This is a genomic window from Acidocella aluminiidurans, from assembly GCF_055383125.1.
On record NZ_AP031589.1, the window covers coordinates 1,446,649 to 1,669,279 of the forward strand.

Here is a 222,631-nt window from a genome sequence, read left to right on the forward strand (position 1 = left end):
GCCGGTCTCTTTCTCCCAGACTTTGCTGAGCTTCTGCATCACCACCATGTCGTTATTATTGACGGTGGCGACGGTGATGGTGGTCGCCAGCGCGCTGGTGCCGGAAGCAGCCAGCAGCGCCGCCGAGAGGGCAGCGGTGATCTTCAAACGCATGAAAGTCTCCTCCAAGAGAACGATGTTATTTGTTTGGGTGACAAGGCCGGCGAAAATCCGGGGTGGGCGTGGGTCCTCGATTAATTAAATCACTTTGGTTTAATTAGTCGGGCGTCAGCACCCCTGTCAATAATCTTTACGCTCAGGCTACGGACAGGTGCGGCGGCGCCGGCAATGCGGCCAGCGCCTGCTCGCAGGGGGCCTCCAGCTTGAAGGCGAGCAGCGCATCCGCCCGGGTCTGGCCGAGATTCACCGCGACGATCGGCTTGCCCGCCCGCGATGCCGCCAGGGCGAAGCGAAAGCCGGAATAGACCATGAGGGTGGAGCCGACGATCAGCATCGCATCCGCTTCAGCGAGATGGGTGAGTGCGGCCTGCACCCGGTTCGCCGGCACGGTTTCGCCGTAAAACACCACGTCCGGCTTTAAAATGCCGCCGCATTCCGGGCAGGGCGGCACGGCAAAGCTGGCAAAGGGCGCCCCCTCCAGCTCGGCATCGCCATCCGGGGCCTGGGCGGCGTCCAGCCGCGCCCAGGCCGGGTTCAGCCGCTCCAGCTCCCCCTGCAGGGCGGCACGTTTCCAGAGCCGCGCACAGCCCATGCAGCGCACCCGGTCCAGCCGCCCGTGCAGATCGATCACGTTGCGGCTGCCGGCTTGCTGGTGCAGCCGGTCGACATTCTGGGTGACCAGCTGCGCCACCCGCCCCTGCGCCTCCAGCCGGGCCAAAGCGCGATGCGCCGCGTTGGGCAGGGCCTGGCCGAAGCGGCGCCAGCCGATCAGGCTGCGCGCCCAGTAGCGCTGGCGCACCAGCGCGCTGCCCATGAAGGCCTGGTAGGTCACCGGCGGCGGGCGCTTCCACCGCCCATCCCGGTCCCGGTAATCCGGAATGCCGGAATTCGTGCTGCAGCCGGCGCCGGTGATGATGAACAGACGCGGATGCCGGGCGATGAACGCGTCCAACTGCGCAAAAGAGGACATGGCTTAACTATTCCCCATGCCCTTTTCCATCGCAAGGCAAGGGGGCGCGGCCGCCCTCAGATCGTCGTTAAAATCCCGATCTCGATCGCCGCGGCGATGGCCTCGTCGCCCGCGCGGCCGTGGCGGTCTTGGGCCTGGGCGAAGGCGATCATCGCCGCGGCGGGGGGATGCGCCCGCAAATGCGCCTCCACCGCGCGGGTGACACGCTCGGTGAAATCCTCATCCGCGCTGAACGGCGCCAGCTCGCGCGCCAGCGCCCCGGCGATGGAACGGATCATCATCTCGTACTCGTCTTGCATAAGGCTGTTTACCCGTGGAGGCCCGGCCAGGGAAACCGCCTCTCAGACCATTTTCAGCAGCGTGGCGCCGCTGCGCCAGAGCATATAGGCCGCGACCACGAAGATCAGCCCGGCGAAGACGGTGGTGAGCTGGCCGCGACTGCCGGCGAGCCGCCTTGCCGCCTTCGCCCCGGCGAAGCCGCCCAGAATGCCGCCCAGGACGAAGATGATCGCCAGCCCCCAATCCACCATGCCGGAGGCGGCGTAATTCACCGCCGTGGTCAGCCCGAAGGCCGCCACCGCCACCAACGAGGTGCCGACGGCATTGAGCATCGGCATATGGGTGGAGGCGATCAGCCCGGGGACGATGAGAAAGCCGCCGCCAATGCCGAAGAAGCCGGAAAACATGCCGGTGCCCAGGCCAAAGCCCAGAACCTTCGGCGCGTTCTCGCGGTTGCACTGGGCGCCGGGAATGCCCTGGTCGTTGCGGCCGCGCAGCATGACGATGCCGATCAGCACCATCAGCAGCGCGAACAGGAACAACAATTTCTGCCCGTTGATCGCCTTGCCCAGCGAGGAGCCGGCAAACGCCCCGGCGATCCCCGCCAGCGCATACATGCCGCCGCAGCGCCATTTCACATTATGGGCGCGGGCATGGTTGGCCAGCCCGGTGAGCGCGTTCGCCGCCACCGCCAGGGCGCTGGTGCCGATCGCCACATGCGCGTTCGGCACGCCCACCAGATAGACCATCAACGGCACCGCCAGAATGGAGCCGCCGCCGCCGACCAGCCCGAGCGTGAAGCCGACCACGCCGCCGCTCCCCGCCCCCAGCGCATATTGCAGCATATCGAGTGACATCGCCCCGCCCCTTCAGCCTTGCACCGCGCTGAGCGGCTTGGGGGCGGCCAGCCATTCCCGGCCCTTCAGCATATCGTGCCAATAGAGCGTCGGCAGAATGCGGTCTTTCAGGAACCAGGCGGCGCGGGTGGGCTTGGTGCCATCCACCACCCAGCGCGGGAAGGTCGGCGTCACCTTGCCGCCATAGCTGAACTCCGCCAGCACGATGCGCCCGCGCTCCACCGTCAGCGGGCAGCTGCCATAGCCGAGATAGGCCCCCGCCATCGTCTTGCCGGCGAGCTGGGCCAGCAGATTCACCGCCACCACCGGCGCCTGCTGTCGCACCGCCGCGGCGGTTTTGGCATTCGGCGCGGCGCAGCCATCGCCCAGCGCGAACACGTTGGGGAAATCCGGATGCTGCAGCGTCGCCTCATTTACCGCGACGAAGCCGCCGGGCCCGGCGAGCTTGCTGCTGCGCACGCAATCCGGCGCCACTTGCGGGGGCACGGCATGCAGCATGTCGAACTCACGCTCGATGGTCTCAACCCCGTCCGGCGTCTTGCGCTCGAAGCGGGCCAGGCGCGCCCGCCCATCCACCGCCACCAGCCTGCTTTCAAAATTTAGCGCGATGCCGTAGCGCTGCACATAGCTCATCAGCGCCGGCACATAGGCGGGCACGCCGAACAACACCGCCCCGGCATTGTGGAATTCCACCTGGATGCCGGAGAGATGCCCGGCCTTCAGCCAGCGATCGCAGCTCAGATACATCGCCTTCTGCGGCGCCCCGGCGCATTTGATCGGCATTGGCGGCTGGGTGAACAGCGCCCGGCCGGATTTCAGCTCGGCGGAGAGACGGTTGGTGTAAGGTGCGAGGTCGAACCGGTAATTCGAGGTGACACCATTGCAGCCCAGCGCCTCCTGAAGGCCGGGGATCTGCTCCCAGGCCAGGCGCAGCCCGGGGCAGACGACCAGCGCGCGATAGGCGACATCGCTGCCATCGCCGAGGATCACCCGGTTCTCCTCCGGCGCGAAGCCGGAGACGCTGGCGCGCAGCCATTGCACGCCTTTGGGCATCACCTGCGCCATCGGCCGGCAGGTGGCCTGGGGCTGGAACACGCCGGCCCCCACCAGCGTCCAGCCCGGCTGGTAATAATGTACATCCATCGGCTCGATGACGGCGATGGAGAGGCCGCTTTTGCGCTTGAGCAGGCTGGCGGCGGTGGCGATGCCGCCGGAGCCGCCGCCGACGATGACGACATCATAAATCTTGGCGCTGCACGGGCTGGGGGCGGCCTGCTGCCGGGAGACGGCGAGATAGAGCGTCTCCGCCCGCGCGCCGGAGCGGCAATAGCCCAGCACCGGCCCGGGCAGGCTGGCCAGGGCCTGCGCCATCTTGCCGATATCCGCCGCGCCGACCGCGCGCGAGGCCACCGGCACATGAGCGAAGCCGAGCCCGGCCTTGGCGCAGGCCGCCTCGATCTCGGCGGCGCTGGGCTGGTTGGCATCCTCGCCATCCGGGCGGGTGCAGATGACGGTTTTGAAGCCCTGATCCGCCACCGCCAGCAGCTCCGCCGGCTGCAGCTGCGGGGTTACCGAAAAATCCGCTGTGACCTGCCTGATCTCCATGGTCTCAACTCCCTCTGCTGCCCGGCATGTTGGCCCGCCGGCTCATTGTCAGTTTGAAAATCCCCATGCCGGCGAACATCGCCAGCACGAACAGGCCCGCCTGCGCCGGGGCGAAAGCGAGATCCGCCAGACCCGGCCCGGGGCAAAGCCCGGCAATGCCCCAGCCAATGCCGAACAAGGCCGCCCCGCCCAGCAGCTTCGCATCCAGCCCGGCCGTGCCGGGCAGGCTGAAGGCAGGCGCCGCGAGCGGCGCGCGCAGCCTGCGCTGCACCCGCCAGGCCAGCGCCATCGGCAGCAAGGCCCCGCCCATCACGAAGGCCAGAGTCGGGTTCCAGGCGCCGAAAATATCCAGAAAGCCGCGCACCTTGGCGGGATCGCACATGCCAGAGAGCGCCAGCCCGGCGCCGAACAGCAGCCCGGCGAGCAGCGCGAGCGCGATCTGTCTCATGACAATCCCGCCAGACGCATGACCGCCACGGTGACGATGCCGCTGCCCATGAAGCAGAAGGTCGCGGCGATGGAGCGCGGGGAGAGGCGCGACATGCCGCACACCCCATGCCCGCTGGTGCAGCCCGACCCCAGCCTGGTGCCAAACCCCACCACCAGCCCGGCCACAATCAGCGCCCCGGCGGAGGGAAAGCGCAAAACCGGCGCGCCCATGACCGCACCCATCGCCAACGCCCCCAGCGGCAGGCCGAGGATGAAGGCCCAGGCCACCCCGGCGGGCGCGCCGCTATCGGCCAGGCCCAGCGCGCGCGCGCTCAACCCGCTCACCCCGGCGATCCGCCCCAGCCCCAGCAGCATCAAGGAAGCCGCGCCGCCGATCATCAGCCCGCCCAGCAGGCCATACAGCCAAGCCTGCGGCATCACACGGAATCCAGCGGGATTTTGAGATAGCGTATGCCGTTCTCCTCCGGCGGCGGCAGATGCCCGCCGCGCATATTCACCTGCACCGAGGGCAAGATCAGCCGCGGCATCCCCAGCGTCGCGTCCCGCGCCTCGCGCATTTTCACGAACTCATCTTCGGAAATGCCGTCGCGCACATGGATATTGCCGGCCCGCTCGGCGCCGACGCTGGTCTCCCAGGCATAAGTCTCGCGCCCCGGCGCCTTGTAGTCATGGCAGAGGAAAACACGGGTCCGCGCGGGCAGCGCCAGCAGCCGGCGGATGGAGCGGAAGAGCTGGCGCGCATCGCCACCGGGGAAATCGGCGCGGGCGGTGCCGTAATCGGGCATGAACAAGGTATCGCCGCAGAAGATCGCATCGCCGATGACATAGGCCAGATCCGCCGGGGTGTGGCCGGGCACATGCAGCACCATCGCCTCCAGCCCGCCGATTTTGAAGCTGTCGCCATCCTTGAACAGCTGGTCGAAATCCGAGCCGTCGCGCTGAAATTCGGTGCCGGCATTGAATAATTTACCGAAGATGGTCTGCACCGCGACGATCTCGGCGCCGATGGCGAGCTTGCCGCCGAGCTTGCCCTGCAGATAGGGCGCGGCGGAGAGATGATCCGCATGGGCGTGGGTTTCCAGCAGCCATTCGACGCTGAGCCCTTCCGCCTGGACATAGGCGATGATCGAATCCGCCGAGGCAAAGGAAGTACGCCCGGCGGCGGGATCGTAATCCAGCACGCTGTCGATGATCGCGGCGCGCTTGGTCGCCGGGTCATGCACCACATAGCTCACCGTGAAGGTGGGCTCGTCGAAAAATGCCTTCACCGGCACCGATCCTGCCGGGTGGGCGGAAATCAGGGCACAGGCGCGATCGAAGGCCGGGTCTGACATTTGATTTGCCTTTAATTATAAATTACGTTAAATACGTAATTATGAAACTGAGCTTGTGTCAAGTGAAACTTGCGGCAATCTGGCAGGATGAGGCTGACGATCGATGAATGATACCCCCCTCCCCGGCCCCCGCCCGTTGCGGCTCGGCGAAGAAGCCCCGGATTTCGTCGCCCGCACCACCCAGGGCGAGGTCAAGCTCTCCGGCTTTCGCAAGCGCTGGCTGCTGTTCTTCTCGCACCCGGCGGATTTCACCCCGGTCTGCACCACCGAATTCGTCGCCCTGGCGAAGGCGGCGGACCGCTTCGCGGCGCTGAACTGCGCGCTGCTCGGGCTCTCGGTGGATAGCCTGTTCTCGCATCTGGCCTGGCTGCGGGCGATTCAGGAGGCGTTTGATGTCACCGTGCCCTTCCCGCTGGTCGAGGATCCGAGCATGGCGGTCGGCCGCGCCTATGGCATGCTGGACGAGACGACGCCGGACAGCGCCACCGTGCGCGCCAGCTATTTCATCGACCCGAACGGCATCATTCGGGCGATGACCTGGTATCCGCATAATGTCGGGCGTTCGGTGGAGGAAACGCTGCGCCTGCTCGCCGCCTTGCAGGCGACCCATGACGACAAGGCGCTGGCCCCGGCGGACTGGCGCCCCGGCGAGGCGCTGCTGGCTCCGCCCGCCGCCTCGCTCGCCGGGATCGAAGCCGGGCCGGACTGGTTCTGCCGCAAGGCGGGGCCCAAGGCCGGCTCATGAGCGCGCTGCACCGGGACCGCGCCGCCGCCGAGGCCGCCGCCGATCTGCTGAAAGTCTATGCCCAGCCGCAGCGCCTGATGATCCTGTCGCTGTTGCTTGAGGGCGAGCGCACGGTCAGCGAGATCGACGCCGCCACCGCCATCGGCCAGCCGGCTTTGAGCCAGCAGCTGGCGGAGCTGCGCCGCAAGGAGCTGGTGCGCACCAGGCGCCAGGGCACGCAGATTTTCTACGCGCTGGCGGATGCGAAAACCGAACTCTGCGTGACCTGCATGCAGGCGATGCTGGGCGGGGACGCGCAAAGCGCGCTGCGGCTGCAGGCCGCGCAACAGCCGGTGCCGGTGGACCCCCAGGCCAGCGCGCCGTCCCCCGCCGGCACGGCGCGCTTCGCCCGGATCATACCCACATAAACTTCAGGCCGGCATGGCGGCCAGCAGCTTGTCCAGCGTCACCGGATAATCGCGCACCCGCACCCCGGTGGCGTTATACACGGCATTGGCCACCGCCGCCGCCGCGCCGCACAGCCCCAGCTCACCCACCCCCTTGGCCTTCATCGGCGAGGAGATCGGGTCCGGCTCGTCCAGGAACACCACCTCCTGATGCGGAATATCCGCATGCACCGGCACCTCGTACCCGGCGAGATCGTGATTGGCGAAATAGCCGCGCTGATGGTCCACCGCCAGCTCCTCCATCAGCGCCGCCCCCACCCCCATCGTCATCGCGCCGATCACCTGGCTGCGGGCGGATTTGGGATTGAGGATGCGCCCGGCATCGCATACCGCCAGCATCCGCCGCACCCGAATTTCGGCCGTCGCCGCATCCACCGCGACTTCGGCGAAATGCGCGGCGAAGGTGGATTGCTGATAGCGCTTCGCCAGATCGCCATATTCAATGCCATCCTCGGCCACCAGCTCGCCCTGGCGGGCGGCCTCGGCCAAGGCGGTGCTGTGGCCGCCGGACTGCACCTGGCCATCGGCGAACAGCGCATCGGCCTCATTCAGCCCCAGCCGCGCCACGATCTGCTGGCGCAGCCCGACACAGGCGGCATAGACGCCGGCGGTGGCGTTGTTCGCCCCCCACTGCCCGCCGGAGCCGGCGGAGACGGGCGAGTCGGAATCCCCCAGCCGCACCTCCACCTGCGCCATCGGCAGCCCCAGCATCTCGGCGGCGGTCTGGGCGATGATGGTGTAGCTGCCGGTGCCGATATCGGTCATGTCGGTCTCCACGATCAGCCGGCAATCGCGGGTCAGCCGCACCCGGGCGGCGGATTTGGTCAGCAGATTATTGCGGATGCCGGCGGCGACACCGAGCCCGATGAAAGCCCCCCCTTCCCGGCGCTGGCCGGGCTTGGCCTGGCGTTGCGCCCAGCCGAAACGTTGCGCGCCAAGCTGCAAACATTCCACCAGATGGCGCTGCGAAAATGGCCGCGCGGGATTTTCGGGATCGAGCTGGGTGTCGTTGAGGATGCGCAAGCGCACCGGGTCCATGCCCAGCCTTTCCGCCATCTCATCCATCGCCACCTCCAGCGCCATCAGCCCGGAGGCCTCGCCGGGGGCGCGCATGGCATTGCCTTCGGGCAGATCCAGCCGCGCCAGCCGGGTGCGGGTCAGCCGCCCCGGGGCGGCGTAGAGCAGCCGGGTCTGATGCACGGCGGTTTCGGTGGCGCCGTCCGGCAGATTGCCGGACCAGCTTTCATGCGCGATCGCCAGCAGCCTGCCATCCGGCGCGGCGCCGAGGCGGATGCGCTGGCGCGTCGCCGGGCGATGGGTGGTGTTGTTGAAGATCATCGGGCGGGTCAGCGCCACCTTCACCGGCCGGCCGATCTCCCGCGCCGCCAGCGCCGCCAGAATGCAGTCCGCGCGCAGGAATAATTTGCCGCCGAAGCCGCCGCCGACATAGGGCGAATCCAGCCGCACCTTCTCCGGCGGCAGCCCCAGCGTCTCCGCCACATCCGCCTTGCCCCAGGCGATCATCTGGTTGGAGGTCCAGATCGTCACCGCGCCCTCCTTCCAGGCGGCGATGCTGGCATGCGGCTCCATCATCGCGTGCGACTGGTCGGGGGTGGTGTAGGTCTCATCCAGCGTCACCGCGGCTTGCGCATATTCATGCGCGAAATCGCCGAATGCGCTGTCGGGATCACCGGATTCGGGTTTCACGCCGCTCTCTTGCGCCGAAACCAGATCGAACCGGCCCGGCTCCGCCTCATATTCCGGGCGGATCAGCAGCGCCGCGGCGCGCGCCATTTCGAAACTCTCCGCCACCACGATGGCGATGGCCTGATCGTAATGCTCGATCTCCGGGCCGCCGAGCAGCCGCGCGGTATTGCGCGTGCCTTTGCCGAGCTTGCCGGCATTGCCAGCGGTGACGATGCCCAGCACCCCGGGGGCGGCGCGCGCGGCGATAAGATCCATCGCCTTGATGCGGCCCTTGGCGATGCCGGCGCCGATGATATAGCCATAGGCCTGATCCGGCACGGCCTCGTGACGCTCATAAGCGTAAGGCGCGTTGCCGGTGACTTTCAGCTTGCCTTCGATGCGGTCCAGCGGCTGGCCGATGAAACGCTGCCGGTCGATCGGGTTGGTGGTGGCGGGGGCGTCGAATTTCATGACGTCATCTCCTTCGCCTGCGCCAGCGCGGCGGTGATGGTCCGGGCCAGAAGGGTCTGTTTGAAGGCGTTGTCCGGCCGGGGCCGCGCCCCGTCCAGCAAGGCGGCGGCCGTCTCGGCACCGCCGCGCGGCAGCGCGGCATCCGCCGCCTCCACCCGCCAGGGGCGCGGGGCGATGCCGCCGGCGGCGACCCGCCCGCTGCCATCCGGCTGGATCACCGCCGCCACCGAGACCAACGCGAAGGCGTAAGAAGCGCGGTCCCGCACCTTGCGATAGATCTGCGCCCCGCCCAGAGGCGGCGGCAAAATCACCGCCTGGATCAGCTCGCCAGGCCGCAGATCATGCTCGATCTGCGGCGTCTCGCCGGGCAGGCGGTAGAAATCCCGCAGCGCGATGCGCCGGCTTGTGCCATCCGCGCCGATGGTCTCGATCTGCGCGTCCAGCGCCATCATCGCCACCGCCATGTCGCTCGGATGGGTGGCGATGCAGGAGTCGCTGATACCGACCAGCCCGAGCTGGCGCGCCACCCCGCCGATGGCGGCACAGCCGCTGCCCGGCACCCGCTTGTTGCAGGGCTGGCGCGGATCGTAAAAATACACACAGCGTGTCCGCTGCAGCAGATTTCCCGCCGTCGTCGCCTTGTTGCGCAGCTGCCCGGAGGCGCCGGCCAGCAAGGCGCGCGAGAGCATCGCATAATCGCGCCGCACCCGCACATCCGCCGCCAGATCCGTGTTGCGCACCAGCGCGCCGATGCGCAGCCCGCCTTCCGGCGTCGGCTCGATATGATCCAGCCCCAGCCCGTTGACGTCGATGAGATGCGCCGGCGTCTCGATCTGCAATTTCATCAGATCCAGAAGATTGGTGCCACCGGCGATGAATTTCGCATGCGGCGTGGCCGCTGCCTCGGCCGCAGCGGCAGCCGGGCTGGCGGCGCGGCTATAGGTGAAGGCCTTCATGCCGGCTCCCCGGCGATCTCGCGCATCGCCTCCATGATGTTGGAATAGGCGCCGCAGCGGCAGATATTGCCGCTCATCCGCTCGCGCAACTCAGCCTCGGAGAGGGTCGGCGCCGCCGTCAGGCTGGGGCTGACATGGCTGGGAATGCCGGCCTGCAGCTCCGCCAGCACCGCCACCGCCGAGCAAATCTGCCCCGGCGTACAATAGCCGCACTGAAACCCGTCATGATGCAGAAAGGCCGCCTGCATCGGGTGCAACTCGCCCGGCTGGCCCAGCCCTTCGATGGTGGTGATCTCATCGCTTTCATGCATCACCGCCAAGCTGAGGCAGGCATTGATCCGCCGGCCCTGCACCAGCACCGTGCAGGCGCCGCATTGGCCGTGATCGCAGCCTTTCTTGCTGCCGGTGAGTTGCAGATGCTCGCGCAACGCATCCAGCAGGCTGGTGCGTGTATCGAGCCGCAAATGGCGCGCTTCGCCGTTCACGGAAAAGCTCACCTCCATCATCGTTGGGCTATCCTGCATAAGCGTCTCCTTCCTGGTTGCGGCCCGAACCGGCCCGGCCCCCGCCAGCGCGCCGCCGCCGAGCAGCACGGCGCGCCGTGATATGTCGAATTTGTCCTCGCCGCTCATGACGCCGCCGCCAGCAGGGACGCGGCCGCCCCGGCGCAGGCCGCCTGATGGCGCGCCGCGATCTCGCCCAGGGCGGACAGAGCCAGCAGCTCAGGCTCGCGCACCGCCGGGATCAGCCCGATCGGCCCGGTGAGCCGCGCCAGCGAGGAAGCCGCCATGCCCTGCGCCGCCAGGGCCTGCAGCCGGCGCGCATGGGTGGCGCGGCTGCCCATGGCGCCAATGTAAAACGCGTCGCTGGCCAGGGCCGCCTGCAACAGGCTCGCCTCCCACTCATGATCGTGAAACAGCAGCACGATGGCGCTGTGCCGGTCCGCCCGCAGTGCTGGCGGGTGGCGGCGATCCGTCCAGAGCAGACCCTCCGCCCCCAGCGCCATTGCCGCGTCCAGCAGCTCCTGGCGCGGGCTGAGCAGGCTGAGCCCGGCGCCGAAGGCCGCCCCCAGCCGCGCCAGCGCCAGCGCCTCCGCCCCCTGCCCGGCAATGACCAGCCGCAAGGCCGGGCGCAGCGCCACCCGGAACTCTGCCCCCGCCCAACCGGTGCCGGCATCGCCTTCGATGAGCGCAAGCCCGCCTTCAGGGGCGAGACGGAGCGTGACCTCCTGGCGGGCCTGCAAGGCCGCTTGGGCCTGCCGCAGCGGGGCGAAATCCGCCAGCGGCGTGATCTGAACATCCATCCCGCCGCCGCAGGGCAGGCGCAGATCCATCATCCGGGAGCCCTGGCCGATGCGCAGGCTCTCCGGCCGGCCGCTCTCAATCACCCGCCGCGCCTCGCCGATGATCGCCGCCTCGACACAACCGCCGGAGAGCGTGCCGAAGGCCGCGCCATCCGCCCGCACCGCCATCTGCGCGCCAACCGCCCGCGCGCCGCCGCCAAAAATGGCGGTGACGCTGAGCAAGGCAACGCTGCCGGGTTGTGCCTCCAGCAGAAACCGGAGCAGGGACAAAGTCTCGGGCATGGATCTCTTTTTGATGGGCAAACACAAGGACTGCTCCGCCGCCGGCACGCCGGGTCAGAGAGGTGATGCTCACATGGTGCGGCTGACCGCCTGGCACCAGGGGCAGCCGCACATTGCGGAAAGATCCTGTCTCAATCTGGATGATTTGTTAATTCGAGGAAGGCCCCGGCGGCGGCGCAGTGGCGAAAATGGGGGACAGCGCCGGGATGCGCGGGACAAAGCGCCGTCTGGCGCGCGCCGCGCGGATGCCGCGCAGCTCTGGCGTGGCGCATCGGGCGTTGGGCCCAATGCGCCAAGGGGATTACATCAGCGGTACGCTCAATGTCAGCACGACCTTGCCGGCCTCGCCGACATTGCGGGCATAGACGTCATGGGTGAAAAACATGTTCATCTTGTAGCCCTTGCCCTGATAGGCGACATCCGCCCCCAGCGCGAAGGCTTCCGGGGACCCGCCATTGAGCGCCGCCGGCCCGGAATCCGCTGTGATCTGCTTGTAGAAATACGAGACCGGTCCGATGGACCAGTGACCGAAGCCGCGCATCGCGGTGAAGTCCCAATCCATCGTCGAGCCATTGGTGTAATGCGTGGCGCTGTTCTCGAAATTCTTGTCCAGCGTCGCGTGCACCGTGAACTGGTAGGGGCCGGGCAGCCAGCTGACGGACATGTCCGGCTCGATCGTCCAATGATTCTGCCCGGTATTCACCTTGGCCGTGTCGCTGTACTGGCCGTTGGGCGGATAGAAGCCGAAATCGGCATCGAAGAAGACATGATGGCCGAGATCCCAGCTCAAGGATAGCGGTGTGAACTCAGTATCGACCAGACCGATGCGGTTGAAGGTCTTGCCGCCGGCCGCTCTGGGGGTGGTGAGGCTGACATTCAGCCAGCCGAGCGAGCGGATGAACATGCCGTAGCGCGCGCCGAAAATCCGGATGTCGGGAATGTAGGCGAGCGAGCCGGTGGCGCCCCAGATATTGGCATGGGCGCCGGTGAAATGGCCGTCCCCGTTTACCGGGCGGGACTGGGTGTAGCTCGGCTTGAAAGTGAGATAGACGCCAGGCGGCGGCAGCAGGCCGGTCGGCTGGCCGAGCGTATTGCCAAGCGGATATTCCGGATTGCTGCCGACCATCGCCGCCTCGGCGGGCACCGACATCACGGCCAGACCAATGCCGGCCAGCATGAAACGAAAACCTGTCTTCATTGGAAACCTCCCTTGTTATGTTGGATTTGCGATCGGCGTCGGATCAGGACTCGGCGCGGGCGAATGCGGCAGGCTCAAACCCGGCACCGGCCTCGCGGGCCTGGCGGTAGGCGGCAAAGCGCGCCGCGCTGGCTTCAGGAAACAGCAGCAAAAAACTGGCCAGCCCGCCGGCGAGCAGAACCACCCCGCCCAGCCCGAAGGCGATGGCGAAGCCCAGCGGCGCATCGCCCGGATAGGCGCCGATGATCCAGCCATTGATGAAGGTGGAAAAGAACGCGGAGATGGAGGTGGCGGAGATGATCACCACCACCAGCCGGGCGCGCTGGCGGGACGGCGCGATCGCGGCGAGGATCACCGGGCCGAAGATCGTCGTCAGGCTCGGCACGGAAAAGGCGATGGCCAGGAGGCAGGTCTGCACCACGCCGGCGGGGCTTTGCACCGCCGCGAGCAAGGCGGCGCCGCTGAGCAGCATGGCGAGGCCCGAACTCCAGCCCAGGCAGATGCGGGCACTCCAGCCGCGCTGGCGCATCCTCTGCGTCAGCCAGGAGCCGAGGATGAGCACCGGAGACTGGATCACGTAGATGGCGGAAATGATCCAGCCGGCCTTCAGCGGCGCATAGCCCAGCCCCAGCCGCAGGAAAGGCGGCAGCCAGACCGCGGCCATGCCGATCACCCAATAGCCGAAAAAGGCGATGAGCATGACGCCGATGACCGTGCGGTCCAGCCAGAGCAGCCGGAACGGCAATGGGGTTTCATGCGCCACGGGCGCGGCGTGCTGGCCGGCCAGCGGGCCCTCGCGCCCGATCAGCGCGAACAGCACCATCCAGACCAGGCTCAGCACGCCACACACCAGAAAGCAGGAACGCCAGCCCGCATGCACGACAAACCAGCTGAGCATCGGCCCGCCGATCAGAAAGCCGGCGCTGATGCCTTGCAGAATGAAGGCGGAGGGAAGGTTGCGGCGATGGTCGGGAAACCATTCATAGGCGGCGGTCATCGCGGTGGCCAGCGCCGCGCCCTCGCCGATGCCCAGCAGCAAGCGGCAGGCGATGATGACCGGCAAAGAATGGGTGAAGGCGACCGGCAGCTGGCTCGCCGTCCAGATACCGGCCAGGGCCAGCAATATATATTTCGACCGGTAGCGCCCGACGAAGACCGAGCCGATGACCGTGCCGCCGACCGCGAAAAACAGAAAGAACGCCGCGCCGATCAAGCCGAACTGCTTGGGGGTGAGGCTGAATTCATGCATCATCGGCACGCCCGAGACGCCGAAGGCCAGCTTGTCGAAGAAGTTCAGCGTCTGAAACACGAACAGCAGCGCCACGATCAGATAGGCGCGCGTCGGGATTGCCGGCATTTGCCGGGCCTCGCTTGGACCATTCATTTTTAGTCTCCCCTTTATTTTTGGACGTGCCGCCGCGCCGGCGGTTTGGCGTCGCGCGGCGGCTAGATCATCAAGCCTCCTGCGCGACCGGGTTGCGCAGGATGCCCAGCCGGTCGATCTCGACCTCGACGACATCGCCGGGCTTCATCCAGAGCGGCGGGTTGCGCTTGGCGCCCACACCGCCCGGCGTGCCGCTGACGATGACATCCCCTGCCTCAAGCCGGGTGAATTGCGAGCAATATTCGATCTGCGTGGCGATATCGAAGATCATCTGCTCAATCCGCGCCTCTTGCACCACCTCGCCGTTGAGGCGCGTCTGCAAACGCAGCGCCGCCAGCGGCCCCAGCTCGTCAGGTGTCATCATCCACGGGCCGAAGGCGCCGGTATCGGGAAAATTCTTGCCCGGGGTGAACTGCATCGTGTGGCGCTGGAAATCGCGCACGCTGCCATCATTATAGCAGGCATAGCCGGCGATATGCGCCATCGCCTCGGCGCGCGGAATATAGCGGCCGGGCTTGCCGATGATCACCGCGAGCTCGCCCTCGTAATCGAGATCGTTGGAGAGTTTCGGCCGCAGGATCGGCGCCATGTGGCCGATCTGGCTGTTGGCGAAGCGGGCGAAGATGGTCGGGTGAGCAACCTCCGGCCGCCCGGTCTCCTGGCGGTGCATCTCATAGTTCAGACCGACGCAAAGAATTTTATCCGGGTTGGGGATCACCGGCAGAAAGCTCAGCGCCTCCAGCGCCGTCGCCTGCGCCTGCGCGCGGGCCTGCGCGACGCCCTCCAGCCCGCCGGCGATGGCGGATTTGAGGTCGGCATAACGCGCCCGCAGGACGCTGCCGACATCATAGAACATCTCTCCCTCGATCACGCCCCAATGCGGGGCATCGGCGATTTTAACTGTGGCAAGCTTCATGTTTGACTTCCTGATGGATGGGTTCGGCGCAGGCGAGCTGCGCCCGGCAGGCAGCGAGGAGTGCGGGCAGCGCCTGGGCGTTCGCCGCCGTGCCAAAGACGTAATGATCGGGACGCACCAGCACGGCCTGGGCCTGATGGCGGTCGAACCAGGCGGCCATGATGCCGTCCTGTTCCGCAAGCGCGCCCTGCAGCGCCGCTCCCGCCGGGGCGATGGCGTACAGGCCGATATCGTCCGCCGGCGTCAGCATGGCGGCAAAATCCGGCGCCCGCAGCACGCGGCCATCCAGGATCAGGCGCCAGCCGGTGCCGGTCAGCGTGTCGAGCAGCGCGGCGCCGCCCTCCCGGATGATCACCGGCTGCACAAACAGCTTCCCGCGCCCTGGATTGTCCGGCGCCGCGAGCAGCCCGGTCTCCAAAGGCGGCACGATATCCTGGCGCGTCACATGCGGCGGGGCACCGCCCCCCTGCGCCAGCAAATCGGCATCGCGCGCCGCCGCCCGCGCCGGATCGCGCTCGCAGATCATCTGGCCGATCGCCTTGATCTTGCCGGTCAATGTCTCGACATGAAGGCGCCGCTCCGCCTCGTAGCTGTCCAGCAGCGCCAGAGGCGATTGCCCGCGCAGCACCCGCGCCAGCTTCCAGACCAGGTTGGTGACATCGCGCAGCCCCTGGCACATGCCCTGGCCGATGAAAGGCGGCTGCTGGTGCGCGGCGTCCCCGGCGATGAGCACGCGCCCGCGCCGCCAGCTTTGCGCCACCAGCGCATGGAACCGGTAGGCGGCGGCGCGCCACAGCTCCCCCTCGCTGGGCGCCATGAAGCCGGCCAGCAGGCGCCAGACTTGCGCCGGTTCCGCCATCTCCCGCGGGTTTTCGCCCGGCAGCAGCATGATCTCCCAGCGCCGGTGATCGCCGGGCCCGATGATGTAGGTGGTCGGCCGCGCCGGGTCGCAGAATTGCGCCGAGCATTGCGGCAGCTTGGCCAGCGCCGCGTCGCCGCAGCGTATATCCACCACCAGCCAGGGCTCATCGAAAATCAGGTCGCGCAGCGCCATGTCGGCCAGCTGGCGCACGGTGCTGGAGGCACCGTCGCAGCCGAGCAGGAATTTGCCGCGGATCTGGCGCTGTGCGCCGGCTTCCGCGCGCAGCGTGGCGCGGATTTCTTCGCCATGTTCCTCGAAGCCGATCAGTTCCGCGCCGGTGACGATGCTGACATTGGCAAAGCCCGCCGCATGCGCGCGCAGTGCTGCCTCCACCGGCGGCTGGGTGAACACCATGCTGGGGGTGTAGCCCAGCGGATAAGGCGGCTGCACCATGTCGATGGTGCGGATCAGCTGGCCTTGCGCGCCGAAATGCTGCGAGGCGGTGAAGGGCGCGACATAGGGCCGCACCGCCTCCGCCACCCCCATATTGTCGAAATGCCGGAAAATTTCGTGATCGAGCGCGATCGCCCGGGGCTTGTCATAAACCTCCGTCTGCCGTTCGACCACCAGCACGCGAAAGCCATGCGCGCCCAGCAGCCCGGCCGCCGTTGCCCCGGCGGGGCCGAAGCCGGCAATCACGACATCGAAGAGCTCATCTGCATGCGTCACGACTTCACCTTTGTCTCGTTAAATCCAGGCGCATCGGCAAAGCCGATGGCGAGCTGCGCGGCCTTGCAGGCGGCGCTCTTGGGCGAAGCGACGCCCCAATGATCGGTGCGCCCTGGCGGCCAGACCCAGTCCTGCGGGCCCCGGAAGCGGTAACTCTCATCCACCTGCAGCACCTCGGCGGTGTATTCGACCACGACATCGTCCGGCCCGACGAAATAGGCGAACACATTATCGCCCGGCCCGTGCCGCCCCGGCCCCCAGCCGATAGGGCAGCCATGATCGACCACATGCCCGGCGCCGCGCATCACCGATTCCAGATCCGGCAACAGGAAGGCGACATGGTTGAGCCCGTTCACCGGCGCCTGCGCGAGCACGATGGCGTGGTGGTCGCTGTTGCAGCTGAGGAAGGCCATGGCCTGGGAGCGGTCGGTCAGGCGGAAGCCCAGAACCTCCTGCCAGAAGCGGGACAAATCCTCGATCGCGGCGCTGTTGATGTTCACATGCGCCAGGCGCAGCGGCCGGTTGGGCCGTATGCTGCCTTCCCGGCGCGCATCGCCATGCAGAAATTCCAGCGTGCAGCCTTGCGGTTCGCGGACGATGAAATGGCTGCCGCCGGCTGGGCCGTGATCCGGTCCGAGCGGCTGCAGGATGGCGCAGCCCGCTTGCCGGCAGGCCTCGTACAGCCGGGGCAGATCCTCCGCCGCGCGCACCCGGAAGCTGATGGCACCCAGGGCGGCGCGCGGGCCGGCGCGCAGCTCCAGCACATAGGCATCGTCGCCGCTGGCGGCCAGATAGGCACGGCCGGGGGCTTGGGCCACCAGCTCCAGCTGCCAGGTTTCGGTATAGAAGGCGCAGGCCGCCTCCAGATCCGGCGTGGAGAGCGCCACGCTGCGCAGCGCGGCGACGGGGTAATCAGGCGGCATCTTGCACCTCATCGATGGCCAGGAAAGCGAGCGCGTTGCGCTGGATCAGGCGTTGGCGCAGATCCGCGTCCGGACATGCGGCGTTGACCTGATCGCAGGGCGCCGCCTCGCTGAAATTGAACGGGTAGTCGGTGCCGAGCATCACCCGCTCGGCCCCGAACAGGGCGACCAGCCGGGCAAGCCAGTCCGGCTCGAACACCAGGGAATCCACGTAAAGCCGGCGCGCGGTGACGGACGGGCACTCCTCCAGCGCCTCGCGCAGGGCCGGAAACACCTCATAGCCGCGCCGCAGCCGCGGCAGCAACGCGGCGAAGCTGCCGCCGCCATGGCTGAAGCCCAGCCGCAGCCCGGGGCAATCCCGGACCAGGCCGCCGGTGATCGCCGAGGCGAGGGCCAGCCCGACATCCGTGGGATAGCCGAGCACCTGCTGCAAGGGCGCCGGGCCAACCAGCCGCGCCATGCCCGCCGGGCGCACCGCATGCACGAACACCGCCGCCCCCAGCCGCGCGGCCTCCGCGAAGAAAGGCCGCAGCCGCGGATCGCCGATCGGCGTTTCATTGATATTGCTGCCGATCTCGACACCGCGAAAGCCGGGAATCGCCATGATCCGGCGCAGCTCCTCGACCGCCAGATCGAGATCCTGCAAGGGCACCGCCGCCAGCCCGACAAAGCGCCCCTGCCCTTCGGTGAGCAGCGCCGCGATCATGTCATTGACATGGCGGATCAGCCCCGCCGCCGCCGGAGCCGGCAGCCAATAGCTGAACAATTCCGGCATCGGCGAGAGCGCCTGCACGGCGATGCCCATGCGGTCCATATCCTCAAGCCGACGACGCGCCTCCCAGCACGCGGCGGAGACGGTGCGATAAGGCTTGGCGTCGATGATCACCGTGCCGTGGCCGCAGCCATCCTGGCGGATGCTGGGCCAGCCGGCCTGCATCCCCGCCGGTGCGTCCGGAAAGCTGGCGGGCACGACATGGCAATGCACATCCACCCCCGCGCAGCCACAGGCTTTGATTGACCAGGCTTTTGCCATTTCCCCCTCATTCGCTTACCCAGCAAAATACACAAAACAATCATCGACGCAAATAATTTATAAATTTTTTTGTTTGAGAGCTTTGTGTATAAAGAACAGCATGATTGACCCAGCCAAAGAGCCCCCGACAGCGCCACGACGCTGGCCACCAGCATCTATGAACGGTTGAAGAACGATATTCTGGCCGCGCGGCTTGAGCCGGGGCAAAAACTCTCCTTGCGCTTCCTGATGGATCAGTACGGCACCGGGCAAACCCCGCTGCGCGAGGCGCTGAACCGGCTGGTTATCGAGGAGTTGGTCATCGGCCGGGAGCAGCGCGGCTTTTCGGTGACGCCGATCAGCCTGGAGGAGTTGAACGAGCTGACCCGCACGCGCTGCTGGGTGGAAGGGCTGGCGCTGCGCGAATCGATGCAGAACGCCACCCCGGCCTGGGAGGAGGCGCTGCTGGTGGCGCATCACCGCCTCGCCCGCACGCCGCGCTCGCTGAATCCCGAGCAATTCGAGGACAACCCGGCCTGGGAGGTGCTGCACCGGGCGTTTCACGACCGGCTGATCGAAAACTGCGCCTCGCGGCCGCTGATCGGCTTTTGCATGCAGCTGGCCGACCGGCTCTATCGCTACCGGACGATTTCCATCCGCAAAGTGTTCCGGGTACGCAAGGTCAGCGCCGAGCATGACGCGATTTTGCAGGCCGTGCTGGACCATGACCAGGAACAGGCGGTGGCGTTGCTACAGGCACATTATATGCGCACCGCCACCGTCATCGAGGCGGATCTGCGCACCGCCGCGCTGTCACTCGCCGGATAGGCCGCGCCGCCTTCGCATAAAGCGACCATATATGCTACTAAACCCTGAACTCGACCCGTACGATGAGTCCGGGGTGGTTATCCAGCAGGGTGATCTGAGCCCCGTGCAATTTCGCAATCGCCCGGACCAGGGGCAAGCCCAGCCCGTGGCCGGGCGTGTTGCGGCTTTGGTCGAGCCGCACAAACCGGCGAAATACGCGGTCTCTATCCTCTTCCGGAATGCCCGGCCCCTGATCCGCGATCTCCAGGCGAATCATGCTTTTTTTATCCGAGGACAAGCTGACCTTTATGACCCCGCCCGCGGGACCATAGCGGATGGCGTTTTCGACCAGATTGACGATCATCTGCGTCAGCAAGCCGGTATCGCCGCTGATGCATAAATTTGCCTCCACCGCGCAGCGCAGATCCTGTCCGGCATCGATGGCGACGGCACTGAATTCGTCGCAGATATTCGTCACCAGCGCGCTCAAATCCAATGATGTGAAGCCGCCCTGCAAGGAGCCGGCCTCAACCTCCGCAAGGCGCAACAGCGAAACGAAGACCGAGATGATAAGCGTCGTCTGGGACAGCGCCGCCTCCAGGCCTGAGGATAAAACCGGATCTTTGCGAACCGCATCGAGCTTCAAGAGATGCTTGATCCATTCATGCAACCGGACCAAGGGCGAGCGCAGATCATGCGCGATATCATTTGTCACCTGGCGGGCATTTTCGACCAGATGCTCGATCGTCTCGAGCATGCGGTTGAGCTCCTCCGTGAGCACATCCAACTCATCGTCAATGCCGTAGGCTTCGATGCGCCGGGATAAATCGCCGGTCATGATATCCACGCTGGCATCGCTGATCGCCTGGACGCGCTTCAGACTATGCCCGGCGATCAGCAGACTCGCCAGCAGGCCAATTCCGATCAGAGCGCTGAACACGACCGCGAAAATGACGGCGACCCGCTTGTTCAACGCCGCGAAGACGCTGGCATCCTCGCCAATAAACAAAAATCCGCCATTTGGCAGATCCCGGCCGATCCCATCGATCCGCTGCACACCCTGAGGCATTTGCGGATCGGTCAGCCGGGTGATCGTGCTCCATTCCGTAGGCTCGGGTGGCATGGTGATGTTGGCGAACAACAGCTTGCCGCGCGCATCGAGCAGGGCATAGAAGGTGTGGCTAGGCGCGTGTGCCACGGTCTGCCTGAGCTCCTGCTCCAGTGGCAGCCGATCTGAAATGGCATCGGAAAGAACATCCGCCCGGTCGCCGGCAATAATCGGCGCGAGCTCCTCCTTGGATGCGATCCGGGTGGCGTTATAGATCAAGGCAAAAACGATAATCGCGGCAATCGTTGAAAACAACGTTCCCAGAACGGCGAGCCGAAAGCCCGCCATCCGAAAGAGGTTGGTCCTGACTCTCGGTTCTGTCACGTATCGGTGCCCGCACTGATCCGGTATCCGGCACCGCGAACGGTCTGGATCAATTCCCTGGAAAATCCACGGTCAATCTTCAGCCGGATCCGGCAAATATGCGATTCGACCAATGTGGTTTGCGGTAAAAAATGATAATCCCAGACTTCTTCGAGAAGCATTGTCCGGGTGACCACCTGGTCCGCATGCAGCATCAAATATTCGAGCAGCCGGAATTCGCGTGGCTTCAGCGAAATCTCGCGAGCGCCACGACGCGCCGAATGTGTAAGCCGGTCCAGGACAAGATCGCCAACACGCAGCTGGCTGGGATCCGTCTTGATCTCACGCCGCCGTTTGACCGCCTCGATCCTGGCTTGCAGTTCCGCCATTTCGAACGGCTTCACGACATAGTCATCCGCGCCCGCCCGCAAGCCACGCACCCGCTCATCCACACGTCCCAAGGCGGTCAGGAGGATCACCGGCGTACTGATCTGCATGGAGCGAAGCGCCTGAACCACACTCAACCCGTCAAGATAGGGCAGCATTCGGTCGATAATCAGCACATCGAAGGGACTTGTCGTGGCCTGCATCAGGCCGTCGCGGCCATCGCCGGAGACCGCGACTTCATGACCTTCATCGACCAACGCGTCCTTCAGAAAACCGCTCATGGTCGCGTCATCTTCGATCAAGAGAATCTGCATCAGTGACTGATCGCCTCCAAAGGTTGGGCCAATGTACGCGGACCGAAGGCGAAAACGATGATAATTGAAATCGCCATCGTCACGCCGATGAACACCGCGATCGCCGGCACGCCGCCGTCGCTGAGAAAATAACCGACAGCGAGACCCGCGAATGCCGCGGACAGGCGGCTCCAGGAATACACGAACCCGACCGCCTGGGCGCGCATACGCGTGGGAAAGAGCTCGGCTTGGTATGTATGAAAGGCGCTCGACATCGCGTTGGAGGCCAGCGTGAAGGCTATCCCAAAGCCGATAATTTCAAACGGGCGGCCAGACAATGCGAAGCCGACCATGAAGGCGCCCATCAGACACAGCGCGATGACTATCTGGGTCGAGCGTTGAATGCGGTCGCCGACCAGCATTACCAAAAGGGGACCGAAGGGATTGGCCAGGGCGATCAGCATCGAATATTCCAGACTATTGGTGATGCTGATGCCTCTTGCCATCAATAAAGTCGGTACCCAGGCCGCAAACCCATAAAACCCGACGACCTGACCGATATTAAAAATCGCCATCATCAGCGAACGCTCAGCATAACGTGGCGAGAACAGCTCAACAAACCGGCCGGTCGCGGCTTTTTCGGGCAGGACCGGGATCGGCGCCGCCAACGTCCCGACGATCTTGACGGCGGCACTTTCGAGCTGCGTGATCACCATCTCTGCCTGGCTCTCACGCCCCTTCAATGCCAGCCAGCGCGGGCTTTCCGGCAGCACGCGTCCAAGCCAAAGCGCCACGGGCGCGCCAACCGCACCGAGCAACACGACAAGCCGCCATCCTTCCAAGCCGCCAAAATGACGCCGCACCAAGATCAAAGAGAGGAAAGCGACGACAGGAACGATGGAAAATGTAATCGCCTGATTGAGGGCGAACGCCCTGCCCCTGAATTTGGCCGGCACCAGCTCCGCCAGATAAGCGTCCATGACGACGAGTTGCAGGCCAAACCCCAGCCCCGCGGCAAAGCGCCAGATATTCAGCCATAATCCCGTATGCTGTAGGGCCATGATCGCCGAGCACAGCAAATACCACAGAATGGCGCCGGTAAAGATGGATCGCCGCCCCAGCCAATCGGCCAGAGGTGAGAGGCAAAGCGAACCGACCCACAGCCCGATAAAAAGCGAAAACACATAGCTGGCGCCTCCAGCGATGGAAATGCTCCGAAGTGCCGAGAGAGGCCCCAGGCTGGATGCGGAGAACAGGCCACTCGCGCGCATTGCTGGCATGAGATAGCCTGTCTGAAAAACCATATAAAACTCGAAAATGCCGCCGATCGAAATCAATGCCACCAGGCGCCACATGGCTCCCGTCGCGGGAAGCCTGTCGAGCCGCGCGGCGATTCGTGCCGCAGCCGCGGTAGACATCGTTAATTTCCTCCGTCACAGATTATGTTTTTTCCATAATCCGCCGTATTGGAAATTTCGGCAATAGAAAACAATGGAAGAGGCGCGGTTTTAATGCGCCTCTTCCATCAGGCGTTTTACTTCGATTCACCCAGCATCTTATTGGCGGCAATAACGAAGGTCGGATCCCAGGTCGTCGCGAGATTGACAGGCCCGGTGATTTTGCCAGCGAGTTTCTCAACATCCAGCACCTTCTCCGGACCACCCTGCGGCATCATGCCATCGGGGAGGAACTGCCCCTTATCCTGGGTAAGCGCCGTGATATATTGCGCTTTGGTCGAAAGCGGACTGGAGACGAAATCCGCCGGCATTTTATCGGCGATCTGTTCGGCGCTATGCGTGTCGATCCAATGCATGGTCGCGACAAGCGCATTGACCACCGCCTGCGTCTCCTTCGGATGCGCCTTCACCCACTCCGCGCGCGCGAGAACGGAGGCCGCCGGCCATGCGCCACCCAGCCATTTTTCCGCACCCGCCGTGGTTGCCAGATCAATCGCCGGATAGCCGATATTCATCGTTTCGATGGCGTTCACGGTCGGCTGCGTCGTCATCGCGCAGGCGACGCGGTTATGCTTCAGCGCACTGATCAATGTCTCACCGGCGCCAACACCCACACGCGTGAAATCCTTGGTGGTGAGATGATAGCGCGCGGCGAGATAGAGCGTCAGATCATCCGTGCCTGATCCAAGATCGGTGACACCGATGGCCTTGCCCTTCCAATCCGCCGGCGAGGAAATATCCGTGCCCTTGGCGCAGAGAATACGCTCGCCCGGCGCGCCGCTCAGCTGCGCCACGTCCACGACATCCTTGCCGTGCAACTGGAAATCGATGGTATGAACATACCAGGCGCCGGCAAAATCGACCTGACCGGAAACCATCGCATCCTCGGCGCCGATGCCCCCTTCCTGCTCGGTGGAGAGCACCATGTTCACGCCATATTTCTTGAAATATCCAAGATCCTGCGCGAGCTGATAGGGAAGATAAATCTGCTTGTCGATCCCGCCGATCATCATGGTCACGGTCGGCAGTTTCGCATCCTGCGCCTTCGCGGCCGGCGCGTGGACCGCCACGGCCGCCAGCGCTGTCGCGGCCAACATCACATTGCGCATCGTCTTATTGAACATTTGTCGTTTCCTTTGGTTATATTTAGATCGAGTTTCTTGCGCCGTCATTGGCGCTGGCGGGACGCCAGGCCAGGAGACGTTTTTCGGCCAGCCCCATCAAGCCTTCGGCGCTGATCGCGATGACGCCGATGACGAGCATCGCGCCGAACACGCCGTTCGTATCGAAATTATTCTGGGCGGTGGAGATCACCAGCCCCAGACCATGCTGCGCGCCGAGGAATTCGCCGACAATCGCGCCGATGATGGAAAATCCGAGTGCGACGTGAAGGCTGGCGATAATCCAGGACGTTGCCGAGGGCACCACAACATGACGCACCACGTCGAGCCTGGAGGCGCCGAGGATGCGGGCATGCGCGACGAGATTACGGTCTACACTTTTCACCCCCTGATATGCGTTGAAGAACACCACGAAGAACACCAGAACCGCCGCGAGCATCACTTTCGACGGCAGCCCCAGCCCGAGCCAGATCACAAAGATGGAGCCGAGCACGATGCGCGGCAGCGCATTCACCATCTTGATGTAGGGGGTCATGATATCCGACAGAAGCGGAATTTCACCCAGCAGCACACCAAAAAACACGCCCGCCAGCACGCCGAAGACAAAGCCGAGGATCGATTCCTCCATCGTCACCCAGATCTGGTACCAGAAAGACCCATAGGCCGTTCCGTTAACAAACCAGTCCCCCAGCCGCTTGACGATCCCAATCGGCGAGCCAAAAAAGAACGGATCGACGAGTTTGAGATCGGTCAGGATCTGCCATAGGCCGAGGAAGATCACCAGTGTGCCGATCCGCCCCAACATCACCAGGCGGCGATAGCGTTGCGCGCGCTGTTTCGCGAGCAGCGCCAGATCAATGTCGCGTCCACCGTTCATCATGCTGTCTCCTTCTTGGCCGCCGCCATCGCGTATGAACGCTCGACTTCCTCGCGCAGCGAATTCCAGATCAACTTGTACAATTCCAGAAATCTCGGTTGAAAGCGAATATCCTGGATGGCGCCGCGCGGACGCGGCAAGTCGATCTCGAACACGTCCTTGACCGTCGCCGGGCCGACCGTCATCACCACGACCTGATCGGCGATGGCGATCGCCTCTTCCAGATCATGCGTGACGAACATCACCGAGGGCTTGCTCTGCTCCCAGAGATTCATCAGCTCGTTGGTCATGATCGCGCGCGTCTGCACGTCCAGCGCTGAAAATGGTTCGTCCATCATCAGCAGCGAGGGATCATTGATCAGCGTCGCGGCCAGCTGCACGCGCTTGCGCATGCCGCCGGAGAGCTGGTGCGGATAATGATTTTCAAAGCCGGTAAGGCCGACCGTGGCCAACCACTCCCTCGCCTTCTCCATCGCCTGCGCCTTCGGTATGCCATTCATCAGCGGACCAAAGGCAACATTGGCGATCACGGATTTCCATGGCAGCAGCGCATCGTTCTGAAACACGAAGCCAACACCGGGCGTAATGCCCATGACGGGCCGGCCGGCAACGTGAATGCTGCCCGCGCTTAACGTGTCCAGACCGGAGGTCAGCGTCAGCGTGGTTGATTTGCCACAACCCGTCGGCCCCACGATGGCGCAGAACTTTCCCGCGCCAATCTTGATGTTGACATCCCGGATGGCGGTCATCGCCTGTCCCGTCGGCGTCACGAAACGTTTCGTGACGCCTTCCAGGACGATGTCTCCGCCACTCGTTGAATTACTTACCATGGAAAAATCCCCGCCTTCATGTTGCGGGCGTTCCGTTTTCTTCAGAAATGCCATATGCCACCAAAAATGACCTTTTCCGCATTCTTCGGGGGAACACCCGTGGATTTTTGAAACTGTTTCTGGCCGAGCCAGAACTCGATGCCGATATCAGCGCTTGGTACCGCCTGCCAGATCAGATTGGCAGCGGCGGTCTTGGTCGCCACGGCATTCGCCGTATCAGCCGGCAAGAAGCTCGACAGATTGTCGTGGTTATAGCCAATGGTGACTGTCGAACGCAGCGTCTTTGTCCAGAAATGCTGGTAATAGAGGGCAAAGCCCTGATCGTCCTGGAGCTTGCTGCCAAGAATTTTTGGGGTTCCGGTCGTGCCGTTATTCACAGCCAGCACGGAAGCCACGTTCGCGCCGAAATCGTCGGGAATATAGCGGCCGATCGAACCGGTCCAGTATTGGCCCCCGAAATTATCCTTGCCGAAGGCCTTGTTGATCGCGCCCATGTTGAGCGTCGTACCGAAGATTGCGGCACCGGTGACATGGCTGGTGCTGGTACCGTAGCCGTCAGTGTAGGCGATATCGCGCAGCACGCCGGACAGCTGCGCGTGCAGCAGGGCGTTGGTGTATTGATAGCGAACGCTGAAATCGGGCATGCGCTCGGTCGGCGAGGCGACCTCGATATTGTCGCGCGTATCCTGATAGCCGGATTGCGGATTTTCCGCGGCAAAACTCAGGATGTTTTTCTTGTTGATCGGCCAGGTATAGCGGATCTGCTCGGTACGCTCGGCCGGCAGACCGGCGGGGCCGGCGAAGTCCAGTGTCTCGGGCGTGTCGTTATTATCGATGAAGTTGGAATTCAGCATGCCCAAGGTGAGCGGACCGATGGTGCCGTAGGCATAGACGATGCGGGCGGAATAAGAATTGTTCTGGAGCGCCTGATTATAATCGCCGCCGGCGACATAGCCCCAGAGGTCGATCGCGAAATTCGTGGTCACCGGGCCGAACCGGCTGGGCGTGCTGCTCTGCACGACCAGGCGTGAGACCTTGCTGTTATACTGGAAATCGCCCGCCGTCGCGCGCCGGGCGGCACTGTTGGGCAGCAGATTGCCGATCGAGAATTTCGGCCCGAGATTCTGGGTCGGGTTATATTCCGCCTGCAGATTCACGAATCCGCCGATATGGATGGACGTATCCGTGCCAGGGATCAGGAACGAACCAGGCAGCACGCCCTTGGTGACATATTGGTTGTTCACCACACCCCGCTTTTCCGCCCGCGTTGGCGGAACGGCCAGCAAGGCGGCCTGGGCCTCCTTATTATGCTGCATGACCAGAGCTTCCTCGTGCTGCTCCCGCGCGGCCAGCGCCGCCGAGGCCGCGCGCTGGCGAGCCTGCTCGGCGCGCTCCTGCGCCTCATGCCCCTCGACGGTTTGCAACTTCGTTGAAAGCGCCTTCAACTGTGCCGAGAGCTGGTTGATCTGCGCCTGCATGTCGGTGACCGACTGGGCATGCGCGGCAACCGGAAACCAGACAGCCAGAATGGCGGCGGAACTCATTAATCCGCGCCTCACACCAAGCTTCATAGATGATCCTCCCATTATGTTTTTTCACGCGGTCTTGGACTTCGCGTGTGCCGAATAAGGGGCCGGGAGCATTCCCCCTTCATGTCGGTTAGTTTGTAAAAATTTAATGTTGGATGCCAACAAGGCAAAAAAAACCCCGACGCGGTTGCGCCGGGGGGCAGCTGGCGCGTTCCCGCTCAGCTTCGCAATGTCTTGAGATAAGCAATGATATCAAGAGCTTGCGCCTGGGTGATCTTGCCGGCCCAGGCCGGCATCGGCTGGTCCAGCCGCTTGCCGTCCTCGTCACGCGCCTGCAAAATCGCGCGCAACATTAATTTCGTGCTATGGTGATAGGTGGTCTCCAGCCCCGGCGCGCGCAGATCGGCGGAGACGGCGTCACCGAAATGCACGCCGCCGGCGCCGCTGGCGAGGTGGCAGCCGCTGCAATTGCGCATATACAGCGCCTTTCCGGCAGCCGCGCTGCCTTGCTGCGCCAGCGCCGCGCCGGACGTCAGGACCAAGGCCGAGAGAGCCAATAACGATGTTCTGAACAAGCGAACCTCCATATATTTATGTTATATTCAAACCGGCCGCGTTATGCCGCGAACCAGGCGGACATGCCAGCGGCGCGGCATCATCAAACCGCGGCACTTCGTCTTCACTCCAAAGCTTCGGCAAAGATGCCGCGCTTGCAAGGGAATAAAACAAATAGAGGGGCAGACCAATATCACCCCGGCACATTCAGCTTCATCTCTGGCACATCGAAGCGTTATCTCGCCTCCCCTTCCCGCTCAAGCCCCTCAACCCGGCCGATGCAGGCGGAACCGAGCGATTCTGAGCGCAGCTTCTGGGCAGTCTTGGAGGCTGTACGTCAAGCCAGGCGCTCGATGCACGGTGGGGGGGGGGGGCCTGATATGCGTCTGTCGAGACCAGAGCGGCCGCGCGCCACGCATGAACGCCGCCTGGCTGGAGACAAAGCCTGCCCGTTGATCTGAATCAATGGTCGCCGCGCAGAAAGATGTATTTAGAATGCCCTTTAAGGGTGGAATGATTTTTCGAGGAGCAGGCAATGTTTTGTTTTCAATGCGAGCAGACGGCGCGCCAGGACGGGCTGGCGGGCTGTGCCAGCGCCAAAGGCGTGTGCGGCAAGGATGAGACGACGGCGGATCTGCAGGATCTGCTGATCTACCAGCTGAAAGGGCTGGGCGAGTTGAGCAGCCGGCTGCACCGGCGCGGCACGCCGGACCAGGGCGCGGACAGCTTCATCCTCTATGCTTTGTTCACCACCCTCACCAACGTAAATTTCGACCGCACGGTCTTCGTCAAGCTGATCGCCGAGGCGGCGAAGCTGCGCGACAGGCTGCGCGGCGCCCTGGAGGCGGCCGGAGAGCCGCTTAACGGCCTCAGCGCGGCGGCGCATTTCGCCCCGGCGGCGGATCTGGCCGGGTTGCTGGCGCAGGCCAACATCGCCTCGGTGCGGGCCGGGCTGGAGCTGGTGGGTGAGGATGTGATCGGGCTGCGCGCATTGCTGCTCTACGGGCTGAAAGGCGTGGCCGCCTATGCCCATCATGCCGAGGTGCTGGGCGAACAGCGCGCCGAAATCTATGCCGGCATCGCCCATGCGCTGGATGTGCTGGCGCATGACCCGGCCGATGTCCCCCCGCTACTGGAAGAGGCACTGGCGCTGGGCCAGTTGAACCTGACCGTGATGGAGGCGCTGGACGCCGCCAATACCGGCAGCTTCGGCCAGCCGACGCCGACAAAGGTGCGCACCAGCCCGGTGGCCGGCAAGGCGATCCTGGTCTCCGGCCATGATCTGCGCGATCTGCACAAGCTCCTGGAGGCCACGCAGGGCACCGGCATCAATATTTACACCCATGGCGAGATGCTGCCCGCCCATGGCTATCCGAAGCTGCACGCCTACCCGCATCTGGCCGGGAATTATGGCGGCGCCTGGCAGAACCAGCAGCAGGAATTTGCCGACTTTCCCGGCCCGATCGTGATGACCTCGAACTGCCTGATCGAGCCGCGCCCCGCCTACCGCAACCGCATCTTCACCGCCGGGCCGGTGGGCTGGCCGGGGCTGCGCCATATCCAGCATGACGATTACGCCCAGGTGATCCAGGCCGCCCAGGCGATGCCGGGCTTCGCCGCCAGCGCGCCGGAGACCACCATCCTGGTCGGTTTCGCCCGCGCCGCGGTGCTGGGCGCGGCGCAGACCGTGATCGACGCGGTGAAAGCCGGCGCGATCAAGCATTTCTTCCTGATCGGCGGCTGCGACGGTGCGGCCCCTGGGCGCAATTACTATAGCGACTTCGCCGACCACGCCCCGGCCGATACCGTGCTGCTGACCCTGGGCTGCGGCAAATACCGCTTCAACAGCCATGAGTTCGGCAATATCGGCCCGCTGCCGCGGCTGCTGGATGTCGGCCAGTGCAACGACACCTATTCCGCCATCCAGATCGCCAGCGCCCTGGCGGGGGCGTTTGGCTGCGGGGTGAATGATCTGCCGCTGACATTGGTGGTCTCCTGGTTCGAGCAAAAGGCGGCGGCGGTGTTGCTGACGCTGCTGGCGCTGGGGCTGCGCAATGTGCGGCTGGGGCCGAGCCTGCCCGCCTTCCTGACGCCGGCGCTGCTGAATGTGCTGGTGGAACAATTCGGCGTGCAGCCGATCACCACGGCCGAAGCGGATATCGCGGCGGCGCTGGCCCGCGCGGCCTGAACCGCAAGCCTGGCCGGGGCACGCCCCGGCCAGGCTTTTGCCAGGGACAACACGATGAACCTCACTTTACTGACCCGCGACGCGGTCCGCCTGGAACTCGATGCCGCCCCCGGCCAGAGCGTGCTGGAGGCGGCGGAAGCGGCGGGATTCTACCCGCCCGCCATGTGCCGGGACGGACAATGCGGCCAATGCGCCGCTTATGTGACCCCGGGCGCCTATGAGATGCGCCCGCACAGCCCTGCGGCGCTGCCGGACGGCCCAGGCGGCGTGCTGCTCTGCAGCTGCCTGCCAACGGCCAGCCTCGTCGTGGCGCTGCCCTATGACGACGCCCGGCTGCCCCGCCAGAGCGTGCCGGTGCGCGCGGCAAAGGTTGAGGCGCTGCACCCGTGCGGAGCGGCGGCGATGAGCCTGGTGCTGCGGCTGGTGCCGGATGCGGCAAGCGGCCAGGCGGCGGATTTTTTGCCCGGCCAGTATATGGAGCTGCGCCTGCCCGGCGGCATGGTCAGCCGGGCCTATTCGCTGGCGAATCTGCCGAACTGGGACGGGGAATTGGAATTCCTGATCCGCCTCGTTCCGGGCGGCGCTTTTTCCGGCTGGCTGGCCAATACGGCAAAGCCGGGAGACAGCCTGGAGCTGCGCGGACCGCTCGGCCATTTCACTCTGGACGAGGCCAGCCCGCGCCCGCGCTGGATGGTCGGCGGCGGCTGCGGCTTCGCGCCTTTGCTCTCGATGCTGCGGCAGATGGCGTCCTTCCAGGATTCCACCCCGGTGAAGCTGATCTACGGCGTGAACCGGGCGGCGGAGGCGGTGCCGGAGGCGCTGCTGGCGGAATTGCGCGCGGGCCTGCCGCAGCTGGAAACAACCCTCGCCGTCTGGCAGCCGGAGCCGGGCTGCACAGCCTTCCAGGGCAGCAGCGCCGAGGCTCTGGCGGTGGCGCTGAAGGCGGCGGCAACGACGCCGGATCTTTATGTCTGCGGCCCGCCAAAGATGCTGGACGCGGTGCTGGCGGTGGCGTCCGAGGCCGGTCTGCCGCCCGCGCAAATTTTCGCCGAGCGGCTTTAACCGGCCCGGCGGCGGGGGGTATAGTGCAACGATGCATCTCACCCGGTTCACCGATTACGGCTTGCGGACGCTGATCTACCTGGCCATGCGGCCCGACCGGCTGGCGCAGATCAGCGATATCGCCGCCGCCTACCGGGTTTCCGAAAACCATATGACGAAAGTGGTGCACCGGCTGGGCCAGGCCGGGCTGATCGAGACGCTGCGCGGCCGCCAGGGCGGCCTGCGGCTGGCGCATCCGCCGGCGCAGATCCGCATTGGCGATGTGGTGCGCAAGCTGGAGCCGGATTTCGCCCTGGTGGAATGCCAGGGCGATGGCAGCTGCGCGATCCGCGGTGCCTGCCGGCTGGAGAGCGTGCTGGACGAGGCGCTGGCGGCGATGCTGGCGGTGCTGGATCGCTACACGCTTGCGGATGTCATCGCGGGCAATATGGCATCCCTGCGCCGGCGCCTGGGCCTCGCGCTGCCGGACGGTGGGATGCCGGGCCGAATGACGTAAAAGCGGTCATTGAGAATGACGCGTGAGGTTTTCAGTAAATCCATAGAGGCGTTCAGCCGTTCCACCGCATTTGTCGTGCAGATGATTTTATGATCGCCGCATTGCAGGCAAAAAACGGGATCACCTCTCCGGCCTACATCGTCGTTAAAGCGGGCGATGAATTCAAAGCTAAAACTACGGCGCCAAATCAGCTCTGGCAGACAGACTTCACATATTTGAAAGTCATCCGCTGGGGCTGGATGTATCTCTCAACCGTCCTGGATGATTATTCCCGTTACGTCATCGCCTGGAAGCTGTGTACCATGATGCATGTCGAGGATGTTACCTACACGCTGACCCTGGCCCTCGAAGCTTCAGGCTGCGCCTCCGCTAGTGTCCTGATTCTGAAGTTTCCCTGATTTATTTGGTGGCGAGGCAAAAACGCCTGATAGACGCGAGTATGTCATCGGCGGATTTGGTCCATTTGAACGGCTTTGCATCGTTGTTTCGGGCATCGATGAAGGTGTGGATGGCGGTTTCGAGTTCCGTGGTTGAACGATGGACACCGCGCTGGATCTGCTTTTCGGTCAGCATTGCGAAGAACCGCTCGACCTGGTTGATCCACGAGGCGCTGGTCGGGGTGAAATGCACATGCCAGCGCGAGCGTTTGGCAAACCAATCACGGATAACCTGGGTCTTGTGCGTGGCATAATTGTCCATGACGATGTGGATGTCGAGATCGCTCGGTACGGCATCTTCGACACGGTCAAGGAACTTTCTGAATTCTGTAGAGCGGTGCCTGGGATAGCATTTGCCGATGATCTTGCCGGTTGCGATATTGAGTGCTGCGAACAACGATGTCGTGCCATGGCGCGTATAGTCATGGCTGCGCCGTTCGATCTGGCCGGGGCGCATCGGCAGCAGCGGTTGAGTGCGATCAAGTGCCTGTATCTGCGACTTTTCATCAACGCATAGAACCATGGCACGTTCGGGCGGCGCCATGTACAGCCCGACGATATCGCGCACCTTGTCAACAAACAGCGGATCGGTGGAGAGCTTGAAGGTCTCGGTACGATGAGGTTTCAGCGAAAACGCCTGCCAGATGCGGTGGATCGTCGAGGGGGCATAGTTGGTTCTGCGTGCCATCGATCTCAGCGACCAATGCGTGGCGCCTTCGGGCAGCGTTTCCAGCGTCAAACGGATCGTGTCTGCGATTGCTTCGTCACCAATCTTGCGCGGCGCGCCGGGACGGGGTTCATCATACAATCCATCAAGCCGATCGGTGGCAAAGCGTTTGCGCCAGACCGAGACCGTCATCTGGGTGCAGCCAAGCCGCGCTGCTATCTCCTTATTTTGCAAACCATCGGCAGCCAGAAGAACAATACTCGCGCGGCGAGACAACCCAGCCCAGACCTTGCGCCCTCGCTTCAGCCGCTCAAGTTCCGTGCGCTCCCCCTCATCAAGTTCAATTGCTACCGCGACCTTGCCCATTGATCATGCCCCTTCAATCCAGCATAATCATAGATATTTATCGATCATGACACTGGATGAAAATTTGGGGTCAAATTCTTGGGAAAATCAACACCCTCGCCCCCCTGGGCTGGAACAGCCTTTTACTGAAGCGTCTTCAGAAAACTTTTTTGATAGGAGAAGAACGCGACCAAGCACATCAGAACGACAACCGCTAAAGCCAGAATGAAAAGTTGAAATTCGGCGGCTTGAACCATGTACGCCGTAATAACGAGGAGCACACCGATAGGTATATCCAGTACCATCAGTGTCTTGAGAATCAGAACTGGGACCTTCCCATAGTTCCGCGCGCGGAGGCCCAGAACGTCAGCGGTATGGCCACGATCCAGAACAAAGGCTGAGCCTGGGGAAATGGGTTTGGTGGCGTCAATCCCAACAACATCAGGCAGAGCGCCAATGATGCCAAATAAACCGCCGCCGAACAGATGAAGGTCGGTACGTCGCGCCTTAGCCGTTCCCATTCCGGGCTGCCGTTGCGACCTTTTTTCACGCGTGCCTGCGGCATGTCACTTGTCCGGTGGAGACGAAATCCAGATAATCAAATCATGGGTAGAGCCCGTCAGCGCCGAGCCCGCCATGCCAATGCCGGCCGAAATGGCCGACAGGAGCCGCCGCTTGATCACGCTGCTGATCTTTGTGGCGCTTACCCGCTTCGCGCCCTACAACGCAAGTTGTTGCGTAACGCGCAATCTTTGCGGCCGGGACATTTGCTCCCCAAATACATTTTGCCACGTGACACCAGTTTCCTTCATGGTTGCGTCCGCTTCCATGATGTCGGTGATGGCCCCCTTTGCCCCAAGCAACGCGACAACGTCCAGGCCGCGCATCGTCCACACATATGTACCGCTTTTATCGAGGCTAGTATTGACGTTTTCATGCCCGTTGAGCATCGCCCCGACCCTAAACGCTGAAACGGAACAGGAAGCCGTCGACGCCACCGCGCCGCCCCAGAGAAATGCGGTACCCCAAAGCGATTGGCCGCCGGTGACAGGCGCGGTCGCGGAGGTCCCCACAACGCCAACCCAGGCGAGTGCGGCGCCACCGCAATTGAAGCCGAAGGACAGCCATTCCTGAGCCGGAGACGTGGTGGCGGTCCGCCGCTTTGCCGCAACGGTCGTAACAACGGGGCTTGGGCGGAATTCGAAAATGACCGTATCACCGCCGGCGGGGGTGGCACGCAAGGTGCGGGTCGTGGAGTTCGCAATCAAAACGATGCCCATGCCGCGTATTTCGGGCACGGAATCGACGGCTTTGACAAGCACGCTGCCCAAAGGGGGCATCACCAGTCCGAAGCTCAGTTGCGAGGGGGGCAGACTTGATAAGGAAGCGCTCATGATGATCATTCCCCTTGGTATTGGCCTGGAGGCAGTTTGTGTCACCATGAGATCCGTTGCAAGCACAGAGGGCTCCAGAATGGCTTTTTAACGCCTCAAGCACGGCTTGGTTCAGGTTCATCCCCGCGTGCGCGGGGAACGCCAAATCATGCCTCCGTCCGTGGTATAGGAAGCCGATAATCTGCCTGCCTTAACCACCGCCACGTTTTCGGGGTGTGAAACCTCAATGAAGACGCGTCTGAAAGGCTAGCCCCGCACCCGCATTTCGTGAGATGGCGCGCCGGCTATCTTCGGGAGCCCTCATGCCGCAACGCCGCGATCTACTCAAATCCTCCTTGGCTGCGACCGGCTTCTCCGCCGCATCGATTCGCCGTGCCTTGGCAATCCCGGCGGCGCGCACGCATCACAGCATTCAAGATGTGCAGCATATCGTCGTGCTGATGCAGGAAAACCGCGCCTTCGATCATTATTTCGGCACGCTGCGCGGCGTGCGCGGCCAGAATGACCGCTTCATTGTGCGCCGTGCAGATGGCAAGCCCGTCTGGTTTCAACCGCGCGAGGATGGCAACGGCGATCTGCTGCCCTTTCATCTGGACACCACGCGCAGCGGCGCGCAGGCGGTACAATGGCTGGATCATAGCTGGGGCAAAACCCAGGCGGCGATCAATGCCGGGCGGATGGATGCCTGGCCCGCGAACAAAACCGATATGACGATGGGCCATTACACGCGCCAGGATATTCCTTTTCATTTCGAACTGGCCGACGCCTTTACCGTTTGCGACCATTATTTCTGTGCGGTGCCAGGGCCGACCCACCCGAACCGCATGTTCCTGATGACCGGCACCAACGACCCTACCGGCCGGGGCGGCGGCCCGTTGCTGGACAATACCGACATCGTCGATGACGCAAAGCTGCTGCCTTTTACCTGGACCACCTACCCGGAGCGGCTGCAGCAGGCGGGAATTTCCTGGCAGGTTTATCAGCAGGGGCTGGATTGGAAGGATCCTTATAACGGTAATTACGGCCTCAACGTGCTGCAGAATTTCAAGCAGTTCATCGACGCACCTGAGGGTTCCCCCTTGCGCGAGCGCGGCTATTCGGTGCGCACGCTCAACCAGTTCGCTGAGGATGCGCGCACGAGCAAGCTGCCGCAGGTCTCCTGGCTAATGCCGCCCGCCGCCTTCTCTGAGCACCCTAAATACATGCCGGCCTACGGCGCCACCTACATTTCCGAAGTGCTGGACGCGCTGACCGCCGACCCGGCGGTGTGGGCGAAAACCGTGCTGCTGGTGATGTACGATGAAAATGACGGCTATTTCGACCATATGGTGCCGCCGCAACCGCCTACCCCGGTGCTGCCGGGCGAGAGCACGGTGAGCACCAAAGGCGAAATTCATCAGGTGGTGAACCGCACCCACAAGCCGCTTTATGAGCGCGACGATCTGCCCTACGGGCTCGGGCCGCGCGTGCCGATGTTCGTGATTTCGCCCTGGAGCAAAGGCGGCTATGTTGACAGCCAAGTGTTCGACCACACCTCCGTCATCCGCTTCATCGAGGCGCGCTTTGGCGTGGCGGAGCCAAACATCTCACCGTGGCGGCGCGCCGTCTGCGGCGATCTTACCAGCGCCTTCAATTTCACCAAGCCCGACCATGCGCCGGCCAGCCTGATCAACACGGCGGGCTTCCGCGCCAAAGCTGATGAGGAGGTAAAAACCCTCCCGGCGCCGGCAGCCCCTGCCACGCTCGGCACCCTCGTCGGACAAGAGCCCGGCACCCGCCCGGCCCGCGCTTTGCCCTACGAGCTGGCCTGCGATATTCAAGAAGAAGCCGGCGGCTTCACCTTGATCATGGAAAATACCGGCCGCGCCGGCGCGTGCTTCTATGCCTACCCGGCACAGCCAGGCCAGAAGCCGCGGCGCTATACCATCGGCGCGCGGCACGCCATGACGACCGCCCTGCCCGCCGCCTTCGGCGGCATCACCCTGCACGGCCCGAACGGTTTCTACCGCGCCTACACGCCCGGCGCGCCAGGCGTGCATCTGCAGGCCCGCACCAAGGCCGGGCAGTTACATCTGCGCCTCGAAAATCACAGCGCGGATACCACGCTGACCCTTACCGACATGGCCTACGGCGCGCCGGCAACCTCTCTGCCTTTGGCCGCCGGTACGGTGCATGAGACCGTTTTGGATCTCAGCGCCAGCCAGCATTGGTATGATCTACGGATCACCGCCGGTACTGCGGCCTGGCGTTTGGCGGGCCACGCGGAAACCGGCGCCGAGAGCGTCACCGACCCCGCCGCCACCGCGCCAATTCTTGCCTGATTCAACACATCACCCCAGAGACCAAAGTGAGCCTCGGCTATATTATCCATCTCGCCAATTATTCTGACGGTATCCTCTACATCCTCGCCGTGCTGCTGCTTCTGGCGATCGCGGTGATGCTGGACCGCCGCCTGTGGCTGCTGGATACACGCTAACCAGACAAATGAGCATCGTCGGCACGTATAGCCCTCCCCTTCAAATCAAACGGCGCTTTCACAGATGTCACCATCAAAACCGCCTCCTGCTCCGACAGCGCGCGGCCATAGCCAGCCCCGACCGATCCCCCTTCATGGCCAAAAACCTTGTTCGCGAGCTCATCGCCAACATTTGCGGCTCTCAGCATCTGCCTGAAACTATGCCGGAGCGAGTAAAGCACCAGATCCGGGCTCTCCAGCACGTGTTCCCCAATATAGCGATTCAAATATTTCGACCACGCCGCACCCGAGCGCGGGTTGTCAGCAAGCTCCAAAAGCCCTCGCCCCGCTTCAGCCTGCCGCTTCGCCCATCCCAATATCCCCATCTGGATCAATTCCGGGATCAACGGTACCAATCGCGCTGCAGCCCGCGTTTTCTTGCCGGATTGGCGCAAATCCAAACACCAAACCTCTCCAACTTGGACAAGCTTCGCCGGTGCCGTTGCAATTTCTTTGGTCCGCGCACCAGTGAAAGCCGCTAGCGCCAGGAACCAGGCTGCCGCCTCATCGCTCTGGCTTAAAGTCCGCTCCATAAACAGCGGGCTGCTGAACAACCGGCGCAACTCGTCAACCGTGAACGCCCGCCGATTATCAACACCCATCCGTTCCTCATGCGTCTTATCGCGCCCTTTCACCCCGCCAAAACGGTCATCCTCGACATGCCCCGCCTCAACCGCCCAGCTCATGAAAATCTTCACGTGATTCAGCATCCGCACGATACTGGCATGGCTCAGCTTACCGCCGCGCCCGCTATCCATATCTCGTAAATGATCGGCAAAAAGCTTCAGGTCGCCGCGCCGGATTTCGGCAATGGGCTTGTCGCCTATCAGCCTACGCCAGTGGTCAAACGCATGATTATAACTCCAGACCGTCTTGTCGGTGAGCCCAGGCTTGTCAGCCAGAAATTCATCCGTGAGGCTATGCCAGGGTGGCGAAACCTCCACCTCAGGCGCTGGAGGCACATGATCAGCCACGGTTTCGGCCCGCACTGACGTCATGAAGCTCCCCGGGTTTGCCACAAATCGCGGTACCTCCATCTCATTATAAGGAGTCATTGGCTCAGCCTCCTGAAAGGCCACCCCGGTCCGCCAACCTTTCTGCACCCCGCCGGTCAGCGCGCGCAGCTCGGCCTGATATTGCGCCTGCAGCGCCGCCATCTCCTTTTCATGTTGGAGGCGCAGCTGATCCAGACGCGCATGATAGTCACACCCCAGGCGAAACGCCGCATCCGCGAGAGCATCGGCTCCCGTGGGCGGCATCCCCAGACTGTGCAGTGTGTCTCTCATCCTGAGACACAGCATGTGGAGAAACGGTGAAACCACCAAATATATTTTTGCAGCGCGCAGCTTCGCCTGCGCGGCATCGCGGGTCAGCAGCGAGGCGACCACATGCTCCCGGCCCAAAACAGCCCCCGCCAGAGGCGGCACGCGCAGCCGGAAATAATACCTTTCTCGACGTCTTTCGACGTAGGAACACAACGCCATTTCTGTCGTCCCCAGGTGGCACAAGCGTGTGTCACAAACGGGGGACGACACCCAAAATATCTAGCAATATCAATGTCTTGGAAATTGTGGCGTGCCATTCGCCATGAATGTGATAACTGGAAGGCTTTGAATTCATTATGAAAATTTTTCTAGGAATACGCTAAACCTGATCGCTCCACAATGCGTTCGGACCTAAAACCCGAATAAACCAAGGACATATGTGCGGATTATAGAGCTTAACTGGATCTATCACTGCAGTTCATCCCGCGTGGGCGGGGAACGCGAGGTACTGCCGAGCGCGGTCAAGGCTACTCGGACAATGCCTTCCCTAGTAGATGAAAAATGCGGAGCGCTTCAGCTCCGCCCATAATTATCTTCCAGACGGACGATATCGTCCTCACCGAGATACGACCCGGACTGCACCTCGATCAACGTGAGCGGAATGCGGCCGGGATTATCCAGCCGGTGCACGCAGCCGAGCGGCAGATAGATGCTCTCATTCTCGCGGATCAGCAGTTGCTCGTCATCGCGCGTGACCAGAGCGGAGCCGGCGACCACCACCCAATGCTCGGCGCGGTGGAAATGTTTCTGCAGCGAAAGCCGGCGGCCCGGCCAGACGACGATGCGCTTCACTTGGAAGCGCTCGCCCTGGATCAGGCTTTCATAGAAGCCCCAGGGCCGGTAGCTGCGATATTGCGCCTCCGCCTCCGGCCGCTTCTGGGCCTTGAGCTTGTCGACGATTTTCTTGACGCTCTGCGCCTCGGATTTATGCGCCACCAGCACCGCATCCTGGGTGGTGACGACGACCAGGTCTTTCACCCCCAAGAGCGCGGTCAGCATGCCCTCGGAGCGGGCATAACAATTCTCGGCCGCTTCCAGCACCACATCGCCCTCGGCGAAATTGCCTGAGCCGTCCTTGGGCGCGATCTCAGCCAGGGCCGACCAGGAGCCGACATCCGACCAGCCGAGCGAGGCCGGGACCACGGCGGCTTTGTGGGTTTTCTCAGCGATGGCGTAGTCGATGGAGATGTCCGGCGCCTTGGCGAAGGCTTCTTCGTCCAGACGAATGAAATCCAGATCCGTATGCCGCCCGGTAATGGCGGCGCGGGCGGCGGCCAGCACCTCGGGGGCGAGGGCTTGCAGCTCCTCGATCATGATGTCCGCGCGGAAGACGAACATGCCGGAATTCCAGAGATAGCCGCCTTGGGCGAGCATGGTCTCGGCGGTGGCGAGGTCCGGCTTTTCCACGAAGCGGGCGAGCTGGTGCACACCGGGCAGGCCGGGCAGCGCCTCGCCCTGGGCGATGTAGCCATAGCCGGTTTCGGGTGCTGTCGGCTGCATGCCGAAGGTGACGATATGGCCGGCGCGCGCGGCGGCGGCGGCTTTCGCCAGGGCTTCATGCAGGGCCGGGACATCTTGGATCGCCGCATCGGCGGCCATGATCCAGAGCACGGCATGCGGGTCGGACTCGGCGGCGAGCAAGGCGGCGGCAGCGATGGCCGGCGCAGAATTGCGGCCCACCGGCTCCAGCACGATGCGCGGGGCTTTTACCCCGGCATCGCGTAGCTGCTCGGCGACGATAAAGCGGTGTTCCTGGTTGGCGACCACGATTGGCGTGGTGAAGCCGGAACCTGCTGCACGGAGAGCAGTTTCGGCAAGCATCGGTGTTTCGGAGATCAGCGGCCAGAATTGCTTGGGAAAGCTCTTGCGTGAGACCGGCCAAAGCCGTGTGCCCGACCCGCCACACAAAATTACAGGCGTCATTGTAGACACCTTTTTGCAAAACGCCGGTACAGCTGCACAATTAGTAACACTCATCGGAGCACATTCCAAAACAAATCTCAAAAAAATGATAAAGAGCAAAGATGAATGGAGTACGCAATTCGATCAAACCAGAAAATCAGGACATTAGGTCACAGTTTTGCCCTGCGCAACCGCTTCACGAGATTAATAAATCTATCTTACCCCGTAAAAACGAACTTCACATACAACACACCGGCCCTTAAAAGGCTATGGCTATCATTAAAAGCCAAATCGGCATGGAACTCAATGGTTGATCAATACTCGTTCACTCGTAGGCGGCGTCTGCTCCTTATTCACCATACTGAGGGACACTTCGAGGTAGCACTGAGCTTTGTGGCACAGCTGAAAGATAACTTTGATGTCCACCTGTGGTCAAACTCGTTGCACATTCGAGAGAGAAAAGATCTCGTCGATATCTTAGGGATATCCCTTTATCAAAGCAATCTTGAATATGACGCCGCGGTTTTTTTAACGCCAGACCACCCCTGGGATAATCTACCATCGTTTATCTGGCAGATTATTTGGTCAAGGCCGGTGGTCGCTGTTACGCACGACAAAACCGCCAACATTCCTTTCGATCATTTTTATCTGCACCCTCACGGCTACCCTTCAGGTGTAACGGCAGACATAGGACTTGATCTGTCTCACCTTCGTCCTCAGAAAGTCGCTGGCGAGGTGGTTCTGGTCGTTCAAGGAAATGTTTGGCCCGTTAGATCATATGGCCTACTCGAAAAAATTGCACGTCTAAACGACGGAATCGTCATTAAAATTGTTGGCTCTTACTCTGGAGATGCATCTGAACTGATCTCAGGCGACCTCATCGAGTCTGGAAAAGTATCTTTTTGCTTCAACCTACCAGAAGTCGCGTTTTATCGAGAATTAGCCACAGGGCACTTCATCCTGCCACTTATCGATCCGCAACGGTTTCCACGCTACTTCGAGTCGGCGTTAACGAGTTCTATTACCGCAGGGATAAGCCAATCAATTCCATTTATTGCGCACAAAGAATTGTTCGATCTTTATCCGTTACAAGGTATAGCATACGACAACGACTCGACGCTTTTAAAAGCTGTTGAAGAGGCTAGAATGATGGATACTACTACCTACAAACAGCATGTTACTCGACAACGGCAAGAACGAAGAGCGCTTTCAAATGATTTCGTTTTTAACTTTTCGCTGTCCGTAGCTAAATTAGGCGTTCTAAACAAGCGCTTTCCTCTCGGTCGGTTTTTCGACTTAGTTCAGCAAAACAATCTGTACTGGGACAAAACAACAGAAACTCTCCATTTGCCGGAATACTTCTTATCGCGGCTTTTAAAACCGCTTTTTGGCTGGTTCTCAGATACGCATGAAAAAAAAGGGGTAATTGAAATTGGTCGTCCAAAATTGGCTGCGTACTTGTTGCCGCTTTTGGCACGCATTCATGTGGATGAAGAATGGTATAGAGCCAATTACCTGCTCCCCGGTGAAGAAAGTATTGATCCAAGAGCGCATTTTATCGCGTGTGGATATTTCCGGAATAATTCTCCCACAGAACTTTTTTTCGACAAAAAATTCATCGAACAAAACTTCAGTTCAAGCGATGAAATCCCGACTGACCTTACTCACTATTTTACATCCTCACCTGAAGCTCTTGGGCTTCGTCCTCATGAGGGGTGGCTCAAAACTGATTTCTTTAAGCCTTCAAGCAAACCTTTAAGCGATCAAACGAAGAACAGTTTAAAAGTACTAACTAATGGCGAAATTTCTTTTTGAAAAGTAACTGGTGGCTCCGGAACGCCATCGCCCGCGCTTGGTGCTCAGTGCCCTTCACCGCCACGTAGTGTATGTTCGGGCGCAACGCGGCCTCGGCGATCGACGCCGCGTCGGCGGCGTCATTTTTCTGGCGTTTGACAAACGGCTTCACATAGATCGGCCGCAGCAGCGGTACCTAATGGCCACAGGTTGTGTAACTCGCCCCCAATAATGGCTGGTAGCGCAGGCTTCCATCGCCACAAAGCACGGGGGCTGCCCTGTCAGCATCTGCTCCAGCTTTGTGCGCGATACCGCTCGGTTGAATAGAACCGTCCCGCCCCGATCCACAGCACAGATCTGGAAACTTCTTTTGGCAAGGTCAATCGCCAAGACATGAACATCCGGCATATTCCCTCCTTCCAAGGTGTCACCATGGCACCAGATAGGCAGCACCATACAACTCAGGTAGGGGACATCCACCCCATCAGTTCATTTCTACAGATTCCCTCTAAGCCCTTAAGAGCTGGATGAGAACCGGACCAAGATCAGTTCTACACCCAGTTACAAAAGCGCAGTTCCTCCTTATGCGGAAATTCGCGAAACACCGCGTCCCAGCTTTGCAGATGCCCATCACCCTGATCATCATATTTCGCTAATCGACGCATATAGCGGTTATATACACCATCTATGCCCCAATCAGGCTCCATGCGGCTTTCATCCTGAATCACCACCAGCGCAAAGTTCAACTCGCCATGAGCCTCCGCAAGAAAATCCCGCACGCGTGTAACCGCATCACGAATATCGCCATCGTCCTCATTCCGATAAAAATAGGCGATCTTTTTACCACTCGCCGCATCTTTATAAAACTTTTCGATCAAATAAGCAGCTTTTTCCCGATGTCTTGCGACATCATCGGGGAAGGCAGGATGAGTTGCGGACTTCCGCCCCTCTCCTTGCAGATGGAAATAAAAGTCACCGCGGGTTTCGTGCACAAGCCACTCGTTCGGCTCAAGATTTTCGAGCTGAAACAAACCTTCAAACCGTGTCCCCAAAAGATGATTGAGCGATTTTAATGAGGTTACATTCCAACTGAAGAAGCTCGATGAATCACGGCCTAGTATTCTACGAAACTGGAAAGCTACTTCGCAGCGGTTCCCAAGCGATACATATTCATCAAACACAGAAATGTTCCTTTTTAAAACAAACTAAAACCCCGTAACTCTTAAATCTATAATGGCGTAAGCAAAAAAATCACCACTCGTTTCAAAATTATTGTTCCTTATTATTCACAACTTCCTTAATCAGCTCGAGAGTTGGCTTGACTAAGTGCTCCCAATTCAAATGAAAATTATTTCGGGTTACATGGTGCCGCTCGGAAGGCTCATCCACTACGAAACGTTCATCGAGATGGATAGTCGGAGTGATATCAGCACGAAAATTCTTATTATGCCAAACTTTCAAGGGCCAGCTATGAGTGCTTTCTTTTCCTAAAACCGAGAGATTTGAAAAAGCCAACCCAGGCATATTTGAGAGCCATTTATATAAAGCCATCCCGGAGCCCGAGGGGGCGACAAAAAGTTGCGCCGCGTCGTTGAGGACAATGCTTTCGAAAAAAGTCCGCCCGACCGAAAATTCTACTCTAACATTTTCAGGAACCGCAGCCTTAATAGAATTGGCCATTCGAAGCTCGGCATCCAAAGACATCCAGCCCGTCGTCCACCCCTTAGCAGTGTCGCTGCTAAGACCGTCAATTATAAATGCGGCATTAGGATAGGCGGCATGAATAGCACAGAATAATTTGGGAAGCCCATCCTCCTGCTCAAGCCACTCGCGGTTGTCAAGTCGTATCGTTGTAACAATTAATGGCTCTGCTTCGCTTTTTAGATCATCTACTAACCGCAAAAACTCATCATCGCAATTTTTCTTGGAATAAGCTAAAATTCGATTGGCGAACTCTCTAGTAAAAACTTCGTCTTTTACAGTGAAGAGCAACAAATTATAATCAAGCATTTCAAGAAACATCTGCTCTTCATTATGGATTTCGATCACGTCGCTTTTGTTTTTCACAAACTCTGGGTAGAGGTCATATAGAGAACCAAAAAAATTTTGTCCTGAAAAAACCAAAAACTTTTTAATTTTATCTGCATCACAGCGTTGAAATAAATTGGACCACGCCGTCTGTATGTTCCAAAGATTATGGGACATGTGCGGGCACCAAAAGTCTGTGACAGCAATCTGCCTACAGCCGTTAGTTTCTGATGGGTACAAATAACTATCGAGTTTAACTAAATGCCTAGCCCAAATGACAAACCATTTAGCGATTACACGCTTGATTGCATCTTCTTCTAAACCACTCCACACATAAAGAACCGTTTTTGATTCAGGAAAAACCCAGACTGTCTCTACAAAAAGCGAAACCATAGTAGCTGACATTTGGGATGCAAGACAAAACCTATTTCCGTATTTATGGAAATACCACTCTTGACCAAGCGAATTATCTGCATCTGTTAAATCACCTGAAAATGGGCTTAAAAGTCGATGCTTACCTGCCTCGATCGCTTTAGAAATTGATAAGGTACGACAGGAGGTTTCACCGACCGGCAAAGCATCAAGACCTAGCGACGCAAGCGCTATTGCTGCTTCGCCCTCGCTTGCTATTTGAAGAAATTTTTCATTTAGTCCCAAATAGCCGAGATCTAATGACTTATCCGAATCAACCCTAATAAACTGATAATTTTCTTCGAGCTGGGCCAGCCAAAACAGCTCTTCGGACCAATCCTGTCTAAACTCAACGACGCTACGGCGCAGGAAAAAGTCAGTCCAAATATCAGAGGCAACGCACAAATCAGTCACTCCAACCTCGTTCTAAAAACAGCAAGCTGCTTATACATTCTTAACTCTACCTGACGGTGATTGCGACGGCTAGTCCGGCGAGCTATATCAAGCCGCTTGTTTTTCGATAATTCTTTCTACCTTCTCCAGTAACCCCGCGGCGGTATTTTCCCAAGTCAAATTACTTGCCCGAGCGAGCGCGTTTATCCCTATTTTAGCGCGCAGAACCGGGCTATCTGCAAGCCGGGTCAACCTTGATAGACTTGTCGCAACCACCTCGTTCAACCCAGAGTTGGGAATGATATAGCCATCTTTTCCGTCATCGATCATCTCGCACACCCCCCGGTGTCGGTGGCAATCGGGATGGCGCCGAGGCTCTGCGCCTCGAGAATGATAAGCGGCGAGCCCTCCCAGCGTGACAGCAGGATGACAACATCCGCCCAAACCAACCGCTCCATGATGGCCGCGCGGTCGAATACAGGCGGCTCAAAGATCAGTCCCTCCTCACGCCCCTGCCCGTCATCCACGACCTGACCGCCAACGAAGCGCCATTCGATGGGCAAATCTGACGCCCGCGCGCAATCCACCAACGCCGTCAGCCGCTCCCCGCCTTTCTGCCGATCCCGCCGGCCAAGATAAAGCACTCTGAGCTTGCGTGGCGGCGCCGTGGGTAGGCTCATCGCGTCAAGCTGTTCCGCGCGTAAGGCACGAAAATTGTCAGAAACCGTGAAGCTCGGGGCGTTGGCCAGGTAAACCAGCTTTTCCTGCGGCATCCCCGCAGCGGAGCAAAAATCCAACAATGTACGCGCCGGCGCACAGACGATATCGAACGCGTGTTCGTAGGCCAGTGTAACGTAGGGGTGCCCGATGGGCGTGTTGAACGAGTCACGGTCCAGTAGATGCAGCGAGTTGATGATAACCGCTCCCTGGCGGCGCAGCCAGCCCATCACCTCATAGCCATGATTGGCCTGCAGGATCATGACCGCATCACAGCCGGTCAGCAGCCCACTCAGGCGCCCATGGTTTCCCCAGATCGGCCAAGTGTACAGATCCTGTCCGAAATATTTCAGATGCGTCGGCACCCACCCCGCGTAAGACGCATCGTTGAGGAATGTAATCGTATCGAAAACATCAAGCAGCCGTGCCGGAGCTCTTACCTCATTGCGTTCGGTCACCACCAAACGTGTGCGCCAGCCCGCGGCCTTGAAACGGGCCGCCACAGCGATACCCACCTGCTCCACACCACCAAAACTCACAATCGGCAGCAGAAAAGCGATCTCTTTCTGCTGGCTATGCGAAACCCTGGCAATGGGGGCAAAACCGCCGAGATAGTTGCGCACCCTTTGGTACAGATCGGTACTTACGATGACGCCGTCATTCACGCGCCATTCCCAACTTGGTTGTTGGTCGCGATGATGTGGAGAATTGCGGAGTTGATGAAAAAACTGGAAGAAGAACTCTACCTGCAATGCAACGCCATGGCGTTTCAGAATTGAGGATTGGAACGGCGCTGCCAGGCGAAGCGCAGCGGCGTTGGGCTCCGGCGCGTTGCTGCGAATGGTCTCGATCCAGGACGTATAGGGGTCTAGCACGCAAGCAGTGAGCAAGTTTTTCTGGATCGCCAGAATATGCACACCAGAGCCGATAACGTCTTCATACTGCTCCGGCGAAGCCGGCGAGAGGGATATCCCATCGGCAAGGCTTTCCAATGTTGCAATCAGAATCCCGTGCTGCTCCAACGCGTCCTCAATCTGCCAGAAGATCGCGTCGGCCAGCTTCAGACGCAGCAATTCCTGTAGAATTCGCTGGTCGATGAACACAACAAAGTTCGGAAAATGATAATGCGCGGGATAGTGATGATTGCCCCAAAAATGCGTATCCAGGTCCACCACGTCGCCGGCATTGCTTGCCTGCCCAGCAATGCTGGTAAACGCAAAACGGCGCTTGGCACTATCCACAACGCAGTAGCGCGGTGCCAACCTATGCTCCTCTCCCAGCAAGGCGCGGGGCGAAAATAATTTCTTATGCTTTTTCCGCATTTGCGCAATGATCGCTTCGCCATCGCGATCAGAATTACGCACCATGCTTTCACGCCGGGCCCGATATTGCAGCCCGAAATCCGCACAAGGCGCCCCACGGAAACCCGCTTCCAACCCTTGCAGCCAGAACTCCCAATCCTCATAACCTTGGCGCATGGTCTCGTCGAAAAACACCCCAGCGTCGAACACACGGCGATGCACTAAGCTGCCTGCCTCGCATATATTCTGAAACAGATGTTGCAAGGGATTGTAGGGGGCGGAGAAATCGACATTATGTTCGAGACCAAATTTATCGATATTCGGGTAAACCCAGTCGGCACCCGTTTCATCCATCTTGGCCAAAGCCCTGCGCATGGCTCCCGCCCCCAGGCGGTTATCAGCGTCCAGCAGGTAAATCGCCTCGATCGACGGGTAGCGCGCGAAGGCGAAACGGATTCCCCGGTTGCGCGCAGCCGACAATCCTCCGTTTGGTGTCTTGATGTAATCAACAATATCCGGCCGGCTCATTGAAAATGTCAGGCAGGTTTCGTCGGTCTCTGGGTAGGGGCAGCCATCATTCACGAGAATAATGACACCGTTACTGCGCTCTGCCTCACGAATCGCCGCGTTGATCGCCTCGCTCACCAGCACGGAGTGCTTGAAAATCGGAATCACCAAGGCCAAACGCGGGCGCCGGGCCGCCTCACCCCGTACGGCCAAGGGCTGCGAAAACTCTATGGTAACGGCCGACATCAATAAAACTGCCCCTTAAATGTCAGCTTAAGGAATTGAGCCCAACCAAAGGAAGAATTGCCTTCTTCCGGCAAGCGTGTCAGCAGCAGGAGGTCCATCTTTTCGTAGGTTTCGTTGGGCAGATCAAGCCTTACAAAGCCGCGGGTTAAGGGCGGTAGACGCGTCCAGTCCGAAATTAAAGCACTTGGCGGCAAGCTACCATCTGTTCCGATAGCAAGGAAATCCGCAGGTGGCAGAACGGCAACAGCGTATTCTATAATACTAGCTTGGTCGTTAGCGGTCTCCACTTCAGCAAGGATGGTATCCGTGCCTACCGGCACACCGGCCTGTACAACCGCTACCGCAATGAGATTTTCAAGTGGATGCACCTGCAGCCGCCCCTGGTCGGGCAACAAAGTCACAAGCTCAAAGCCACAGCTTTCCTGCTGACCCGGAACCTTTTTCACGTCCCACTCCCCGTTCACGGAGAGTTCGATTTGAGTTACACATTTCTGATCGACGCGAATGGTCGGCCACATCTGGCTGGTCACGGACAGGGGCGCACCAGGGATCGACTTCCATGTCTTGAAGGCCAGCGATCGCATTGCCTGCTTGTCGTTGATCGTAGCAGACTTGTCTGTACGTAGTTGCAAAGGGGCGAGGCTGAATAATGGCGGCGGTTCGACAGCAGTTTCAAAACGCAATTGTAGCTGTGGCGTGGTAGGCCAGAACCGTTCAGACTGCTCAAAAGCGAAGGTTACCCAACCTTGGGTCAATTTTTGATAATCTACGTGCCAAGTAAGGACGACATCTTCATCTTCGGCCGCGAGCAATTCAACATGAAGCGTGCCCTTGGAGAACAACGGAACCGGCGCAGACAGGAATAGAGCGAAGCCACACATTGACCGGAAATCCACAGGAAACGGCTGCATTACGCTCTGCACGTCCGACGGCAAAGTGACACCCCCGTCCGCATCGGGCAGATTCACGAAGCCCAGCGCCGGCGGCATCAGGCCGTTATCGCACACGAAATTCCGCAGGGAATTGTAGTTATTCTGGACTTCTTCGTGCACCGCGCGCAATTCTGCCAAACGCCGCATGAGATCGGCGTTCAACCGCGCCGCGCCGCGCAATTTTTTACTTAAATCCGCAAGAAGCTCAGGGGTCTTCGGACCGTGCCCAACAACAGGTATCGTAACTTTCTCGACGTTCAGCCAGTTCTGTAACGCCGCATCGGCTGTATCATCAGTAACAATCGCGACCGCGTCGTTCGAGGGATAATCAACCACATGACGGGTCTGGCAATCCGTAAGCTGGGCCAAATCCCCATTAAATGAAACCGCATCGATTTTGAAATATTTTGCGTAGTCAGAAAGAGCTAGAACTGCGTCACCGTGAAGAATGACACGCCCAAGGGAGGGCTCATCGAACTGCATCATCTAAAATACCCAAAAAGCTGTTAATCTATTTTAATACTTTTTGAAACAAAATGTCTACAACCTAGAGAGCCACCGGGGCCCATTGAAACAAAAAGTCTACAACTTAAAGACCCACCAAGTCATGTATCTTTTTTTGTATCATGGGAGCGTTAATAAACCACCCCGTTGTTCTTCGGAGCTGTCACAACTCCATGGCTTGGCGGCATCGGGATTGTAATTAACGTATCCACTTGCTTCGAAAGCCCGCTCAGGTCTGTGGATTTTGCGGCCTGGAGCGCATTAGTGTGACCTGCCTGAGCACTATGGCAACTGGGAGAGCGTACCCAAACGCTTCAGCGGCTGTGCCACGGAAAGTCTGGGAGACGGCATTTGAGACGCCGACGGCTGACCGTGACAACCAGCACCTGATGATCGACAGCGCCATTGTTCGCGCGCATCAGCAGACGGCGATTGGAAAATAGCGAACAAAATCAGGTACTAGGCCTTCCCGATGCGGCCCGGCAACCAAAATTTACAGCCAGCGATGCGCTGGGCTGCACAATATGGCGTAGCGTCGTCTGCGCCAAACTTCATCAACTTCGTCAAGCTCACGTGTATATATAGGACGTGGACCTGTCGCTGCGCCATCTTCCGCACCGCCCCCCTTCGCACCGCGAATCGCCCCCCATGATGCCTCGTTCACTTTCACGAGGTACCCATGACCAAGACCTTCCGTTCTTTTCTCCCGGCCCAAGCCAGCGCTGGGGCTGACCGGCCGCTGGAGAAGCTGATCAAGCTCTCAGCCGCAGCTGGCATCCTCGGCGTCTCGGCCGTCACAATCCGTCGCCGCGTTGCTGACGGCTCCCTCACACCGGTCCGCATCAATGAGCGGCTATATTTCGAACCCGCCGAACTGCGGTCGTACATCGCCCAGCACCGTAAGATTTGAACGCCATGCTCTGCCCGAGGGGATGTGCGCGTTTGATCACGTCTGAGCGCGTTCGACCAGACGCCCACAATAACACCCGCACTCTTCAACAAAGGAAAACCTCACAACCATTCTTGTGAGTGAGAAGGAATGATAATGTTTGATCACGTAAGTGATATTGCGCCGGCCCAAAATATTGGCCGGCAGGTTCCAAATTCGGCGCCCGCGGCTCACTTCACAGGCGTCCTCGCCGCAATCGAGTGCGCCCCGGACCTTTCGCCCAAAATCCGAGAGAACCTGCGCGGCGCCGTCAAGAAGGCAGCAAATCTGATCTCGGCCCAAGGGCTGAATGGCAAGGTCGATATCCCGAAGCTGCAACGGAAATTCGAACAGCTCACCCCGGCCATACTCGGCATGAGGACCGACAATGCCCTAGCTGCGTTCAAATCGAATCTCCGCCGGGCGCTGCGTCTAGCCGGCCATGATATCATGCCCGGCCGACATGTAACGCCGCTCAGTGCTGGCTGGACCAAGCTGATGGCCATGCTGAACGGCGGCCCAATGGCCATCAAGCTCAGCCGCTTCGCCCATGTCGCCTCCCAACAGGGGTGGGAGCCAGAAGACATTACCCAGGCTCACCTGGAACGGTTCGCGGCCATTTTACGCCAAACCAATCTTGGCTCAAAAGCCGAAAAAATCGTGCGTGGGACTGTCGCCGCCTGGGCTCACGGGCGCCGCAACTGCCCGCACTGGCCAGGCAACGACCTCGGCCTCCCACCCGCAGAGACACGGTTTTATGCGCTCCCCTGGGAAGCCTTCCCAGCCAGCTTCGCTGAAGACGTGGAAAACTGGCTTGCTCGCCCATCCTCCGACCTCCAGCATCTGCTTGCCTCCATCGCCGAGACTGGCGCGGTTCCTGCGCCACCCTCTCTGAAGGGACGCAACAATGGCACGCTTCGTGCTTGCACCGAACGCAACTATCGTGACGCCCTACGCCGTGCGGCTTCCATCCTGGTTACGACTGGCTATCGTCATGTAGGGGACATTAGCGGCCTTTCCGCCGTCGTCGGCGTGGCTGAGCTCCAATGTGTCCTGAAATTTCTCGCCGCCCGGACCAACCGCCAAGATGGCGGCCACCTGGGCTATATCGCCTTCCATTTCTATTTCATTGGGCGCGATTATCTCCACTTACCCGCGCATACACTGAAACAACTGGAATTTCTGTGGCGCAGGACGAGAGGCAAATACGGGGAAATGTCGCCGCGCAGCTTCGCGCGTCTCTGCCAATTCGATGATCATGCGAAAACCGTCAACATGGCGCGCCTGCCCCACGCCTTGGCCAAAGCCGCCCGCCAACGGAACCAAATCGATGCGCGCGCCATTAAACTCATGCGCACGGCGCTGTTTACGGCGATCGCATTGGATACCGGGCTGAGGGCTGGGAATATCGTCAATCTGCAACTCGACAAGCACATCACCTTCACCACCCGCAACAAACAGAGCATCGCGATCATTACCAACCCAGGCGAGGAGGTTAAAAACGGCGAGACGCTGATCTCCGAACTCAGTGCAGAGAGCACAAAGCTAATGGAACTTTGGCGTGATACGTATCGGCCAAGCGTTTGCGCGGCTGACAAACGACAAGCCCCCTATTTGTTTCCCAGTCAGTCGGGCATGCACCTGACCACGGCGCTGGCGCTGCAAAGCCTCAAAGACCTTGGCGCATATCACGCCGGCCTGGACGTGACGCCCCATGTCATCCGGGCGTTTCTCGGCAAGCTGATGCTTGATGATACCCCTGACGGCCACGCGGCGGTGCAGGCGGTTCTGGGCCACAACAGCATTGAGACGACCTTGCGCTATTACGCGCCGGTCCGGCCGATTCAGGCCAAGCGCAGGGCGCAACGCCTCCTGCTCGCCAAGCAAAAGCATCCGCTCGACCGGGTCGTCACCGCAAAGGGGGCAAATCATGGCTCCTGAGCCTCAACACCGCCGCGCCCTGCCGATGCAGGAATGGCCCGCCCAGGATCGCGCTCTATGGGATGCTGCGCAGGCAGAATGCCCGTTTACAGTCGAACGCCTACCGCTTTCAAAATGGTGCCTTCGACAGCGCCACGAGGCCGCGCATAATTACGGCATCTGGCTGCAATATCTTGCGCAAACTATGCCAGCGCTGTTGGCCGAGCCGCCAGATGCCAGGATAACGCCGACCCGCCTCGGGCAATTCCTGATGGAGCGACAAACGCAAATACAGATCAGCACCTTGGCCAAATCGGTGGCCGATTTATACGGAATCATGATCAGCCTCGCGCCCAGCGGTGACTGGAACTGGCTCAGACAAATGCGCCACCTGGTCTCCGCGCAAGCCAGGCGACAGCCCGCGAAAGCAAAGGCTTTGACCTACGCCACCGACCTGCTCAGCGTCGGCAAAAATCTCATCGAGGCTGCCTGTGCCGGTACCAGCAGCGCCCAAGACCCCGTCGCGTTCCGCGATGGGCTGATCCTGCTCATGTTGATCCTGGTCCCCGTGCGCATCACCCAATTCTCGATGATCCGGCTGGACGAGCATTTGCTTCAGAGCGCGGACGGGGAATGGCAACTCCGCTGGCAGGCGTCTGAGACCAAGACCCGGCGCGAGATAACCTACCCGCTGCCCCCCGAATTGGCCGAAATTCTTCACCTATATATAGAGCAGGTCCGGCCTCGGTTGCTCGCACGGGCAAGAGTGCCTGCTATAACCGCGCGTCTCTGGATCGGTGTCAGCGGTGCCGCGATCAGCGCCCAGGTGCTTCGCAAAATCATCGGCTCCCGGACCAAGGAGGCCCTGGGATATCCGGTAAATCCCCACGCCTTCCGCAGCTCTGCCGCCAGCAGCTATGCCATCGCGGCGCCTGAGTACGCCCGCGAAGCCGCCGCACTGCTCGATCACAACAGCTTCCAGACGACCGAGCGCTATTACCTGCTGGGTCAACGGCAGAAGAATTTGATAGCCGCGCAGAACGCCGTGAACCGGGCAAGACGGATCAAATTTTGACGCGCAGAGCGGTGCGCCAGGCGCACCGCTCGCAACACGCCAGGCGCCCTTGGCCAAGCCCGTTTTCCAAAATTAAGTCATTGTTTTCAATGATTTTATTTTTCTTTTTCGGGCTTATTTTTCTTGCCCTGGCATGGCAGGGGGCTAAGTTTCCGTTTCACCTTATTAAGGAGTTTTCGTTTTGAGCCTCGTTCTTTCCCTGCAAAGCGGCGATCAGATCACCGTGGCCGATCTGCTGCTGACGCTCCACGCCTCTCCGCCCCGCCTTGTCGCTGGGGACAAGATCTTTCCGCTCTCGGACGCGGACACAGCACTCCCATACGGCGTAACGATATCGCTCGCCCCGCCTATGACAAGCGCCAAGCCGTCCGCATTGAGCCTACGCTTCACAGCGCCTCGTCATGTCACGATCACCCGCATTCGGGGAAGCCACGCAGAATGACCCTCCTCACCGGCCGCACCTACGAATTTGAAGTCAGCGTCGAACTCAACGATGCTCTCTCTCTGGTGCCGGGGGAACTCGGCACCTACCTGACTGACGCGCTGTTTGACCTCGACCGCCTCGCCCTTCTCTTTCCCAGCCTGAAGGTTCCAGAACCGGGCGAGCGCATCCTCAGCGTCAGCTTCAAACAAATAGGCTATACCCGTCGCTCTGAGAGCGGCGCCGGCATTCCGCAGCCTGCCCAGACGCCCATTGTCGATTCCGAGCAGCGCGAACGTCTCTCGTCTATAGAAGACGTCACACTGCGGATCAGCGACATCATCCACGACCTTCGTCTCGTGAAGGCCAAGGCGATTGCGATGCACGAGCAAATGAGCGCCAACACGCAATGGACCCGGCCGCAAGCCCATAACGCGCAGCGCCTGCTCGACGCCCTGCACGCCATGCTCGAATCGCACGCCACGCATATCGAACCTTTGCTGTAACCGCGCGGCTGACCGCTCCTGCTGCCTTTTCAGGGGGCGGTCAGCCTACTCAACCTGCCCATTGCAGATCATTGCAATTGAGCCGGCTTCGACACAAATAATTCGTCAGCTAACGAATGACCCAACACAAATCCAGCCAATCCTCCGGCCTACACGCCGACAACGCTCGGCGAAGCCGGGAAAGGGTCGAACCAACAGGCCGTATTTTTTCGCTTGTTGCAATTGAGCCGGATACGTAATGGCTCAGCTGAGGTCCACTTGCCGCCCTTGCGCATGAATCGCGTTGACGATGCCCGATGCTCCCCGCCATGCGCAAGCGTGGGAACACTGAAACGGACCTACAAAGCCGCCGGGACCAAAAGCTCCCAGCGGTTGAATGTGCTCCCGCACCCGCATTGCCGATCACTGACCAGGAAAGAGCCTTGTTTGCCGCGCTCTTCGGCGCCTTAATCGATCAGATCCTGGCGGAACCAAATAAATGAAGCATCCTATTCCCGCTGCCGTCTCACCCTCGATGCTGCCTAAGCGCGTCGCCGTGTATGCCCGTGTTTCCACTGTGAAGCAGGCCGAGGCTGACCTTTCCATTCCCGACCAGATCGCCCAGGCTAAATCCTGGTGTGAGCGCCAGGGCTACGATCTGGTACAGCACTATGTCGAGCCAGGCGCCTCAGGCACAGATGAAAGCCGGCCGGTTTTCCAGCAGATGCTGACAGATGCCCGCTCACAGCCCCGGCCCTTCGACCTCATTGTCGTTCACAGCTTCAGCCGCTTCGCCCGCGATAATTTTGCCTACGCCGTGGCCAAGCGGACCTTGAACAAGGCCGACATCGCCGTGCAATCCATCACCCAGCCTCTCGCTGATGACCCTACCGGGCAGATGGTGGAAAGCATTCTGGTGGCGTTCGATGCCTACACCTCCAAGGAAATCGGCAAACATACGGCCCGGGCCATGAAGGAAAATGCCCGCCAGGGCTTCTGGAACGGCAGCCGCCCGCCGCTTGGCTATGATGTGATCGGTGCTGAACAACGCGGCCAGAAGGTCAAAAAACGGCTGGAGATTAACGCCACCGAAGCGGCCCTCGTCCGCCGCATTTTTGGCCTGTATCTCGGTACCGAGGGCGTACAGCTGGGCGTGAAAGCCATTGTCACGAAGCTGAACGCAGCTGGCGAGAGCTTTCGTGGCAAGCCGTTCATGATCTCCAGCATCCACCGTATCCTGACCAATGAAACCTACACCGGCCAGCATTGGTTCAATGTGCAGGATAGCCGCTCCGGCGCCATCCGGCCTCGGCAGGAGTGGATCGGCATCGAAGTACCCGTCATCATTCCCCGGCAGACCTGGGAAAACGTCCAGGAACAGCTGCGTGAGAGAGCACCACAGAAAATCCCGGCGCGCGTGGTGAATTGTCCGACGCTGCTGACCGGCATTGCCGTCTGTGCCCATTGCGGGGCCGGCATGACGCTGCGGACAGGCAAAGGCTATCGCTATTACACCTGTGCCGGACGCGCGCAGAAGGGCCCCACACGCTGCGGTGGCTGCGCGGTGTCCATGCCGAAGGTCGATCAAACTGTAATCGAGACACTCTCTGAGCGCATCTTCACGCCCGGCCGACTGATCGATCTTGTCTCCGGCTATTTGGACAAGGCCAAGGCGGACGCGCAGCAGCAGCGCAGCCAGCTGGGCCAGATCAAAGCCGACCTCACGGAAACGGAGGGCGCGCTCAAACGTCTGCTCGGCATGGTTGAGGCCGGGTTGATGGAGCTCGACGACCCTGCGCTGCGCGAACGCCTCTCCGCCCTAAAAACCAAACGAAAGACCCTGACCGCACAGCTTAAACAAGCCTCGGACCTGCAACCCGCCAACCGTCCACATCTGACCGAGGCCAAGCTCCACAGGCTCAGCGAAACCGTCCGCACCGCGCTACACACGGCACCGCCCGAAATGCGCAAGGCCTACATCAAATTATTCGTGGATAAGGTTGTCGTTAGTAAGCAGGAAGTGGAACTCAGCGGGCCGAAATCCCTGCTTGCCAGAGCCGCTCTCACCGACCTTCCGAACACGCCAGCCGAAGTTATTACTTTTGTTCGAGAATGGCGTCCCCAAGGGGAGAAGACGACAAAACCGAAACAAGATATTGATCAGGAATGTGTTTTTCCTGCTAAATATGGATGCGACCGCGTTGGTGGCACAGTCGTGTGTCACATGACTTCCGGCACAAGTCAATCTTCCTGCTAATGGCTTAGCCAATTTCAATTTGAGAGCGTGCACTGATTTGGTTGGCGCTGCCTCCTCTGAGAGCTTCTCAGGATGCTAAAGCCGTCATTTGTTCGAGCAAAAAGTTTTTTAGCCACCACAATCGCTTCTAGGGCGCCTAAAATACGGGTTTTTGAGCCGATTTAGGGCTTTTTGGCTTCGAATCTCTGACCCGGAGCCGCGCGCAAAACCCAAAGCATTGAAAACAAACAATTTTCTTGAAGCGTCCTTTTTCCAAATAAAACAGCCAATTTTCCTACGCTTACGTCGGCGATAGCGCATTCAGATCCGCCGATAGGATAGGTGACCGACCGGTTTGGGGGAGCAGTCGAGTTTATCGAATGCCGGCCAGAAATCGTTTTATCTAAAGACAGAAAACTACCTTTACATTTCACCTTCTAAGATTAGAGAAGAACGGTTCAGGTAAAAGTCTAAATCTTATCGATAAGCACCAGCTTCCGCCAAGAATCAACTCTCAAAAAATATCAAATTTTCGGTCGGCACTTATAATATATGATAGAATTAAAACCCTTAAATATGTAAAAGCAAAGGCATGTTCTGGTAAAAGTTGAAGTAGGTTTTAGTAAAAGCAAAGTATTATTGCCGATTAATGATGACGTCGGACATTTTTTTACTGAAAGTCGAATGAAAATATTTCGTGGTTTCAATCAGCGTCGATAAAATATCCTCATGACAACGAACCCTACGCGACATCAGACCGGGAGTATGCCTTTACACAAGAGAATAGACATACTTTTTTCAGTTATTGATGAGACGATCAAATCCGTAAACTTGTCACCTTCTGAAAAGACTATTACACAATATAAAGACGCGTCGGAGAGGATGGCGCGCCGGAACCTTGCTCCAGAACATATCGGAAAAAATTCCAGAAATTCATTCAATCTGTATAGGGCAGCGCTCATCTTTGAGTGCGCATCTTATTTGTCAGATATCAAACATAACTGGAATAAAATTACTAAACACGTACCGGACACGGCAAAACATAATCAGCTTGATCTCCTCGAACAGCATTTGGATTTGCTCTTCCGATACAGGACGAGAAACAAATCGGAGCCAAGCAAATGGTGCAAACCTCCTTCTGACGAAGTCGAAAAGAGCAAGCGAAGAAATCTACATCGCCTTCCTGTGCAGTGGCGTCAGGAAATTATTCATGCTTCCAACTTTACCGAGTATTATACGGCAGTGATCATTTTGGCTTTAACGGGCCTAAGGCCATCAGAGCTTCTAAATGGCGTCGCCATTCAAAAGACGAGGCATCATTTGCTTATTACAATCCAAGGTTCGAAAGTTACTTCATATTCTGGTCAAGCAACGAGGACCATAACAATTGAGAGACACGGAGAATTCACGGAAACGCTTGCTGATCACCTACCCCGCGAAAACGACGAATATATAATAGACATTTCAGATCCACGGCGGTTTAGCGATTTTATCCGAAATATATCTCGTCGACTTTTCAAAAACATCGACTATATCGCTGCGCCATATAGCTTCCGCCACGCACTCTCTTCGGATCTAAAACGCCGCAGGTTGGCTAAAGAAGATCTCGCAAAATTTCTAGGCCATTTATCTGAACGCTCGCAAACTGCTTACGGACGAAAATCGATGGGTGGAATTCCATTGGCACCGATCGCGTCTGTCGAAGCATCTGGGCATACGATATCCCGGCAGCCGATCTGGGCGATTACCCGAGTCAATGCAGCATCTTCAAATCACGATTCGGAAATGCAAAGCTTTGGGCCAGCCTCCTCACCTTAACTTATTTTCTTATTTGAACAGGCAGGCCAACAATAAGTTGGTTACTATTCGCCCTCAGTTCGTCGGATCGACATGAGGACAACAAAACTGGAGTTGCCCCGGTTTGGTGGACACTTTTAAGCTTTGTTTAGAGGTGTCTCATGCAACGATATCGAGCGGCGTATCCGCCTGAGTTTCGGCGGCAAATGGTTGAGCTGGTGCGGTCTGGCCGCACGCCGGAAGAGTTATCCCGTGAATTTGAGCCGACGGCGCAGTCGATCTGGTCCTGGGTGAAGCAGGCGGAGCGCGATGCGGGCAAGCGGGCAGATGGCCCGAGCAGTGCCGAGAAGGACGAGCTGGCCCGGTTGCGCCGGGAGAATCACCGTCTTCGTCAGGAGCGTGATATTTTGGCAAAGGCGGCGGCCTGGTTCGCGAAGGAGAGCAAGGCCGGCCCGAACGGGTCTTCCGGTTCATGAGCGCGCACCAGGCCCACTATCCCATCCGTACCATGGCGCGGGTTTTGAAGGTTTCCACGTCCGGCTATTACGCCTGGGCCAAACGCCCTGCACCGGCCCGCGCGGTTGCCGATATCGCCCTGACAGCGCGGATCCGCACGATCCATACAGCTTCCTGGAAAACCTATGGTGCGCCGCGGATCCATGCGGAACTCAAGGAAGGCGGCGCGGCCATTTCGCGCAAGCGCATCGCCAGGCTGATGCGCCGCGCTGGTTTGGCGGGTGTCAGCCGCCGCCGTCGCCCGGTTACGACGAAGCGTGAGCCAACACACCATCCCGCTTCCGATTTGGTCAGACGGAATTTTGCCGCGGCAGCGCCAAACCAGCTCTGGATTGCCGACATCACCTTCATCCCGACTTGTGCCGGGTTTCTGTATCTGGCGGTGGTGATCGACGCCTGGTCACGCCGCGTTGTCGGCTGGTCCTTCGCAACGGATCTCAAAACCCGGCTCGTTCTCAATGCTTTGGATATGGCTTTGGAACAACGCAAGCCAGATGACGTCATTCACCATTCGGACAAAGGCTCGCAATATACATCCCTGGCCTTCGGCGCCCGCTGCACCGAGGCGGGCGTGCGCCCCTCTACCGGCTCCGTCGGCGACGCTTATGACAACGCCATGTGCGAAAGCTTCTTCGCCACGCTGGAATGTGAACTGATCGATCGACGCCGGTTTCAGTCACAGACGGAAGCCAGAATGGCCGTTTTTCACTTCATCGAGGGTTTCTACAACCCAACAAGGCGGCATTCAGCACTCGGCTATCTCTCGCCAATCAACTATGAAAGGGCGCATGCAAAAGGACTATAAAAAACTGACCCCGTAACCGTCCACTAAAACGGGGCAACTCCAGTTTTGTCTCGCCTGCAGCGTTGGGGCATACCAGCCCAACCGGCTATGGCCGGCGTGGCTTATGATCTGATCGCCGACGTTGCGGGCATCGACATGCTTCGGATTCAAGTCAAAACCAAGAGTAAGCTCAAAGGCCAACGCTGCGCATTCGCGTTGACCCGCGGTTTTTATTACTCCCGTTCGGGAACCTTCCGTTATCACAAAGATGACTTCGATATCGCCGCTTTCGTATGCCTGGACGTCGGTTGCATTTTCTTTCGCGCCGCACCGGTCGACTGGATTAGTGTGCGAACGGCTTGGCTCCGCTCGCCTGGGATTGACCGCCAGACGTTCGAGATCGCTCTTCAGACCTATCAACGCCAGAAGAAAATCAACCAGCTCGCTTGGTTGGCCGCGATGTCGCCGGAGCCGCCACGTGCGGAAGCCATCCCGCCCAATGCACAAACCTCCTTCTCTTATTGAACGGGGACAATCAGCATGAAAATCGCGCGTGATACAGAAACGCCCCTCGACAATGCGCCCCTGCCTGACGCTCCCCCGGAGAACGATTGGCAGGCCCAGCTCAAAGACATTGATGATGATCTACACGAACAGGTCAAGGCGCCTGACGCTCCGCCGGACTGCGCGATCCTGTTTGGCCGGCAAATGGTCTATGCTGGCCTCAGCGCGGCGGATCGGCGTTTTCCTCTGGGAATTTACATCGTCCAGGCACCGTCTCAGGCATGGTGTGAAATCGTTGGAAAGGTCTTGCCTGAGATCTACCTGTGCCAGTTGATTAGGCCCCTCACCCGACGTCCGCCTGCATCCAACTTTCGGTACAAGCGGCCGCGCACCCACTTACTGGCAGGGCGCCCTGACATTGGCGTCTGCATGGCCCCAGCGTCGCAGGACCTCAACCAGCAACAGGCCATGATCGCTACGGCGACAGCGTGGCAGGCAGAGGGACGTTCGGTATTTATCGTGACGAGTGACCCCGCAACCATCCCTCAGCCGCTTCGCGCCCTATGTTCTCGTAATTTCATGTTGCCTGAACCCAACGCGGCGCTCCTGGCCTGCGCGGTCGAATCTTTGACGGGTGAACGGCATAAAGCCGCATTTTACTCTGGGATCCATTGTCAAACACTCTCCCCTGAGGTGCTGCGGCTGGCCTACCACCAAGGCATTTCTGCTCTTGAGTATGCGAAGCGCCTTGGGCTTTTGACGCAGTCCACTTTCGTCGCCTCCCCGAAAACAATGAAACCTGTCACCCCGCTGTCTCGGTTGCACGGAATTGGCGAGGTCACCGCCTGGGCGACAGACCTCCGGGCCGACCTGGCGCTTTGGCGGCAGGGAGCACTGCAATGGGCCGAAGTGTCGAGCGCAGCGCTGCTTGTCGGCCCACCGGGTACCGGCAAGACCACGATTGCGCAGGCAATTGCCGCCGATTGCGGCATAGACTTCATCTCCACCTCGTTTGCCGCCTGGCAAGCGACTGGCGAGGGCCATCTCGGCACCGTCACCAAAGCGATGCGCGCCGCTTTCACTGATGCACGCGCCAAAGCGCCGGTTGTTCTTTTCATCGACGAACTGGACAGCCTCGGGCAGCGAGGAGCATCTACCCGCGACAACTCATATTGGACGGCCGTCATTAATGCCTTCCTGGAACAGACCGACGGCACGACCAGCAATGAAGGGGTCGTCCTTATCGCTGCCACGAATCATATCGCGTCCCTCGACCCAGCAATCCTCAGATCAGGACGTCTGGAGCGCCATCTTGTCCTGATGCTGCCGCCCCCGAAGGCTCTCGCACTTATATATAAAGACGAACTCCACGCGACGCTGACAGAGACAACAGATGATCAGTATACTCGCTTGGGCCAGATGAGTGCAGGACGGAGCGGAGCCGATGTCATGACAATCTGTGCTACGGCGAAGCGCATGGCTCGGCGCGAGAAGCGGCAATTTGTTTTCGACGACGTCATCACTGCCATCATCGGCGCCCAGCTGGTGAACGATCCTGAGACCCGCAAACGCATCGCCCTTCACGAGGCAGGCCATGCCGTTGCTGTGCTGGTCTCGCCTCACCTGCAACTCGAACATGTTTCAATGATCGGCTCCGCCTCTTCCGGAGGGCGGGCTTTCTTCAAACCGTGTCAGACGCTGCTCACGCGTGAAGGCGTCGATGCTTGCCTCATCGCCATTCTCTCTGGCAGGGCCGCTGAAGATGTTTTGTTGGGATCCATCAGTTCAGGCTCAGGAGGGCCAAAAGACAGCGATCTTGCGTGCGCGACAGAGTTGGCCGCCCAGGCCGAGTTCGGCTTTGGCCTCGGCGACGGACGCCTCATCTGGCGGGACGTCTCCACCAACGAATTGGCCCAGAAGGTTTTCTCCGCCCGTCCGGATTTCGAACAACTCGTGCAAGAACGCCTTGCCGCAGCTTATGCAAGCGCGCGACAGTTGATGATGAAATATGCCGCGCAGGTACAAACATTAGCCAAAGAGCTGGCCTCTCAGTCCGTCCTCACAGGCGATCAAGCCCGAACATTGGTCAAACCCGCGATTAAAACGGTCACTCACTCCCGATCATTTGCTCTACATTAACCCACCGCCCGGCAGCGCCTTAACCCGCAATAGAATTCTCACGCCACCAAATCTATTACGGCGTGGGAATTCTCTGCTGTCCGGCAGCTTCCGACCCAATTATGCCTTTGAAGGTGAGGTCGGCGCTTCCAGAAAGCAGACGTAATTTAGTGGCTACACTTGAGCACACAATAAAAACCCATTTTTGCTCCTGCTCTAGGTTTTTTTACATATTGTGCGGAATGCAACCGTGTTTAGCCGGCGATTAGAATCCCTCGAGAACAATTTTACCCTTCGCTGTACCGCCTTCGATCTGGGAATGCGCCCGCTTTAAATTCGCTGCATTGATCGGCGAGAGCGTTTCGGTAAGTGTCGTTCGAATTTTTCCTGTATCGATAAGGTGCGCCACCCGGGCGAGCAACTCTCCCTGCTTATACATATCCGCCGTTTGATAGATTGGGCGCGTTGAGCTACTGCCGATTTGGTGGACAGCAAGTTAAGCTAGCACGGCCTTGGCCTCGAACTCCATGGGACTGAGATAGCCCAATTTCGAATGCCTCCGCCGTGGATTATAGAAACGCTCGATATAGTCGAATACATTGGCTCTGGCCTGGTCACGGGTGCGGTAGGTTTTGGCAGCCGTGCGCTCGGTTTTGAGCGATGAGAAGAAGCTCTCCATTGCCGAATTGTCCCAGACATTGCCGGCCCGGCTCATGGAGCAGGTGATGCCGTTGTCGGCCAGCAAGCGTTGGAATTTCTCGCTGGTATATTGCGAGCCCTGATCTGAATGATGAAGTAGCGCGTCGGCCTTGCCGCGGCGCCAGACGGCCATCATCAACGCATCCATGACCAGCGCCGCATCGCGTTCCGCCTTCATCGACCAACCGACGATGCGCCGGGAGAAGAGGTCAAGAACCACGGCCACATACAGCCAGCCTTCGGCGGTCCAGATATAGGTGAAGTCAGCCAGCCATTTCTGGTTTGGCCGGGCGGCGGCGAACTCCCGATCAAGGATATTATCGGCGATCACAGCACGTTCGCCCTCGTCCTTCGGCTTGGCCCGGCGCTTCGGGCGGGCCCGGAAGCCGTTCTCGCGCATCAGCCGCTCAACCCGGTGCAGACCGCAGGCCAGGCCCTCTTCGAGCACATCACGCCACACGCGGCGCGCGCCATAGGTTCTGTCACTGGCCTTGAAGCTCGTGTCGATCGCCAACGCCAGCTTCCCATCGTACACAGCCCGGTCACAGGCAGGCCGTTTGAGCCAGGCATGGAAGCCGGAACGCGATACCTCAAGAGCATTGCACATCCAGTTCACCGGCCAGATATGCCGGTGCTTCGCGATGAAAGCGAACTTCAAGTCGACTCTCTCGCGAAGAATGCCGCGGCCTTTTTTAGGATGTCACGCTCCGCCTTGAGCTTGGCGACCTCCTTCTTGAGGGCCGCAATCTCAGCCAGATCGGCCCGCTGCTGGCCATGGCCTGGGAAGGCCGTCGCAGGCGCCGCCGCCAATTCACGCATCCAGCGGCGCAACACGCTCTCCGCCAAATCCAGGTCACGGGCCGCCTGCGCCACTGATACGCCCCGCTCCGTAACCAGCTTTACAGCCTCGGTTTTGAACTCAGCTCCAAACTTTCGTCTCGTCATGAATACTCTCCGGTTCATGGGTCACGATCTTATCCTCGTGTCCACCAAACCGGCAGCAGCTCATATTTTGAAGGTATCTTTTTGATGTAAATCATGGTCGAAATATTTCAAAATAATTACCTCAAGTTAATGTTATGTAAATCTGACGATCCGTCCGTGCCATAACAGAAATCCTGAAGGATATGAGGGTGACGTTTAAATAGGAACAGGACTATGCAACAGAAAAAAACAAAAATTTCTTCCCCCAACAAAACAGCTGTTGCTCTTGAGAAACAATCGGCAAGACAAGATTTGGAAATGTGCATGACCGTAATCATTACTGAAATGGCTCAGCAGCTTAGATCAGATTATGTCTCCGCCTCATTTTTTCGGGGCTCTTCCTTCTTTATGGATAGCGTTGAAGTTGGTGATATTAAGATTTTTGAAGACAGTAAAATATATTCTGCAATCGTGGGTAGCGAAGGTGCTTTGCTTTCCTCTGCCGCCAATAAAGATAAGAGAATTCACGGAGAAAATTTTGTCGTAGACCGAGAGTACATCAAATCGTATATCGGAACTGTAATCAGAAACAGGGAGAACAATGCAATCGGAGTAATTTGTGCTTTTTTCTGTTCCGATTATCGTACTTCAACCGAAACTGGAAATATATTGAAATACTACGCCACCCGTGCGGCGGCAACTCTCGAAATAGTGAATACATCTCAGACGCTGAAGTGCGTAAAAACAATACAAGACGTAATTTCGGTTATCGATGGGTTAATAAAGCTCGGCTATAAGGAGTTGGCTGAGTACCTGTTGAATCAGATGCATGGTATTCAGAGCCTGAACAAAAAAGATAGTTGAGCGGTTTCATTTGGTTGTGATTCTGTTGGTTTGCCACAACCGACGGAAACAGGATCACGTGGGCTGAAACCGCCCGTGCGCGATTCTGCCTGTAACCGTCAGCCAATGACCGCGCTTAGGTGATTTTCTGCCGTGGCGGCCCATTTCCATGGCATGAGTTCTGCGATCCTGTTGGCGGGATGTCCCTTTGCCATACGGTCGATGACATTGGCGAGATAGGCTTCCGGGTCGAGGCCATTGAGCTTGGCGGTCTCCAGTACGGTGTAGATGATGGCGGCGCGTTCACCGCCGGCCTCGGAGCCGAGGAACAGGTAGTTTTTACGGGTGATGGCAATCGTGCGCAGGGCACGCTCGGCGGGGTTATTGTCGATGCCGATGCGGCCATCGGTGGTGTAGAGGCGCAGACTGTCCCAGCGGCCGAGCGCATAGCGCAGAACCTTGGCGAGGTTGTTCTTGGCCGAGAGCCTGGCATTCTGCTCCTTGAGATAGCGCCGGAGCTCATCCAAGAGCGGCCGCGCCTGCTCCTGCCGGGCCAGAGCACGCTGCTCGGCACTTTGGCCGTTGATCTCTGCCTCTAGCGCGTAGAGCTCACCGATCCGGCGCAGTGCCTCTTCGGCGATGGGTGACTTGGTGCGCTCGAACTCATCGAACAATTTTCGCCGGGCGTGCCCCTCCGCGGCCATTCCACGTGCTTCGCACGCGGAACCTTGGGCCACTCCGCCCAGCAGGCGGCGTGCTCGATGCGCGGCGCGTTGCGGCCCGGTGCCGCACTCTCACGGATCAGCCCCTCATAGCCGCCATAGGCGTCGGCCTGGATGGTGCCCTCGTATCCCGCCAGATGCTCGCGCGGGCGTTCACCTTTGCGGTCGGGGCTGAAGCGGTACCAGGCGGCCGGCGCACGTGGCCCCTGCCAACTTCGCTCGTCCACCAGATACACCCATAATCGTCCGGTACGAGTTTTGCCCAGGCCGGGAGCCAGCAGTGGCACCGGCGTGTCGTCCGTGTGCAGCACCGGCGCCATCCGCACATGTGCGCCAATCAGCACTGCCAGCGGCGCCAGCCACCAGGCGGTATGGCCGATCCAATCGGCCAGGGTGGCGCGCTCGATCTCCACACCCTCGCGCGCCAGGATGGCGGATTGCCGGTAGAGAGGCAGGCCGTCGAGATATTTGCTGACCGCCACATGCGCGAGCAGGCCGGGACCGGGGCCGCCCTTCTCGATCGGCAGATCGGGCGATGGCGCCTGGATAATCGTCTCGCAGGCCCGGCAGGAGAATTTGGGCCGGATGTGGCGGATCACCTTCAGCCGGGCAGGGATCTTCTCCAGCACCTCGGTGACGTCCTCGCCCAGCGCGGAGAGATGTGTGCAATCGCAAGCGGGACAGATATCGCCAGCCGGATGCACCACCTCCTCGCGCGGCAGGTGCGCCGGCAGGGGCTTGCGCACCGCGGGGGCTCGAACCGGCCGTGGCCGAGGCGATGCCGCAACCCGCGCGGCTTCGGTCTCCTCGAGGTCTTCGAGCTGTAATTCCAGCTGCTCGATCTGCGCGTCCAATACCTCGGAGGAGCGCCCGAACTGCATGCGCCGCAGCTTGTGCAATTGCGCCTTGTACTGCTCGATGAGCAGGTTCGCCGCCGTCAACTCTGCCTCGCGCTCGGCGAGTTGGGCACGCAGATGAATGATCTCGGCGGTGGCATCCATTGCCGCCGAGTCCAGTAAGATTCTCAGTGAAGATCGCGGGTTTTTGTGAATCAGCAGACCCGTTCGGGAACAAAACTGCGCATCGGCGCGCGCCAGTCTATGCCTTCCAGCAGCATGGAAAGTTGCGCCGCACTCAGCAGCACCGAGCCATCCCGCGCCTGCGGCCAGAGAAACTTGCCGCGCTCCAGTCGCTTGCAGAACAGGCACAAGCCTTGCCCATCCCACCACAGCACCTTGAGCAAATCGCCGCGCTTGCCGCGGAACACGTACAGCGCGCCGTCATGCGGATCGAGGCACAGCATGGTCTGCACCTGCGCCGCCAGCGTGTCGAAGCCCTTGCGCATGTCCGTCACCCCACAGGCCAGGTAGATATGGACATGGCTTGGCAGACCGATCATCGCAGCGCCGACAGAATGCGCCGCAACGCCACTGCCTCGACCTCACCGCTGATCCGCAGCCGAATGCCGCCCGGTAGCTCAACCTCGACAAGGCCAGGAACAGGCGCTGATGGCGGGGGCAAGGCGTCCTGTGCAGGAGCAGGTGTTGGCAGCGATGGTGGCTCCGCCGCCACCGACACCGGCACAAATCCCGTCAGCTCGCCGCTACGGAACTGCTTACGCCACGTGTAAAACTGCCCACTGCTGACCCCATGTCCCCGGCAAGCCAACTTGACCGATGATCCCGGCGCCGCAGCCTGTGCCAATATCCGGAGCTTCTCCTCCGCGCTCCAGCTCCGACGCTTCGAAACACCAGGGAGAACTTCGTAACCAAACTCCGGAGCACTCCCGAGCATAGTCTCAACTTCAACACCGTCCGCCAACGCTAACCCTCCGCCAATAATCAGAAGATCAGAGGCAGAACGTGCAAAACCCTACAAGGCGGGGGGCAGCTGACGGTTACTACTGCCTGAATGAGCTGCGCTATTCAAGCGACCTTACCGATGCCGAGTGGGCGTTGATTGCCGCATTCATGCCTGCGCCGGCGCCACGGGCCCGGCCATCTCTCCGTTGGCCCCTCCGCCCGCGAATGCTTATGACAGTACAATGCTGGAAGACCTTCTGCATGGTGATGAGACACGCGTCTGGGACGATCAGGCTTATCACGGCCAACGCGAGGCCATCCGCCACTGCGCGTCCCAGGCTAGGAATTTCACAAACCGTCGTTGCAAGGTCAAGGACGTGACCGACGAGGCTGAAAAAGCCAAAAAACGCCGCAAGTCGAAGGCCCGTGCCAGGGTCGAACGCTGTTTTGGCCTAGTGAAGCGCGTATTCTGATTCACCAAGGTCCGTTACCGGGTGATCAACAAGAACGCTGACCGTCTGTTCTGCAGGTACGCCCTGGTCAATTTGTTTATGGCTAGAAGACGCTCGTTACCCAGATAAACAGACCCAAAACACCCTTCGCCCCTCCCGCAGAGAGGCGAAAGGCCAGAAATCAGTCAGGCAAAAAAGCCAAAACCAGCGACACTACATAATCAGACAATGTGTCATTGATACCGAAAGCTTGCTTAGAGGCTCCTTAACAAGTGGATAAGAAGGTCATTTTTATAATGAACCAACCGTTAAGCATTTTTCGTTAACATTCATTCATCGAGAACACATCAGGTCGCAATACGCTGCCTCCACTTCTTTGGAGACCGGCGTTGACAACGATCTTCACATCCGAAGCAACGATTACTACAACAATCAATTTGGTCACGATTAGCTTTGGAGGCACACTCGATGTTATCGGATCGGGTACTGTCTCGTCCGCACTTATGGTCGACGACAGCAGCCAACTAAATGATCCGATATTAAATTTATCCGCCGGCGGTATCGCTGCCTACGTAACGGTGTCAGCAGGGTCGGGTGTTTTTGTGAACGCTCAAGGCGAAGTACGATATTCTATAATAGAGTACAACGGAATTCAGCAAGTTGATGCAGGGGGAACATCGGTAGGATCGACAATTCTGGCCGGGGGAGCTGAGCTAGTCTCTGACGGAGGGCTGTCTGTGTCCGCTCTCGTATCAGGTGGCGCGGGAGTTGGAACAAGCTCAAACGTAACGGCTTTCGCGCAAGGAAAGCAAATCGTTTCGTCTGGTGGAGAGGCTTACAATTCTACAATTTCCTCGGGGGGGATTTTAGAAATTTACGAACAAGGCATTTCAAAAAGCGCTGAAATCGACTCTTCAGGAAGAGCTGTGGTGTATAATGGCGGCTACGCACAAGGAATTACGGTAGATAATGGCGGCCAGCTATTTGTGGAAGCTGGAGGAACGATAAATGGAGCAACGATAGAATCTGGAGGAACAATTGTAGTGCTGCCTGGAGGTTGTGCGCTAAACGTCTCCGGCTCAGGAAAACTTATCGATAGTGGCGTTTTCGGCTTTTCGTCTTCAAATATCGAAAATGCCTCGACCGAATACTTCGGTAACGTTCTATCTGGCACGAGCATTGCTTTTGGAGCCTCTATCTACGCAACTGCTCAATCTACTGTGAGTAACGTAAATATTGCTGACTATTCGACTATCGTATGTGAAGCTGGTGCAACTCTTATATCAGACACGGTATCACAGTACGGTACCGTTTTGTTGTCGGGCGGTATATCGACAGATCTTCAAGTCGATTCGGGCACCATCATTATTCAACCTGCCGGATTTTCCGATAGTACGAATATTTCAAATGGAGGGATAGAGAATGTGACGAGCGGCGGATATGCCGAGCATACGAATATTTCGTCCTCCGGTATCGAAAACATCATGTCAGGAGGGTCAGCATTCTATTCTACAATACAGCAGGGGGGGCTTCAGATCATTTCCAATGGCGGCACGTCATCTAATCCATTGGTCAAAGAAGGAGGAATTGTTCTCGTATCGTCTGGAGGATCAATTATTAATCCAACTATTCAGACAGGCGGTGTGATTGTCGATCTTGCCCGAGGAGAAGTGATTGGTTCTAGTGTAACGCCTCTCGGACAAGGCATTATCGATATTAATGAATCTACCGGTGCCATTAATCAGGGATCGAATATCACAGAAATTTCCAATGGAAATTTGGGATTAATATCCGGGAGCATAGATAATATCGCGGTGGAAAGTGGAGCAACACTTTATGTTCTACCGGGATCGACGATTCACTCGATCGAATTAAACGGTGGAGAATTAAATATATCTCAGGGATCAAATGTAAATTCAGTGACAATTCAGATAGGAGAAGCTGGCAGCTATACAAACTCTCCGCTATCGGACATCTCTCGGCTATTGAACACGGAGTTACGATCAATTCCAGAAGGTACAACTATCACCATTTTATTCAACCCAGGCTGTTATGGCGCCAGTAGCACTGTATATCTTGGTAGCAACACTTCGGTCATCGGAAACAATGCGACTTTAGGTGCGATTGGGAGTTTTTCGGGAAACTCTCTCTTTGAAAATGTTGATCAACAAGTTACTGGCGAAAATTGGACTATTAATAACACTGACGGTAGCACAACTACCGTACAAGCTATGGATGGGGGCCAACTTAATCTTCTTACGATTACGAATAATGCGTACCTAAATCCAACTACGACGGTCGTCCCACAGTTACCACTTCTTGCGACTCAATATGCAGTTGGTGATACATCGACGCCGATAGTCGACAAGAACATCACTATATCAGGGATGAATTTTGTTGAGAACGGAACGTATGCAGAAGTTGGTGCCTCGTCACCATATGGATACGTATCTAGATCAATATGGTTTTCGGACGTTTCGAATATTTCTGTTGACAGAAATATAATGATAGGCGGCTATTCCGGACTTTCACTTATTGATACAAGCAATGCTGTTATTGCGCAAAATGTGATAATTGGCTCACCAGTCGCAATTGATAGTTGGAGCGGGCCGTCAAACTTAATCGAGGAAAACAACACTATTTGGGAGTATTCTAACGGAAATCCTTTAGGCTCAACGGGCGCTATCCAGTTAAATGCGAGTGCTAACGGATATGCGTCTGATCCAGGCGTTAATTCAAACGGCACTACAACAAATGACGGTCTGATTGGAAATGTCATCACTGGAAGTGGTCCAGCTACCTCTGCGATAGCAGCCGATCCACTTTATCCATATGGACACACATCAGAGCAAAACGTTACTCAGCAGGGAAATATAGATAACAGTCTGGGCAATCAAACCGGTGGATTTTACACTGCAAATGTTCAGAGCGCTACCTTAACTGACAATATCTATGCCGGCGGTAGTGCTTCTCTTTTTGATTCTGCTTCAGCGGACAATTCTTACGTAACGTCGATCACTACTGCGAACGGGAATGTATCCGGAAATTTGGTTTTGGTAGACGGAAGCGTAACCTCGTCTAATGAAATTTTTGATTGGAATATTGATCCGACTACGGTGGATAATGCGGTGCTGGGAAACGGAACGGCATCAGAAAATGCAATTTCGTCTTGGGGATTTACAGGCACCGCTACTGCCGGCGGAAATCTGGTTTCCGGGAATGATTCCGTAATAGGTTCTCCCATTGCTCCGCCTTTAGAAGTCGTATCAAGTCCATATATATCAATTTCTTCGACTGTAGAACTTTTAACCGGCACATCAGCGCCACAGATACTTGATTCCAATACTGCAGACGAAGCAAATTTTAGCGTCACTTTGACGTCAGTATTTGGAACGATTACCTCTTCCGACTCCGTTTGTGTCCAGTACTCAACCGTTTCTGGGGGGCAGTCGGCATACGTTTTAGACGGGAGCTTGTCAGAGGTAAATGATGTTCTTTCGCATCTGACCTATAGCACGAATGGCATTGGGGTTGACGATGCAATCGAGATTAATGCGAATGATGGAGTTGGCAACAATTTAAGCTGGTATATTCCAATTCTTTGGAATGCGAATAATCAGACGAGTTCTAGTTTAGTTCAGACAATTACCGCCGGCTTTATTGAAGCTCCGTCAGGCGGACTTTCTCTGTCAGGCGAAATGATAGTGTGCTCTGGTGGGCAAAATATAATTGCTATGGGATCTACAGTGAGTGCTGCTTTCGTCAACGGAGGAAGCAACACAGTACTTGGAGGTTCGACTAGCGAATACATTTCGGCAAACGCAGGTTTCTCAAATATCGTCCTTTCGCCCAATGGTGATATTACTGTCGCCGGTGGTACCGGATCATTTACGGTTAATGCACAGCTGACCAAATCTTCTAGCCAAACTCTCATTGAAGCTGGTGAGGCAACGTCGTCGATAACTGGCGGTGCGGGCGCGATGACGGTGGTAGGAGGACAAGGAAATTTATATTTTACTGGGGGGTCTGGTTCTAATTACATAACAACAGCAGCCGACAATGGAGGAATTTTTGATGCAAATTTAGGAGCAGGAAATTCGACTGTATTTTGCCTTTCAGGGGAATGCTTTGTTGAAACCAGTCTTCAAACACATAACGTCATAGTGCTTGGCTTCGGTAGTAGTACGGTATTCTCGTCCGGCGACGATCTGATCAAAGGTGGAGCGGGATCGCTTGATGTGCAGGTCTCTGGCGCAAGTACCTCAATTACAGGAGGGGCCGGGGCTTCAACCATAAATGCCGGTCAAGGATCTTTGACCTACCAAGGCGGAAGCGGAACGACTGTGCTGAATTGCGCAGCGAATAATGGCGGCAATCTTACCGCACTCCTTGGCTCGGGTAACTCGACGGTCGTTGCAGCATCTGGTAATGCACTCATCCAAAGCCAATCAGGAACAAATAACATCATTACCGCCGGGAAGGGCAGCGATACGGTGTTGTCGTTTGGCAATGATTCGATTGAAGGTGGAGCGGGATCGCTTGATGTGCAGGTCTCTGGCGCAAGTACCTCAATTACAGGAGGGGCTGGGGCTTCAACCATAAATGCCGGTCAAGGATCTTTGACCTACCAAGGCGGAAGCGGAACGACTGTGCTGAATTGCGCAGCGAATAATGGCGGTGATCTTACCGCACTGCTTGGCTCGGGTAACTCGACGGTCGTTGCAGCATCTGGTAATGCGCTCATCCAAAGCCAATCAGGAACAAATAATATCATTACCGCCGGGACGGGCAGCGATACGGTGTTGTCGTTTGGCAATGATTCGATTGAAGGTGGAGCGGGATCGCTTGATGTGCAGGTCTCTGGCGCAAGTACCTCAATTACAGGAGGGGCCGGGGCTTCAACCATAAATGCCGGTCAAGGATCTTTGACCTACCAAGGCGGAAGCGGAACGACTGTGCTGAATTGCGCAGCGAATAATGGCGGTGATCTTACCGCACTGCTTGGCTCGGGTAACTCGACGGTCGTTGCAGCATCTGGTAATGCGCTCATCCAAAGCCAACCAGGAACAAATAACATCATTACCGCCGGGACGGGCAGCGATACGGTGTTGTCGTTTGGAAATGATTCGATTGAAGGTGGAGCGGGATCGCTTAATGTGCAGGTCTCTGGCGCAAGCACCTCAATTACAGGAGGGGCTGGGGCTTCAACCATAAATGCCGGTCAAGGATCTTTGACCTACCAAGGCGGAAGCGGAACGACTGTGCTGAATTGCGCAGCGAATAATGGCGGCAATCTTACCGCACTCCTTGGCTCGGGTAACTCGACGGTCGTTGCAGCATCTGGTAATGCACTCATCCAAAGCCAATCAGGAACAAATAACATCATTACCGGCGGGACGGGCAGCGATACGGTGTTGTCATTTGGAAACGATTTAATTTTCGGTGGACAGGGGGAAGTGTTTGTTACGGCAGCGGCCAATGCGCAGGACACAGTAATAGCAGGTACCGGAGAAATAGTTGGAGAGAATTTGGGTGCCGCATCTAGTCTAAGCATTCGAGCCGATAGCGTTGGCGGCTTGATTAACGTGGGAAAAAATTCCTGTATAACTGTAACAAGCAGTAACAACACAGTACAAGCAGCGAGCGCAAGTCTTGTAAACAATGTCGCTTTTTCGGGAAACGCTTCTTCTAATGTAATTAATTTAGGGGGCAGTGATTATTTCGTAGAAAATGATCATTCTACCGGTTTCGGCAATGAATTAAACGTTGCCGGCGATACTAGCTCCGGTTTTATTTCGAGTAACTCCATAAATACAGTCTCCGTAAAAGGAGCTGGAAATATGTTCGTAATAAATACTAGAGCCTCGATATTACAGAGTAAAATCTCGGTTTACGGTGCGGATACAATATTAGCCGTTTCAAATAAAAATTTGATCAGTGCTGGAAGTGGTGCGGTATTGTATGTGACCTCCAGTGACAATACGATAAGTGGCGGCAATCTCAGCCTGACGCTACAGGGCCAAAATAATCTCGTCAATCTGAGCGGTAACGCTACCGTGTCGGACGCCAATCCCTGGAGCTACGCGACTGCCAATAGCGCTGGCATGGTCCAGAACCAGTTTACCGTTCAAAGTGGCCAGTTCAATCTAGGCGGTCAGGATCAGCTGATGCAGCTCGCGGGCAGTGCCGCACTGACATTGGCAGGCGGTAGCAATGCTACGCTGGGCGGTAGCCAGGACAGTATCACAGCCACCGACCAGGTCTATGGCGGTAACGCCATCCTGCTGAACGGCGCCAATGACAGCGTCAGCCTGATCAATGTCGAGGGGAGTGCCGCTACGATCTCCGCCGCCTTCAGCGCCTTCGTTCGCGCTACCGACGATACCGGTGCCAAGATCGGAGCCACTAACGACAACAGCAATGAGTCACTTACCTTCATCGCCGGTAGCAGCAGCTCGAACACGATCATGGCAGCAGGCAGCAACACCGCCGTCACGTTGTTCGGCGGCTTGAGCAACTACGACATCGTCTCCGGCGGCAACGCTGGAAATAATAGTTTGAATGGCGGCAGCGGCATAGGTGATCTCCTCAAGGCTGGTGGCAATAACGACGTTCTGATTGGAGGTGGTGGCGGATATAATACTCTTGTCTCCGCAGTCGGTAATGAAACCCTGACTGGTGCCGGACTTGGCAATGATCTGTACTCCGTCACCGGCGGCGGCGGCACCGACCTCATCGGGAATTTCAGCGGCCAGCTAGTGCTGGCTGCCGGCCTATCGGTCAGCAGCGAGGTTGTCTCAGGTGGTTCGATGAACCTGATCCTTAATGATGGCACGCGCCTGATCCTAGCCGGGATTGGCGCGATCCATCAGACTGGCAGCGGCACCATCATAACCTAGCCTTATTATGTCATAAAGTTCGATATTGACCAAGTTCTTGAGAAAGGTCGATCATAAGGTCTCCGCCTCAGACGGGCCGATGTGCAGGCCGACGATCTCACGCCGAACGTCGGTGTTGGAGTTTCGCTATCGCTCAAGATCCGGAGCTTCTCCTCCGTGCTCCAGCTCCGACGCTTCGAAACCCCAGAAAGAACCTCGTAACCCAGCTCCGGAGCGCTCCGGAGTATAGTCGCAACTTCAACACCGTCCGCCAACGCAATCTCTCCCATTGATCAAAAGGATCAGAGGCAGAGCTAAACAAACCCTACAAGGCGGGACTCAGCTGACGCATACCATGACCAAGACCTTCCGTTCTTTTCTCCCGGCCCAAGCCAGCGCTGGGGCTGACCGGCCGCTGGAGAAGCTGATCAAGCTCTCAGCCGCAGCTGGCATCCTCGGCGTCTCGGCCGTCACAATCCGTCGCGGCGTTGCTGACGGCTCCCTCACACCGGTCCGCATCAATGAGCGGCTATATTTCGAACCCGCCGAACTGCGGGCCTACATCGCCCAGCACCGTAAGATTTGAACGCCATGACAAGGCTTATGACGTGGCTGACTTCAGGGTGAATTGCGCGCGCGCAAGGTGACGCTGCATATCGCCCTCAATGGCACCATCTCCAAAACCGGCAAACGCCGCAAGACCGCCATCGACAACCGCAAGCTGCGCCATCCCGGCTATGAGATCAGCCAGAGCTGCCGAAAACGCATCGAGGAGGTCTTCGGATGGGCCAAGACCAGCGCCGGGCTGACCAAATTCAAAGTCAAGGTGTTACTATGTTTTATCGGATGCTCTTCGTCGTAGCGCAGTATGAAATACCTAACAATATTATAAAACTTGATTGCAACCTGAGGTTGATATATGTATCGATGTAGATATAATATGACCTCGCCCTTATGAGGTGACGCAGCCTGCCGCATCGTGGCCACAGCCGCAGCGTCCTGGGGAAGAAGGGGATGAATGTCGGTCATGAACCGTCTCCTTGTCTGATCTTTGGCCTGGCACTCAGCCCTGCGCCCACTGGGTCGCGGCATCTTTGGCAAAGTCTGCATAAGAGCGTGGGGCGCGACCAAGCAGCCTGGCAAGATGAGCAATGTCGGCAGCTGACGCGGTCGCACCATCCGCCTGATAGCGCGCGAACATCAGACGCAGGTCGAGCGCGTGCCACACGGGCAGCATGGCCTTCATCCGCCGCTCCATCACGGTGAGATCGTCGCCGCCATAGCGAATGGCGCGGCCAAGCGCGGTGCTCCAGATCGCCGCAACACCGTCTCCGGTCAAACTGTCCGGGCCAACCAGCTCATAGATCTCGCGGCCGATCGGTGCGGGCGCCTGCTCGCGGCGGAGCAGTTCGATGGCGGCGGCTTCGCCGATATCGCGGATATCGACCATTGAGACGCCCTTCGACCCGATCGGCGCGGCATAGGCGCCGAATTTGAGCAGCGGGTCTTTCTGGCGGAGATCGTTCTGGATGAAATAGGCCGGACGCAGGATTGTCGCCGGCAGATCCAGCGCCTCGATCATCCGTTCGACCGTGTGCTTGCCGGCAAAATGCGGCACGTCGGCATAGGTCTCGCCCTTGAACACCGACAGATAGACGATGCCCTTGACGCCGGCTTCGCGCGCGACCGTCAGTGTCAGCATGGCCTGGGTCAGTTCGTCGGCGACGTTGGGGACAAGCAAAAAGAGCGTGCTGACGCCATCGAGTGCCGCGCGCACCGAGTCGATATCGGCCAGGTCGCCGCGTACCGGTGTCACGCCGGAGGGGAGCGACGCCTTGCCGGGCGAGCGGGTGAGCGCCCGGACATCCACTCCCCGTCCCTGGAGATGGGTGAGGACCTGGGCGCCGATGGTGCCGGTGCTGCCTGTAACGAGAATGGCCATGATGGGTACTCCTCTTGTGGGGTGCGGAAAACCATCCGCGATAAGGAGCAAAATAGCCGTTCCATTTTTGGCCAGAAACCGCCATGACTGAAACAGATCGTCCCAAATTCGGAATACCCCATGGACCTGCAAACCCTGTCCGATTTCAATCTGGTGGCCACCCATGGCGGCATCGGCCGCGCCAGCCGGGTTTCCGGCCGGTCGAAGGCGACGCTGTCGCGCAAGGTCGCGGAACTGGAGCAGAGTCTCGGCGTGCGGCTGATCGAGCGCGGCTCGCAGAAACTGCGCCTGACCGAAGAGGGGCGCGCCCTGCATGAACGCACCTGTGGGCCGCTTGACGAGATCGCGGAAGCTGGCGAGGCGGTGGTGCTGGGCGCTTCCGCCCCGCGCGGTCGGCTCAGGGTCAGCATCCCGGTCGTCATCGCGCACATGGCATTCGGCCGGATCGGCGCGCGTTTCGCCCTGGCCTATCCGGCGGTTCAGCTCGAGATCGTCGCCGAGGATCGCAAGGTCGATCCGGTGGAGGACGGCTACGACCTGGTCATCAGGGTTGATCCGGCGCCGGACGACCGGCTGGTCGGCCGACGTTTTCTCTACGATGAGCGCTTGATCGTGGCGCCGCCGGATCTGCCGCGCGCCTCGTGCCATTCGGCGACGATGGGTGAGCCCACCGTGCGGGCGGTGGTGTTGACCACGACGCCGCCGGATATCACCTGGCGGCTCCGCGTCGCACAGGGACCCGACATCGCCGTCAGGCCGAAGCCGGTGCTGCGCCTGTCATCGCTGTTGATGGTGCGCGATGCGGTGCTGGCCGGCGCCGGCGCGGCGGTGCTGCCCAAAATGCTGGTCGCCGACGATATCGCGGCGGGGCGCCTCGCCCTTTGGGGACCAGTGTCCGAACCTCCAGTCGAGCTCTGGGCGCTGCAAAGTTCCCGCCGGCTTGTCGGGGCGAAGGTGCGCGCTTTCCTCGACGTCGTTGAGAAATCGTTTCCGGATGGGGCGTTTATGCCGCCCGCCTGACGCGGATGCCTCCGAAGGGTCAGCGCGCCAGAAGGCGTTCGACGTTGCTGCGGACGATAAGGCGATGGAACGGGGCGATCGCCATGAGGTACAAACGACCCGCCAGATTGTGGCAGCGCACGGCCGTGGTCATGATAAGGTCGCGCGTCTCGCCGTCCGCCGCGACCCTTACCAGGACTGAGGCCCTGAAATCGAGGTGCCGATCGTCTTCCCCCAGCACAAGCTCCCGCTCCGAACGCGACAGAACAGGAAAGAACGCCACGGTCGCGAGACCTTCGGACGCGGCATCCTTCCGTATCCGCCGGGAGGATTTTACGCCACCCACCGACACGACAGCGTCGCGAATGCCAAGCAACGCCCGAAACCAGGCCGGCGGATGTTCCAGTGCCTCGCGCGCCAGGGCGTCGATATCACGGGGCGCCCCATCGGGCAGCGTGATGGCATAGGCGTCGACCAGATCCGCATCGACAAACCAGTCCGCAATGGCACTCTCGGCGGGCGGCCTGACGAGATTTGCTCTCTTGCCAGGCGTTCGACGCGAACCGGGCGCGGAACACGGGCGCATGGAAGGCGGCACGGGAGTCTCCCGAGGAATGCTGAGGGAAACGGTCATATCAGCCGCGTCCCTGCTCGACCAGTTCGAGCGCGGGCACACCGACGAGCGGTGCCAGTCTTTGCTGGATGGCGACGATGCCGGCCAGCGGACGCCATTGCACTGTCATGCTGATGATGCGCCCATCCTCGCCGACAATCATATCATCGACCCCCGTGACCTGAGCCTCGCCGGCACGGATGCGAAGCATGACGGCCGTCCGGTTTTCCCCGGCGACGATCGCGGTGGTCTCGAATTCGTCGACCCCGGCGAGCAAAGCCGTCAAGACGCGGACAACCGCGTCCCTGCCGACGAACGGATCGGTGACGAACGGGCTGCTGAGCGTGACGTCTGGGTCGAGATGGTCTTCCAGCGCCGCCGGCGCCCTGGCATGCATCGCGTCGAGAAAGGGTTGCGCGTGGATCATGTTCATGACGGAAAACTCCTTGGAATGAACCGCAATATCGTCGGATTGCAGGGCGGCTTGAAGCGCCATCCGTGTCGAGATAGTGTTGACATCGTGTCCACACCGGCAGCCCTGACGATGATCCAGCTGACCTGTTTCCTGGCCGTCGCCGAGACAGGGTCCTTCGCGGCGGCGGGGCGCCGCCTAGGCATGACGACCTCTGGCGTGTCCAAGACGATCGGCAGGCTTGAGCAGGCGAGGACGATCCGTCTGCTCAACCGTTCCACCCACGCCGTCTCGCTCACCGATGATGGCGAACGCCTGCTGCCGCTGGCGCGGGAGGCCCTGCGGAGTATGGAGACGGCCGACGCGGCAATCAGTGCTGCGTCGGGGAATGGCGTCTCGGGTCGGGTGCGCATCACCGCTCCGACGGCTGTCCTCACAACCTGCCTGGTGCCGCTTCTGCCGCAGTTCCACGCGGCGTTGCCCCAGATCAAACTCGACTTGCGCGGAAGCGACCGGTTGGTCGATCTCGCGGACGAGGCTGTCGATCTGGCAATCCGCAGCGGGCCACTGGACGGTATTCCGGGGCATCGCGCGCAGATCTTGTGCGAGTTTCCCTGGGTCACCTGCGCCGCGCCGGACTATCTTGCCCGACGCGGCACCCCGTCGATACCCGACGATCTGGAGGGCCACGATCTCATCGGCTTTCGCAACCAGCGTACCGGTATCGTAGAGCCCTGGCGGTATGCGCACCCGCAAACAGGCGCGCCGAAAAACATCCGCGTCTCCGCTGGTCCCGCAGTGGTCCTGGACGATGCCTGCGCCGCAGCCGCCGCTGCGGTCTCCGGGATCGGCATCATCTGGGCGCCAAGCTGGCTCGTTTCGGAACCAGTTCGCGTCGGCGCACTGATGCCGCTGCTGCCCGAATGGGCCGGCAAACCCATGCGGATGTCGATCGTGCGGCGGGAAGGGCGCATCCCGGTGCGCACCAGGACGGTCATCGAATTCCTCAGGGCCCATCGCGCGGCCTTCGCATAGCCACGATTTAGCGCGGACGCGATCACAAGCGGGGTCGTATAGGCACGCCCCGCCGGAACGGAACACGGTAACGGCAAGCCCAGATGCAGGGCGGCAGCCTTTCGAGATCGGCATCCCGGCAGAGGTCGTTAGCCGACGCCATTGAGGTGAGCGCCCGTTTCTGGTGGAGAAGAAGGGGGGGTTAGGCCGAGGCTCGGCTGTCAGAAACCCACGAACGCCCGTCCCAAACCGGTCACCGGACAATATGCATTACGCAGCGTCTCCGTCAATGAGGCGGCCGAGGAATTGCTCAAATCGATCGGCCTGGAACTGGAGCGCATCGAAAACGCTGTGGGCCGCCTCCAGCTCAAGCGGAGCAGCATCTCGGGCGCCGTGCGCCTGACCGCCACGCGTCAGGCCTACGAGATGGTCATCCGGCCGATGCTAGCCGCCTTCTCGGCCGCGCACTCGGATGCGACCATCGAAGTCCTGATCGACTATGCCTTTCGTGACGTCATCGCCTGCCAGTTCGATGCCGGCATTCGCCTTGGCGAGAAGATCGAGCAGGACATGATCGCGCTGAAGGTCGGCCCCGACCTTCGGTTGGCGGTGGTGGCTGCGCCATCCTATCTTGCATGTCACGGGACACCCCGGCAGCCCCGGGATCTCGTGAAACACCGCTGTATCAACTACCGCATGGTAGCAAGCGGTGCCATCTACGCCTGGGAGTTTGAAGAGAACGGCCTCGCCTTCGAAGTGCGCGTGCCGGGACCACTGACATTCAACGAGCCGCAATTGATGCTCGACGCCGCGCTCGATGGGCTCGGCATCGCCTATCTGCTCGAGAGTGACGTGGCCCTGCACGTGGGGTCGGGTGGGCTGGTCAACCTGCTGGCTGAGTGGACGGCACCGTTCCCGGGGTTCTACCTCTACTATCCATCACGACTGCAGATGCGGCCGGTGTTCGGGGCTTTCCTGGATGTGCTGCGCGGCCCGTATCGATAAGAGCTAGCCTGCTTGAGGGCATTGGAAGGGGTTGGGCGGTCTTCGCAAACCAATCTTTTTGTAAGACCAAGGACTTGGCTTTCAATTCGCCCCACCACCAAGAAATGGCTTGCTCACGTCATCGGCGCCATGACGACAAGGTCGGCAGATTGATCTGGCATCGCGCCGCATGGCCGCTCTGGCTCGCTGCCTTCGGCAGCACGCCGCCGGGCGCGTCATGATCCGGCGCTAGATAAGGACAGCTCCACCATCCACGATCACGGATTGACCCGTCGCATAGGCGTTGCGCATGAACGACAGGTACGCTTCCGCGACATCCTCCGGTTCGCCGATGCGTTCGACAGGCAGCTTGGCCGCCATCGAACGGAAGATTTGGTCCCGCACATCGGACGGTACCCCCGACCACAGATCGGTGGCGACCATTCCGGGTATCACGACGTTGACCCGCAAGGGCGCGAACTCAAGCGCGAGCGCGCGGGTCAGGGATTCGATCGCCCCGCAAATGCTTGCCGCGAAGGCAAAACCAGCTGGCGGCCGGCGGGCCGAGGTTCCGCTCGTCAGCACGATGGACCCGCCGTCGCGCATCTGTGGCCGCGCTGCCTTCACGGCAGCGACCGCGCCCCAATAGCGCAATTCGAAAAAACCACGCGCCGTCGCCAGATCGATCTCAGCGATGGGCTTACCGAACGGCAGGGGTTCGCCGGCGGTGAAGATGAGATGGTCGAACGCACCGATTGCCGCGAAAAATGCCGAGACCGACTCCACCGATCTCACATCAATGACCGCACCCGTGGCGCTTCCTTCTGGTAAACGCCCGACGGCGCTCGCGACATTCGCTTCCTGGCTGGAGGCGATGACGACATGGGCCCTCTCGCGGACGGCTTCTTGAGCCACCGCAAAGCCGATGCCCCGCGATCCGCCGAGGATCACAACTCGCTTGTTTTGCAACATGATTTATCCCTTCGCAGAGGGGTTGAGCTGTCTGATCTCCCTCTTGAAGGCGCATGCTACTTTGATCTAATCATTCGATCGATAATCACAACGCCATTTATCTTTATCGATCGGCCAAAATGGACCCATTTTTCGATCTCATCCAGTTGCTTCGCCCGCGCGCCACGCTGTGGGGCGGAATCGAGGGCCATGGTCGGTGGGCAGTATCGTTCCGCAGCCGGGGCGACCTTCTGTTCTGCTGGCTGGAACGCGGCGCGTGCCAGTTGATCCGGCCGGGCGGTGCACCGCTCCTGCTAGACCAAGGCGACTTCGCGCTCATCCGGGCCGACCACGATTTTGTCCTCGCGTCAGACTCCCAGGTCGTCCCTCAGGACAGCGAGGCGATGGTCTCTGCGACCGGCAAAACGCTTCTAAGGGTCGGCACGGGCTCGGAAGCGCCGGTGATATTGCGGGGTGGACGCTTCGTCTTCGATACGGCGAATGAGGATCTGCTTGCAGGGCTGATACCTTCCTTCGTTCATATCGCGAATGATGACACCACCTCCTCCTGGCGTGTTCGTTGTCTGCTGAGCTTGAACCTGTCGGAATCGTCGCAACCAAGAGCCGCCAGCGACTTCGTCATCACGCGCCTGATGGAGCTGACATTTGTCGAAATTCTACGCGGCGTCGTCCCGGAAATGGCCGGAAAGCACAAAGGTCTCTTAGCTGGCTTGAACGATCCCATCATCGCCCGCGCGTTGGCAGCGATGCATGAGGACAGCGCAAAGAACTGGACGCTGGCTGACCTGGCGCGTATTTGCGGTGTTTCGCGATCCGGTCTCACGAGTCGGTTCCGGAGCATCGTCGGCATGGCGCCGATCGGGTATCTTCAGAAGTGGCGCATGGCCGTTGCGAAAGATGCCTTACGTCGCGGCCACAAAAGTATCGGCGAGATCGGCCTCGCCATCGGCTTCCAGTCGCCAAGCGCTTTCAGCACGGCCTTCACCCGATTCACCGGGATCTCACCCACGGCTTTCGCCGCGCTGGAGAGCCAAACCCCTTTATGAGCGCGCGGCGCAATTTCTCGCCTCTGTGCAAACCCATACGCAATAGCAATGGGAGTCGGCGCGTGTAGGTCCCCGGCCGGCGGCCGAACCATGAACGCGCGCTGGCGGTCGAGCGTCGTGGGTTTCGGCAATGCGCCGGCAACCCGCTGAGAAAGCGATAGACACCCCGCCAAGAACTCCGCGGCGCAAGGCGAAGCCGCGCGTCATTCAAGTTGATGCGCGGGCGGCGTAATCGGCGCGAGCCGCCTCGATACGGGCGGCGTTCTCAAGCACCCATTCTGCAAGTCCCCGGATCGGACGCAGGAAGTCGCGGCCGAGGTCGGTGAGCGCATATTCGACCTGGGGCGGGTTGACCGGCGTCACCGTCCGGGAGACGAGCCCGTTCTCCTCAAGATCGCGCAGAGTGGAGCGGCGAAGCGCATTGAAGCGGCATGGTCCGCGCCCGAGCACGCGGACGATCAATACCGTCCATTTGTCGGTGACCCGGCCCAGCATGCGACCGATGAACACGCATTGGGCGGTTTCTGCTTGGTAATCTGGTGCTTGCAAAGTGCCTCCTTGTCCGTTGACGCGAACCATTCGATAGCTGGTCTCAGAAAGTTACCACGCGGTCGCGCTGAAGGACAGAACGATGACTTTTGCAAGAATGCCGACCTACTTCCTCTCACATGGCGGCGGGCCGTGGCCCTGGCTGAAGGATCTTCGGCCGGGCATGTACGATCAGCTCGAAGCCTCGCTTCACGACGTTCGACATGAGTTGGGTGAAGCACCGCGCGCCGTGTTGATGATCTCTGGGCATTGGGAGGCGAGCCAGTTCCTTGTCTCATCCTCCGCCCGCCCGCCGATGGTCTATGACTATGGCGGCTTTCCCGAGTATACATATCGCATCCGCTACGACGCACCGGGCGACCCGGCGCTCGCGGAACGGGTTCGCGATCTCCTGGAGCGCGGGGGCTTGGCAGCCGACCTCGATCCGCAACGCGGCTTCGACCATGGCACGTTCAGCCTGATGCACACGATGTATCCGGAAGCGACCATGCCGCTGGTCCAGCTCGCGCTCAGGTCGGATTTCGATCCTGCTACCCACCTCCAGGCCGGGGAGATGCTTGCTCCGCTGCGCGACGAGGGAGTCGTGATCGTCGGCAGCGGCTTTAGCTTCCACGATACGGCGGCGATGCGCAGCGGCACGGGCGGCCCCGCTTCGGCGACGTTCGACTGCTGGCTCGACGAGACGCTGGTCGACGCCGCGCCCGACGAGCGGCGCAAGCGGATCATCGAATGGGCAAACGCCCCCTCAGCCCGAGCGGCGCATCCACGCGAGGATCACCTCCTGCCGTTGATGGTCGCCCTCGGCGCGGCCGGCGAGGACGCGGGAACGCGCATCTACCACCAGACCGACTTCATGGGCGCGATCACCGCATCGAGCTTTCGATTCGGCCTGCCCGTGACGCAGCCGAATAGACAGATTGCGGTCACCTGACTACGGCGCCCTGCGCATTCCCCCTTTTCTCAACTACGAAAGTGAGTCCGACATGCCCCCTAAGCCCCGCATCGCCCTCGTTATCGGCTCGACGCGGCCGACCCGCTTCGCCGACAAACCTGCGCAATGGATGTTCAAGCAGGCGCAAGCCCGCGAAGACATGGAGATCGAGTTGGTCGATCTGCGCGACCACCCGTTGCCTCTTTTCGCCGAGGTTGCCTCCAACCTGCACGCGCCCAGCAAGGATCCCGAGGCAATCCGCTGGCAGGAGCGCATAGCGGGGTTTGACGGCTTCATCTTCGCGGTCAGCGAGTACAACCATTCGATTACTGGCGCTCTAAAGAACGCGCTTGATCAAGCCTACAAGGAATGGAACCGTAAGCCGTTCACCGCTATCGCCTATGGCGGCGCCGGGGGCGCGCGTGCGCTGGAGCATCTGCGCGGAATTGGTGTCGAGCTTCACATGGTGTCGACCCGTTCGGCCGTCCATATCGGCGGCAGCGACTTCATGAAGGTGTTTCCGATGGGTGGCAACGAGCCCATCGAGGAGATCGAGCAAGCCCTGTTGCCCGCCGCCAAGAATGCCCTCGACGAATTGAGTTGGTGGGCGAACACAACGATGGCGGCACGCTCGGCCGCCACGTGATCGGCTGCAGTGCATTCGACATCCGGCGACTAGGCTGGGCCCTTGCGCCATCGTCCCAGATCGCGCGTCCGCGAGCACGATGACCCGCCACGCCCTCTCGCAGTGGACATACAACAACGAACGACCCAATATGGCTTTAGGTGGGATCACACCCGCCCAGAAACTGAAACTCGCCGCGTGAAGTTCTACAAATAAGCCCCGTTAAAAACGGCTATCTGATGCACACATCTCTTAGCGTCTTGAATTAGCGCAGAAGAGCTGATTCACTGGTCACTGATTTGCTCGGAAGGTTTGTATTGGCATCAGCGACATTGAAGTGAGACGGTTTTCGGTTGGCGGGTTCGGTGACTTGCGTCTGGAAAAAAGGGGCCTGGTGTCATGCGGCGCTGGTTGCCCATCCGGGCTCGTGTATTCTGGAATTGTCAGGCGGCCAGCGGCGAGGCGAGATAGGCTTTGGTCGGTTTTTGCGCAATCCGGCAGTAACTGTGGCTGCCTTGAGTGCGGCTGCGGCGGCGAGAACTGCGACGCGTGTCGCGGGCCGCGACATTCTGGCCATCCAAGACACCAGCGAGATTGTGCTGAGCGGGTCGAAGATCCGTCAGGCGGGCTTTGGCCCAGTTGGTCGTGGCGGCTTTCTGGGTGGGGTCCTGCTCCATCCCGTACTGGCGGTTGAAGCCATGAGCGGTGAACTTGTGGGGCTCGCAGATATTGCCGTGTGGAACCGCGACAAGCAAAATGAATTGCACCACGCCAGGCGGCCGCTGGAGCAAAAGGAATCCCGGAAATAGCTGAATGGCACAAGCCGCGCCAGCGATACGCTTGGCAAGGCTCGACGCATCACGGTCGTGTCAGACCGGGAAAGCGATCTCTATGAGGACTTCGCGCTCAAACCCGTGAATGTCCACGTGCTGATCCGGGCCAGTTCCAACCGCAATCTTGTGAACAGATATAAACTCTTTGACCATGCGGATGGCTTGCCAGAAGCGGAGCGCATGACTGTGAATATTCCGGCCAGCCCTGGCAAATCCGCCAGGCCAGCCCGTCTGGCGTTGCGCTTTGGCCCGGTAACAATCAAGCGGCCGGAACGCGGCATGCCTAGTCCTGATCTGAAACGTTTGCCCGAGACAGTTGGGCTTCATCTGGTTGATATCCGCGAAGTTGATACCCCAAAAGGCGTAGACCCCATCCACTGGCGTTTGCTTACAAGCCATGTCATCGAAGACTTTGGCGCGGCCCGTCTGATGCTGGATTTTTACCGCAAGCGCTGGATCATTGAGGACTATTTCCGTACCCTGAAATCGGCGGGCTTCAAGGTTGAGGATGCAAGGATGACCAATCCCGTCGGCTTCATGAACTTCGTTGCCCTGGCCGCCATAGCCGCCGTGACCGCCACCCAGATGCTGCGAGCCCGCAACAATCCTTCCGGCGAGCCATTGGCCGACGCCTTTGATCCCGATGATAAACCGTTACTTATGGCCCTTTATAAGGACTACGAAGGCGAAACTCCAACTGAACGTCAGAAAAATCCACATCCGCCCGATACACTGGCTTTCGCCTCATGGATAATCGCCCGCCTCGGTGCCTGGACCGGGTATTATGGCAAACCCGGCCCCGCCACACTCTCACGCGGTCTGCGGCGCTATCACGAAATCAAATACGGCGCGCGAGTAGCAGCAGGAATTGTGTGAATCGGATAGGTTAAAAAACGGGGGATTACCCAGGGGCCGGATGGGTACGGCGCAGAAGATGGCGCCGATCTCAGCCGCGCGGATTCCAGAGTGATCACCGCCCGTATTGGCGGCGGGGCGGAAGCTGAGATCGAACCCGAAGAGGAAGACGGGCTCAAGCCCTTGCCTGATCGGCTGCTAACCGAGCTGACGGCCTATCGCACGCTGGCGCTGCGCGAGGCGTCGGGTAACGAGCCCGGCATCGCCTATTTGGCGCTGCTGCACGCGCTGTGCTTGCGGCTGTTCTATCGTTATGGTGCCGAATCCTGCCTGGAGGTTGAGGCCAAGAGCGTGATGTTCGGCACCCAGGCGCCGGGCTTGGCCGACACGCCTTTGGCGGCACGGGTTGATGCGCGCGCACCCCGCGCCAGCGGGAACTTTATCGAAGGGTTGCGCTATGTGGGGGGGCGTCCAGACCTCAAGGCCATATTGGTGATGCTGTTCCTGGTGGGGACCTTCGGCCTGAACTTCCCGATCTTCATCTCGACCATGGCGGTCAGCGTCTTCCACGCTGACGCCCGCGGATACGGAATGTTGTCCTCGATCATGGCAATCGGAAACGTTGCCGGAGCATTGCTCAATGCCGGGCGACGTGAGGCACATTTCGGCAGATTGCTGCTGGGTTCGGGGGGCTTCGGAATCGGTTGCACGCTGGCGGCACTCACTCCAAATCATTGGCTATTCGCTGGTACGCTCGTGATCATCGGCGTGGACGCCCTGATATTGACCAATAGGAACAACAGCCTGATGCAGCTTTCGACAGAGCCTGCGATGCGCGGGCGGGTGATGGCACTGCGTGTCGGCATCACTCTTGGAGGCACGCCGATCGTCGGCTGGTTGGCGGATCATTGTGGGCCACGCTGGTCGCTCGGCGTCGGCGCGGCAGCGGGCTGCGCAGCGGCAATCGTGGGGGCTTACGCCTTAGCGCGCCTGGAGCCATGACCTCCAATTTGATATGCTGGCTTTTTCGGGGGTGGTTGCCAAGAGCGGCCCGTCCGCTTCAGCCCTCACGCGTCCTGATCGTAAAGCGGAGGTGCTGCCGGCAGGACATGTCAACCAAGAAACTTGAACCAGTTTGCAGAGTTTGATGCGCGCCAGAGCGCGCAGTATCCATTATGATGCCTGTTTATCGATGCTCTCCAGCTGGGCCAGCACATGGTCCGGTAGGGCCAACGAGGCAGCCGCCAAGTTCTCGCGCAGATGTGCACGCGAAGAGGTGCCAGGAATGAGCAGGATGTTGGACGAACGCGCCAGCAACCAAGCTAGTGCCACCTGCATCGGTTTTGCCTCTAGCTTAGCTGCCACGCGGTTCAATCTGTCCGACTGCAGGGGGGAGAATCCGCCGAGCGGAAAGAACGGCACGTAGGCGATGCCCGCCGCCGTAAGCTCATCCACCAGCGCGTCATCCTCACGATGAACCACGTTATAATTGTTCTGCACACAGACCACCGGCGCAATCGTACGCGCCTCCGCTACCTGGGCCGAAGTCACATTGCTTAACCCCAAATGCCGGATCAGCCCTTGGCGCTGAAGTTCCGCAAGCGCGGTGAACTGCGCTGCGATGGACCCTGAGCTCGGCGCGTGGATATTGCCCATCACTCGCAGATTGACAGCATCCAGCACATCGACGCCGAGATTGCGCAGGTTGTCATGAACCGCCCGCGTCAGCTCCGCCGGGCTCTGCGCCGGGTTCCACGACGCATCCGCGCCGCGTACCGCTCCCACCTTGGTCACGATCACCAGTTCATCCGGATACGGATGCAGCGCCTCGCGGATCAGCCGGTTGGTGACATGCGGCCCGTAAAAGTCACTCGTGTCGATGTGATTGACACCGAGCGCCACGGCCTCGCGCAATATTGCGAGCGCGCTGCCATGGTCCTTGGGTGGTCCGAACACCCCTGGGCCGGCAAGCTGCATGGTGCCATACCCCATGCGCCGGACGGGTTTGTCGCCAAGTCGAAAAATTCCTGTGCTGCCTTCGGTCATCACCATGCTCCAAATTCCAGAATGACCGGCATATAGACATCGCATGACTGTACGATAATGGCTATTAATCTGCACAAGCTGTATAGGATTGTGAACAATGGCGGAAGACTTAGCAGATTTATCAGCTTTTGTGGCTGTGGCGCAGGCCGGCGGCTTCCGCGACGGCGCGCGCTCAGCTGGCTCTTCTGCTTCCGGCTTGAGCCAGGCAGTGCGGCGGCTGGAAGAGCGGCTTGGCGTCAGGCTCTTCAACCGCACGACGCGCAGCATTGCTCTGACCGAGGCCGGCAAACGCCTTTTCGAGCTCCTAGCCCCGGCCCTGGACGAGGTGGCGCACGCGCTCGATGTCGTGAACGCCTTCCGGGACCGGCCAACCGGAACGCTCAGGCTCAACGTGCCCGCGACCGTTGCGCGCCTTGTGCTGCCGGCGATCGTCCCGTCATTCCTGAAGGCATATCCGGACATACGGATGGAAGTGATCGTCGATGACGCTTACGTGGACGTGCTGGCCAGCGGCTGTGACGCCGGAATCCGCTATGATGAGCGGCTGGAGCAGGACATGATCGCGGTGCCGATCGGCCCGCGCGTACAGCGCTTCGCCACAGCCGCGTCGCCCGCCTATTTCGCCACCCATGGCAGGCCGGAACACCCGCGCGACCTGCTGAGCCATGCCTGTTTGCGCGGCAGGTTCACGAGCGGTGCCATGCCGGTATGGGAATTCGAGCGTGATGGCATGATCGTAAAGATTGACCCCGCCGGCCCGCTGACGGTTCGGCTGGGCGCCGCGGTCGATCTCGCCGTGGATTCCGCCATCGCCGGGCTCGGCATCATTCACCTGTTCGAGGACTGGCTTCGCCCGTATCTCGACAGCGGTGCGCTGGAGCCCGTGTTGGAGCCATGGTGGCAAAGTTTCGCCGGACCTTTCCTGTATTATCCCGGCCGCCGCCATCTACCCGCGCCGCTCCGCGCCTTCGTGGATTTCATCAAGACGTAGCGGTGTGAGAACAATCTTGGAGTGGTCGCTTTGATGCGGCCATTCCGGCTTGGCCTCGCCAGTCGCCTTGACGCTGATTGGCGCCCACGGCGATCGATCCGGGGCCCACGAGGATCACCCGAGAGCGATGGGTGGACGCCCCCCTGGCGGCATCGATGTGCCAAAGTGGAGGTGTTGAAACACCACTGAAGAGGAGGCGTCCATGGATAAAGTTAGCACAGTTGGTCTTGATTTGGCGAAGTCCATTTTTCAGCTGCATGGAGCAGATGCCAAGGGAGCGGTTGTTTTCCGAAAGAAGCTTCGGCGAGATCGCTTGCTGGTCTTCTTCTCGGAGTTACCCCACTGCCTGGTTGCGATGGAAGCGTGCGCGAGCGCTCATTATTGGGCGCGGGAGATCGGCAAGTTTGGGCATGAGGTTCGGTTGATCCCTCCCGCCTACGTGAAGCCCTTCGTCAAGCGCCAGAAGAATGACATGGCCGATGCGGAAGCAATCTGTGAAACAGCTCAGCGGCCGACCATGCGTTTTGTGCAACCGAAAACCGCAGAAGCTCAGGGAGCTGCAGTGATCTTTCGAGCCCGTGATTTGCTAGTGCGTCAGAGAACTCAACTGATTAATGCCCTACGAGGGCATCTTGTTGAATTTGGCTTTGTCGTACGGAAGGGCGCAAACAATATTGGTCAGTTGATAAACCTTGTTGAGGATCCTTCATCCGTCATACCGCCCGACGCGCGGATGGTGTTGGCGGTAATTACCGACAATCTTCAAATGCTTCAGGCCAAGATCGCGGTTTTGGATCGTGAGATCGCAGCCCGGGCAAAAGCCAACCCTACGGCCAGGCGACTAATGACCATTCCTGGCGTTGGGCCGATAGCTGCCACCGCGCTGGTTGCTTTAGCACCTGCTGCCAGTAGCTTCCGCCGCGGGCGTGACTTCGCGGCCTGGCTGGGCCTGACACCGCGGCAGCATTCTAGTGGGGGCAAGGAGAAGCTCGGGCGAACAACGAAAATGGGTGAACGTAGTTTGCGTCGGCTACTCATCATTGGCGCCAGCGCGGCGGCTAATGCCGCATCTCGCAATCCCACGCGGGCCAATGACTGGTTGTCTGGAATGCTGGCACGAAAGCCCCGCATGCTGGTCACCGTCGCATTGGCAAACAAGACAGCTAGGATCGTCTGGGCGCTGATGGCGCACGGCGGATCCTACAGAACTCCAGCAGTGGCGGGGTAACCGCCAACTGGGGGCGTCGGGGAAGCAGGAGGGTCGAGAGCAAGGTATGGCGCAACGGTCAGAGACGCGGTCGGGAAAACCAGTGAATGTCCAGGCGCCTCGAGCGCGCGAAAGCGGTAAGGACCCGGCCCGCGATCTCCATACAGGCCAGCGGCAGTGACGGCCGCATCAAAAAGGCCGGACACACGGAAGCACCTGAACCTGCGCACCAAAATCTTTCTCAAAAAACTCTTGCTTTTTAAGGGGCGTCCACACACGGACATTTCCATGGCTAGAAGGTTCTGGAGGAGTTGGAACGGTTCTGCCCCGCAGTGACCGTTCTCAGCTTCTAGTTGTTATCCCTTATAGCGAATACTACTACCATTGAGAGGCTCTAGGTCCACTACCCTCCAACAATGCCGGCAACGCCAAGCAGCAGCATACTGGACGCGCTTAAAACAGACATTCACCACAATCAAAAATTCGATTACGGTTATTCAATATCGGATTACACGGACATTCTACTAAAATGGAAAAGAAAACCAGAAACTATTGGTTTGCCTGGGGATTTTGGGTCAGTTGAACTGAGACAAACTGGTTTGGTTGAGCCTGTCCCCGATCGTTGATCGTATCTTCTTTGTTGCTGTGCTTGTTTGAATAGTGATAAACGACCTCCAATAATTAGCTTCTCGCAAAAATAACACCAGGAATTTCATAGCGGTCAGTAAGGGAAGTTTTGTCATGTCCAAAAAGCTTTCTGTCGGTTATTCAAAGGGACGAAGGCAGTTTCTTGGAAGTGCCTCCGTATTTGGTGCGCTGATGATATCGCCTGCAGGGCTGGCGTGGGCAGAAAGTACAACAACGCTGCCCTTGCCCGGAGGCCCAGACACACGGCCGCTCACAACAGCCTTTCCTGAAAAAGGGGAGATGATCTTGCAGCGTATACGGCCGCCGCTGCTGGAAACCCCTTTCGAGGTGTTTGACCAGGGTGTGTTTACGCCGAACGAGCAATTTTTTGTGCGTTGGCATTTGGCGGCTGTCCCGCAGCAGGTCAATGTCTCGACGTTCCGTCTTACGGTCGGCGGCCATGTGAATCGCCCCCTGTCTCTCTCGCTCTCGGACTTGCTGGAATTGCCGCGTGTCGAACTTACCGCTGTCAACCAATGCTCGGGGAATTCGCGTGGCTTTTTTCAACCTCGCGTGGCAGGAGGCGAGTGGGGGAATGGCGCGATGGGTAACGCAAGATGGACCGGCTTTCGCCTGCGCGACCTGCTCGACCGCGCCGGTATGAAGTCGGGTGCTATCCAGGTACAATTCAACGGACTCGATGGCCCACCGCTTCCCGCTACACCCGATTTCAAGAAGTCACTCTCCATCGACCATGCCCGTGATGGAGAGGTCATGGTGGCCTATCTGATGAACGGCAGGCAGTTGCCGCTATTGAACGGCTTCCCGATCCGTTTGATCGTTCCCGGCTGGTACTCGACCTATTGGATGAAGATGTTGTCGAATATCGAAGTGCTCGATCAACCGGACGGCAATTTCTGGATGAAGACAGCCTATCGTATCCCCGACACGCCGGGTGCAAATGTCTCGCCAACCGAAACCGGCTTCAAGACTGTACCAATCAACCGCATGTTGCCCCGCTCCTTCGTCACCAATTTCAAGACAGGAGACAGTGTGAAGGCCGGGAGCACCGTGCTGGTACGCGGGATAGCGTTCGGTGGAGATTGCGGCGTCACCCGTGTTGGCCTCTCAAAAGATGGTGGCACGACGTGGCTTACGGCCAAGCTTGGGCCCGACGAAGGCAAATACAGTTTCCGCGGCTGGCAGGCCGAGGTTGCCGCGCCTGCCTCCGGGGTGCTCACACTCAGCGTGCGATGCACGAATACCAAAGGCGAAACGCAGCCGTGGACGCCAAACTGGAATCCTGGCGGCTATATGCGGAACTCTATCGAGACGACGACCCTCAACATTGCCTGATGGAGGCACCTTCATCGCTTCAGGAGGTTCCCATATGATCGCCTTGAACAGCCCTCTGTTTTCCCGAGCCGTCATTGGATTATGTCTTGCCCTTGCCGCCGGTATCATGCCCGCCCACGCCGCGGACACAGCGCCGACCACAGTCACCGCCGCCGGCGTCACTCTCACCTCGGAGAGCATTGTTTTGCCAAGTTCCTCTGAGCTTTTTCCCGGCGGTGACGCCGCTCAGGTTGTGAATGCCAATTGCCTCGCCTGTCATTCGGTCGGCATGGTCTTCAACCAACCGCCCTTAAGCAAGGCTGCATGGCAGGCGGAGGTAACGAAGATGATTAAACTCTACAAAGCACCAATCAACGAAGCCAGCATACCAGAGATTATTGATTATCTAACAAAAACCAAATTCTAATGATTGCGGTTGCTTGGGGAGGTGAACTACAAATACTTGGCTTAAAATAACCGCCGCGTACGATGCCCAGGTACCCCGAACTTTGGATTCATCGAGACGCCGTGAAGCGGTTGGGGCCTGTCGCGCGACATACGCGGCGCTGTTTTGTAGATGCAGGTCGTGATGGGAAAGTAAACCGAAACGCGCTCCCCGCGAATAGAGATATTGCTGGGGAGACGCCAAGACCACAGCAGACCAGCAACGAGCAATAGAGCGCCCACAAGAACGATGAAATGACTTATCCCGTTACCTTAGTATGGAAGCAGACCAAGAATAGCTCATGCGTCCTATTACCTACATCAAGTTCTCGCCCTATTTGCTTGGTGCCAGCCATCAAACTCGGCCAGCGTGAATTTCCGCTCCCTATGTCCCCCGTCAGCGCCCATGAGACAAACCTGGCATCGTGGATAAGGGAGGATTTCTGACTCATCGTAGCGACGAAGGAGCGTAGATGAGCCAGAAACCCTTGACTTCAAAACCGCAACGGCGTCCGCAAGGTGCCCCCACCTCTCACCCCGCCGCAAAAATCGTCAAAAAAACCGGGCATTTGACAAGCCCGTGCCAAGTCAGTGACGCAGAATGCGGCTGTTCCACTCTAGGAGGCAGGCATGACCGGTTTTAACAATCTACGCACGGCCCGGGGGCAGGCATGAAACTCTATCTGCTGTCTTTCGGTACCGGTCTGCTGGTCGGCCTTGTTTACGCGCTGCTGCATGTCCGTTCACCCGCGCCGCCCGTCATCGCCCTGGTCGGACTGCTTGGTATTCTGGCGGGCGAACAGATCATCCCTCTCACTCAGCAATTGCTGTCCGGCACCACCAAGCTAAGCCTCGCCTGGCGCCAGGCGGGCTGCGCCACGCATATGTTCGGCCGCCTGCCCTCCTGCCCCAAGCCCAGCGATACGGAAAGCGCCTCGTGAGCTTCGCCACCGCGAGGGGTTGATGACCCGCGCCGCCGGATCGGGCGGGCTTCTGTTGGGGCTCGGCCTTGCCACCTGGATGGAGTTCTACAGCTATGACGGCGTGAACTTGGTTCTACCGGACATGGCGGGCGGCTTCGGTTTGTCGCAGGATGAAGCCAGCTGGATTTTAACGTCCTATCTGGCCGGGCTGTTCTACGGCGTGCCAGTCTCCATCTGGTTGGCCGCGCATATTGGCTATAGGCGCTTTCTCATCCTCACTACGGCGTGCTTTGCCATTACCGCGCTGGGCTGCATGCTGGCGCCGGATTTCCCGACCCTTCTGCTCTGCCGCACCGTGCAGGGCTTTGCCGGAGCGGGGCTGGTGATGTGGTGGCGGGCCAGCGTGTATATGCTGTTCACCGGTCCTGTGCGCAGCGCCTCGCTCATGCGCATCTCCGTCATTCTCTATCTCGGCACCGCCGCCGGGCTGCTGTTCTGCGGCTGGATCACGGATCATTTCAGCTGGCGCCTGCTGTTTCTGCCAGATCTTCTCTGTGCGCCCTTCGCCATTGCGCTACTGCACCGGCATTTTCCCGACGTGGCGCCGCCCGAAGCCGCCCGCGCGACAGATTGGCCCGGCCTCGCCCTGCTCGCCATCGGGCTGGCGGCGTTGCAAGCCCTGCTCAGCCGCGGGGATATTGATGACTGGTTCGCCGCCCCGCATATCCAGCTGCTGGGCTGGGTGGCAGGCCTGGCGCTGGGGGCATTCACCATCTGGCAATTGCACCCGGCCAATGCGGCGCCGCTGCTGTGTCTGCGGCTGGTGGCCAACCGCAATCTGCAAGCCGCCATCTGCCTCGGCCTCTGCGCGGGGTTGATTCTTTCAGGTGCAATCTACGCCTTTCCGGAATTCCTGCGCACCACCTTCCCCACCCCGCTCAGTGCCACGCAAACCGGGCGCATCATGTGCATCTACGCGCTCACCGCCGCAGCCATTCGCCCGCTGGTCACCCCTGCCATCGCCCGGTTCGGCCCGCGCAAGGTCATCAGCTTCGCGTTTCTGGCGCTCATCGCCGCCATGTTCAGTGCCTGGCGCCTGCTCACCTTGCAAACGCCGCCCCTTTATTATGCCCTGCCCCTGGTGCTGTACGCCTTCTGTCTGGCGCCGATGCTCTCCGCCATCGGCAGCGGTGCTGTCTCCAAACTGCCCCCCGCCTCGCAGCTCGATGCCGTGGCCATCTATATGAGCTTCCGACAATTCGGCGCGGCGCTTGGCGTCACCTTCGTCACCACCCTGCTCAACTGGCGCGAGACGCTGCATTCCAGTCGCCTGCTGACCCTCCCGCCGCAGGCCGCAGCACCGTTGCAGGCCTGGCTCGCCACAATGGGCAACACTGCGCAAAGCCGCGTCGGGGCCATGCCGGGCGAGGCTCAGCATATCGCCATGGCGGCGCTCGCCCGCGCCGTTCAAGCCCAGGCGCAGACCCTCTCTTATGCCGATGCGTTCCTCTGCATGGCGGGTATCGGCGTGCTCGCCCTCTTCGCCGTGGGGCTGATGGCCCCGTTCAAGAAAGCTCCGTCATGACAACGCCTCCCCCTCCCGCCTCGCCCCCCACGGCACCGGCAAAACGCCGCCCGCCGCTCTGGCTGCTGGCCGGAGGCGCCTTGCTGATCCTGGCGCTCATTCTCTATGTGCCGGGCCTGTTCTTCGTAGAGACGGACGATGCCGCCATTGCGGCGGACACGGTCACCATCACTCCGAAGGTGGCCGCCTATGTCACAGTCCTGCATGTCACCGACAATTCCGCTTTCAAGAAAGGCGATCTGCTGGTGGAGCTTGACCCGCGTGACTTCATCACCGCACGGGACAATGCCAAGGCAGCGCTGGATGGCGCCTTGGCACTGCGGAATGCGGCAGAAGCCCAAATCGCCGCGCAACGCGAGACCATCGAAGCCAACATGACGAAGCTGGAAGGCGACGCCGCCAACCTCACCTACGCCCAGCAGGAGCTTTCACGCTTCGGCAAGCTGGCGCAAAACGGTGCCGGCACGCGGGAGGAATGGCAAAAAGCCCAAGCCGATGAAACGGTGCGGGAAGCCACCCTTACCGGCGACAAAGCGAATCTAGCCGCCGCCCGCGCACAGGCGGCCGTGCTGACGGCCAGTGCCCAGCAGGCCCTGGCCAGCGTGGCGGCCGCCCAGGCGGCCCTTGCCCAGGCCGAACTCAATCTTAGCTATACCCGCATCAGCGCGCCTGTCACCGGCACCGTCGCCAACCGCACGGTCAACCAGGGCGATTATGTGCAGCCTGGCCAATCTTTATTCAGCGCTGTGCCGGACAGCCTGTATGTCATAGCCAATTTCAAGGAAACGCAGCTGGCTAGGCTGCGCCCCGGCCTGCCCGTCACGATCACTGTGGATGCCATGCCCGGCCTCGTTCTGCATGGCCATCTGGATAGTTTCCAGCGCGGCACAGGCTCCTACTTCGCGCTGCTGCCGCCTGAAAACGCCACCGGTAATTTCGTGAAGATCATCCAGCGCGTGCCGGTGAAAATCCTACTCAACGGCCCTCTGCCCGCCGGGCTCGGGCCCGGCATGTCCGTGGAGGCCCGGGTGCGCATCCGGCAGCTACCCGCCTTCTAACGCGGTATGGCGCTTCAAGCGCGGAATTCATAAATAACCATCAGATTCGACAATCCATCCCGTGGCCATCGGGACAAGCTTGGGCAAGCGTCCTTTCAAGCAAGGCCAATGCATGACCGGTGCGGACTCGCTACAAAACTGGCCGCCTCAAGCCGAGGTTGGCGCCTACGGGCAATATCTCGCCCAAAGCTTCGGGGTAAGCGAGGCGCCCTGCCTGCTGCTGGCAGACCCGCCAAGGCCGCGCTTCGCCATCACTCGTCTTTGCTGCGCCAGCGCGGCCTTGAGCAGCCTTGCCCCCCTGCCCCGCAGCGCGGCCTACATGGTCATGCTCTATCTCAAGCCATGCGACATGTTGGACGTGATCAGGCAGGGCGAAAGGCTGGAGTATCCCCCCCCCAAGCCGGCAGCATAAGCATCGAGGACCTCAGCCAGCCCTTGGCCATTGGCAGCAATGGGGGGATTGATGCCTTGAGCTTCTATGTCGGCAGACCAGTGTTTGAGGCGGCCTGCGCTCCCTTCTGGCCACGCCGCCTTAGCTGCGCCTATGGCACGCCGGATGCGACCATCGCCGCCCTCGGCGCCGCCATGCTGCCGCTTTTCGCTACACGCGATGGGGCCAAGCCTTGGTTCCTCAGCCATATTGCCAGCGCGCTGGCAATCCATCTCGCCCTTACCTATGGTGCGCCGATTGAGTCACGAAACGAATAAAATGATTCAAATTGCCAAAATTTGTCTATAATCGCCAATCCGTCCCCCAATCCGCCGGGTTACACAAAACCAGATCGCGAAACACGACAAAATAGCTCAATTGGGGTTTGCCGTGACGATGCTTATGCATTCTGGAAAGGCTGTAAAACGGCCGTCACTCGGGACTTATCTGTCACGCCACTTCGGCGAGCAGGACGTGCATGTCTTGCGCACCAGCGCCCATTCAAAAATCGGGCTGGATATTTACCGCAAACGTAGTTCATTGCCGATCCTCGACGAAATCGCCGCGCCCGCCGTCGAGGAGGGTTTTTTGGTGGCGATCGCCCTCGCGCCCTATGTACAGGTGGGCGGCCAGGCTTGCCTCACCCGGCGCTTCTCGGCAGACAGTGTGCAGATCTTGGACCTCACCCAAGAATTCCGAGGCTATCTGCGCACCTCCTTCGATATCCTGTTCCTGCACGTCACCCGCGCCGCGCTGAGCGCCGTGGCGCAGGAGATGGGTGCCACGCGAGTGGCGGCGGGCCTCACCTGCCCAGCCGGCAGGATCGATCCCGTGGCCGCCAGCCTCGGCCGCGCTTTGCTCTGCTCACTAAGCAATCCGGATGAGGCGCAATGTCTGTTCGTCGACCAGGTGGGGTTGGCACTCAGCCTGCATCTCGCCCAGCATTATGGCGGGCTGAACGTGCCGGAAAAACGTGCCAAGGGCGGACTGTCCACGCTGCAGGCGCGCCGGGCCAAGGATTATCTGCTGGCCAACATCGGCGGCGACGTCTCCATCGCCGCCGCCGCCGAGGAATGCGGGCTTTCGCGCAGCCATTTCACCAAGGCGTTTAAGGAAACCACGGGACGCACGCCGCATCGCTGGCTGCTGGAACAAAGGCTGCAGGCGGTGAAGGACATGCTGCGCGCGGGCGGTGACTCTATCGCGGAAATCGCCCTTGCCTGCGGCTTTTCAGACCAAAGCCACCTCACCCGGCTATTCAGCCGCGAAGTCGGTATTCCGCCCGGGAACTGGCGGCGCGAACAGGGGGGCTAAGCTTCAGCCACGATTGCGTCCGCACGGCTGGGCATGGCATCACGCAGCGCATGAGCGAAATGCAGACCCAGCCGAGCGGGGCGTCTTCCTGGTATGCTGCCCTTTATCTCGGCTGCGGCTACGCGGTGGCATTCATCGACCGCGGTGTATTGGGCGTGGTGGCAGCGCCCATTCAGCATGCCCTGCATCTAACCGACAGCCAGTTCGGCCTGCTGCATGGTATCTCCTTCATTCTGCTATTCTGCCTCGCGGGCATTCCGCTCGGCTGGCTGGCTGACCGCTGGAGTCGCCGCGCCATCATCGCCATCGGCATGCTGGTCTGGACGGTCATGACCGCCGCCTGCGGGCTGACAAGCCATATTCTGCCCTTCTTCCTGGCTCGCATCGGCGTGGGGCTGGGCGAGGCCTGCTTGCTGCCCGCCGGCGCCTCCCTGCTCGCCTTGCTGCTGCCGCGCCAGCACATGGCCCGCGCCTCGGCGATCTTTCTCATCGGCGCCACCAGTGGCAATGCCATCGCGCTGCTGGGCGGCGGCTATTTGCTCAGTCAACTGAGCAAATCCGCCCCTCTGCACCTGCCGCTCGTGGGAGCCCTCGACCCGTGGCAAATGCTGTTCCTGCTGGCCGCCCTGCCGGGGCTGGTGGCCGCCCCCCTGGCCATGACATTGCCAAAGCTGCCCCGCGATGACACGCCACGCCCCTTTTGGCCGCATCTGCGTACAGCCTTTGCCCATATCGCCCGCCATGGCCGCGCTTATGGCTGCCTGGCGGGAGCCACAGCCTGCAGCAACGTCCTGACGCAAACCCAAGGCGCCTGGGTGCCGCTTTTCTATATGCGCCAGTTTGGCCTGCCGCCAGGCCAGGCGGCCATGCTGGTGGGCGGGATGTATCTGCTCTCGGCCCCTGCCGGGCAATTCGCCGGCGGCTATCTGACGGATCGGCTGCAGGCCCGCAATCTGCCGGGCCCGCAAAATCTCAGCCTCGCCGCCGGTCTGATCCTGTCCGTGGCCCCCGCGGCTTTGTTCTGCAGCGCCACCTCACTGCCGCTTTCCATGGCGGGCTATGTGCTGTTCAATTTCATCGCCTTCGCCACAACGCCGAACGGGCTGGCCGGGGTGCAGATCATCACCCCCGCACCCTTGCGCGGCTTGATAACGGCGCTGCTTGTCTCCTTCGTCAGCCTGGTCGGCATCGGCCTGGGGCCGGCATTGGTGGGGCTGCTGAGCGACCGCCTGTTCCACGGCGCCTCGCATCTTGGCAGCGCCATGCTCCTGGTCCTCTCCTTGGCTGGGCTAGCGGGCCCGGTCTTGGCGCTGACAGGCCGTCTAGCCTTCGCCCGTGCCGCTCGGGCCTGCCTTCCTACCCAAACCGCGCTGTTGTAAGCTCCGCATGCAGCACGGGGACGTTTCACGGATGGACACTCCCAACCGCCGCTACGGCGATGCCATAGCCCATAGCTTCGGCGCGCAGCGGGCACCCGCCTTCACGTCGCGCACCCTGCGCGCGGCACAGATCGGCGTCACTCATCTCATCGTGGGACCAGAGAAAATGGGTCGCACACCCATCGTCCCCGCTGAGGACAGCTTCATCGTTGCCGTCTATCTTAACGCCATGCGCCGTCACGAGCTTTGGAGCCGTGGCAAATGTTTTTTGGCCCAGGGCTATGCCGCGCACTCCATGCGCATCGTGAATCTGGAGGCGGAATTCTCCGCCCATGTCAGCGAGCCGCATCAGTCCGTCTATTTCTACATTCCGCGCGCGGCGCTGAATGGTTTCGCGGAAGATGAAGGGCTGAAGCGCCCCGGCACACTGGCCTGCGAGCCTGGGATGCTCGACCCCGTAATGGCCGGCTTCGTGCAAGCCTTACTATCCAGCTTTCATGCGGCGCATGAACCGAATGCGCTTTTCATCGATCATCTCACCCTCACTGTCTGCGCGCATCTGATGCAGCGCTATGGCGATTATGGACACCCGCCACCCCTTAAAAGCGGCGGCCTTTCCAACACGCAGGAAGGGCGGGCAAAAGCCTATCTCAGCGCGCATTTCGCCGAGAACATCTCCGTCGCCAGCGTGGCCGAGGCATGCGGCCTCTCGCGCGGGCATTTCACCCGCGCCTTCCGGGAGAGCATCGGCACCACCCCCTACAAATGGCTGCTGCACTACCGGCTGGACCAAGCCAAGGCCCGCCTTTCCCTCGGAAACACACCAATCGCGGACATCGCCCTGACTTGTGGCTTCTCAGACCAGGCACAATTCACCCGCGCCTTCACCAGGTCAACCGGCATGCCACCCGGCACCTGGCGGCGCGCTTTCCAAAAATAAAACCTGAATCATCTTAGAGCTATTTTCGAAACGCCCGTTACGCAAGGTCATCGCGCAATCGTTCAAAGCAGCGCGCCAACCGACAAGTCACCAACCCGTCTCGCGATAAAGAATAATGCCATCGTCCACCTCATTCAGGAGATCGACCATGGCCCTCACCGCAACCCCCACCCCGGGCAAGCTGCTTCTCAGCCCCACCGACCACACCCTCATCCTCATCGACTTCCAGTCGCAGATGTCTTTCGCGACCAAGTCGATCGACGCTGTCACGCTACGCAATAACGCGGCCCTGATCTCGCGCGCCGCCGCCGGGTTCAAAGCCTCCACCATCCTTACCACCGTAGCCGAGAAGAGCTTCTCCGGCCCGATGTTCGAAGAAATTACCTCGGCTTTTCCAGGTCAGAAACTTTTCGACCGCACCAGCATGAACACCTGGGAAGACGCTGCGGTTATCGAGGAAGTCAACCGCATTGGCAAGAAGCGCATCGTCCTTGCCGGACTCTGGACCTCCGTCTGCATCGTCGGCCCGGCCCTGTCCGCCATCGACCAGGGCTTTGAGGTTTACGTGATCGCCGACGCCTGCGGCGATGTGTCAGAGGAAGCACATGAGCGCGCGCTAGAGCGCATGATCCAGGCTGGCGCGCGGCCTGTAACCTCCCTGCAATATCTGCTGGAACTGCAGCGCGACTGGGCCCGCACCGAGACCTATGGCATGACCACCGGTATCGCCAAGGATTATGGCGGAGCCTACGGGCTTGGCCTAATCTACGCGAAAACAATGTTCAGCGCCTCCGAAGGGCACTGATAAGAGCGCCGCGTCGCCGCAGAGTATTCGCGCCAAGACAAGGGCAGCCATTCATCTGCCTTGTTTCATCGCAGAACCGCCCTTGGCTTTGTTGCCCCGGCGGCCGTCGCGGCAGCCAGCTTACCCGGCGCCGCCCTCGCAGGAAGCGCCAAGCAACTCACCGGAGATCGTATCATGTCGAGCGTAATCACGAAGGATGGCGTCGATATCTTCTATAAGGACTGGGGACCGAAGGAGGCACAGCCGATCATGTTCCATCATGGCTGGCCGCTCAGCTCCGATGATTGGGATACTCAGCTGCTGTTCTTCGTGCATCAGGGCTACCGCGTTGTGGCGCATGACCGCCGCGGACATGGCCGTTCAACGCAGGTGAGCGATGGGCACGACATGAACCATTACGCAGCGGACGCGAGCGCCGTGGTCGAGCATCTCAACCTGAACAATACAGTCCATATCGGCCATTCCACAGGCGGCGGCGAAGTTGCTCGCTATGTCGCGAAATATGGCCAGCCGCAGGGCCGTGTCGCCAAGGCTGTTCTGATCAGCGCGGTGCCACCGCTTATGGTCAAGACCGAGAACAACACGGCCGGCACGCCGATCGAAGTGTTCGACGGATTCCGCGCGGCCCTGGCCGCCAACCGCACGCAATTCTTCCTCGATGTCGCATCCGGCCCGTTCTACGGCTTCAACCGACCCGACGCAAAAATCTCCCAGGGCATAATCGAAAATTGGTGGCGCCAGGGCATGATGGGTGCGGCCAAGGCGCATTATGATGGCATCAAGGCCTTCTCTGAAACCGATCAGACCGAGGATCTGAAAGCCATCACCGTGCCGACCCTCGTGCTGCAGGGCGACGACGATCAGGTTGTACCCTACAAGGATGCGGCCCTGCTGCAAGCCAAACTGATCAAGACCAGCACGCTAAAGATCTATCCCGGCTTCCCGCACGGCATGTGCACGACCAATGCGGATGTCATCAACGAGGATATTCTGGCCTTCATCAAGGCCTGACCCCGCCTCCGGCCGGCGGGCCTGCCCGCCGGCCTACCTCTGGACATTGAAAATCTCCTGGAGATTGCACCATGAATGCCGCCCCCGCCGACCTCATCCTGTATAACGGCAAGATCACCACGCTCGACCGTTCCGCTCCCATCGTTGAAGCAGCGGCGGTGAAGGATGGCAAATTCATCGCCATCGGCGATACCAAGGATATTCTCCCGCTGGCGGGCGATCATACCAAGCGGATCGACCTGCAGGGGCGTGGCGTTCTGCCAGGGTTGATCGACAATCATCTCCATATCATCCGCGGCGGACTGAACTTCAACATGGAGCTGCGCTGGGATGGCGTGCGCTCCCTCGCGGATGCCATGGACATGCTCAAGCGCCAGGTGGCCATCACCCCGCCGCCGCAATGGGTGCGCGTGGTTGGCGGGTTCACCGAACATCAATTCGCCGAAAAGCGTCTGCCGACGATCGAGGAGCTCAACGCCGTCGCGCCGGAAACGCCTGTGTTCCTGCTGCATCTTTACGACCGCGCCTTCCTGAACGCGGCGGCTCTGCGCGCGGTCGGCTATACGAAAGACACTCCCGAGCCGCCCGGCGGCGAGATCACGCGCGACTCGGCGGGCAACCCCACCGGCCTACTGCTGGCCAAGCCCAATGCGGGCATTCTCTACGCCACATTGGCAAAAGGCCCGAAGCTGCCTTACGAATATCAGCTCAACTCCACCCGGCATTTCATGCGCGAACTGAACCGGCTCGGCGTTACCGGCGCCATCGATGCTGGCGGCGGTTTCCAAAATTACCCCGAGGATTACAAGGTAATCCAAGATCTCTCAGACGCTGGTCAGCTCACCGTGCGTATCGCCTACAACCTCTTCACGCAAAAGCCAAAGGAGGAAAAAGAAGACTTCCTAAACTGGACGAAATCCACGACCTATAAGCAGGGGACGGACTATTTCCGCCATAATGGCGCCGGTGAAATGCTGGTTTTCTCCGCCGCTGATTTCGAGGATTTCCGCCAGCCCCGCCCGGACATGGCGCCGGAGATGGAAGGCGAACTGGAAGAGGTTCTGCGCGTGCTGGCGCAAAACCGCTGGCCCTGGCGCATGCACGCCACCTATGACGAAACCATCTCCCGCGCTCTGGACGTGTTCGAGAAGGTCAATAAAGACACGCCGCTGGCCGGGCTCAACTGGTTCTTCGACCATGCAGAAACCATCTCTGAAAAATCTATCGACCGAATTGCCGCCCTGGGCGGCGGCGTCGCTATTCAGCACCGCATGGCCTATCAGGGGGAATATTTCGTCGAACGCTATGGCTTCCAGGCGGCGGAGGCTACCCCGCCAGTTGCCCGCATGTTAGCCAAGGGCGCTAAAGTCTCCGCCGGAACGGATGCCACGCGCGTCGCCTCCTACAACCCTTGGGTCTGCCTCTCCTGGCTGGTCACGGGCCGCACCGTCGGCGGCTTGCGCGTCACCCCGGCGCATAATTGCCTGGACCGTGAGACCGCCCTGCGCATGTGGACCGAGAATGTCGCCTGGTTCAATAACGAGGAAGGCCAGCGCGGCCGGATCGCGCCAGGCTATCTCGCGGATATGATCGTGCCCAGCGCCGATTATTTCGCCTGCGCGGAAGCGGAGATCGCGGATATCACCGCCGACCTCACCTTGGTCGGCGGCAAGGTGGTCTATGGCGCCGGCAGTTTCACCGCACTGGACGACACACCGCCCCCACCCGCCATGCCAGACTGGTCGCCCGTGCGGCGCTTCGGCGGCTACGCCGCCTGGGGCGAAAGGCCCGCCAGCCAGCTCTCCCGAACCAGCATGAATTTCTGCGGCTGCGCCAACTCCTGCGGCGTGCATGGGCATAACCACGCCCCTGCCTGGGGGGCGCGCCTTCCGGTGGGCGACCTTAAATCCTTTTGGGGCGCGCTGGGCTGCGCCTGCTGGGCCGTGTGAGCCCCATGGCGACGCCGCGTCTCATCCAATCCATCTTAAGTGCCCCGTTGCTCTGGCCGGCCGCCCGGCTTGCGCTGGTCTCGGCCTATCTGCTCGGCGGCGTGACCAAGCTGCTGAACGTCCCGGGTGCCGTGCAGGAGCAGGCGCATTTCGGCCTGCATCCGGCCTGGCTCTGGGCGGCCATGGCCATCATCGTCGAGCTGGGCGGCTCGGCGCTGGTGCTGGCCTACCGGGCGGTCTGGCTGGGAGCGGGCGGGCTTGGCTGCCTGACCTTCGTGGCCATGCTGACAGCCGACCGTTTCTGGGCCCTGCATGGGGCGGCGCAGATGATGGCCCTCAACACATTCTTCGAACATCTCGGGCTCATCGCGGGCCTCGTGCTGGTCGCAATGGCCCCCTACCTCCCCCGCACCAGCTTGCGGGCGTGAAGCTCAGGCCCGGTTAAAAATACAGGAACCTCAGAATGCGTCAGTTTCGTGCCTTTTCCCTCACCGCTAGCTTGGCTCTCGCCCTGCCCGCCAGTACTGCCCTGGCCCAAACCTCAGCAGTGCCCCCCTCTGTCGGCCCACAATACGACACCACCCATGTCTATGTGCCGCCGCAGGATTTCGACCGGTTCGTCGCCAGCGTCGTCGCCACGTTCGGGGGCCACACCTCGCCCCGGGGCGTGTTTCAGGTCACCCCCACGCCGAGCCAGACCATCTCCCAGCTCGTGCTGACGCCGGTCGGCACGATCTCGGTATTCGGCTTCAAAACCCCTACTCCCTATCCGTTCGGCAATGAGCGCACAGGCTATCTGGTGACGGATATGGACGAAGCCGTCGCCGCAGCCCGCCAGAATGGCGCGGCCGTCACCGTATCCACCTTCCCCGATCCGATCGGCCGGGATGCCATCATCCAGTGGCCGGGCGGGGTAAACATGCAGCTATACTGGCACGTTAAAGCGCCGCATTACGGGGCGCTGCAAACCGTCCCGGAAAACCGCGTCTATGTCTCCCCGGGCAAGGCGGATGAATTCGTGCACAGCTTCACCGCCTTCGCCCACGGCAAAATCGTCTCGGACAACCCCGACGCGCCGGGCGAGGAGATTGGCGAGCCGGGCGGGCATTTCCGGCTGGTGCGCATCGAATCCGGCTTCGGCCGCGTCGCCGTCTATGTCACGGACGGGCATCTGCCCTACCCATACGGCCGGGAAATGACCGGCTATGAGGTGAAGGATCTGCACGCCACCCTCGCCAAGGCGCAGGCGGCGGGGGTGAAGCTGCTCACCCCACCCGTCACCGCCGGTGGGCGGGAGAGCGCGATGCTGGACTTCCCGGGCGGCTATATCGCCGAAATTCATCAGCAGCTCGGCCGGTAACGCTCCCTCATGGCCCGTCTAGATTTCCTGCACGGCGGGATGCTCGCTCTGGCGGTGTGCGGAGGATGGCAGGCCAAGGCCCAGACGCAACCCGCCCCTCCCGCCCGGCCGGTGATCATGTTCAACCGCTGGCAGGAGGATTGGTCGGTCCTAGCGGATAAGCGCGTGCCCCCCGCCCCGCTCGACGGGCTGAAATATATCCCGCTCGCGCCGAAGGATCCTGACACCTATCTCTCCTTCGGCGTGAACATCCGCGAGCGATTTGAGAGCAACAACGCCGTGAATTTCGGCGTGAAGAACTATCCGGCGCAAAACTACCTGCTTAGCCGGATGGAGCTGCATGGCGACCTGCATGTCGCCCGGCAGCTGCAAGTGTTCATGCAGCTGCAAAGCGATTTCGCGCCTGGCAAAGCCCGCCTGACACCCGTGGATGAAAACCAGCTCGATGTCGAACAGGCCTTCGCCGCCCTGACCGAGCCGGTGGCGGGCGGCCTCCTGCGCCTGCGCCTGGGCCGCCAGCAATTCGCGTTCGATCTGCAGCGCTTCATCTCCGTGCGCGACGGGCCGAACATCCGCCAATCCTACGACGCCGCCTGGGCGGATTACGAGATTGGGACTTGGCGCATCATCAGCTTCTATAGCCGCCCCGTGCAGGACAGAAATGAGCGTGTATTCGACGATTACAGCTCCACCAAACTCACCCTCTCTGGCTTTCGTGTGGAGCGGCAGCTTAACGCCTCCACCAGCCTCGCCGCCTATTTCACCCATTATACCCAGGCGGGTAGCCACTATCTCACCGTCTCCGGTGATGAGCGGCGGGAGAATTTCGACGTTCATATGTCTGGTAAATCCGGCCCGGTCGATTGGGATGCGGAGACGATGATTCAGCTTGGCCAGGTAGGGCCGGATGGGGTTTTCGCCTGGGCGGTTGGTGCGTTGGCCGGCTATAGTTTTCAGAAGACGCCATGGAAGCCGCGGCTTGGCCTGCAGCTGGATGCCGCTTCGGGCAACTCAAACCCGCACGGCCATACGCTGGGCAGTTTCAACCCTATGTTCCCCAACGGCTCCTACCTCACCCTGGCGGGCTATTCCGGCTATGTGAATTTCGTGCAGGTCAAGCCCTCGATCACCCTGCACCCCACCAGCGCGCTCAAGCTCATGCTGGCGATCGCACCGCAATGGCGGCAGACCACGGCGGATGCGGTTTATACTCAGCCCGATATCGCCGTGGCCGGCACGGCGGGGCAACCCGGCACCTATACGGGCACATACGGCCAGATTCGGTTGGACTGGACCATCTGCCGTTCCGCCGCCTTCGCCATAGAGGCGGTGCATTTCCAGGTCGGCAACGTCATCCGCCGCGCCGGCGGACATAATGGCGATTATGTCGGGGTGCAGATCTCCTATGGCCTCTAAGCCGCGGGGTGGCCCTGGCGGCAGATTTGCATCAATTTAGCGTACTGATTGAATTTAAATTGCCGCTTCCTATCTCCCGTACCGAATAATGCCTCAAATATCTCTTTGAGATACATTAACACGCCGCGGGCCTCCAATCTCAGAGATAAAACTTTACAAGCCAGTCCTACCCCTGGCAGAGAAAGGGCATGGTGTGTTCCGGCTTGTCTTTGCTAACCATGTTTTTCCGCAGCGTCCTCACCCCGGCCTCACATCGTCTGTGGCCGCACAAAGCGGTATGACGTGAATGAAACGGGACCAAGCCGCCCCTCTCCCTTCCCTGGTCCCGGTAAAGCGTGACAGCCTTGGTTGTAATCTAGAAAAGCTGCTCTGCGATCAGAGCCTCGATAGCCAATATATACGCTTTTACCATAAGGTCAGCACCAGCATCCGCCTCGGCCAGATAGAAACGCCGCCCGCGGACAGGGGCTATCTCATCGGCGCCTCGATGACATCTGGCCATGAGCGGAAGATTTTCAAAAAGGGTCAGCCAACTCTTCATCATTTCACCCACAACGCGATCTATGTCCGCGACTTTGAAGATCGTTACAAAGCCGACCTTACTGGAGGATTTGATTTCGTTCTGATGGAACTCCCCAGCGCTGCCTCCCAGAAATTGCGGGCCGATCTTGATTTGAAAATCACTGCCCGCCTGAAAGATGTGCAGGCCAACAGTGACCCGGTGATCGGCAATTTGCTGCGCGCGATATTGCCGATGTTCGAACGCCCCGGAGAATACAGCACTCTCGTGCTAGACCAGCTTTCCCTTACCATCGCCGCGCATCTCTTCGAGCACTATACTCTGGAGCCTCAATCCTCCGGCATGCGCGTCAGCTACCTGTCCAAACGCCAGGAAGCCCTGGCGAAGGAGATGCTCCGCAACCATCTGAACGGCAACCTCTCCATTGCCGAGATCGCCAAGGCTTGCGGCGTCTCCGCCGGTCATTTTAACCGCTCTTTCCGCACCTCCACCGGGCAATCTCCGCATCAATGGCTAACTTGGCGGCGGCTCGAAAAAGCTAGAACGCTCCTACGTGAAACCACACTCTCCCTGGCGGAAATCTCTGTCGATTGCGGCTTCACCGACCAAAGCCATTTCACTCGCGTATTTTCAAAAATGTTCAGAACGCCACCCGGCCGCTGGCGGCGCGATGCACGGGCCTGAATCAACTGAAAGTTCCCAATTGTCCAATTTACTTATGGGATACCTGAGTGGTTGGAATTGCCAGATACCCTTGCAATAACTTCCATATACATGCCAAAAATTTTCCCTTATGATTTTATTAAGATTTGCGCGTATTGAATTTTATCGGTTTGAAAGTCCGACAAATCGTGCAGCATTTCTGTCGGAGATGGATGGGACAGCCCCGTAGCTGCTCCTGTACGATCCGATTGCGCTGTTCTACCCAAAACTCAGCAATCCTCGGACAGGTTTGCTTGAATGGGAGCTATGCATTTTTTCCTCTAGCACTGGTTTGGGTAGTCTGACCCGTCGGCGGAAGAGGCGCTTTATGATTCCATCGCGCTACCCTTGGTTGTTTGCATTGACCCGGGGCACGAGCATTTATAGCCTACTGGATTTTTTGTGTCGGGGCGCTTGAGACAGCTCGATCATGCGGCATAGTCGAGATGGATAATATTGAGCTGAGTGATTTAGGGTGCGGGGCATCTCCAACCGATATGTCAAGCGTCTTTTAAGCAAGCTATGTCCTTTTCTTTCAAGAGTTATCGGTTGATATGTCGATAAGATAATACGACAGTGATGGTCTTGATCGGGTATGTCTGGACACTAGGGATGTACCGGCAAGGCCTGACCCAATCGAGAAACTAGCCTCAAGTGATGAGAGTAGATTACTAGGATCGTGGAATTCGGCTAATCGGACTTGTGACTGGGCAGAGTGAACGCATCATCGGGAGACACAACATGCAGGCAAGCGCGGCTTCTTATATGGCGGCAACCCTGGCGGCGACGGGGGTACGGCGGGTTTATGGCGTGGTGGGGGATTCCCTGAACGGCTTTACCGATGCGCTGCGCGCGCAGGGGCACATCGAATGGAAACATATGCGCCATGAGGAAGGGGCGGCTTTCGCCGCCGGGGCAGAAGCGCAGCTCACCGGCCAACTCGCGGTATGCGCTGGCAGTTGCGGGCCGGGCAATTTGCACCTCATCAACGGGCTGTTTGACGCGCACCGTTCGCAGGCGCCGGTGCTGGCCATTGCCGCGCATATTCCCAGCACCGAGATCGGGATCGATTATTTCCAGGCCACGCACCCGGAGATTCTATTCAAGGAGTGCAGCCATTATTGTGAGCTGGTTTCCACCCCCCGCCAGCTGCCGCAGATTCTGGAACGCGCCATCCGCACCGCCGTGGCGCGCAAGGGGGTGGCGGTGGTGATCATCCCCGGCGACGTGGCGCTCGAGGAGCTGAAGGCGGAGGTGCCGGAATTCCTGCTGCCGGAGCCGCCGGTCGTTCGCCCGTCTGACACGGCTTTGGACGAAACCGCCGCGCTGCTGAACGCTGCCAGCCGCACCACTATTCTGTGCGGCGCGGGGTGCGAGGGTGCCCATGACGAGGTGATCGCCCTGGCCGCGAAGCTGCAGGCGCCGATTGTGCACGCGCTGCGCGGCAAGGAGCATGTGGAGCACGATAATCCCTACGACGTTGGCATGACCGGCTTCATCGGCTTCGCTTCCGGCTATAAGGCGCTGAAAAGCTCCGACACGCTGGTGATGCTGGGCACGGGCTTTCCCTACCGGCAATTCTACCCCGAAGCGGCCACGGTAGTGCAGATCGACATCCGGCCGGAGGCGCTGGGTAATCGCTGCCCCCTTACCAAGGGGCTGGTGGGCGATGTGAAGGAGACGCTGACCGCCCTGCTGCCGCGCCTGGCGCAGCAGCAGGATGAGAGTTTTCTGCGTGTGGCGGTGGCTGACTACCATGCCGCCCGGACGGAGCTGGACGAGCTGGCCAAGATTACCCCCACCAGCAAGCATGTGCACCCCCAGCAGCTCAACCGGCTGGTGAGCGAACTGGCGGCGCCCGATGCCATTTTCACCTGCGATGTCGGCACCCCCACCGTCTGGGCGGCGCGCTATTTGAAGCTGGGCGGGGGGCGGCGGCTGCTGGGTTCCTTCAACCATGGCTCCATGGCCAATGCGCTGCTCCAGGCCATCGGCGCGCAGGCGGCGTTTCCCGGGCGGCAGGTGGTTTCCCTCTCGGGCGATGGCGGGTTTGCGATGATGATGGGGGATTTCCTCACCCTCTCGCAGTTGAAGCTGCCGGTGAAGGTGATCGTGCTGAATAACGGCACGCTTGGCTTCGTGGAGCTGGAGATGAAGGCCAATGGCTTTCTGGACACCGGCACGGACCTGCAGAACCCGGATTTCGCCGCCATGGCCCGCGCCATGGGGGTGAAGGGCGTGCGGGTGGAAAAGCCGCAGGATCTGGAGGCCGGGGTGCGGGAGGTGCTGGCCCATCCCGGCCCGGCGCTGCTGGATGTGGTCTCCGCCCGGCAGGAGTTAGTGATGCCGCCAAAAACCACCGCGAAGGATGTTAAGGGCTTCGGCCTGTTCCTGTTGAAGGCCGTGATGAATGGGCGTGCCAGCCAAGTGGTGGATCTGACCAAAGTGAATCTATTCCGTTAAAACGCCAGAAGATTTGAAGCAATGCGCAAGGTCCAAGTCATCCCTAGCCGGCCAACAGCAAACCGGTCAGCTTCCGCGAAGAAATCCCGGGCCACATGATTATCGCGGTCAGGATGCGCCCAATCCAGCGGCAGGAAACCTTTGGTGCCAGACACAACCACCGGATCAATTTTGAAGTAATCATTGTTTTTATAACGTTCGATCCATTCAGACTCATAAGTCAGAACCAAGATCGGGTTGAAACTTTGAGCGCCCCGAAGATAAGCCGCGTGATATGCGATATTGGCGAGATGATATACTCCGCATATACCGACGGCCACCCTTTGCATTTCCGCAAAACTATTCGCTGTTCCAATCTGCGTCACGATCTCTTCGTAGCGATCATTGCACCGGCTATCATAACAAGCCTCCCGGTCGAGCGGAGACAACGCGAAATTGCATTACCGCGTTACGAATGGTTGCCTAAATTGAAACATCGGTAATGTCACGGGAACAAGAGCAGAATGCACTTTGGCCGTGAAATCGGGTTGCCTAACCCCGGGCATATTACCGCACCCGCATGCGCTAGCATTCCTTGGTCTGTTGTAGCCGCATAACCCACTACCACACCCGGCAGACGAGATTAGAGATGGTATATGAGGTGGTGAACGAGATGATGAACGGGGTATGGAAAGAGATATGAAATGAGATCGTCAATGAGCTGGGCAAAGAGATAGCCAGCTTGTCAAGATTCCGATTCGGAAGTTGAAAAGCTTGCTCCGAATATGAACAATGCGCGTCTGATTTTTCCAAGCAAAGACGCTGCTGATGCCACGTAAACGCAAACCCACAGAAGACGAGATTGAAATCCTGGCCGATCAATTCCGCCAGCTCTGGCGGCCGGGAGATGTGTTGCGCCCCTGGTTCCGTCAGCACCAAAACATGCTACTCGATCTTGTGCATGGCGCATGGTCCTGGGCATCCGTCGGGCAAGCCCTGACCAAGGCGGAGATCACCTATGGCACCGGCAAGCCTTGGACCGCCAAATGGCTACAAAGCGATTTCAGCCGGGCTCGGCAGCCGTTGAAGGGCTATGGACGTAACAAGCCTCCGCCGGATTCGGTGTCGACGCCTACACCCGTTGCGCCGGCGCCGCCCACGGCTTTGATCTCACAGGCCACGCCACCACCCTCGGCATCTGGCGTTCCACGTTTCAAACCAGCAACATTCCGCATCGCTGAGCCGCCACGTGTGCTGAGTGAGACCGAACGCGCAGAGATCGAACGTAACCGCCGCCTGACATTCGGGCCGCCTGAACCCAAGGAGTAGAGCCAATGTCCAAAGACAATTCCAAACCGGCCCCCGCGATGAACGGTGGCAAACCGTCGGGCGCCACCCCCTACCGCCCAAATATGACGAAATTCACTAGCCCACGCGCCGATATCGTCAGCCTGGCGCCGCCTCAGGAAACCGAGCCTGAGATCGGACAAGGGATCAATCTCACGGGCCAAGCCAAGATCATCTTCGCCGCCGGGCGGGGCAAGACGGGTAAAACCACCCTGCTGCGTTGGCTCACCGAAACCTCGATCCGTAATGGCGGCACGCCGATTTTGGCCGATGTCGATCCCAGCAATGCCACCTTCTCCGCCTATTTTGCCGATGTGGCCCGGCCAGAGACCGATAATCCGGCCGGGGTCACCGCTTGGCTGCAGGAGCTGATCGAATATTGCATCAATGAGCGGCAATCCGCCCTTGTCGATCTGGGCGGCGGGGATACCACCTTACGCTCCCTTGCCGCCGAGATGCCGGGCCTGGCGGCGCATATCGAGGCCGCCGGCATGGCGCCAATCATGTTCCACCTCACCGGCGCCCAGCCCGAGGATTTGCTCCCCGCCCTCACCCTGGCCGCACGTGGGTTCACCCCTGCGGCGCAAGCCTTGGTGTTCAACGAATATAGCATTGAGCCCGGCGCAACCCGTGAGCGGGCCTTTGCTCGTCTCACCGCGTCGGATGCGTATGCTCGTCTGGCGGCAGATTGTGTGAAGCTCTGGATGCCCCGGCTGCACGCCGCCGAGGCCGTGGAAAGCCGCCAATGCAGCTTCGCCGCCGCGCGCGATGGCACCGTCACGCCCTCGCTGGGGCTGTTCGATGCTGCCCGGGTCCGCGTTTGGCTTGATGCCATGGATCGCCGCTTCGCGGGGGTCAGATCATGGATCCCATAAGCCCCGCCGCGCGCCGGGAGGCCTTGCATGAGCAGATCAGCGACGCGCAGATGATCCTGCGCCGCGCCGCCGCGGCCGCCGCCCTGAAAAGCGACCCTCTGGCGGAGCAGCTCCAGGCCCTGGCCGTGTGTGTCGGCGCGCTGAGCGATCTCTACCAAGCCAGCGAAGCCACCCAGATCGACATCGCCAACACGCTGAAGACCCAGACCGGGGTGATCGCCGATGAAGCCATTGCCCGGGTACACGCCTCGGGCATGGACATCGTCAACCAGCTAGCGCCGCAACTGGCCGATGCCGCGGACCGCACCATGCGCATGAAAATCACCACGCTGCGTATCCGCAGCATCGTGGGTCTGGGTCTGGCATTGGCGCTGGCCATCCTGGTGCCCAGCCTGTTCACCTATGCCGCAGGGCTCAATGATGGCCGATTCCAGGCTGAAATCGCCGCGCATGTGATCCCCGCCGCCATGACCAGCCCTGCCGAGGCCCTCGCCTGGGGGCATCTGATGCAGGATAATGACGGCGTCACCGCCATGGCCGCCTGCCGCAAATCCATGCAGCAAGATGCCAGCGGACGGCATTATTGTTTCATGCCGGTATGGACCGACCCGATATCCCCCGCCGTGCCTTCAGCCCCCGTTCAATGACCTACAGCGCCGCCGCCTGGGAACATTACCCTTGCCCGTCCCAGCACATAGCCCTAAATATGACTACTGTAGTTCACCCCACCTCTCGGAGGCCGCCATGCGGGAAATTCAACTTCGCGACGCCAAGGCCAGCCTGTCGGCTGTGGTCGATGAGGCCTTACGCGGCGAGCCCGCCATTATCACCCGCCACGGAAAGCCCGAGGCGGTCATTCTCAGCTTCGAAGAATGGCAGCGGCTCTCGCATGTGCCCTCCTTCGGCCAATTGCTGATGGCTGCCCCGCTCGATGCGGACGATCTGCCGCTACGCAACCAATCCCCACTCCGTGATAGCGGCCTCTGATCCTTGTATCTCGTCGACACCAATGTCATCTCGGCGCGCGCGCCCTCGCGCGTCCCTCTGCCCGATTTGGCCGCCTGGATGGATGCCCACTCGGCCGATTTATTTCTCTCCACGGTCACAATCGCCGAGATTGAGGACGGCATCGCCAAGGCCAACCGTGAGGGGGCAACCCGCAAAGCCCGTGACCTAACCGCCTGGTTGGAGACCGTGTTGCACCTCTACGCGGCGCGCATCCTGCCATTCGACGTGGCCAGCGCCCGCCTGGCAGGGTGTCTATCAGACCGCGCCCGTGGCCAGGGTCATGCGCCCGGCCTCGCCGACATCATCATCGCCGCCACCGCCCAGCACCACGGGCTGACCATCCTGACCCGCAACCTGCGGCATTTTGAGCCGCTGGGTGTGGCAGTACATGATCCATTTATGCGCCTGCCCTGAGCATGGTCGTGGGCGGCAGGAATGTTCATACCTCCGACGGCCACTTCCGGCGCGATTGCGCCCTTGCGGGTCATTCCCGGGCTCTAATTGGATGCTCTGAAGCAGACCTTCCAAAGGTGTAAATGTTTTCTGCTGATAGCTTGGCCTGGCGGCTTTTGGGATTGTTTGCGTTCGCGTGGCCGACTTTCCATGCCACCAGGAGACGGTGCTTCGCGTGGCAAACACGACCTCGCCATCCAGCAATGTCGCGTAAATCCTAAGTTATGCGACACCTGTGATCGATCCTTGGCAGTTCTTCACTTCAGACTGCTCACAGGGAGTCTGCTCCGCAGGTCTTCAAGGGCAACGGCTATTGCTTCTCGATTAGGCCGGAAGAAGACCCAATTCTTGATCTGTCTAGCCTCAATCAGACCCGCCTCCATCAGAATCTTCATATGTGCTGTCCCGGTGGGCTGACTCACCGCCAGCTTCCGCACAATAGCTCCGAGGCAAACCCCATCCGCGACGAGATCACCATCCACCTGGGGCGGAAAGTTCGCTGTCGGGTTCAGCAGCCACTCCAGCACGTGAAGCCGCTTCTCGTTCGCCAGGGCGCGCAGAAAATCAGGAGCTGACGTCATCTCCACTTCCATATAGGAAAAATTCTATATAGGTAAGCTTCTATATGGCGCCCGTGAAGACGCCTCTTTCTTACGTTCGTTGGAGCGCATCATGGGTTCGTCACCGCACGCTTCTTACCCAATCGGCATCCTGGATAGCGGAGTTGGCGGGCTTAGCATCCTCCGCGCACTTCAACAGGTGATGCCCCAGGAGAGCTTCGTCTACTTTGGAGACTCGCAGAATGCGCCCTATGGGGCACGCGCCGAGGGGGACATCCTGCGCCTCATCCAGCAGGCCGCTGCCACGCTTCTACAACGACAGATCAAACTATTGGTGCTCGGGTCTTCCACAATCACCACGGTTGCCTTGACCGACCTGCGGGCGCGCTTCGCGCTCCCCATCATCGGCACCAATCCAGCAGTAAGCCTTGCCGTCGATGTCACGCGGTCGAAAGTCGTGGGCGTTCTCTGCACGCAGGCGACGGCGCACAGCCAACTGCTAGGCGATCTTGTTTCCCGCTTCGCTACTCCCAAGGGGGTGCGCGTCCTCCGGACCTGGCACAACGATCTGGTCCCTATGCTGGAGCGCGGGGAAACCGACACGCCTGCACTTCGAACCATCCTGCGCGAAGCCTTGAGCCCCCTTGCCGCAGCCGGTGCCGATCAACTCGTGCTTGCCTCGACCCATTTCACCTTCCTGAAGCCCACGATCCAGGCTGAGTTTGGCAATACCTTTGGATTTGTAGACAGCGCTGCGACCGTCACGGCAGAAGTCGCTTCGATCTTGAGGCGCGAGAGCGTAGATTTACCCGCAGGTGAAGGTGGTTCGACGACCTACCTGTTCACCGGGGATTTAAAACTGGCGCGTGCTGCGGTCGTGAAACTCTTCAACTCCGTTCCCTCAGCAGAGGTGACCATAGCCGAGAATTTGGTGGTCCAATCCCCCTCTACGTCAGTGCTATGATCGCTTTCCCCCTCCAGCACTGATTGTCGCATAAATTTTAAGTTGCGCGACAAATATTCAAATAGGAATGATGGCGCCCAAAGTCAGCTTGCATTGCCCCATATCTCGGTGGCCTTCACGACTGTGGTCTTCGAACGCAAGGCATTAAGGGCAATTCGATGAATCATCTCGGTTGGGGCAGTGCATAGGTCTTCTACAACACGGACGTGAAATGCATCTGCTGCCCGCGACAAGGCTGTGAATACAACACAGTTTTGCGTCATCATTCCGCAGATGAGCAACTCCCGCACACCACATAGATACTCGGTTAGGCGAGTATCCTGAAATGCATCCGCGACGTGCTTGATCACGATCGGCGCATCGCCCACGGTATCGAGAATCCCTGGACGGATATCTACGCCTGAGCTCGTTGCCGCGAAAAGACCCGTTGGGGCGGTCGAGACATGCTTGATCAGGATCACCCTGTCGCCGTTTTCTCGCGCGTGGTGGATGGCTGAGATAATACGAGCTTCGGTCTCTTCGGCCTGCCAAAGGGGGAAGACACCTCCCGGGAAGTAGTCGTTCTGAATGTCGATAACGATCAGGCTGCGAGCCATCTGCACTACCTTTCTGGTGATAATCAATAGTTTTTCCGGAAAACGCATCCGGCCATAAGTGGCCCGATGGACATTATCCGTATAAACTGGGCCAATGCGCCTCGCTGTCATTGCTTATGATCAAATCAGCCCCTTCATGCTGTCGACGCCACTGGCCGTCTTCGGTGAACCGTTCCTGTCCGCTGGCCATCGGGTTGATGTCTGTGCCGTTCAATCCCGTATTCTGGCTGCTGGTGGGCTGACGATCGAAGTTCCTCACCGGCTGGAGGCAACGCGCGATGCGGATGTGGTTTTCCTTCCAGGCTGGAGAGATCATGCCGAGCCCGTGCCGGCTGATATCATTGACGCACTACAGTGCGCGCAAGCGCGAGGGGCCATCGTGGTTGGTCTTTGCTTGGGTGCCTTTGGGCTTGCCCAAGCGCGCCTGCTGGACGGGCGGCGAGCGACGACACATTGGGCTCGGATCGACGCTTTTGCCGAAAGGTTTCCTAATGTATCCGTTGATGCTGGAGCAATCTTTGTCGATGAAGGGGCTATTCTAACGTCGGCTGGAATCGCATCCGGCCTGGATTGCTGTCTGCATGTCTTGGCGCGCATTGCGGGTGCGGGGGAAGCAAATCGCATTGCGCGTCATCTCGTTGTCGCCCCACAGCGATCCGGCAACCAACCGCAGCTTGTTGAACGGCCGGCAATCACCTCCTTAGCGGACATGCGGCTAGCGGTGGTTCTCGACGAAATTCGTCAAAACCCCAGGCGATCACCAACCCTCGATGAGTTGGCCGGTCGTTTGGGGATGAGCCGCCGTAGCCTAACTAGGCACATCCGCGTCCGTACCGGCGGCAGCCTCGGAGAATGGTTGCGGCGGTTGCGTTTGGCACGAGCGCAAGAGTTGCTCCTGGCTGGTATGAGAGGATTGGACAACGTCGCCGAGCACAGCGGCTTTCCAGACAATCATGCACTTCGGGCCGCGTTTCACGCGGAGCTAGGCATGTCGCCTCGCCAGTGGCTTGCACGACACAGGTTGGCCTGACCGCTCTCTCGGAAATGGGGGAATGCGTATGCCGCGTAACTTGTAAATTATGCGACAGGTAGGCGGCCTCCCGGCCAGCCTAGCATTTTCTTGTCGCGTATCTTTGTCGCAGCATTCGTATACTTACGACAAAAATACGCGACAACCGGTGACCGGGATGGGGGGGGGGAGCGGAATGGCGGGTTTTGGACGTTAACCCTAATAAGCGGTCATTGCCGAGGTGCCCACGAATTCGTAGGATGAATAAAGCTCTTCAATCGGGATGAGACATGAAGGCAATGGGTAACGTTACACTCATCCGTCTTTGTTGATTTCATGGAGTAAATACCGTGGAATGGAACGATATTCAGGGCAAAAAATATCCGGGATACGGACGGTGCATCTATTGTGGAAGCGATGGGGGCAAAAATGGTCTCCGGAGCGAACACATCATTCCTTTCTCGTTACAGGGCGAAACCGAGATTAAGAACGCAAACTGCGTGACCTGTCAGAATACTATAAATCCAGTTGATACACATTTAGCCCGTGCAGTTTTCTACGAATATCGGCGGCATGTTGGTTCTCCATCCCGGCGCCCGGAAAATCAGCCGAAGCTACCAGCCGTTAATTTCACCATCAAGGGCTCGGAGGTCGAACGTGATCTAACGGTCGATTGCCGCCCTTATTCCCTTGCTATGCCTGTTTGGGGCCTCCCTGGTTTTTACCGCCGGGCGTCAATCGACGATCCGTTTCCCGAAGTCTATTGCCATATGTACCACCACCTTCCGCCGAACATGCCCGAGATACTTGGTCTCGAGCAGGATGACGATTTTATGGTGAGGAGCAAGGCGGCAATAAATATCTCGCTATTTGCCCGGGCCATCGCCAAAATAGCCTATTGCCATGCCGTTTTACAGTATGGCTTAGACGGCTTTAGACCTCTTATATTACCCGATATTATCCTAGGCCGGTCACGCGCTATACCGTATTTTGTAGGCGCCCCACTAGATGATCCCCCTCCACCCCTTGAAAAAGGGCGTCGTCATTTGGTCGAGTTCACGAATCTTGACGCAAACCCGATGCACCCATCGAACACTCTGGGAGAATTACGAATGATCATCGCAAATATCCGCTTATTCGCTGACAGCGGGACAGCTCAGCATGGCTTGCCGATTTATCAGGTGATTTGCGGGGCACGCAGCCCAGCAAAAACAAGCAATCTTAAGCCAATTCTGCAGACTCCAAAAGTCATTGTCTTGTAGGCGGGCTAAGCAGAGTCTGCTCTTTGGTTGTTCGCTAATTTGAGCACGCGACCGTCATGGGTCGTCTGCTGACTTGCCTGCGAACCAAGTTGCATTCAATATTGTCTTGGCTAACCGGAAACGGAGCGATACGTGAAAGCTTCCTTAAGCGATGTTTTGGCTCGCCTTCCTGGGCCTTCAACCGAGGAATGGCCGACCGGTGAGCCCTTTGCAGCTGCGTTAAAACATGGATCAATGCTGCTAGAGGCGTTTGCTCCCCGTGGAGTAGATAGGCAATCACCGCATGACCAGGATGAGATATATCTAGTAATTTCTGGTACTGCCAATCTCATCGTTGAAGGCACAGTGACCCCTGCAAAGGTAGGCGACGCATTGTTCGTTGCAGCGCTTGCCGAACACAGATTTGAAAATATTTCCGATGATTTTGTGACGTGGGTGGTCTTGTGGGGGCCTATGGGCGGAGAGAGAGTTATCCCATAAGGACCTCTAACTGTGACTGCTTTTCGTGGAGAGTTTCGGGCGCCGCGGGCGTACGAAAGTCTCCACGGAGAACGAACCCGCTGCGCGGGATTGGTGCTTTCGGTGAGGCCGTAGCGTAGGGCCCGCGGCTTGGTTTCTGTTGAGAGCTGGGACGGCCCGGTCTGAGGATGTTGGCTTCTTTCATTGCAAAGGAGCCTTCCATGACCAAGCCAGTTGCCATGCCTGCGCCCAACGATCTGCGCCAGCGGATGATCGAGGACATGAACGTGCGTGGGTTTTGTGCCAAGACCCAGCACGATTACTTGCGCATCGTCTCGCGCTTTGCCGTCTTCCTGGGGCGCTCTCCCGGTACGGCTAGCGTTTCCAAGGGCGGCTAACCATTTTTCTGTTCCAAAGTGGCCAACCTCGCCAGCGCGGCCTCAAGGCGTTTTGCCTCGTTGGCGAAACTCTGCTCACGCTCGCGGTGTTCTTCCAAAACCGATTCCGGCGCGCGGGAGGTAAAATCCGTGTTCGCCAGCTTGGCCTGGACCTTTTTCAACTCTCCTTCGGCTTTGGAAAGAGCCGTGGCAAGGCGCTTCTTTTCTGCTTCAAGGTCAATCAGCCCTTCCAGCGGCAAAACGGCCGTTGCCCCGTCCAGCGATAACTGAGCAGCGTTTTTTGGAACTGGACCTTGCAGAAAAGCAACATTGCTGGCGCGAGCCATGCGGGAAATTGCTTCATCCCACCGCTGTGCAATCGTCATAGCGATGTCTGTCGCATCCAAAAACAGCACCGGCGATTTCTGTGAAGGCGGGACATTCATCTCCGAACGAACGGTACGAATTTCAGAAATAAGAAGCTTTAACCATTCTATTTCAGATTGTGCGCTTACCACATTGGTTACCGTCGCAACCTTGGGCCAAGATGCGGAAATCAGCGAGAACGCCTCGCCATAGCCGAAATGATCCCATAGTTCCTCAGTCACGTAAGGAATCAGCGGGTGCATCAACCGCAGCAGCACACCCAGAACATAGGCTGCCGTGTCGCGGATTTCCGGCGCATCGGCCTCGCTGGTGAAGCCAGGTTTGGCGAGTTCGATGAACCAGTCGCAGAAATCGCCCCAGGCGAAGCGGTAGCAGGCGGCGGCGTAATCACTCGGGCGAAAAGCATCCAACCCGACGGTGGCGGCGGTAATCGCCTCGTTGGCGCGGGCAAGAATCCAGCGGCACAGCGGCAGCTTCGCATTTTCAGGCTTGAACGCTGGGTTTGGCTTCACCCCGTTCATTTCCAGAAACCGCGCGGCATTCCATATCTTGGTGATGAAGGCGCGGTTGGTCTGGACGATCTTCTCGCCCAGCTTAACATCACGCCCTTGGCCCGCGGCGGCGGCTACGGAATAGCGCAAAGCATCCGTCCCGAATTTGTCGATGAGGGTGAGAGGGTCCAGCACATTGCCCTTGGACTTGGACATTTTCTGCCCCTTTTCGTCACGCACCAGCCCGTGAATATAGATGGTGCGGAACGGCACATCACCCATGAAATGCAGGCCCATCATCATCATCCGGGCAACCCAGAAGGGAATGATGTCAAACCCCGTCACCAGCGTATCGGTGGGGTAGTACTTTGCCAGCTCCGGCGTTTGTTCCGGCCAGCCGAGCGTGGAGAAGGGCCAGAGGGCGGAGGAAAACCAGGTATCCAGCACGTCCTCATCTTGCGTGAGCGCGATACCCGCCCCGGCCTTGGCCTGTGCCTCGGCCTCAGTGCGCACCACGTAAACCTTGCCGGCTTCGTCGTACCAGGCGGGAATCCGGTGGCCCCACCAAAGCTGGCGGGAAATGCACCAGGGCTGGATATCGCGCATCCAGGCGAAGAAGGTATTCTCCCACTGCTTGGGCACAAACTGGGTGCGGCCTTCCTCAACCGCCTTGATGGCCGGCTGTGCGAGCACATGCGCGTTGCAATACCATTGGGTGGTCAAATACGGCTCAATCACCGTGCCCGAGCGGTCGCCATAAGGCACCATGTTCTGGTGCGCCTTCACCTCCACCAGTTGTTCGCGCGCCTCCAACTCCGCCACGATAAGTTTACGCGCCGCGAACCGGTCCTGCCCTTCAAGCGAGCGCACAAACTCCGGCATCTCGCCCAGCTCGGCCAGCGTGATCCTGCCCTGCTTGTCGAGCATCGAGGGCATGGCCAGCCCATGCCGCTTGCCAACCTCAAAATCGTTAAAATCATGTGCGGGCGTTATCTTCACCGCCCCGGTGCCCTTCTCAGGGTCGGCATACTCGTCCGCGATGATGGGGATTTTCCGCTCCGTCAGCGGCAGCACCACATGTCTGCCGATGAGATGCTTGAACTTTTCATTCTCCGGGTGCACCGCCACGGCGGTATCCGCCAGCATTGTCTCCGGCCGGGTGGTGGCGACGATAATCTCTTCGCCGCCCTCAACGGGGTAGCGAATATACCACATATTCCCCTTGGTATCCCGACTCTCCACCTCAAGGTCGGAGATCGCGGTCTGCAGCTGGGTATCCCAGTTCACCAACCGCTTGTCCTGATAAATTAGCCCTTCCTCGAACAGCCGCACGAATACCTCGCGCACCGCCACGGAAAGCCCCTCATCCATGGTAAAGCGCTCGCGTGCCCAATCCGGCGAGGCGCCCAGGCGGCGCAGTTGCCGGGTGATATTGCCGCCGGACGCAGCCTTCCACTGCCACACGCGAGAGAGGAACGTTTCGCGCCCCAGATCTTTGCGGGACACGCCTTCCTTATCCAGCAGCCGCTCCACCACCATCTGCGTGGCGATGCCCGCATGGTCGGTGCCTGGCTGCCAGAGCACATCGCGCCCCTGCATGCGGCGGTAACGGACAAGAATATCCTGCAATGTCATGGTCAGCGCGTGGCCCACATGCAGGCTGCCGGTTACGTTTGGCGGCGGGATCATGATGGTGTAGGGCTGCGCGTTACTCTCCGGCTGCGCGGCAAACGCGCCCGAAGCTTCCCAACCGGCATAAAGCCGCGCCTCGGATGAGGCGAAGGTGAAATCGCTATTGAGATGCATTATGAACTCTGCCTGTATTCAACATGGTTGAATTCCACCTTGTTCCTGTAAAGAAGATGATGAAGCAACAAAAAAGGCCCCAAAGGGGCCGATTTTTCCGCGCACAGGTGCTTTCACGAGATGGCTATGCCATCCTACCCGTGCGCGATCTTACTACAAGGCCGAATACAATTATCATGAGTTCAAATATATCGTAAAATCGATAGTCGTCAAATAAAGCGGTTTTCGATCGGTCTGAAATGGGCTTTGCACGAATGCTGGGAATTGCGGTCGAACCGATGTGGTGAATTGCGACCAATGTGGACCCGATGGCATCTGAAAGATGCTCGCATCTCCACATCGGCCATTTCCGCCCAATGGGGGTCGTGCGGCAGAAGTTGAACCCTGATTGCTGGCGGCATATGAGTCCTACGGGTTAGGGCTTCAAGGACTCAGGATAGAGCGATCCTCGCGAGCTTCAATGGCAGCTTTCGGCGGACTCGCCCACGCGATCCTACGACCGGCAAGGGTCGTCACCTGTCGGTACGGCCTGTGCCTGCCGTTGGCGGCTAATCTCATTTTCTTCACCAAAGCGGCGGACGGTGCCCACCCTGGCCGTCTAAAATATGAGACGGTCGGTATGCGCCCATGTCCGCCATAGCCGGCTCCAAGCCCCGATCCTGATAGCGGACCATCCGGGCGGTCGCGCTAAAGTCCAGGTCGGGGACAAAGCGGCCGTTACCGCTGGGCAGCTCGAACGTCCGGTCCTCCCAGAACCCGACTTTCGCCAGCGTCGCCTCTCGCGTTCGTGAAAGAGCAGCCCCATCTTGATCTAGCCTTCCTCTTGCCGTCCAAACAGAACCACGACTAGGATGGCTCGAGGGGGCTTGAAGTGACCTACAAAACAGTCGAGTTGAGCAAGTTAAACGTGAATCGAGGCAACGATCGGCACGGTGAGCTGGAAAACGAAACCGCTGCGATTGCTTGGCTGTTTACGCACCACCAACCCCAAAAGAAAAAGCTCGCTCGCGATATCGCCGACTCAGGCGGCATCTATGAGCCGCCTCTGGTCTACCCCGAAGGCCAGTCATTCATCGTCTTTGACGGTAACCGCAGAATCACATGCATGAAGCTGCTGGCCAATCCGAAGCGCGCGCCATCATCCGAGCTACAAAAGTTTTTTGCTAGCTTGAAAGCTGAATGGAGCGGGTCATTTCCGACTAAAATTACATGCCGCGTTGAAACCGATCGCGACAAGATCGATGAGATATTGTTCCGTCGCCATACCGGGAGTCAGGGTGGAGTTGGACAGGCCAACTGGGATGGCCGGATGAAAACCACCTTCGTCAACCGGACAGGCAAGGGTGGTGGCCTAAACGTCGCGGACGAAATCGAGGAGCGCCTTGCACAGGCCAATCTTCTGCCAGATCGCAAGAAAGTGCCTCGCAGCAACCTCAACCGGCTGCTGTCCGCTGAGCCGTTCCGAAACAGAGTCGGCATTTCTGCGGCTAAGGGAAAATTCCAGTTTATCCGCAAGGAAGAAGTGGTCCTGCCCGCTCTCGCCCGGATCGTCGAGGACCTCGCAAATCGCCGGATCACACTCGACGATGTTTGGGATGTTGATCGCAAATCCGATTATCTCGATGCACTTGAGAAAGAGGGCATCCTTCCGACAGCGGCAGACGCAATCGACGCCGGTGGTAAGAAAGCCGCGAAAGGAAAGGCGGAGCCCACGACAAAGCCGAAAGCTCAAAAACCTCAGCGTCGCACCCGCCTCATTCCGGATGTGGATTACGGTGTAGCGTGGTCCGGGCGTTTGCAACGACACCGCGCTATCTGGGAGGAGCTTCAGTTCAACCTCGAACTTGAGTCACATCCTAACGCCATTGCTGTCCTTTGCCGTGTCCTCATCGAACTCTCGATCGATAATTACATCAGGCAGGCGAGCCTCACGACCGTCGCCGAGCCGGAAGCGCTGGTCAAAAAGCTTGTAGGCTGCGCAGAGGACTTAGGCGCAAAAGGAAAGGTAACGAAACGCTATCTGGAGGTGGTCCGAAAGGCCCGGAACATGGACGTCATCATCTCTATCGATACCCTGAACAAATACGTTCATTCGTCGAGCCTGGCCCCGGCCCCCGATCATCTGACAGCCATCTGGGACACGTTCGCCGAGCTTATCGTTCACTGCCTCAATGAGTGAAAGCCAGACTGAGTATGTCGGTGGTGGCGAGCAGAAACCTAAGAGAGCGCGAACCCGCTTTTTGAAACGCTTTATCATGTCGTCAGACATGCATGGCTTTATCGGCCGTGTATTTGATCTCAGCATCGTCGGCATGAACTTCGACAGCTATGACGAGTTGGCACAGTACCCGGATTGCAAATGTGCGATCGACACCAATTACTGGCTGACGGGTCTGGCGCGGCGCGTTGAGTCGCTCAACATGGTTGGCGACATGCTTTGGCTTGACCCTGTGCCGAAGAATTTTCGTGATCTTGCTCTAACCCGCTATCAGTGGCTCACCGTCACCACGGACGTATTTCTGACGCGCTATATCTCTGTCATCGACTGCGCGCTCCTCTTGGTGAACGAGGTTTACCGCCTCGGTCTAGAGCCTAAAAAATGCACAGTGCAGAACCTTAAAAAGAGAGGGCTTCCAGGCGCTGTCGCGGATCACCTGGAGTTGATGCTTGACGAACAGGAGGTGCTTCGCAACGAGCGGAACAGTCGGGTCATCACGGCGAAGAACGTGAGTTCACCGACGATGATGAGACCTTCAAAGCCGCCTCACTCTTCAACGACAAGTTTCACGGCATGAAGGGTACGGATCGATATGGAAGGCGCATAAATGTTGATCGCTCGTTCAAGGAAGGCTTGGTCAGCATCCAGCGTGATTTCAATCGGTCTACGCGCCTTCTCAAGAAGCAATTAGACAATCTCTACGACCTGCTGCGGGAAGAGTTTGAGGATCATTTTGGCCCTCTGATTGCCGCGGCGACCCACGGGTTGAATGCAGGGGCGCGGAGAGACCATACCTCAGCGACGCGCAGGCCCGCGCAATAGACAAACGCTGAATGTCGGCTCCTGCTAAGATCCAACGGCCGCCTTTCCTAGGACCGCCTCCGCTAGATGAACGAATGGCCGGTTCCCGGGCAGAAGCTGCCGCTCAAAGCCCGATCGGCGAACGGCGTATTTTTGGTCGTCACCTGCCAGTGCGTCCCTGGCTGCCAACGGCAGCTTATCTCATTTTCAGCTCCAAACCGGACTGTCAGCAATCGGCCCGATCCTGCCTATAATCGGAAACATTGATGGGAGCCGCGGAATGGCAGCTTCTGGCACGAGAGCGGCCATTTTTGGAGTCACTGCGAATAGATAAATCATTTACGACCGATACTGGGCATCAATATTCGTAAGCTCTGGCACACCATGGCCAAATTACCCTGATCATTCAAAAAGTTTTTGGTGCAGCTTTTTTCAAAAAGCTGCCTCTTCCTTGCCGAAACTTCTCCGGCAGATGTCGACATGCCCCAAAGGCCCCCGCCGATTTTCATAGCCTGCCCCGCCCGGCATCGCTGGGCGGGGTTCATCGCGGTTGTTACTCGCCGTTTTGCTTGCGGCTGCGGGACCAGATCAGGGTATAGCCCTCGCCGCTTTCATCGTCGAAGAGGTTGGCATAGATCGGCGCGCTAAAGCTCGGATCATCCAGCTTGACCGAGATATAATCGCGCCCTTCGGCGGAACGTTTGGACCAGCCAGCACCCAACTCAGCCTTATGCGGTGCACCGCATAAGGCTGAGTTCGGAGAAGGTTGGATAGGCGGCGATCCAGCTGCCAGTAGCGAGCAGATTGACAAAGGCGAAGCCCAGCATGATCGCCCCGGCGCCCAGCGAGGTCACGGCGGCAAATCCCACCAGCCCCAGGGCGGTGGCAAGGTAGAAGCCACCCACCGTCCAGCTGCGCCCCACACGGTCCAGCAGCCCGGCCGCTGCCAGCCCGCCAAGGGCCGCGCCCACGCTGCCCGCCAGATAGAACAGCGGCAGCGAAGCGGGCGGCAGATGCAGCGCCGGCAGCACGACGATGGGCAGGAACGCAAACAGCCCATAATAGCCCGTGGCCTCCGCGAAATCGAGTGCAGCGCCCAGCATGAGGCGCCCCGGATATTGTCGCACCAGGCGCGAAAACTGCCCGGCCTCGCGTTTTACGCGCGCAATCACCGGCGGTGCTGAGGCCGGAATAAAATTGGTCAGCCCAGCTTCTATGCCCTCGACGATGGCTCGCGCGTCGTCTCCCCGCCCGGCTTCTAATAGCCAGCGCGGGCTTTCGGGCAGATGGCGGCGGAACCAGGCGGCGGACAGCGCCACCAGGCCGCCAATCCCAAACACCACGCGCCAGCCAAACTCTGGCGGCAACGCTGAGAAGACCAGCCAAGCCAGCAGCGCCGCGACAAAACTGCCCAACGGCCAGAAATTCAGCACCAGGGCCGCCGCCCGCCCGCGTGAGCGGCTGGGCACCAACTCGGTGATGGCGGCATTGATGGCCGAATATTCCGCGCCCACGCCAATGCCAGCAATGAGCCGCAAGGCGAGCAGGCTGGCGAGGTTTGGCGCGAAGCCCGTGGCCAATGTCGCCAGCCCATACACCACCAGACTGACCAGAAACACGCGGCGGCGGCCGAACCTATCGGAGAGCACGCCAAAACCGGACGCGCCGAGCATAAGTCCCACAAACCAGGCAGCCAGCAGCATGGACATACCATCGCTCCCCAGATGAAAGCGGTCGCGTAGAGCGCCCATCACATTGCCGATCAGCGTGACCTCAAAGGCGTCCAGCGCCCAGCCGAGGCCAAACAGCAGCACGGCCATGGTGTGAAAGCGGTTCCAGCGCAGAGTGGAAAGTGTGTCGAGTAGGGCGGTGTTGTTGGGCGTTTCCATGCCGGCTCCAAAAGAATGGCTCAAACTGTTCTTCGTTCGCGTGGAGGCAAAGGTTACAGCCTCTCCGAGAAAAATCGTAAGGGCCGAAACGTCCCGGCCTGTTTGAGGCGGCATGCCAACGACACAGCTTGTTAAAAAACGGCGAGCCGCCTCTTTTAATATATCGATCGTTCTATTATTTATAGGCTGCCACCAGGAATCCATTATGTCCCGTCCACGTGTCCTCAATGATGATGAGTTGCTCGACCGCGCCCGTGATATTTTCTGGCGTCAGGGCTATGCCGCCACGTCTCTGCGCGACCTGACAGCAGCGACCGGCCTGAGCGCCGCGGCACTATATAACCGGTTTGGCGACAAGGCCGGCTTGTTCCGCGAAGTTCTGCGCCGCTACGCCGATACCGGGCTCAGCGCCGAACGCTTGCCGCGCTTGGCGGCCCTACCAAACCCCCGTGCCGCCATCACTGGGTTTTTTGAAGATCTGCTCGCTCTGTCCGAAGCGGCGAACACGCCGTCCGGCTGCCTGCTGATCAACACCGTCCTGGATGGCGGCGCCGAGGCGCCGGAAACCCGCGCGCTCGTGCGTGAGCGCCTGGGCGAGGTGGAGGTATTTCTGCGTGCACAGATTGAGCGCGCCAAGGCCAAGGGGCTGTTGCCCGCGAGGATCGACCCGCCGGTTGCCGCAGAGGGGCTGTTCGGCACGGTGCTGGCGCTGCGCGTGATGGCCCGGCTGGACCCCGACCCGGTTCGCCTGCGCCGCCTGATCGCGGCAGGGCTGAGCCCGCTTGGCCTGTCCGTGCCTGCCGCGACTTCACCATAAACGGAGAGATGGTTATGCCCGTCCCCCTGCATGGCATTCAAGCCTGTGTGTTCGACGCCTATGGGACGTTGTTCGATTTCGCATCGGCGGCCGCGCGCTGCCCGGATATTCCCGATGCCGCCCGCGCCCCTTTGAGCGCGCTTTGGCGGGACAAGCAGCTGCAATATACGTGGCTGCGCGCCTTGCAAGGTGCCTACGCCGATTTCCGGCAGGTGACGGCGGAGGCGCTGGATTTCGCGCTGGAGACGCTGGGCCTGGCCTCGCCCGCCAGGCATGCGGCCCTGATGGCGCTCTATGACACGCTGGACGCCTTTCCCGAAGTCCCTGCGCTGCTGAAAACTCTGCGCGCGGCAGGGTTGAAAACCGCCATTCTCTCCAACGGCAAGCCGGACATGCTCACCAGTGCCATCAGCAGCGCCGGGCTGGACGGGTTGTTCGATGAGGTACTCTCGGTGCATCCGCTGCGTACCTACAAGACCGACCGGCGCGTGTACCAGTACGCGTTGGACAAGTTGGACCTGCCCGCCGCCGCCATCAGCTTTCAATCCTCCAATGGCTGGGACGCTCACGCAGCAGCGGATTTCGGCATGCAGGTCGTCTGGTGCAACCGCTATGGCCAAAAGCCCGAGCGCCTGCCTGGCCGCCCCGCCCGTGAGATCACTTCCCTCGCCGCCTTGCCCGCCTGCCTGGGGCTGGACGCTTCTTAAACCGCGACAACATCAGGAGCCTTATAAATGACTGCCGAAGCCAAACTCTCTCTGCCCGCGCTCACGCTTGAAACCGCGCCCGTGCGCGCCCGCGCCGTACTGGACACCGCCAAAGCGCAGGTAGGGTTCATTCCCAACATGTATGCCAACATGGTCAATTCCCCCGGCCTGCTGCAAACCTACCTGGATGGCTATGCCCGCTTCCGCGCTGAGTCTGGCTTTTCCCCGGTCGAGCAGGAGGTCGTATTTCTGGTGATCAGCCGGGCCAACGGGTGCAATTACTGCACCGCCGCGCACAGCATGATCGCCGACAAAATGTCCAAAGTCTCCGCCGATGTTTTGGCGGCACTGCGCAGCGACACTGCTATCAACGATCAGAAACTGGCCGCGCTCGCGACTTTCACGCAGGTCATGTTCGACACGCGCGGGCTGCCAACTGAGAAAGATCTCGAAGCCTTCCACGCCGCCGGATATACCGACCGCCATGCGCTGGAGATCATTCTCGCCATGGCGGTGAAGACGCTCAGCAATTACGCCAACCATCTCTTCCATACCGAAGTGGATGAGATGTTTGCTGGCTACCGCGTGAGCTGATTTTTGTGTTTGGGCGTGCCATGTGCACGCCCAAACACACCCATGGCAGGGAAATGCAAGGAAGTCGTAACGATAACGATCACTCACGTACTCCGTTTGCAGAAACGGGCGATCAACGCATCAAGCGACAGTAGCCCGCCGCCTTGGGAAATCAGCACCAACATCATTGCCGCCCACTGGATATGGGTTGGCCAAGCTTGTGGGTAGACGAAGATTTCGATGACCGCCGTCATCCCCAGCAGCGCCAGCGCGGCGAAGCGCGTACCCAGGCCCAGGAGCAGCAAGGGCGGCATGACCACCTCCTGCGTTACCGCCATATAGGCTGCAGAGGTGGGTGGCAGTAGCGGCACCTGATAGGAATTGGCGAACATGTAGAGCGTGGTATCCCAGTTTGAGAGATGCGTCTGTGCCGAGCTCCAGAATACCTGCGCCAATGCCACGCGGGCGGTGAGCGCCACAAGCCAGTAGGGGATGCGTCTGAATAAACCGATGACCATATCAACCAACCGGAGTGGTTGCGTCATTATCGAGGCGGACATGGTAGCTCCTCTGTTGCTTTTGGGGTGATGCCGCTGAACAAGCCGTATGAGAGCAGCAGCCCCAGGGCTTGGGCAGCTTCTTCTTCGCCGATAACGGCAAGCGCTGGGTCAAGCGGAAAGCCGCTTGCCAGTGTCAGCGCGAGATCGAACATTGCAGGTGAAAGCTCGATGATCTCTAATGATCCGCGCGGACGGAGGATGATAAGCGGGGCAACGCTGTCGTCAGGTAGTATACCGGCCAAGCGGTTATCATCTTCCTCCAGAACTGCGGCCCAAATAGCTTGCGCGTCTCGGCGTAGCGCCAGCAGCGACAGCGACGGATGGCCGATAAAACTGAAACTCTCCGGCGCGTGAACCAAGGTTTGCGGGTCGAGCGGGGGAGTTTCTGCGGCATGCAGGGCGTGATGCACCGCCCAGTCCAACCATGCTACATCGGCAAGATAAGGTAACTGTCCTGCCAATGCGCTGGCGGCCAGATAGGCGGGAAAGGCCTCGCCATAGAGATGCAGATCGGCATTACGCGGCGGTTGAGCCAAGACAAATTGCTCAGCATAGGCATCGAAACAATCCTCGCCGATCAGTTTGAGCGTTGCGGGAAAGGCAAGTTTCAGCGTCAGAATAAGATTGCCGCGCACATTATTGCGATATACCGCCAGACCATTTGGCGTTTCGTTTGTGGATATAGCCAGCAACGCCGCTTGAAATTTCTTCTGCCGGTCACGCAATGAGTACACGGTCCGCGCTCCTTGCTTGGGCGTTGAGACGGGTCTGCGCCAGTGCGGCTTCTTCCAGCAGCACACTCAGCGCGGGCAGACGGGCGTCACGCTCGATCATTACCGGACGCGGGCCGATGATACGTAGCGCCTCATCAAATAGTGCCCACACAGCCGGGGAAATCGCGCAGTCATGCGTGTCTAGCAGCAACCCTGCTGATTCGGCCTCACCGGGCATGTGACCAGCGAGATGATACTCCGCCACCGCCTCACGCGGGAGTGCCCGCAGATAGGTTTGTGCATCCCAGCCGTGGTTATGAGCGGATACGAAAATGTTGTTGATGTCGCAGATCAAGCCACACCCGGTACGGCGTGAAACTTCCGCCAAAAAATCCGGCTCGGGAATTGTTGATTCTGGAAACTGCAGATAAGTCGTAGGGTTTTCAACAAGAATCTGGCGTTTAAGCACCTCCTGCGTATGTGCCACGTTACGGCAGAAAATCTCCAGACTTTCCTCATGCAACGGCAGCGGCAGCAAATCGGCCAGATGCGTTCCGTCCGCACCCGTCCAGGCCAAGTGCTCCGAGACCAGGAAGGGGGCGATACGATCGGCCAATACCCTAAGGCGTTCAAGATGCGTGTCGTCCACGCCTGTAGCACTGCCAAGCGAGAGCCCGACCCCGTGCAATGACACCGGATAATCAGCACGCACGCGCTCCAAAACAGCGAGCGCCGGGCCGCTGAAATAATTCTCGCTGTGCACCTCCACCCAGCCGGTTGAAGGTTGCATGGCAAGAAAATCGGCATGGTGCGGCAGGCGCAATCCGATTCCGGCGGAAGCTGACGCAGGCATCTTCATATCCTTTGAAATTACGGGTGGGCGGTCGCTTGATGGCGTAGTGCGCCGTACACCCAGCCCATCTGCGCGCCAAAGATCATGTGCAACATGAGCGTCGCCACGGGTGCCATCAGCCCAAGATTCAGGCCGAACAATCCGGCACCGGCCATTGGCATGAGCACGACCATCATCATCAGCCAGGCGCCGGTGGCGAATACGATCCCTTTCAGCCAATAAGGACCAGGCAGGGAGCGGGCGAGGAAGGCGAAGAGAACACCCCAAGCAACTGTGCCGATAAGAAAGTGGGCGCACCATGCCAAAACCGCGCCGCCCAGCATATCGCCTAGCATGGCAATGACATCCAGTTGCGGCATCACGCCCATCATCTGCTTCATGAGCATCAGCACGGAAAGCGTGATGGTGGCGGCAAAGCCGGCGATCAAGCCGCTCGATACTTTGTTCATGATAAACTCCTGTGTCCGGGTATTGGAGGCAATGGCGCCGCCTTTGGGGGCAGACGCCGTGCCAAAATTACGAGGCTTTGCCCGGTGTCAGGGAACCGCCGGCGATCTTCTCGCAATCGCCCTGCGGCAGCAGCACGAAGGAAGCAGGGTCGCGCGCCATCGTCGCCTGCCCCGCGCAGGAATGGGTGCCGGCGGCACAGTCATTTCGCCCAATGGCGTTCACGCCATAACATTTCTGCAAATGCTCGGCGGCCATCTTCGCCTTGTTGGCTTGCTGCTGGGGGGACATGGTCTGGGCGGAGGCAACAACCGGCGCTGCGGCGGCAATGCCGATAGCGGCGGTGAGAATTTTGGCGGTCAGGTTCCGGCGATCCATGAATTAACTCCTTGCTGAGGCGCAGCCGCAAACAGGCTGCATCTCATTGTTCGCGGGCAAGGAAGCAAAGGTTACAGGCTGCGCAAAAATATTATTCCGTATCAGCCGAAGATGCGGCGGGGGCATGGAATGGCTGCATCAACAGCGCCGTCAGCCGCGAATCTCCCGGCGCGCGGAATAGCTCTAATCCTATGTCCATGGCCCTATGCCCCAGCTTGGGTTGGGCGCGGTAGGTGCCGAACAGCCGGTCCCACCAGGGCAGATTGAAGCCGTAATTGCTGTTGGTCTCCGCGCGCAGCACGGAATGATGCACGCGGTGCATGTCCGGCGTCACGACCAGTAGGCGCAGCAGCCGGTCCAGCCGCACTGGCAAAGCCAGGTTGCTATGATTGAACAGAGCCGTGGCGTTGAGGATGATCTCAAACAGCAGCACCGCCAGAGGCGGCACCCCCAGCGCGAGCACCACAGCCATTTTAATCAGCATCGAGAGCATGATCTCAAAGGGATGGAACCGCGCTCCTGAGGTCACGTCCAGATCGAGATCGGCATGATGCATACGGTGCAGCCGCCAAAGGAGCGGTATTTTGTGGAACACCACATGCTGCGCATAAATCGCCAGATCCAGCGCCAGCAAAGCCAGGATGATTTTCATCCAGCCGGGTAGCGCCACCAGGTTCAACAGCCCCCAGCCACGTTGTGCAGCCCATAGCGCCACGCCCAGCGCCACCACGGGGAAGGCCAGCCGCACAGCCAGCGCATCCACCAACGCGATGCCGAGATTGCCGGGCCAGCGGCGTAACCTTGGCTGTGTGCGCACCCGGCGCGGCCAAGCTGTCTCTGCGCCCGCCAGCAGTGCCAGCAGACCGAGTGACAGCCCAATCCGAAGATGGGCTGCCTCAGCGAGAACCGAAGACATCGTACGCTTTCATGAGAGCAAATTCGGAGGCGATGAAAAAATATTCAAGTCACCCTGTAACCTTGCCGCGCCTGAACACGAACAGCTTCATAGCGGCATTCGGATGGTCCGGCGCCGCCCCACTGAAAAAGGATATCCGCAATGAAGTTCAAAGCCTCCATGCTCACCTTGGGTGCCGCTGTTTCACTCGGCGGGCTTGTCGCCGCCACCACACCGATGCTCGCCCGCGCGGCTTGCGCTGGACAAAGCACAGCGAGCTGTGCGGGCAAAACCGGCGCGTGTGCGGGTAAAACGGGCGCTTGCGCGGGCAAGACCGGCGCCTGCGCGGGTAAGTGCAAAGCCAATTAATGCCTCCCGGACGCGGGGCGACATCCCGCGTCCTTATCTTTTACCCGGAGAAAAACCATGACCAGCCAGGCTTTGCTTAGCGCCTTTTGTGGCATTGCCCTACTCGTAGCGCCGGCCGCCCGCGCCGCCACCATCAAGCCCTATACCCAGGCTGCTTACAACGCGGCGCTGCAGAACGGCACGCCGTTGGTGGTACATGTTGAGGCGAGCTGGTGTCCAACATGCAAGGCTCAGCAGGAGGTTTTGAAGAGCCTGGAAACCGACCCGCGCTATGCGAAGGTGGAAATCCTGGATGTGGATTTTGACGCGCAGAAGCCCGTGGTTCGGCAACTCCATGTGCAGATGCAGAGCACGCTGATTGCCTACCACGACGGCACGGAAGCCGCGCGCGTGACCGGTATCACCTCCAAGGCGGATATCGAGAGGCTGCTGAATTATGCTGTGAAGGGCTGAGCCATGTTCGCCGCCGCAAGTTTCGCATTGCTGGCAGGGTTGCTGTCCACGCTCTCGCCTTGCGTTGTCCCCGTACTGCCGTTGGTGTTGGGCGCGGCAGCTTCGGCGCACAAAGCTGGCCCCCTGGCATTGGCGGGCGGCGTGGCTCTGGCTTTTACCGCATTAGGGCTGTTTGCCGCGACACTGGGCTTCTCGCTGGGGCTGGATCTCAGCACCTTCCGGCTTCTGGCGGCGGTGCTGCTTCTGGCGCTCGGCCTGTTGCTGCTCATTCCCCGCGCGCAAACATGGCTCGCAACGGCGGCCGGACCGTTCGGCAACTGGATGAATAGCCGGTTTGGCGGCCGGACGGGCACAGGCTGGCGCGGGCAATTCGGCATCGGGCTGTTGCTCGGCAGCATCTGGACGCCCTGTGCCGGGCCAACCCTGGGCGCCGCGACCCTGCTCGCCGCTCAGGGAAGGGATTTCACGCAGGTGCTGGCCGTAATGCTGGCCTTTGGCATTGGCACGGCCCTGCCGCTGCTGGGGCTGGGCATCCTCTCCCGCGCCACGCTGCAGCGCCTGCGTGGCGGCATGATGGAGGCTGGCAAAACCGGAAAAGCTCTGCTCGGTGGCGGGCTGGTGGCGGTGTCATTGCTGATGCTCACAGGGCTTGATCATCCGCTCGAGACGCTGCTCACCAACGCCTCCCCCGTCTGGCTCACCTCCATCACGGCGAGGTTCTGATGGAGACCTTGAAGGAGCACGCGCAAGCCGCTGTCGAACTGGTCTCAGCTCTGGCTGAGATGGAAAATGCGGGGCGCAACATCGTCACTACCCTGCTAGACGGCGCGGACTTCCTCGCACTTGAGCATTACCCGCCCGACGATGTGCGCGACCCGGAAACGAATGCGCATTATTATTTCCACGCCCATCGCGGGAAGGTGGAAAGCGGGCATATTCATTGCTTCCTACGCGATGCTGAGAATAAATTGACCCATGTCGCCGCCATCGGGCTGGACCAGACCGGCCGTCCAGCCCGCATGTTCACCACCAATCTCTGGGTCACGGCGGACGTTTTCACGCCGGCTGAAACTTTGATCGAACAATTGCCTCGCATGAACTGGTCCGCCGCCCCTGGTCCCAAACCCGTGAACCGGGCGCTCGGCGCCTTATTCATGCTGTACCGCCGTGAGATCGCGGCACTTCTGCGCCGCCGCGATGCGCGTCTGGCGCGCTATGCCGCTACCATTGCGCCAGCCAATCCTTTGCAGGATGAGCGGCTCGAGATCCTCAGCACGGCGCGGATCAATCTGCCGGTCACGCTGGCACGGCTGCGCGCCACATTGGCACTGACCGATGAATAAAGCCCTCATCGATTGGCATCTGGCGGCTTACCCGGTAGCGTTGCCCGTGACGAGAGGGCGGATGGCAGAGGAAGACCCCAATTGGCGGATCTGGATGGCGGCGGCGCAAGCCGGGGATCAACGCGCCTATACCGCCCTTTTGACCGGAGCACTGCCCTGGCTGCGCCGCCGGGCACGGGCGCGCTGGCCGGACTCCAGCACCGCCGACATTGAAGACATGGTGCAGGAAACACTTCTAGCTCTGCACCAGAGCCGCCACCTCTATGATCCGGCGCGCCCTGTGCAGCCTTTTCTGTTCGGCATTCTCAAGCTGCGTGGCGCGGAAATTCGCCGCCGCCGCCATCGCCACACCGGCCGCGAGACGGCGCTTGAAGACATGCCCGCAGATACCAGCGCATTGATGACACATGGGACACAAGAGCATGACGCCGAGCAGGCGGGGCTGCAAAAAGCCCTGGCCAGCTTGGGCGAGCGTGATCGGCAGGTACTTGGCTTACTTAAAATCCGCCAGCTTTCACTGAAGGAGGCCACGACCGAAACCGGGATGAGCGTGGCGGCGTTGAAAGTGGCATCGTTTCGAGCCGTGCAGCGGCTGAAACAGGCCCTAAGAGGGGGCGCAGATGAAGAGTGAGGATTTAATCGCGCAGTTGGCGCGGGACGTGGCGCCGGTTCGCAGGTTGCCTTCACCAGGCGCGCTAATGGCGCGTTGGCTGTTGGTCACCCTGCCGGTTTTGGCGGCCGTCACGCTGATGATGGGGCTGCGTCCGGGCATTGTCGATCTGCTGATGCAACCGCGATTCATGCTAACCGAAGGGCTCGCCGCGGCCACGACCGTGATTTCCGCCTACGCCGCCTTCTGCGCCGGTCGCCCGGACCAACCAGCGTGGAAACTCTTCATGCCGGTGGCGGCGTTTGTCGTATGGCTGGCTGAGTTGGGGCGGCAGTGTTTCGTGCTCTCGGTGCAAACAAACGGCGCCGCGCTTGTGTTGCATGCTGACTGGCTGTGCGTGCCCGCCATCGCCATGACCGCGCTGGTCCCCGCCGCGGCTATGGTGTGGCTGCTGCGCCGTAGCGCCAAATTCCGGCCCGCTCATGCCTGCTTGTGCGGCACCATGGCGGCGGCGGCCGCCGCCGAACTCGTTCTCCCGCTGTTCCATGCGGCTGACACGATGATGATGGTGCTGGTCTGGCAGATGGGCAGCGTTGTGCTATTCACCATGCTCGGGGCGGCGGCGGCGAGGCTGGGGCTAAACACATTTGGATAGAGCATGTTCTACCTCTTGCGCCGAGGAGTTGCCGCTGGCCTTAGCGTTTTGAGAAGCTGATGAGTAGTCGGCCACATTCAAGCGGGGCCAAGCCCCTGATTGCGCCCCCGCAAGGGGTGCGCTTTTTGGCGATCCGCCGAGCGGATCGCTATCTGGCCGGGCCGTCGCCCGGCTTTCCGTCAGTTCCGTTCGCTAATCCGCCCCATCCCCATCCAGTTCCGCACTGCCCTCTCCCGCCTTCCTTGCGCCCTTACCCGCACCAGCTTTTGTCTTGGTTTTCCCGGCCCGCTTGCGCATGACATTGATGGCGGTGGCATCGAGCGTGTTCTTCAGATGAATCGCATAATGCTTCTCGATCATCTCGACCGAGGTGCGGCAGTTTTTGGCAACCTGATAAATATCAGCGCCCTCCATCAGCCGCATGCAGATATAGGTATGGCGCAAACTATAGGCGGTCCGGGCCTTGCCATCCCGGTCCAACTTCAATCCGGTGCGCGCCAGCAGATTATTGAACAGCTTGATGTGATTGCCCGGGAAGACGAGGTCGGTCGGCTTCGGATATTCAGGTGCGGGAGGAGCGGGCGCTTCCCCGCCAATCCTACGCCGCAACTGCCGCTCCCGCCGTGATTCGCCCAACGCCGGCTTAGGCCGCGCCAGCAGCCGCTGGTAAACCCGCACTGCTCCCGGCATGCTCTTGCAATGCCCGACACCGCGCTTACCGCGAACCTCAATCTCCAGAAGCTCCTGTTTGCCGTCGCCCTCAGCAATCGTCACATCCCGATGCTGCAGATTAAACGCCTCATCTGGCCGCAACCCGGTATTGGCCATGAACAGCACGAAGTCATAAACCTGCTCAGCATTCCACTTGAGGTGTGAGCGGAACGGTTCCTTCGCATAAGCCCGCGCCGCCTCGTAAAGCTGCTTATACTCCTCCGGGCTGAACCAGGGCCGGTGGGTGATCTTGCCCTGGCTCCGGTAAGGCGGCGTCAGATCCGGCAGATGCTCCAGCCAGCCATGCCGGATGGCGGTTTTCAGGACCATGCGCAGCGTCACCACCTCATCGTGCAGCGTGCTGCGGGCCGGCGGCTTGGCCTTGGGCTTATGCTGACTTTTGGAGTGAGGGTTGGGCGCGGCATAGCTCGTCATCCGGTGCACGCGATATTCCTGCACCTTACCAGGAGTCACCTTGTCCAACGGCAAGGCCCCAAAGAACGGCAGCAGATGCACCCGCAACCGGATGCCATGGCTCTCAGTCCATTTATCGGACCGCTCGCCCTCGGTAATCACGCCATATTCCTTCAGGAACTGCTCCGCCGCCTTCCTGAAGGTCGGACGGTCATTCAATACGCCCGCTTCGGCCTGGCCGTGCAGTTTGAAGTACCAGCTCTCCGCCGCCTTGGCGGCCAGCTCCTGGCCCTCCTGCTTGGTACTGAATTGCCGCTGCTTACCGCCGACAGACGCCCGCGCCTGCCAGAAGCGGCTATTGCCGCGCTGATAAATCTGAACCTTTCCACCCAACAGCTCGACGGTCGGCATGACACCCCCTTGCGCATAACGCGCTCCGGTTGAGGATCATTGGCAGACCACGACCATAGGCCATCAGGTTTGGGATTTCGAGTTAAATTACCCTAAGACTGCCCTAGGGCTTAGATACGCAAACGGCCCCATGAGAGGGGCCATTGAGCATTGATTTGATTGTAGGATTTGGTTGCGGGACCTGGATTTGAACCAGGGACCTTCAGGTTATGAGCCTGACGAGCTACCGGGCTGCTCCACCCCGCGTCACCGAGTAAAAAACCGCCCTTGGTGTCCCTTGGGCGGTTTTTGTTATTTGGTATTGATAGGCTGGAAGACCTGGCGGCGACCTACTCTCCCGTGCCTTAAGACACAGTACCATTGGCGCTGGGGATTTTCACGTCCGAGTTCGGGATGGGATCGGGTGTAGGCTCCCCGCCAAAGCCACCAGGTCGTCCAGCCTATCAATTTAAGCTGTCGTGGTTGAGGTTTTGGTGCTTTTTTGAGCTGGCTGCTTCAGACTTCGCTAACGCTTTGTCATCAGCAGCTTTGTGTGATCTCGTTTGCTTTTGTCCAAATCAGCTTTTCGTCCGGATGGATGATTGCTGCTTATGGGGTTGGTGAGACGATGTTGAACTCTATCGGGTGATTAGTACCGGTTAGCTTCGCACATTACTGCGCTTCCACACCCGGCCTATTAACGTGGTGGTCTACCACGACCCTCAGGGAGGCCTAGTTTTGAGGTAAGTTTCCCGCTTAGATGCTTTCAGCGGTTATCTTTTCCGTACTTAGCTACCCGGCTGTGCCGCTGGCGCGACAACCGGTACACCAGAGGTACGTCCATCCCGGTCCTCTCGTACTAGGGACAGATCCTCTCAAGCCTCCAACACCCACGGCAGATAGGGACCGAACTGTCTCACGACGTTCTAAACCCAGCTCACGTACCACTTTAATCGGCGAACAGCCGAACCCTTGGGACCTGCTCCAGCCCCAGGATGTGATGAGCCGACATCGAGGTGCCAAACCTCCCCGTCGATGTGGACTCTTGGGGGAGATCAGCCTGTTATCCCTAGAGTACCTTTTATCCGTTGAGCGATGGCCCTTCCATGCGGAACCACCGGATCACTATGGCCGACTTTCGTCTCTGCTCGAGCTGTCACTCTCGCAGTCAGGCGGGCTTATGCCATTGCACTCAACAGCCGATGTCCGACCGGCTTGAGCCCACCATCGCGCGCCTCCGTTACTTTTTGGGAGGCGACCGCCCCAGTCAAACTGCCCACCATGCAGGGTCCCGATCCCGGATAACGGGATTCGGTTAGATATCAGAAGAGTTCAGGGCGGTATTTCAAGGTTGGCTCCACCAGAGCTAGCGCCCCGGGTTCAATGCCTCCCGCCTATCCTACACAGCACTCTCCTAATACCACTGCAAAGTTGCAGTAAAGGTTCATAGGGTCTTTCCGTCTGACCGCGGGTACCCCGCATCTTCACGGGGAATTCAATTTCGCTGAGCCTACGCTGGAGACAGTGGGGAAGTCGTTACGCCATTCGTGCAGGTCGGAACTTACCCGACAAGGAATTTCGCTACCTTAGGACCGTTATAGTTACGGCCGCCGTTTACCGGGGCTTCAATTCAGTGCTTGCACACCTCCTCTTAACCTTCCGGCACCGGGCAGGCGTCAGACCGTATACGTCGTCTCTCGACTTCGCACAGCCCTGTGTTTTTACTAAACAGTCGCTACCCCCTCTTTTGTGCCACCCAATCATGGTTGCCCACAATTGGGTCTCGCTTATCCCGAAGTTACGCGAGTAATTTGCCTAGTTCCTTCAGCATAGTTCTCTCAAGCGCCTTGGTATACTCTACCAGTCCACCTGTGTCGGTTTAGGGTACGGTCTATATGCTAGAGCTATTTCCTGGAATGCTTAAAAAGCCAGATCAATCCAATAAGACCTGACAACATCTCGCATTCGTCACTTCTAGCAGGCACAGGAATATTCACCTGTTTCCCATCGACTACGGCTTTCGCCCTCGCCTTAGGAGCCGGCTCACCCTGCGCGGATTAACCTTGCGCAGGAACCCTTGGACTTACGGCGACAGAGTTTCTCACTCTGTTTGTCGCTACTCATGTCAGCATTCGCACTTCTGATACCTCCAGGACCGGTCACCCGTATCCCTTCGCAGGCCTACAGAACGCTCCGCTACCGCTTGGCTAATGCCAAGCCCACAGCTTCGGTATATGGCTTGAGCCCCGTTACATTTTCGGCGCAGGATTTCTATTAGACCAGTGAGCTATTACGCTTTCTTTAAAGGATGGCTGCTTCTAAGCCAACCTCCTGGTTGTTTTGGAATTCCCACATCCTTTCCCACTTAGCCATAATTTGGGGACCTTAGCTGGTGGTCTGGGCTGTTTCCCTCTCGACGATGGACCTTAGCACCCACCGTCTGTCTGCCGTACAAGTCTCCTGGGTATTCGGAGTTTGGTTAGGTTTGGTAAGTCTTTGGGACCCCCTAGCCCATCCAGTGCTCTACCCCCCAGGGCATACATACGACGATCTACCTCAATAGATTTCGCGGAGAACCAGCTATCTCCAAGTTTGATTGGCCTTTCACCCCTAGCCACAGCTCATCCCCGACTTTTTCAACAGGCGTGGGTTCGGCCCTCCAGTGGGTGTTACCCCACCTTCAGCCTGGCCATGGCTAGATCACTTGGTTTCGGGTCTTCTGCCCGCGACTGAATGCCCTATTCAGACTCGCTTTCGCTGCGCCTACGTCTAACGACTTAAGCTTGCCGCGAACAGAAACTCGCTGACCCATTATACAAAAGGTACGCCGTCACACCAAAAGGTGCTCCGACTGCTTGTAGGCATCCGGTTTCAGGTCTCTTTCACTCCCCTTGTCGGGGTGCTTTTCACCTTTCCCTCACGGTACTTGTCCACTATCGGTCACCAGGGAGTATTTAGGCTTGGAGGATGGTCCCCCCATGTTCAGACAGGGTTTCACGTGCCCCGCCTTACTCAAGTCCTCAAATGTTGCCTTCGCATACGGGGCTATCACCCATATTGCCGGACTTTCCAGACCGTTCTGCTAACGTCATTTGAGGCACTGGCCTGCTCCGCGTTCGCTCGCCACTACTAGCGGAATCTCAATTGATGTCTTTTCCTCCAGGTACTGAGATGTTTCAGTTCCCCGGGTTTGCCTCTCTACCCTATGAATTCAGATAGAGATCTCCTTGCGGAGGGGTTTCCCCATTCGGATATCTTTGGATCAAAACCTGCTCGCGGTTCCCCAAAGCTTTACGCAGCGTGCCACGTCCTTCATCGCCTCCTGGTGCCAAGGCATCCACCGAATGCCCTTTTGTCGTTCAATTCGTTCTCACCACACGCTATCGCATTGAACACACAATAACGCGCTACCCACCATAAACAGGAACCATCCATCGGCGTTCCGGCTCACCCTCCATCATCTCAACATCGCCGCTAGGTACAGCAATCGTCAAAACAACTTCACCAGGCAAACCCAACTTCCAACAGCGTTTGACTGTTAGGCAGATGAGATCACACATGCACTGAACACTCGAACCATCTTGTGTCTCGCTTCAAGCTTACGCTCTCCACGGGTCAGACAACCCAACACAAGAAGCCCGGACCGATCCTCAAGGCCGAAACCCCAAAAATCAATGCGCGCATCCAGATGCACCAAAACCTATTCACCATGACAAAGAACAAATTCGTTCCCGACATTGCAGCTGGGAACAAACATCCAAGCCTCTTCGCCTTGACCTTTTCAGGAACAAGGTAAATCAGCTCGAAACTCGTGCTTACCTGTAACAGACATCCGCGCAAGGCCGCCAAGCCCTGCTCACCACAACCAACCAAATCTGGTGGAGATGGACGGAATCGAACCGACGACCCCCTGCTTGCAAAGCAGGTGCTCTACCAATTGAGCTACATCCCCAGCATGGTATCTGGCCTGGCCGATCCAGACTTCGCAGCAAGCCGCTCCGTCATCGGCAGGCATGGCGTTCTTTCAAACACCACCACCAATCATGGTGGGCCAGGGAGGACTTGAACCTCCGACCCCACGCTTATCAAGCGTGTGCTCTAACCAACTGAGCTACTAGCCCGAGATCTAAAGTCCGCATCGGTTGGTATCGACAAAAACCGACACCGCCGCTGTTACAGGAAAGGGATACGTTGATGGCGCTTCATGACAACATCCGGACAGGATGTGTTGCCTAAATCATCCGATCTAGGTCTTTTTTTCAGGAAAATCCCAAATCAGCCAGCAAAAGCCAGCCAATGCTCAGGATCATATCCTTGAAAGGAGGTGATCCAGCCGCAGGTTCCCCTACGGCTACCTTGTTACGACTTCACCCCAGTCTCTGACCCGACCGTGGTAGGCTACCTCCTTGCGGTTAGCGCACCTACTTAAGGTCAAACCAAATCCCATGGTGTGACGGGCGGTGTGTACAAGGCCCGGGAACGTATTCACCGTGGCATGCTGATCCACGATTACTAGCGATTCCACCTTCATGTACTCGAGTTGCAGAGTACAATCTGAACTGAGATGGCTTTTAGAGATCAGCACGGTATCACTACCTAGCTTCCCACTGTCACCACCATTGTAGCACGTGTGTAGCCCAGGACATAAGGGCCATGAGGACTTGACGTCATCCCCACCTTCCTCCGGCTTGTCACCGGCAGTTCCTCTAGAGTGCCCAACTAAATGATGGCAACTAAAGGCGAGGGTTGCGCTCGTTGCGGGACTTAACCCAACATCTCACGACACGAGCTGACGACAGCCATGCAGCACCTGTGCGGAAGGTCCCTTGCGGGAAAAGTACATCTCTGTACCGGTCCTCCCCATGTCAAATCCTGGTAAGGTTCTGCGCGTTGCTTCGAATTAAACCACATGCTCCACCGCTTGTGCGGGCCCCCGTCAATTCCTTTGAGTTTCAACCTTGCGGCCGTACTCCCCAGGCGGTGTGCTTATCGCGTTAGCTACGACACTGAGAAACTAAGTTCCCCAACATCCAGCACACATCGTTTACAGCGTGGACTACCAGGGTATCTAATCCTGTTTGCTCCCCACGCTTTCGCGCCTCAGCGTCAGTTAAGGACCAGGTTGCCGCCTTCGCCACCGGTGTTCTTTCCAATATCTACGAATTTCACCTCTACACTGGAAATTCCACAACCCTCTTCCTCACTCTAGCTCGCACGTATCAAAAGCAGTCCCCAGGTTGAGCCCAGGAATTTCACTTCTGACTGTACATGCCGCCTACGCGCCCTTTACGCCCAGTCATTCCGAGCAACGCTAGCCCCCTTCGTATTACCGCGGCTGCTGGCACGAAGTTAGCCGGGGCTTATTCTGCAGGTACCGTCATCATCGTCCCTGCCAAAAGTGCTTTACAATCCGAAGACCTTCTTCACACACGCGGCATTGCTGGATCAGGGTTTCCCCCATTGTCCAATATTCCCCACTGCTGCCTCCCGTAGGAGTTTGGGCCGTGTCTCAGTCCCAATGTGGCTGATCATCCTCTCAGACCAGCTACTGATCGTCGCCTTGGTAGGCCTTTACCCCACCAACAAGCTAATCAGACGCAGGCTCCTCCCAAGGCGACTTGCGCCTTTGACCCTCAGGTATCATGCGGTATTAGCAGCAGTTTCCCGCTGTTGTCCCCCACCCCAGGATAGATTCCTACGTGTTACTCACCCGTCCGCCGCTGCCATTGCTGACCGCGCGACTTGCATGTGTTAAGCATGCCGCCAGCGTTCGCTCTGAGCCAGGATCAAACTCTCAAGTTCATCCTACCCAGCGCCTAACCGGCACTAAATATAAATGAAGAAAGCCCTGCTCAAACATGTCGTTCCTCAGTCTTTCAACCAAGAATATTCGAAGCGTTTCTGTACGTAATTTCAAAAGAAATACACAAGACAACGCTTCCAAACGACAGAGGTAAAAACAGAACTTAACCCGACCCTCATATCATCACCTGGATAGTCAAACCACCCAGCAGAGATCAGTAAAACCAATCCCCGGAAACGCCACCAGCGTATCCCTTCCCAGCCTATGCAATTGTCAAAGAGCTAAACCGGAAAATCTCAACCCACAAACCAAAAGGTTCGTAGCAAGGCCATCCAATCTACCCGCCCAAGCGCCTCAGATCAAGTCCGAAGCGCCCGTCGGTGGAGCGGCTTCTAACGCCGACCGACAGCAACTGTCAACGCAGCGTCATCGTCCCGTCATTAGCGGCGAAATCCAGGCTCTCCCTGGGATTGCGGCGGTTTAACCTTTCAAAACGCCGAATTTTGCATCGCAACAAAATAGTTATGCGTTTTTTGCATAGCTAAAAGAGGCTTAAAACCGCCCCACCAGCGCGCAAAACCCGGCCAATTCCGCCAGATTTTGCACCGCCCCCAGCACATCCCCGGTGAAGCCACCAATTTGCCGACGCGCCAGAACCGAAACTCCGGCACTCACCAGCGCCATCGTCAGCACCACCGCGCCCAGATGCGGCAACGCGCAAAGCCCCGCCAGCAGCAGGGCCAGCACCAAGCCCGCCAGCGCCGGCCAACGCCGCAACGCCCCGCCGGCCGCCTGGCCCAACCCGCTCTCCCGCGCGCTTGGCAAAGCCAGCATCACCATCGGCAGCGCGGCGCGGCTCAACGCCCCCAAAGCCGCGAGGCTCAGCCAGGCGCCCGCCGGCGGCAGAGCGGCCAGGCAAGCCGCTTTCACCCCGACCGCCAAAATCAACGCCAGCACGCCATAGCTGCCGATCCGGCTGTCGCGCATAATCTCCAGCTTGCGCACTTTCGTCGCCCCGCCGCCAAAGCCATCGGCCAGATCCGCCAGCCCATCCTCATGCATCGCCCCGGTGAGCAGCGCGCCTGCCCCCAACGCCAGCAGCGCCCCGGCCAGCGGCGGCAGCCCCAGCCGCGCCGCGACGGCGAAAACCAGCCCGGCCAGCCCGCCCACCACCGCCCCCACCAGCGGATAAGCCCAGACGCAATCCGAAAGCGCAGGTGCGCGCGCCAGCGTTCCCATCGGGATCCGGCTCAGCAGCATGAAGGCCAGCCGCAGCTCATCCAGGCGGGCGCGCGGCCTCATGCGTCGGAGACGCCGGCCTCGGCGAAGGTGGACATGCCATTATGCGCCTCCAGCGCCGCGCGCACCACGCCGAGCGCCACCGCCGCGCCGCTGCCCTCGCCCAGCCGCATCCCCAGCGCCAGCAGCGGCGCCTTGCCCAAAGCCGCGAGCAATTTCCGGTGCCCTGGTTCGGCGCCGACATGCCCGGCCAGACAATGATCCAGCGCCCCCTTGGCCTCCGCCTCCAGCACCCCGGCCGCCGCGGTGCAGATGAACCCGTCCAGCAGCACCGGAATCCGCAAGGCCCGCGCCTGCAAAATCGCCCCGCAGATCGCCGCCTGCTCGCGCCCGCCAAAGGCCATCAGCGCCGCCAGCCCCTTGGCCCCTTTGTGCCGCGCCAAGCCCGCCTCGATCGCGCCGATCTTGCGGCCCATCCCGGCAGGGTCCGAGCCCGTGCCCGGTCCCGCCCAATCCTGCGCCACGCCGCCGAAGCAAGAGGCCGCCAGCGCCGCCGCGACGGTGGAATTGCCGATCCCCATCTCCCCCAGCAGCAGAATATCCGCCGCCGGATCCACCGCCGCCGCGCCCCGCGCCATCGCCGCCAGCACCTCGGCCTCGCTCATCGCGGCCGCTTGGGTGAAATCCCCGGTCGGGCGCTCCAGCTCCAGCGCCACCACCGACAAATCCGCCCCCGCGGCCCGGCAGAGCTGGTTGATCGCCGCCCCGCCCGCCTGGAAATTCGCCACCATCTGCACGGTGACCTCCTGCGGATACGGATTCACGCCCTGCGCGCAGACACCGTGATTTCCCGCGAACACCACAGCCTGCGCCTTGGAAATCACCGGCCGCGCCGTCCCCCGCCATCCGGCCAGGAACATCGCCACCTCCTCCAGCCGCCCCAGCGCGCCGGGCGGCTTGGTCAGGCTGTTCTGCCGGGCCAGGGCAGCGGCGGCGGCGGCCTCGTCATAACGCGGCAACGCCGCCAGACGCGCGCGCAATTCAGCGAAGGAGGCAGCGGGAAACAGAGCGTGCGACATCATCATCCAATCAACTTCAAAACAGTCCGGAAAATCTCAGAGACTGTTTCAAAAGTCGCTATGGTGAGTCGTCAAGTGGTGATTTGCGAGCACCGGCGCGCAGCAAATCGCCGCTTGGCGGCCGCCAGAGTGGCTTTTGAAACAGTCTCTTACTTCACCCGCAGCGTATAGCCACACACTGCCAGCCGCACCTCGTCAGCCATTTGCGCCACGCGCTGGTTCAGCCGCCCCTGCGCATCGCGAAACCGCCGCGCCAGCGCATTCTCGGGCACGATGCCCTGCCCGACCTCATTGGTCACCAGCACAATCTCACCGCCGCGCGCCGCCAGCGCCGCCCCCAGCGCCTCGGTCTGCGCCTCGATATCCCGCTCGGCGAACATCAGATTGGAGAGCCACAGCGTCAGGCAATCCACCAGCACCGGCCCGGCAGGGGCCGCTTGCAGCGCCTGGGCCAGTTCCAGCGGCGCCTCCACATCCAGCCAGCCTGCCCCGCGCCTGGCCTTATGCACCGCGATCCGCGCCGCCATCTCCTCATCGAAGGCTTGCGCCGTGGCGATGTAAACCGGCCTGCCGGCGCAGCCGCGAATGCGGGTTTCGGCGTACAGGCTCTTGCCGGAGCGCGCCCCGCCAGTGACGAGTAGGATCATGCCGGGAATCCCAAACACCAAATGCCAGACTTGAAAAGCCCACCCGGCTTTGCGACACGCCAGACCATGCCGCGCCTGCTGCTGATCCGCCACGCCCCCAGCGCCACACCCGCCCTGCTCGCCGGGCGCACGGACGCACCCGCCCTGCTGCCCGGCCGCGACTCCATCGCCCGCGCCCAGGCACGTCTGGCCGCCCTGGCCCCCAACGCGGCGCTGATCTCCAGCCCGCTGCAACGCTGCACCCAGACCGCTGGCGCCCTCTTCCCCAACCGCGCCCCGCGGCTGGAACCCCGCCTGCAAGAGCAGAATTTCGGCGCCTGGGACGGCCAGCCCCTGGCCGAGCTGCCGGATCTCGGCCCCCTGCCCCGCGCCGCCCTTGCCGCGCACCGCCCACCCGGCGGCGAATCCTTCCTGGAGCTCGCCGCCCGCGCCCGCCCGGCGCTGCTGGACCTCACCCAGGATTGCGTCATCCTCACCCATGCCGGCATCATCCGCGCCGCGCTCGGCCTGGCGTTGGGCGATATTCCGCAGGGCCTCGCCTTTTCCATCGCCCCTTTCTCCCTCACCGTGCTGGAGGCGCTGCCCGGCGGCGATTTCGCCATCGCCTGCACCAATCTGGACCTGGGATCATGAGCTTGCACCCGCTCGCCATGGCGCTGGCGCTGGGGCTGGATGCCGCCATCGGCTGGCCGGATGCGGTGTTTCGCGCCATCGGCCACCCGGTCACCTGGTGCGGCGGGCTGATCTCGGCGCTGGAAACACAGCTGAATCACGGCCCGGCCCGGTGGCTGAGAGGTGTCGCCACGGCGCTGCTGGTCATCGCCATCGCCATCTTCTTCGGCGCCGCATTGCAGGCGCTCTCCGGCACGCTGCTCACCGCGCTGCTCGCCTGGCCGCTGCTCGCCGCCCGCTCGCTGCACGAGCATGTCGCCCGCGTCGCCAAACCACTCGCCGCAGGGGACCTGCCCGCCGCGCGCCAGGCCGTCTCGATGATCGTCGGGCGCGATCCGGAGCGGCTGAATGAACGCGGCATCGCCCGCGCCGCGCTGGAGAGCCTGGCGGAAAACAGCTCGGACGGCATCATCGCCCCGCTATTCTGGGGCGCCTTGTTCGGCCTGCCCGGCATCGCCGCCTATAAGGCGATCAACACGCTCGACTCCATGCTCGGCCACCGCACCCCCCGCTATGAAGCCTTCGGCTGGGCCTCGGCGCGCATCGATGATCTCGCCAATCTCCTCCCCGCCCGCCTCACCGCTTTGCTCTTCATCATCACCGCCCCCAACCGCGCCGCCGCCTGGATCGTCACCCGCAACGATGCCCGCCATCACCGCTCCCCCAATGGCGGCTGGCCGGAAGCGGCGATGGCAGGGGCGCTGGGCCTGCGCTTGTCCGGCCCGCGCATTTACGGCAACGAGGCGGCGAACGAACCCTGGATCAACGCCAATGGCCGCGATCCGGGCCCGGACGATATTTACGCGGCCCTCGCCCTCTACCGGCGGGCGCTGATCTTGGCGGCTTCCCTGCTGGGGCTCAGCGCCGCCTTATTGCGCTAGAGCAATGTGTGTTTAGGTTGACGCGCCAACGTCAAAATAAACACATGAAATTGCTCGCTAAAACAAAATTTAGAGCATCAAGCTAAAAGCTTGATGCTCTAGGGAGGATGAGATGAAACGTGACCATGGCGGCAATCTGGACTGGGCGGTGGGCCATTATGGCGGCGCCAAAGAAGAGTGGATCGATCTCTCCACCGGCATCAACCGCGTCCCCTACCCTGTCCCGGCGATCAGCCCGGCGGCCTGGAGCGCCCTGCCCACCGCCAGCGCCACCGCGAGGCTGATCACCGCCGCGCGCACGGCCTTCAACACCAACGGCGCGGTGCTGCCCTTGGCCGGGGCGCAGGCGGCGATCCAGCTGATGCCGCTGCTCTCCAAACCCGGCACCGCGAAAATCATGTCCCCCACCTATAATGAGCACGCGGCGGCGCTGCGCGCTCTGGGCTGGCAGGTGGTGGAAGCCGCCACCGCGGAGGACACCGAAGGCGCCGACCTCGCCGTGGTGGTCAATCCCAACAACCCGGATGGCCGCCATTACCAGCCCGCCGCTTTGCTGGCGCTGCTGCCCAAGGTCGGCCGGCTGGTGGTGGATGAAAGCTTCGGCGACCCCTACCCGGCAAATTCCCTCGCCCCGCAGGCCGGGCGCGAGGGTCTGGTGGTACTGCGCTCCTTCGGCAAATTCTACGGCCTGGCCGGCATGCGGCTCGGCTTCGCCTTGGGCGGCGAGGCGGACATCGCCACCCTCTCCCAGCTCGCCGGCCCCTGGCCGGTCTGCGGCCCGGCTTTGGAGCTGGGCGCGACAGCCCTGGCCGACAAAGCCTGGGCCGCGGCCACCACCGCCCGGCTGCTGGCCGAAATTCCCCGCATGGACGCGCTGGCCGCGCAAGCCGGCTGGAGCGTGGTCGGCGGCACCTGCCTGTTCCGGCTCTATGAGACGCCCGACGCCCAGGCCGCCCAGGCGAAGCTGGCGCGCACCCATATCTGGTCGCGCATCTTCCCCTATTCCGCGCGCTGGATCCGCCTCGGCATGCCCGGCAACGACGCCGAATGGGCACGCCTCGCAGCCGGCTTGCGCGGCTGATGGAATTCACCACCCAAGACGCGGCCATTCTGGAGCGCATCATGCTCTGGCGCCGCGATGTCCGGCATTTCCGCCCCGACCCGGTGCCGGAGGATGTGCTGGCCCGGCTGCGCACGGCCATGGACCATGCCCCTTCCGTCGGCAATGCCCGCCCCTGGCGGGTGATCCGGGTGGAAGACGCAGCCTTGCGCGCCGCCGTGCGCGCCGAATTCACCCGCTGCAATAACAACGCCGCCGCCACCTACGAGGGCGAGCAGGCGCAGGCCTACGGCAGGCTGAAACTGGCCGGGCTGGACGCCCCGGTGCAGCTCGCGGTGTTCACCGAGACCGACCCCAAGGCCGGCCACCGCCTCGGCCGCGCCACCATGGAACTCACCCTGCAGCAATCCACCGCGATGGCGATCTTCGCGCTCTGGCTGGCGGCGCGGGCGGAAAATCTCGGCCTCGGCGCGGTCTCCATCCTGGAGCCGGCGGTGATCGAACGGCTCTTCGCCGTCCCCGCCCATTGGGAGTTCGCCGGTTATCTCTGCCTCGGCCACCCCGCCTTCATGGACGACACCCCGCTGCTGCACCGTGCGGAGTGGCAACAAAATACGCCGACCCTCTGGGAGACCCGTTAAAACCACATAATCGCCTGCTTATATGCGTCTCGCGGTGTTCCGCCGCCTATAATCCAGGAGACCAGTCCCATGTTCATGCCCTCTCGCGCCAGCCTCGCCGGCGCCGCCGCCTTGCTGCTCGCCGCCGCCCCGCTCGCCCAGGCGAAAACCGTGTCCATCTCCGGCCAGTTCGCCGCCGAAGGCAGCGCCACCAGCCAGCCGAGCGGCCATGTCACCGGCAGCTTCGACACCGTCACCCGCAAGCTGACCTACAAGATCACCTATCACGGCCTCAGCGGCCCGGTGAAAGCCGCGCATTTCCACGGCCCCGCCGCCCCCGGCCAGAATGCCGGCGTGCTGCTGCCGATCCCCGGCCCCTACCATACCGGCATGCACGGCACCCTGACCGCGAACGACGCCACCACCAAGGCGCTGCTCGCCGGCCAGACCTATGTGAATCTGCACACCGCGAAATACCCGATGGGCGAAGCCCGCGCCCAGATCAGCGTCGGGCAGTAAGGCTACGAACGTCATGGGGGGAGTTTTTGAAAAAACTCCCCCCATGCCCCCAAAAACTTTTGCGCCTTTAGGTCCCAGCCAGGCCCAGCAGCCCGGGCACGTCCAGATGCGCCTCCAGATGCTCAGCCAAGCCATCCAAAGCCGCTTCCACCGCCGCGCCATGGTCGCGCAGCGTCACCTGCGCCCCCAGCCCGCGCAGAAACGCCGCCCTGAACGCATCCGCCTGAAACAGCCCGTGCAGATAGCTGCCCATCACCAGCCCATCTTCTGAAACCGCCCCCTCCGGCCGCCCGGCGATCCTTGCGAAGGGCCGCGCGCAATCCGCCCCCGCGCTGCGGCCGAGATGGATTTCATACCCCGCCACCGCCAGCCCGCTGCCCACATGCTCTGCCCGCACCAGCCCCAGCTGCTTGCGCGCATCCATCACCGTGGAAACCTCCAACAGCCCCAGCCCCGGCATCGTCCCCGCCGCGCCCTCCAGACCGTCCGGATCGGCAATCTCCCTCCCCAGCATCTGATAGCCGCCGCACAGCCCCAGAATCCGCCCGCCCCGCCGCCGATGCGCCGCCAGGTCGATCTCCCAGCCCTGAGCGCGCAAAAACGCCAGATCCCCGCGCGTGGATTTGCTCCCCGGAATGATCACCAGCGCCGCATCGCCAGGGATCGCCTGGCCCGGCTCCACCAGCACCAGCTCCACCCCCGGCTCGGCCCGCAGCGGATCGAGATCGTCGAAATTCGCAATCCGCGACAGCGCCAGACAGGCGATCTTCACCGCCCCCGCCCCCGCCGCCACCGGCCGCGTCCGGCGCAGATCCTGCGCATCCTCGCCCGGCAAAATCGCAGCGTTCGAAAACCAGGGAACCACCCCAAACCCCGGCCAGCCGGTATGATTCCGGATGAATTCATAACCGGAATCGAATAATCGCGGATCGCCCCGGAATTTGTTGACGATAAACCCCTTCACCAACGCCGCATCGTCCGGCGCCAGCACCGCCCGGGTGCCGACCAGCTGCGCGATCACCCCGCCCCGGTCGATATCCCCCACCAGCACCACCGGCACCCCGGCCGCCTGGGCGAAGCCCATATTGGCGATGTCGCCCTCGCGCAGATTGACCTCCGCCGGACTGCCCGCCCCTTCGACGATCACCACATCATAAGCCGCCCGCAGCCGCGCGAAACTCTCCAGCACCGCCGGCAGCAGCGTCGCCTTATAGGCCCCGTAATCGCGCGCCTTCAGCGTCGCCACACGCTGCCCGCACAAAATCACCTGCGACCCGCTCTCCGATTCCGGCTTCAACAACACCGGATTCATGTCGGTATGCGGGGCCAGCCCGCAGGCCAGCGCCTGCAAGGCCTGCGCCCGACCGATCTCGCCGCCATCCGCGCTCACCGCCGCGTTGTTGGACATGTTCTGCGGCTTGAAAGGCGCCACGCTGAGCCCCCGCCGCCGCACCGCCCGGCACAGCCCCGCCACCAGCAAGGATTTGCCGACATTCGAGCCGGTGCCCTGCAGCATCACCGCCGCCATCATGAGTTCCTTTCAAAATTCGCCAGGCCGAGCCGGATGGTGGTGGTTTGCGAGCACCGGAGCGGAGCGTACGTTAAGTACGTGAGCACCGGCGCGCAGCAAAGCGCCGCCAGCCGGCCGGCATCGCGGATTTGGGAAGGAACTCTAAAATTCCACACCTTTCTGCGCCTTGATCCCCTCCTTGAAGGGATGCTTCACCGCCGCGATCTCGCTGACCAGATCCGCCGCCTCGATCAGCCCTGGCGGCGCATTGCGCCCGGTCAGCACCACATGCGTCATCGCCGGCTTCTGCGTCAGCAGAAACGCCACCACCTCATCCGCATCCAGATAGCCGTAGCGCAGCGCGATATTGATCTCATCCAGCAGCACCAGCCGGATGCGCTCATCCACTATCAGCGCCTTCGCCTTTTCCCATCCGGCCCGTGCCGCCGCGATGTCGCGCGCCTTATCCTGCGTCTCCCAGGTGAAGCCCTCGCCCATCGCGTAAAACTGGCAGAGACCGGCGAAATGCGTGGTCAGCAGCCGCCGCTCCCCGGTATCCCAGGCGCCTTTGATGAACTGCACCACCGCGCAGGGCATTTCATGCGCGATGCAGCGCAGCACCATGCCGAATCCGGAGGAGGATTTGCCCTTGCCCGGCCCGGTATGGACGATGATCAGCCCTTTCTCGCCGGTCTTGCCCGCCATCATTTTCGCCCGCGCCGCCTTGATCCGCGCCATCTTCTCGGCATGGCGGGTGGCATCGTCTGGCGGGATGGACATGGCTGCTCTCCTTGACTCTGTCCCTCACATGCGGCCTCTTGCCGGGGATCGTACTGGTGCCTGGCTTATGTCAGGCCAAAAGGGAATGCGATAGGGGTTCGCCCCGAAGCGCAGCCGCCCCCGCGACCGTGACCGGAGAGGGCCACGATGCCACTGGCGCAAGCCGGGAAGGCGGTGGCCCGCAGGGTTTGCCCAAACCCCTATCCGCAAGCCGGGAGACCTGCCAGCACGGAAGTTTCACGAGCGGACGGGGTGTGCCGCGGCAGGTGATTTGCGCTCGCGCGCGTCCCTATGCCATCGCCCCGCCGCAGCTTTGAGGGTTGCATGGGCGTTATTCTGCATGTCTGCACCACCTGCCGGGCCGGGCAGCCTTTGGTCGAGGGCGCGCCCTGCGCCGGGGCGCGCATCGGGGCGGCGATCGGCGCGCTGCCCACGCCCGAAGGGGTGACGGTAAAGCCGGTGGAATGTCTCTCCGCCTGTAAATTCGGCCCCACCATCGCCCTCTCCGGGCCGGATCGCTGGTCCTATCTCTACGGCCCGGTCAGCGAAGCCGATGCCGGGTTGATCCTGGATTACGCCGCCGCCTTCGCCGCCACCCCGGATGGCATCGTGCCCTGGCGCGAGCGGCCCTCTCTGTTCCGCAAAAACGTCATCGCCCGCCTGCCCGCCCCGGAGACCCCCAAATGAGCGATCTCGCGAAAATCCCCGTCACCATCGTCACCGGCTTTCTCGGCGCCGGCAAAACCGCGCTGATCCGCCATCTCCTCGCCAATCCCGGCGGCAAACGCCTGGCGGTGCTGGTGAATGAGTTCGGCGCCCTGGGGGTGGATGGCGAGATTCTGCGCGGCTGCGCGGATGAGAACTGCCCGGAAGAGGCGATCCTGGAACTCGCCAATGGCTGCATCTGCTGCACCGTGGCGGATGAATTCATCCCGACCATGGAGCGTCTGCTGGCGCTGGAGAAAAAGCCCGACCATATCCTCATCGAAACCTCCGGCCTGGCGCTGCCCAAGCCGCTGTTGAAAGCCTTCGACTGGCCGGCGATCCGCTCGCGCGTCACCGTCGATGGGGTGGTGGCGATGGCGGATGCGGAAACCGTCGCCGCCGGGCAATTCGCGCCGGATGAAGGCCGCAATGGCCGCACCCACGACACCCCGCTCTCGGAAGTGTTCGGCGACCAGATGGCCTGCGCCGATCTGATCCTGCTCTCCAAGGCCGATCTGGCCGGGCCGGAAAAAATCGAAGCCGCCCGCGCGATGGTGGCGAAAACCCTGCCCCGGCCGGTGCCGATGCTCCCGATCACCGACGGCGTCATCGATGCGAAAATCCTGCTGGGCCTGGACGCCAAGGCGGAGGATGATGTCGATCAGCGCCCCTCCCATCATGACGGCCAGGCGGCGCATGAGCATGATGATTTCGCCACCATCGTCATCGATCTGCCCGAGCAGGAGGACGCCGCCCCCTTGCTGGCGAAAATCGAAGACCTGGCCCGGGCGCAGAAGATTTTGCGGATGAAGGGGCATGTCGCGATCAAGGGCAAGCCGATGCGGCTGCTGGTGCAGGCGGTCGGCGCACGGGTGCGCAGCCAGTTCGACAAGCCCTGGGGCAGCGCGCCCCGTGCCTCGCGGCTGGTGGTGATCGCCGAGCGCGGCGATCTGCGCGCGGCGGCATTGCGCGCCGCTCTGGGGGCGTAACGCGCCGCCATGCATATCGTCTTCCGCGAAAGCCACGGGCTGGAGGAGGCGGAGACCCCGCAGGATCTCGGGCAGTCGCCCGGCGAGATCGCGGTGCTCTCCTTCTCGGACAGCGATCTCGGCGCCTTCGCGGCGGGCTGGCGCGGGGCGCGGGCCAGAGGGCTGCGCCTGCCCAGCCTGCGCCTGGCCAATCTGGCCCGGCTTCGCCACCCGGTTTCGGTGGATGTGTATCTGGAACAGACCTTGTCCACGGCAAAGGCCGTGCTGGTCCGGCTGATCGGCGGCGAGGGCTATTGGGCTTACGGGCTGGAAGGGCTGCGGGAGCTGGCGGCCCGCACCGGCCTGAAACTGGCGGTACTGCCCGGCGATGGCCGGCCGGATGCGACACTGGCCGGGTTTTCCACGGTATCAGCCGAAGCCCTGGCCGCGCTGGGCCGGCTGTGCGAGGCCGGCGGGCCGGAAGCGGCACTCGGCGCGCTCACCCTGCTGGGGCGCGAGGCCGGGCTGAGCGCGCAGGACGCCCCCCCGCCCGCGCCGCTGCCGGAATGCGGCATCTACCATCCCGCAACCGGCATCGTCGCGGCGTTTGAACCGGGCGGCCCGCCGCGCGTGCCGGTGCTGTTCTACCGCTCTTATCTCGCCGCTTGGGACATGGCGGCGGTGGACGGGCTGATTCTGGCGCTGCATGATGCGGGCCTCGATTCCTACGGGATTTTCGTGCCCTCGCTGAAAGCCCCGGCGGCGGCGGGCTTTGTCGCCGCGCATCTGGCCGCCTGCCGCCCCGACGCCATCGTCAACGCCACCGCCTTTTCGGCGGCTGGCGAGGATGGCGCCACGGCGCTGGACGGGCCGGGCGTGCCGGTGTTCCAGGTGGCGCTCTCCACCGCACGGCAGGAGGATTGGGCGGCCTCGGCGCGCGGCCTCTCCCCGGCGGACCTCGCCATGCATGTCGCGCTGCCGGAGATTGACGGGCGGCTTTTCCTCGGCGTCATCAGTTTCAAAGCCGCCAGCGTCTATGACGAGGAATTGCAATTCGCCCGGATGCTGCATCAGCCGGATGCAGCGCGCCTCAAAGCCGCCGCCGCGCGGGTGGCCAGCTGGGTACAGCTTGGCAGCTCCATCCCCCAGACCGGCCTGTTCGCGCTGATCCTCTCCACCTATCCCGGCCGGCCGGACCAGATGGCGCATGCGGTGGGGCTGGACGCGCTGCAAAGTGCCAATGAAATTCTCGGGATTTTGCAGGAAGCCGGATATTATACCGCGCCGCTGGCGGAGCTGCCCCAGCGTCTCAAAACCAGCAGCATAAGCTGGCCCCTGGCGGCCTACAGAGACGCGTTGCAGACGCTTCCTGCCTCATTGCAAACCGCGCTGGAGGCAGGCTGGGGCGCGCCGGAGGCTGACGCGCTGGCGCAAAACGGCGATTTTCATTTTCCCGTGGTGCAGTCAGGCAGTGTTCTGATCGCCCTGCAACCCGAGCGTGGCCGGGCGCAAGGGCGCGAGGATGAATATCACGATCTCTCCGCCATCCCCTGCCATGCCTATGTCGCCTTCTATCTCTGGCTGCGCGCGCAAAATATCGACGCGCTGATCCATCTCGGCGCGCACGGCACGCTGGAATGGCTGCCGGGCAAGAGTGTGGCGCTTTCGGAGACGTGCTGGCCGGAAGCGCTGACCGGGGCGCTGCCGGTCATCTACCCGTTCATCGTCAATGACCCCGGCGAGGCCGCGCAGGCGAAGCGGCGCCTCGGCGCGGTGACGATCGGCCATCTCCCCCCGCCACTGGCGGACGCCGTGGTGCCGGAACATCTCACCCGGCTGGAGACGCTTTTGGACGAATACGCCACCGCCGAAGGGCTGGACCCGGCCAGGCGGACCCGGCTGATCACCGCCATCCGCGAAGAAGCCCAGGCGCGCGGGGTGGAGCGCGATCTCGGCCTGGCGCGGGACGCCTCCCTGGCCGAGGCGATCACCCGGATCGACCGGTTTGTCTGCGATCTGAAGGAAAGCCGCTTCGGCGACGGGCTGCATGTCTTCGCCACCGGCGCCTGCGGGGCGCAGGAGCGCGCCGGGCTGCTGGCCGCCCTGGCCGGGGCCCGGGTGGCGCCAGGCCCCTCCGGCTCGCCGGCGCGCGGCCGGACGGATGTGCTGCCCACCGGGCGCAACATGTTCGCGCTGGACCCGCGCGCCGTGCCCACCCGCGCGGCCCACGCGCAAGGGGTGAAGCTGGCCGAGGAAATCCTGCGCCGGCATCTGCAGGAGCAAGGCGACTGGCCGAAAAGCCTGCTGGTCGATCTCTGGGGCTCGGCGACGATGCGCACCGCCGGCGAGGAATTCGCCATGGCCCTGCACCTGGCCGGGCTCGCCCCGCTTTGGGAGGAGAGCGGCCGGGTCTCGGGCTTCGAGATCCTGCCCCCAGCACTGCTCGGCCGCCCGCGCATCGATGTGACGCTGCGCCTCTCCGGCCTGTTCCGGGACGTGTTCTCCCATCTCGCCCAGCTTTTCGCCGCCGGGGCGCAGGCGCTGGCCGCGCGCGAGGAAGCGCCGGGCGAAAACCCCTATATCCACGAAACCCCGCGCATCTTCGCCCCGCGCCCCGGCCAGTACGGGCTGCAAATGGGCGAGGCGCCGACGATCTTCACCGAAGAGGCCCGGGCCGCCGCCGGAGAGGCCTGGCTGGCGGGGGCGAGCTGGTCGATCGGCACGGATGGCATCGCCCAGGAAACCCCCGAGGCGCTGCGCGCGCGTCTGGCGGGCATGGATGGTTTCGTGCATGCCCAGGACCTGCCGGAGACGGATCTGCTGCTCGCCGCCGATTACGCGGCGCAGGAGGGCGGCATCGTCGCCGCGCTGGCACAGATGGGGCTGAACGCGCCGCCGCTCTATCATCTGGACAGCACCAGGCCGGAAGCCCCGCGCGCCCGGCTGCTGGGCGAGGAAATCGCCCGGGTGGTGCGCGCCCGTGCCGCCAACCCGGCCTGGGTGGCGGGGATGCTGCGCCACGGCTTTCGCGGCGGGGCGGAGCTGGCGGCGACCCTCGACCATCTCGCCGCCTTCGCCAACCTCACCCGCGACGTGCCCGGGCATCTGTTCGACCTCTATTTCGCCGCCACGCTGGGCCAGCCGGAGGTGGTGGCGTTCATGGAGGCGCAAAACCCCGCCGCCCTGGCGCGGCTGCGCGATGTCTTCACCCGGCTGCGCGACGCCGGGCTGTGGGCGACGCGCAATAACGAAATTCTGGCGGCTTTATGAGCGGGACGGTGAAAGGCTGGTGCCCCGGCGCGCATCGGCCGATGCAGGCGGCGGACGGGCTGATCCTGCGCATCCGCCCGCCTTTGGGGCGGCTGAGCGCGGCGCAGGCGCAAGGGCTGGCGGCGCTGGCGCGGGCCGAGGGGCAAAGCCATCTGGCGCTGACCTCGCGCGCCAATCTGCAATGGCGCGGGGTTAAATCGCAGCGCTACGAAATCGTCATGGCGGGTCTGGAGGCGCTGGGTCTGCTGGATGCGGACGCGGCCCAGGAACAGGCACGCAACATCCTGCTCACCCCCTTCTGGCGGGACGGCGACGGCACGCTGGAATGGGCCGAAGAGCTGACCGCCGCCTTGCCGGATTTCCCCCGCCTGCCGGGCAAGTTCGGCTTCGCCCTCGATACCGGCCCAGCCCCTGTCCTGACCGCCATCTCCGCCGATATCCGGCTGGAGCGCGACGAGGCGGGCGGGCTGCTGGTGCGTGCCGATGGCGCGGCGCTGGGCGAGGCGGTGACGGCGCAAACCGCGATTCCGGCGATGCGCCGCCTAGCGGCGTGGTTTCTCGCCCAAGGCGGCGCGCCGGGCGGGCGCGGGCGGATGCGCGGGCTGCTGCGCAGCGGCGCCCTGCCGCCAGGGCTGAACGCCGCCCCCGCCGCAACAACCAGCCAAATACCGCCCCTGGCCAGCTTTGCCTTTGGCGAGCTGCCGGTGGAAAGCCTCGCCGCGCTGGCCGGGCTCAGCCCGGAGCTGCGGCTCACCCCCTGGCGCGCCCTCTATCTGCCGGGTCTCACGGCCTTGCCCGCCCTGCCGGGGCTGATCGGCGCGGATGACCCGTTGCAGCTTATCTTCGCCTGCACCGGCGCGCCTTGCTGCGCCGAGGGCTTCGCCCCCACCCGCGCTCTGGCCAGCACCCTCGCCGCGCATCTGCCCCCGGGAAAAACCCTGCATGTCTCGGGCTGCGGCAAGCTGTGCGCGCATCCGGGAAAATGTGATTTCACCCTCATCGCCGGCCCTGACGGGTTTCACCTGAATGACGGGCCGGGGCTTGACCCGGCGGCGCTGCTCAGCCACCCCCGGCGGGTCTTTGGAACGCCGTAATGCCGCATCTCTATGAAACCGATGGCGCCGCCATCTACCGCCACTCCTTCGCCACCATCAGGGCGGAGGCGGATCTCGCCCGCTTCTCCGCCGCCGAGGAGAGCGTGGTGGTGCGGATGATCCATGCGCTGGGGCTGGTCGGGCTGGAGGCGCATGTGGGCTTCACCCCCGGTATGGTCGAGGCGGCGCGGGCCGCCTTGCGGCAGGGCGCGCCGATTCTCTGCGATGCGCGGATGGTCAGCGAGGGCATCACCCGCCCGCGTCTGCCCGCCAATAACCGCATCATCTGCACGCTGCAGGATGAGCGCGTGCCGGCGTTAGCCAAACAGATGGGCAATACCCGCAGCGCCGCTTCGCTCGAACTCTGGCGGCCGGAGCTGGCCGGCGCGGTGGTGGCGATCGGCAATGCGCCGACGGCTTTGTTCCATCTGCTCAACATGCTGGAAGACCCTGCCTGCCCGCGCCCGGCGGCGATCATCGGCTGCCCGGTCGGCTTCGTGGGCGCCGCCGAATCCAAGGCCGCCCTGATGGCGGCCCCGCCCTGCCCGGCGCTGAGTGTCGCCGGGCGGCTCGGCGGCTCGGCGGTGACGGTGGCGGCGATCAACGCCATCGCCAGCACGGCGGAATAGGATATGGGCAAGATCATCTGCGCCGGCCTGGGGCCGGGCGATCCGGATTTGATGAGCCTGCGCGCTGCCAAGGCGGTACAGGGCGCGGCCTATATCGCCTATTTCCGCAAGGCCGGGCGGCCAGGCCAGGCGCGGCGCATCGTGCAGGGCATGCTGGCCCCGGGCTGCGTGGAATATGCGATGGAATATCCCGTCACCACCGAGCTGCCCGCCGACAGCCCCGAATATATCGCCGCCCTGCACGGATTTTACGAGGATTGGGCGGCGCGGCTGGAAGCGCTGGCGCGCGACCGCGACATCGTCGTGCTGTGCGAGGGCGATCCGTTTTTCTACGGCTCCTTCATGCATCTGCATGTGCGGCTGCAGGGCAAACTCGAAATCGAGGTGATCCCCGGCATCACCGGCATGTCCGGCTGCTGGACTGCCACCGGCACGCCGATCACCTGGGGCAATGACATCCTCACCATCCTCCCCGGCACGCTCCCACAGGCGGAGCTGGCCCGGCGCATGGGCGAGAGCGATGCCTTCGTGGTGATGAAAACCGGCCGCAATCTGCCGAAAATCCGCGCCGCCCTGGCGGATGCCGGGCGGCTTGAGGAGGCGGTTCTGGTGGCGCACGGCACCAGCGCCCAGCAGCGCATCGCGCGGGTTGCGGAAATGCAGGAGGGGGACTGCCCGTATTTCGCGATCGTGCTCGCCCATGGCGGGCGCAACCGGGCATGAGCGGCTGGCTCGCCATTGCCGGGCTGGGGCCGGGGGATGCAGCGTTGATCACCCCGGAGGTGAGCGCCACGCTGGCGCAGGCGAGCGATGTGCTCGGCTATATCCCTTACGTGGCGCGCATCGCCCCGCGCCCGGGGCTGGCCCTGCACCCGTCCGATAATCGCGAGGAGCTGGCACGGGCCCGCCACGCGCTGCGCCTGGCGCAGGCGGGGGGAAGGGTGGTGATCGTCTCCTCCGGCGATCCCGGCGTGTTCGCGATGGCGGCGGCTGTGTTCGAGGTGCTGGAAGAGGAGCCGGGCTGGGCCGGGCTGGAGATCCGCGTGCTGCCCGGCATCACCGCCATGCTCGCCGCCGCCGCCAAAGCGGGCGCGCCTTTGGGGCATGATTTCTGCGCGATCAATCTCTCCGATAATCTGAAACCCTGGCCCGTGATCGAAAAACGTCTGCGGCTGGCGGCACAGGCGGATTTCGCCATGGGCTTCTATAATCCGCGCTCGAAATCCCGGCCCGAAGGGTTTGGCCGCGCGCTTTCGGTGCTGCGCGAGGAATGCGAGCCGGAAAGGCTGATGATTTTCGCCCGCGCGGTGAGCACGCCGGAAGAGCGGATCAGCGTGGTCACGCTGGCCGAGGCGACGCCGGAAATGGCGGATATGCGCAGCATCGTGCTGCTCGGCAACAGCCAGACGAAACGCGTTGGCCGCTTCGTCTACACCCCGCGTTCGGCGCCATGAGCGAGCCAGGCCAGCACCTCCTCCGGGCTTTGCACCGTCAAGCGCGCGGGCAGCGCCGGGCGCTCGACCATCAGGATTTTGATCCCCAGCGCCCGCGCCGCCTCCAGCTTGGCGGATGCCCCCGCCCCGCCGGCATTCTTGGCGACGAGATGGGTGATGCGATGGGTGCGCAGCAGCGCCAGATCATTCGCCAGGCTGAACGGGCCGCGATCGATCACGCAGGCGCAATCGGCGAAAGGCGGCGGGGTGATCGGCGCATCCACCAGCCGCAGCAGATAAAAATGCGCCTGGCGGGCGGCGAAGAGATCAAGATTTTGCTTGCCGATGGCCAGGAACACGCGCGCGGGGCTCATCGGCAGCGCGGCGGCGGCATCCTCCAGCGTGGCGAGGCTTTGCCACGTATCGCCGGGTGCCGCCTGCCAGGCCGGGCGTTCCAGGGCGATCAGCTTCACCCCGGTTGCCGCACAGGCTGCGATGGCGTTGCGGCTCATCCGCGCGGCGAAAGGGTGGGTGGCGTCGATCAGATGGGTGATGCCCTGGGCGCGCAGATAATCCGCCAGCCCCGCCACCCCGCCAAAGCCGCCAATGCGGGTGGGGATCGGCTGCGGCCGGGGTGCTTCGGTACGCCCGGCATAGGAGAAAATCGCGCGCAGCCCGGCCTCGGCCAAAGCCCGCGCCATCTGGCTGGCTTCACTGGTGCCGCCGAGCAGCAATATGGTCGGGCCTTGCATGGCGGCGCTTCTGCCGCGACCCAAGGTCAGGAGGCAAGGGGATGAGCGCCTGGCTGACGATCATCGGGCTGAACGAGGATGGCCCCTCCGCCGCCGCGCGCGAGGCGTTGGCACGCGCGGAGCTGATTTTCGGCGGGGCGCGGCATCTGGCGCTGGCGCAGGCCGGGGAGAGGGGGCGGCCCTGGCCGGTGCCATTTTGCATCGAGCCGCTGCTGGCATACCGGGGGATGCGCGTGGTGGCGTTGTGCTCGGGCGATCCGTTCTGGTTCGGCGCCGGCAGTTTGCTGGCGCAGGCGCTGCCGGCTGAGGACTGGGTGGCGCTGCCCGCCCCCTCGACCTTCGCGCTGGCCGCCGCGAAGCTGGGCTGGCGGCTGGAGGAAACAACCTGCCTCGGGCTGCATGCCGCCCCATTCGCATTGGCGCGGGCGCATCTGCAGCGTGGCGCCAAGCTGATCTGCCTGCTCCGGGACGGCGCTTCGGTGCCCGGCTTTGCCGCCTATCTGACCGATTTGGGGTTTGGAGAGTCGCGGCTTTGGCGGCTGCAGGCGCTGGGCGGGGCGCGCGAGCACATCACCCAGGCCAGCGCCGCCGAGATGGCGGGTATTGCGCCGGGGGCATCGCCGGTGGCCGTGGCCGTTGAGGTGGCCGGGGCGTTGGGCCTGCCGCGCGGCGCGGGGCTGGCGGATTCGCTCTTCGCCCATGACGGGCAGATCAGCAAGCGCCCGGTGCGCGCCCTGACGCTGTCCGCCCTGGCGCCACGGCCGGGCGAGCATCTCTGGGATATCGGGTTGGGGTCGGGCTCCATCGCCATCGAATGGCTGCTGGCCGCCCCGGCTTCGCGCGCCAGCGGGGTGGAGGCGGATGCCGCCCGCGCCGCCCGGGCAATGGAGAACGCCGCTGGCTTCGGCGTGGCGCAGCGCCTGCACCTGCTGCAACGCCGCGCCCCGGACGGGCTGGAGAGTCTGGCGCGGCCGGATGCCATCTTCATCGGCGGCGGCGCCAGCCAGGCGCTGCTGGAACGGCTCTGGGCGCTGGCCCCCGCCGGCACGCGGGTGGTGGCGAATGCGGTGACGCTGGAGAGCGAGGCGCTGCTCACCGCCTGGTCGGCGGCGAAAGGCGGTTCGCTGCTGCGGCTGGAGCTGGCCGAGGCGGCGCCTTTGGGGGGCAAGCGCGGCTGGGTGCCGGCCCGGCCGATCGTGCAATGGAGTGTCACGTTATGAGAGTGGCGGGGTTTGGCATGCGCGCCGCCGTGCGCACGGACTCGCTGCGCGCCGCGCTGGCGGCGGCGGGGGGCGAGGTGCAGGCCCTGGCCGGGATCCGGCCCGAGGCGCTGGCCGAGCTGGCGGCGGAGCTGGATGTGCCGGTGATCGCCCTCACCCCGGCGGCGCTGACCGGCATCGAGACGCTGAGCCGCTCCGCCCGGGCGCTGGCGCGCTACGGGGTGGGCAGCCTGGCGGAGGCCTGCGCGCTCTATGCCGCGGGGCCTGGGGCACGTCTGCTCGGCCCGCGCGTGGCCTCGCCGGACAGGCTGGCGATGGCGGCGATTGCGGAAAAGGACGAACCATGATCGTGCATTTCATCGGGGCCGGGCCGGGTTCGGCGGATCTGCTGACGCTGCGCGGGCGGGATCTGATCGCCGCCTCGCCGGTCTGCCTCTATGCCGGCTCGCTGGTTCCCGAAGGCGTGCTGGCGCATTGCCCGCCCGGGGCGCGGATCGTGAACACCGCCCGCCTCTCGCTGGACGAGATCATCGCCGAAATCCAGGAGGCCGCCGCCAAGGGGCTGGATGTGGCGCGGCTGCATTCGGGGGATCTCTCGGTCTGGTCCGCCATGAGCGAGCAGCTGCAAAGGCTACGGGCGCTGGGCATCGCCTATGATGTCACCCCGGGCGTGCCCGCCTTCGCCGCCGCCGCCGCCAGCCTGGGGGCGGAGCTGACCCTGCCGGGCATCGCGCAATCTCTGGTGCTGACGCGCCTGGGCGGCCGCGCCTCGCCGATGCCCGAAGGCGAGCGTCTGGCCGCCTTCGCCGCGACGGGGGCGACGCTGGCGCTGCATCTCTCCATCCATCGCCTGGCGGATATCGTGGCCGAGCTGACCCCGTTTTACGGGGCGGATTGCCCGGTGGCGGTGATCTGGCGCGCCTCCTGGCCGGATCAGATCGTGCTGCGCGGCACGTTGGCGGATATCGAGGCGAAGATGCAGCCGGAGATCGACCGCACGGCGCTGATCCTGGTCGGGCGGGTGCTGGGGGCGGAAACGTTCGCGCGCTCGCGGCTTTACGCCCCGGATTATGACCGCCGCTACCGCCCCACCGGCCCGGCGCCACGGTTTCCGGAATGAAAGGGCTGCTGATCGGCGCGAGCGCCTCCGGCGCGGGCAAGACCACGCTGAGCCTTGGCCTCGCCCGCGCCTTCACCAGGCTGGGCGTGGCGGTGCAGCCTTACAAATCCGGCCCGGATTATATCGACCCCGCCTTTCTCGCCGCCGCCACCGGACGCGCCTGCTTCAATCTGGATAGCTGGGCGATGGGGGCGGGGGAGATCGGCGCGCTGGTGGGACGCGCGGCCGGGGCGGAGCTGGCGCTGGCCGAGGGCTCGATGGGGCTGTTCGACGGGGTGGCGCTGAAAGGCGCCAGCGGCCATGGCGCATCGGCCGAGATCGCCGCGCTGACCGGCTGGCCGGTGCTGCTGGTGCTGGATGTGCGCGGCCAGGCGCAGACGGCGGCGGCCATCGCCGCCGGGCTGGCGCGCTTCCGGCCGGATATGCAGGTGGCCGGGGTGGTGCTCAACCGCGTCGCCAGCCCGCGCCATGAAAGGCTGCTGCGCGCCGGCATGGCGCAGGCCGGGTTGCGTGTGTTCGGCGCGCTGCCCAGGCAGGAGGATGTGCGGGTGCCGGAGCGCCATCTCGGGCTGGTGCAGGCGCAGGAGCTGCCGAAGCTGGAGGCTTTGCTGGAGAAAGCCGCCGATCTGGTGAGCCAATATTGCGATCTGGACGGGTTGCTGGACGCCGCCGCCGGGCAGGCTTTGCCGGCCAGCGCCCCCCTGCCCCGCCCGCCCGGCCAGCGCATCGCTCTGGCGCGGGATGCGGCGTTTTCCTTTCTCTACCCGCATCTGCTGGAAGGCTGGCGGGCGGCGGGGGCGGAAATTCTGCCCTTCTCGCCTTTGGCCGACGAGGCGCCGGACCCCAGCGCCGATATCTGTTGGCTGCCCGGCGGCTATCCGGAGCTGCATGCCGGGGCCCTGGCGGCGGCGGGGCGGTTTCGCGCCGGCTTGCGGGATTTCGCGCAGACCCGGCCGGTGCATGGCGAATGCGGCGGCTATATGGTGCTGGGCGAAACGCTGGAGGATGCGCAAGGCCAGCGCCACGCCATGGCCGGGCTGCTCGGCCTTGCCACCAGCTTCGCCAAACGCAAAATGCATCTCGGCTATCGCCGCGCCCGGCTGCTGGCGGCGATGCCTGGGCAGGAGGCGGGTGCACATCTGGCCGGGCATGAATTCCACTACGCCTCCATCCTCGTCCAGCCCGACGCGCCCTTGGCAGAGGTGCGCGATGCCGAAGCCAGCCCGGTGCCCGAAACCGGCTCCCGCCGGGGGCTGGTCAGCGGCAGCTTCTTCCATCTGATCTCGCGGCTGGAGGGCTGATGCACAGCCTGGTCTTAATCGGCATCGGCACCGGCAACCCGGATCATCTCACCTTGCAGGCGATCAAAGCGCTGAACGCCGCCGACATCGTGATGATCCCGCGCAAAGGCGCGCAGAAGGAAGATCTGGCGGCGCTGCGCCGGCGGATCTGCGCCGAGGTGATCACCAACCCGGCCTCCAGGCTGGTGGAGTTCGACCTGCCGGTGCGCGACGAGGCCACCCCTGATTACCGCGCCCGCGTCGAGGACTGGCATGACGAGATCGCGCAATGCTGGCGCGGCGTCCTGAACGCCGCCCTGCCGCAAGGCGGGCGGGCGGCGCTGCTGGTCTGGGGCGATCCGTCGCTGTACGATTCCACCTTGCGCATCGCCGGGCGGCTGGCGCTGCCGGTGGAGGTGATCCCCGGCATCACCTCGATCCAGGCGCTCACCGCCGCGCATGAAATTGTGCTGAATGAAATCGGCGCGCCCTTTCTCATCACCACCGGGCGGCAGCTGCGCGAACAGGGCTGGCCGCCCGGGGTGGATACGCTGGTGGTGATGCTCGATGGCGGCTGCGCCTTTCAGAGCCTGGACCCGGCGGGGATTTCGATCTGGTGGGGCGCTTATCTGGGCATGGCGGAGCAGATCATCCGCCAGGGCGCGCTGGCGCAAATCGGGCCAGAGATCATCGCCACCCGCGCCGCCGCCCGGGCGGCGCATGGCTGGATCATGGATGTGTATCTGCTGAAGAAGACGGCCGGGTAAAACAAACGGGGCGTTCCTTGCGGAAACGCCCCGTCTGGGATGGTCTGTCTGGGATGGTCTCGATGCGGCCGGCGCGCGGCCAATCGTCAGCCGCGCAGCGCCTTCGGCAGCGCGTTGATCGCATGGTCGATCAGCACCGCATCCGTATCGTTGCTGACGCTGTCGCGCAGCAAGGCGGTGGAGGCGGCGGTGGCGATGTCGATCGCGGCGGCGCGAACCTCCTTCACCGCGGCGGATTCGGCGGCCTGGATGCGTTCCAGCGCCATCTTCTCGCGCCGCTGCGCGGTGGCCTGCGCCTCGGCCGCCAGCTCGGCCGCCAGACGCTGCGCCTCGGCATGTGCCGTGGCCAGGATGTGGCGGGCATCTTCCTGGGCCTGGGCCTGCTTCTGCTTGGCTTCCGCCAGCATCGCCTCGGCCTCGGCCTTCAGCTGCGCGGCTTCGTCCAGCGCCGCCTGCACCGCCTTGGTGCGGGCGTCCAGCAGGCCGCCAATGCCCTGCAGCACCTTGCGGCCGGCAATGACCGCGAAGATGACAATGGCGATGAAGACCCAGAAGGTTCCGTGCGCCCAGAACTGGGCTTGGAGAGCGTCATACTGCATCGCTTAGGCCGCCTTGCGGGCCGCCAGCGCGTCTTCGACACGCTGCGACAGCTCGCTCTGTTCCGGCACGGCGCCGGTGAGTTTGAGCAGGATCTCGGAAGCCGCTTCCGCCGCGACCGGCTTGATCGCCGCCATGGCAGAGGCGCGGGCCGCCTCGATCCGGGCTTCGGACTCGGCGAGCTTGGCCTCCAGCTCCGCGTTCAGCGCCGCTGCCTTGGTGGCAGCCTGCGCCTTCGCGTCCGCGACCGCCTTCGCCACCTCGGCCTGGGCATTCGCCCGGGCGGAAGCCAGCGTGGCCGTCAACAGCGCCACCGCCCGGTCTGCATCCTGCTTGGCGGCACGGGCCGCCGCCAGGTCGCGGGCGATGATGGCGGCGCGGTTTTCCAGAACCTTGCCCATCTGCGGCAGGCCCCAGCGCGAAAGCAGGAGGTAAAGCACCACCAAGATGACCGCCATCCAGCCCACCTGATCAAGGGTGAGCGGGTTGGAGAAATCCATCTGCGGCATCTTGCCCTCGGCCAGCGCGGCGGAGGGGGCAAGGGCCAGCAGCAGAGCGGTGCTGATCCGGCGCATCTTAGGTGAACAGAATGACCAGCGCGATGACCAGCGCGTACAGCGCCACCGCTTCCGTCAGCGCGAAGCCGAGCAGAACGTCGCGGAACATCGCATCGCGGGCGGCCGGGTTGCGGCCGACGGAGGAGACGAACGAGCCGAACAGGTTACCGATACCGACACCGGCACCGGCGACACCGATGGTGGCGAGACCCGCGCCAACGTCCTTGGCGAGCAGAGCGGCAGACTGAGGATCCATGTAGATTTTTCCTTTTTTAGCAGAAACTTGGAGGCAAACCGAGGAAGACCGGACCGGCCTTAATGCATATGCACCGCATCATGCAGATAAAGGCAGGTCAGGATGGCGAAAACATAGGCCTGCAGCCCGGCCACCAGCAGCTCCAGAGCCGCCAGCGCCACGTTCAGGCCAAGCGGAACCACGGAGGCGATGGCGCCGAACACGCCGAACCCGGCGGTGAGCAGCAGCATGAAGCCGGCGAAGACTTCCCACATCACGTGCCCGGCGGTCATGTTCGCGAACAGACGCACGGAGAGCGACACCGGCCGGGAGAGATAGGAGATGATCTCGATCGGCACCAGCAGCGGCAGCAGCCAGCCCGGCACCCCGGCGGGGACAAAAAATTTCAGGAAGCCGAAGCCGTGAATATAGAAGCCCACCGCGGTCGAGAAGATGAACACGAACAGGGCCAGCGCCAGCGTCACCGCGATATGCGAGGTGAAGGCGAAGAAATAGGGGAACAGCCCGATCAGATTGCCGAGCAGGATGAAGCTGAAGATGGTGAAGACCAGCGGGAAGAATTTGCGGCCTTCCTCGCCGATCGTGTCCACGCACATATGGTGTACGAACTCATACAGCACCTCGACCAGCGCCTGGATGCGGCCGGGCACCAGCGCCTTGGCCTTCAGCCCGATGGCGAACATGCCGACGATGATGATGGCGGCCGCCAGCATCGCCTCGTTGGAGTTGGTGAAATTGACCGCGCGCCCGATGGCCCCCAGACCGGTGGTCAGGTCGAATTGTCCCAGCGCGTCGATCGATGGTCCCGCCATGTGTTCTACCCTGCCTGAAGCCGTACTTTTGCCGCTTGCGCGGAGGTTTATCCAACACGCCGCTCGCGCGGCGCCTAACCGACCCGCCGCTCACGCGGCGTTTAAACTGTTTTCGCCCCGATTGATACCGGCGCGACCTACCGCCCGCGATCGGCCCGCAAAAGATTGCGCATGCCGGCCGCCAGACCCACCGGGACCATGAGGATCATCAGCCAGGGCTTGGTATGGAAGAGCCGATCCAGCCCCCACCCGATCACCACGGCGATGACCATCGCGGCCACCATCTCAACCCCCAGCCGCATCGCCAGCTCGATGGCGCGTTGCGCCGAGCCGGCATCGCTCTGCCCTGGCGCCTTGCGCTTGGGACCCTGGGCCGCGTCTTCCGCCGCCGCCAGCCGGGCCTCAAACCCTGGTTTCTCCGGGCCGTCGCTCATGCACCTGCTCCTCGCGGATATCCGCCGGAAGGTTGGGCGGTTGCTATCCTTACCCCCCGGACTGTCAAGAATGAAGCGGCGTTATAGTGCATGTACGGCTTTTGTGCCAAAATCGCACAGACCAGACTGTTGACGCGGTTACGACCGGCCCGCCACTTATTCACGAGTCGATTAGTTTTGGGGTCCGCCTTGCCTGTGGAAATGCTGCGCGAATTGCCGCTGGATCAGATCTTGCTCGGTGATGCCGGGACGATGTTGCGCATGCTGCCGGATGCGTCGATCAACTGCGTCTTCGCCGATCCGCCTTATAATCTGCAGCTGCGCGGGGAATTGCGCCGCCCGGATGACAGCCTGGTCGACGGGGTGGATGACGATTGGGATAAATTCACCGATTTCGCCGCCTATGACGCCTTCACCCGGGACTGGCTCTCCGAATGCCACCGGGTGCTGAACAAGGACGGGACGATCTGGGTGATCGGCTCCTATCACAATATCTTCCGCATCGGGGCGATGATGCAGGATCTGGGCTTCTGGATCCTCAACGACGTGATCTGGCGCAAGACCAACCCGATGCCGAATTTCCGCGGCCGGCGCTTCACCAACGCGCATGAGACGATGATCTGGGCGGCGCGCAGCCAGCAGAGCCGGTATAAGTTCAATTACCAGTCGATGAAGGCGCTCAACGACGATCTGCAGATGCGCTCGGACTGGACGCTGCCGCTCTGCACCGGGACCGAGCGGCTGAAGAATAATCACGGGCTGAAGCTGCACCCGACCCAGAAGCCGGAAGCGCTGCTGCACCGGGTGATCATGGCCTCGACCAGCCCGGGCGATGTGATCGTGGACCCGTTTCTGGGCACCGGCACCACGGCGGCGGTGGCCAAGCGGCTGCACCGGCATTTCATCGGCATCGAGCGGCATCCGGCCTATGTGGAGGCCGCCTGGGGGCGGCTGGCGGCGGAGGCCCCGGCCTCGCGCATGGCGGTGGTGGCCCCGCCCTCCGGCCGGGCGGCGCCGCGAATCGCCTTTGGCAGCTTCGTCGAGCGCGGCATCATCCGCACCGGGACCAAGGTGATGGACAAGCAGCGCCGGGTGGAGGCGGAGGTGACGGCCGAGGGCGGGCTGGTGAGCGGGGCGCATCGCGGCTCGATCCATCAGGTCGGCGCCGCGGTGCAGAACGCGCCCTCCTGCAATGGCTGGACCTTCTGGCATTTCGAGCGCGACGGGCAGTTGCTGCCGCTGGACGCGCTGCGCAAGGAAACCCCAGAGGGGTAATTTGTTCCCGAAATGTTCCACGTGGAACATGAGTTTTAACGTCGCGTTAGATATGATCGCGCCGCCTGTATTTCAGGGTCAAGCCAGGCCGGCCGGGCGGCGCTATGCTCTTTGCAGTGTTCAAAGAGGAAGCCATGCCCGAATATCTGAAATTCTATATCGACGGCGCCTGGGTGGACCCGGTGGCGGCCAAGCGGATTGAGGTGATCGACCCCTCCACGGAAGCGGTGTTCACCGAGATTTCCGGCGGCGCCGAGGCGGATGTGAACAAGGCGGTGGCGGCGGCGAAGGCGGCGTTCAAGAGCTTTTCGCGCTTCAGCCAGACAGAGCGGCTGGAGCTGCTGGAGACCTGCCTCGCGGTCTATAACAAGCGCTTCGAGGATATCGCGCAGGCTTGCGCGCGCGAGATGGGGGCGCCGATCGGCTTTGCCAGGGAGGCGCAGGCCTGGGTGGGGCAGAAACATTTCGAGGCGACGATCGAGAAGCTGCGGACGTTCAGCTTCACCGAAAAGCGCGGCAGCACGATGGTGGTGAAGGAGCCGATCGGGGTGTGCGGGTTGATCACGCCCTGGAACTGGCCGCTGAACCAGATTGTCTGCAAGGTGGCGCCGGCTTTGGCGACGGGCTGCACGATGGTGCTGAAACCCTCCGAGATCGCGCCGGTGAATGCGCTGATCTTCGCCGAGGTGATGCATGAGGCCGGGGTGCCGGCGGGGGTGTTCAACCTGGTGAACGGCACCGGGCCGGAGGTGGGCCAAATTCTGGCGGCGCATCCGGATGTGGATATGATGAGCTTTACCGGCTCGACCCGGGCCGGGGTGATCGTGGCGCGGGAGGCGGCGGCGACGGTGAAGCGCGTCTGCCAGGAGCTGGGGGGCAAATCCGCCAATATCCTGCTGGAGGATGTGGATCTGGAGGATGCGGTGCGCCAGGGCATCGGCGCCTGCTTCATCAATACCGGGCAGAGCTGCGACGCGGCGACGCGCATGCTGGTGCCGGCACATCTGCATGACGCGGCGGTGGCGATCGCGGTGGATGAGGCGAACAAGCAGACCCCGGGCCCGGCCTTCGCCGAGGGCACGGTGCTGGGGCCGCTGGTGAGCCAGATGCAGTGGGACAAGGTGCAGAGGCTGATCCAGGCCGGGATCGAGGATGGGGCGACACTCGCCTGCGGCGGGCTGGGCAAGCCGGAGGGGCTGGAGCGGGGCTATTTCGTGAAACCGACGGTGTTCGCGAATGTGAAGCCGGGCATGACCATCGAGAAGGAGGAGATTTTCGGGCCGGTGCTCTCCATCATTCCCTATGAGAGCGTCGAGCAGGCGATCGAGATCGCCAATGACACGGTGTATGGGCTGGCGGCCTATGTGCAGGGCAAGGATATGGAGACAGTGCGCGCGGTGGCGGCGCAAATGCGGGCCGGCTCGGTTTATCTGAACTACCCGGATTCGGATTTTTACTCGTCGTTTGGCGGGTATAAGCAGAGCGGCAATGGGCGCGAATATGCCGATTGGGCGATGCACGATTTCCTGGAGATTAAGAGCGTGCTGGGGTATGGGGGGTAGTTTACGCCAAGGTCAGGGGCGAAGCTGAAAAATGAAATCAACCAGTGACGGAGGCACTCCATCACTGGTTGATAAATTGAATATAACGTTAGTTTTTGTTCGCTATATCAGGTAGTTTTTTGGGAGTTTTGATCGCTCGAAGTTTTTGATAAAGTTGGTGCGCATCTTGAAGCTTAAGCGCTGCTTTTTGGGGCTTTCGTTTCTGCGTCTCATTCCACGGATCACCACTTCCTTCAGAAGCAAGGAAAACAGCGGTCGCCGCCAACTCCAATGCTATTGCATCTGCTTTATTCGCCTCCTCAATAAGCTCCTTTCTTGCAACGTTTTGAGTTTCCCCCTGGGCATCTTGGGCTTCAAAAACTGAATAGCTGCCTCCCCAACTTGCCGGATGTTCAGTCTCAATCAACATACCTAACAAGCAGGCTTGCCAAGTAGCATTCGCAAGCTCTTCGCTATAAGGCCCAAAATTCCGATAAGAAAATTTAAAACCGTCACCTAAGCCGGTAGCCTCCAAAAGAAATCCTATCTTTTGAAATCTCGTTCGCCCGACGATGCGCCCGCCAGCATCTCGAACAATATCAGAAGCCTTTTCTATATCTTTTTTTTGTTCAGACATATTACGCATTTTCTATCTCCGACTGAACAACTGACCTAACGATTCGTCTGGCCTGATCGTCATTTTCCGGCACATATACGCGAAAAAGCCGAAAAACTTCAACAGCAGCAATGACCTTTGATTGTTTTGCAACATCCACCAACTCACCCGTGCTCTGCTTGATCATAATTTGATTTAGTGGCCCTTTATCATCTTGAAGAGGCTTATAGGGCGTCCTATTCGCTTGGTCCAAAAGAACCCTTGTCCTATTAGCCTCATCACTGTTTTGCCAATCCAAAATCTTTTGATTCACCGAGGCACAAGCCCTGTCTAATTTTTCGTCATCACCTCGAAATTTCGGCTCTTTTCGCAACAAATCTTCACGCACATCAATGCATTTGAATAGTTTTCTGTGAGCTAACCGTTCAGAAAACTCTTTGATCCGAACGTCGGTTGCATCCGCCATCATCGATAGCGCCCCCCAAACAACCGTGTCATCAAGAGCCATAAGATTTTCGATCTTTTCTGGGTTTTTCGAGAACACAACAATAGGGTGCTGCTTTGGAAGGCCAGTTTTGGCAACGCTACCGCTCCTTACCGCACGCATTACTAATAACAACAACTCCGTAAACAGCTTCTCCGCACCTCGCGTTGCTTTGTGGAAATAAATTGTTGGATAAAGCTGAAACAGACCTAAAACATAGGTCTCTGCAGCATAAACCGCTTTCGGACCAAGAACGAAAGTACTTACCTTTGGAAGTTCCGCCTCCTCAACACCCGTTGAAACCTCCCCCACCTCTAAATTAGAAATCAGCCAATCAAAATCGATCGCACCATGCTGCGTTCCCGCCATCAGCCTGTCTCGGCGCATATAATCGAGCCGGTCTGCATCAAATTGGCTTGAGACAACCGCACTATAAATATCACCTGGCCCCGAGGCACCAACTATGTCGGCCACATCATCGGCAAAGCCTGTTCCCAACGGCGCAAATGCCTTTTTCAACTCAGGAGACCTGATTAGCATGTCACTAACCTTTTCGTGGTTCGCGAGCGTCAAACCGAGTCTTTTCCCAACATCTTCAAAAGCATGACTAAAAGGCCCATGACCTAGATCATGCACTAAAGCCGCCGCCAACGCTTGCCGGGCTCGCGTTGGTTGGTACTCCCTCCCTAAAAAACCTTTAATCACCGACATCAAACGTCGAGCCGTATGAAACACGCCCACGCTATGCGCAAAACGAGTGTGGGTGGCGCCTGGATAGACAAGCTCCGAAAAGCCGAGTTGCTTTATGCGCCGCAATCTCTGAAAAGGCTTTGTTTGAATTGCTCTCCAAATCGCGTCATCAAACTCATCCGCCTGAAACTCGATTATGTTATGAAGAGGGTCACGAATCCTTTGCCGACGATACGTCATAGTTCTTGCTTTGTTCCAACAAAACTGTCAAGCACAAAAAAAGAATGTGTCAACAAAAAACGATTCGCACAACATTAATACGGTAATGCAACCGCTACCTTGCCCCCCACCCCCAACCCGGCCTAACCTCCCCCACGGGAAAACGCCGCCCATGGCATGGTCAGTGATGGGGGGGGATCAAAAATATGGGGTTGGAGTTGGGGGGGGTGCCGCAGGTGGCGTTATGTGCCACGGCGGGGCTGCTGCCGTTATTGCAGGGTTTGGGCACGGATGCGGAGCGGGTTTTCGGGCCTTCCGGGATCGATGCCGGGCGGTTGCGGGCGGATAGCGAGGGCGGGCTGGCGCTGGCCTCTTATGTGGAGGTGATGGAGCGCGCGGCGCGGCTCTCCGGCCGGGGGGATTTCGGGTTGCTGTATGGGCGGGATTTTCCGGCCTCCAGCCATGGGCTGGTGGGGGATCTGGCGCTGGCCGCCCCCAGCATCGGCACCGCCTTGCGGCAGCTGACGGATCTGTTTCCCCTGCACCAGCAGGCCAGCGAGGCGCGGCTGGTGGCCGAAGGCGGGCTGCTGCGGCTGGAATACCGGATTGTCGATTGGCGGATTTTCGAGCGCCGGCAGGATGCGGAGCTGACGCTGGCGATGTTCCAGAATATTCTGCGCGCCGCCTATGGGCCGGCCTTCCAGGCGGAGGAGGTGCAGTTCGAGCATCCGGCGCCGGGCGATGCAAGGGCGCATGAGGCGGCGTTCGGGGCGCCGGTGTTTTTCGGGCAGCGCACGAATGCGATTATTTTCCGGCCCGGGGATTTGTCCCGCCGGATGCCGGGGGCGGATGCGGGGCGGTTCGCGGCACTTTCGGCGCAGGCTTATCTGCGCCGGCTGCCGCGCAAGCTGGTGCCGCTGGAGGCCAGGGTGTGCGCGGAAATCCGCTCGCGCCTGCCGGAGGGGGCACCGCCGGTGGCGGAGGTGGCGGAGGCGCTGGGTCTGGCGCGCTGGACCTTGCAGCGGCGCCTGGCGGAGAGCGGGCTGACCTATGCGCAGGCGGTGCAGGATGTGCGCCGGGCGCTGGCGCAGAGCTATCTGGCGCAGCCGCATCTTTCCATCTCCGGCGTGGCGCAGCTGCTTGGCTATGCCGAGCTGAGCCCGTTCTCGCGCGCCTGCAAACGCTGGTTTGGCGCCGCACCCGAACGGATCCGGGCGCGGACGCTGAACCATTGAGGCTCAGGGCTGGGCGATGGTGATCTCCATCTCGTCATAGCGCTTGAATTTATAGACCAGGGTGGAGACGACCCAGCTGAGCCCGAAAATGCCGATGATGATGTAGCCGATGGCGCCGAACTGCTCGTTCAGCCGGGCGATGGCGTTCCAGAACCAGCCGCCGAGGGCGAATTCCGCGGCGATGAGGCCCAGCCCCTCGATGCCGCCAATGACCAGCGCCACCAAGGCGGAGACCAAAGTGATGGTGAGGTTGTAATAGAGCTTGCGCACCGGCTTGACGAAGGCCCAGCCATAGGCGCCGAGCATCAGGATGCCGTCAGTGGTGTCGATGAGGGACATGCCGGCGGCAAAGAGCAGCGGGAAGGTGAGCAGCGGCCAGAGCGACATGCCGTGCAGCGCCTGGGTGGAGGCGATGCCGAGCAGGGTGACCTCGGTGGTGGTGTCAAACCCCAGCCCGAACAGGAAGCCCAGCGCCAGCATGTGCCAGCTGCGGCTGACCAGCCTGAAGAGCGGCCGGAACAGGCGGGCGAGCAGGCCGCGCTGGTTGAGCAGCAGGTCGAAATCCTCCTCCACATAGGCGCCGCCGCGGCGGACATGGCGGAAGCTGCGATAGACGGCGCGCGCGATGAGCAGGTTCATCAGCGCGATCAGCAGCAGGAAGAAGCTGGAGACCAACGTGCCGATGGTGCCGGCGATGGCGTTGTAATTATTGAAACTGTCGGCGAGGGTGACGGTCATTGCCGCGATCACGACGACGCCGATGAGCAGCACGGCGGAATGGCCGATGGAGAAGCAAAAGCCGACGCCGACCGGGCGTTGGCCCTGCTGCATCAGCTTGCGGGTGACATTGTCGATGGCGGCGATATGGTCGGCATCCACCGCGTGGCGCAGGCCGAAGATATAGGCCAGCAGGGCGGTGCCGAGCAGCACCGGGTTATGGTGAAACGAGATCAACGCCCAGAGCCAGGCGCCGATATTGAGGGCGAAGAGGAAGAGATAGATCCCGATCACCTTGGCGCGCAGGCCGGATGCGGGGGCGAATAAAGACAGCATGGTTTGCCTCGTTCAACAGCGTTGCCACCGCGAACAAGGCGGGCCCGGCAAAAGACCCTCCCACCAGGACACCCCGCCCGATGCGTTCACGCTGACGCTCTCGATGGCAGGTCTCCTGGCTCACGCGTCTTTGCCGGGTGCGCCGCCTTCCCGGTTTCCCAGTGGCATATGGCGCGCGGCTCTGCGCTTACAGTTGCGGGGACAGCCGGGGATTTTCACCCACGTTCCCTTTTCATCCTCCGGGGAGGAACCATCGCCGCCAGGGTAACGCGGTTGCGCCGGGGTGGGAAGGTGGGGGGCTCAGCCCGGGGCGATTTCGATGAGATGGCCGTCAGGGTCGCGCTGCAAGGCGGGGTGGGGGCCTTTGAAAACCAGCCGGTCGGCGGCGAGATCGGCCGGGTGCGGCGGCGGGAAGGGGGCGACCTGGCTGTAGGCGAGCAGCTCCACTCCCGGCCCCTCGGCGCCGCGCAAGGTGAGGATGCGCGCGGTGGCGCCGGGCACACCGTCCAGCCGCGCCTGCGCGGGGCCCTGGTTAAGCTGTTCGGCCTGGAGGTGCAGGCCGAGCGCGGCATAGACCGGCAAGGCGGCGTCCGGCCGGGTGGCGACGATGCCGGAATGGTCGTAGCCGGGTGGGGCGTCGCGTTGCAGATATTCCAGCGGGTGCCCATCCGGGTCGCGGAATTTCCAGGCGAGCACGCCGCCGGATTCGGGTGGCAGCCGCACCGGGCCGCCTTGCGAGATGGGCCGCGCACCGGCGGAAAGGGCCCGGGTGGCGGCGGCGTGGATATCGGGCGTGAGCAGCGCGATATGCTGGAACAGGCTGGCATTGCCGGGGGCGTTGGCGGGGTAGCCCGCGCCGACCGGCAGGCAGGCGGTGAGATCCAGCGTCTGCGCACCCAGGCGCAGGCGCTGGCGGCGCACCGCCGCCACGCCGAGCAGGCTGGCCAGCGGCAGATCCGCCTCCGCGCCACCTTCCGGCGCGAAGCCCAGCGCGACGTAGAAGGCGTTGAGGCGGTCGAGATCCGAGACATTGCGGGCGACGCGCAGCAGGCTCATGCGATGCCTCGGCTGTTGGTGTGGATGGCGAGCAGCCTGGTGCCGGCGCAGATGAACAGGCGCGAGAGGTTGCGGCCGCCGAAACAGAGATTGGACACGGTGTCGCCGATGACGATCTTGCCCAGCACGTCGCCCGCGGGCGAGAGGCAATGCACGCCATCGCCGGCACTGCACCAGAGATTGCCGTCGACATCGCATTTGATGCCGTCCGCATAGCCAGGGCTGATCCGCGCGAAAATCCGGCCATTGGAGAGTTTGCCGTCCTGCACATCGAAAACGCGGATATGGCGGTCTGTGTGCGGGTCGAACTGGTCGCCGGTTTCGGTGACGTAGAGGCGGGTTTCGTCCGGCGAGAAGGCGAGCCCGTTGGGGCCGGTGAAATCATCCGAGGCGATGCTGAGCTGGCCGTTCGCATCCAGCCGGTAAAGGGCGGGCGGGCGTTCGGGGGCCTGCTTGCCGCCTTCATAATCGGTCATGATGCCATAGACCGGATCGCTGAACCAGATCGCGCCGGTGCCGCGCTGGAGGGTGACATCGTTCGGCGCATTCAGCCGCTGGCCGTCATATTTATCGGCAAGGATGCTGGTGCGGCCATCGAGTTCGCGCCTGGTGATGGCGCGGCCGTGATGCAGGCAGGAGATCAGCCGACCTGCATTGTCCCGCGCATGGCCGTTGGCGAAATCGGAGGGGTATTGGTAGGTGGTGACAACATTATCGCACCAGCGCAGCACGCGGTTATTGGGAATGTCCGAAAACAGCAGCAATTCCTGATCCGCGAACCAGACCGGGCCTTCGAGCCAGCGGCAGCCATCCGCCAAGGTTTCCAGCTGGGCGTTGCCGAGGATGAGATGGTTGAAGCGCGGGTCCTGGATGTCGTACAGGCTCACTTGAAATGTCCCGGTTGTTTTTGCGGCTTGGTGTCGATCTGCACGCACATCAGCACGCAGGGCACATCGCCGATGGTGCCGGAGCGGTGGCCGCGCTTATTGTTCCAGTCCCGGCAATTCTGGTCTTCGCCGAATTGCACATCGCCGGGGCCGAATTCGCGGCGCGTGCCGTCCATCGCTTCCACCCACCAGCGCCCGGAGATCGGCACGATCCATTGCGGCTTGGGGTTTTCGTGCCATTCGCCGATCCAGCCCACCGGCTGCTCGGTGAAGACGATGCTGCTCTGGCCGGTGAAGAGCTTGTTGTTCCATTGCGGGTCGGCATCGCCCACCCCTTCGAAGGTGAAATTCTCCAGCACGGCCTGGGAGAAATGGCTGATGCCATCGGCATCCGTCCAGAGATGCCAGTAGGGAACATGCGGCATGATCGCTCCTTTCAGGGAGATGGCGGGGCGCTGTAGGGCGCGTTGGAGAGAGGATGGCTGGCGAGGCCGCCCAGCCCCACCGGGCCGGCGCTGATCACCAGCAGACCCAGCCCGCCGGCGAGGCAGAGATTTTTGAAGAAATCCCAGAAATGCTGGCGGCCATCTCCGGCATCGCGCCAGAAATGCGGATATTTCCAGAAGGGATGGAAGAGGATGGCGGTGACGACGCAGAAACCGGCCAGGATGAAGGCGGCCAGCCGGTCATGCCAGCCGAAGACGATGCAGAGCGGGGTGAGCGCCTCGATGGCGATGGCGACCACCATCAAGGCTTCGGGGCAGGGCAAGGGCTCGGTTTCCTCCTGCGCCATCGCCTCCTGCCAATGCACGATCTTATCGTAGGCGGAGAGCGGGAACATGCAGACCAGCAGCAGCCGGGCGAGAAGATCGGGAGCGGTGTGGAGGAGGAAATTCATGCCAGCCGCGCCTCGACATGGGCGGCGACGCGCAGCGCGTTGGCGATGATGGTCAAGGTCGGGTTCACCGCGCCGATGGAGGGGAAGAAGCTGGCATCGGTGACGTAGAGATTATCCAGCTCATGCGCCTTGCAATTAATGTCCAGCACGGAGCTTGCGGGATCTGTGCCGAAGCGCATGGTGCCGGCCTGGTGCGAGGTGGCTTCCAGCCCCATCGGCAAAGAGAAATAGGCCAGACGCTCCGCACCCCATTTATAGCTCTTGCTCAAGACGCGCTTTAATTCCTGGCGCAGGCGGCGATGCTCATTGGCGTTGGTTTCGGTGAAATCCAGCTGCACCTTGCCGTTTTTGTAGGCGATGCGGTTTTCCGGCTTCGGGATATCCTCGCTGGAAAGCCAGAAATCGATGGCGTGGCGGGCCATCCAGTCGAAGGGGAGCTTCGGCAGCCAATGCAGCCAGGAGGGCACGGCCTCGCCGAGAATCTGCCCGGTATGGACCTTCGCGCACATCTGCACCAGCCCGAGCGGCGATGGCGTCTCCGGCGTGCCGAAATAGAAATCCGACAGGCCCAGCGTTTTCTGGAACACATCGTCATTCGGGGTGCGCATCAGCGCCATCAGGATCGACTGGTTATGGCGCATATAATTGCGACCGACCTGATCCGAACGGTTGGCGAGCCCGTTGGGATGCGCATCGCTGAAGGAGCGCAGGAACAAAAGTGCCGAGGAGAGCGCGCCGCAGGCGACGACGACGATATCCGCGCTGAGCTGATAGATTTCGCCATCCTGCTCGACCTCGACGGTGCTGATGGCGCGGCCATTCGCGCTGGCGTGCAGGCGCCTTACGTAGGTCTTGGTGCGCAGCTCAAGATTTGGGAATTTCGCCAGCGCCGGGTCGACGCACATCACCTGCGCATCCGCCTTGCCGTTGAGCAGGCAGGGGAAACCATCGAAGGCATCGCAGCGTATGCACACGCTCTCGGGCATTGGCCGTCCATGCGCCTCGGTCAGCTTGATGCCCAGCGGCATATGGAACGGATGCAGATTCTGCCTGGAGAGACGCGCGGCAATGTCGCCGATCACCGGCTCGTGCGAGACCGGCGGATGCGGGAAGACGCCCCGCGGCGGCTCGGTCGGGTCCTCGCCGGCCTGGCCGTGAACGCTGAACAAGGCCTCCGCCTCGTCATACCAGGGGGCGAAATCCTGATAGCTCAGCGGCCAGGCGGGGGATGGGCCGTCCTCATGCTGGAGCAGGCCGAAATCGCGCTCACGCAGGCGGAACAGCGCGGCGCCATAGACCTTGGAATTGCCGCCGACGAAATAGTGCAGGCCGGGATGGAAGATTTTGCCGTGCTTGTCCCGCCAATCCTCCCGCGCCTGGTAGGCGCCTTGCATGAACACGGTTTTCGCATCCCAGTTGGCGCGCGCGCGCGGCAGATAATCGCCCCGCTCCAGCATCAGGATTTTCTTGCCGGTGCGCGCCAGGCGCTGCGCGAAGCTGGCCCCGCCCGGCCCGCTGCCGATGACGATGACATCGTGATGCTCAGCCATGTCAGACCGCCTCCGACGATTTCACCGGCGCCGCCGCGCCCTCGCCATCAGCGCGCTTGGCCGCCGGGCCGTGGGCGCGGGTGAGGTTGTAGGCGGAATTGATCAGGCCGATATGCGAGAAAGCCTGCGGGAAATTGCCGACCTGACGCCTGGCCTTGGCATCATATTCCTCCGCCAGCAGCCCGAGATCGTTGCGCAGGGACAGGAGCTTTTCAAACAGCGCCTCCGCCTCCTCGAAGCGGCCGAGCAGCACGTAATTATCGACCAGCCAGAAGCTGCAGGCGAGGAAGGCGCCTTCATTGCCGGAGAGCCCGTCCGTCCCGGCTTCGGTGCGGTAGCGCAGCACGAAGCCATCGCTGAGCAGATCTTCCTCGATCGCCTTCACCGTGCCGGCGACGCGCGGATCATCCGCCGGCAGGAAGCCGGTGAGGGCGATCAGCAACAAGGACGCATCGACCTCCTTGGCGCCGTAATATTGCACGAAGCAATTGCGGGATGCATCGAAGCCCTTGGCACAGACCTCCTGGTGAATCGCCTTGCGGATGCGCCGCCATTCGCCGACCGGGCCTTCATGGCCATATTCCTCGACCAGGCGCACCGCGCGGTCGAACGCGACCCAGGCCATCACCTTGGAATGGGTGAAATGCCGGCGTCCGCCACGCATTTCCCAGATGCCGTCATCCGGCTGGTCCCAGATTTTCGCCAGCCGTTCCAGCAATTCCAGCACGAGATTCCACACGCCCTCTTCCTGCGGCAGATCCTGCTTGCGGGCGAAATAGAGCGCGTCCAGCACCTCGCCATAAATATCGAGCTGCACTTGGCCGGAGGCGGCGTTGCCGATGCGCACCGGTTTGGAATTTTCATAGCCGGGGAGCCAGTCCAACTCATATTCATCGAGCCGGCGCGCGCCATCCAGCCGGTACATGATCTGCAATTGCTCGGCGCTGCCGGCGATCGCGCGTGAGAGCCAATGGCGCCAGCGTTTCGCCTCCTCCACATAGTTGGATTCAAGCAAGGCGTAGAGCGTCAGCGTCGCATCGCGCAGCCAGCAGAAGCGGTAATCCCAGTTGCGCTCGCCGCCCAGCTGCTCGGGCAGCGAGGTGGTAACCGCCGCGACGATCCCGCCAGTTTCAAAATGCGCCAGCGATTTCAGCGTGATCAAAGAACGCTGCACGGCATCGCTATATTTGCCCGCACCGGGGAAGCGCGCGGCCCAGCCGGTCCAGAAATCCTCTGTCTCGGTCAGCGCCGCCTGCAAATCCACCGGCGGCGGCTCGTCGCGATAGGAGAGCGTCCAGCCCAAGGCGAAATCCACGATCTCGCCTTGCTTGACGGTGAAATTCAGCTGGTCGCGAATGGCGCCGTCGGGCGGGCGGACGCTGGCCTGCAGCACCAGCTGGTCCGGCCCGACGACGAATTTCAGCCGCCCGTCCCCCAGCCGCGTCACCCAGGGGATGGAGGCGCCGTAATCGAAACGCACGCACAGGGCGGCATTCATCTCGATTGTGCCGGAAATCCCTTGCACCCGCCGGCAGAGATAAGAGCGCCCTTCCTCACGCGCCATGAAATCGATGAGCTTGGCGCTGCCGCCATCGGTTTCATAGAGCGTCTCCAGGATCAGCGTCTTGCCCCGGTAGGCGCGGCGGGAACGATGCGCGCCGCTGGGGGCGATGCGCCAACGGCCGTTATTCTCATCACCCAGCAGAGCCGCGAAACAGGCCGCGCTGTCGAAGCGCGGCATGCACAGCCAGTCCACCGAACCGTCACGGCAGACCAGGGCCGCCGTCTCGCCATTGCCGATGACAGCATAATCCTCGATTTTCGCCGCCATGATGTTATCCCCCGTGCGCGAAGCCGGGATACAGCGTCATGCCGCCATCCACGAACAGGGTGGCGCCGGTGACGTAGTCTGAATCATCCGAAAGCAGCCAGGTGACGGCGCGGGAAATATCGTCCGGCTCGCCGATGCGCTCATAGGGCACCAGCTTCATCAGATTATCGTAGGCCTCCTGCGTGGCCCAGGCGTCATGGTTGATCGGGGTGCGGATCGCGCCCGGCGCCACCGCATTCACCCGCACCCGCATCGGCGCCACTTCCTGGGCGATGCTGCGCATCATCATATTGATGCCGCCTTTCGAGGCTGCGTAATTCACGTGGCCGGCCCAGGGGATTTGCTGATGCACCGAGCTCATGCAGACGATCTTGCCCAGCGCCACGGAAACATCCGGCTGCGGGCCGCGGCGCTTATATTCGCGCACCGCCGCGCGCACGGTGAGAAACTGGCCGGTGAGGTTGACGCCGATGACGTCATTCCACTGCTCCAGCGTCATATCCAGCAACGCCGCGTCGCGCTGGATGCCGGCATTGCTCAGCACCGCGTGCAGCGTGCCGAATTCCTTCACCCCGGCGGCGAACAACGCCTCCACATCCGCTTCCTTGGAGACATCCGCCTGCACGACGATGGCGCGCCGTCCCAGCGCCTCGATCTCGTGCGCCAGCTCATCCGCGGCCTCCGGGCTGCCATTATAATCGATCACCAGATCCGCCCCGGCGCGGGCCATGCCCAGGGCCGAGGCGCGGCCGAGGCCGGAACTGGCGCCCGTCACCAGGGCCTTGTGGCCCGCCATCGTCTGCGCGTAGGGCCGGTTGGCCAGCTGATCCGCAATCTGGCGTTGATCGTCGGACATGAAGTGCTCCTTTTCCGCAATGCTGAAACAGAGTTGGGACATGCCCCGGCAGGATCAACGCAAAAGCCGCCGCTGAAACCCAACGGAAACATGTAAACCCTGTCAGCTTACGGACATGCGGCGCGCCGGACCGGGTTTGACAAGCCGCCCCCCTCTGCCGGTAGGATCGCCGCGAATTCATGAGGCGGAGCGTTTTTATGAGCCATAATATGCAGTTCTTCATCGACGGCGCGTGGGTGGACCCGATCACGCCGCAGGCGATCGAGGTGATCGACCCGTCGACCGAAGAGGCCTTCACCCGCATTTCCGGCGGCAGCGCCGCCGATGTGGACAAGGCGGTGGCGGCGGCGAAGGCCGCCTTCGAGAGCTTCTCGCGCACCAGCCCGGCGGCGCGGCTGCAGCTGCTGGAGGCGGTGCTGGCGGAATATGACAAGCGCTATGAGGATATCGCCCAGGCCTGCAGCCGGGAGATGGGCGCGCCCTTGGCCTTCGCCCGCGACGCGCAGGCCTGGATCGGCCAGGCGCATCTGCGCGAGATCGTGCGGGTGATGAAAGAGTATAAATTCGCCTGGATGGAAGGCGACATGCAGATCGTGAAAGAGCCGATCGGCGTGGTGGGGATGATCACCCCGTGGAACTGGCCGCTGAACCAGATCACCTGCAAGGTCGGCCCGGCTCTGGCGGCGGGCTGCACCATGGTGCTGAAACCCTCCGAGGTGGCGCCGCTCACCGGCATCATCTTCGCCGAGGTGATGGAAAAAGCCGGCGTGCCCAAGGGCGTGTTCAACCTGGTGAATGGCGATGGCGCCAGCGTCGGGGCGGCGCTCTCCGCGCATCCGGATGTGGATATGATGAGCTTCACCGGCTCCACCCGGGCGGGCATTCTCGTCGCCAAGGCGGCGGCGGACACGGTGAAGCGCTTGCACCAGGAGCTGGGCGGCAAATCCCCCAATATCCTGCTGCCGGAGGCGGATTTTGCCAAGGCGGTGCCGCAGGGTGTGGCCAATCTGTTCTCCAATAGCGGCCAGAGCTGCAATGCGCCCTCGCGCATGCTGGTGCCGCGCGCCCGCCATGAGGAGGTGGTGGAGCTGGCCCGCGCCGCCGCGGCGAATTTCGTGGTCGGCGATCCGCGCTCGGAAAACTCCAATCTCGGCCCGGTGGTGAGCAAGATCCAGTTCGACAAGATCCAGGGGCTGATCGAGGCCGGGATCGCCGAGGGCGCCACGCTGGTGGCCGGCGGGCCGGGCCGGCCGGAGGGGCTGAGCAAGGGTTATTATGTGCGCCCGACCGTGTTCGCGGATGTGACGCCGCAGATGCGCATCGCCCGCGAGGAGATTTTCGGGCCGGTGCTCGCGATCATGCCCTATGACAGCGAGGAAGCGGCGATCGCCGAGGCGAACAACACGGTGTACGGGCTGGCGGCCTATATCCAGTCCGAGGATCTGGCCAAGGCCCGGGCGGTGGCCAGCCGGATGCGCGCCGGCACGGTCTATATCAACGCCCCGCCGACGAAGATTTCCGCCCCCTTCGGCGGCTTCAAGCAATCCGGCAATGGCCGCGAATGGTCGCATTGGGGCTGGATGAGTTCCTGGAGATCAAGGGCGTGGTTGGGTACGGGGCCTGAAGGAGATGTCGATGACGCTCGACGCCGCCAGCATCGCCACGCTGGAGAGCATTTCCACCGCGACCCTGACCACGGTGCTGCTGAAGAAAGGGCTGCGCAATGTCTGGCTGCGCGGCGCCAGGCCGTTGCGCCCGGGGCAGCGGCGGCTGGTCGGCCCGGCCTTCACGCTGCGCTTCGTGCCGGCGCGTGAGGATCTGGCCACCCCGGCCTCCTGGTCCTCGCCGATCTCCACCCGTGCCGCCATCGAGGCGATGCCGGAAGGCTGCATCGCCATCGTCGATGCGATGGGCGTCACCGATGCCGGGATTTTCGGAGACATACTCTGCCGGCGCATGCGCCTGCGCGGGGTCGCCGCCCTGGTGACGGACGGGGTGGTGCGCGATGCCGCCGGGGTGCTGGGGAGCGAGCTGCCGGTCTGGTGCGCCGGAATCGCCGCCCCGCCCTCGGTCGCCGGCCTCACCTTCGTCGGCTGGCAGGAGCCGGTGGGCTGCGGCGGCGTCGCGGTGTTCCCGAACGACGTCATCGTCGTGGATGATGACGGCGCGGTGGTGATCCCGCAGGCGCTGCTGGAGGAGGTGGTGGCCATCGCCGTCGAGCAGGAGCGCCAGGAAAGCTGGATCTATGCCCAGATCGAGGCCGGGATGGCGCTGCCGGGGCTGTACCCGCCGAATGAGGAAAACAAGGCGCGCTATGAGGCGTTCAAGGCCGCGCAGGGGACGTAAACCTCCAGCACCCGTCCAAGCACTGCCGGCGGCGGCGCGCGACGCCGCGCCGGCAGCCCTACATGACAAGTAGGCCATCCCGGCCCCGCCCAAACCGCCCTGAAACGCCAAGCCGGCGCCTGCGGTTTTCCACCCGCCGCGAAAACCTCCGAATTTTTTCAGGCCCCCTGAAAAAAATCCCTCACCGCCCCGGGCGCGGCCAAAAAACATATCGTTTTCAAACAGATAAAACATGCAGGCCGGGGCACTCCAGGTCCCGTGCCGGGGCTTATTTGTCCCGGGTCTTCACCGCGCCTCCACAGCCTTATCCACAATGTTATCCCGGAAGCTGTGGATAAATCATTGCCATTCCTTAAGAAATTCCCGGTAGGGTTGATGTAGGCGGTCTCATATTAAAAAATTAACCAAAAACTTAGACTTGCATGTCTTTATTTTTTTGCATACCCGTAAGACACGGATTTGCGGTTTCGATAAAGAACCTATATCGTTGTCAAAACATAACGGCTTCCGGCGCAGTCTGTCAGACCATGAGCCGGAGGAGAAGGACCCGGACTAGAAGGACCCGGACGAGAAGGACAAGGAAAGATGGCACGCAGACCCAGCTATGAGCGGCGGCCGACTCAAAAGGAGCGCCGGGATATTGTCGAACAGGCCCCCACCGTTCGGGACGTGATCGAAGCGTTCGGCGGGGTGAAGGATGTGGCGGATACGGTGGGCATCGCGCATCCGTCGGTCTGCCAATGGGTGCGCGAAAACCGCATCCCGCCAGGCCGGGTGAGCGAGCTGGCGCGGCATTACCGCGTCACCCGCACCGCCTTGTCGCGTTTCGTGGCGTTGCGCTGAGGATTTAGAGCAATATGTGTTTAGGTTGACGCGCCAGCGTCAAAATAAACACATGAAATTGCTCGCTAAAACAAAATTTAGAGCATCAAGCTAAAAGCTTGATGCTCTAAGCGGCCGGCTCAAAGCCGCTTCGTTTCAGTCCTCGGTCACGCGGCGCCGGCCGGGCACGGTGAGTTCGCCGCTGCCGGGTTTTGGCGGTTGCGGGCGCTCGCCGCCGCGCGCGCGCCAGGCCTGCAGGCGCCAGACATAGGCCAGCACCTCGGCGCAGGCGCGGTAGAGCGCCACCGGCACGTGCTCGTCTGGCTCCACATAGCGATAGACCGCGCGCGCCAGAGGCGGGGCCTGCACCAGCGGGATGCCTAAGGCGCGGCCGCGGGAGATGATCTCCTCCGCCTGCAGCCCGGCGCCTTTCGCCAGCAGCAAGGGCGCGCGGTCCGCGCCCTTCCGATAGCGTATGGCGCAGGCATAATGGGTCGGGTTGGTGACGATGACGCTGGCCTCGGGGATGCGCTGCATCTGCCGGGCGCGGGCCATCTTGCGGGCCAGCCGGCGCTGCTGGGATTTCACATGTGGATTGCCGGCGACATCCTTCATCTCCTCGCGCATCTCGCTGTCGGACATGCGCAGGGAACGGCGATGCAGCCAGATCTGTAAGGCCAGATCCCCCGCCCCCAGCACCAGCACCGCCAGGCCGGAGGCGCCCAGCACCTGCAGCACCAGCAGCAGCACGGTCTCAGGATCCGGCCGCAGCGGCCCGGCGAGGCCGGCGAATTCGTCGTGATGCAGCAGGATCATCAGCCCCCCTGCCCCGCCGATCACCGCGACTTTCAGCAAATTCTTGCCGTTCTCGATCAGGCCGGTGGTGGAGAAGATCTGCGAGAGACCGCGATCGGGCATCAGCGCCGCGAAATCCGGCAGCAGCGGGTTGAGGGTGAAGACGAAGCCGCCGGAGGCGAAGCTGGCCGCCACCGCGAGCAGCGCCAGCAACAGCAGCAAGGGGGCGACATCGCCCAGCATCGTCGCCTCCCAGCCGCTCGCCGCGCCCAGCGAGGCGGTGCCGGCCTGGGCCAGGCAACCCGCCATGTCCGCCGCCAGCCGCCCGCCCAGCCCGCCGGCGGCGGTCAGCCCGGCGATGATGATGGCGATGATGATGGCGGCGCGCGGGAAATCCTGCGAGCGGCGGATATTGCCCTTCTCCTGCGCCTGGGCCAGGCGGCGCGCGGTGGGGGCGTGTTTCTTGTCTTCCGAGCCGCCCTCAGCCATGGATCAGCCCGCCCAGTGTCTGCATCCCGGCCTGCAGCATGAAGCGCAGCGCGTGGCCGATATAGAACACCGATTCCGTCATCACCCAGAGCCCGCCCAGGATCAGCAGCGGAAAGCCGATGGAGAGTAGATTGAGCTGCGGCGCGAACACGGTGGTCAGGCCGATGGTGAGATTGATGCAGAGCGCGATGGCGATCACCGGCAGCGAGAGCGCCACCGCGCTGCCGATCAGCATATTGCCCAGCTGCGCATAGCCGCCCCAGACGCCGAGATTGGGCAGGCCGACCCCGTGATCGAAGGAGTGGAACAACGCGCTGAACAGCCACTCCACCCCGCCCGCCGCCATGAAGCCGACCAGACCGGCCCAGCTCATGATGTCATAGAGCACCGGCGTGTCGCCGCTCGCACCCAGCATTTGCAATTCGGCGAAGCTGAGGCTCATCGACAGCCCGGCGATCTCGCCGACACTGGCGACGGCCTGGACGATCAGCTGCATCACCATGCCGATGGCGGCGCCGAAGGCGATCTGGGTGAGGCCGATGCCAATCGCGGTGAACGGGTCCGCCGGGTAGGGCGGCAGATGCGGCAGCCAGCCGGCCAGGGCCAAAGCGAAGGCGGCGGCGATGATCGCCTTCACCATCGCCGGCATCATCGCCGAGCTGAGCAGCGGAGCGGTGAGCATCAGCCCGGTCAGGCGCAGGAAGGGCCAGAGGAACTGGCCCAGCCACTGCATCACCAGCGCCTGGCTCAGCGCCATCTCAGCCCCAGCTCAGCCGCACCAGCTGCGGCGCATGCGCGATCCAGCCGGTGGCGAAGCGCTCCAGCAGCGGCAAAATGCCGAAGGCGCCGGTCAGGCTGAGCCCGATCATCGCCAGCAGCTTGGGCATCAGCGAGAGGGTGGCATCCTCAAGCTGGGTTGCGGCCTGCAGATAGCCGATGACAAACCCCATCGCCAGGATGATGCCGATCACCGGCAGCAGCACCATCAGCTCGGTGGCCAGCGCATGGTGCAGCAGGCGCAGATAAAGCGGCGCCATCAATGCCCCGGCACCGCGAAACTATTCGCCAAAGTGCCCAATATCAGCACCCAGCCATGGATGGAGACGAACATCAGCAGCTTCAGCGGCAGCGAGATCAGCGTCGGCGAGACCATGATCATACCGAGCGACATCAGCACCGAGGCGACGGCGAGGTCGATCAGCACGAAGGGGATATAGATCAGAAAGCCGATCTGAAACGCCGTCTCCAGCTCCGAGGTGGCGAAGGCGGGGACCAGCACGGTGAAGGGCACATCCTGCGGGCTGGCATAATGATTGCCCGAGAGATCGACGAAGAGATGCAGCGGCTCGGTGCGGGTCTGGCCGAGCATGAAGGCCTGCAAGGGCGGCTGCGCGGCCTGCACCGCCTGCTCGAAGCTGAGCTTGCCGTCCAGATAAGGCTGCAAGGCGGCGCTTTGTTCCTGCTGGATCACCCCGCGCATCACGAACACGGTCAGCGCCAGAGAGAGCGCGATCAGCACCATGTTCGGCGGCGTCGTCTGCAGCCCCAGCGCCTGGCGCAGGATGGAGAGCACGATGATGATGCGGGTGAAGGCGGTCATCAGCAGGATGATGCCGGGCAGGAAGGCGAGCGCGGTGATGACCAGCAGCGCCTGGATATCCAGCGAGTAGGTGGCGCCCTGCTTGCCGTTGACCGACTGCACCAAGGCCAGCCCGGCGGCCGGGGTGGCGGCCGACGTGGCGGCATGGGCGAGGGCGACGCCGCCAATGGCCAGCAGCGCCAGCCCGGCGAGGAGCGGCTTAAGCCTCATCGTCGTCAACCCGATCCAGCCGGCCGATGCGATGCACCCCGTCCCGGCCGATGCCGATAAGAAAACGCTGCCCCTCGATCTCCGCCACCGCCAGCATGTTGCGCCCGCCCAGCGAGCGCACATGGCTGAGCGCGATCTTCTGCGCCGGGCTTGCACGCTTGCCAAAGCGCCCGCGTTGCAGCGCGCGCGCCCCCCACCAGGCCACGCCCAGCAGCGCGAAGATCACCAGCAGCGAGGTGAGCGAGGAGGCCCAGAGCGAGGCTGGCGGCATCAAAAGCTAATCCTGCACCACGAGATTGGTGATGAAGGCGGCGGTGAAGGGGGCGGTTTGCGCGTAATGGCGGCTTTGCAGCGCGGCATTCACCACATCCAGGCTCTGCTGCTCGATCTGCTGGCGCACCGCCGGGTCGCTCAGCGTCTTCGCCGTTTGGCGCATCAGGATGCCGATGAGCTGGGAGCGGATGATCGGCTCGATGGTGGAGAAATTCGCCAGCTGGTCTTCCTTGCCGGTCTGGAATTGCAGCGTCACATCGACGAAATCCGCCGGCGGGTCGCCCGCCTGGTCGGGGATGCTGACCACGAGATCCGCCAGCTGCGCGAAGAAGATCGGCGAGGGTTTGGGCGGACTGGCGGCCTGCTTGCCGGGCTTGGCGGTCAGGGTCAGGTAGGCATAGGCGCCCCCCCCGCCCAGCGCCAGCAGCACCACCGCGCCGAGCGCGAGGAAGACCGCCTTTTTCATGCGCCCACCGCCGTCATCAGCGAGGAGAACATGGTGCGGGCGACGCTGATCACCTGCGCCGAGGCCTGGTAGGCCTGCTCGTAATTGCTCAGCAGCACCGCCTGCTGGTCGGAATTCACCCCGCTCTGGGTCTGCAGATTGGCGGTGGCGGAGGTGACGAGGTCGGTATTGTCGGTGGCGCTGGTCTGCGCCGCCTGGGCGCTGACGCCGAGATTGGCGCTGAGATCGACCACGCTCTGCTCCAGCGTGCCGGAGGATGTGGTGCCGGCGGCGGTGAACAAAGCCGCCATGCGGGTGGCGTTCGAGCCGCTTTGGGCGCCGCCGGGTGTCAGGCTCAGCGTGTCGCCGGCGGCAGGGGTGCCGGTGATCGGCAATTGCCAGTAGCTGCCCGCGGCGGCGCTGGTCGACGGGTAGGCGACCGCGATGCTGCCGCCCGCCGTGCTGGAGAAGCTGCCGGAGGCGATCACTGTGTTCGGCGCGCTGGCGGTGGCGATGCTGTAGGCGGTGGCGGAGGTGAAGGTGACGATGAGGCTCTGCCCGTAATCCGCCGCCGGCACGATGGCGGCGTTGCTGTTGGGGGTGGTCACCACCGTATCGGTGCCCGGAGTGATGGTGCCGGCATTGTTATCGACGATGGCGCCGCTGGATTGCAGCGTGCCCGCGCTGGCCACGTAGGGGTCGGCGGCGGCGATGTCCTGCGGGGTGGTGGCGCTCACCGCGATGGCGCTGGCGGCGTCCGGGGCGGGGTTCAGCGTCCAGCTATCGCCGGTGGCGGGGGTGCCGGTGACAGCCAGCGTCATCCCCGCCACGCTGGGCGGGGTGCCGGTGACGCTGAGGCTCTGGCCGGTGGCCTGGTTGACCGCGCTCCAGCCGCTGCCGGTGTAGGTGAGGGTGAAGGGGCCGCCATTGGTGGGCAAAGCGGCGGCGTTCAGCGCGCTCACGCTCACCGTGGCGGCACCTTTATTGCTTTGCGACGCGGTGGCGGTGGCGGCGGGCACGGCGAACAGCGCCCCGCCCTGCGCGCCGCTGCTGGTCAGCCCTTGCGCCTGGGCGGTGTTGATGGCGCTGGCGAACACGCTGGCCAGCGCGTTCAGCCCCTGCTGCGCCTGGGCGCCGGCCTGGTAGCTGTAAAGCGCGCCGCCGATCGCGCCATCCTCCTCGCCAGCGGTTAGGGTGGTGCCGTCATTGCCGACCAGCACGGTCGGCCCGCCCTTCGCCGTGGTGCCGAGGCTCAGCGTTTTCGCCCCGGCCTGGGTGAGCAGCATGGTGCCGCCGGCACTCACCACCACCCCGCCATCCGCCTGCGCGGTGACGGTGATGCCGACCAGGCTGGAGAGCGAATTCAACGCCGCCTGCTGCTGGTCGAGCAGGCTGGACTCATTCGGCGCGCCCTGCAGGGATTTATTGATGGCGGCGAGCTGGGTGAGCAGCCCATTGGCGCTGGTGACATCGGTACTCAGGGTCGAGCTCGAATCCGCCATCACACTCTGGATCGAGCCGGCGGCGCTCTGGAAGGCGCTGCTCACCCCGCCCGCGGCCGAGAGCACGGTGGCGGCCTGGGCATCGCTGGTCGGCTCCGAGGCCAAAGTCGAGAGATCGCCGAACAAAGTGCTCATCGCGCTCTGCACATTGCCATTGCCGGTGAGCGCGTTGGAGAGCGCGGTGAGCTGGGTGGAGAGCAGGCTGGAGGCCCCGGCGCCGGTATTGGCGGTGCGCAGCTGCTGGGCGGCGAAGGCGCTGCTGGCGCGCGTCACGTTGGGGGCGAGCACGCCCGCCCCGGCCTGGCCGGCCCCGGCGACCGCCTCGGTGGCGCTGACACTCTCCACCGCATAGCCGGCGGTGGAGGCGTTGGTGAGGTTGTTGGAGACCGTCTCGATCCCGGCCTCGAACAAAGCCAGCCCGGAGACGGCGGTGGACAAAGCGCTGTTGATGCCGCTCATGGGGAGGCTGCCTTCTGGGTTGCGGTGACGCCCAGCGCATCAAGCACCTGCGCCATCATCGGGGATTGGGAAATGCTGACGATTTTCGCGGCGTAATGGCTGTCGGTGGCGTAGCCGCCCTGTTGCAGGGCGGTGGCGAAGCCATCCACGCTCTCCTGCCCGGCCGCGCCTGGAAACACATCCTGCACGCGGCGGACATAATCCTGCACGCTGGCGCCGGGATTGGCGTAATCCTTGAAGGCCGCACTGGTCTGGGTCAGCACGCCATCCACCATCTCGCTGGTGGCGCGGGTGGTGGCAGCATCGCCCGGGGCGGCTTTCATGCCGAAGAGATTATGGCCGGGGGCTGCCGCGCCCCAGCCGGTTTCCAGCGCCGCCTGGGCGAGAATACCGACCGGCGGCACCCCCAGAGTCTGCGCCGCCTGCTCCACCTCCGGCCAGATCTGTTTGGCGAAGCTCTTGGCCTGGCCGATGAGATCGGCGGCCGCGCCGGCCTCCTCCGGGGCCGCCAGCGGGCTTGCGCTCACCGGGCTCAATGTGGCCTCCGGCGCCGCGCTCAGCAGCGACTCCAGCGCCCCGGGGGGCAGCTGGGAGAGCGCCGGGGTGGCGCTCTGCGGCATCGCGCTGGCCTCGCCATATTGGCGCAACGCCGCCTGCACCATCTGCCCATCCAGCCCGCCAAAATCATTCTGCGCGATATTCCACAGGAACATGCTCTGAAATTCCGAACCGCCAGGGCCGAGGCTGGATGGGTCCATGCCGGTCTCGTTCATCGAGGACAGCACCTGGTACCACAGCATGCCGGTCATTTTCTCGACCTGCTGGGTGATCGCCTGGCGCGAGGGCGCGGCGTGGCCGGTGGGCGGGATCAGGCTCATCTCAGATCACCTTGATCCGGCCCTTGATCGCCCCGGCCTGCTTCAGCGCCTCGATGATGGCGATGAGATCCTGCGGGCTGGCCCCGACCGCGTTCAACGCCGCCGCCACCTGCTGCAGCGTCGCCGCGTGCGGCAGCATGATCACCTGCGCCTTGGATTGCTTCGCGCTGACCGCGGTGTTGCGCACGCCCACCGTCGTGCCGTTGGAGAACGGCCCGGGCTGGCTCACCGCATTCTGCGTCTGGATGCTCACCGTCAGATCGCCGTGGCTGACCACGGCGGGGCCGAGTGTGACCCCCTGATTCATCACGATGGTGCCGCTCTGCGCATCGACGATGATCAGCGGCTCGGGCTGCGGCGCGGTGATCGGCAGGGCGAGCAGATCCGCCATGAAGCCGACCGGGCTGGCGCCAGCGGCGGCGGTGACATCCACCTCACCCGGCGAGACCGCATTGGCGGTGTTGGGGCCGAAGGCGCGGTTGATGGTATCGGCAATGCGCTGCGCGGTTTCGAAGCTGGGATCGTCCACCAGCAGCGCGGACATGCCGTTGACGGCGAAATTCGCCGGGATGCTGCTGGCCAGAATGGCGCCGCCGGGCAGCGTGCCGGTGGTGGGCACATTCACTTTCGTGCTGGTGCCGCCTGCACTCGCGGCAAAACCGGAGACCAGCAGCGGGCCCTGCGCCTGGGCGTAGATATTGCCGTTGCCGCCGCGCAGCGGGGTGGGCAGCAGCACGCCGCCGGCGAGCGAGGCGGCATTGCCGACGGCGGAGACGGTGACATCGATCTTCTGGCCCTGATGCGCGAAGGCCGGCACTTCCGCGGTCACCATCACCGAGGCGACATCCTGCGGCATCATCGTGCTGACATTGTTCATCGCCACGCCCATATTGCGCAGCATGTTGAGGATCGCCTGCTGGGTGTAGGGCACCTGGGTGGTCTGATCCCCGGTGCCGGGCAGGCCGACGACGAGGCCGTAGCCGAAGAGCTGGTTGGGCGGCGCGCCCTGCACGCTGACCAGCTCGCCGATCGTCGTCTGCGCCGCCGCGGCCGGGGCCAGCGCCAAAAGCCCAAATAGGAGCAGAAGCTTTTTCAAAACGGCGAAACCTTGGAGAGCACGCGCTGCAGCCAGGGCACGGTATGCGCATCGTTGATCGGCCCGTTGCCGACATATTGCACATTCATGTTGGCGATATTGTCGGAGGAGATGGTGGCGTTGGCGGCGATATCGTCCGGGCTGGCATAGCCGGTGACGACGATGCTGGTGACATTGCCGTTGATATTGACATTGGTGCGGCCCTGGATGGCCAGCGTGCCGTTCGGGTCCACGCCGGTCACCACCGCCTCGACCGCGCCGGTGATGTCGTTGGCGGCAACATCCGAGCCGGTGCCGGTATATTGCTGATCCGAGCTGGCGCCGATGGAAGGCGAGAGGCTGCCGCCATTGATATGGCCGAAGCTCATCGGGATGCCCATGAAATTGGTCATCGAATCATTGATGGTGCCCTTGCGGGTCAGCCCGGCATTGTCGGTGTTGCTGGCGGTGGAGCTGGTGACGATGTCGATGGTGATCAGATCGCCGATCTTCCAGTCCCGGCGCGGCGCGTAGAGCGAGCCGGCGGTGCCGCCGGAAAACACCGAGCCATTCACCGCCTCGGGCTGCGGCTGCACATCCACCGGAAACGGCGCGGGCTTGACCAGCTGCGTCTGCGTCGGCGGATGGGTGGCGCAGCCGGCCAGCAGCGCCAGCAGCGCCAGAGATAGCCTACGATTCATGCGCCCTGCGCGGCATTGGCCAGATAGCCAAGCTCGGAGCCGACGGAGGTGGCGACCTGGGTGCCGAGCTGGTAGGTGCGCTCGGCCGAGATCATGCTCACCATCTGCTGCACGACATCGACATTCGAGCTTTCCAGATAATCCTGATTGATCGAGCCGAGCCCGTTGGTCTGCGGCGCGCCGACGGTGGGCGCTCCCGAAGACGTGGTCTGGGCGTAGAGATTATTGCCGAGCGGCTGCAGCCCCTGGGCATTGATGAAGTTGGCGAGCTGGATCTGGCCGACCTGGGTGGAGGTGCTGGAATTCGCCTCCGTCACCGAAACCGTGCCATCGGTGCCGACCGTGACCGAGGTGGCGTTGGAGGGGATGGTGATCGCCGGGATCAACTGGTCGCCATTGGCGGTGACCAGCTGGCCGCTCTGATTGACCTGGAAGGAGCCATCGCGCGTGTAGGCGGTCTGGCCGGAGGGCAGCTGCACCTGGAAATAACCCGAGCCGTTGATCGCCAGATCATACGGGTTGCTGGTGCTGGTCAGCGTGCCCTGGGTTTCGATCTGCTTGATCGAGGCGACCTTCACGCCCGTGCCTAGCTCCAGCCCCGAGGGATATTGCGTCTGCCCGGTGGCATCGGCACCCGGCTGGGTCTGGTTCTGGTAAAGCAGCGTCTGGAATTCCGGCGTCTCGGATTTGTAGGCGGTGGTGTTGGCGTTCGCCAGATTGTCGGCGATCGTGTCCATCATCGTCTGGCTGGCTTCGAGCCCGCTGGCGACAGTGTCGAGGGTCGGGTTCATGCTCTTATCCTTGCGCGAGGAGAGTGTTCAGATCGCTGCTCGCACTGCTCTGGCTTTTCGTCAGCTGTGCCTGCAACTCATAGGATTTGCTGTCATCGATCATCTGCATCATCGCCATCGTCGGATCGACATTGCTGCCGTTGAGATAGCCTTGATGCAACGCGCCATCGGCGGAGGGCAGCAGCGGGGCGCCGGGCTGCGCCTGGTAGAGGGAGTTGCCAAGCGGGGTCAGGCCGCCGCTCGGGCTCGCGACCATGGCGATCTGCCCGAAGGCCTGCGCCAGCGACCCGCCGGAGCCGGCAACGACACCGGAGATGGTGCCATCCGCGCCGATTTTGATGCTGGAGAGCTGCGGCAGGCTGATCGGCGTGCCGCCCAGGCCCAGCACCGGGTTGCCGGAACTGTCGGTGAGCAGCCCGGCATTGGAGATGGAGAGCGCGCCGTCGCGGGTCAGCGCGGTGCCGTTCGCGGTCTGCACCGTCAGCCAGCTATCGCCGGAGAGGCCGACATCGAGATCATCCCCGGTATGGGTCATGCTGCCCTGCTTGAGGTCCGGCCCCGGCAGGGTGGCGACCACCGCCCCGCCCGGCGGCGCGTTCGCCCCCGTGTAGGTCGCGGTTTCCGCCTGCGCCTGCACCGCCGCATAGCCTGGCGTGTTGGCGTTGGCGATGTTGGCCGAGACCGCCTGCAGCTGTGCGTCGATATCCTCAAGCCCGGACATCGCGGTGAAGAGCGAACTGGTCTGCATCGCGGCCTCTCTAACCTACCGTCAGATCTGCACGAGGCGCTGGGCGTCCTGCTGCTCGGTCTGCAGCACGGAGGTATCGGCCTGGTAGGCCTGCTGATACTGGATCAGCGAGACCAGGAGCGAGGAGGTGGAGGCGTTGGAGGCTTCCAGATAGCCGCCCTCGACCGTCCCGGACTGGCCGTTGCCCGGTGCGTTCACCACCGCCACACCGGAGCTGTTGGTGCTGGCGTAGAGATTGCCGGAGATATCCTGCAGCCCTTCGGGATTGATGAAATTGGCCAGCGCCAGGGTCCCGTTGGTGATGGTCTGGCCGTTGGAGTAGGTGGAGACCAGTTGGCCGGAGGAATTGACCGAGCTGCCGCTATAGGTGCCCGCGGCGTAGCCGTCATTGGTCAGCCCGGCCACGGCGAAACTCTGCGCCGCCAGGGTGGTGCCGGCGAAGTTGAAGCTCAACGCGGAATTGGCGGCGCCATTGCCCCAGTTCACATTCAGCGTCGCCGGGCTGCCGCTGGCCAGGGTACCATCGGTGTTGAAGTTCAGCGTGGTGAGCTGCTGCGCGCTGCCTACATTGGTGCCGGCCGAGGTCACCGGCTGGGCATAGACCGTCCAGCTCGGCGTGGCGCCGCCCGTGGCCTGGTTCTGCACCATATAGAGCTTCACCGTATTGGCGTTGCCCAGCGAATCGTAGGCGACGGTGGAGGTGCTCTCGCTGTAGGTGGTGGCATCCGCCGCGTTGAAGGCGGTGGTGGCGGGGATCTGGGTGTCGCCGGAATTCAGGTCGAGATCGACCCCGAGATTGGCGCTGGCGGTGGCCTTCATGGCGCCGGTTGAGACCGTCAGTGCGCTGAGCGTGCCGGAGGTGGCGGCCCCGGTATAGCCCATCACCGAAGACCCGGTGAGGGTTTGCAGCGTGCCGTCGCTGCTGAGCTTGAAGGCGCCATCGCGGGTATATTGCTGGGTGCCGTTATTGGAGACGACGAAATAGCCATTGCCCTGGATCGCCGCATCCAGCCCGTTGCCGGTGCTGGTCAGGCCGCCCTGGGAGATGTTGGTATCCATGCCCTCGGTCGCCGCGCCATAGCCGGGAACGCCGGTTTCGCCGGTCGGGTAGACATCCTCGAACAAGGAGGTCTGGCTCTTGAACGCCGTGGTGCTGGCATTGGCGAGATCGTTGGAGACGGTGTTGAGCCCGGTCTGGGCGGCATCGAGGCCGGAAAGGGCGGTCTGTAAGGACATCAGGAAGCTCCCAGAACGGTGGACACGGAGGAAACGGCCAGCGGCGTGGTGCTGCCGGCGACATTCAAGGTCGGCGAGGAGGAGGAGAGATTCACACCCTCGACCGTGTAGACCGCGTAGGTTGTCGCCTGCACCGCATTGTTCGTGCTGTCATGCGCGGAAATGCTGTAGGTATATTGCTTGCCGGCGGTGCCGCCGGTCCATTGGAAGCTCTGCTGACCAGCACCCAGCGCGCCCAGATCCATGGTGCCGGCGACCGAGCCATTGGCGTTCAGGATGGTGGCGGTGACATCGCTGGCGGCACTCGGCAGGGTGAAGGCGCCGGTGGCGGTGCCGCTGGCATTCGCGGTGATGCTATCCCCCGGCACCGCCACCTGCTTGCCGACCAGATCCGCCGCCTGGCCCATCTGGCTGGCGGCGGTGGCACTCTGCAGGCTGCTCACCTGGGTATTGAGCTTGTTCACCCCATCGACGGTGGCGATCTGCGCGAATTCCGAGGCCATCTGCGTCGGGTCGGCCGGGTTCATCGGGCTTTGATATTGCAATTGCGCTGTCAGCAGCTTGAGAAAATCGCCCTGCGTCAGCGCGCCGGCGGCCGAGCCGGAGCCGGAGGAGGCGCTGTTGCTGGCGGTGGAGGACGCCGCGACGGAGGCGGCGTTGACGCTGCCGGTGGGGTTGGTGGCGAGCGAGGTCATGATCAGGACACCTGAAAGGATTGGATCATTTGCTGGTCGATTCGGCTGGCCTGCTCCAGCACCGCGACCGAGGCGGAATAGCTGTTGGAGCTGTCGATCATGTTGACCATCTCCTGGGCGCGGTCGACATTCGAGCCGGTGACATAGCCTTGCGCATCCGCGTAGGGGCTGGAAGGATCGTAGGTCTGGTGCGGGGCGGCCGCACTCTGGTCGACACCGAGCACGCTCACGCCAAGCGCGGCGCTGCTCCCCGCATCCACCACCGGCGACGCCTCGAACACCGGCTCCTCGGCGCGGTAAGGCTGCGCGCCTGGCGCGGTGGCGGTATCGGCGTTGGCGAGGTTGGAGGCCACCGCCGACATGCGCAGATTCTGGGCATCCAGCGCGGAGCCGACGATGCTGAAAATTCCGGTCATGCGCGCTCTCCTTTAAAGCTCAAGTGCCGTTGGGGTTGGGCCGCAACGCGGTGATCAGATCGGCCGTGGATTGGCGCAGGAAGGTGGACGCGCCCTGCATCACCTCGCCATTCTGCGCATCCTCGACGCGCTCGGAATCGAGATCGACATCATTGCCGTTGAGGCCCACCGTGGCATCGGCGCGGTACTGCGCCTGCGGCGTGGCGCCGGGGCTCTCCAGCTGCTGCGCCAGCGAGGCGGTGAAGTCCACGTCCGCCGCCTTGAATCCGGGCGTGTCCGCGTTCGCGATATTATTCGCGATCAAGCTCTGGCGATCCTGCGCGACATTCAGGACGGCGCCGTAGAAGGAAAGAAATCCGGGCTGCATCTCGCCCGAAACCTTCACGAAATGTTAGAATTTAGCAAGACAAAAAGCTGTGAAAAATTCTGTATTTCGCAGAATTCTAATTGGTATGCTCACAAAGCTTTTTTACCGACCTACACGAGACCCAAAACACAATATCATTTATTCGACAAACCGGGCCGAAAAAACTAATAAATCTACAAACCAAATGTAGGCTGAATGATTTGTGTGGATATGGCCTACATTAATCCGTGAAGTCGGCAGATAATCCTTGCCCTGGGCACGCGGCTAAATTATCCAACACTGCGTTACCTAACGATTCAGTTAGTTTTGGGTAAGGATCGTTATCCATGAGTATCGGTGCCATTCTGCCTGTTACCGCCGGCCTCGCCACGGCCGGCTCCTCGCAGCCGGCGACGGGGGCGGATGGCAGCTTTCTCGACCTCGCCAATGCAGCGTTGAAGGAGGTTTCGGGCGCGCAGGCGCAGGCCGGCACCGCCGAGGCCAGCTATGCCGCGGGCGTGCCCGGGGCCAGCCTGGCGCAGGCGCTGGTGGCCAGCGACAAGGCGGAGACCGCCTGGAGTGCGACCGTCGCGGTGCGCAACGAAGCCGTCTCGGCCTACCAATCGATCATGAATATGCAGTTCTGAGCCGATGGCCGATTGGCGCACGCAGCTCGTTCGGGTGCGTACCCAGGCCGCGCAGGCGCCGCGCCTGCTGCTGGCGGGCGGGGCTGTCATCGCCGCCTCGGCGGCACTGGTCGGCTGGCTGGAATTCTCCTCGCCGCCCTACGCGGTGCTGGAAGAAGGCTTGAGCCCGGCCGAGGGCGGCAAGGTGATCGCGACGCTGCAGAAGCTCGGCATACCCTATCAATTGCGCGAGGCCGGGGATGTGATCCTGGTGCCGGCCCCGCAGCTGGCGCAGGCGCGGCTGCAGCTCGGCGCCGCCCAGGTGCCGGGCGATGATGTGAATAATGCCTGGACGCAGGTGGAAAACGCGCCGATGACCGCCTCCGACCAGGCGCAGCAGGCGATGGGCAACCAGGCGCTGGAACTCTCGCTGCAGCATTCCATCGAAGGGCTGCAGGGCGTGCGCGGCGCGCAGGTCTTTCTGGCGATTCCCGCACAGACGCCGTTCCTGGCGGACCAGCCCAAACCCTCCGCCTCGGTGGTGATCGACGCCTCGGCCGCCGCCGCGCAGGCGCAGGGCGTGGCGATTGCCGGGCTGGTCGCCGGCGCGGTGCCGGGCATGACGCCCGAGCAGATCACGGTGGAGACCACCGCCGGTGCGACGGTGTTTCCGCAGACCGGGGCGGCCGGCAACGCCGCCCAGCTCGCCACCACCGGCGATATCGAGGCGCAGGCCGCGGCGCGCGTGGCTGATATTCTAACTCCGCTGGTCGGCGCTGGGAATTTTCGCACCGGCATCAGCGCGGATGTGGATTTCACCCAGGTCCGCACGCATCAGACGCTCTATGGTCCCGGCCATGTGGTGCAGCATGCGGTGCAGGACAACTCCCAGCAGAGCGGCGCCACCCAGGCCGCCGCCATCGGCATTCCCGGCGCGCTCTCCAACCAGCCGCCGGCCGCCACCACCGCCAATCCGGCGCCGGTGCCAACGCAGCCCGGCGGCGCCCCGGCAACCGGCACCGCCGCCACCGCCAGCGGCCAGGGCGCGCAAGGCCCGCAGCAGGTCAGCAGCCAGCAGGACCAGACCTACCAGAACGATGTCAGCGACAGCGACATCACCCATCCGGATTGGGCGGTGAAGGGCATCGCGGTCTCGGTCGTGCTCAACCAGGCGGCGCTGGGCCAGCTTTCCACCGCGCAGGTGAAGAGCGCCATCGCCAGCGCCTTCTCCTATCCCAGCGTCAGCGTGAACGTGCTGGCCGCGCCCTTCCACGCGCAGCCGATCGGCAGCGGCGCGGTGCTGAGCGATTCCAGCGGCGCGCTCACCCATGCGGCGCTGGAGCTGCTGGCGGCCTTGTTCGTGCTGTTCGGCCTGGCCTTGCCGCTCTCGCGCCGGCTGAAAACGGTGGATCTGAAAGCGATCCTCACCCCGCCGCTGCCGCCACCGCCGCCAGCGCCGCCGCCGGTGCTGCGGCCGGAGATGATCACCCCGGCGGTGAATTTCACCCCGCTGCGCGAACAGGTGGCGCAGAATCCGCGCGGCGTCGCCAGCCTGCTGCAAAGCTGGGCCGACGATACGGAGGGGAAGGAGCGATGAGCGTTACCGCATCCAAACCTACCGTTAAACTGGCCCCGATGCCGCCGGCGGATCCGCTGAGCGGCGTCGAGCGTGTGGCGGTGGTGCTGCAGGAGCTGGGCGAGGAGGCCGCCGCGCTGGTGCTGCGGGAGATGGACGACGCGCTGGTGACCAAGATCTCCACCGCGATGACGGCGATGCGCAACGTGCCCTTTGGCCTGCGCAACCAGGTGATGCAGCGTTTCGTCGCGGATATGGGCGAGCAGGGCCTGAGCGGCCCGGCGCTGAAATTCCTGCACCGCACGCTGATCAACGCCTTCGGCGAGGCGCAGGCGCGCGAAATCCTACGCAGGCTGGCCCGCCAGAACGCCACCCGCGCCTTCCAGCTGCCGGCGCAATGCGACCCGCAGACCCTGGCGGTGCAGATGGCGAATGAGCGGCCGCAGACCATCGCCCTGCTGCTGGCGCATATTCCGCAGGAAATCGCCGCCGAGATGCTCACCTTCCTGCCGGAGGAGCTGGCGGCGGAGGCGCTGTATCGCTTCTCCATCCTGGACGTGGTCTCGCCCAACGCGGTGCTGGAATTGCAGCAGATGGTCGATGAGATGATGCAGGCGGCGGCCTCCGGCGGCAAGCGCGTGGCCAATCTCGGCGGGCCGAAGCTGGCGGCGGAAATCCTCAACCAGCTGCAGGCGGACAAGATGCAGCAGGTGCTGGGCGGCATCGAGGCGCATGACAGCCCGACGGCGGAGAAGATCCGCGAAAACCTGTTCACCTTCCCGGATCTGGTGCGCCTGCCGGATGCGGCGTTGCGGATGCTGCTGCGCGAGATCTCGCCGGAGCTGCTGGCCCCGGCGCTGCGCCTGGCGGATACGGAGCTGAAGGAGCGCTTCTTCGCCAATATCTCGGCGCGCCAGCGCGAGGTGCTGAACGAGGAGCTGACCGGCGGGCCGGGCCTGCGCCGCGCCGATGTGCTGGCGGCGCAAGCGGAGATCGTCGCGGTGGCGCTGCGGCTGGCGGAAGAAGGCAAGATCGCGGTGCGCGCCAGCGAGGAGCTGCTCTGATGCAGGCGCTCCCGCCCAGCAGCACTACGCTGCCAACCCCGGCGCAAAGCGCTGAGAGCTACATCGCGCAGAGCGCCACCCTGCAGAGCCCCACGGCCTACACGCAAAGCGCCTCGGCCGACGCCACGCAAACGCCCGCTGGCGCCAATGCCGCGTCCGACGACTGGACCAGCGCCTTGCAGACGGCGCAGCAGAGCAGCCCGCCCGCCGCCCAGAGCAGCGCCGCCCCACAGAGCAGCGACACAGCCCCGCCCCGCCCGGCCGACCAGGAAGCCGGGCCGCCTGCCGCCGACCAGCCACCGGCCAGCCCCCCGCTTCGCCGAAGGCTCAATCCGCCTCCACCGCCAGCGACGCCAGCCAGAGCGCCGGCCCGCATAAGCATGAGGATCACAGCGATGCCAGTTCGCTCGGCGCCCTCGCCGCTTTGGTGCTGGGCGTGGCGAGCGGCCAGAGCCAGCCCGCCGCCGCGCCAGAGCCGGCCAGCAAGGCGGAAGGCAAGAGCGAGAGCAAGACCGCCAGCGGCGCGAGCGGCAAAAGCACCGTAAGCGCACTCCCGGCCGACGGCGCGACCAGTACCGGCAGCGCCCAGCCCAGCCCGCCCCTCCCCGCCGCCGCGACCGATTCCGCAGCGCAAGCCAGCGATCAAGCCGCGGCGCAAGCCACGCCTGCCGCGGCGAAACACGCCGCCCCGCTCGTCACCCAGCCCGCAATCACCGCCACGGCCAGCGCCACGGCGACGGCAAGCCCCAGTGCGCCTGCCCCAACCACCACTGCCCCAGCCACCAGTGCCCCAGCCACCAGCCCGCCGCCAGCCCTGGCCAGCAGCGCGTCCGCCGCCACGACCCTAGCCGTCACCGCCAGCGTGAAGAGCAAGGGTAGCCCCCTGCCCGGCGCGGCCAGCCTGCCCGCCGCCAGCGCCGCCAGCAGCACCCCCCGCCGCCTGCCGCCGCCCTGGCCATGACCGCCCCCGGCACCGCGCAGGCCAATGGCGGCACCACCCAGCCCGTCACCAACACGCCCGTCAGCGCCAGCACCGGGCTGGAGGCGACCTCGCTCGCCCCCGCCGCCCTCGCCGCGACCATCTCGGCCCTGCACCAGAACGGCCAATCCCACGCGACGCTGCGGCTCGACCCGCCGGATCTCGGCCAGCTCACCGTCAATCTCGGCCTCAGCGCCGCCGGGCAACTCAACGTCACCTTCATCCCCAGCACCGCCCATGCCGCGCAGGCGCTGCATAACGGCATGGAGGGGTTCCGCCAGGCGGTGGGCAATGCCGGGCTCAGCCTTGGCCAGGCGGATGTGAGTTCCGGCGGCCAGGGCCAGCAGGCCCCCGCCCAGCCGCAAGCCCAGCGCCCGGCGCAGAGCGCCAGCGCCGCGCTGGCCCCCACGCCTGTAATCACCGATACCGGGGTGCGCGCCTATGCTTGACGCCCCCAGCGCCCTGCTGCGCGACCCGACCGACATCAAGCCGCTCGACCTGCTCAACCATGTCCGCGCCCCCGGGCTGCGGCCGGGGCTGATGGAGACGCTCTCGGCGCGCTTCATGCGCCAGATCGCGCTGGCTTTGTTCAAGACCACCCGCAGCCCGGTCTCGCTGCTGTCCAGCAAAACCGGCATCGCCCCGCATGAGGCGGTGCTGGAGCGGCTGCCGGATGTGCTGCTGGCCGGCCATGCGGACCTCGCCCCGCTGCGCGGGCGCGCGCTGCTGGCGCTGGACGGGGCGCTGCTGGGCGCCATCGTCGATGGCATGTGCGGCGCCTCCATCCCCTCCAGCGCCCCGGCGCATGATCTTTCGGCGATGGAGCTGCGCATCGGCCGGCAGCTGATCGAGGCGGTGTATAAATCCGCCTCCGACTCCCTCGCCCCGCTCGGCATCGCGCCGCTGCTCGCCTCCAGCTACGAGACCGCGCATGCGATGCTGGGCGTGGCCGAGGCGCAGGACTGGATGATCGAGATCACCGGCCAGTTCGAAACCGCGCTCGGCCAGGGGCGCATCACCATCGCCCTGCCCTTCGCCCCGCTGGATGCGCTGGAGCAGAAGCTGCTGGCGCAGAGCGGTGCGAATGCCCGCAACGCCGCCGATGACGGCTGGGCCGCGCGCCTGGCCGCCAGCAGCGAGGCGGTGAAGCTGCCGCTCTGTTTCGAAATAGCCCGCGGGCATATGCCGATGTCGCTGGTCAGCGCGTTGCGGCCGGGCGCGCTGCTGCCGCTCGGCCTGCTGCCGGAAGCCATCGCCGTCTCCGGCGGGGTGGATCTTTTCCGGGCCGAATATGGCCAGTTCGAAGGCGCCATCGCCTGCCGGGTGAGCCCCGGCCAGGACCTCCAGAAGGGACAGAGCATGACCGACACCCCCCCCGAGATCGCGCTTGAGCCGCTGAGCCCGTTGCCCGGCCAAGGCCACGCGCTGGATGGCAGCAAGCTGCTCGACCGCGTGCAGGTGGCCATCGCCGTGGAGCTGGGACGGGCGGCGCTCAGCGTGAAGGAGATGCGGGCCTTGCGCCAGGGCCAGGTGATCGCGCTGGATCAGCGTGTCGGCGAACCGTTGGTGATTTACGCCAACGGGCTGAAGCTGGCGCATGGCGAGGTTGTCGCCATCGGCGATGGCGAGCGCTATGGCATCCGCATCACCGGCCTGGCCGGCGAGGCCGAAGCCGAGACCGAGCCGCAGCAAGAGGCGGCCGAATGACCAATAGCGATGTCGATGCCGGCGCCTGGATCGCCTTTGCGGAGCTGGCGGGGCCGATCCTGCTGCTGCTGCTGGTGATCGGCGTCGCCACCGGCGCGCTGCAGACCGCGACCCAGATCAAGGAAGCCTCGGTGCCCTTCGTGTTGAAGCTGGCCGGGGTGGCGGTGCTCACCTCGCTCGCCGGGCCGATGATGCTGGGCGGGGTGGAGCATTACGCGTTGCATCTGTTCGGCGCGATTCCGGGGCTGGTGCATGGCTGAGGCCCTCCCGCTCTCCGGCTTTCCCAAGCTGAACGCGGCCCAGTTCGCGGGGCCGATTCTGGTCCTGCTGATCCTGGTGATGCTGGTGGTGCCGCTGCCGCCGGCGGCGATCTCGCTGCTCTTCGCCATCAATATCTCCGCCGGTCTGGTGATCCTCGGCGCCTCGCTTTATATCGCCTCGCCGGCTGAATTCTCGGCCTTCCCCTCGATTTTGCTGGCGACCACGCTGATGCGCCTGGCGCTGAATGTCGCCACCGCGCGCGCCATTCTGCTCAACGGCGCCACCGGACCGGGAGCGGCCGGGCATGTCATCGAGGCCTTCGGGCAATTCGCCGTGGGTGGCAACTACGTTGTCGGCGGCATCATCTTTGTCATTCTCATCATCATCAATTTCGTGGTGGTGACCAAGGGCGCCTCGCGCGTCGCCGAGGTTTCGGCCCGCTTCATGCTGGACAGCCTGCCGGGGCGGCAGATGGCGATCGACGCCGAGATCAATGCCGGCGTGCTCACCCCGCAGGCGGCGGAGCGCCGGCGCGAGATGCTGCGCCGGGAGGCGGATTTCTTCGGCGCCATGGATGGCGCTTCGAAATTCGTGCGCGGCGACGTGATCGCGGCGATGATCATTCTGGCGATCAACATGATCGGCGGGCTGATCATCGGCACGCTGCAGGCCGGGCTGCCGCTGGGCGATGCCGCGCGCACCTACACGCTGCTGACCGTGGGCGATGGCTTGGCGGCGCAGATCCCGTCTCTGACCATCTCGGTGGCGGCCGGCCTGGTGGTGACGCGGGTTGCCACCGGCGAGGATATCGGCGCGCAGATCAAATCCCAGCTCTGGAAATATCCGCAGGCGCTGGCGTTGGCCGCGGCGATCACCATCGCCATCGGGCTGATGCCGGACATGGCGCATCTGCCGTTTTTCGCGCTGGGCGGGGCGCTGGGCTTCGCCGCCTGGCGCGCCGCGCGCCAGGCGCGCGAGGCGCAGGCCCAGCCGGAAGCCGCCGGCGCCGCCAAGGCTGGGAAAGCCGAGGCGAAGCCGGACGCGCTGGCGGATGTCACCGGGGTCGATCCGCTGGGCATGAGCATCGGCTTTGCCCTGGCGCCTTTGGTGGCGGCTGGCGAGGGCAAGCTGCTCGGCCGCCTCACCGCCGTGCGCCAGCGTTATGGCCGCGCCATGGGATTTTTGATCCCCGCCGTGCATATCAGGGATTCTTCGGACCTACCGCCGAATGCCTACCGCTTCACCCTGCGCGGCGCGGCGATTGGCGGCGGCGAGGCCTGGCCCAATCAATGGCTGGCGATCGAGGGCAATCTGGTCATCGACAAGCTGAAAATCGGCCGGCATGTGAAAGACCCCGCCTTCGGCCAGCCGGCGGTGTGGATTCCGCAAACCGCCATCGCCCAGGCCGAGGAGCTGGGCTACACGGTGGTGGATGCCTCCTCCGCCATCGCCACGCATTTTGCCGAGGTGCTGAAACGCTACGGCGCCGAGCTGCTGGGCCGCCCGCAGGTGGAAGGCCTGCTCACCAAACTTGCTGAAACCACGCCGCGCCTGGCCGAGGACCTGCGCGCCGCGATGGCCGCCGGGCTGGTGCGCCAGGTGCTGCAGGGGCTGCTCGCGGAAGAGGTGCCGGTGCGCGATTTCGAACGCATCGCCGAGGCGATGGTGGAATCCGCCGATACCGGCATCAAGGATCCGGAGCGGCTGCTGGCCTCGGTGCGCATGCGCCTGGGCCGCTTCATCGTCGCACAGGCCGCCGGGCAGGAGAGCGTGCTGAAAGTGGCGGTGCTGCCGCAGCGGCTGGAGGAGCTGGTTTCGAAATCCCTGCGCGCCGGCAAGGACACTGCCGCCGCCGGCGAGATTGAGCCGGAAAGTGCTGCGCATCTGCGCCAGGCCGCCGAGGCCGCCAGTGCGGCGATGAAGGCCAAGGGGCTGCGCCCGGTGCTGGTGACGCAAGCCCCGCTGCGCCGCGCCGTGGCGCGGGTGATCGCCGGGACGCTGCCGGTGCTCTCGCTGGATGAAATTCCGCCCAGCATGCCGATGCAGGTGGTGCAGGTGGCCGAGCCGGGCGCCGCCCATGGCTGAACTCCGCGCCGCCGACATGCCAACCTACGGCAACTGGATCAAGCGCACCGCCCTGCTGCTGAAATCCCGCATGCCCTGGGCGGAGCTGGATGATCTGCTGCAATGGGGCGCCATCGGCCTGCTGGAGGCTCATGGCCGCTTCGAGGAAGCCTACGGCGTCACCTTCCAGACCTACGCGATGCGGCGCATCAAGGGCGCCATGCTGGACGGGCTGCGCCGCTCGAAAAGCTTCCGCTTCACGCAAGGCACTGATGAGACGATGATCGATCTGCATGCCGAGGAAAACGGCATGCTGCCGGAGGATCCGCTGAGCCTGATGCTGCAGAGCGAACGCCAGGGGGTGCTGGTGGAGGCGCTGCGCGAGCTGGAGCCTGAGGAATATCAGATGCTGGCGCTGCATTTTTTTGAAGAGTTGAATAACCGCGAAATCGCCCTGGTGCTGGATGTCAGCGACAGCTACGCCTCCAAGCTGCGCGCCAGGGCGCTGGCGCGGCTCTCCACCCTGGTGCGCGCCAAGCTTGAAGGAGTTCCCGCCACATGACCAGCGTTCTCGGCCTCATCTGCGGAATTCTCGTTGTCGTGCTCGGCGCGGTGTCGGATAACGACCCGCTCTCCTCGCTGTTCAGCCTCACCGCCTGCATCATCGTGCTGGGCGGCACGCTGGCGGCGTTGATGGTGCAGTTCGGGGTCGGCGGTCTGTTGAAAGGCATCAAGGGCGCGGGCTGGCTGGTGAAACCGCCGAAGGTGGATCTGCACGACTTCGTCGTGCGCATCACCGAATGGGCCGCCTTGTCGCGCCAGCAGGGCACGCTGGCGCTGGAGCCTTTCATCGAGCAGCAGAAAGACCCGCTGCAGGCCAAGGCTTTGCAGCTGATCGTCGATAACACCCCTGCCCCGGCCTTGCGCGAGAAGCTGACGGTGATGGTGGAAACGCTCGGCGCGGCGGAGCATCTGCCGGCAAAATTCTGGGAATCCGCTGGCGGGTTTTCGCCGACCATCGGGGTGATGGGCGCGGTGCTGGGGTTGATCCATGTGATGATGGAGCTGAACCATCCAGAATTGCTTGGGGCTGGCATCGCCACCGCCTTCATCGCCACCGTGTATGGCGTGGGCACCGCCAATCTGTTCTACCTACCGATGGGGGCGCGCCTGGCCGCCATCGCCGAGGAGACCGAACATGCCCGCTTCATCCTCGTCGATGGTTTCGTGATGCTGGCCCAGCAGAAACCAGCCTCGGTGATCCGCGACGAACTGCTCACAATCATCCCCGGCAAGCCGAAGGACATCGCCCCGGCCGCCGCGACCGCGGAGGCTGAGACGCCGGCGGCCGAGATGGAAGCCGCCTGATGTCCGACGCGCCCGCCCCACGCCGCAGAAAACGCAAGGAGAGTCACGGCAATCATGAACGCTGGGTCATCTCCTATGCGGATTTCATCACGCTGCTGCTGGCGTTTTTCGTGGTGCTCTATGCCTCCTCCGTGCGCGACAAGCATAAGATGGACGAGGAAGCGCAGAGCTTCCTGAAGGCCTTCCACGCTCCGCCGGGCATGATCAAAGCCGAAAGCTCGGCGGATCGCGGGGTAATGAACCACCAGCCCTCGCCTGTGCCCAAACCGGTGGAATCGCCCGCCTCCGCCAACACGCCGGTGCAGAAGCAGATGATCCATCAGCTGACGCAGGACATGCTGCAATTGCAGAATGCCCAGAACCAGCTCTCGAAAATGCTGCAGCCGATGATCGGCGCGCATCAGGTCGGCATGCAGAGCGACCCGCTGACATTGACCATCCGGCTGAATGATTCCGTGCTGTTCTCCTCCGGCCAGTCGACGCTCACCCCCTCCGCGCAGACGCTGCTGAAACAGATTGCCGCGAGCCTGACCAGCCTGCCGCCGAAATTCAAGATTTTCGTTGGCGGCTACACGGATAACCAGCCGATTCACGATGCGCAATTCTCCTCCAACTGGGCGCTCTCGGCGGCGCGCGCGGTGAGCGTGGTGGAGCTGTTCCAGAGTGCGGGCATCGGCGGCGAGCAACTGGCGGCGCAGGGTTATGGTGAGTTCGATCCCATCGCCAGCAACGACAATGCCGATGGGCGCGAGCAGAACCGGCGTGTCGTGATCGTCATTCACGCGCCGGACCCCGGCAGCAAGGCCGCGCCGGCGGCGGCGAAGTAGGGTAGTATCATGGCAAAAGCGAAGAAATCTTCAGCAAAATCCGGCGGCCTGCCGTTGAAGCCGGGGCTCGTCGTCATCGCCATCATGTGTCTGCGCGCCGCCGCCACCCAGCCTGCCTGGTTCAGTATTGCTTCCATCGCGGTGTGGCTGGCCGGGGCGCTGGCCACAGGCCTCGTCGCCTACGCGGCGCTGGCGCTGGCGCTGCCGGTCGGCGCCATTCTGCTCGCCTACATACGGCGCGGCCTCACACGTCTTAGCCAACAGGCGGGCGAGGGCTGATGGTGTTCCGCCGCATCAACACCAGCGCGCCTGCATCGCCGCCACCGCCCAGCCCGGCGGCACAGGAGGCGGAGATTGACGCGCGGGTGCGCGCGGAGATCGCGCGGCTGCGTGGCGAGGCGCAAGCACAAGGCCTGGCCAAGGGCGAAGCCGAAGGCCGCGCCGCCTACACGGCGAAAACCCAGGCGCTGGACGACGCGGCAAAAGCGTTGCGCGCCGCCGCCGCGCAGCTCGCCGCACCTCTGGCGCAGAAGGAAACCGAACTCGCGGAGCTCGCCACCAACCTCGCGATGATCATCGCCCGGCATGTGATCGGCGTGGAAGCCATCGCCCGGCCGGAGGGCCTGGCCCGGCTGGTGGCGCAATTGCTGGAGGAGGCCGCCGCCGAACGCGCCCCGCGGCAAAGCCTGGTGCTGACCCTGCATCCGGAAGATGCCAAGCCCGTACAGGATCTTCTCGATCTACAGACGGTCACGCTCCGCCATGACGTGGCAATGGAGCGCGGCGGCGCGCGCGTCGAGCTGCTCTGGCCCGATGGCGATCCGGTCAACCGCACCGAATGGGATGCAACGCTGCCCAGCCGGCTCGCTGCGGTGGCGGCTTCACTGGGCCTGCCGGAAACGCCTGCCCCGGCCGGTGAGTTTGCCGAGGAGGTGGCGTCATGAGCCTCAGCATGGCGAATGTGCAGGCGCAGGCGCGCGCTCGGCTCGACGGTCTGGGTGGCGTCGCCCAGGCAAGGCGCTATGGCCGTATCGTGCGCGCCAATGGCGAGATTTTGCATGTCAGCGGCGTCCGCGCGCCTGTGGGCGCGCGCTGTCTGATCGAAGGGGAAAGTGCCAGCCTACCGGCCGAGGTGGTCGGCTTCGAGGCTGACGGGCTGTTGGTGATGGCCGAACAGGGCACGCGCGGCATCGCCCGCGGCGCGCGGGTGCATGTGGATGCCACCGGCACCGCGCCTCTGGTTGGCGAGGCGCTGCTGGGCCGGGTGCTGGATGGGCACGGCGCGCCGCTGGACGGGCTGGCGCCGCCCGCGCTGACCACCAGCTGGCCCCTGCGCGGGCGCCCGGTGAATCCAATGCATCGCGCCCGCATCGAGGATGTTTTCGAATCCGGCGTGCGCGCCATCGATGCGCTGAACACGATGGGGCGGGGCATGCGCATCGGCCTGTTCGCGGGCTCGGGCGTTGGCAAGACCACGTTGCTCGGCATGATGGCGCGCAACGCCAAGGCCGATGTGGTGGTGGTAGCGATGATCGGCGAGCGCGGGCGCGAGATTCGCGAATTCATCGAGGATCATCTGGGCACGGCGCGGTCGCGCTGCGTCGTCGTCGCCTCGCCGGCGGATGATACCGCTTTGGGGCGGGTGCATGGCGCCTACCGGGCGGCGGCGATGGCGGAATATTTCCGCGCCCAGGGGCAGAATGTGCTGCTGGTGGTAGACAGCCTGACGCGCCTGGCGATGGCGCTGCGGGAGATCGGGCTTGCCGCCGGGGAGCCGCCGGCGGTGAAGGGGTATCCGCCCTCGGCCTTCGGCGCCCTTTCCGCCTACGTGGAGCGGGCCGGCAATGGCGCCCCCGGCCAGGGCTCGATCACCGCGATCTATACCGTTCTCGTCGAAGGCGACGACCATGTCGGCGATCCGATCGCCGATACCGCCCGCGCGGTGCTGGATGGGCATATCGTGCTGTCGCGAAAACTTGTGGAAGCCGCGATGTATCCGCCGATCGACATTTCCGCCTCGCTCTCCCGGGTGATGCCGGGGCTGATCGGCGAGGAGCACAAGGCGCTGGCGTCGCGCTATCGCGCGCTTTGGGCGCGCCGGGCGGAGAAGCAGGACATCATCGATCTCGGTGCCTACGCGCCGGGGCGCGACAAGCTGCTGGATGAGGCGTTGAAGCGCGCCCCGGCAATGGAGGATGTCATCCGCCAGGGTGTCACCGAAGCCGCCACCTACATCAACAGCCTGGCCGCGCTGCGCGCCGCGCTGATGGAGGCCGCCGCGTGAAATCCTCATTGCTGAGCAAGCTGGAAATGCTGGCCGCGGCCGAGGAGGCGAAACGCGCCGAGGCGTTGCGCCGCGCCCAGGCAGCGCTGGCGCAGGCGCAGGGCCAGCAGGAGGTGCTGCATGCCTACCGCGCCCGGCTCGCCGCCAGCGTGCAGACCGGCCAGACCGTGAGTGCCGCGCAGATCCGCAGCGCCGGGCTGTTCGCCGAGGCGGGGCTGAGCGCGCTGGAGCAGGTCGGCCAGAGCGCCGCGCGGGCGCAGACCAGCATCGCCACCGCCCGCGAACAATTGCTGGAAGCCCAGGCGCAGCGCCGCAAATTGGCCAGCGCCACCGACACCGCCCGGCGCCGCGACGCGCTGGAGGCCGAAACCCGCGCCGAGCGCGCCCTCACCCTCGCCCGCCGCAAGGAGCGTTGAAGATGGATCTCTCTCTCTACACCAATTTCAGCAATTCGCTGGCCAAGCAGGAATCGCAGATCAGTCTGCTGCAGCAGGAAATCTCCACCGGCCTCGCGGTGCAGACGCCCGACCAGAACCCGGCTGCCTACGCCGCCGCCGCCATCGGGCAGGACCAGGTGGCCTCGCTCGCCAGCGACAACACCAACCAGGCCGCAATCCAGTCCCAGCTTGGCACCGTTTCGGATACCTACGGCTCCGTCAGCACTTTGCTCAATTCCGTGCAATCGGTGGTCGAGCAAGCGCTGAACGCCACCACCAACCCGCAGGACATGGCCTCCCTTGCCACCCAGGTGCAGGTGGATCAGCAGCAGATGCTCTCGCTCGCCAACACGCAAGGCACCAGCGGCGCCTACATATTTGCCGGCACGCGCGGCTCCATCGAGCCCTTCCAGCGCGACCCGACCACCGGCCAGATCGTCTATCTCGGCGATGGCGGCAGCAGCCAGGCGGCGATTTCGCCGAGCGCCCAGGCCTCGGCGGTGACCAATGGCGAGGTCTTCGTCTCCGGCCTGTCGGGCGATGGCACCGCCAGCATCGCCGCCGCCAGCAGCAATACCGGCACCGCCACGCTGATCTCCGAAGGTGTGGCCAACAGCGCCCAGGCCAGCGCCTTCCAGCAGGGCAGCGGCAACATCACCATCGCCTTCGCGCAAGGCGCCAGCGGCATGACCTACAGCGCCACGGATGCCAGCGGCAATGTGGTGGCCAGCGGCAATGTCTCCAGCGCGGCTGACAGCACCACCAGCCTCCAGCTTGCCGGCTCCACCTACCAAATCCAGGGCAGCCCGGCGGCCGGCGACAGCTTCACCCTCTCCCCCGCCCGCCCGCAAAGCGTGTTCACGCTGCTGCAGAACCTCGTCAGTACACTGAGCACCGCGAGCAGCGGCAGCGCCGGTGCGGCACAGACCCGCCAGGCGCTGAACCAGAGCCTGGCCGGGCTGGCGCAATACCAGTCCGACGTACTAACCGCCCAGGCGCAGACCGGCGTGACGCTGCAGGCGGTGCAGACCGCCAGCACCAGCAACGCCACCGCCTCCGCCACCATCCAGACCGCCGACAATGCGGCAACGGCGGTTGATATGCCGACGGCCTTGACCAATCTGGATCAGAGCATGACGGCGATGGAGGCGGCGATGAAAAGCTTCGCCGCCGTGCAGGGCCTCAGCCTGTTCCAGTATCTCTAAGGATTTGCCAGCGTGTCTGATGTGATCTTCATTGTCGGCTATTATCGCAGCGGCACCTCGGGCCTGTCGGGCGCGCTCACCAAGCTCGGCGTCGAGATCCAGAGCGAAGCCGCCGCCAATGAGCATAATCCGCTCGGCTTCTACGAAGTTCCGGAGCTGATCCAGTTCGATGTGGAGCTGATGAACAGCCTCGGCATGCAATGGGGCGATGTCGCGGCGCTGCCGGTAGGCTGGCATATGCGGCCCGAGCTGGCGCGCTTCACCGCCCGGCTGGACCAGATTTTGCGCCGGCGCTTTCCGCCCGCGACCAAACTCTGGGGCATCAAGCATCCGCATCTCTGCCATCTGCTGCCGCTTTACGAAAACGCCGTGCGCCAGGCCGGGCATACGCCGCATGTGGTGCATATTTTCCGCGACCCCGCCACCTCCGCCGCCAGCCAGCTGCTGAAGAACGGGCTCTCACGCGCGCATGCGCTGCTGCTCTGGCTGGGCTACGCCACCGCGGCGGAGCGCAATGCCAGGCATCTGAAACGCAGCTGGCTCACTTATGGCAATTTGCTGGCGCACCCCGAGGCCTGCTTCAGGCAGATGGAGGCGGATCTCGGCCTGCCGCTGACCAGGCTGCGCCCGGATGGCATGGCGCAGGCGAAAGCCTATCTCACCGGCGAGCTGAACCGCAGCAAGGCACTGCCGGCGGAAGGGCTGTACCCGCCGCTGGAGCGGCTGGTGACACGGCTCTGGGACGCCATCGAAGCCGGCGATCACAGCCCGGCCCTGTGGGATGAAATCGGCACCCAGACCGCCGAAATCGCAGGCTTCCTGGCGGAAATCCGCGAGAGCCGGCTGCGCGTCCTGCCCGGCCTTGGCGGCCCGGTGGAGCAGCCTCTGGCCAACGTCCCCGCCCCGGCGGCGGCGCTGCGCCCGCCCGAGCGGCTGGACGATGCCGCCCAGGCCCGGCTGGCGCTGCTCTGCGCCGAACAGACCATCCTGCCGCGCATCGCCGTGGTCATCGCCGCCCCGGGCGGGCGGGCCAGCGCCATCGGCGAAACGCTGGCGACGCTGCAAGGCCAATGGCGCAAGGCGGATCTGATCCGGCTGGTCTCGGTCGATCCGGCAACGGTGGAGGGCATCGAGACCATCGAGGCCCCGGCCGCGCCGGGCGGGGTGAGCGCCATGCTCTGCGCCACGCTGAACGCGCTGGCCCGCGACTATGATTATGTCGCGGCGCTGAATGCCGGCGACAGGCTCGACCCCGACGCGCTGCAGCGCTTCGCCCTGGAGGCGGCACGCGCCGGGATGCCGGATCTACTCTATTGCGACGAGATCGTCCCTAGCGCGGATGCCCCCTGGGTGCGCTACAAGCCGGGCTGGGATGTCACCCGGCTGCGCCAATCCGCCTATCTGGGCGACTGGGTCTGGTACAAGGGCGCCACCCTGGCGCGGCTCGGCGGGTTCGATAGCAGCCGCGCCGGGGCTGAGGAATATGATTACCAGCTGCGTCTGAGCGAGACGACGCCGCGTATCCGCCGCCTGCCCGAGGCCCTGTTCGTGCGCGACAATGCGGCAAGGCGCGACGATATCGCGGTGGAGGATTTCGTCGCCGCGGCTGAAGCGGCGCTGGCCAGCCACCTCGCCCGGCTGGGCATGCCGGCCGCCATCGGCAAGCGACAATTTGTCGGGCTGTTCCAGCATGAGCGCGAGGTTGCCGATCCCGGCACCGCGATCATCCTGCTCTGCGACGGGGCGGATGTCGCCAGCGTCAATCAGCGCCTCACCGCGCTGCTGGCGCCGCCCGTGGCGCAACTGCCGGTGATCCTCGCCGCCTTCGCGCCGCGCGCCGATGTCGCCGATTATTTCGCGCAGATCGACGCGCAGCGCGCCAGCCTGGGGCAGAGCGTGCGCGCCATCACCGCCACCGGCGCGGCCGGCTTCGCCGCAGCGCTGGCGCTGGTGGAGGCGCCGCATCTCGCCATTCTGGATGCCCGCGCCACCCCCGCCACGCCGGACTGGCTTGCCGTGCTGCGCGCCAAGCTGGCGGACCCAGGGGTGGCGATGGCCGGCGGCCGCACGCTGGTGCCCGGCGCCGGCGGCACCAGCCAGCCAATGCTGCAGGGGCCCATCGTCATCGGCGCGCCGGTGCGGCTTGGCCATGGTTACGCACCGGAGTCCGGGCGCATGGGGGCCTGGCTGCTGGTGGACCAGGAAGCCAGCGCCATCACCCCGCCCGGCCTGCTGGCCCGCACCGCGCTGCTACGCGGTTGCGCCCTGGCCGATCTCTCCGGCGATGCGTTCTGGATCGATCTCTGCGCCCAACTGCGCGCTGCTGGCCATCGCCTGGTCTGGACCCCGGATGCGAGCTTTGAAGCGGCACAGCCGATCTTCGCAATCGACCAGGAGGGGCGCTTTCGCGCCGGCAGCCAGGCCGCCGCCGCGCTGCCCTGGCGCGATGACTACCACCACCCCGCCCTCTCGCTGCGCGACGATCTGCTGGTGCCGGAAACCCGCACCGGCTTCATCGCCGCCACGCCGGAGGATGCCGCCTCGGTGCTGTTCACCGGCCCGGGGCTGGGGGCGGAGCCGATCCTCGCCGCCGCCCGCGCCCTGCGCGCCGCCGCCCGGCTGGATGCCGGCTGGGGCCCGGAGCCGGTGACCGCCGCCGAGCTTGGCCGGCGCGATGCCGCCAGCTGGGTGCGGGTGAACCCGGACGGCACCCCGCCTTTGGCCGACGCCCCCTATACCGCCTTGTTCTCGGCCCCGCCGCGGCCAGGGGCGGAGCTGGCGGCTTCGCGCGCGCAGGCGGTCTATGCCACCTCGCCGGCGCTGGTCGGCGCGCTGCGCGCCCTGGGCGCGCCCGCCCCGCAGCTCTGGCGCCCGGCCCTGCGCCGCGCCAACTGGGAGAGCCTGACCCTGGGCACCGGCATGAACACCCGCCCGCGCGTGCTCTGGTTCGACGAGGGCGATACCCCGTCCTGGTTTACCGGGCTGGTCAACGAGACCGCCGAGGAGGTGAGCTGGATCATCGTCGAGCAGCCAGGCGCGAGCTATGAGGGCGAGGTGACGCGCCTGCCCCGGCATCTGGACGAAGCGCTCTGGGCGCGGGATCTGGCCGGGCTGGCCCCACATGTGCTGCTGCGCCCGGCCGGCAAGGCGGCTTTGGGGGATTGCTATTTCACCTTGCTCGCCGCCGCCGCCGGGGCGCATCTGATCCTCGATCAGCGGCTGGACACCCCCGCCAGCCTGCCCGCCGAGCGTCTGGGCCAGGCCGCCTCGCTCTGGAAGAGCCGGCTGCTCTGCGCGGTGAAGGATCTGCGCGGCACGCTGGCCTCCGGCAAAGCCACGAGGGAGGCGGCGCTGGCGCTGCCTTCGGTGGAGGAGCTGCCCACGCCCTGGGCGCAGGCGCAACCAATGCTGGAGGCCGCGCAATGAAGCGGATTTTGCGCCTGGCCCTGGCCCTGGCCGGCCCCGCGCTTGGCGTGATGGCGCCACCCGCCCTTGCCGACACCGCGCATGAAAACCCGGACGATGTGACGGCGGCGGCGAAGCAGGCCGCCCTCGCCCTCGCCCCGCCGGGGGCGCAGGTCACCATCTCGCAGGCGAAGGCGGCGTCCTACATGCCGGCCTGCACCGCGCCGCTCAGCGTCGCCATCACCGGCAACGCCCCCTACCAGGAAGCGGCGGTGCACTGCCCCGCCCCAGTCTGGGTGCTGTATCTCACCGCCACTGTCGCCGCGCAGCAGCTGGTGGAGGTTGCGGCCCGGCCCATCGAAGCCGGGCAGACGCTGAGCGAAGACGATATCAGCCTCGCCGAAAAACCCGTCAGCCTGTTCGCCGGGCGGCAGACCTTTGCCGGGGCGCAGCAGCTGATCGGCGCGCAGGCCAGGCTCTCCCTGCCGCCGGGGGCGGTGATCACCAGCGATGCGGTGGCCCAGCCGGTGGTGGTGAACACCGGGCAGACGGTGGCGGTGCAGGTGAAGGATGGCGGCGTGGTGGTCAGCGTCAACGCCATCGCCGACCAGAGCGGGCGCATCGGCGATACCGTGCTGATGACCAACCCCGCCTCCGGCCGGCGCTTCTCCGCGCTGCTGACCGCGAGCGGACCAGTTGTGGATCTCGGCTCGTGAACAGCCTACATCATGTAGGCTGTTTCATCCGGCACGGCGCGTTTTCCGGGTTTGCAGGCATTGATTCAAAAAAAATCACGCCAGCCTACATTTTTTTGGTAGGCTCCAGGAAATCTTCGCAACCTCGTGGCGATAATAGCGTACGGCAACCGCAACCATGGAGGTATTTATGTCGGCCGTAGGTTCCATTGTGACGAATACCGGCGCGCTCACCGCGCTGAATTCGCTGACCAACACCACCAGCACCACCAATAATCTCGAAAACCAGCTCTCCACCGGTCTGTCGATCAATTCCCCGGCCGACAATCCCGCGGGCTACATCACCGCGCAGGGCTTCACCTCGCAGATCAACGGCCTGACCCAGGCTGTCTCCAACGCCAACCAGGGCGTGTCCCTGCTGCAGACCGCCGATGGCGCGCTGACCCAGCAGGTCGGCATCGTGCAGCAGCTGAACACGATCGCCGTGCAGGCCGCCAACGGCACCCAGACCTCGGCGGAATCGCAGTCCCTGCAGTCCGAGACCAGCCAGCTGGTCAGCCAGGTCTCCACCATCGCCGGGCAGACCCAGTTCAACGACGTCAACCTGCTCAACGGCACCTTCCAGGGCGTGCAGCTGCAGGTCGGCGCGAATGAAGGCCAGACGATGAGCCTGTCCATCGGCAGCACGATGGCGAGCGCGATTGGCATGTACGCGACCAGTGCGGCCAGCGGCGTTTACAAGACCGGCAAGAGCGGCAGCGGCGTTGTCACCACCGGCACTGGCGGTACAACGCCCACGCCGCCGGCTGGCGCCTTCACCGCCGGCACACTGAACATCACCGGCGCCAACGGTACCACGAAATCCATCACCGTTGCCGGCACCGCCGGTGCGGCCAGCACCGAATCCGCCGCCAGCATCGCGGCCGCGGTCAACAACCAGTCGGCCTCTACCGGTGTGCAGGCCCAGGCGACGAACACGCTGACCCTGACCGGCTCCAAGACCGGCAACTATTCCTTCACGATCGGTGCCGGCACCGGCAGCGGCACGTCTTCCGCCGTCGGCAAGGCCGTGACCGTAAATGCCTCCAGCCTTTCCGAGCTGGTCTCCCAGATCAATGGCGGCACTACCTCTAATGGCATTTCCGCGACGCTGAGCTCCTCGGGCACCGCGATCACGCTGACCCAGGCGAATGGCGACAATATCTCCATCACCAACGCAAGCACGGCGGCCTCCGCTACCGCGCTGAAGACCAATGGTGCCACCACGGTCAGCATCGGCGGCACCGGCAACTCTGCCAGCGCCCTCGTTCAAGGCCAGGTGCAGCTGCAATCTTCCGGCGCTTTCTCGACCTCGGTTCCGGCGACTGGCGGTGCCAATATCGGCGAAAGCAACAATTCCACGCTGAACTCGCTGGCTGACATCAATGTCAGCACCACCGCCGGCGCCAACAAGGCGATGAACGTCATCAAATACGCGCTGGCCGGTCTGAACAACCAGGGTGGTCAGCTCGGCGCGGTGCAGCAGAGCCTCACCGCCAACATCAACAACATGAACACCACCAGCACCAATCTGAACTCGGCGCTGGGCGTGGTGCAGGATGCGAACATCCCGAGTGTCAGCACCAAGCTGACGGAAGCGCAGATCCAGGCGCAGTCCGGCGTGGCCGCGCTGAAATCCTCGACCCAGCTGCAACAGGCTTATGTGAGCCTGCTGCCGTAAACCAACCGGGCTGGCCGGTAACCCCGGCCAGCCGCCTTCCCTCCCTCACCTCCGAGAAGCGGTTCCGGCCCCATGACCTCGTCAATCTCCTCGCTCAGCTCAGCAACCATCCAGACGCAGGTGGCGAGCTATGAAAAGACGCTGGAGCTGCCGGTCACCGCGCTGAAAAACGAAATCACCACCGACAAGGCGGAAATTTCCGCCTGGGGGTCGATCCAGAGTTCGGTTTCCACTCTGTCGAGCGCCCTCTCCGGCATCAAGGATGTCGCCAGCATCAATAACCGCACAGCCACCAGCGCGCAGACGACCATCGCCACCGCCAGCGCCACCAACAGTGCCGCCACCGGCACCTACACGCTCTCCAACATCAAGCTCGCCACCGGGCAATCCATCTATTCCGCGCTGCAAGGCTCGGCCGGCGCCACGCTCTCCGGCGGTGCCGGCTCGATGACCTTCACGATGAAAGGCGGCACCACCGAAACCGTCGCGGTCAGCTCCGCCAGCATGACGCTGACCGGCATCGCCGCCGCCATCAACAAGCAAGCGGGCGGGGTGAAGGCCAACATCGTCACCGCCGCCTCCGGCACCCGGCTGGTGCTGCAGAGCAGCGCCACCGGCAGCGCCGGGGCCTTCTCCGTCACCGGCACCGGCGCGCTCTCGCGCTTCGCCTACAGCGCCTCCGCCGCCGGGTCCGAAACGCTGACGCAGAGCGCCAAGGATGCCAGCCTGTCGCTGAACGGCGTGCCGATCACCAGCGCCAGCAACACGCTCAGCAACGCGGTGAACGGGCTGACGGTGAAGCTCGCCGCCTCCGGCAGCACCAGCATCAGCGTCGCCTCCTCGCCCTCCAGCCTGTCGACGGCGCTCTCGCAGGTCTCCACCGATCTCAACAAGGCGATCTCGACCATCGCCAGCCAGACCAAATATGTCTCCTCCGCCTCGGCGGCGAAAGCCAGCGCCAGCAGCGCCTCCGCCTCGACAAAGAGCGGCCCGCTGCTTGGCAATTTCACCGCGACCGATCTCTCCAGCCAGCTGATGAGTTCGGTCAGCGCGGCCCAGGCCAGCGGCATCAGCGCCGCCTCGATCGGCTTGAAGGTCGGCACCTCCGGCGCCATCAGCTTCGATTCCACCAGCTTCGCCAGCGCCTACGCGAAGAACCCGAAAGCTGTGCAAACACTGGTTTCGCAGATCTACACAAGCCTTTCCACCGTGACCAAGGCCGCCATCGGCTCCGGCTCGGCCTCCACCGGCACCATCGGCGCGGCCACCAGCGGCTTGACCACCACCGATAATTCGATCACCACCCAGATTACCCAGATGACCAAGATCGATACCGCACTGATCAATAATTTGCTGAACCAGTATGCCACGGCGGAAAGCTCGCAGACCAGCGCCTCGATCTCGCAAGCCTACCTCTCTGTCTTCCTGAGCAGCAACAGCTCGAGCTCCGGTTAATCGATAGGACATGTCCATGAGCAGCTCCACCACCTACCGCACCAGCATGTTCGATGGTCCCGCCGCGATGGATTGGCTCGCCCCCGGCTGGCGCGCGCTGCGCCTCTATGGCAAGCGCGCCCGCCAGGCGATCGATGCCGGCGATGGCCCGACCAAGATCGACATGATCATGCGCGCGCAAACCCTGCTTAGCACCATGTCCGGCATCGCCCAGTCCGGCGAGGAGGCGCAGCTGGGCGCGGCGCTGCAAACCATCTATACCGCGCTGATGTTCTGCCTGCTGCGCGCCAATGCGCAAAACAATGCCGCCGCCTTGGAGGATTACGATCGTGCGCTGGCGCAGCTGGACCGCGACATGCGCAGCAACCTGCCGACACAGGATGCGGCATGACCAACTCGATCGGCTCCCTGCCCGGCCCGTCCGGTCCCGCCTACGCCGAACAGGCGAGCAGCACCGGCGCCAGCGGGGGTGCCAGCGCCAGCCCCCAGGGCGCTGAGACGGACGCCGTGACCCTGAGCGACGCCGCCGCCGGCGCCGGGCATCTGGTGAGCGCCGCCCAGGCCAGCGACGGGGTGGACGAGGCGGCGGTGGCGCAGATCAAAAACGCCCTGGCCGCCGGCACCTACAGTGTCGAGCCGGAGGATCTGGCGAAGGCCATCGCCACCGTGTTGAAGGGCACACGCTGATGGAAAACCCGCCCTTCCCGGATGCCGGACGGCTGGAGGCCATCGCCACCGCGCTCGGCGATGCGCTGGGGGTGGTGCGGGATTTGAACGAGCGGCTGAACCGGCTGGACCGGCTGATGCTGAGCGGCCAGCCGCACGAGATCCAGAGCGAAGCCGGCGAGATCGAGCAGCGCATGCAGGAGGCGCAGCCGGTCTTCTCCGCCATCACCGCGGCGATGACGCAGATGCAGGCCCGCTCCTTCGACGACGCCGCCGCCCGGCTGCGCGAGAACGAGGCCCTGCCCGCCGCCCGCCTGGCCGAGGAGCTGCGCGCCGCCCTGGCGCAATTCTCCCGCAAATCCGGCAGCGCCTCGCGCCGCGCCAGCCAGCTGCATCGCGGCCTCAACCTCTCGCTGCGGGCCTTGCAGAGCCTGGGCATGCATGAAAGCGGCCGGCTGATCGCCGAGGCCTGATTTATCCACAAGAGGCTTGATAAGCTTGTGGATATCTATGTGGATTGCAGTGCAACAACCGGGATAAGCCGCGCGCGAACAAGGGCGGCGCAACAAGCGGCACGCCCGCGGCAATAACGGCACAAGCCATTGACTTAAAACAAAAAATCACCCAACGGGCAGGTGATTTTGGTCTTAAAATCCCAAACCAAGCCCTTGATTCCACACCATAAGGCAGCGGTGGAAAACTTAAACCCGCCGCAGATGCGCTAACATTGTTCCGGCATCGGAGACGCTGACCCCCACCCCGTCCGGATTGTCGCGCAGGCCCGGTTCGGCGAACAAAGCGGTGATCGCGCCATCCTCCACCAGCATGGAATAGCGCCAGCTGCGCAGCCCCATGCCGTGGCTGCGCCGATCCACCAGCATGCCCATCAGCCGGGTGAAATCCGCATTGCCGTCGGGCAGCATGCGCAGCTTTTCGATATTGCGGCTCTTTGCCCAGTTGAACATCACAAAGGCATCATTGACCGAGAGACAAACCACCTCATCCACGCCCAGGGCGCGAAATTCCTCATAGGCCTGCTCATAGCCGGGCAGATGGCTGTCCGAGCAGGAGGGGGTGAAGGCGCCCGGCAGCGCGAACAGCACCACGCGCTTGCCGGCGAACACATCCTGGCTGCCGATCTCTTTCCACCCATACGGGTTGGGGCCACCCAGCGCCGCGTTGCGCACGCGGGTCTGGAACCGGGTCTCGGGCACACGGGTCGGGTTCATGCACGCCTCCTGATTTTTGCGGCGGGGCGCGCTGTTGCCGTACGGCACGGCGCCCCGTCCGAGATTGTCAGCCGTGAATGCTGGTCTTCACATCCACGCTGGCCTTGATGGCGTTGGAATAAGGGCAGATGCCGTGGGTGACGTCCACCAATTTCTGCGCCGCGTCCGCGTCCAGGCCAGGCAGCTTCACATCCAGCGCGGCGGTGATGCCAAAGCCGCCTTCCGAGCGCGGGCCGATGCCGATGGTGGCGGTGACCTCGCTGCCCTCGGGGATGGCGATCTTGGTCTGGCCGGCGGCAACGCGCATCGCCCCCAGGAAGCAGGCGGAATAGCCCAGCGCGAAGAGTTTTTCCGGGTTGGCGCCATCGCCGCCGGGGCCGCCCAGCTCTTTGGGCACGGTCAGCTGCAGCGCCATGGTGCCATCGGCCAGGCTGGTCTTGCCATCGCGCCCGCCGCCGGTCGCGGTGGCCGTGGTTTTATATTTCGCGTCAACGCTCATGGTCTGATCCCTTCAAGTTAATAAGTTAACGATTTAATCGTATACGACTTAAATATACCACGCGATACCTCCCGTCAAGCAAATTTAATCG

At 62.1% G+C, this 222,631-nt stretch carries 218 protein-coding genes, 3 tRNA genes, 3 rRNA genes, 6 pseudogenes and 2 riboswitches (1 of these 232 cut by a window edge); of the genes and pseudogenes, 119 read left to right on the forward strand and 111 right to left on the reverse strand.

From position 1 onward, the window contains the following. The 8 genes from ACZ46S_RS07360 to ACZ46S_RS07395 all read right to left on the reverse strand — a co-directional run. Positions 1 to 153, reverse strand: partial view of an ABC transporter substrate-binding protein gene (locus ACZ46S_RS07360; RefSeq protein ID WP_464063956.1) — the start only. It extends 1,158 nt beyond the left edge of the window; 153 of the gene's 1,311 nt are visible here — the first part of the coding sequence; it begins with the start codon at positions 151 to 153; its stop codon lies off the left edge, out of view. A 142-nt stretch (positions 154 to 295) separates the two neighbouring features. After that, complete coding sequence (locus ACZ46S_RS07365; RefSeq protein WP_464063957.1) at positions 296 to 1,129, reverse strand: NAD-dependent protein deacetylase; 834 nt, start codon at positions 1,127 to 1,129, stop codon at positions 296 to 298. Between the two features lie 56 nt (positions 1,130 to 1,185). Further along, on the reverse strand, positions 1,186 to 1,410 hold the full coding sequence (locus tag ACZ46S_RS07370) for a hypothetical protein (RefSeq protein WP_464063958.1): 225 nt from the start codon (positions 1,408 to 1,410) through the stop codon (positions 1,186 to 1,188). A 60-nt stretch (positions 1,411 to 1,470) separates the two neighbouring features. Beyond that, positions 1,471 to 2,265, reverse strand: coding sequence for a sulfite exporter TauE/SafE family protein (locus ACZ46S_RS07375; RefSeq protein WP_295740407.1), 795 nt, complete (start codon positions 2,263 to 2,265; stop codon positions 1,471 to 1,473). A 12-nt stretch (positions 2,266 to 2,277) separates the two neighbouring features. Continuing rightward, positions 2,278 to 3,870: a bifunctional protein tyrosine phosphatase family protein/NAD(P)/FAD-dependent oxidoreductase gene (locus tag ACZ46S_RS07380; protein WP_464063959.1), complete on the reverse strand. Its 1,593-nt coding sequence runs from the start codon at positions 3,868 to 3,870 to the stop codon at positions 2,278 to 2,280. Between the two features lie 4 nt (positions 3,871 to 3,874). Then, positions 3,875 to 4,318 (reverse strand): DUF6691 family protein, encoded by a 444-nt coding sequence (locus ACZ46S_RS07385; RefSeq protein ID WP_464063960.1) that lies wholly within the window; start codon positions 4,316 to 4,318, stop codon positions 3,875 to 3,877. Further along, positions 4,315 to 4,737: a YeeE/YedE family protein gene (locus ACZ46S_RS07390; RefSeq protein WP_464063961.1), complete on the reverse strand. Its 423-nt coding sequence runs from the start codon at positions 4,735 to 4,737 to the stop codon at positions 4,315 to 4,317. Before ACZ46S_RS07390 ends, ACZ46S_RS07385 begins: the two co-directional genes overlap by 4 nt. Continuing rightward, on the reverse strand, positions 4,737 to 5,654 hold the full coding sequence (locus ACZ46S_RS07395; RefSeq protein ID WP_464063962.1) for an MBL fold metallo-hydrolase: 918 nt from the start codon (positions 5,652 to 5,654) through the stop codon (positions 4,737 to 4,739). Before ACZ46S_RS07395 ends, ACZ46S_RS07390 begins: the two co-directional genes overlap by 1 nt. A 103-nt stretch (positions 5,655 to 5,757) precedes the next feature. Between ACZ46S_RS07395 and ACZ46S_RS07400 the strand changes: the two genes are divergently transcribed. Both ACZ46S_RS07400 and ACZ46S_RS07405 read left to right on the forward strand, forming a co-directional pair. After that, positions 5,758 to 6,399 (forward strand): peroxiredoxin, encoded by a 642-nt coding sequence (locus tag ACZ46S_RS07400; RefSeq protein WP_464063963.1) that lies wholly within the window; start codon positions 5,758 to 5,760, stop codon positions 6,397 to 6,399. Continuing rightward, complete coding sequence (locus ACZ46S_RS07405; RefSeq protein ID WP_464063964.1) at positions 6,396 to 6,806, forward strand: ArsR/SmtB family transcription factor; 411 nt, start codon at positions 6,396 to 6,398, stop codon at positions 6,804 to 6,806. Before ACZ46S_RS07400 ends, ACZ46S_RS07405 begins: the two co-directional genes overlap by 4 nt. Before the next feature lie 3 nt (positions 6,807 to 6,809). On the opposite strand, the gene paoC is transcribed toward ACZ46S_RS07405, so the two are convergent. The 10 genes from paoC to ACZ46S_RS07455 all read right to left on the reverse strand — a co-directional run bounded on the left by paoC (position 6,810) and on the right by ACZ46S_RS07455 (position 18,588). Then, positions 6,810 to 9,002 (reverse strand): aldehyde oxidoreductase molybdenum-binding subunit PaoC, encoded by a 2,193-nt coding sequence (paoC, locus tag ACZ46S_RS07410; protein ID WP_464063965.1) that lies wholly within the window; start codon positions 9,000 to 9,002, stop codon positions 6,810 to 6,812. Continuing rightward, complete coding sequence (locus ACZ46S_RS07415) at positions 8,999 to 9,958, reverse strand: FAD binding domain-containing protein (RefSeq protein WP_464063966.1); 960 nt, start codon at positions 9,956 to 9,958, stop codon at positions 8,999 to 9,001. The genes paoC and ACZ46S_RS07415 overlap by 4 nt, the downstream gene beginning before the upstream one ends. Further along, on the reverse strand, positions 9,955 to 10,590 hold the full coding sequence (gene paoA / locus ACZ46S_RS07420; RefSeq protein WP_464063967.1) for an aldehyde dehydrogenase iron-sulfur subunit PaoA: 636 nt from the start codon (positions 10,588 to 10,590) through the stop codon (positions 9,955 to 9,957). Before paoA ends, ACZ46S_RS07415 begins: the two co-directional genes overlap by 4 nt. Then, positions 10,587 to 11,543, reverse strand: a complete 957-nt coding sequence (locus ACZ46S_RS07425; protein ID WP_464063968.1) for an XdhC family protein — start codon at positions 11,541 to 11,543, stop codon at positions 10,587 to 10,589. Before ACZ46S_RS07425 ends, paoA begins: the two co-directional genes overlap by 4 nt. A gap of 301 nt (positions 11,544 to 11,844) precedes the next feature. Continuing rightward, entirely contained in the window at positions 11,845 to 12,741 is an 897-nt protein-coding gene (locus tag ACZ46S_RS07430; protein ID WP_464063969.1) for a SphA family protein, read from the reverse strand. 43 nt (positions 12,742 to 12,784) lie between these two features. Then, positions 12,785 to 14,125, reverse strand: a complete 1,341-nt coding sequence (locus ACZ46S_RS07435) for an MFS transporter (protein ID WP_464063970.1) — start codon at positions 14,123 to 14,125, stop codon at positions 12,785 to 12,787. A gap of 70 nt (positions 14,126 to 14,195) precedes the next feature. Next, the gene (locus ACZ46S_RS07440) at positions 14,196 to 15,041 is read right to left on the reverse strand and encodes a fumarylacetoacetate hydrolase family protein (protein ID WP_464063971.1); all 846 of its coding nucleotides are present in this window, start codon (positions 15,039 to 15,041) and stop codon (positions 14,196 to 14,198) included. After that, entirely contained in the window at positions 15,022 to 16,632 is a 1,611-nt protein-coding gene (locus tag ACZ46S_RS07445) for a bifunctional 3-(3-hydroxy-phenyl)propionate/3-hydroxycinnamic acid hydroxylase (RefSeq protein ID WP_464063972.1), read from the reverse strand. The genes ACZ46S_RS07440 and ACZ46S_RS07445 overlap by 20 nt, the downstream gene beginning before the upstream one ends. After that, the gene (locus ACZ46S_RS07450) at positions 16,629 to 17,555 is read right to left on the reverse strand and encodes a VOC family protein (RefSeq protein ID WP_464063973.1); all 927 of its coding nucleotides are present in this window, start codon (positions 17,553 to 17,555) and stop codon (positions 16,629 to 16,631) included. Before ACZ46S_RS07450 ends, ACZ46S_RS07445 begins: the two co-directional genes overlap by 4 nt. Continuing rightward, complete coding sequence (locus ACZ46S_RS07455; protein ID WP_464063974.1) at positions 17,545 to 18,588, reverse strand: amidohydrolase family protein; 1,044 nt, start codon at positions 18,586 to 18,588, stop codon at positions 17,545 to 17,547. The genes ACZ46S_RS07450 and ACZ46S_RS07455 overlap by 11 nt, the downstream gene beginning before the upstream one ends. A gap of 165 nt (positions 18,589 to 18,753) precedes the next feature. On the opposite strand from ACZ46S_RS07455, the gene ACZ46S_RS07460 reads away from it, so the two are divergent. Beyond that, entirely contained in the window at positions 18,754 to 19,395 is a 642-nt protein-coding gene (locus ACZ46S_RS07460) for a GntR family transcriptional regulator (protein ID WP_464063975.1), read from the forward strand. A gap of 37 nt (positions 19,396 to 19,432) precedes the next feature. Here ACZ46S_RS07460 and ACZ46S_RS07465 read toward each other — a convergent pair whose 3' ends face one another. From ACZ46S_RS07465 to ACZ46S_RS07500, 8 genes are all read right to left on the reverse strand, one after another. Beyond that, positions 19,433 to 20,770: a sensor histidine kinase gene (locus ACZ46S_RS07465; protein WP_464063976.1), complete on the reverse strand. Its 1,338-nt coding sequence runs from the start codon at positions 20,768 to 20,770 to the stop codon at positions 19,433 to 19,435. Positions 20,771 to 20,802: 32 nt separating this feature from the next. After that, positions 20,803 to 21,486, reverse strand: coding sequence for a response regulator transcription factor (locus ACZ46S_RS07470; protein WP_464063977.1), 684 nt, complete (start codon positions 21,484 to 21,486; stop codon positions 20,803 to 20,805). Continuing rightward, a complete protein-coding gene (locus tag ACZ46S_RS07475; RefSeq protein ID WP_464063978.1) occupies positions 21,486 to 22,883 on the reverse strand; it encodes an MFS transporter in 1,398 nt (465 codons plus the stop codon). Before ACZ46S_RS07475 ends, ACZ46S_RS07470 begins: the two co-directional genes overlap by 1 nt. 116 nt (positions 22,884 to 22,999) lie before the next feature. Further along, positions 23,000 to 24,046 (reverse strand): ABC transporter substrate-binding protein, encoded by a 1,047-nt coding sequence (locus ACZ46S_RS07480; RefSeq protein ID WP_464063979.1) that lies wholly within the window; start codon positions 24,044 to 24,046, stop codon positions 23,000 to 23,002. Between the two features lie 22 nt (positions 24,047 to 24,068). Beyond that, positions 24,069 to 24,923, reverse strand: coding sequence for an ABC transporter permease (locus ACZ46S_RS07485; protein WP_295740362.1), 855 nt, complete (start codon positions 24,921 to 24,923; stop codon positions 24,069 to 24,071). Further along, positions 24,920 to 25,804: an ABC transporter ATP-binding protein gene (locus ACZ46S_RS07490; protein WP_464063980.1), complete on the reverse strand. Its 885-nt coding sequence runs from the start codon at positions 25,802 to 25,804 to the stop codon at positions 24,920 to 24,922. The genes ACZ46S_RS07485 and ACZ46S_RS07490 overlap by 4 nt, the downstream gene beginning before the upstream one ends. Beyond that, positions 25,792 to 27,294, reverse strand: coding sequence for a DcaP family trimeric outer membrane transporter (locus ACZ46S_RS07495; RefSeq protein WP_464063981.1), 1,503 nt, complete (start codon positions 27,292 to 27,294; stop codon positions 25,792 to 25,794). Before ACZ46S_RS07495 ends, ACZ46S_RS07490 begins: the two co-directional genes overlap by 13 nt. A 203-nt stretch (positions 27,295 to 27,497) precedes the next feature. Continuing rightward, positions 27,498 to 27,821, reverse strand: a complete 324-nt coding sequence (locus ACZ46S_RS07500; RefSeq protein ID WP_464063982.1) for a c-type cytochrome — start codon at positions 27,819 to 27,821, stop codon at positions 27,498 to 27,500. A gap of 548 nt (positions 27,822 to 28,369) precedes the next feature. On the opposite strand from ACZ46S_RS07500, the gene hcp reads away from it, so the two are divergent. From hcp to ACZ46S_RS07520, 4 genes and pseudogenes are all read left to right on the forward strand, one after another. Then, complete coding sequence (gene hcp / locus ACZ46S_RS07505; RefSeq protein WP_464063983.1) at positions 28,370 to 30,022, forward strand: hydroxylamine reductase; 1,653 nt, start codon at positions 28,370 to 28,372, stop codon at positions 30,020 to 30,022. Between the two features lie 54 nt (positions 30,023 to 30,076). Beyond that, positions 30,077 to 31,084 carry an FAD-binding oxidoreductase gene (locus ACZ46S_RS07510; protein ID WP_464063984.1) on the forward strand — a complete coding sequence of 336 codons (1,008 nt, stop codon included), beginning with the start codon at positions 30,077 to 30,079 and terminating at the stop codon, positions 31,082 to 31,084. Between the two features lie 31 nt (positions 31,085 to 31,115). Further along, on the forward strand, positions 31,116 to 31,580 hold the full coding sequence (locus ACZ46S_RS07515; RefSeq protein WP_464063985.1) for an Rrf2 family transcriptional regulator: 465 nt from the start codon (positions 31,116 to 31,118) through the stop codon (positions 31,578 to 31,580). A gap of 101 nt (positions 31,581 to 31,681) precedes the next feature. Next, positions 31,682 to 31,960, forward strand: a pseudogene (locus tag ACZ46S_RS07520) (DDE-type integrase/transposase/recombinase); the annotation flags it as partial. Between the two features lie 19 nt (positions 31,961 to 31,979). Here the strand turns inward: ACZ46S_RS07520 and ACZ46S_RS07525 are convergent. From ACZ46S_RS07525 to ACZ46S_RS07535, 3 genes are all read right to left on the reverse strand, one after another. Next, positions 31,980 to 33,050: an IS630 family transposase gene (locus ACZ46S_RS07525; RefSeq protein WP_464062725.1), complete on the reverse strand. Its 1,071-nt coding sequence runs from the start codon at positions 33,048 to 33,050 to the stop codon at positions 31,980 to 31,982. 122 nt (positions 33,051 to 33,172) lie between these two features. Continuing rightward, entirely contained in the window at positions 33,173 to 33,550 is a 378-nt protein-coding gene (locus ACZ46S_RS07530) for a hypothetical protein (RefSeq protein ID WP_464063986.1), read from the reverse strand. 198 nt (positions 33,551 to 33,748) lie between these two features. After that, positions 33,749 to 34,432, reverse strand: coding sequence for a hypothetical protein (locus tag ACZ46S_RS07535; protein ID WP_464063987.1), 684 nt, complete (start codon positions 34,430 to 34,432; stop codon positions 33,749 to 33,751). A 293-nt stretch (positions 34,433 to 34,725) separates the two neighbouring features. Here ACZ46S_RS07535 and ACZ46S_RS07540 point away from each other — a divergent pair, with 293 nt between their 5' ends. Next, positions 34,726 to 36,744, forward strand: a complete 2,019-nt coding sequence (locus ACZ46S_RS07540; protein ID WP_464063988.1) for a phosphocholine-specific phospholipase C — start codon at positions 34,726 to 34,728, stop codon at positions 36,742 to 36,744. Between the two features lie 26 nt (positions 36,745 to 36,770). Then, positions 36,771 to 36,899 carry a hypothetical protein gene (locus ACZ46S_RS07545; RefSeq protein ID WP_464063989.1) on the forward strand — a complete coding sequence of 43 codons (129 nt, stop codon included), beginning with the start codon at positions 36,771 to 36,773 and terminating at the stop codon, positions 36,897 to 36,899. On the opposite strand, the gene ACZ46S_RS07550 is transcribed toward ACZ46S_RS07545, so the two are convergent. Both ACZ46S_RS07550 and ACZ46S_RS07555 read right to left on the reverse strand, forming a co-directional pair. After that, positions 36,896 to 38,422, reverse strand: coding sequence for a DUF6538 domain-containing protein (locus tag ACZ46S_RS07550; protein WP_464063990.1), 1,527 nt, complete (start codon positions 38,420 to 38,422; stop codon positions 36,896 to 36,898). The genes ACZ46S_RS07545 and ACZ46S_RS07550 overlap by 4 nt on opposite strands. A 354-nt stretch (positions 38,423 to 38,776) precedes the next feature. Next, positions 38,777 to 40,186 (reverse strand): mannose-1-phosphate guanylyltransferase/mannose-6-phosphate isomerase, encoded by a 1,410-nt coding sequence (locus ACZ46S_RS07555; RefSeq protein ID WP_464063991.1) that lies wholly within the window; start codon positions 40,184 to 40,186, stop codon positions 38,777 to 38,779. A gap of 105 nt (positions 40,187 to 40,291) precedes the next feature. Between ACZ46S_RS07555 and ACZ46S_RS07560 the strand changes: the two genes are divergently transcribed. Further along, positions 40,292 to 41,980 (forward strand): hypothetical protein, encoded by a 1,689-nt coding sequence (locus ACZ46S_RS07560; RefSeq protein WP_464063992.1) that lies wholly within the window; start codon positions 40,292 to 40,294, stop codon positions 41,978 to 41,980. Between the two features lie 530 nt (positions 41,981 to 42,510). On the opposite strand, the gene ACZ46S_RS07565 is transcribed toward ACZ46S_RS07560, so the two are convergent. The 5 genes from ACZ46S_RS07565 to ACZ46S_RS07585 form a co-directional block, all read right to left on the reverse strand. Continuing rightward, positions 42,511 to 43,140, reverse strand: coding sequence for a DUF1796 family putative cysteine peptidase (locus ACZ46S_RS07565; protein ID WP_464063993.1), 630 nt, complete (start codon positions 43,138 to 43,140; stop codon positions 42,511 to 42,513). Positions 43,141 to 43,228: 88 nt separating this feature from the next. After that, entirely contained in the window at positions 43,229 to 44,812 is a 1,584-nt protein-coding gene (locus tag ACZ46S_RS07570) for a hypothetical protein (RefSeq protein WP_464063994.1), read from the reverse strand. 87 nt (positions 44,813 to 44,899) lie between these two features. Next, a complete protein-coding gene (locus ACZ46S_RS07575) occupies positions 44,900 to 45,121 on the reverse strand; it encodes a hypothetical protein (RefSeq protein ID WP_464063995.1) in 222 nt (73 codons plus the stop codon). Further along, positions 45,118 to 47,562, reverse strand: a complete 2,445-nt coding sequence (locus ACZ46S_RS07580; protein WP_464063996.1) for a glycosyltransferase — start codon at positions 47,560 to 47,562, stop codon at positions 45,118 to 45,120. Before ACZ46S_RS07580 ends, ACZ46S_RS07575 begins: the two co-directional genes overlap by 4 nt. Next, positions 47,562 to 48,980 (reverse strand): DUF6212 domain-containing protein, encoded by a 1,419-nt coding sequence (locus ACZ46S_RS07585; RefSeq protein ID WP_464063997.1) that lies wholly within the window; start codon positions 48,978 to 48,980, stop codon positions 47,562 to 47,564. Before ACZ46S_RS07585 ends, ACZ46S_RS07580 begins: the two co-directional genes overlap by 1 nt. Before the next feature lie 697 nt (positions 48,981 to 49,677). Here ACZ46S_RS07585 and ACZ46S_RS07590 point away from each other — a divergent pair. From ACZ46S_RS07590 to ACZ46S_RS07630, 9 genes are all read left to right on the forward strand, one after another. Continuing rightward, positions 49,678 to 49,908: a helix-turn-helix domain-containing protein gene (locus ACZ46S_RS07590; protein WP_464063998.1), complete on the forward strand. Its 231-nt coding sequence runs from the start codon at positions 49,678 to 49,680 to the stop codon at positions 49,906 to 49,908. Between the two features lie 135 nt (positions 49,909 to 50,043). Then, the gene (locus ACZ46S_RS07595; RefSeq protein WP_464063999.1) at positions 50,044 to 51,867 is read left to right on the forward strand and encodes a tyrosine-type recombinase/integrase; all 1,824 of its coding nucleotides are present in this window, start codon (positions 50,044 to 50,046) and stop codon (positions 51,865 to 51,867) included. Next, complete coding sequence (locus tag ACZ46S_RS07600; protein ID WP_464064000.1) at positions 51,857 to 52,921, forward strand: tyrosine-type recombinase/integrase; 1,065 nt, start codon at positions 51,857 to 51,859, stop codon at positions 52,919 to 52,921. Before ACZ46S_RS07595 ends, ACZ46S_RS07600 begins: the two co-directional genes overlap by 11 nt. A gap of 438 nt (positions 52,922 to 53,359) precedes the next feature. After that, positions 53,360 to 53,848: a hypothetical protein gene (locus ACZ46S_RS07605; protein ID WP_464064001.1), complete on the forward strand. Its 489-nt coding sequence runs from the start codon at positions 53,360 to 53,362 to the stop codon at positions 53,846 to 53,848. A gap of 478 nt (positions 53,849 to 54,326) precedes the next feature. Next, positions 54,327 to 56,084: a recombinase family protein gene (locus tag ACZ46S_RS07610; RefSeq protein ID WP_464064002.1), complete on the forward strand. Its 1,758-nt coding sequence runs from the start codon at positions 54,327 to 54,329 to the stop codon at positions 56,082 to 56,084. Between the two features lie 708 nt (positions 56,085 to 56,792). Continuing rightward, on the forward strand, positions 56,793 to 57,881 hold the full coding sequence (locus ACZ46S_RS07615; protein ID WP_464064003.1) for a site-specific integrase: 1,089 nt from the start codon (positions 56,793 to 56,795) through the stop codon (positions 57,879 to 57,881). A gap of 140 nt (positions 57,882 to 58,021) precedes the next feature. Then, positions 58,022 to 59,181 (forward strand): IS3 family transposase gene (locus ACZ46S_RS07620; protein WP_464064004.1). Its coding sequence is split into 2 segments (ribosomal slippage): positions 58,022 to 58,280 and positions 58,280 to 59,181, totalling 1,161 coding nucleotides; the frame shifts between segments, so codons are not numbered across the junction. A gap of 87 nt (positions 59,182 to 59,268) precedes the next feature. After that, positions 59,269 to 59,685 (forward strand): group I intron-associated PD-(D/E)XK endonuclease, encoded by a 417-nt coding sequence (locus ACZ46S_RS07625; protein ID WP_464064270.1) that lies wholly within the window; start codon positions 59,269 to 59,271, stop codon positions 59,683 to 59,685. Positions 59,686 to 59,700: 15 nt separating this feature from the next. Beyond that, the gene (locus tag ACZ46S_RS07630; RefSeq protein WP_464064005.1) at positions 59,701 to 61,803 is read left to right on the forward strand and encodes an AAA family ATPase; all 2,103 of its coding nucleotides are present in this window, start codon (positions 59,701 to 59,703) and stop codon (positions 61,801 to 61,803) included. Between the two features lie 244 nt (positions 61,804 to 62,047). Here the strand turns inward: ACZ46S_RS07630 and ACZ46S_RS07635 are convergent, their stop codons facing one another. Next, positions 62,048 to 62,221: a zinc-binding dehydrogenase gene (locus ACZ46S_RS07635; protein WP_464064006.1), complete on the reverse strand. Its 174-nt coding sequence runs from the start codon at positions 62,219 to 62,221 to the stop codon at positions 62,048 to 62,050. A gap of 57 nt (positions 62,222 to 62,278) precedes the next feature. Further along, positions 62,279 to 63,426, reverse strand: a protein-coding gene (locus ACZ46S_RS07640) for an IS3 family transposase (protein ID WP_464064007.1) whose coding sequence is annotated in 2 segments (ribosomal slippage) — positions 62,279 to 63,177 and positions 63,177 to 63,426 — 1,149 coding nt in all. Because the reading frame shifts where the segments join, the coding sequence is not laid out codon by codon here. A 213-nt stretch (positions 63,427 to 63,639) separates the two neighbouring features. Here ACZ46S_RS07640 and ACZ46S_RS07645 point away from each other — a divergent pair. Further along, complete coding sequence (locus ACZ46S_RS07645) at positions 63,640 to 64,269, forward strand: hypothetical protein (RefSeq protein ID WP_464064008.1); 630 nt, start codon at positions 63,640 to 63,642, stop codon at positions 64,267 to 64,269. 98 nt (positions 64,270 to 64,367) lie between these two features. On the opposite strand, the pseudogene tnpC reads toward ACZ46S_RS07645, so the two are convergent. From tnpC to tnpA, 3 genes and pseudogenes are all read right to left on the reverse strand, one after another. After that, positions 64,368 to 65,971: pseudogene (gene tnpC, locus ACZ46S_RS07650) on the reverse strand (IS66 family transposase). Between the two features lie 50 nt (positions 65,972 to 66,021). Continuing rightward, on the reverse strand, positions 66,022 to 66,369 hold the full coding sequence (gene tnpB, locus ACZ46S_RS07655; protein WP_464064009.1) for an IS66 family insertion sequence element accessory protein TnpB: 348 nt from the start codon (positions 66,367 to 66,369) through the stop codon (positions 66,022 to 66,024). Beyond that, positions 66,366 to 66,764 carry an IS66-like element accessory protein TnpA gene (tnpA, locus tag ACZ46S_RS07660; RefSeq protein ID WP_464064271.1) on the reverse strand — a complete coding sequence of 133 codons (399 nt, stop codon included), beginning with the start codon at positions 66,762 to 66,764 and terminating at the stop codon, positions 66,366 to 66,368. The genes tnpB and tnpA overlap by 4 nt, the downstream gene beginning before the upstream one ends. A 68-nt stretch (positions 66,765 to 66,832) precedes the next feature. Between tnpA and ACZ46S_RS07665 the strand changes: the two are divergent. The 5 genes and pseudogenes from ACZ46S_RS07665 to ACZ46S_RS07685 form a co-directional block, all read left to right on the forward strand. Continuing rightward, positions 66,833 to 66,970: pseudogene (locus tag ACZ46S_RS07665) on the forward strand (transposase); the annotation flags it as partial. Next, on the forward strand, positions 66,919 to 67,245 hold the full coding sequence (locus tag ACZ46S_RS07670; RefSeq protein WP_464064010.1) for a transposase: 327 nt from the start codon (positions 66,919 to 66,921) through the stop codon (positions 67,243 to 67,245). The pseudogene ACZ46S_RS07665 and the gene ACZ46S_RS07670, both read left to right, overlap by 52 nt. A gap of 368 nt (positions 67,246 to 67,613) precedes the next feature. Beyond that, positions 67,614 to 74,123: a beta strand repeat-containing protein gene (locus tag ACZ46S_RS07675; RefSeq protein ID WP_464064011.1), complete on the forward strand. Its 6,510-nt coding sequence runs from the start codon at positions 67,614 to 67,616 to the stop codon at positions 74,121 to 74,123. Between the two features lie 334 nt (positions 74,124 to 74,457). Then, positions 74,458 to 74,688, forward strand: a complete 231-nt coding sequence (locus tag ACZ46S_RS07680; protein WP_464064012.1) for a helix-turn-helix domain-containing protein — start codon at positions 74,458 to 74,460, stop codon at positions 74,686 to 74,688. 7 nt (positions 74,689 to 74,695) lie between these two features. Next, positions 74,696 to 74,928: pseudogene (locus ACZ46S_RS07685) on the forward strand (transposase); the annotation flags it as partial. A 237-nt stretch (positions 74,929 to 75,165) separates the two neighbouring features. Here the strand turns inward: ACZ46S_RS07685 and ACZ46S_RS07690 are convergent. After that, positions 75,166 to 76,044 (reverse strand): NmrA/HSCARG family protein, encoded by an 879-nt coding sequence (locus ACZ46S_RS07690; RefSeq protein WP_464064013.1) that lies wholly within the window; start codon positions 76,042 to 76,044, stop codon positions 75,166 to 75,168. A 120-nt stretch (positions 76,045 to 76,164) separates the two neighbouring features. On the opposite strand from ACZ46S_RS07690, the gene ACZ46S_RS07695 reads away from it, so the two are divergent. After that, positions 76,165 to 77,064 (forward strand): LysR family transcriptional regulator, encoded by a 900-nt coding sequence (locus ACZ46S_RS07695; RefSeq protein ID WP_464064014.1) that lies wholly within the window; start codon positions 76,165 to 76,167, stop codon positions 77,062 to 77,064. Positions 77,065 to 77,083: 19 nt separating this feature from the next. Here ACZ46S_RS07695 and ACZ46S_RS07700 read toward each other — a convergent pair whose 3' ends face one another. Both ACZ46S_RS07700 and ACZ46S_RS07705 read right to left on the reverse strand, forming a co-directional pair. After that, positions 77,084 to 77,677 carry a DUF2867 domain-containing protein gene (locus ACZ46S_RS07700; protein WP_464064015.1) on the reverse strand — a complete coding sequence of 198 codons (594 nt, stop codon included), beginning with the start codon at positions 77,675 to 77,677 and terminating at the stop codon, positions 77,084 to 77,086. 1 nt (position 77,678) lies between these two features. Beyond that, positions 77,679 to 78,089 carry a nuclear transport factor 2 family protein gene (locus ACZ46S_RS07705; protein WP_464064016.1) on the reverse strand — a complete coding sequence of 137 codons (411 nt, stop codon included), beginning with the start codon at positions 78,087 to 78,089 and terminating at the stop codon, positions 77,679 to 77,681. 18 nt (positions 78,090 to 78,107) lie between these two features. Between ACZ46S_RS07705 and ACZ46S_RS07710 the strand changes: the two genes are divergently transcribed. Then, entirely contained in the window at positions 78,108 to 79,103 is a 996-nt protein-coding gene (locus ACZ46S_RS07710) for a LysR family transcriptional regulator (RefSeq protein WP_464064017.1), read from the forward strand. A 285-nt stretch (positions 79,104 to 79,388) separates the two neighbouring features. Beyond that, on the forward strand, positions 79,389 to 80,087 hold the full coding sequence (locus ACZ46S_RS07715; protein ID WP_464064018.1) for a LysR substrate-binding domain-containing protein: 699 nt from the start codon (positions 79,389 to 79,391) through the stop codon (positions 80,085 to 80,087). 228 nt (positions 80,088 to 80,315) lie between these two features. On the opposite strand, the gene ACZ46S_RS07720 is transcribed toward ACZ46S_RS07715, so the two are convergent. Next, positions 80,316 to 81,038, reverse strand: coding sequence for an SDR family oxidoreductase (locus tag ACZ46S_RS07720; RefSeq protein ID WP_464064019.1), 723 nt, complete (start codon positions 81,036 to 81,038; stop codon positions 80,316 to 80,318). A gap of 119 nt (positions 81,039 to 81,157) precedes the next feature. Between ACZ46S_RS07720 and ACZ46S_RS07725 the strand changes: the two genes are divergently transcribed. Beyond that, positions 81,158 to 82,084, forward strand: coding sequence for a helix-turn-helix transcriptional regulator (locus ACZ46S_RS07725; protein WP_464064020.1), 927 nt, complete (start codon positions 81,158 to 81,160; stop codon positions 82,082 to 82,084). A 207-nt stretch (positions 82,085 to 82,291) separates the two neighbouring features. On the opposite strand, the gene ACZ46S_RS07730 is transcribed toward ACZ46S_RS07725, so the two are convergent. Beyond that, a complete protein-coding gene (locus ACZ46S_RS07730; protein WP_464064021.1) occupies positions 82,292 to 82,633 on the reverse strand; it encodes a winged helix-turn-helix transcriptional regulator in 342 nt (113 codons plus the stop codon). 97 nt (positions 82,634 to 82,730) lie between these two features. On the opposite strand from ACZ46S_RS07730, the gene ACZ46S_RS07735 reads away from it, so the two are divergent. Together ACZ46S_RS07735 and ACZ46S_RS07740 are read left to right on the forward strand one after the other, a co-directional pair. Beyond that, positions 82,731 to 83,564: a DODA-type extradiol aromatic ring-opening family dioxygenase gene (locus ACZ46S_RS07735; protein WP_464064022.1), complete on the forward strand. Its 834-nt coding sequence runs from the start codon at positions 82,731 to 82,733 to the stop codon at positions 83,562 to 83,564. Further along, positions 83,551 to 84,210: an NADPH-dependent FMN reductase gene (locus ACZ46S_RS07740; RefSeq protein WP_464064023.1), complete on the forward strand. Its 660-nt coding sequence runs from the start codon at positions 83,551 to 83,553 to the stop codon at positions 84,208 to 84,210. The genes ACZ46S_RS07735 and ACZ46S_RS07740 overlap by 14 nt, the downstream gene beginning before the upstream one ends. A 422-nt stretch (positions 84,211 to 84,632) precedes the next feature. Here ACZ46S_RS07740 and ACZ46S_RS07745 read toward each other — a convergent pair whose 3' ends face one another. Then, the gene (locus ACZ46S_RS07745) at positions 84,633 to 84,959 is read right to left on the reverse strand and encodes a hypothetical protein (protein WP_464064024.1); all 327 of its coding nucleotides are present in this window, start codon (positions 84,957 to 84,959) and stop codon (positions 84,633 to 84,635) included. Between the two features lie 39 nt (positions 84,960 to 84,998). Here ACZ46S_RS07745 and ACZ46S_RS07750 point away from each other — a divergent pair, with 39 nt between their 5' ends. Both ACZ46S_RS07750 and ACZ46S_RS07755 read left to right on the forward strand, forming a co-directional pair. Continuing rightward, positions 84,999 to 85,898 (forward strand): IS4 family transposase, encoded by a 900-nt coding sequence (locus tag ACZ46S_RS07750; RefSeq protein WP_464064272.1) that lies wholly within the window; start codon positions 84,999 to 85,001, stop codon positions 85,896 to 85,898. Between the two features lie 90 nt (positions 85,899 to 85,988). After that, a complete protein-coding gene (locus tag ACZ46S_RS07755; RefSeq protein WP_464064025.1) occupies positions 85,989 to 86,879 on the forward strand; it encodes an MFS transporter in 891 nt (296 codons plus the stop codon). 171 nt (positions 86,880 to 87,050) lie between these two features. Here the strand turns inward: ACZ46S_RS07755 and ACZ46S_RS07760 are convergent, their stop codons facing one another. Continuing rightward, positions 87,051 to 87,923 (reverse strand): aldo/keto reductase family oxidoreductase, encoded by an 873-nt coding sequence (locus tag ACZ46S_RS07760; RefSeq protein WP_464064026.1) that lies wholly within the window; start codon positions 87,921 to 87,923, stop codon positions 87,051 to 87,053. A 97-nt stretch (positions 87,924 to 88,020) separates the two neighbouring features. On the opposite strand from ACZ46S_RS07760, the gene ACZ46S_RS07765 reads away from it, so the two are divergent. The 4 genes from ACZ46S_RS07765 to ACZ46S_RS07780 all read left to right on the forward strand — a co-directional run bounded on the left by ACZ46S_RS07765 (position 88,021) and on the right by ACZ46S_RS07780 (position 92,510). Further along, positions 88,021 to 88,914, forward strand: a complete 894-nt coding sequence (locus ACZ46S_RS07765) for a LysR family transcriptional regulator (protein WP_464064027.1) — start codon at positions 88,021 to 88,023, stop codon at positions 88,912 to 88,914. 202 nt (positions 88,915 to 89,116) lie between these two features. Then, positions 89,117 to 90,142, forward strand: a complete 1,026-nt coding sequence (locus ACZ46S_RS07770; protein ID WP_464064028.1) for an IS110 family RNA-guided transposase — start codon at positions 89,117 to 89,119, stop codon at positions 90,140 to 90,142. Positions 90,143 to 90,862: 720 nt separating this feature from the next. Then, entirely contained in the window at positions 90,863 to 92,104 is a 1,242-nt protein-coding gene (locus ACZ46S_RS07775) for a molybdopterin-dependent oxidoreductase (protein WP_464064029.1), read from the forward strand. A 34-nt stretch (positions 92,105 to 92,138) separates the two neighbouring features. Continuing rightward, positions 92,139 to 92,510 carry a sulfite--cytochrome C oxidoreductase subunit B gene (locus ACZ46S_RS07780; RefSeq protein ID WP_464064030.1) on the forward strand — a complete coding sequence of 124 codons (372 nt, stop codon included), beginning with the start codon at positions 92,139 to 92,141 and terminating at the stop codon, positions 92,508 to 92,510. A gap of 41 nt (positions 92,511 to 92,551) precedes the next feature. Here ACZ46S_RS07780 and ACZ46S_RS07785 read toward each other — a convergent pair whose 3' ends face one another. Next, positions 92,552 to 92,770, reverse strand: coding sequence for a DUF2905 domain-containing protein (locus ACZ46S_RS07785; protein ID WP_464064031.1), 219 nt, complete (start codon positions 92,768 to 92,770; stop codon positions 92,552 to 92,554). Between the two features lie 428 nt (positions 92,771 to 93,198). Between ACZ46S_RS07785 and ACZ46S_RS07790 the strand changes: the two genes are divergently transcribed. The 16 genes from ACZ46S_RS07790 (at position 93,199) to poxB (ending at position 110,382) form a co-directional block, all read left to right on the forward strand. Next, positions 93,199 to 93,468, forward strand: a complete 270-nt coding sequence (locus ACZ46S_RS07790; RefSeq protein WP_295741194.1) for a XapX domain-containing protein — start codon at positions 93,199 to 93,201, stop codon at positions 93,466 to 93,468. A 22-nt stretch (positions 93,469 to 93,490) separates the two neighbouring features. Beyond that, a complete protein-coding gene (locus ACZ46S_RS07795) occupies positions 93,491 to 95,035 on the forward strand; it encodes an MFS transporter (protein ID WP_464064032.1) in 1,545 nt (514 codons plus the stop codon). Next, positions 95,032 to 96,093, forward strand: a complete 1,062-nt coding sequence (locus ACZ46S_RS07800; protein ID WP_464064033.1) for an HlyD family secretion protein — start codon at positions 95,032 to 95,034, stop codon at positions 96,091 to 96,093. The genes ACZ46S_RS07795 and ACZ46S_RS07800 overlap by 4 nt, the downstream gene beginning before the upstream one ends. A gap of 112 nt (positions 96,094 to 96,205) precedes the next feature. Continuing rightward, complete coding sequence (locus ACZ46S_RS07805) at positions 96,206 to 96,505, forward strand: hypothetical protein (RefSeq protein WP_464064034.1); 300 nt, start codon at positions 96,206 to 96,208, stop codon at positions 96,503 to 96,505. 56 nt (positions 96,506 to 96,561) lie between these two features. After that, entirely contained in the window at positions 96,562 to 96,801 is a 240-nt protein-coding gene (locus ACZ46S_RS07810; protein WP_464064035.1) for a hypothetical protein, read from the forward strand. Positions 96,802 to 97,006: 205 nt separating this feature from the next. After that, positions 97,007 to 97,837, forward strand: coding sequence for a helix-turn-helix domain-containing protein (locus ACZ46S_RS07815; RefSeq protein ID WP_464064036.1), 831 nt, complete (start codon positions 97,007 to 97,009; stop codon positions 97,835 to 97,837). A 50-nt stretch (positions 97,838 to 97,887) separates the two neighbouring features. Beyond that, positions 97,888 to 99,216: an MFS transporter gene (locus ACZ46S_RS07820; protein ID WP_464064037.1), complete on the forward strand. Its 1,329-nt coding sequence runs from the start codon at positions 97,888 to 97,890 to the stop codon at positions 99,214 to 99,216. Positions 99,217 to 99,247: 31 nt separating this feature from the next. Further along, positions 99,248 to 100,156: a helix-turn-helix domain-containing protein gene (locus ACZ46S_RS07825; protein WP_295741183.1), complete on the forward strand. Its 909-nt coding sequence runs from the start codon at positions 99,248 to 99,250 to the stop codon at positions 100,154 to 100,156. 148 nt (positions 100,157 to 100,304) lie between these two features. After that, positions 100,305 to 100,961, forward strand: a complete 657-nt coding sequence (locus tag ACZ46S_RS07830) for a hydrolase (protein ID WP_464064038.1) — start codon at positions 100,305 to 100,307, stop codon at positions 100,959 to 100,961. Positions 100,962 to 101,135: 174 nt separating this feature from the next. Further along, entirely contained in the window at positions 101,136 to 101,972 is an 837-nt protein-coding gene (locus tag ACZ46S_RS07835) for an alpha/beta fold hydrolase (protein WP_464064039.1), read from the forward strand. 71 nt (positions 101,973 to 102,043) lie between these two features. Then, complete coding sequence (locus tag ACZ46S_RS07840; RefSeq protein WP_464064040.1) at positions 102,044 to 103,921, forward strand: amidohydrolase; 1,878 nt, start codon at positions 102,044 to 102,046, stop codon at positions 103,919 to 103,921. Between the two features lie 5 nt (positions 103,922 to 103,926). Beyond that, complete coding sequence (locus ACZ46S_RS07845; RefSeq protein ID WP_464064041.1) at positions 103,927 to 104,349, forward strand: DoxX family protein; 423 nt, start codon at positions 103,927 to 103,929, stop codon at positions 104,347 to 104,349. Between the two features lie 119 nt (positions 104,350 to 104,468). Beyond that, complete coding sequence (locus ACZ46S_RS07850) at positions 104,469 to 105,281, forward strand: VOC family protein (RefSeq protein WP_464064042.1); 813 nt, start codon at positions 104,469 to 104,471, stop codon at positions 105,279 to 105,281. 9 nt (positions 105,282 to 105,290) lie between these two features. After that, entirely contained in the window at positions 105,291 to 106,697 is a 1,407-nt protein-coding gene (locus ACZ46S_RS07855) for an alginate export family protein (protein ID WP_464064043.1), read from the forward strand. 286 nt (positions 106,698 to 106,983) lie between these two features. After that, positions 106,984 to 107,901, forward strand: a complete 918-nt coding sequence (locus tag ACZ46S_RS07860; protein ID WP_464064044.1) for an AraC family transcriptional regulator — start codon at positions 106,984 to 106,986, stop codon at positions 107,899 to 107,901. Positions 107,902 to 108,660: 759 nt separating this feature from the next. Continuing rightward, the gene (gene poxB / locus ACZ46S_RS07865) at positions 108,661 to 110,382 is read left to right on the forward strand and encodes a ubiquinone-dependent pyruvate dehydrogenase (RefSeq protein WP_464064045.1); all 1,722 of its coding nucleotides are present in this window, start codon (positions 108,661 to 108,663) and stop codon (positions 110,380 to 110,382) included. Here the strand turns inward: poxB and ACZ46S_RS07870 are convergent. Beyond that, positions 110,379 to 110,810 carry an autoinducer binding domain-containing protein gene (locus ACZ46S_RS07870; RefSeq protein WP_464064046.1) on the reverse strand — a complete coding sequence of 144 codons (432 nt, stop codon included), beginning with the start codon at positions 110,808 to 110,810 and terminating at the stop codon, positions 110,379 to 110,381. The genes poxB and ACZ46S_RS07870 overlap by 4 nt on opposite strands. 379 nt (positions 110,811 to 111,189) lie before the next feature. Here ACZ46S_RS07870 and ACZ46S_RS07875 point away from each other — a divergent pair, with 379 nt between their 5' ends. The 5 genes from ACZ46S_RS07875 to ACZ46S_RS07895 all read left to right on the forward strand — a co-directional run bounded on the left by ACZ46S_RS07875 (position 111,190) and on the right by ACZ46S_RS07895 (position 114,005). Then, positions 111,190 to 111,690, forward strand: a complete 501-nt coding sequence (locus tag ACZ46S_RS07875) for a hypothetical protein (protein ID WP_464061574.1) — start codon at positions 111,190 to 111,192, stop codon at positions 111,688 to 111,690. Positions 111,691 to 111,695: 5 nt separating this feature from the next. After that, a complete protein-coding gene (locus ACZ46S_RS07880) occupies positions 111,696 to 112,583 on the forward strand; it encodes a P-loop NTPase family protein (RefSeq protein ID WP_464061575.1) in 888 nt (295 codons plus the stop codon). After that, complete coding sequence (locus ACZ46S_RS07885; RefSeq protein ID WP_464061576.1) at positions 112,571 to 113,230, forward strand: hypothetical protein; 660 nt, start codon at positions 112,571 to 112,573, stop codon at positions 113,228 to 113,230. The genes ACZ46S_RS07880 and ACZ46S_RS07885 overlap by 13 nt, the downstream gene beginning before the upstream one ends. Before the next feature lie 97 nt (positions 113,231 to 113,327). Next, positions 113,328 to 113,570, forward strand: a complete 243-nt coding sequence (locus ACZ46S_RS07890; RefSeq protein WP_464061577.1) for a type II toxin-antitoxin system Phd/YefM family antitoxin — start codon at positions 113,328 to 113,330, stop codon at positions 113,568 to 113,570. A gap of 3 nt (positions 113,571 to 113,573) precedes the next feature. Further along, positions 113,574 to 114,005 (forward strand): PIN domain-containing protein, encoded by a 432-nt coding sequence (locus ACZ46S_RS07895; protein WP_464061578.1) that lies wholly within the window; start codon positions 113,574 to 113,576, stop codon positions 114,003 to 114,005. A 296-nt stretch (positions 114,006 to 114,301) separates the two neighbouring features. On the opposite strand, the gene ACZ46S_RS07900 is transcribed toward ACZ46S_RS07895, so the two are convergent. Next, complete coding sequence (locus ACZ46S_RS07900; RefSeq protein WP_464061579.1) at positions 114,302 to 114,637, reverse strand: ArsR/SmtB family transcription factor; 336 nt, start codon at positions 114,635 to 114,637, stop codon at positions 114,302 to 114,304. 79 nt (positions 114,638 to 114,716) lie between these two features. Between ACZ46S_RS07900 and murI the strand changes: the two genes are divergently transcribed. Next, positions 114,717 to 115,568: a glutamate racemase gene (gene murI, locus ACZ46S_RS07905; RefSeq protein WP_464061580.1), complete on the forward strand. Its 852-nt coding sequence runs from the start codon at positions 114,717 to 114,719 to the stop codon at positions 115,566 to 115,568. A gap of 83 nt (positions 115,569 to 115,651) precedes the next feature. On the opposite strand, the gene ACZ46S_RS07910 is transcribed toward murI, so the two are convergent. Further along, a complete protein-coding gene (locus ACZ46S_RS07910; RefSeq protein ID WP_464061581.1) occupies positions 115,652 to 116,212 on the reverse strand; it encodes a cysteine hydrolase family protein in 561 nt (186 codons plus the stop codon). A gap of 46 nt (positions 116,213 to 116,258) precedes the next feature. Here ACZ46S_RS07910 and ACZ46S_RS07915 point away from each other — a divergent pair, with 46 nt between their 5' ends. From ACZ46S_RS07915 to ACZ46S_RS07930, 4 genes are all read left to right on the forward strand, one after another. Next, positions 116,259 to 117,194, forward strand: a complete 936-nt coding sequence (locus ACZ46S_RS07915; protein WP_464061582.1) for a GlxA family transcriptional regulator — start codon at positions 116,259 to 116,261, stop codon at positions 117,192 to 117,194. Between the two features lie 329 nt (positions 117,195 to 117,523). Next, on the forward strand, positions 117,524 to 118,435 hold the full coding sequence (locus ACZ46S_RS07920; RefSeq protein WP_464064047.1) for an HNH endonuclease: 912 nt from the start codon (positions 117,524 to 117,526) through the stop codon (positions 118,433 to 118,435). A 132-nt stretch (positions 118,436 to 118,567) separates the two neighbouring features. Beyond that, positions 118,568 to 118,915, forward strand: a complete 348-nt coding sequence (locus ACZ46S_RS07925) for a cupin domain-containing protein (protein ID WP_464061624.1) — start codon at positions 118,568 to 118,570, stop codon at positions 118,913 to 118,915. A gap of 200 nt (positions 118,916 to 119,115) precedes the next feature. Continuing rightward, positions 119,116 to 119,292 (forward strand): hypothetical protein, encoded by a 177-nt coding sequence (locus ACZ46S_RS07930; protein WP_464061625.1) that lies wholly within the window; start codon positions 119,116 to 119,118, stop codon positions 119,290 to 119,292. Here the strand turns inward: ACZ46S_RS07930 and ACZ46S_RS07935 are convergent. Together ACZ46S_RS07935 and ACZ46S_RS07940 are read right to left on the reverse strand one after the other, a co-directional pair. Further along, positions 119,289 to 121,955: a valine--tRNA ligase gene (locus ACZ46S_RS07935; RefSeq protein ID WP_464064048.1), complete on the reverse strand. Its 2,667-nt coding sequence runs from the start codon at positions 121,953 to 121,955 to the stop codon at positions 119,289 to 119,291. The genes ACZ46S_RS07930 and ACZ46S_RS07935 overlap by 4 nt on opposite strands. Before the next feature lie 124 nt (positions 121,956 to 122,079). Continuing rightward, the gene (locus tag ACZ46S_RS07940) at positions 122,080 to 122,295 is read right to left on the reverse strand and encodes a GrpB family protein (protein ID WP_464064049.1); all 216 of its coding nucleotides are present in this window, start codon (positions 122,293 to 122,295) and stop codon (positions 122,080 to 122,082) included. A gap of 531 nt (positions 122,296 to 122,826) precedes the next feature. Between ACZ46S_RS07940 and ACZ46S_RS07945 the strand changes: the two genes are divergently transcribed. Continuing rightward, positions 122,827 to 124,134 (forward strand): hypothetical protein, encoded by a 1,308-nt coding sequence (locus ACZ46S_RS07945; RefSeq protein ID WP_464064050.1) that lies wholly within the window; start codon positions 122,827 to 122,829, stop codon positions 124,132 to 124,134. Beyond that, on the forward strand, positions 124,127 to 124,750 hold the full coding sequence (locus ACZ46S_RS07950) for a hypothetical protein (protein ID WP_464064051.1): 624 nt from the start codon (positions 124,127 to 124,129) through the stop codon (positions 124,748 to 124,750). Before ACZ46S_RS07945 ends, ACZ46S_RS07950 begins: the two co-directional genes overlap by 8 nt. Before the next feature lie 777 nt (positions 124,751 to 125,527). Here the strand turns inward: ACZ46S_RS07950 and ACZ46S_RS07955 are convergent. Together ACZ46S_RS07955 and ACZ46S_RS07960 are read right to left on the reverse strand one after the other, a co-directional pair. Then, positions 125,528 to 125,704, reverse strand: a pseudogene (locus ACZ46S_RS07955) (DUF736 domain-containing protein); the annotation flags it as partial. Beyond that, complete coding sequence (locus ACZ46S_RS07960; protein ID WP_464064052.1) at positions 125,703 to 127,067, reverse strand: MFS transporter; 1,365 nt, start codon at positions 127,065 to 127,067, stop codon at positions 125,703 to 125,705. The pseudogene ACZ46S_RS07955 and the gene ACZ46S_RS07960, both read right to left, overlap by 2 nt. Before the next feature lies 1 nt (position 127,068). Between ACZ46S_RS07960 and ACZ46S_RS07965 the strand changes: the two genes are divergently transcribed. From ACZ46S_RS07965 to ACZ46S_RS07975, 3 genes are read left to right on the forward strand one after another with little or no spacing between them, the layout of a single operon-like run. Continuing rightward, positions 127,069 to 127,680, forward strand: a complete 612-nt coding sequence (locus ACZ46S_RS07965; RefSeq protein WP_464064053.1) for a TetR/AcrR family transcriptional regulator — start codon at positions 127,069 to 127,071, stop codon at positions 127,678 to 127,680. A gap of 14 nt (positions 127,681 to 127,694) precedes the next feature. Then, a complete protein-coding gene (locus tag ACZ46S_RS07970; RefSeq protein WP_464064054.1) occupies positions 127,695 to 128,387 on the forward strand; it encodes a haloacid dehalogenase type II in 693 nt (230 codons plus the stop codon). A gap of 27 nt (positions 128,388 to 128,414) precedes the next feature. Beyond that, positions 128,415 to 128,981, forward strand: coding sequence for a carboxymuconolactone decarboxylase family protein (locus ACZ46S_RS07975; protein ID WP_464064055.1), 567 nt, complete (start codon positions 128,415 to 128,417; stop codon positions 128,979 to 128,981). Positions 128,982 to 129,064: 83 nt separating this feature from the next. On the opposite strand, the gene ACZ46S_RS07980 is transcribed toward ACZ46S_RS07975, so the two are convergent. The 6 genes from ACZ46S_RS07980 to ACZ46S_RS08005 all read right to left on the reverse strand — a co-directional run bounded on the left by ACZ46S_RS07980 (position 129,065) and on the right by ACZ46S_RS08005 (position 132,827). Next, complete coding sequence (locus tag ACZ46S_RS07980; RefSeq protein ID WP_464064056.1) at positions 129,065 to 129,520, reverse strand: DoxX family protein; 456 nt, start codon at positions 129,518 to 129,520, stop codon at positions 129,065 to 129,067. Beyond that, entirely contained in the window at positions 129,505 to 130,254 is a 750-nt protein-coding gene (locus ACZ46S_RS07985; protein ID WP_464064057.1) for an HvfC/BufC family peptide modification chaperone, read from the reverse strand. The genes ACZ46S_RS07980 and ACZ46S_RS07985 overlap by 16 nt, the downstream gene beginning before the upstream one ends. Continuing rightward, on the reverse strand, positions 130,238 to 131,092 hold the full coding sequence (gene bufB, locus ACZ46S_RS07990; RefSeq protein ID WP_464064058.1) for an MNIO family bufferin maturase: 855 nt from the start codon (positions 131,090 to 131,092) through the stop codon (positions 130,238 to 130,240). Before bufB ends, ACZ46S_RS07985 begins: the two co-directional genes overlap by 17 nt. Positions 131,093 to 131,103: 11 nt before the next feature. Next, positions 131,104 to 131,535 (reverse strand): DUF6789 family protein, encoded by a 432-nt coding sequence (locus ACZ46S_RS07995; RefSeq protein ID WP_464064059.1) that lies wholly within the window; start codon positions 131,533 to 131,535, stop codon positions 131,104 to 131,106. A 67-nt stretch (positions 131,536 to 131,602) separates the two neighbouring features. After that, a complete protein-coding gene (locus tag ACZ46S_RS08000; protein ID WP_464064060.1) occupies positions 131,603 to 131,911 on the reverse strand; it encodes a BufA1 family periplasmic bufferin-type metallophore in 309 nt (102 codons plus the stop codon). A 91-nt stretch (positions 131,912 to 132,002) separates the two neighbouring features. After that, positions 132,003 to 132,827: a sterol desaturase family protein gene (locus ACZ46S_RS08005; protein ID WP_464064061.1), complete on the reverse strand. Its 825-nt coding sequence runs from the start codon at positions 132,825 to 132,827 to the stop codon at positions 132,003 to 132,005. A gap of 141 nt (positions 132,828 to 132,968) precedes the next feature. Between ACZ46S_RS08005 and ACZ46S_RS08010 the strand changes: the two genes are divergently transcribed. The 6 genes from ACZ46S_RS08010 to ACZ46S_RS08035 are packed head-to-tail and all read left to right on the forward strand — an operon-like array spanning position 132,969 to position 136,236. Then, positions 132,969 to 133,175 carry a hypothetical protein gene (locus tag ACZ46S_RS08010; protein WP_464064062.1) on the forward strand — a complete coding sequence of 69 codons (207 nt, stop codon included), beginning with the start codon at positions 132,969 to 132,971 and terminating at the stop codon, positions 133,173 to 133,175. Positions 133,176 to 133,232: 57 nt separating this feature from the next. Then, the gene (locus tag ACZ46S_RS08015; protein ID WP_464064063.1) at positions 133,233 to 133,628 is read left to right on the forward strand and encodes a thioredoxin family protein; all 396 of its coding nucleotides are present in this window, start codon (positions 133,233 to 133,235) and stop codon (positions 133,626 to 133,628) included. 3 nt (positions 133,629 to 133,631) lie between these two features. Then, entirely contained in the window at positions 133,632 to 134,351 is a 720-nt protein-coding gene (locus ACZ46S_RS08020; RefSeq protein WP_464064064.1) for a cytochrome c biogenesis CcdA family protein, read from the forward strand. Further along, positions 134,351 to 134,971 (forward strand): DUF6969 family protein, encoded by a 621-nt coding sequence (locus ACZ46S_RS08025; protein WP_464064065.1) that lies wholly within the window; start codon positions 134,351 to 134,353, stop codon positions 134,969 to 134,971. The genes ACZ46S_RS08020 and ACZ46S_RS08025 overlap by 1 nt, the downstream gene beginning before the upstream one ends. Continuing rightward, on the forward strand, positions 134,964 to 135,602 hold the full coding sequence (locus tag ACZ46S_RS08030; protein WP_464064066.1) for an RNA polymerase sigma factor: 639 nt from the start codon (positions 134,964 to 134,966) through the stop codon (positions 135,600 to 135,602). The genes ACZ46S_RS08025 and ACZ46S_RS08030 overlap by 8 nt, the downstream gene beginning before the upstream one ends. Next, positions 135,592 to 136,236, forward strand: a complete 645-nt coding sequence (locus ACZ46S_RS08035) for an NrsF family protein (protein WP_464064067.1) — start codon at positions 135,592 to 135,594, stop codon at positions 136,234 to 136,236. Before ACZ46S_RS08030 ends, ACZ46S_RS08035 begins: the two co-directional genes overlap by 11 nt. Before the next feature lie 192 nt (positions 136,237 to 136,428). Here ACZ46S_RS08035 and ACZ46S_RS08040 read toward each other — a convergent pair whose 3' ends face one another. From ACZ46S_RS08040 to cobU, 10 genes are all read right to left on the reverse strand, one after another. Beyond that, positions 136,429 to 137,772, reverse strand: a complete 1,344-nt coding sequence (locus tag ACZ46S_RS08040; protein ID WP_464064068.1) for a tyrosine-type recombinase/integrase — start codon at positions 137,770 to 137,772, stop codon at positions 136,429 to 136,431. A gap of 169 nt (positions 137,773 to 137,941) precedes the next feature. Then, a tRNA-Met gene (locus ACZ46S_RS08045) sits at positions 137,942 to 138,018 on the reverse strand. 70 nt (positions 138,019 to 138,088) lie between these two features. Beyond that, positions 138,089 to 138,203: ribosomal RNA gene (gene rrf, locus ACZ46S_RS08050) — 5S ribosomal RNA — on the reverse strand. Between the two features lie 176 nt (positions 138,204 to 138,379). Then, positions 138,380 to 141,115: ribosomal RNA gene (locus ACZ46S_RS08055) — 23S ribosomal RNA — on the reverse strand. Between the two features lie 512 nt (positions 141,116 to 141,627). Beyond that, positions 141,628 to 141,703, reverse strand: a tRNA-Ala gene (locus ACZ46S_RS08060). A 92-nt stretch (positions 141,704 to 141,795) separates the two neighbouring features. Then, a tRNA-Ile gene (locus ACZ46S_RS08065) sits at positions 141,796 to 141,872 on the reverse strand. 196 nt (positions 141,873 to 142,068) lie between these two features. Continuing rightward, positions 142,069 to 143,553, reverse strand: a 16S ribosomal RNA gene (locus ACZ46S_RS08070). Together the 16S, 23S and 5S rRNA genes with 3 tRNA genes alongside form the textbook arrangement of a ribosomal RNA operon. 553 nt (positions 143,554 to 144,106) lie before the next feature. Further along, positions 144,107 to 144,856, reverse strand: a complete 750-nt coding sequence (locus ACZ46S_RS08075) for an adenosylcobinamide-GDP ribazoletransferase (protein WP_464064069.1) — start codon at positions 144,854 to 144,856, stop codon at positions 144,107 to 144,109. Continuing rightward, positions 144,853 to 145,875, reverse strand: coding sequence for a nicotinate-nucleotide--dimethylbenzimidazole phosphoribosyltransferase (gene cobT / locus ACZ46S_RS08080; protein ID WP_464064273.1), 1,023 nt, complete (start codon positions 145,873 to 145,875; stop codon positions 144,853 to 144,855). Before cobT ends, ACZ46S_RS08075 begins: the two co-directional genes overlap by 4 nt. A 146-nt stretch (positions 145,876 to 146,021) precedes the next feature. Beyond that, positions 146,022 to 146,519: a bifunctional adenosylcobinamide kinase/adenosylcobinamide-phosphate guanylyltransferase gene (cobU, locus tag ACZ46S_RS08085; RefSeq protein ID WP_464064070.1), complete on the reverse strand. Its 498-nt coding sequence runs from the start codon at positions 146,517 to 146,519 to the stop codon at positions 146,022 to 146,024. A gap of 30 nt (positions 146,520 to 146,549) precedes the next feature. Here cobU and ACZ46S_RS08090 point away from each other — a divergent pair, with 30 nt between their 5' ends. The 5 genes from ACZ46S_RS08090 (at position 146,550) to ACZ46S_RS08110 (ending at position 150,271) form a co-directional block, all read left to right on the forward strand. Then, on the forward strand, positions 146,550 to 147,152 hold the full coding sequence (locus ACZ46S_RS08090; RefSeq protein WP_464064071.1) for a histidine phosphatase family protein: 603 nt from the start codon (positions 146,550 to 146,552) through the stop codon (positions 147,150 to 147,152). Beyond that, positions 147,149 to 148,072, forward strand: a complete 924-nt coding sequence (cbiB, locus tag ACZ46S_RS08095) for an adenosylcobinamide-phosphate synthase CbiB (protein ID WP_464064072.1) — start codon at positions 147,149 to 147,151, stop codon at positions 148,070 to 148,072. Before ACZ46S_RS08090 ends, cbiB begins: the two co-directional genes overlap by 4 nt. Before the next feature lie 112 nt (positions 148,073 to 148,184). Then, entirely contained in the window at positions 148,185 to 149,153 is a 969-nt protein-coding gene (gene cobD / locus ACZ46S_RS08100) for a threonine-phosphate decarboxylase CobD (protein ID WP_464064073.1), read from the forward strand. Next, entirely contained in the window at positions 149,153 to 149,773 is a 621-nt protein-coding gene (gene bluB / locus ACZ46S_RS08105) for a 5,6-dimethylbenzimidazole synthase (RefSeq protein WP_464064074.1), read from the forward strand. The genes cobD and bluB overlap by 1 nt, the downstream gene beginning before the upstream one ends. Before the next feature lie 69 nt (positions 149,774 to 149,842). Further along, positions 149,843 to 150,271, forward strand: coding sequence for a CHRD domain-containing protein (locus ACZ46S_RS08110; RefSeq protein WP_464064075.1), 429 nt, complete (start codon positions 149,843 to 149,845; stop codon positions 150,269 to 150,271). Positions 150,272 to 150,338: 67 nt separating this feature from the next. On the opposite strand, the gene ACZ46S_RS08115 is transcribed toward ACZ46S_RS08110, so the two are convergent. Beyond that, the gene (locus ACZ46S_RS08115) at positions 150,339 to 151,799 is read right to left on the reverse strand and encodes a cobyric acid synthase (protein ID WP_464064076.1); all 1,461 of its coding nucleotides are present in this window, start codon (positions 151,797 to 151,799) and stop codon (positions 150,339 to 150,341) included. Positions 151,800 to 151,943: 144 nt separating this feature from the next. Further along, positions 151,944 to 152,561: a cob(I)yrinic acid a,c-diamide adenosyltransferase gene (cobO, locus tag ACZ46S_RS08120; protein ID WP_464064077.1), complete on the reverse strand. Its 618-nt coding sequence runs from the start codon at positions 152,559 to 152,561 to the stop codon at positions 151,944 to 151,946. A gap of 37 nt (positions 152,562 to 152,598) precedes the next feature. Beyond that, positions 152,599 to 152,803: riboswitch (cobalamin riboswitch) on the forward strand. 82 nt (positions 152,804 to 152,885) lie between these two features. Here cobO and ACZ46S_RS08125 point away from each other — a divergent pair. Genes ACZ46S_RS08125 through cobJ form a run of 7 tightly spaced genes read left to right on the forward strand, consistent with a single transcriptional unit; the run spans position 152,886 to position 160,681 of the window. Then, on the forward strand, positions 152,886 to 153,248 hold the full coding sequence (locus ACZ46S_RS08125; RefSeq protein ID WP_464064078.1) for a DUF1636 family protein: 363 nt from the start codon (positions 152,886 to 152,888) through the stop codon (positions 153,246 to 153,248). Next, complete coding sequence (gene cobW, locus ACZ46S_RS08130) at positions 153,245 to 154,255, forward strand: cobalamin biosynthesis protein CobW (protein WP_464064079.1); 1,011 nt, start codon at positions 153,245 to 153,247, stop codon at positions 154,253 to 154,255. The genes ACZ46S_RS08125 and cobW overlap by 4 nt, the downstream gene beginning before the upstream one ends. 9 nt (positions 154,256 to 154,264) lie before the next feature. After that, positions 154,265 to 157,504 (forward strand): cobaltochelatase subunit CobN, encoded by a 3,240-nt coding sequence (cobN, locus tag ACZ46S_RS08135; RefSeq protein WP_464064080.1) that lies wholly within the window; start codon positions 154,265 to 154,267, stop codon positions 157,502 to 157,504. After that, a complete protein-coding gene (locus ACZ46S_RS08140) occupies positions 157,501 to 158,598 on the forward strand; it encodes a precorrin-3B synthase (protein WP_464064081.1) in 1,098 nt (365 codons plus the stop codon). Before cobN ends, ACZ46S_RS08140 begins: the two co-directional genes overlap by 4 nt. Continuing rightward, the gene (locus ACZ46S_RS08145; protein ID WP_464064082.1) at positions 158,598 to 159,227 is read left to right on the forward strand and encodes a precorrin-8X methylmutase; all 630 of its coding nucleotides are present in this window, start codon (positions 158,598 to 158,600) and stop codon (positions 159,225 to 159,227) included. The genes ACZ46S_RS08140 and ACZ46S_RS08145 overlap by 1 nt, the downstream gene beginning before the upstream one ends. A 3-nt stretch (positions 159,228 to 159,230) precedes the next feature. After that, entirely contained in the window at positions 159,231 to 159,950 is a 720-nt protein-coding gene (gene cobI, locus ACZ46S_RS08150; protein ID WP_464064083.1) for a precorrin-2 C(20)-methyltransferase, read from the forward strand. After that, complete coding sequence (cobJ, locus tag ACZ46S_RS08155; RefSeq protein ID WP_464064084.1) at positions 159,947 to 160,681, forward strand: precorrin-3B C(17)-methyltransferase; 735 nt, start codon at positions 159,947 to 159,949, stop codon at positions 160,679 to 160,681. The genes cobI and cobJ overlap by 4 nt, the downstream gene beginning before the upstream one ends. On the opposite strand, the gene ACZ46S_RS08160 is transcribed toward cobJ, so the two are convergent. After that, entirely contained in the window at positions 160,657 to 161,412 is a 756-nt protein-coding gene (locus ACZ46S_RS08160; protein WP_464064085.1) for a cobalt-precorrin-6A reductase, read from the reverse strand. The genes cobJ and ACZ46S_RS08160 overlap by 25 nt on opposite strands. 41 nt (positions 161,413 to 161,453) lie before the next feature. Here ACZ46S_RS08160 and cbiE point away from each other — a divergent pair, with 41 nt between their 5' ends. The 5 genes from cbiE to cobF are packed head-to-tail and all read left to right on the forward strand — an operon-like array spanning position 161,454 to position 165,799. Beyond that, positions 161,454 to 162,632 (forward strand): precorrin-6y C5,15-methyltransferase (decarboxylating) subunit CbiE, encoded by a 1,179-nt coding sequence (gene cbiE / locus ACZ46S_RS08165; protein WP_464064086.1) that lies wholly within the window; start codon positions 161,454 to 161,456, stop codon positions 162,630 to 162,632. Then, positions 162,629 to 162,979 (forward strand): cobalamin biosynthesis protein, encoded by a 351-nt coding sequence (locus ACZ46S_RS08170; RefSeq protein ID WP_464064087.1) that lies wholly within the window; start codon positions 162,629 to 162,631, stop codon positions 162,977 to 162,979. The genes cbiE and ACZ46S_RS08170 overlap by 4 nt, the downstream gene beginning before the upstream one ends. After that, positions 162,976 to 163,752, forward strand: a complete 777-nt coding sequence (gene cobM, locus ACZ46S_RS08175; RefSeq protein WP_464064088.1) for a precorrin-4 C(11)-methyltransferase — start codon at positions 162,976 to 162,978, stop codon at positions 163,750 to 163,752. The genes ACZ46S_RS08170 and cobM overlap by 4 nt, the downstream gene beginning before the upstream one ends. Then, complete coding sequence (locus ACZ46S_RS08180) at positions 163,749 to 165,053, forward strand: cobyrinate a,c-diamide synthase (protein ID WP_464064089.1); 1,305 nt, start codon at positions 163,749 to 163,751, stop codon at positions 165,051 to 165,053. The genes cobM and ACZ46S_RS08180 overlap by 4 nt, the downstream gene beginning before the upstream one ends. Next, positions 165,053 to 165,799: a precorrin-6A synthase (deacetylating) gene (cobF, locus tag ACZ46S_RS08185; protein WP_464064090.1), complete on the forward strand. Its 747-nt coding sequence runs from the start codon at positions 165,053 to 165,055 to the stop codon at positions 165,797 to 165,799. The genes ACZ46S_RS08180 and cobF overlap by 1 nt, the downstream gene beginning before the upstream one ends. 86 nt (positions 165,800 to 165,885) lie before the next feature. Here cobF and ACZ46S_RS08190 read toward each other — a convergent pair whose 3' ends face one another. The 5 genes from ACZ46S_RS08190 to ACZ46S_RS08210 all read right to left on the reverse strand — a co-directional run bounded on the left by ACZ46S_RS08190 (position 165,886) and on the right by ACZ46S_RS08210 (position 168,455). Next, positions 165,886 to 166,398 (reverse strand): F0F1 ATP synthase subunit B family protein, encoded by a 513-nt coding sequence (locus tag ACZ46S_RS08190; RefSeq protein WP_464064091.1) that lies wholly within the window; start codon positions 166,396 to 166,398, stop codon positions 165,886 to 165,888. Between the two features lie 3 nt (positions 166,399 to 166,401). After that, entirely contained in the window at positions 166,402 to 166,971 is a 570-nt protein-coding gene (locus ACZ46S_RS08195; RefSeq protein WP_464064092.1) for a F0F1 ATP synthase subunit B family protein, read from the reverse strand. A 1-nt stretch (position 166,972) separates the two neighbouring features. Beyond that, entirely contained in the window at positions 166,973 to 167,209 is a 237-nt protein-coding gene (locus tag ACZ46S_RS08200; RefSeq protein ID WP_008495604.1) for an ATP synthase subunit C family protein, read from the reverse strand. 59 nt (positions 167,210 to 167,268) lie between these two features. Then, positions 167,269 to 168,021, reverse strand: coding sequence for a F0F1 ATP synthase subunit A (locus ACZ46S_RS08205; protein WP_464064093.1), 753 nt, complete (start codon positions 168,019 to 168,021; stop codon positions 167,269 to 167,271). A 137-nt stretch (positions 168,022 to 168,158) separates the two neighbouring features. Beyond that, positions 168,159 to 168,455 (reverse strand): AtpZ/AtpI family protein, encoded by a 297-nt coding sequence (locus ACZ46S_RS08210; RefSeq protein WP_295744065.1) that lies wholly within the window; start codon positions 168,453 to 168,455, stop codon positions 168,159 to 168,161. A 201-nt stretch (positions 168,456 to 168,656) separates the two neighbouring features. Here ACZ46S_RS08210 and ACZ46S_RS08215 point away from each other — a divergent pair, with 201 nt between their 5' ends. Together ACZ46S_RS08215 and ACZ46S_RS08220 are read left to right on the forward strand one after the other, a co-directional pair. Beyond that, positions 168,657 to 169,730 carry a site-specific DNA-methyltransferase gene (locus tag ACZ46S_RS08215; RefSeq protein ID WP_295744074.1) on the forward strand — a complete coding sequence of 358 codons (1,074 nt, stop codon included), beginning with the start codon at positions 168,657 to 168,659 and terminating at the stop codon, positions 169,728 to 169,730. Between the two features lie 134 nt (positions 169,731 to 169,864). Further along, the gene (locus ACZ46S_RS08220; RefSeq protein ID WP_464064094.1) at positions 169,865 to 171,292 is read left to right on the forward strand and encodes an aldehyde dehydrogenase family protein; all 1,428 of its coding nucleotides are present in this window, start codon (positions 169,865 to 169,867) and stop codon (positions 171,290 to 171,292) included. An 88-nt stretch (positions 171,293 to 171,380) separates the two neighbouring features. On the opposite strand, the gene ACZ46S_RS08225 is transcribed toward ACZ46S_RS08220, so the two are convergent. Beyond that, positions 171,381 to 171,908 carry a hypothetical protein gene (locus tag ACZ46S_RS08225; RefSeq protein ID WP_464064095.1) on the reverse strand — a complete coding sequence of 176 codons (528 nt, stop codon included), beginning with the start codon at positions 171,906 to 171,908 and terminating at the stop codon, positions 171,381 to 171,383. 1 nt (position 171,909) lies between these two features. Continuing rightward, the gene (locus ACZ46S_RS08230; protein ID WP_464064096.1) at positions 171,910 to 173,301 is read right to left on the reverse strand and encodes an HD domain-containing protein; all 1,392 of its coding nucleotides are present in this window, start codon (positions 173,299 to 173,301) and stop codon (positions 171,910 to 171,912) included. A gap of 185 nt (positions 173,302 to 173,486) precedes the next feature. On the opposite strand from ACZ46S_RS08230, the gene qhpR reads away from it, so the two are divergent. Next, entirely contained in the window at positions 173,487 to 174,515 is a 1,029-nt protein-coding gene (qhpR, locus tag ACZ46S_RS08235; RefSeq protein ID WP_464064097.1) for an AraC-like transcriptional regulator QhpR, read from the forward strand. A gap of 3 nt (positions 174,516 to 174,518) precedes the next feature. On the opposite strand, the gene ACZ46S_RS08240 is transcribed toward qhpR, so the two are convergent. From ACZ46S_RS08240 to ACZ46S_RS08275, 8 genes are all read right to left on the reverse strand, one after another. After that, positions 174,519 to 175,568 (reverse strand): HoxN/HupN/NixA family nickel/cobalt transporter, encoded by a 1,050-nt coding sequence (locus ACZ46S_RS08240; RefSeq protein WP_464064098.1) that lies wholly within the window; start codon positions 175,566 to 175,568, stop codon positions 174,519 to 174,521. A gap of 88 nt (positions 175,569 to 175,656) precedes the next feature. Continuing rightward, positions 175,657 to 175,838: riboswitch (cobalamin riboswitch) on the reverse strand. 30 nt (positions 175,839 to 175,868) lie between these two features. After that, complete coding sequence (locus tag ACZ46S_RS08245) at positions 175,869 to 176,624, reverse strand: VOC family protein (protein ID WP_464064099.1); 756 nt, start codon at positions 176,622 to 176,624, stop codon at positions 175,869 to 175,871. Further along, positions 176,621 to 177,511, reverse strand: a complete 891-nt coding sequence (locus tag ACZ46S_RS08250) for an SMP-30/gluconolactonase/LRE family protein (RefSeq protein ID WP_464064100.1) — start codon at positions 177,509 to 177,511, stop codon at positions 176,621 to 176,623. The genes ACZ46S_RS08245 and ACZ46S_RS08250 overlap by 4 nt, the downstream gene beginning before the upstream one ends. Next, positions 177,508 to 177,936: a cupin domain-containing protein gene (locus ACZ46S_RS08255; protein WP_464064101.1), complete on the reverse strand. Its 429-nt coding sequence runs from the start codon at positions 177,934 to 177,936 to the stop codon at positions 177,508 to 177,510. The genes ACZ46S_RS08250 and ACZ46S_RS08255 overlap by 4 nt, the downstream gene beginning before the upstream one ends. A gap of 11 nt (positions 177,937 to 177,947) precedes the next feature. Continuing rightward, entirely contained in the window at positions 177,948 to 178,409 is a 462-nt protein-coding gene (locus ACZ46S_RS08260) for a DoxX family protein (protein ID WP_464064102.1), read from the reverse strand. Continuing rightward, on the reverse strand, positions 178,406 to 179,959 hold the full coding sequence (locus ACZ46S_RS08265; protein WP_464064103.1) for an FAD-dependent oxidoreductase: 1,554 nt from the start codon (positions 179,957 to 179,959) through the stop codon (positions 178,406 to 178,408). The genes ACZ46S_RS08260 and ACZ46S_RS08265 overlap by 4 nt, the downstream gene beginning before the upstream one ends. 1 nt (position 179,960) lies before the next feature. Beyond that, positions 179,961 to 181,790, reverse strand: coding sequence for a glycoside hydrolase family 15 protein (locus ACZ46S_RS08270; protein WP_464064104.1), 1,830 nt, complete (start codon positions 181,788 to 181,790; stop codon positions 179,961 to 179,963). 4 nt (positions 181,791 to 181,794) lie between these two features. Then, on the reverse strand, positions 181,795 to 182,646 hold the full coding sequence (locus ACZ46S_RS08275; protein WP_464064105.1) for an SDR family oxidoreductase: 852 nt from the start codon (positions 182,644 to 182,646) through the stop codon (positions 181,795 to 181,797). A gap of 209 nt (positions 182,647 to 182,855) precedes the next feature. On the opposite strand from ACZ46S_RS08275, the pseudogene ACZ46S_RS08280 reads away from it, so the two are divergent. The 3 genes and pseudogenes from ACZ46S_RS08280 to ACZ46S_RS08290 form a co-directional block, all read left to right on the forward strand. Beyond that, positions 182,856 to 184,172: pseudogene (locus tag ACZ46S_RS08280) on the forward strand (aldehyde dehydrogenase family protein); the annotation flags it as partial. Positions 184,173 to 184,281: 109 nt separating this feature from the next. After that, complete coding sequence (locus tag ACZ46S_RS08285) at positions 184,282 to 184,992, forward strand: ribonuclease activity regulator RraA (RefSeq protein ID WP_464064106.1); 711 nt, start codon at positions 184,282 to 184,284, stop codon at positions 184,990 to 184,992. A 585-nt stretch (positions 184,993 to 185,577) separates the two neighbouring features. Next, positions 185,578 to 185,835 carry a Cro/CI family transcriptional regulator gene (locus ACZ46S_RS08290; RefSeq protein WP_295737578.1) on the forward strand — a complete coding sequence of 86 codons (258 nt, stop codon included), beginning with the start codon at positions 185,578 to 185,580 and terminating at the stop codon, positions 185,833 to 185,835. Positions 185,836 to 185,970: 135 nt separating this feature from the next. On the opposite strand, the gene ACZ46S_RS08295 is transcribed toward ACZ46S_RS08290, so the two are convergent. The 16 genes from ACZ46S_RS08295 to ACZ46S_RS08370 are packed head-to-tail and all read right to left on the reverse strand — an operon-like array spanning position 185,971 to position 198,512. Next, on the reverse strand, positions 185,971 to 187,098 hold the full coding sequence (locus tag ACZ46S_RS08295) for an EscU/YscU/HrcU family type III secretion system export apparatus switch protein (protein WP_464064107.1): 1,128 nt from the start codon (positions 187,096 to 187,098) through the stop codon (positions 185,971 to 185,973). Further along, a complete protein-coding gene (locus tag ACZ46S_RS08300) occupies positions 187,091 to 187,855 on the reverse strand; it encodes a flagellar biosynthetic protein FliR (protein ID WP_464064108.1) in 765 nt (254 codons plus the stop codon). The genes ACZ46S_RS08295 and ACZ46S_RS08300 overlap by 8 nt, the downstream gene beginning before the upstream one ends. Position 187,856: 1 nt before the next feature. Then, positions 187,857 to 188,135: a flagellar biosynthetic protein FliQ gene (locus ACZ46S_RS08305; protein ID WP_464064109.1), complete on the reverse strand. Its 279-nt coding sequence runs from the start codon at positions 188,133 to 188,135 to the stop codon at positions 187,857 to 187,859. Next, positions 188,135 to 188,908 carry a flagellar type III secretion system pore protein FliP gene (gene fliP, locus ACZ46S_RS08310; protein ID WP_464064110.1) on the reverse strand — a complete coding sequence of 258 codons (774 nt, stop codon included), beginning with the start codon at positions 188,906 to 188,908 and terminating at the stop codon, positions 188,135 to 188,137. Before fliP ends, ACZ46S_RS08305 begins: the two co-directional genes overlap by 1 nt. Beyond that, entirely contained in the window at positions 188,898 to 189,179 is a 282-nt protein-coding gene (locus tag ACZ46S_RS08315; protein ID WP_464064111.1) for a flagellar biosynthetic protein FliO, read from the reverse strand. Before ACZ46S_RS08315 ends, fliP begins: the two co-directional genes overlap by 11 nt. Positions 189,180 to 189,185: 6 nt before the next feature. After that, the gene (locus tag ACZ46S_RS08320; protein ID WP_464064112.1) at positions 189,186 to 189,647 is read right to left on the reverse strand and encodes a flagellar basal body-associated FliL family protein; all 462 of its coding nucleotides are present in this window, start codon (positions 189,645 to 189,647) and stop codon (positions 189,186 to 189,188) included. After that, a complete protein-coding gene (locus ACZ46S_RS08325; RefSeq protein WP_464064113.1) occupies positions 189,644 to 191,587 on the reverse strand; it encodes a FlgK family flagellar hook-associated protein in 1,944 nt (647 codons plus the stop codon). The genes ACZ46S_RS08320 and ACZ46S_RS08325 overlap by 4 nt, the downstream gene beginning before the upstream one ends. After that, positions 191,584 to 192,465 carry a glycoside hydrolase family 73 protein gene (locus tag ACZ46S_RS08330; protein ID WP_464064114.1) on the reverse strand — a complete coding sequence of 294 codons (882 nt, stop codon included), beginning with the start codon at positions 192,463 to 192,465 and terminating at the stop codon, positions 191,584 to 191,586. The genes ACZ46S_RS08325 and ACZ46S_RS08330 overlap by 4 nt, the downstream gene beginning before the upstream one ends. 1 nt (position 192,466) lies before the next feature. After that, entirely contained in the window at positions 192,467 to 193,561 is a 1,095-nt protein-coding gene (locus tag ACZ46S_RS08335) for a flagellar basal body P-ring protein FlgI (RefSeq protein WP_464064115.1), read from the reverse strand. Then, a complete protein-coding gene (locus tag ACZ46S_RS08340) occupies positions 193,558 to 194,241 on the reverse strand; it encodes a flagellar basal body L-ring protein FlgH (protein WP_295737607.1) in 684 nt (227 codons plus the stop codon). The genes ACZ46S_RS08335 and ACZ46S_RS08340 overlap by 4 nt, the downstream gene beginning before the upstream one ends. Next, positions 194,238 to 195,032, reverse strand: coding sequence for a flagellar basal-body rod protein FlgG (gene flgG, locus ACZ46S_RS08345; RefSeq protein ID WP_464064116.1), 795 nt, complete (start codon positions 195,030 to 195,032; stop codon positions 194,238 to 194,240). Before flgG ends, ACZ46S_RS08340 begins: the two co-directional genes overlap by 4 nt. A gap of 4 nt (positions 195,033 to 195,036) precedes the next feature. Next, complete coding sequence (locus ACZ46S_RS08350; RefSeq protein WP_295737613.1) at positions 195,037 to 195,780, reverse strand: flagellar hook-basal body complex protein; 744 nt, start codon at positions 195,778 to 195,780, stop codon at positions 195,037 to 195,039. 21 nt (positions 195,781 to 195,801) lie between these two features. Then, the gene (locus tag ACZ46S_RS08355) at positions 195,802 to 197,016 is read right to left on the reverse strand and encodes a flagellar hook protein FlgE (RefSeq protein WP_464064117.1); all 1,215 of its coding nucleotides are present in this window, start codon (positions 197,014 to 197,016) and stop codon (positions 195,802 to 195,804) included. Beyond that, entirely contained in the window at positions 197,016 to 197,711 is a 696-nt protein-coding gene (locus ACZ46S_RS08360) for a flagellar hook assembly protein FlgD (RefSeq protein WP_464064118.1), read from the reverse strand. Before ACZ46S_RS08360 ends, ACZ46S_RS08355 begins: the two co-directional genes overlap by 1 nt. 2 nt (positions 197,712 to 197,713) lie before the next feature. After that, positions 197,714 to 198,127, reverse strand: coding sequence for a flagellar basal body rod protein FlgC (gene flgC / locus ACZ46S_RS08365; protein WP_464064119.1), 414 nt, complete (start codon positions 198,125 to 198,127; stop codon positions 197,714 to 197,716). A 19-nt stretch (positions 198,128 to 198,146) separates the two neighbouring features. Next, complete coding sequence (locus tag ACZ46S_RS08370; RefSeq protein ID WP_464064120.1) at positions 198,147 to 198,512, reverse strand: flagellar basal body rod protein FlgB; 366 nt, start codon at positions 198,510 to 198,512, stop codon at positions 198,147 to 198,149. 308 nt (positions 198,513 to 198,820) lie between these two features. Here ACZ46S_RS08370 and fliE point away from each other — a divergent pair, with 308 nt between their 5' ends. The 3 genes from fliE to ACZ46S_RS08385 are packed head-to-tail and all read left to right on the forward strand — an operon-like array spanning position 198,821 to position 201,739. Beyond that, positions 198,821 to 199,120: a flagellar hook-basal body complex protein FliE gene (gene fliE / locus ACZ46S_RS08375; protein WP_464064121.1), complete on the forward strand. Its 300-nt coding sequence runs from the start codon at positions 198,821 to 198,823 to the stop codon at positions 199,118 to 199,120. Positions 199,121 to 199,124: 4 nt separating this feature from the next. Next, complete coding sequence (locus tag ACZ46S_RS08380; protein WP_464064122.1) at positions 199,125 to 200,696, forward strand: flagellar M-ring protein FliF C-terminal domain-containing protein; 1,572 nt, start codon at positions 199,125 to 199,127, stop codon at positions 200,694 to 200,696. Between the two features lie 38 nt (positions 200,697 to 200,734). Next, positions 200,735 to 201,739: a flagellar motor switch protein FliG gene (locus ACZ46S_RS08385; RefSeq protein WP_008495562.1), complete on the forward strand. Its 1,005-nt coding sequence runs from the start codon at positions 200,735 to 200,737 to the stop codon at positions 201,737 to 201,739. Between the two features lie 97 nt (positions 201,740 to 201,836). Here the strand turns inward: ACZ46S_RS08385 and ACZ46S_RS08390 are convergent, their stop codons facing one another. The 3 genes from ACZ46S_RS08390 to ACZ46S_RS08400 form a co-directional block, all read right to left on the reverse strand. Continuing rightward, complete coding sequence (locus ACZ46S_RS08390) at positions 201,837 to 202,070, reverse strand: hypothetical protein (RefSeq protein ID WP_464064123.1); 234 nt, start codon at positions 202,068 to 202,070, stop codon at positions 201,837 to 201,839. 56 nt (positions 202,071 to 202,126) lie between these two features. Beyond that, complete coding sequence (locus ACZ46S_RS08395) at positions 202,127 to 202,279, reverse strand: hypothetical protein (protein ID WP_464064124.1); 153 nt, start codon at positions 202,277 to 202,279, stop codon at positions 202,127 to 202,129. Positions 202,280 to 202,381: 102 nt separating this feature from the next. Beyond that, a complete protein-coding gene (locus tag ACZ46S_RS08400; protein ID WP_464064125.1) occupies positions 202,382 to 202,594 on the reverse strand; it encodes a hypothetical protein in 213 nt (70 codons plus the stop codon). 102 nt (positions 202,595 to 202,696) lie between these two features. Here ACZ46S_RS08400 and ACZ46S_RS08405 point away from each other — a divergent pair, with 102 nt between their 5' ends. The 19 genes from ACZ46S_RS08405 to ACZ46S_RS08495 all read left to right on the forward strand — a co-directional run bounded on the left by ACZ46S_RS08405 (position 202,697) and on the right by ACZ46S_RS08495 (position 221,285). Continuing rightward, positions 202,697 to 203,167: a flagellar hook-length control protein FliK gene (locus ACZ46S_RS08405; RefSeq protein WP_464064126.1), complete on the forward strand. Its 471-nt coding sequence runs from the start codon at positions 202,697 to 202,699 to the stop codon at positions 203,165 to 203,167. Then, a complete protein-coding gene (locus tag ACZ46S_RS08410; RefSeq protein WP_464064127.1) occupies positions 203,160 to 204,425 on the forward strand; it encodes a FliM/FliN family flagellar motor switch protein in 1,266 nt (421 codons plus the stop codon). Before ACZ46S_RS08405 ends, ACZ46S_RS08410 begins: the two co-directional genes overlap by 8 nt. Next, positions 204,422 to 204,685 carry a flagellar biosynthetic protein FliQ gene (locus tag ACZ46S_RS08415; protein WP_464064128.1) on the forward strand — a complete coding sequence of 88 codons (264 nt, stop codon included), beginning with the start codon at positions 204,422 to 204,424 and terminating at the stop codon, positions 204,683 to 204,685. The genes ACZ46S_RS08410 and ACZ46S_RS08415 overlap by 4 nt, the downstream gene beginning before the upstream one ends. Next, the gene (locus ACZ46S_RS08420) at positions 204,678 to 206,771 is read left to right on the forward strand and encodes a flagellar biosynthesis protein FlhA (RefSeq protein ID WP_295737647.1); all 2,094 of its coding nucleotides are present in this window, start codon (positions 204,678 to 204,680) and stop codon (positions 206,769 to 206,771) included. Before ACZ46S_RS08415 ends, ACZ46S_RS08420 begins: the two co-directional genes overlap by 8 nt. After that, positions 206,764 to 207,312, forward strand: a complete 549-nt coding sequence (locus ACZ46S_RS08425; protein ID WP_464064129.1) for a sigma-70 family RNA polymerase sigma factor — start codon at positions 206,764 to 206,766, stop codon at positions 207,310 to 207,312. Before ACZ46S_RS08420 ends, ACZ46S_RS08425 begins: the two co-directional genes overlap by 8 nt. Then, on the forward strand, positions 207,309 to 208,118 hold the full coding sequence (locus tag ACZ46S_RS08430; protein ID WP_464064130.1) for a MotA/TolQ/ExbB proton channel family protein: 810 nt from the start codon (positions 207,309 to 207,311) through the stop codon (positions 208,116 to 208,118). The genes ACZ46S_RS08425 and ACZ46S_RS08430 overlap by 4 nt, the downstream gene beginning before the upstream one ends. After that, entirely contained in the window at positions 208,118 to 208,945 is an 828-nt protein-coding gene (locus ACZ46S_RS08435; protein WP_464064131.1) for a flagellar motor protein MotB, read from the forward strand. Before ACZ46S_RS08430 ends, ACZ46S_RS08435 begins: the two co-directional genes overlap by 1 nt. A 9-nt stretch (positions 208,946 to 208,954) precedes the next feature. Further along, positions 208,955 to 209,224 carry a hypothetical protein gene (locus ACZ46S_RS08440; protein WP_464064132.1) on the forward strand — a complete coding sequence of 90 codons (270 nt, stop codon included), beginning with the start codon at positions 208,955 to 208,957 and terminating at the stop codon, positions 209,222 to 209,224. Continuing rightward, positions 209,224 to 209,889, forward strand: coding sequence for a FliH/SctL family protein (locus tag ACZ46S_RS08445; protein WP_464064133.1), 666 nt, complete (start codon positions 209,224 to 209,226; stop codon positions 209,887 to 209,889). Before ACZ46S_RS08440 ends, ACZ46S_RS08445 begins: the two co-directional genes overlap by 1 nt. Beyond that, positions 209,886 to 211,229 carry a FliI/YscN family ATPase gene (locus ACZ46S_RS08450; protein WP_464064134.1) on the forward strand — a complete coding sequence of 448 codons (1,344 nt, stop codon included), beginning with the start codon at positions 209,886 to 209,888 and terminating at the stop codon, positions 211,227 to 211,229. Before ACZ46S_RS08445 ends, ACZ46S_RS08450 begins: the two co-directional genes overlap by 4 nt. Next, positions 211,226 to 211,645 (forward strand): hypothetical protein, encoded by a 420-nt coding sequence (locus tag ACZ46S_RS08455; RefSeq protein ID WP_464064135.1) that lies wholly within the window; start codon positions 211,226 to 211,228, stop codon positions 211,643 to 211,645. The genes ACZ46S_RS08450 and ACZ46S_RS08455 overlap by 4 nt, the downstream gene beginning before the upstream one ends. A 2-nt stretch (positions 211,646 to 211,647) precedes the next feature. Continuing rightward, positions 211,648 to 212,871, forward strand: a complete 1,224-nt coding sequence (gene flgL, locus ACZ46S_RS08460) for a flagellar hook-associated protein FlgL (RefSeq protein ID WP_464064136.1) — start codon at positions 211,648 to 211,650, stop codon at positions 212,869 to 212,871. A 12-nt stretch (positions 212,872 to 212,883) separates the two neighbouring features. Further along, on the forward strand, positions 212,884 to 216,297 hold the full coding sequence (locus ACZ46S_RS08465; protein ID WP_464064137.1) for a hypothetical protein: 3,414 nt from the start codon (positions 212,884 to 212,886) through the stop codon (positions 216,295 to 216,297). Beyond that, positions 216,294 to 216,992 carry a flagellar basal body P-ring formation chaperone FlgA gene (gene flgA / locus ACZ46S_RS08470; protein ID WP_464064138.1) on the forward strand — a complete coding sequence of 233 codons (699 nt, stop codon included), beginning with the start codon at positions 216,294 to 216,296 and terminating at the stop codon, positions 216,990 to 216,992. The genes ACZ46S_RS08465 and flgA overlap by 4 nt, the downstream gene beginning before the upstream one ends. Before the next feature lie 169 nt (positions 216,993 to 217,161). Next, positions 217,162 to 218,691, forward strand: a complete 1,530-nt coding sequence (locus ACZ46S_RS08475; RefSeq protein WP_464064139.1) for a flagellin N-terminal helical domain-containing protein — start codon at positions 217,162 to 217,164, stop codon at positions 218,689 to 218,691. Between the two features lie 72 nt (positions 218,692 to 218,763). Continuing rightward, positions 218,764 to 220,146: a flagellar filament capping protein FliD gene (fliD, locus tag ACZ46S_RS08480; RefSeq protein ID WP_295737682.1), complete on the forward strand. Its 1,383-nt coding sequence runs from the start codon at positions 218,764 to 218,766 to the stop codon at positions 220,144 to 220,146. 16 nt (positions 220,147 to 220,162) lie between these two features. Further along, the gene (locus ACZ46S_RS08485; protein WP_295737685.1) at positions 220,163 to 220,537 is read left to right on the forward strand and encodes a flagellar protein FliS; all 375 of its coding nucleotides are present in this window, start codon (positions 220,163 to 220,165) and stop codon (positions 220,535 to 220,537) included. Further along, positions 220,534 to 220,833, forward strand: coding sequence for a flagellar biosynthesis anti-sigma factor FlgM (flgM, locus tag ACZ46S_RS08490; protein ID WP_464064140.1), 300 nt, complete (start codon positions 220,534 to 220,536; stop codon positions 220,831 to 220,833). The genes ACZ46S_RS08485 and flgM overlap by 4 nt, the downstream gene beginning before the upstream one ends. Further along, entirely contained in the window at positions 220,833 to 221,285 is a 453-nt protein-coding gene (locus ACZ46S_RS08495) for a hypothetical protein (RefSeq protein ID WP_295737737.1), read from the forward strand. The genes flgM and ACZ46S_RS08495 overlap by 1 nt, the downstream gene beginning before the upstream one ends. Before the next feature lie 228 nt (positions 221,286 to 221,513). On the opposite strand, the gene ACZ46S_RS08500 is transcribed toward ACZ46S_RS08495, so the two are convergent. Both ACZ46S_RS08500 and ACZ46S_RS08505 read right to left on the reverse strand, forming a co-directional pair. Further along, positions 221,514 to 222,041, reverse strand: a complete 528-nt coding sequence (locus tag ACZ46S_RS08500) for a redoxin family protein (RefSeq protein WP_464064141.1) — start codon at positions 222,039 to 222,041, stop codon at positions 221,514 to 221,516. A gap of 67 nt (positions 222,042 to 222,108) precedes the next feature. Further along, complete coding sequence (locus ACZ46S_RS08505; RefSeq protein ID WP_464064142.1) at positions 222,109 to 222,540, reverse strand: organic hydroperoxide resistance protein; 432 nt, start codon at positions 222,538 to 222,540, stop codon at positions 222,109 to 222,111. Positions 222,541 to 222,631 lie beyond the last annotated feature (91 nt).

Bases quoted from the DNA above. Each gene is read 5' to 3' on its own strand.
- ACZ46S_RS07490 (WP_464063980.1), bottom strand. From the start codon at position 25,804: ATGGCATTTCTGAAGAAAACGGAACGCCCGCAACATGAAGGCGGGGAT.
- ACZ46S_RS07415 (WP_464063966.1), bottom strand. From the start codon at position 9,958: ATGAAGGCCTTCACCTATAGCCGCGCCGCCAGCCCGGCTGCCGCTGCG.
- ACZ46S_RS08000 (WP_464064060.1), bottom strand. From the start codon at position 131,911: ATGGATCGCCGGAACCTGACCGCCAAAATTCTCACCGCCGCTATCGGC.
- ACZ46S_RS07515 (WP_464063985.1), top strand. From the start codon at position 31,116: ATGCATCTCACCCGGTTCACCGATTACGGCTTGCGGACGCTGATCTAC.
- ACZ46S_RS07430 (WP_464063969.1), bottom strand. From the start codon at position 12,741: ATGAAGACAGGTTTTCGTTTCATGCTGGCCGGCATTGGTCTGGCCGTG.
- paoC (WP_464063965.1), bottom strand. From the start codon at position 9,002: ATGAAATTCGACGCCCCCGCCACCACCAACCCGATCGACCGGCAGCGT.
- ACZ46S_RS08360 (WP_464064118.1), bottom strand. From the start codon at position 197,711: ATGACCTCGCTCGCCACCAACCCCACCGGCAGCGTCAACGCCGCCTCC.
- ACZ46S_RS08385 (WP_008495562.1), top strand. From the start codon at position 200,735: ATGCCGCCGGCGGATCCGCTGAGCGGCGTCGAGCGTGTGGCGGTGGTG.
- ACZ46S_RS07435 (WP_464063970.1), bottom strand. From the start codon at position 14,125: ATGAATGGTCCAAGCGAGGCCCGGCAAATGCCGGCAATCCCGACGCGC.
- ACZ46S_RS08075 (WP_464064069.1), bottom strand. From the start codon at position 144,856: ATGAGGCCGCGCGCCCGCCTGGATGAGCTGCGGCTGGCCTTCATGCTG.
- ACZ46S_RS07485 (WP_295740362.1), bottom strand. From the start codon at position 24,923: ATGATGAACGGTGGACGCGACATTGATCTGGCGCTGCTCGCGAAACAG.
- cobM (WP_464064088.1), top strand. From the start codon at position 162,976: ATGATCGTGCATTTCATCGGGGCCGGGCCGGGTTCGGCGGATCTGCTG.
- ACZ46S_RS08275 (WP_464064105.1), bottom strand. From the start codon at position 182,646: ATGTCCGACGATCAACGCCAGATTGCGGATCAGCTGGCCAACCGGCCC.
- ACZ46S_RS07910 (WP_464061581.1), bottom strand. From the start codon at position 116,212: ATGCGTTTTCCGGAAAAACTATTGATTATCACCAGAAAGGTAGTGCAG.
- ACZ46S_RS07970 (WP_464064054.1), top strand. From the start codon at position 127,695: ATGCCCGTCCCCCTGCATGGCATTCAAGCCTGTGTGTTCGACGCCTAT.
- ACZ46S_RS08355 (WP_464064117.1), bottom strand. From the start codon at position 197,016: ATGTCCTTACAGACCGCCCTTTCCGGCCTCGATGCCGCCCAGACCGGG.
- ACZ46S_RS07765 (WP_464064027.1), top strand. From the start codon at position 88,021: ATGGCGGAAGACTTAGCAGATTTATCAGCTTTTGTGGCTGTGGCGCAG.
- ACZ46S_RS08450 (WP_464064134.1), top strand. From the start codon at position 209,886: ATGAGCCTCAGCATGGCGAATGTGCAGGCGCAGGCGCGCGCTCGGCTC.
- ACZ46S_RS08435 (WP_464064131.1), top strand. From the start codon at position 208,118: ATGTCCGACGCGCCCGCCCCACGCCGCAGAAAACGCAAGGAGAGTCAC.
- ACZ46S_RS08205 (WP_464064093.1), bottom strand. From the start codon at position 168,021: ATGGCGGGACCATCGATCGACGCGCTGGGACAATTCGACCTGACCACC.
- tnpA (WP_464064271.1), bottom strand. From the start codon at position 66,764: ATGCTCGGGAGTGCTCCGGAGTTTGGTTACGAAGTTCTCCCTGGTGTT.
- flgG (WP_464064116.1), bottom strand. From the start codon at position 195,032: ATGAACCCGACCCTCGACACTGTCGCCAGCGGGCTCGAAGCCAGCCAG.
- ACZ46S_RS08040 (WP_464064068.1), bottom strand. From the start codon at position 137,772: ATGCCGACCGTCGAGCTGTTGGGTGGAAAGGTTCAGATTTATCAGCGC.
- ACZ46S_RS07795 (WP_464064032.1), top strand. From the start codon at position 93,491: ATGACCCGCGCCGCCGGATCGGGCGGGCTTCTGTTGGGGCTCGGCCTT.
- ACZ46S_RS07610 (WP_464064002.1), top strand. From the start codon at position 54,327: ATGAAGCATCCTATTCCCGCTGCCGTCTCACCCTCGATGCTGCCTAAG.
- ACZ46S_RS07475 (WP_464063978.1), bottom strand. From the start codon at position 22,883: ATGTCTACCGCGGCTGCGGCACGAATCGCCGCGCGGCTCGACAGGCTT.
- ACZ46S_RS07900 (WP_464061579.1), bottom strand. From the start codon at position 114,637: ATGGAAGTGGAGATGACGTCAGCTCCTGATTTTCTGCGCGCCCTGGCG.
- ACZ46S_RS08170 (WP_464064087.1), top strand. From the start codon at position 162,629: ATGAGAGTGGCGGGGTTTGGCATGCGCGCCGCCGTGCGCACGGACTCG.
- ACZ46S_RS07380 (WP_464063959.1), bottom strand. From the start codon at position 3,870: ATGGAGATCAGGCAGGTCACAGCGGATTTTTCGGTAACCCCGCAGCTG.
- ACZ46S_RS07805 (WP_464064034.1), top strand. From the start codon at position 96,206: ATGACCGGTGCGGACTCGCTACAAAACTGGCCGCCTCAAGCCGAGGTT.
- cbiB (WP_464064072.1), top strand. From the start codon at position 147,149: ATGAGCTTGCACCCGCTCGCCATGGCGCTGGCGCTGGGGCTGGATGCC.
- ACZ46S_RS07705 (WP_464064016.1), bottom strand. From the start codon at position 78,089: ATGAACATGATCCACGCGCAACCCTTTCTCGACGCGATGCATGCCAGG.
- ACZ46S_RS07625 (WP_464064270.1), top strand. From the start codon at position 59,269: ATGGCCGGCGTGGCTTATGATCTGATCGCCGACGTTGCGGGCATCGAC.
- ACZ46S_RS08240 (WP_464064098.1), bottom strand. From the start codon at position 175,568: ATGCTGTCTTTATTCGCCCCCGCATCCGGCCTGCGCGCCAAGGTGATC.
- ACZ46S_RS07575 (WP_464063995.1), bottom strand. From the start codon at position 45,121: ATGATCGATGACGGAAAAGATGGCTATATCATTCCCAACTCTGGGTTG.
- ACZ46S_RS07525 (WP_464062725.1), bottom strand. From the start codon at position 33,050: ATGGGCAAGGTCGCGGTAGCAATTGAACTTGATGAGGGGGAGCGCACG.
- ACZ46S_RS07530 (WP_464063986.1), bottom strand. From the start codon at position 33,550: ATGGGAACGGCTAAGGCGCGACGTACCGACCTTCATCTGTTCGGCGGC.
- ACZ46S_RS08115 (WP_464064076.1), bottom strand. From the start codon at position 151,799: ATGGCGGCGGTGATGCTGCAGGGCACCGGCTCGAATGTCGGCAAATCC.
- ACZ46S_RS08410 (WP_464064127.1), top strand. From the start codon at position 203,160: ATGCTTGACGCCCCCAGCGCCCTGCTGCGCGACCCGACCGACATCAAG.
- ACZ46S_RS08420 (WP_295737647.1), top strand. From the start codon at position 204,678: ATGGCTGAGGCCCTCCCGCTCTCCGGCTTTCCCAAGCTGAACGCGGCC.
- ACZ46S_RS08285 (WP_464064106.1), top strand. From the start codon at position 184,282: ATGACGCTCGACGCCGCCAGCATCGCCACGCTGGAGAGCATTTCCACC.
- ACZ46S_RS07760 (WP_464064026.1), bottom strand. From the start codon at position 87,923: ATGACCGAAGGCAGCACAGGAATTTTTCGACTTGGCGACAAACCCGTC.
- ACZ46S_RS08160 (WP_464064085.1), bottom strand. From the start codon at position 161,412: ATGCAAGGCCCGACCATATTGCTGCTCGGCGGCACCAGTGAAGCCAGC.
- fliP (WP_464064110.1), bottom strand. From the start codon at position 188,908: ATGAGGCTTAAGCCGCTCCTCGCCGGGCTGGCGCTGCTGGCCATTGGC.
- ACZ46S_RS08220 (WP_464064094.1), top strand. From the start codon at position 169,865: ATGCCCGAATATCTGAAATTCTATATCGACGGCGCCTGGGTGGACCCG.
- ACZ46S_RS07775 (WP_464064029.1), top strand. From the start codon at position 90,863: ATGTCCAAAAAGCTTTCTGTCGGTTATTCAAAGGGACGAAGGCAGTTT.
- ACZ46S_RS07605 (WP_464064001.1), top strand. From the start codon at position 53,360: ATGACCCTCCTCACCGGCCGCACCTACGAATTTGAAGTCAGCGTCGAA.
- cobJ (WP_464064084.1), top strand. From the start codon at position 159,947: ATGAGCGGCTGGCTCGCCATTGCCGGGCTGGGGCCGGGGGATGCAGCG.
- ACZ46S_RS07860 (WP_464064044.1), top strand. From the start codon at position 106,984: ATGAAACGGGACCAAGCCGCCCCTCTCCCTTCCCTGGTCCCGGTAAAG.
- ACZ46S_RS07550 (WP_464063990.1), bottom strand. From the start codon at position 38,422: ATGGCGTTGTGTTCCTACGTCGAAAGACGTCGAGAAAGGTATTATTTC.
- cobT (WP_464064273.1), bottom strand. From the start codon at position 145,875: ATGATGTCGCACGCTCTGTTTCCCGCTGCCTCCTTCGCTGAATTGCGC.
- ACZ46S_RS08505 (WP_464064142.1), bottom strand. From the start codon at position 222,540: ATGAGCGTTGACGCGAAATATAAAACCACGGCCACCGCGACCGGCGGC.
- bufB (WP_464064058.1), bottom strand. From the start codon at position 131,092: ATGAAGATGCCTGCGTCAGCTTCCGCCGGAATCGGATTGCGCCTGCCG.
- ACZ46S_RS08405 (WP_464064126.1), top strand. From the start codon at position 202,697: ATGACCGCCCCCGGCACCGCGCAGGCCAATGGCGGCACCACCCAGCCC.
- ACZ46S_RS08225 (WP_464064095.1), bottom strand. From the start codon at position 171,908: ATGTCTGAACAAAAAAAAGATATAGAAAAGGCTTCTGATATTGTTCGA.
- ACZ46S_RS07635 (WP_464064006.1), bottom strand. From the start codon at position 62,221: ATGTATAAGCAGGGAGAGTTGCTCGCCCGGGTGGCGCACCTTATCGAT.
- ACZ46S_RS07560 (WP_464063992.1), top strand. From the start codon at position 40,292: ATGGAGTACGCAATTCGATCAAACCAGAAAATCAGGACATTAGGTCAC.
- ACZ46S_RS07690 (WP_464064013.1), bottom strand. From the start codon at position 76,044: ATGGCCATTCTCGTTACAGGCAGCACCGGCACCATCGGCGCCCAGGTC.
- ACZ46S_RS07840 (WP_464064040.1), top strand. From the start codon at position 102,044: ATGAATGCCGCCCCCGCCGACCTCATCCTGTATAACGGCAAGATCACC.
- ACZ46S_RS07800 (WP_464064033.1), top strand. From the start codon at position 95,032: ATGACAACGCCTCCCCCTCCCGCCTCGCCCCCCACGGCACCGGCAAAA.
- ACZ46S_RS07975 (WP_464064055.1), top strand. From the start codon at position 128,415: ATGACTGCCGAAGCCAAACTCTCTCTGCCCGCGCTCACGCTTGAAACC.
- ACZ46S_RS07535 (WP_464063987.1), bottom strand. From the start codon at position 34,432: ATGATCATCATGAGCGCTTCCTTATCAAGTCTGCCCCCCTCGCAACTG.
- ACZ46S_RS08430 (WP_464064130.1), top strand. From the start codon at position 207,309: ATGACCAGCGTTCTCGGCCTCATCTGCGGAATTCTCGTTGTCGTGCTC.
- ACZ46S_RS08295 (WP_464064107.1), bottom strand. From the start codon at position 187,098: ATGGCTGAGGGCGGCTCGGAAGACAAGAAACACGCCCCCACCGCGCGC.
- ACZ46S_RS08110 (WP_464064075.1), top strand. From the start codon at position 149,843: ATGTTCATGCCCTCTCGCGCCAGCCTCGCCGGCGCCGCCGCCTTGCTG.
- fliD (WP_295737682.1), top strand. From the start codon at position 218,764: ATGACCTCGTCAATCTCCTCGCTCAGCTCAGCAACCATCCAGACGCAG.
- bluB (WP_464064074.1), top strand. From the start codon at position 149,153: ATGGAATTCACCACCCAAGACGCGGCCATTCTGGAGCGCATCATGCTC.
- ACZ46S_RS07375 (WP_295740407.1), bottom strand. From the start codon at position 2,265: ATGTCACTCGATATGCTGCAATATGCGCTGGGGGCGGGGAGCGGCGGC.
- ACZ46S_RS07725 (WP_464064020.1), top strand. From the start codon at position 81,158: ATGGACCCATTTTTCGATCTCATCCAGTTGCTTCGCCCGCGCGCCACG.
- ACZ46S_RS08485 (WP_295737685.1), top strand. From the start codon at position 220,163: ATGAGCAGCTCCACCACCTACCGCACCAGCATGTTCGATGGTCCCGCC.
- ACZ46S_RS07425 (WP_464063968.1), bottom strand. From the start codon at position 11,543: ATGCCCGAGACTTTGTCCCTGCTCCGGTTTCTGCTGGAGGCACAACCC.
- ACZ46S_RS08500 (WP_464064141.1), bottom strand. From the start codon at position 222,041: ATGAACCCGACCCGTGTGCCCGAGACCCGGTTCCAGACCCGCGTGCGC.
- ACZ46S_RS08265 (WP_464064103.1), bottom strand. From the start codon at position 179,959: ATGGCTGAGCATCACGATGTCATCGTCATCGGCAGCGGGCCGGGCGGG.
- flgA (WP_464064138.1), top strand. From the start codon at position 216,294: ATGAAGCGGATTTTGCGCCTGGCCCTGGCCCTGGCCGGCCCCGCGCTT.
- ACZ46S_RS07595 (WP_464063999.1), top strand. From the start codon at position 50,044: ATGTTTGATCACGTAAGTGATATTGCGCCGGCCCAAAATATTGGCCGG.
- ACZ46S_RS08010 (WP_464064062.1), top strand. From the start codon at position 132,969: ATGAAGTTCAAAGCCTCCATGCTCACCTTGGGTGCCGCTGTTTCACTC.
- ACZ46S_RS07780 (WP_464064030.1), top strand. From the start codon at position 92,139: ATGATCGCCTTGAACAGCCCTCTGTTTTCCCGAGCCGTCATTGGATTA.
- ACZ46S_RS07540 (WP_464063988.1), top strand. From the start codon at position 34,726: ATGCCGCAACGCCGCGATCTACTCAAATCCTCCTTGGCTGCGACCGGC.
- qhpR (WP_464064097.1), top strand. From the start codon at position 173,487: ATGGGGTTGGAGTTGGGGGGGGTGCCGCAGGTGGCGTTATGTGCCACG.
- ACZ46S_RS08005 (WP_464064061.1), bottom strand. From the start codon at position 132,827: ATGTCTTCGGTTCTCGCTGAGGCAGCCCATCTTCGGATTGGGCTGTCA.
- ACZ46S_RS08300 (WP_464064108.1), bottom strand. From the start codon at position 187,855: ATGGCGCTGAGCCAGGCGCTGGTGATGCAGTGGCTGGGCCAGTTCCTC.
- ACZ46S_RS07450 (WP_464063973.1), bottom strand. From the start codon at position 17,555: ATGCCGCCTGATTACCCCGTCGCCGCGCTGCGCAGCGTGGCGCTCTCC.
- ACZ46S_RS07680 (WP_464064012.1), top strand. From the start codon at position 74,458: ATGACCAAGACCTTCCGTTCTTTTCTCCCGGCCCAAGCCAGCGCTGGG.
- ACZ46S_RS07880 (WP_464061575.1), top strand. From the start codon at position 111,696: ATGTCCAAAGACAATTCCAAACCGGCCCCCGCGATGAACGGTGGCAAA.
- ACZ46S_RS07875 (WP_464061574.1), top strand. From the start codon at position 111,190: ATGCCACGTAAACGCAAACCCACAGAAGACGAGATTGAAATCCTGGCC.
- ACZ46S_RS08440 (WP_464064132.1), top strand. From the start codon at position 208,955: ATGGCAAAAGCGAAGAAATCTTCAGCAAAATCCGGCGGCCTGCCGTTG.
- ACZ46S_RS07735 (WP_464064022.1), top strand. From the start codon at position 82,731: ATGCCGACCTACTTCCTCTCACATGGCGGCGGGCCGTGGCCCTGGCTG.
- ACZ46S_RS08475 (WP_464064139.1), top strand. From the start codon at position 217,162: ATGTCGGCCGTAGGTTCCATTGTGACGAATACCGGCGCGCTCACCGCG.
- ACZ46S_RS08270 (WP_464064104.1), bottom strand. From the start codon at position 181,790: ATGGCGGCGAAAATCGAGGATTATGCTGTCATCGGCAATGGCGAGACG.
- ACZ46S_RS07720 (WP_464064019.1), bottom strand. From the start codon at position 81,038: ATGTTGCAAAACAAGCGAGTTGTGATCCTCGGCGGATCGCGGGGCATC.
- ACZ46S_RS07645 (WP_464064008.1), top strand. From the start codon at position 63,640: ATGCAACAGAAAAAAACAAAAATTTCTTCCCCCAACAAAACAGCTGTT.
- ACZ46S_RS07995 (WP_464064059.1), bottom strand. From the start codon at position 131,535: ATGAACAAAGTATCGAGCGGCTTGATCGCCGGCTTTGCCGCCACCATC.
- ACZ46S_RS08180 (WP_464064089.1), top strand. From the start codon at position 163,749: ATGAAAGGGCTGCTGATCGGCGCGAGCGCCTCCGGCGCGGGCAAGACC.
- ACZ46S_RS07790 (WP_295741194.1), top strand. From the start codon at position 93,199: ATGAAACTCTATCTGCTGTCTTTCGGTACCGGTCTGCTGGTCGGCCTT.
- ACZ46S_RS08245 (WP_464064099.1), bottom strand. From the start codon at position 176,624: ATGAGCCTGCTGCGCGTCGCCCGCAATGTCTCGGATCTCGACCGCCTC.
- ACZ46S_RS07890 (WP_464061577.1), top strand. From the start codon at position 113,328: ATGCGGGAAATTCAACTTCGCGACGCCAAGGCCAGCCTGTCGGCTGTG.
- ACZ46S_RS08025 (WP_464064065.1), top strand. From the start codon at position 134,351: ATGGAGACCTTGAAGGAGCACGCGCAAGCCGCTGTCGAACTGGTCTCA.
- ACZ46S_RS07960 (WP_464064052.1), bottom strand. From the start codon at position 127,067: ATGGATTCCTGGTGGCAGCCTATAAATAATAGAACGATCGATATATTA.
- murI (WP_464061580.1), top strand. From the start codon at position 114,717: ATGGGTTCGTCACCGCACGCTTCTTACCCAATCGGCATCCTGGATAGC.
- ACZ46S_RS07695 (WP_464064014.1), top strand. From the start codon at position 76,165: ATGGACCTGCAAACCCTGTCCGATTTCAATCTGGTGGCCACCCATGGC.
- ACZ46S_RS08320 (WP_464064112.1), bottom strand. From the start codon at position 189,647: ATGAAAAAGGCGGTCTTCCTCGCGCTCGGCGCGGTGGTGCTGCTGGCG.
- ACZ46S_RS08020 (WP_464064064.1), top strand. From the start codon at position 133,632: ATGTTCGCCGCCGCAAGTTTCGCATTGCTGGCAGGGTTGCTGTCCACG.
- ACZ46S_RS08260 (WP_464064102.1), bottom strand. From the start codon at position 178,409: ATGAATTTCCTCCTCCACACCGCTCCCGATCTTCTCGCCCGGCTGCTG.
- ACZ46S_RS08125 (WP_464064078.1), top strand. From the start codon at position 152,886: ATGGGCGTTATTCTGCATGTCTGCACCACCTGCCGGGCCGGGCAGCCT.
- ACZ46S_RS07600 (WP_464064000.1), top strand. From the start codon at position 51,857: ATGGCTCCTGAGCCTCAACACCGCCGCGCCCTGCCGATGCAGGAATGG.
- ACZ46S_RS08145 (WP_464064082.1), top strand. From the start codon at position 158,598: ATGCCGCATCTCTATGAAACCGATGGCGCCGCCATCTACCGCCACTCC.
- ACZ46S_RS07390 (WP_464063961.1), bottom strand. From the start codon at position 4,737: ATGCCGCAGGCTTGGCTGTATGGCCTGCTGGGCGGGCTGATGATCGGC.
- ACZ46S_RS07455 (WP_464063974.1), bottom strand. From the start codon at position 18,588: ATGGCAAAAGCCTGGTCAATCAAAGCCTGTGGCTGCGCGGGGGTGGAT.
- ACZ46S_RS07845 (WP_464064041.1), top strand. From the start codon at position 103,927: ATGGCGACGCCGCGTCTCATCCAATCCATCTTAAGTGCCCCGTTGCTC.
- ACZ46S_RS08495 (WP_295737737.1), top strand. From the start codon at position 220,833: ATGGAAAACCCGCCCTTCCCGGATGCCGGACGGCTGGAGGCCATCGCC.
- ACZ46S_RS08140 (WP_464064081.1), top strand. From the start codon at position 157,501: ATGAGCGGGACGGTGAAAGGCTGGTGCCCCGGCGCGCATCGGCCGATG.
- ACZ46S_RS07470 (WP_464063977.1), bottom strand. From the start codon at position 21,486: ATGCAGATTCTCTTGATCGAAGATGACGCGACCATGAGCGGTTTTCTG.
- ACZ46S_RS07580 (WP_464063996.1), bottom strand. From the start codon at position 47,562: ATGTCGGCCGTTACCATAGAGTTTTCGCAGCCCTTGGCCGTACGGGGT.
- cbiE (WP_464064086.1), top strand. From the start codon at position 161,454: ATGAGCGCCTGGCTGACGATCATCGGGCTGAACGAGGATGGCCCCTCC.
- ACZ46S_RS08325 (WP_464064113.1), bottom strand. From the start codon at position 191,587: ATGAGCGGCATCAACAGCGCTTTGTCCACCGCCGTCTCCGGGCTGGCT.
- ACZ46S_RS07835 (WP_464064039.1), top strand. From the start codon at position 101,136: ATGTCGAGCGTAATCACGAAGGATGGCGTCGATATCTTCTATAAGGAC.
- ACZ46S_RS08230 (WP_464064096.1), bottom strand. From the start codon at position 173,301: ATGACGTATCGTCGGCAAAGGATTCGTGACCCTCTTCATAACATAATC.
- ACZ46S_RS07395 (WP_464063962.1), bottom strand. From the start codon at position 5,654: ATGTCAGACCCGGCCTTCGATCGCGCCTGTGCCCTGATTTCCGCCCAC.
- ACZ46S_RS07465 (WP_464063976.1), bottom strand. From the start codon at position 20,770: ATGGCGGGCTTTCGGCTCGCCGTTCTGGGAACGTTGTTTTCAACGATT.
- ACZ46S_RS08350 (WP_295737613.1), bottom strand. From the start codon at position 195,780: ATGCAGACCAGTTCGCTCTTCACCGCGATGTCCGGGCTTGAGGATATC.
- ACZ46S_RS07510 (WP_464063984.1), top strand. From the start codon at position 30,077: ATGAACCTCACTTTACTGACCCGCGACGCGGTCCGCCTGGAACTCGAT.
- flgL (WP_464064136.1), top strand. From the start codon at position 211,648: ATGGATCTCTCTCTCTACACCAATTTCAGCAATTCGCTGGCCAAGCAG.
- flgC (WP_464064119.1), bottom strand. From the start codon at position 198,127: ATGACCGGAATTTTCAGCATCGTCGGCTCCGCGCTGGATGCCCAGAAT.
- cobF (WP_464064090.1), top strand. From the start codon at position 165,053: ATGCACAGCCTGGTCTTAATCGGCATCGGCACCGGCAACCCGGATCAT.
- ACZ46S_RS07365 (WP_464063957.1), bottom strand. From the start codon at position 1,129: ATGTCCTCTTTTGCGCAGTTGGACGCGTTCATCGCCCGGCATCCGCGT.
- cobN (WP_464064080.1), top strand. From the start codon at position 154,265: ATGCATATCGTCTTCCGCGAAAGCCACGGGCTGGAGGAGGCGGAGACC.
- fliE (WP_464064121.1), top strand. From the start codon at position 198,821: ATGAGTATCGGTGCCATTCTGCCTGTTACCGCCGGCCTCGCCACGGCC.
- hcp (WP_464063983.1), top strand. From the start codon at position 28,370: ATGTTTTGTTTTCAATGCGAGCAGACGGCGCGCCAGGACGGGCTGGCG.
- ACZ46S_RS08190 (WP_464064091.1), bottom strand. From the start codon at position 166,398: ATGCAGTATGACGCTCTCCAAGCCCAGTTCTGGGCGCACGGAACCTTC.
- ACZ46S_RS07825 (WP_295741183.1), top strand. From the start codon at position 99,248: ATGGACACTCCCAACCGCCGCTACGGCGATGCCATAGCCCATAGCTTC.
- ACZ46S_RS08425 (WP_464064129.1), top strand. From the start codon at position 206,764: ATGGCTGAACTCCGCGCCGCCGACATGCCAACCTACGGCAACTGGATC.
- ACZ46S_RS08415 (WP_464064128.1), top strand. From the start codon at position 204,422: ATGACCAATAGCGATGTCGATGCCGGCGCCTGGATCGCCTTTGCGGAG.
- ACZ46S_RS07480 (WP_464063979.1), bottom strand. From the start codon at position 24,046: ATGTTCAATAAGACGATGCGCAATGTGATGTTGGCCGCGACAGCGCTG.
- ACZ46S_RS07585 (WP_464063997.1), bottom strand. From the start codon at position 48,980: ATGATGCAGTTCGATGAGCCCTCCCTTGGGCGTGTCATTCTTCACGGT.
- ACZ46S_RS07555 (WP_464063991.1), bottom strand. From the start codon at position 40,186: ATGACGCCTGTAATTTTGTGTGGCGGGTCGGGCACACGGCTTTGGCCG.
- cobW (WP_464064079.1), top strand. From the start codon at position 153,245: ATGAGCGATCTCGCGAAAATCCCCGTCACCATCGTCACCGGCTTTCTC.
- cobI (WP_464064083.1), top strand. From the start codon at position 159,231: ATGGGCAAGATCATCTGCGCCGGCCTGGGGCCGGGCGATCCGGATTTG.
- ACZ46S_RS07940 (WP_464064049.1), bottom strand. From the start codon at position 122,295: ATGTGGAGATGCGAGCATCTTTCAGATGCCATCGGGTCCACATTGGTC.
- ACZ46S_RS08015 (WP_464064063.1), top strand. From the start codon at position 133,233: ATGACCAGCCAGGCTTTGCTTAGCGCCTTTTGTGGCATTGCCCTACTC.
- ACZ46S_RS07385 (WP_464063960.1), bottom strand. From the start codon at position 4,318: ATGAGACAGATCGCGCTCGCGCTGCTCGCCGGGCTGCTGTTCGGCGCC.
- ACZ46S_RS07820 (WP_464064037.1), top strand. From the start codon at position 97,888: ATGAGCGAAATGCAGACCCAGCCGAGCGGGGCGTCTTCCTGGTATGCT.
- ACZ46S_RS07400 (WP_464063963.1), top strand. From the start codon at position 5,758: ATGAATGATACCCCCCTCCCCGGCCCCCGCCCGTTGCGGCTCGGCGAA.
- ACZ46S_RS08445 (WP_464064133.1), top strand. From the start codon at position 209,224: ATGGTGTTCCGCCGCATCAACACCAGCGCGCCTGCATCGCCGCCACCG.
- ACZ46S_RS07980 (WP_464064056.1), bottom strand. From the start codon at position 129,520: ATGTCCGCCTCGATAATGACGCAACCACTCCGGTTGGTTGATATGGTC.
- ACZ46S_RS07370 (WP_464063958.1), bottom strand. From the start codon at position 1,410: ATGATGATCCGTTCCATCGCCGGGGCGCTGGCGCGCGAGCTGGCGCCG.
- ACZ46S_RS07930 (WP_464061625.1), top strand. From the start codon at position 119,116: ATGACCAAGCCAGTTGCCATGCCTGCGCCCAACGATCTGCGCCAGCGG.
- ACZ46S_RS07590 (WP_464063998.1), top strand. From the start codon at position 49,678: ATGACCAAGACCTTCCGTTCTTTTCTCCCGGCCCAAGCCAGCGCTGGG.
- ACZ46S_RS07710 (WP_464064017.1), top strand. From the start codon at position 78,108: ATGAACCGCAATATCGTCGGATTGCAGGGCGGCTTGAAGCGCCATCCG.
- ACZ46S_RS08215 (WP_295744074.1), top strand. From the start codon at position 168,657: ATGCTGCGCGAATTGCCGCTGGATCAGATCTTGCTCGGTGATGCCGGG.
- poxB (WP_464064045.1), top strand. From the start codon at position 108,661: ATGCAGGCAAGCGCGGCTTCTTATATGGCGGCAACCCTGGCGGCGACG.
- ACZ46S_RS08035 (WP_464064067.1), top strand. From the start codon at position 135,592: ATGAAGAGTGAGGATTTAATCGCGCAGTTGGCGCGGGACGTGGCGCCG.
- ACZ46S_RS07770 (WP_464064028.1), top strand. From the start codon at position 89,117: ATGGATAAAGTTAGCACAGTTGGTCTTGATTTGGCGAAGTCCATTTTT.
- ACZ46S_RS07630 (WP_464064005.1), top strand. From the start codon at position 59,701: ATGAAAATCGCGCGTGATACAGAAACGCCCCTCGACAATGCGCCCCTG.
- ACZ46S_RS08305 (WP_464064109.1), bottom strand. From the start codon at position 188,135: ATGGCGCCGCTTTATCTGCGCCTGCTGCACCATGCGCTGGCCACCGAG.
- ACZ46S_RS08315 (WP_464064111.1), bottom strand. From the start codon at position 189,179: ATGCCGCCAGCCTCGCTCTGGGCCTCCTCGCTCACCTCGCTGCTGGTG.
- ACZ46S_RS07965 (WP_464064053.1), top strand. From the start codon at position 127,069: ATGTCCCGTCCACGTGTCCTCAATGATGATGAGTTGCTCGACCGCGCC.
- ACZ46S_RS08255 (WP_464064101.1), bottom strand. From the start codon at position 177,936: ATGCCGCATGTTCCCTACTGGCATCTCTGGACGGATGCCGATGGCATC.
- ACZ46S_RS07495 (WP_464063981.1), bottom strand. From the start codon at position 27,294: ATGAGTTCCGCCGCCATTCTGGCTGTCTGGTTTCCGGTTGCCGCGCAT.
- tnpB (WP_464064009.1), bottom strand. From the start codon at position 66,369: ATGATCGGTCTGCCAAGCCATGTCCATATCTACCTGGCCTGTGGGGTG.
- ACZ46S_RS08030 (WP_464064066.1), top strand. From the start codon at position 134,964: ATGAATAAAGCCCTCATCGATTGGCATCTGGCGGCTTACCCGGTAGCG.
- cobD (WP_464064073.1), top strand. From the start codon at position 148,185: ATGAAACGTGACCATGGCGGCAATCTGGACTGGGCGGTGGGCCATTAT.
- ACZ46S_RS07855 (WP_464064043.1), top strand. From the start codon at position 105,291: ATGGCCCGTCTAGATTTCCTGCACGGCGGGATGCTCGCTCTGGCGGTG.
- ACZ46S_RS07950 (WP_464064051.1), top strand. From the start codon at position 124,127: ATGAGTGAAAGCCAGACTGAGTATGTCGGTGGTGGCGAGCAGAAACCT.
- ACZ46S_RS07915 (WP_464061582.1), top strand. From the start codon at position 116,259: ATGCGCCTCGCTGTCATTGCTTATGATCAAATCAGCCCCTTCATGCTG.
- ACZ46S_RS07405 (WP_464063964.1), top strand. From the start codon at position 6,396: ATGAGCGCGCTGCACCGGGACCGCGCCGCCGCCGAGGCCGCCGCCGAT.
- ACZ46S_RS08200 (WP_008495604.1), bottom strand. From the start codon at position 167,209: ATGGATCCTCAGTCTGCCGCTCTGCTCGCCAAGGACGTTGGCGCGGGT.
- ACZ46S_RS07615 (WP_464064003.1), top strand. From the start codon at position 56,793: ATGACAACGAACCCTACGCGACATCAGACCGGGAGTATGCCTTTACAC.
- ACZ46S_RS07935 (WP_464064048.1), bottom strand. From the start codon at position 121,955: ATGCATCTCAATAGCGATTTCACCTTCGCCTCATCCGAGGCGCGGCTT.
- flgM (WP_464064140.1), top strand. From the start codon at position 220,534: ATGACCAACTCGATCGGCTCCCTGCCCGGCCCGTCCGGTCCCGCCTAC.
- ACZ46S_RS08380 (WP_464064122.1), top strand. From the start codon at position 199,125: ATGGCCGATTGGCGCACGCAGCTCGTTCGGGTGCGTACCCAGGCCGCG.
- ACZ46S_RS08290 (WP_295737578.1), top strand. From the start codon at position 185,578: ATGGCACGCAGACCCAGCTATGAGCGGCGGCCGACTCAAAAGGAGCGC.
- ACZ46S_RS07700 (WP_464064015.1), bottom strand. From the start codon at position 77,677: ATGACCGTTTCCCTCAGCATTCCTCGGGAGACTCCCGTGCCGCCTTCC.
- ACZ46S_RS07830 (WP_464064038.1), top strand. From the start codon at position 100,305: ATGGCCCTCACCGCAACCCCCACCCCGGGCAAGCTGCTTCTCAGCCCC.
- cobO (WP_464064077.1), bottom strand. From the start codon at position 152,561: ATGTCCATCCCGCCAGACGATGCCACCCGCCATGCCGAGAAGATGGCG.
- ACZ46S_RS08210 (WP_295744065.1), bottom strand. From the start codon at position 168,455: ATGAGCGACGGCCCGGAGAAACCAGGGTTTGAGGCCCGGCTGGCGGCG.
- ACZ46S_RS07440 (WP_464063971.1), bottom strand. From the start codon at position 15,041: ATGAAGCTTGCCACAGTTAAAATCGCCGATGCCCCGCATTGGGGCGTG.
- ACZ46S_RS08330 (WP_464064114.1), bottom strand. From the start codon at position 192,465: ATGAGCCTGATCCCGCCCACCGGCCACGCCGCGCCCTCGCGCCAGGCG.
- cobU (WP_464064070.1), bottom strand. From the start codon at position 146,519: ATGATCCTACTCGTCACTGGCGGGGCGCGCTCCGGCAAGAGCCTGTAC.
- ACZ46S_RS08195 (WP_464064092.1), bottom strand. From the start codon at position 166,971: ATGCGCCGGATCAGCACCGCTCTGCTGCTGGCCCTTGCCCCCTCCGCC.
- ACZ46S_RS07885 (WP_464061576.1), top strand. From the start codon at position 112,571: ATGGATCCCATAAGCCCCGCCGCGCGCCGGGAGGCCTTGCATGAGCAG.
- paoA (WP_464063967.1), bottom strand. From the start codon at position 10,590: ATGAGCGGCGAGGACAAATTCGACATATCACGGCGCGCCGTGCTGCTC.
- ACZ46S_RS08340 (WP_295737607.1), bottom strand. From the start codon at position 194,241: ATGAATCGTAGGCTATCTCTGGCGCTGCTGGCGCTGCTGGCCGGCTGC.